This is a genomic window from Arthrobacter sp. CMU6 (assembly GCF_059090205.1).
The window spans coordinates 113924-309720 of sequence record NZ_JBNHFL010000001.1 but is presented as its reverse complement, the minus strand read 5'-3'; the positions used below and the strand labels follow the sequence as shown (position 1 = coordinate 309720).

Genomic DNA, 195797 nt, shown 5'->3' with positions numbered 1-195797 from the left:
CAACCAACACCCCCGGAAATAACAGGAACGAAGGCTGCACAAAATTTGAAACCAGCTAAAAACACCAGGCCGCACCACGGGGGTGGGCAGCCCGGCACAATCAACCAATTTAATAAAAAACCGGTATCAACAAACTTGGCACACTATTGAGTTCTCAAACAACAGACACACCCGGCACCACCCAAACCAACGTTCAGGATCGCTCCGGAGCAACTTTTCAAACTTACCCGGACCGGCGAAGCTTTGCAAATTAGCGTTTCCGCGATTCGAGCTGCAGTCAGGGTCCCCGGCCTGTCTCCGGCGCACTGCTTAGTGCACCGTTTTTCAGGCTGTTTGAAAGGGGGTCGGTCGCTATTTCTCCGCTTCAGCGGCGGCGACTCGAAAGACTCTACACGGCCCCAGAGGCACACGCAAATCGGCCCGGAGACCGGCCCAGTTCACCAATACGTATGCAAGCGATGGCAACTGTCCGGCCACCCTATGGGGCAACAGGCGCAGCGGGCAGAGGCACTGTTCGTATTCATCGATAGATCGGTAGGTGCCACGCCGCGTATGGGTCTGCGCGTTACCGGCTCAACTAGACAGAACAGTCTGTCTCGCATAAGTTTCAGGTAGATCGACGGCCCCCCGGGCGGAGATCCGTTTATCGCTGAAGCAGAAACGGCGGATCAATGTACTTGTCCTTAGAGGAGGCCAAAGTGGACGCTACCACGTTTGAACAATTTATTGCCGAGGCGCTGACCACGGAACGGGAAACCGACACGGTGCTAGGTCCGGACGAGCTCTTCGGCCTGTACACCAGCTGGTGCCTGATTCATAAGCTGCAGCCGGCCGCCCCTGACTCGCTGTTTGCGGCACTCACGCAGCGCGGCATCGATCCGGAGAACTGCGAACGGGCCATGACCGGGCCCGCTGCCGCCGACTACATCCTGTCAAGCGCCCCCAGCCTCATCTAGGCCGAACCACAGAAAGAGCCGATGCAAGTCGGCTCTTTCTGTGTACCCAACACTCGGCATTTCACGCATATTGCTGTCAACGCTTCAAAGCACTTATGACGCCGGCCCCGGGGCCCGGCAGGAAACTCAAGGTATCTAATGGCCGTACAACCCGGCATTGCAGAAGGCACAGTCCTCGGCGGAAGGTACCGGGTGCTGGAACAGATTGGTTCCGGCGCCATGGCCAACGTGTACCGGGCACTGGACGTGTCCCTCGAACGCGAGGTAGCCCTCAAAGTCATCAACAGAAGCAATGCAGCACAGGAAACAGCGCGCGACGACGACGCCGAAGTAAAAATCCTTGCGGCCCTGAACCACCACAGTCTCATCACGCTTCTTGACGCCGGCGTCGACAGGGAAGAGCCCAGCCGCACGCGCATCTACCTGGTCATGGAGTTGGTGGAAGGCCCGGATCTCAAGCGCCGCCTCGCCGATGGCCCGCTCTCCTCGCGGCACACGGCCGAGATCGGCTACGACATTGCGGACGCCCTCGCCTACATCCATGAAAGCGGCGTGGTTCACCGCGACGTCAAGCCGGGCAACATCCTGGTCTTCGACTACCAGCACGACACCGCCCGCACGCACGCGAAACTGACGGATTTCGGCATCGCTCTGATGGCTGATGCGCCGGACCTGCATGACGGCGGCTTCCTTGGCACCGCCGGCTACCTCAGCCCTGAACAGGCGAAGGCCGAGCCCATCGGACCGCCCAGTGATGTGTACTCGCTGGGACTGGTGCTGCTCGAGTGCCTTACCGGTCAGCAGGCCTTCCTGGGTGACCCGCTGCAGAGCGCACTGGCGCGCCTCATGGACGACCCCTATATCCCCGACGACGTCGAACCCGAGTGGCGCCTCCTCCTCGCCGCCATGACGGCGCGGAACCCGGAGGACCGGCCTTCCACCAGCGAGGTAAGCCAGGCCCTGTACGAGCTGTCCCTGAGCACCCGCGGGAAACACCGGGTGGACGCCACGGTCATTCCCCTGGACGAGGAAGCCCGGATGGAAGCGGTGCACAGCTACAGCATCCTCGACACTCCCCCGGACGGCGCCTTCGACAGGATCACGGCGCTGGCCGCCAGGCTCTTCTCAGTGCCGGTGGCCATCGTGTCGATCGTGGATCATGACCGGATCTGGTTCAAGTCCCACCACGGCCTGGAGGTGGAGCAGATCAACAGGGACCCCGGCCTCTGCGCGTCCGCGATCCTGCAGGACGAGCTGTGGGTGGTGGAGAACGCCCCGGAGGATCCGAGGACCTTGCTCAATCCGCTGGTCGCGGGAGATTTCGGGCTGAAGTTCTACGCCGGTGCTCCCCTTAAGAACCGGGACGGCTACAACCTTGGAACCCTGTGCATCCTGGACTTCAAACCGCGCACCATGACCCCGGAGGACACCGCCAATTTGCGTGACCTGGCCGCGGTGGTCATGACCGACATGGAACTGAGGCTGGAGGCAGCCACAGGCCTGACCGGCACTGCCCAGGGTCCCGTCGTCGTCAGTTAGACGCGGCATTGGCCAAGGACGCCGCCGTAAAGCGCCGCGCTAAGCCGCCGCCGTAAAGCACCGCCAAGCAGAACCACTGACGACGCCGGAACGGCGTATGACAGGACATGCCCCTCGCGAGGGAGTACCCCAAGTTTTTCCTAGGTTGTTGCACACACGATGAAGCCTGTCTGTAAGCGCAATTGGGGGCGACATGGACCTGTGTTCAGCAACTTTTTCCCGGTCTCCAATACACACAGGAGGTCGGCAATGGCAGTCTTGGACATCCACATCAATGACGGATTCGTTCCGATGGTGGACGGCTCGCTGGTCTATCACCGGGGCTTCGGGGACCGCCGCACCGCGGTAAACGACCCGAAGCCGGCGCTGGCGATGAGCCCGCGTGTCATCACCGCAAACGGAAGGGTCCTGGCCAGCCGCACCTATCCGCTCGGTGCGCCGGTGCCTCCGTATGGCAGGCCGTCGCCGCTGCGGCCGGACCCTGCACAGACCCGGCAGTTCCTTGCCCGGCGAGGCTACTGGGCCAGCTTCTTTCCACCCCGGACGCTGATCGCCGAGACGGGCAGCACCATCGAAATCATGGTGCACAACAACCTCGCTCAGCCGCACGAGATCCGGTTCCACCGTGCCGGCCCGGGCGGAGCGGACATTGGCTCAGGCCAGGTCGCCCCCGGAAAAACCAAGCTCCTGAGGTTTCCTGCGCCCCTGCCCGGGACCTACGTGTACACGGACCCCGGCAACCAGCCCGTGGAACGGACCCTTGGCCTGTACGGCGGCCTGGTGGTCATCGATCCGCGGAACGCCTGGCGGCTTGCCCCGGGCGCGGCGGAATTCGAGCGCCAGTGGCTGTGGCTGTGCCACGACGTCGATTCCAACTGGGCGCGCATCGCTGCGCGGGGGCAGACGATCGACCCATTGGCCATCCCAGCGGAGCCGGACTACTTCACCATCAACGGCTATTCAGGATTCCAATCGGTGGCGGTCACAGACGATGAGGAGTTCAACCACCGGCGGAAGGAGGACACCCTGCCGTCGGGGCATCCCCGCGAAACCGACGTGCGGAACTTCAGCGCCACCCCCTCAGCCGGGGCCATACGCACAGGACACCTCATGAGAATGCTGAACGCCGGGATCGTTGACCACCAGCTGCACTACCACGGCAACCACGTGTGGACGGTGCGCGCTAACGGCATCGACTTTCCCCGGACCAACGGCAGGGTCTCGCCCCAGGGTGATGTCGTCCTGCAACAGTGGGAGGACACCGTCCAGCTGCAGCCGCTGGAACGCAAGGAAGCCATGCTTCCGATCCGGCGCCCGCCCGAGGCGATCGACCAGGTCTGGAACGCCAGGGACGAGGACTGGACGTACCCCATGCACTGCCATGCTGAGCCCTCCCAGACGGCGCGCGGCGGGCTGTATCCCGGCGGCCTGGTGGCTGACTGGGTCCTGGCCGCAAAGACGATTCCCGAAACCGGGCTGCCTGGAACCGTCGAGGATGACGCGCACCACACGTTCAGGAGCCAGGTGGACTTCGCGTCGGACCAGCCCCATGAGGGCAGCCCGGAGACCGAGTTCCAGCTGAAGCCTGACGTCTACCTTCTGATGGACTTCTTCAACCGGAAATTCGAGTTCCCTGACGGCTCCGAGCACGAAATGTGGAGCTTCGAGGGCAACGACTTCGGCCGCCAGATCCCCGGCACCACCGTGCGGATGCAGGAGGGGCAACTCTTCCAGGCCACCATCAAGCCCAGCAAGAGGGTCCACACCATCCACTGGCACGGCATCGAACCGGACCCGAGGAACGACGGCGTGGGCCACACCTCCTTCGAAGTTACCGGGCACTACACCTACCAGTGGAGGCCGGATGTCGCCGAACGCGGCAACCCCAACCGGGGCTCGGCGGGAACCTACTTCTACCACTGCCACGTCAACACCCCGCTCCACGTGCAGATGGGCATGTTCGGCGCCATCGTCGTCGATCCCCGCCCCAACCCCGCTTTACCGGCGCCCGCAGGGACACGCCGTCACACGTTTGAGGGTCCGCTGTATGACATCGCCACGGAAACCCTGATCGCGCCCTACTCCATCGATCCCCGGTGGCACGAGCTCAACCACGCTGCCGGGCTCAACGGCGAGGATGCGGGACTGAACCGCTTCGAGCCCAGGCACTTTTTCCTCATTGGCGGCACCATCCCCAGCCGGCCAAGGGGTGACGACATAGTCTGGACCATCTCCCAGATGCGGGCCAACGTTGTCCGGCCCGGCAAGTACCCAACCCTGGTACGCATGGTCAACGTGGACTACTTCCCCACTCTGACCACGATCACCGACGCGGCGGGCAAACCGGCAAAAATCGCCGAACTGATCGCCCACGACGGCCGGCCATTCTGGACCACCCCCAGCCCCACAGGACCGGCAGTTCAGCCCTCAATGGCCAGGCAGCCGCTCCTGACCAACATCATCAAGTCTGGCGCCGCGGAGAAATTCGACTTCCTGCTGCGCCCGCCCACACCCGGAAAGTACACCATCACCATCCAGTTCCTGCACTGGATCACGTCAAAGGTCCTCGCCACGAGAACCGTAACCGTCAACGCGGCTTGAGCGGGTCCCCCAGGGACCGCTCGCTAAGGCTCGACGGCGTGAGGGCGACAGCGTCGCCGTCCACCCGTCGTCGGGGTACTTTTGGTGACCCGGCACCGGGTTGCCCGGACCCCGCCGTCGCCAGGTTCACGCACCCCGGAAACTGCCACGGTCCCGGTCGCTGACTCACGCGCAGCCGGCTGCTACTGTGGCGGCATGGAAACTGGCATGGTCCGCCCCAGGAGCGGCAAGATGATCGCGGGTGTCTGCGCTGCGCTGGCTGCGCGGTTCGGTATTTCCAAGGCCCTGGTCCGCATCGGCTTTGTGCTGTTCGGCCTGTTCGGTGTTGGGGAGCTGGTCTATATCGCCCTGTGGATCCTCATCCCCAAGGAGCGTTAGGCCTCCCGGACAAGGAGAGCTACCCGCCGACGTGGTGGATGGTGAAGGCGGAGAGGAAGCCGACCGCAGCCACCAGGCCGGTGAGGTTGTGGTGCTCCTCGAAAGCTTCGGGGATCATCGTGTCCGCGAGCATGGCGAGGATCCCGCCGGCGGCGACGGCGGTGATGAAGGCAACCATGCTGTCCGGTGCGGTTTCGAGCGCAGTGTAGCCAATGAGTGAGGCGAGCCCGCACAGCAGGGCGATGCCGCCCCATACACCGAAGACATACTTGGCGCTGCGGCCGGCTTTCTTCATGCCCGCCGTGCTGGACAGCCCTTCCGGGACGTTCGAGATGAAAACTGCGGCGAGCATGGCCGGGCTCACGGTGCCCGCCGTGATGAGGCCGAGGCCCAGGACCACGGATTCCGGGATGCCGTCCAGGAGTGCCCCGACGGCGATGGCCGTGCCGCTGCCCGGGTCCTCCTTTTCGGAGGGCTGCTGGTCCTTGGACCGCTTCCGGTGCTTGGCTCCGGAGCGGGCCAGCAGTGCGTTGGCGCTGACGTAGACCACCGCGCCGGCGAGGAAGCCGAGGACCGTGGGCCAGAGTCCGCCGCCCTGCACGGCCTCGTCCACGAGTTCAAACGCCAGGGCGGAGATGAGGACGCCGGCGCCGAACGCCATGATCGAGGAGACAAGCTTGGCGGGGATGTTCCATTTCCAGGACAGTCCCGAGCCAAGAACCAGGGCTCCGCCGGCAAGAGTTCCCCAAAAGAGCGACTGGGCCCACATGGGCATGGATGTCCGCCTTTCCCCGGCCGCGAGGCCTCGCTGAGCTTCCTTGAGCTTCCGTGACCTGAGGGGACGGCATTATTCAAATGCGCCCGCCCGCGGTCCACGAGCATTCTCGCAGATGGGACGCACGAACCCGCGGCGGCAGGCCGCAGATGCGGTGGATCAGGTGCCGGGGGTCAATTGGGGTGGGTCTGGTGCCAGCGGGTCAGGTGCCGGGCCGCAGCCGGTGCCAGCCACGAGTAATGGTTGCCCAGATCGCCCACGTGGTGGCGGCGGCTGCGGCCAGTGTCAGTGCAGCCGTGACGGCCTGGCCGGCGGCGAAGAAACGGATGGTGAGTCCGGTGAGGTAGGCGAGCCCGACGGCGGCCGCCAGTCCCAGCGCGAACAGCACCAGTCCCGCTGCGGTACTGAACACGCGCTTCGCGGCCTTCGGTTCGGCGGCGGCGTTCCGTTCACTGCGGTCAAAGTCAGCGGGCTCATCCTTGGTCCGGCTCAACTGCAGCAGGTCGGCGGTATCATTGCCGGCCCTGCCGGGCACGGCGGTGCCGGCCTCCGCGGTGCCGGCGAGGCCTGCCGTGTCGGCCCCCGCAGTGCCGGCGAGGCCCGCAATCAGGTGCAGGCCGGCGTCGGGCACCACCACGGCGAGGTTGGCACCAGGCCGATCCCGGCCCTCGGACTCGCCAAGCCCCTCGGGTGCGGGAAGCCCCTCGGGTGCGGCGTCGGATCCCCCATGTCCGGCGCCGCCGGGTGTTTCAGTGTCCGGGTCGGCGTCGGTGCGGACTCGCCGGCCACGGCGGCGCTTGCCGACCGCCGTCGTGGGCTGTTCCCACACCTCGTCAAGGCTGTTCATCCCGCGCCGGGCGGCGATGGCGAGCACTATCCGGGCGCAGGCCAGCGCGTGCTCCCGCGGCTCGTGCCGCTCCACCGGCGGTATACCCAGGGCGGCGAGGACATCGCTGAGGCGATGCCGCGGCAGCGGCAGGTGGTCCTGTGCGAGGTGCAGCGCGCAGTAAAAGTCCTTGGCTGGCAGGTCCAGGTGCTGGTGCTCTGTGGCTTCGCGCATTACGGAGGCGTCGTAGGCGGCGTCGAACGCCACGAGCGGGTCCTCCCAGACGAACTGCAGGATGCCTTCGAGGGACATCTCCCAGTCGGCGGCGTTCTGGACGTCCTGTTCCGCGATGCCGTGGAGCTCCACGTTGATGGGATCAAAGTCGTCGATGCCGGGCGGCGGCTTGATGAGCCACGACGCCGTGTCCACGATGTGCCCTTCACGGACCTTCACCAGGCCGACGGCGCATGCCGAGCCGCGGTGGCTGTTGGCCGTTTCGAAATCGATGGCCGTAAAAGTGATTCCTGACATCCTTGCCTCCCCAGGGCATAGCACGGGAGGTCGCAAGCGCCATTGCTTGTGACCCCCCGCACATGACCCCGCCATTCTTGCAGAAGAGATGCCGGATTACATGCCCAGCGGAAAATGTGACGTGCATCATTCGATCAATGAAAGGACCATTGACACCCTACCCCGCCCGGAGTAGCACGGCCTTGGGCGGTCCAATTCCGGGCCGCCCGAGGTGATTCTCCAAGCAACTTAGGAGCGCGTCATGCCTGTGGCCGGCATTCACGCGCGAGAAGACTGACCCCATCACCCGCGAGGTGGGCATGACCGAAGATCTGGAAGTGACGTTCTACGAGGTCCACAACTACCTGACCGCAGGACCGGACGCCTGACCGGAAAGCCCGACGGCGGGTGGCCGGCAATGATTGCCGGCCACCCGCCGTCGTGATTCAGCCCGCCACGGTGGCTGAGCCTTCCCGGTCGTTGGGCGTGTCAGAACCTATTCGCAAGCGATTCCGTCACTGTCACGGTCGAGGGCACTCCTGTAGCCGGGCTCTCCCCTGAATATCGGAGCCGCGCCGGCATTCCGCGCCGCAGTACAGTTGGCGTAGTACACCGCTGGGGCCGGAGGCACGTAGGGCGCAGCAATGCGTGCCGTGGCCCCGGAGACCTTGGCCAGTGTGATGTAGCCGACTTTTGACCCGGTGACACGGACAGTGTAGGTGGCTCCGGCGGCGCTGGCCGGGAGCCGATAGGAAGCCGCGGTTGCGCCAACGACGGCAACCCCTGAGCGGTACCACTGGTACCGGAGCGCGACCGGAGCCGGCGACCATGCGCCCGGGATGGCACTCAGCACATAGCCGACCTTGGCGGTACCGGTAATCCTCGGTGCCGGACCGGCCAGGGATCCCCTGGCCACAACGGCGGTCACCCCTGAGGTCTTGACCAATGTCGAATAGCCGGTTTTCGACCCGGTGACTCGGACCGAATACTTCGCCCCGGCGGCGCTGGCCGGAAGCCTATAGGAAGCAGCAGTCGCGCCAACGACGGCAACCCCTGAGCGGTACCACTGGTACCGGAGCGCTACCGGAGCCGGCGACCATACGCCTGGGATGGCGGTCAGCACATAGCCGACCTTGGCGGTGCCAGTAATCCTCGGTGCCGGACCGGCCAGGGATCCCCTGGCCACAACGGCGGTCACCCCTGAGGTCTTGACCAGCGAGTTGTAGCCAGTTTTTGCTCCAGTGATGCGGACCGAGTACGTCACCCCCGCAGCGTTGGCCGGAAGCCGGTAAGAAGCAGCCGTCGCGCCTACAACGGCAACACCGGAGCGGTACCACTGGTACCGGAGCGCGACTGGAGCCGGTGACCAAGTCCCCGGGATCGCGGTCAGTGCATAGCCGACCTTGGCGGTCCCAGTGATCCTCGGAGCGGCCCCGACAAGGGACCCCTTGGCGATGACGGCCGTGGCCGCGGAAGACTTAGCCACCACTGCGTAGCCGGCCTTCGATGCGGTTATGCGAACCGTGTAAGTCGCCCCAGCGGCAGTGGAAGGAAGCCTGTACGTCGTCGCCGTTGCTCCTGCAACAGCGACGCCGGAACGGTACCACTGGTAACTGAGCGTTTCTGGAGTCGGTGACCATGTGCCTGGGACCGCTGTCAGTACATAGCCAACCTTCGGGGTGCCCGTGATCTTCGGGGCAGGACCAATCAGGTCATCCTTGAATGTCAACGTCCACGACGCGGCAGCACCGGACGAAATGACATAGTCGGCTTTTGCCACCGCCGTCACTGTGACCGTGCCGACGCCTGCATACGTTCCGGCGGCCACTATCTTTCCGCCTACGAGGTAATCAACACCCGTCGTGGACGGAACGGTGTAGGTGTCGTCCTTCATGCCCAACTGGTCCCTGAACAAAACTGCCGCCGGAGACACGGGGTACGGAGTTGCCTTGAACGTCGCCGTCCACGACGCAGCAACGTCCGGCGCTACGGCAAATCCTTCTTTTGCTGTCGCTGTCACCGTGACAGTGCCGGTTCCGGGATAAGGACCTGCCGGCACCGCCTCCCCATTGACTCGGTAGTCGACTCCGTCCGACGCCGGCACGGTATAGGTGTCGTTGTTCGTGCCATCCACGTCTGAGAACGTCACTTCCGCTGGGATTGCTATACGGACAACCGTGGCGCTGGGCTCACTCGTGCGAGCTTCCGACGAATATCCGGGCTGCGAGCCCGTGATCTGAATGGTGATCGTCTTGCCGGCATGGATCTCGTTAAGGACCAGAGCGGGCTCTGTGGCCCCATCCAAGGGTGCACCGTCAGCCGACCACTGATAGGAAAATGTGGTGCCCGGGGTCCAGTCGCCGGCCTCGACTGTTAGCGTCCTACCGACAGCGGCATCCCCGAATATTCTCGGTGTGGCAACCGCGAGTGTTCCGTATCCGATGGCGGCTGTTGGCTCGCTCGTGCGCGATTCGGGCGTTGAGCCAAGCTGAGTTCCGGTCACTCGCGCCGTGATCACCTTGCCTGCCTGGCTTGGGCCCAAAACGAGCGCGGACCCTGTAGCGCTTTCCAGCGGCTGGCCGTCCGCCAGCCACTGATACTCAAGGATGGTTTCCGGCGCCCAGTTTCCCGGGTCGACAGTGAGCGTCTGGCCCACCACGGCCTCGCCTGAAACAGTCGGCGCAGTATTTGCTGACGAGTCAATCGGTTCCGTTAGCGTGACCGGAACCGGCTCATTCTGCGGGACGGTAGCGTTTGCTGGCATTACGCCTGCGGCCGTAGCAGCAACGGCGACCGCAAGGGTTGCTGCCAGGCGTCGAGCCCAAATTGAGACAGTGGTGGCGCGACAATGATCGGTCATGGATCCCCCATTACTTGAAGAACTTCAACATTCAACTGAGAGAACTATGCCATGGTTTTTGACCGGCGTTTTCCATGCTGCGAACGGGCGAACGTCGCGTCTGGCTCTTGGAGTGGCCACCGTCTCCGGACAGCCCGGCGGCGGGTGGTCAGCATCGGTTGGCGACCACCCGCCGCCGCAGTCGTTGAGCTTCTTGAAACCTACCGCCCGGGGTTGGGATCAACGCCCTCCGAAGCGGGCAGCGCGCCGTCGGACGGGATATCGGCAAGGTCCTGGCCGTCCTCCGCCGGAGCAGAAGACACTGCGACTGGCTCGCTGGGATGCGGATGGTCTTTGTGCCGGGCTTCCTGAAGATGCTGTTCCAGCTTCTCTTCCGCGTCCCGGCGGCGCTGCCCAACCGTGCGCATCTGCTGGGTGGTGGGTGCTGAGTGGGCGTGCAGGTGCGGCCCACGGTCCGGAAAGTTCTCGCTCATAGTGGAATCGTCCCACCGGACAGCACGGGTGGCTACCTCCCCTGCTCGCGGGCACAGACGACCAGGAGATCCGGCCGTTGCCGGCCGCACAGCAGCCTGCCATTCTGGGCGAATCCTGCTTACAACAGCGAAAAGTACCAGCCGCCCGGCACCGCAGAGCAGCCCGAGGTTACGGTCGACTGCCCCTGCCCCGCAAGCCCAAACGGCGGACTTAGCGCTCCGGGTTCAGGTCCTTACGGAAGATCACCGTGCCGTTGGCGTTGCGGAGCGTGACGGAGAAGACCTCGTTCTCGCCGAGGTCCACGTGGCCGAAGTACTGGCTTTCGCCGCTGCGCGGGGACTCGCCGGCGTAGGCGCCGCCCCGGGAGAAGACCACTTCGGGGCCGAAGGTGCGGTCCATCTGGTTGGGCCCGAAGCTTCCGGCGTTGATCGGCCCGCCGACGAACTCCCAGAAGGGGGTGAAGTCCTGGAAGGCGGCTCGCTCGGGCGAGTCGTGGTGGGCGGCGCAGCAGTGCGCGTCCGCGGTGAGCCAGACGACGTTTTAACCCGGTTGCGCTTGAACGCGGACAGTGGGCGCGCGATCTCGAGCTCCTTGCCCTCTGAAGGCCCGAGCGAGTGGCTGATATGTGCGCACTTCTGGCATAACGCTAAAAGCGAGTAAACGGGTGGCTGGCGATTCCTGCCAGCCACCCGCCGTCGTACGTTTTCTCAGGGAAACAGTTCAGCGCAAAGGCACTTCATCCACGAACGCCACGGGCCCTACAGCTTGCTGGTAGAGCTTGAGGGCGTCGGGCACGGCCAGGTTGCCGAAGTTCAGTGAGAGCTGCAGGCCCTCCAGCTGGGCGTTGGCGGACTCGGCCGCGCTGACTTTTTCGCCAAGGGCCCGGGAGTTCGCGAAGTTCGTAGCCAGCGCGGCGGCGACGGAGAAAATCACGGCTGCCAGACAGAGGAAGCGCCAGACGATGGAGTCGTCGTCCAGTGAGAATATCCCGCGCACTGCCTCCGTGAATCCAGTGCCGCCAACGGCCGGGCCGGCGGTGAGCATGGCGGCCAGGGCACTGCCCACGATGCTGATGTTGGAGAGTCGGTTGCGTCGCGGCCGCTCCCGTCCCAGGTAGGAGCGGATGGCCTGCTGCTTTTGGTCTATGCGTTCGGACAGCCGTTGACGCGTATCCGCGGATTCGTCCATGGTCTGCTACAGCCTTTCTCCCCCATCGACGTTTTGGATCAGGATCCCACCGCCCTCATGTCCGGTCCAGACTCGGATGCTCCGGACCCGCCGCCGGACCCTGAACAGTGGCACGTCGGAACGCCCGCATGAACTGTGACACCGGGAGACAGGGTTGTCTCCCTGTCCGGCGCAGGCAGGCTTGTGTACGTTATTGCCACGGGACTGCAATGGCGCAGCCTGCCGAGCTGGGGCAACGGACGAGAGGCGACAAGGATGGCAAAGACGACCGGAGCGGCACCAAAACTGGCCAAGGCATTGGCCATCGTTCTTGGCACCAGGGACCTGGGCACAGGGGGGCCGGGCACAGATCAGATCCCGGTACGGCTGCGGGCCTGGGATGGTTCGGAAGCGGGGCCGGCTGATGCGCCCCTGATCGAATTCACGTCCCGCCGGGCGCTGCGGCGGATACTCTGGTCGCCCGGGCAGCTGGGCTTGAGCCGGGCGTACGTGGCCGGTGAAATCAAGGCGCACGGCGACATCTTCGCAGCCTTCGCCGCACTCAGCTCCGCCGGCAAGTTCGCCCAGCCCGGTCCGTTCACCAAGCCGACGGCAGGCGAAGCATGGACCCTGGTGAAGACCGGGATCCGGCTCGGCGCGCTCGGCCCCAACCCCGCTCCCCCGCCGGAGGAGGCAAGGGTGGAGAGGCACGGCAGGCGGCACAGCAAGAACCGCGATGCCGCCGCAATCTCGCACCATTACGACGTCGGCAACAACTTTTACCGGCTGGTGCTTGGCCCGTCCCTGGTGTACTCATGCGCGGTCTGGTCCGACGAGGGCACGGGCCTGGACGCTGCCCAGGAAGCCAAACTCGACCTCGTCTGCCGGAAGCTCGGACTGGCGCCGGGCATGCGGGTGCTGGACGTGGGCTGCGGCTGGGGAAGCTTCGCGTTGCATGCGGCCGGGCGGTACGGCGTTAGGGTCGTCGGCATCACGCTGTCCATCGAGCAGGCGGAGCTGGCCCGGAAGCGGGTGGCCGAGGCCGGGCTGACCGAACATGTGGACATCCGCGTCCAGGACTACCGCGACATCGACGACGGCCCCTACGACGCGATCAGCTCCATCGGCATGTCCGAGCACGTCGGCCGCGAGCAGCGGGGCCGCTACGTCTCGCAGCTCCATGGCCTGCTGCGCCCCGGCGGCCGCCTGCTCAACCACGCCATCTCGTGGAATGCCGGGCCCACCGAGGACGATCCGGATTCCTTCATCCCCCGCTACGTCTTCCCCGACGGCGAGATGCTGAGCCTGGGTGAGATGGTGGTGGCGCTGGAGGGCGGCGGCTTCGAAGTGCTCGACGTCGAGGCCCTCCGCCGGCACTACGCCCTGACCCTGCGGGCCTGGGTGAAGAACCTCGAAGAGCAGTGGGACGAGGCAGTCCGGCTGACGTCCGAGGGCCGCGCCCGCATCTGGCGGCTGTACATGGCAGCCAGCGCACTCGGCTTCGAGGCCGGCCTGACGGGCGTGAACCAGGTGTTGCTGCAAAAGGCCGGCGGCGAGGAACCGCCCCTGCGGCTGCGGAACTGGGCCGGCTGAGCCCGTCGGCCTAAACCAAGAAAAACCACATAAGGAGCAAGGACAATGGCTAACATTCTGATGGTCGTCTCGGCGGCCGATTCGCTGACCATGAAGGATGGCAGCCGGCACCCCACGGGATTCTGGGCCGAGGAGCTGGTTGTGGCGCACCGGACCCTGCAACAGGCCGGACACAACGTGGACTTCGCCACGCCCGGCGGCGTCAAACCCACCGTGGACAAGCTCAGCCTGCAGGCGGACACCGTCGGCAGCGAGGAGCGGGCGGAGGATTTCCGCGCCTATCTAGAGATGATCGACGTCGACCTTTTCGCCCCGCTGGTGCTGGCCGACGTCGACATTTCCGGGTACGACGCCGTGGTCCTGCCCGGCGGCCACGCCCCTATGGCGGACCTCTTCCAGGACAAGGACCTCGGCCGCATCCTCGTGGAGGCCGACGGCGTCGGCAAGATCATCGCGCCCTTCTGCCACGGGCCGGCGGGCCTGCTCAGCGCCACGGCCGCCGACGGCGCGTTCGCCTTCACGGGCCGCAAGGTGACCGTGTTCGCCAACTCGGAGGAACTGGGCGGCGGCACCGGCGAGAACACGCCGTGGTTCGTGGAGACGGCGCTGCGGGAGAAGGGCGCCAACGTGGAAACCGGCCCGGACTGGGCCAGCCATGTGGTGCGCGAGGGCAACCTGATCAGCGGCCAGAACCCGCAGTCCAGCGAGGACGTGGCCAAGGAGGTCATCAAGGCCCTCGCGGAAGAGTAAGCGCGGCTGGTTGGGCTTGTCGAAACCGGCCACCTCGATCTCGACAGGCTCGATCAGCGGAGCCGGTCTCGATCTCGACAGGCTCGACCAGCGGGAGACAGGCTCGATCAGCGGAGACGGGAGTCTCCGTCAGTCACCCATGCCGGGCTGGACGCGTACGAAGTCGACCTTGTTGCCGGGGTTGCTCCGGCTTTTCTGGTGACGTGAGAAGCCCTTCGCGTCCAGATGGTTCTGTGCGCGGAACTCGGCCAGGGCCTCGTCGTACGCCTGGTTGAGCCGCTTGCCGGAGACCTCCTCCACCGAGCCGTCGGAAAAGGTGACGGAGACGAGGACGCTCTCCGGGAAATGCCGGTTCATCCGGATGAAGCCTTCGGCATCCTGCTGCAATTTGATCAATGTGGTCCGCCTTCTGGTTGAGGGTTCCAGTCTCCCGCACTTTTGAAAAACCAGCGGACATAAGTCCGACGGCGGGAGGCCGGCAGATCTGCCAGCCTCCCGCCGTCGTACTCCAGAAAGCCGTGGCTAACCCGCGAGCCCGGCCACGAGGAAGATGACCGCGGCGATCGTGAAGCCCATGACACCGATGAGGGTTTCCATCACAGTCCAGGTCTTCAGCGTGGTTTTGACGTCCATGCCGAAGAAGCGGCCCACGAGCCAGAAGCCGGAGTCGTTGACGTGGGAGACCACCACGGAGCCGGCAGCCACGGCGATGACCATGGCAGCGATCTGCATGCCGTTCAGCCCCGCCGCCGCCACACCCGGGGCGACTAGGCCGGCGGTGGTGGTGAGCGCCACGGTCGCGGAGCCCTGGGCGATGCGCAGGATGGCCGAGATCAGGAAGCCGGCCAGAATGAGCGGGATGCCCAGGTTGCCGAGCACGTCCGCAAGGGCGTCGCCGATTCCTGAGGTGCGCAGCACGCCGCCGAACATGCCGCCGGCGCCGGTGATCAGGATGACGGAACAGACGGGGCCCAGCGAGGATTCGAGCAGCTTCTCAAGGGCGCCGTTGTGGACGCCCCGGCGGGCACCGAGGACGAACATGGCCACGAGGACCGAGATCAGCAGCGCCACCGGTGTTTCGCCGAGTGTGCGCAGCACCTGGAACCACTGCTCGTTCTTGACCGCTTCGGGCAACACGCCGGAGGCGGCGAGGGTGTTCAGGCCCGTATTGATGAAGATCAGTCCCAGCGGCAGAAGCAGCAGGCCGATGACGGTGCGGAACCGCGGCGGGTGCGATTCGGCGTCGGCCGTGGCGTGGCCGAGGAGTTCCGGAACCGGGAGGTGCAGCTTCTTGCCGGTCCACAGGCCGTACAGGTAGGCAGTGACGTACCACGTGGGGATTGCCGTCAGCAGGCCGGCAATAGTGACCAGGCCGACGTTCGCCTCAAAGAAGGCCGACGCCGAGACGGGACCCGGGTGCGGCGGCAGGAAGATGTGCATCACGGAGAATGCGCCGGCGGCGGGCAGTCCGTAGCGCAGCACTCCCCCGCCCAAACGGTGGGCCACAGCGAACACGACGGGGAGCATGACCACGAGGCCGGCGTCGAAGAAGATGGGGAAGCCGAAGATCAGGGACGCGAGGCCCAGCGCGAACGGTGCGCGCTTTTCGCCGAAGATGCCAATCAGGTAGTCAGCCAGCACCTTCGCGCCGCCGCTGGTCTCCACGATGCGGCCGAGCATGGCGCCCAGGCCCACAAGCAGCGCAACGGTGCCCAGGGTTGTCCCGAAGCCGTTGACCAGCACCGGCACTACCTGGTTGGCAGGGATGCCGGTGGCGAAGGCCGTGGCAAGGCTGACCACGATCAGTGCCAGCAGCGCGTGCATGCGCAGCCGGATGATCAGGACGAGCAGGACGGCGATGGCCGCTGCCGCGATGAGCAGCAGCGGTCCTGCGCCCAGTGTTTGGGTCCATCCTTCGATGGTCATGGTTCTCCTTTGAAACAGGTTCTTGCGTTCGGGAGGTGAAAGAGGGCGGGCGCTTAGCTAGCGCTCGGGGTCTTGCCAGACGGGAGGTTCAGCGCTGCGAGGATGGCATTGATGAGCTCCTCCGGGGAGCGGGTGATGTCCAGGCGCAGGCTCCCGGCCTCCAGCTCGTCAGCGGTCAGCGGTTCCAGGGCGGCCAGCTGGCTGGGCAGGAGCGTGGGCGGCATGAAGTGGCCTTCGCGCCCCTGCATGCGCTGGCTGATCAGGGCGGCGTCGCCGTGCAGATGGATGAAAAGGACGCGGCCTTCGGCTTCGGACAGCAGCTTGCGGTAGCTCTGCTTCAGGGCGGAGCAGGTGAGGACGGTGCTGTGGCCGGCCCGGGCCTGTTCGGTCATCCAGTTCTGGATCTGCCGCAGCCAGGGCCACCGGTCCTCGTCCTGCAGCGGAATACCCTGGCTCATCTTGCCGATGTTGGCCTGCGGGTGGAACTCGTCCGCCTCCGCGCTGGCCCAGCCGAGGTGCTTGGACAGGGCCGCGGCAATCGTGGACTTGCCCGAACCGGCAACGCCCATCACCACCAGATGCGTGGCTGGATACTGCATGTTTACCTCCGAAGAAGACGTCTTTGGCTTGTGGAAGAAGCTCAATCTGCAGCCCGACTCGAACTGCGCTGGAGATAAGGTATCACCAATTAGCCTGAAAGATACTATCTTTGCGTGTCACAGGTCATACCTTTGCTGTCCTCTTCCGGTACGCTGGAGGAGCGCTTCAGCGCGAAAGGAAGGCAGGATCATGTCGACGGCGACAGAAGACCGCGCGGGTGACGCGCACGACGGCGTGTTGTCCCCCGCCATGCACGAACGCGTCCTCGACGCTGTGGGCGTGGCCATCGCCTCCGGCGCGCTGGCACCTGGAGGCCGCCTGACCCTTGAAGGTCTGCAGCAGGAGTACGGCGTGTCCCGGACAGTGGCGCGGGACACCATGAAGGTGCTCGAGTCGATGAACCTGGTCTACTCACGCAGGCGGGTGGGGATCGTGGTCCAGAGCCCGGACCTCTGGAACGTCTACGATCCCAAGCTGGTCCGGTGGCGTCTGGCGTCCGAGCGCCGCGCCCAGCAGTATGCCAGCCTCACGGAGCTGCGCATCGCCGTCGAACCCATCGCCGCTGCCGGCGCGGCCCGCCGCGCAAGTGCCGCCGAGCGCAGACAGCTGGTGGCTCTGGCCGCGGACCTGCGGCGGCTGGGTGAAGCGGGCGAGCTGGAGGCGTTCCTCGCAGCCGACATCGCCTATCACCGGCTACTGCTAAAGAGCTGCGGCAACGAGATGTTCTCGGCGCTCGAAGGGATGGTGGCCGAGGTGCTCACCAGCCGCACCCATCAGGGACTCATGCCGTTCAAACCGCGGCCCGAAGCCCTGGACGCCCACGAGGAGGCGGCCGCCGCGGTCGCCGCCGGTGACGCCACCGCGGCGGAGACCGCCATGCACCACATCCTGGACGAGGTCCGCGAGGCGATGGGGCTGCACTAGTCCCCCGCCGGTTGAGTCCGCCGGAACCTGGTTCAGGAGCGGTGGTCCCGTTCATAGACGTCGGGGATGCCGTTATGGTCCGAGTCGATTTCCTCTTCCGCTTCTGCCAGCCGGTACTGGCGGTTTCGGGTGCTGAGGACGGCCGCTGCGAGCAGTGCAGCGATGAGTGACGCCGTCAGGATGCCGACCTTGGCGTGGTCGTCCTGGATGGTTCCGTGACCGAAACTGAGTTCAGCCACCAGCAGGGAGACGGTGAAACCTATTCCGGCCAGGAGGGAGACTCCGAAGATGTCGATCCATTTGAAGGAATCATCCAGCCTTGCCCGGGTTGCCTTTGTGAGCACCCAGGTGGTGCCGAGAATCCCGGCAGGCTTACCCAGTACGAGGGCGAGGATGACGCCCAGGGCGACCGGGTCGGTCAGGGCCGAGAGCAGTCCTTCCCATCCTCCGACCGCGACTCCGGCGGAGAAGAACGCGAAGATCGGTACGGCGATGCCTGCGGAAATGGGGCGGAAGCGGTGTTCGAAGGCTTCCGCGAGGCCTGGGCCCGCGTCGGGGCCGCCGCTGGCCTGGGAGCGGATCACGGGGACGGCGAATCCCAGCAGCACACCGGCGACGGTGGCGTGGATGCCCGAGGCGTGCACGAGCGTCCAGGTGGCGATGCCCAAGGGCAGCAGGATGAGCCAGGCTGCTGCCAGCCTGGATCCGAAGAACCGGCGGTATTTCTGGGCGAGGAAAGTGTAGAGGCCCAGGGGAACCAGTGCCAGCAGCAGCGGCCCGGGCTGGATGTCGCTGGAGTAGAAGATGGCGATGATGCTGATCGCGATCAGGTCATCGACCACGGCCAGGGTGAGCAGGAAAATCCGCAGGGCGCTGGGCAGGTGGGAGCCGATGATCGCCAGGACGGCGACGGCGAAGGCGATGTCGGTGGCAGTGGGGATCGCCCACCCCCGCAACATCTCCGGACTCGAAAGGTTGATGAGGGCGTAGATTACTGCGGGGATAGCGACGCCGCCGACGGCGGCCGCGATGGGGACGATGGATTTGCTGATCTTCCGCAGGTCTCCGGCGACGAACTCCCGTTTGAGCTCGAGTCCGACCAGGAAGAAGAAGATTGCCAGCAGGCCGTCGGCGGCCCAGGCTCCGAGGCTGAGGTTAAGGTGCCAGGGCTCGTAGCCGATCCTGAAGTCCCGGAGTGCGAAATAGCTGTCGGCCAAAGGTGAGTTGGCCCAGATGAGCGCTACGACGGCTGCGGCGACCAGCAGGGCGCCACCGACGGTTTCTTTCCGCAGTATCGTCCCGATGCGCAGCGCCTCGGCGTAGCTGCCGCGTCCGAAGACGGTGGATCCGCCGGGCGGCGGAGCTGAGGGGGTGTGCTGGTTCATTAGGTGTCCTGATCGTTGGCTCGACAAATACCGTGCCGACCAGACTTCCCGGCTCACCTGCCCCCAGTCTATGTGCTGGGGGCGCCCAGGCACGAACCGCCCCCGGCTTCCGATGGTTGCGCCCCCTCGAAACCTCGGTCCTTAACCTAGAGCCGCGCCTCCGAGAACGGAACGCTGGGCAACCGGCCTGCGTGCCACGCCTCCGTGGAGCGCACACCCGGAGTGTGGCCCCGGCCGTCGGTCAGGATCGCGCGGATGGTGGCGCCGGCAACCCAGAGTCCCGCAAGAACGATGATGGTGAACAGTTCCATGGTGTTTCCCTCGAATGAGTGGTGGTGCTGATGGGGTGATTTCAGTGTGTTCGGCGGGCGTGTGAGCCGGCGTGTGAAAGTCCGCTGACTCCGCTGATGGCCGGCCGGGGCTAAAATGGCGCGTATGGCCGGAAGCACCATTCGGCTCCTCGGTCCGCCGGCGATCGAGTCCACCGGAAGTCCTCCCCCGCAGCCCCGGGGCCGCAAGGCCTGGGCCGTGTTGGCCTACCTTGCGCTTCAGCCGGACGGCACCGGGCGGTCGCGGCTGGCAGTGCTGCTGTTCCCCGACGCGGCGGATCCGCTCGGCGCCCTACGGTGGAACCTCTCCGAGTTGCGCCGGACCCTCGCCGGGGTGACGTTCGACGGCGATCCGCTGCGGCTGGCGCTGCAGCCGCCGTGGCGGTGCGACGCCGTCGAACTCGTGGGCTCGGGTGCCCTCCCTCGACCGGATCCCCGCAGCCTGAACGGCCAGCTGCTGGAGGGGCTGTCCTTCGCCGATTGCCCGGTGTTTGATTCCTGGGTGGCTGACCAGCGGTACCGCCTGGACAACTGCGTCCAGTCCCTGATGTACGAGGCCGCACTGGCCGCCCTTGCTGCGGATGAGCCCGGCGAGGCAGCGGAACTGGCAACCCTGGCACTGCACCGCGACCCGTTCCACGCGGACTGCAACGCCGTCCTGGTCAAGGCTCTCGTGTCGCTCGGCGAGCACCACCGGGCCAGGGAGCACGTGGCGAAATGCGCGGACCTCTACCGCCAGGAGCTCGGCCTGCCGCTGCCGGCAGAGGTCCGCCGGGCGCTGACGTCTGCGTTTCCGGCCGACCCGGGCATGCCGGCCACTTCAGCAACCGTGCGGTCGTATCTGGACGCAGGCGGGGCGTCCCTCCTGGCCGGCGCTGTCGACCGGGGGCTCGATCAGCTGCGGCTCGCCGTCGTGCTCGCCCAGCGCAGCACTGACCGGCACCTGATCGCCGAATCCCTCGTGACGCTGTCCGGGGCGCTGATCCACCAGGCGGGCGGCCGGGGCGCGGAGGTGGCGGACTTCCTGCACCGGGCGTTGTCGGCGGAAGGGCCCGACGGCGCCTCCCGGACTGCCGCCGCGGCGTACCGCGAGCTGGGCTACCTGTCGGTGCAGCGGGGCGTGCCCGACCGTGCGGCCGGCTGGCTGGGGCGCGCGATGCTCGCTGCTGAGGGGTTCCCCGACGAACAGGCACGGATTCTCGGCATTCAAGGCATGCTGGCCTCGGACACCGCGCACTATGAGGACGCCGTGGCCGCCCTGAAGGAATCCGGCAGGCTGGCGAAGGCCAACAAAAACCGCCGGCAGCAGGCGTTCAGCCGGGCACTGCTCGGCCGAGTGCAGCTGCTGCAGGGTGACGTGGACGCAGCGGCGGCGTCCCTGGACCGCGCGCTGGAGTGGGTGGCTGCCGAACACTGGACGGCGTTCGAGCCGTTTGTCAGCGGGCTGCGCGGGGAAACGTATCTTGCCGCCGGCAGGCTCGAAGAAGCCGCGGAACTCATTGACCGGTCGTGGGTCTTGGCTGATCTTGCCGGCGACCACTGCTACATGGCGCTGGCGGCCGGGGCGGAGGCCCGGCTCTTCCTGGCCCACGGCGATCTGGCCGCCGCGCAGCACTGGGTTGAACGCGGGCTGGAACCGAAGCCGTGGTACCTCTGGTATTCGGCCCGGTTGCTGGATGTGGCCGTGGAGGTGGCCATCGCGGCGGGTTCGCCCCGCGCTTCGGAGTTCGTCGGCAGGCTGGACAAGCTGGCCAGCCGCAGCGGGATGCGCGAGTTTGTGGTGCGGGCGCGGTCGCACCGGGCGCTCCTCGGCGACGAGGCGGCCGCGCAGACGGTGCCGTGGCTGGCCAACGAGATCGACAGCCCGGCGCTGAAGGCGTTCCTTGCACAGCGCGGAACGCCCGCGGGTTGAGCCCGTGCCGGCTCCATCACCGGCGACACGTCCGCTTACCCGCTGGTTCCAGCACACGCGGGTTAAGAAAAAGCAGGGCCCGTCCGAAGACGGGCCCTGCTCAGAAACCTTGCGGCCCCAGAAACTCTATGGAATTAGAGAGCCTGGATGTTGACGGCCTGGGGACCCTTGGGGCCCTGCTCGGTTTCGAAGGAAACCTTCTGGTTCTCTTCGAGGGAGCGGAAGCCGCCGGAGTTGATCGCGGAGTAGTGTGCGAACACATCCTGGGAAGAGTCATCGGGGGAAATGAAGCCGAAGCCCTTTTCAGCGTTAAACCATTTGACGGTGCCAGTAGCCATTATTTTTGTCCTTCGTGAAGGTGGAGGAAAAGTCCCGACTTTCGGGTCCTCCGGCGTGGGGTGTTCAAAACCGCTACTTCAGAAGAACGCGGACTTTCGACCGCGCGTACTGCCTGAACTACCAAATACAAACACAACAACGGTCTCTACTGTACACGAGATCCAGCCGGCACCTCGCCAAACTTGCAGCAACAACCATTTAGGACGAATACGCCCCGCCATTACTGAAGCTGAGGCAGGAGCACGACGCCGGCGCACGCGGCTGCACGGCGGCGGTGGCCGGGGGCGCCGAAAGCGGTGGCCGGGGCCGGAGTGCGGGCGTATGATCCCGGCATGGAACGGCACACGGCCATGCCCATGCCGTGCCGCCCTAACCCTGCTACCCGGAGGTGCACCGATGGAGATGCCTAAAGCGACCGAGGCTGACAAGGAACACTTCCGGGCCATAGTGCCTGACCATCCCGGGGTGGTCATCAAGCCGATGTTCGGGAACCTGGGGGCGTTCGTCAACGGCAACATGTTCGCCGGGCTGTTCGGGCCCACCATCGGCATCAAGCTCTCCGAGGAGGACCGGGCGGTGCTGGAGTCATCGGAGCGCACCGTTCCCTTCGGTCCCGCCGAGCGTCCCATGGGCGGGTACACCGGGCTGCCGGAGATGTGGAACGAGGAGGGCGACGGCGACGACGCGCGTGCCCGGGCATGGACGGAGAAGGCCTTCCAGTACGTCGCCACCCTGCCGCCGAAGGCCGCCAAGGAACCCAAGCCCAAGGCCGCCAGGAAGTAGCCACGTCCCCGTCCTCAGAGGCCGCGCGGGAGGGGGACACCGAGTACTGGTGGGGCACCTCGCGGGCCGGTCGCCGTTGGTTGAGCTTGCCGCAACCAGGCTAGGAGTTTTTGTCCAGCTAATGGCTCCTAAGCCCCCGGAGCGGCCATTCTCTGGACAAGACCTCTGCTGCGGGTTGGGTTGTCGTGAAGCCGCGCACGGCCCGGGCCTTGCCCGCCGTTCGCTCCGCATTCTAAAATTAGATAAGTTACATTTAGAAGGCAGGCGGTTGAGATGGACTGGCAAGGCTGGGCGCTGTTCGGGCTGTTAGCCACGGCGGCCCTGACCGGGGTGATGATTGCCTTCCAGATGGCCGGCTGGACCCGGCTCGACCTGCCGCTTGTCCTGGGCAGCCTTGTCACGCCGGATCCGGACCGGGCGCGGATCGCGGGCTTCTTCATCCACCTCGCGGCAGGGCAGGTCTTCGCCCTCGGCTACGCGGCGGTCTTTGCGGTGCTGGGCAGGGCCACGTGGTGGATCGGCGCGCTGCTGGGGCTCCTCCACGTTGCCGTGGCGCTGACGATCATCCTGCCTCTGCTGCCCGGCATCCATCCCAGGATGGCCAGCACCAGGGCCGGCCCGGCCAGCCGCGCAGCGCTTGAACCGCCGGGCCTGCTGGGCCTGAACTACGGAATCCAAACGCCGGCGGTGGCCGTGGCCGCCCACCTGGTCTACGGCTCCCTGCTCGGGCTGCTCCTCACGGCCAGTTGAACCTTCCCAAAGCGGAAGAAGGTGAACGGGAACATGGACGCCAAGCACTCACCCGCCCTTGCGGACTACGGGCTGCTGGGAGATACCCGCACGGCCGCCCTGGTCTCGGCCGACGGCGGCATCGACTGGCTCTGCGCGCCCACCTTCGACGGCGGTCCCGTCTTCGGCGCGCTGCTCGGCGGCCCGGAGGCTGGCACCTTCCGGATCAGTCCTGCCCTGCCCGCCAAGCGCCTCGTCCGCCGCTACCGGCCGCACACGGCGACGCTCGAGACCGTCTGGGCCACCGACGGCGGCACGCTGACGCTCACCGAAGCGATGGTGGCGGAGGTATCGGGCCGCCTGCTGCCCACGACTCTCCTGGTCCGGCGGCTGGAGGCCAGCGGCGCACCGGCGGCGGCCGCCGTCGTTTTTGATCCGCGTTTCGGCGAGCGCCACCTGCACCCCCGCGTCCGGCAGGGCCAGCACCTGGTCTGCGAATGGGGTGCGCTGGCCATGTCGCTCGGCTGCAGCGGCGGGGTGCGGCTGGAGCCGGGCACGACGGCGGCAATCACCGTTGAGCCCGGGCGTCCCGTTGTGATGGTGCTCGCCCTGGCCTATACGGAACCGCTGATCTGGGTCGATCCCGAGACTGCCTGGGATCTGGTGGAAGCCGACGAGGCCCGCTGGCGGGAGTGGACATCGGGCATCAGCGGGGACGTTCCGTTCAGGGAAGCTGTGGTGCGGAGCCTGCTGACGCTGAAACTGCTGACCTACTCCCCCTCGGGCGCGCCGGTGGCGGCTCCCACCACGTCCCTGCCGGAGGATCCGGGCGGCATCCGGAACTGGGACTACAGGTACGCCTGGCCGCGGGACGCCAGCATCGGCATCGCCGCCTTCCTCGCCCTGGGCAAGGACGGCGAGGCCCTGAACTTCCTGAACTGGCTCCTTCATGCGAGCCGGCTGCAGCGGCCGCGGCTTCCTGCCCTGCTCACCCTGACCGGCGGGCATGTTCCCTCAGAGCGCACCCTACAGAACTGGCCGGGCTACCGGGGCAGCGCTCCGGTAAGGGTGGGGAACGGCGCCGCCCACCAGCACCAGCTGGACGGCTACGGCTGGGTCCTGGACGCCGCGTGGAACCTCGTCCGGCAGGGGCACCGGCTCAATTCGGAGACGTGGCGGGCGATGCGGGGCTTCACCGATCTCGTGGCGCGGCGCTGGCCGGAACCGGACGCCGGCATCTGGGAAATCCGCGCGGACGCCGCGCACCACGTGCATTCCAAGCTCATGGGTTGGCTGGCCCTGGACCGGGCGCTGCGGATCGCCCGGACCCATCCCCTATGCACCCCGCGGCGGCGCCGGTGGGAAGGCGCGCGGGAAGCTGTCGCCGCCGACATCAGGGCCCGGGGATTCGACATTGCCAGGAACACGTACACCCGCTCGTACGGGTCCGGCGACCTCGACTCGGCACTCCTGATCCTGCCCGTGACCGGCTTCGAGGAACCTGGCTCGGCACGGGTGCGGGGAACAGTGGATGCTGTGCGGGCGGAGCTATCGGCGGGTTACCCGTTCCTGTACCGCTACCCGCCGGGCCAGGACGGGCTGCCCGGTGACGAGGGGGCGTTCCTGCCGTGCTCCTTCTGGCTTGTCCAGGCACTCGCCCTTACAGGTCGGGCTACGGTAGCCGCGGCAATGTTCGAGGCGCTTCTTGGGGTGGCCGGCCCCCTGGGTCTGCTCAGCGAAGAGATCGACCCCGCCACCGGGACCCTGCTGGGAAACTACCCCCAGGCCCTGACCCACGCCGCGCTGGTCCAGGCGGCGCTGGCACTCCGCGATGCTTGTTCCGGCGAGCCGCTGGGTGAGCCCGTCAAAACCGAGGCCGTCGAAACCGAGCCTGACCCCGCCGGTTGAGCCCGGTGCATGAGCCCGTCCGGTGAGTCCGCCGGGTGAGCCGTCGAAACCAAGGCTGGTCAGCGCCCCTTTCCCCTATGCGGGAGGTTCCGCCGATACGGGTACTGACAGAGACTCCCTCAGGACTGGATAGCGCGGGCAGTATCTCCGCGTCACCCAGGGCGTCGCCCGGTTCGGCGGCCGCGACGGAAAGATCATCAAGGTCCACCCCGGCCAGACCCTCTACACCCCGCCCGGGGAAGAGCACTGGCATGCCGCCGCTCCCGGCTGCTTCATGGAGCACATCGCCATGATGGAGAACGACGACGACCCCGCCACGACCACCACCTGGGGCGGGCACATCACCGACGACGAGTACAACGGCACCCAGTCCTGATCCCCGCCCCGGCGCTTCCCTCAGGCGGAGGCAGCGGCCCGGCGTGCCGTTCCGCGGTTGAGTGCCAGGTGCCCGCCCAGGAAGCCGGCTCCCGCTACGACTGCGTTTCCTGCCAGGCCGAGCTTCACTGCGAGCGCCTGGCGGCCACGCATCCGCGCGATCAGGGATCCAAGGAGAAGGAAGATGGCGGCGTCGGTACCGAGGGCGTGCACCGCGCCGATCCGACGCTCGCTGTCCGTCATTTCCGCCCAGTCCCCGGTGCCTGAAAGGGCGGTAGGCACAGCGGCCGCCAGCCCGGTTCCGACCAACACCATGGCACTGCGCCGCGACTGGGATCCTCCGGCAACGTCAAGGATGGACGCGCTGAACCAACAGCCGAGCGTCACGTCGGTGAGCAGCGGATGCAGGGAGTGGCCGAGGACGCCGGTGTGAAGCGGGCTGCGCCGCGCCCAGTCAATGATCGGCCCGTAGACGACCTCCTGGGCGACGGCCACGCGTTCCGAGAGGTGGCTGTCGCCCACTGCCCGGGCTATGCGTTGAGGCAGTGGCACTTCACTCATGGTCAGTTAAGGTACGCCCGCGGGGCAGGGCTGTATAGAGATTCCCGCCAAGCCCGGTGTCATGTCTCCGGCACGGCTGGGTTTTCCTCAGCGGCAGCGGCCGCGTCAAGCGGAACATAGTCGCCGTGGCGGTGGACGATCTTCCACTCCCCGCCTTCGCGGCGGTAGACGTGGGTGACGCGGATCTTGGTGGACTGGGGCGGACCGCCGTCGACCGTCAGGTCAGCACGCTCGAACCCGACGGTGTACGCCAGGTCCCCGCTGGCCCCGGCGGCAAGCAGCTCGAAACTGTAGGCGGTGCAGTTCGAGAACCGTGACGCCACCCAGCGGAACGTCTGGCTGACGGCGTCCCACCCCACGTTGGACATGCCCATCGCGCCCAGTAAGGTGACCGGGTCGGAGCGTGACCACAAAGCCATTCTCGGCTCCACGTCGCCGTTGTGGAGGGCCGTTTCCGCTGCTATCTGCCGGTCCAGCATGGCGGTCAGGAAATCATCGAGCTCGCTCATGTCCGTCTCCTTCGCCGACACAGGCGTCGCCCCGCGCCTCGGGGCTTGCCGCCAGAGTGGCAGTTCCCGGGTACGGCGTCAACGGCCGGGCGGCGGCCCCGCAGACAACGTCAGTTCCGCGCTTTACAATGGGCATCCACAGGCAGGCGCACGGGCGCTCCTGCCTCGTTCACCGGCGGTGCAACCCGCCGTGGACGGATCATGAATGGGGATGACTGATCATGAGCGACGGCGCACCCGGCTCCGGACCCGATCCCGCGCCGTGCCGCCGAGAAAGCCGCCGAATGCCCCGCGTTTCGGATCCAAGAAGGAAAGTTCGACGGCGGCCAACGGGCCGCCTGCCCAGCCCACCATACGGGTGGTGAGCTGGGAGGAAAGTCCCGCGCCGCCGTCGTCGTTCGACAATTACGCGGAGTTCATCGCCCGGCTGGACGCAGCGGCCGGCAAACTCACTCCGCGGCGGGATGCCCTGGCCACGGCCCTTGGCGCTGCAGAATTGCTCCTCACCCAGAACCAGGCAGGGCTCGAACTGTGGGGGCAGCGCCTCGCTCTCATCAGTCTGCTCCTGGCCCGGCACAGCGAAACCCATGAGGCGCGCAGATACAGCACTCTCAGGGAACTGCATGAGATAGCAGCCAAGATGGAGCGGATGTTCACCAGCCGAACGCAGCGCGTCCAGGACGTCTGCCATGCGATCCGGGAACGCCGGGACCAGATCACCACGTCGCTGTTTGAACTGGAGAAGAGCAAGGTCAAACTGGCATCGTCCCGGATGCTGACCCTGGAGCGGGAGAATCTCCGGAAAGTGGCCGACGATCTTTCCCTCTCCCCGGAGGGCGTCAGCCTCGGCTTCCCGGATCCCGGCCTTCGGGAAAGCCTTCGGGAAGCGCGGGAAGCAATCATCATGGCCGAGGCCCTGCTGGACGTGAAAGGGAACTGATCATGCCAACTCCACGGACCGAATCCCGGGAAGTCTGCAGCTTCACCTCCAAGCAATGGAGCGGCAGGCCGGCCGACGGCGCGGGCGCCACGTTCGGAGGGTTCTCCGTCATCGGCTTCGTCCTGTGCCTGCTCCTGATGACCTTCACGCCTGCGCTCAGGGACGTCGGCGCCACGATGCTGTTCGTCGCGGTCTTCGCCACAGTGTTTACGTTCCTGGCCATCCTCGGCAAGAATTCGAGCGAGCGGGCGTTCCTGCAGCGGCTGACCGGGACCGTCAATGACGTGATCCTTGAAATGACGGCGGACCGGACCAGCCAACTCTCTCCGGAAGGGCTCCGCTCACTTCTCGTCGAGGGCGGGAGCCACCCGCTGCTGGTGAACGGAGTCTCCGGCCTGCACCTGAAGGCCGTCCCGCAGCCCGTACTGAAGCCGCAGCAGAATGCCACGCCGAAAGCCAATGCAGTCACCACGACGCGGATCGTCATCGCAGCCACTCCACCTGATTACGGCATCCGCAGCTTCGACCGGCTCCTGGAGACCGCGACGACCGACCCCGGCTTCAATTCGGCCGCATGATCATTGACTTCATACTCCTGCTCATCGAGGGAGCGCTGACCTTCCTCGAACACCTTTTCCTCCATGGACGGGCGTCACGGAAAGGCAAGGTCCGCAAGAGCCTGGAACGCCGGAGAGCTCAACGCTCGGAAAACGCTGAGGGTTGATCCCATGCGGGGTCACTTAGAACGTGTGCGAGCCTACGGCTGGACAACACTGACGAGTTCTGACCGGCTGCCCGTCTCGAGGTCTTCGGTGAGGACCAATGACTTGACCTCCGGGCAGTAATATTTGTGCTCCCGTGCGTTCTTCTCAAGGGGCGTCCAGTCATAGACCTTGACGCAGTCGGTGTACTTGGCGGTCTTCGTGGAGACGGTCTGGCCGGTGGCGATGGTATCCCGCATGTCTTCCGCGTTGCCGATGTAGAATTCCTGCCGGTAGGAATCGCCAACGCGCTGCTCGTCCTTCATCCAGATCCCGGCTTTTGCTCCGTCTTTTCCATGGAGGAAGCTGCCCGAGTGGTGCAGCAGCAACCCATTCCAGTAGTTATTCACATCTTCCCCGAAGTACCACACGTCACCGTTCTTGTGTTGGGCGAGGTAGTCCCTGGTTTCCTCTACCAGCTGGCCATTCTTGTATTCCTTGTCCAGATAGACGACAGTTTCGAAGCCCTCGATCTGCTTCTTCTCCGGCAGGATCTCAATCTCGATCCGTTCGGTGACACTTCCTCCGCTGGTGGTCTCATACGTCATTTTCTTGCCGACGGGGAGTGCAAAATACTTATTGGTGATGTTGGTGGTGAAATCTGCAGGAGTGATCTGGGGGTTGTACTCGCCGGCCCGGCTCCTTTTGATGCTGTCGTTATAAAAAAACACTCCGCCGCCGACAACCAGCAACAGGACGAGGACTCCAAGAAAAATTTTGGTCCGTAGAGGCATGACCTTTCCCACTCCTCACTGAGCAGAATTCCTATAAAGGGTCAGGGCAACGTTGCCCATGGCCATAGCAAAAAGGTAGAGCAGTTTGCCCGGAAGCAGAACCCATCGATGTAAACAGGGTGTGGAGGCCAAATGCTCACGAGATAGCGGTATGCCTCCACCGCCCTTGTGGCGGCGCGCTTCCCACGTCTGCCACTGGTATCGGTCGACGCGGAGGCGTAGCGTCGGTTTGAGCAGGCGATCGCGGAGGATTCGCTCGGCGCTGGCACGGCCCTGAGCCGCTGAAGTCGGTCCTTTGAAGGAGCAGGGATGGCTGGATGGAATGCTGACACTGCTGCAGGTTCGCCGGGGCCAGGCGCAGTCACCCTGGTGGAGGGGTCATCCTTCTGCATCTCGTCGGCGAATGGCGACATTCATCCGGAGTTCCCGCATGGGGTTTTCTTTGAGGACACCCGTATCCTGTCCGGCTGGCATCTGACCGTTAACGGAGCCCCACTGGAGCCGCTCGCCGCCAAGACCAAGGAACCGTACAGGGGCCTGTTTGCCGGCCGCGTCCCCCGCGCGGACGGGCACGCGGACAGTCCGCTGATTGTCGAACGCCTCCGCGAGGTCGGCACCGGAATCCTGGAGCAGATCACCGTCAGGAACTACGCGCCGATCCCGGCGGAATGCGTGGTCTCCCTCCAGGTCGACGCGGACTTCGCTGACCTCTTCGAGGTGAAGGAGGCGCGCATCCAGGGGCGCTGGAACGAATCCCGCCAAGCGGACGGCGACGCGCTGACCATCCGGGCCGTTTGGCAGGACATTCGGAAAGGCGTCGTCGTGTCAGCCAGCGGCGCAGACGCCACACCCGAAGCCCTGACATACCGCACCGTTGTCCCAGCGCACGGACAATGGAGCGCCACTATAAGCGCGGTGCCCACCGCAGACATGTCCCGTCCGGCGGCGCAACCGTTTATTCGTTCGGACGAGGGCGGACTATCGCCGCGCGACCTCCGCCGGCAGGAGTGGGTGTCAAAGATTCCGGTGCTGCGCATGGGCAACCGCTCGATCGAACGGACGCTTCGCCGCAGTTACGACGACCTCGGGGCACTTCGCATCGAGGACCCCGACCACCCGGACCGGATCGTAGTGGCCGCCGGCGCGCCCTGGTTCATGGCACTGTTCGGCCGGGACTCCCTGTGGGCATCCCTCATGGCGCTGCCGGTGGATCCATCCCTGGCCTTCGGCACCATCCAAACGCTGGCCGACCGCCAGGGCAGGGTGGTGGATGTGATGAGCGAGGAGGAGCCGGGGAAGATCTTGCACGAGGTCAGGCTCGATGTCTCCAGCGGACTCGCCCTGGGCGGCAAGTCTGCCTACTACGGCAGCGTCGACGCCACGCCGCTGTTCGTGGCTTTGTTCGGCGAAGTCAGCCGCTGGGGATTCACCCCGGAAACCATCTCGGCCCTGCTGCCGAACGTGGATCGGGCGCTGGACTGGATCCGGAACTATGGGGACAAGGACGGGGACGGATTCGTAGAGTACGAGCGCCTCAATGACCAGGGGCTGATTAACCAGGGCTGGAAGGACTCCTGGGACGGCATCAACTTTGCCGACGGCACCCTGGCCGAGCCACCAATCGCGCTCTGCGAGGTGCAGGCGTACGTCTACAGCGCCTACATGGCCCGGTCCTGGCTGGCTTACGACGCCGGAGACCTCGCCCTCGCAGCTGAGTACCGGGAGCGCGGGGCACGGCTGAAGAGGCAATTCAACGAACAGTTTTGGCTGCCCGACCGCGGCTATTACGCGGTCGCCCTGGACGGAAAGAAGCGTCCTGTCGACGCGTGCGCTTCCAACATGGGGCAATGCCTGCTGTTCGGCATTGTCGATGCCGATAAAGCCCCGCTGGTGGCGGAACGGCTCATGTCTCCGGAAATGTTCAGCGGTTGGGGCGTACGAACCCTGGCCACCAATATGGGCGCGTACAACCCCGCAAGCTACCACAACGGATCGGTGTGGCCCCACGACAACGCGATCATCGCCGCGGGACTCCTGCGCTACGGCTTCGCCGAAGAGGCGCAACGGATCTCCACAGCATTGTTTGAGGCGGCCGAGTACTCGGAAGGACGGCTGCCGGAATTGTTCTGCGGCTTCAGCCGGGAGCACTTCGACGAACCCGTCCCCTATCCCACGGCATGCTCACCGCAGGCCTGGGCCGCCACGACGCCCATCCAACTCGTGAAGAGCCTGATGGGCTACTACGCCGACGTTGCCCGCGGCGGCCTCTGGCTGGACCCCGTGCTCCCGGACTCCTACGGCGACCTGCACATCACCAACGCCCCCATGGCCGACAGCCGGATCAGCATCGACATTTCCGGATCCACCGCGACGGTTCAGGGATTGCCCGAAGGCATGGTATTCCACCATGGAATCCGCCCCTGGGCGTCTGACCTTGCGGAAAAAGCCAACCATGCAGGTGACGGGCATCCTGATTAACTATGTGATTGCCTTTGGAAAAGCGCAGCGGTTCCCGCCCCGAGGATCAGGACGACCGACAAACACAGTCCGCCTGCTATGCCCCATGAACCATCGGATATGGCTCCCGAGATCACGGGGCCGATGCCCTGGCCCACGCTGAACGCGACGGTCTGGGCAGCAATTCCGGATGTCCGTGCTTCTGGAGGCAAACTCCTTTTGGCGAGAACGGCAGCAGCGGTCGGGCCAGCCATAAACGCACCTCCGAAGATCACCGCTGAGACCAGCGCCGCCGTCGGTCCCGACCCGACGAGGACTGGCAGCACCCCGAGAACAACAACGAGCGAGACCAGCGCCAGCGCGCGCGCAGACGAAAGGCGGTCGATGATTTTAGCCCACAGGAACAAAGTGGACGCGGCGGAGGCGAGGCCAAGGGTGATGAAAAATAGGGTTGCCGGCCACCCTGAGAGGCCCTGGGCATTAAGGAGGGCGATGATGAAGGTCATGTACGAGACGTAGCCTGCACCGTAGAGCAGATTCCACGTGAAGGCCGGCACTAGAAAGGCGAGAGACACCGTCCGCCCCGTTCGCTGTCCCGTCGGCTGAATTCGGCCCGACGCCATGCCGGCCGGAACCAGAGCCAAGGCGGCTGCCGCGCCCATGACGAGCCAGCCTACCCGCCAACCCGGGTTCCCCAGCCAGGCCAGCACAACCGGAACCAGGACTCCGGAAAGTACTATGCCGATCCCCACCCCGGACATGAAGATTCCTACCATCTTTACGGACTGTCCCGGCGAAGACGTAGGAATTCGCGATGCCAGGCCCGCACCAACGACGAAGAGGACAGCGGTAGCGACGCCTCCCACAAATCTGACGATGGCAAGATAGGTGAATTCCCCACTGATCGCCGATGCGGCAAGAGTCAGGGCACTGATGGCAATCCCCCACAAATAGGCCCGCCGGCTGCCGAACTTACGTGCCCACCAGGCACCGCTTGCCGACCCGAGAATGTATCCCACCGCGTTGGCGGTGTTAATTCCTCCTGCAGTCGCATACGACCAGTCCAGATCAGACTTCATGGCGGGGAGTAACAGCGCATAGGCGAACCGCATGAACCCGAGTGCGATGACGGGCCCTACAGCGAGTCCGAGCGCCAGCAGCGGGGCATTGTGGGGACTGCCTGAGGGCCTGCCCGAAGACGTCCGGACTGGTGAATCGACTTGGTTTTCCACGAGTTCCTTCCAGAACAGTTGACTTTCTACGCTTATGGCGGGAGAGACCGGCAATCCTCGGTCTCTCCCACCGTCATCATCGAGTTACAGCGGGGTCATGCCGCCGCCCCTACGTCCGGTGACCGGACGGACGTTGTATCCGTCGTCTCTGAGGATCAGCCGTCTGGTCCAGTCACTAATCAGCCAGATGGCCGCTCCGTCCTCCATGACGCCGTCGGTCCTCCCCACTTTGGGAGGTAGGAACGGGCTGATCAGGACGACTGCCACGTTGACTGCGATTTCGGCCCAGTCCTCGATGACCTCTCCAAGGAGGAGCGTGCCCAAGCTTTCGTCGACCAGAAAGTGCCTGAAGTTTCCCTCAAAGTACCCTTGCCTGAGTTGTCCCATCAGCTGTCCTCGGGAATGCGTTCGGTGAAGGTGTGAAATGCCCGGCCGGTCAGACGGAGCTGTCGGGTTCTCCAACGGATTGCTCCGGGGAGTCCTGCATCCAGCCGGCCCAAGCCGCGTGAGCAATGCGGGTTTGGCCGCCAGCACAGATCTCGTGATCCGGCCATTGCGAAGATGACGCTGCGCCTGAGCTGAGACCGCCCGTTGGCGTTGCGCCTCCGGCCCTATCTTCGTAAAAGGTCGCAAAGTCCGTCACGCGCTGCCGCGGGGTGGTGAAACTGTGCAACCGGTGTGATGTGTCCGCATATCCCAGTGACAGTCCGCAGATGATCCTGTGATCGTCTGGGATTTCCAGGTGGCTTCTAATGACCGGGTAGTAATCCAGGAACGAGGCTTGGGGGCAGGTGTCCAGTCCTGACGCGCGAGCAGCAAGCATCGTAGCCTGCAGGAACAGACCGGCGTCGATGAGCGCACTGTCCAACTGGTGACGGCTGACCGTGAGGAAGATGCCGACGGGAGCTCCAAAGAACTCATAGTTGCGCCGGTGATGGGCGTCCCTGCCGGCAAGGTCCGTGAGGTCTATTCCCAGCGTTTCGCCGTAGAGGCCCTGGCCGAAATCGCTCCGCCGGGACTGGTAGGGTTCCACCCATTCGTCCGGGCGTGGCTGATAGTCGAACTCGCACCTCTGGACGCGTTCTCCGGCGTCATGGGCCTGCAGGAGAGCTGCTGTTAGGCGATCCTTCGCGGTACCGGAAAGAACGTGGACCTGCCAAGGTTGCCCATTCGAATTGCTGGCCGAGCGAGAGGCAAGCTCCAAGATCCCCTCAACGGTGTTTCTGGAAACCGGCCTCGGCAAGAAGGCACGAACGCTGCGCCTGCTAAGCAGGGCTTCCTCGACACTCATCCCCTGTAGGGCGGGGCGGGCCACCGCGCTGCACACGCCCCCGCACTTGCATTGGCACATTGTTCCCCCTGCCTAGTAGCTGGGCGTGATGTCGTAGGAGATGCGGCCGGCGGGCAGGAAGAAGAGTGCGATCAGCGCTCCGCCCTTAACTTCCGGATAGTGGTGGCTGCCGGGCCCTGGAGCTGTCCATCCCGGTCCCGACCAGCCGTTGGGTCCGGCGAGCTTGGCCTCGGGATCGAGGGGGACCACGAGGTTCAGCTCCCCGTATGGGTGCTGATGGTAATCGCCGCGGTAGGGCTCGACGCTGTTCATGTACACCGCCGTGATGCTGAAGTAGTTGAGCACATCGCTGGGATCAGCGAGGCGGCTCCGCCTATAGTTCGGACCATCAACTTCGATGTTGGCCGCCCAGCCGTCGCGGACGCCCTCAGTGATCATCCGGGAGAGATCTTCAAACAAGGGGGTGCCGGGACCGTAGTTTTCGTTCAGCCAGGTTTCCAGTTCGCCGCCCGCGGTGCGGTTCTTGACTTGATCAAGGAAAGGGATGCTCCGGTCGATGAGCTCCTGAAGTGCGTTCATGATTGGTCTCCTGTTCGGTAATCGCCAGCTTCTGCCGCGATGCAATAACGCTAACCCTAGGTTAAGTTACAGTCAATAGCTGTAACCTAACCTTCTTGCTTCTGCCTGATCTCCCAGTCGTTACTGTCGGACAACGGCGTCTTCTGTTACGTTGAGAGTTCGTAACGTAACCCAATTTTGGAGGTTGTAAGTGGCCACGAAGCCGGCGGGCCGGACCTCGGACGTAAGTGCCGAGACTGAGGTTTCCAAAGGCGGGAGGCCCAGGGATCCTGCAGTTGACGAGGTCATCATCAAGGCAGCCCGCCGTCGGCTTGTTCTGGACGGGTACTCCAAGATGACCCTTGGCGACGTTGCGGCAGACGCCGGCGTCACCCGGCCCACCCTGTACAGGCGGTGGCCCGGGAAGTTCGAGCTGGTAGTCGACGCCCTGGACTACGGCTTCCGCGAACAACGGAACACTTACCCCAACCTGAATCTGGATGAACTTCCGCCCCTGGAAGCCTTGACCGAGGCTGTCCGCCGGCTGGATCCCGCTTATTTCAATCCCGATGCGATGATCCTCATGGGAAACTTCATGGGCGAAACCAACCGCACCCCCGGCCTGATGGAAATTCTCACCGAGCACGCCGTTGAACCGCGCGTGAACCTCCTGGAGCGCACGCTGGCCAGCCTTCAGGACCGGGGAGCGGTCAAGCAGGGAATTGATAAAAGCACCATTGCCTCAATGTGCTTCGGCAGCTATTTTGCCGCGTTCCTGCGTGCAGACGCGGATCGAGCCGGCCTGGCCGAGAAGGTCGTGCAGGTCATTTGGCCCGCCATCGCGGCCAACCCCGACTAGGGGCTCTGGAGCGCGGATGCAGAACCGACTGCCGGCGCCACAAGCACTCCAGGCTGCCCCTTTCTCGTCACCGGCATGAGTTGGGGCCGGTTCCCTCCCTACCAGAACCGGCCCCGCCCATGCGGGCTCTTAGCGGTGCATGCGCCCCAGAACCAGGACACTGACTCCTGCGACCACCAGGGCCCCCGCCATTACCAGGAAGACCTGCTGAGGGGCGATTCCGCCACCGAGGGCAATCCCCACCAGCAGGGGGCCGGCAATTCCGCCGAGTCGTCCCATGCCCAGGGCCCATCCCACTCCCGCCGATCGCATGTGGGGCGGGTAGAGAACAGTAGCGAGCGCTATCACGCTCATTTGCCCACCCGTGACGCAGGCTCCTGTGAAGAACGCCGTCACGAGCAGCATTTCGGTTCCCGCGCCCAGAACGGCACCTAGCGCCACAACAAACACGGCACCGAGAAGGTACACCGTGCCGAGTGTGCCGAAGGGGCTGATGCGGTCCATTGCGGGGCCGATGGCCGCGGCTGCGACGATCCCACCTATCGTTGTCAGCACTGTCGCGGCGATGACGATTTCCGGAGCCCTGCCTAGGGAGCCGACGATGGTTGGCAGCCAGCTTTGAATTGAATAGAACGCGGCGAGATTTGCCACGAAGGCCAGCCACAGCAGGATTGTGCTGATTAGCCATTTGCGGCGAAAGAGCTCGGCAACCTGCGTCTTGGCCCTTTTGGATGCATGGTTTTCCCCCTCGTTGACGATGTTCGCTGCCGCCGGAAGGTCCGGCTGAAGCCGCTGCAGGATCGCGCGAACCTTCGTTTGCCCGTCCGCTTCCCTCAAGAGGAAGCGCGGTGACTCCGGAAGGTACCGGATGAGGAACCCAAGCAGGACAAGCGGCACCAGGCCCCCGATAACGAACATCATGCGCCACCCCAGCAACTGAATGATGAAGCCTGACGAGATGCCGGCAGCCACAAATCCCAAAGCAAGCCAGCAGTAGATGAACATCACGAAGCTCGACCGCCGCCGCTTAGGGGCGAACTCGCTGGTCAGGGACACCACGCTCGGGATTACGGCCCCGAGGCCGGCACCGGTCAGGAATCTTAAGGCAATGAGATGGTTCGGCTCCATTGCCAGGGCCGACGCTAACGTCAGCGAGCCGAACATGGCAGTGCACACGATGACAACCCGTCGGTTGCCAACCCTGTTTGCCAACGGCGAGAGCACCAGATACCCAATCATGAGGCCGACGATCGCGGCAGAAAGAATGGGCCCCAGTGCGGCGACAGGCAGGCCCCACTCTTTGGCGATTACCGGAGCGGCAAAACTAATCGACTGGGTATCAAAACCGTCCAGGAACATGACGGCACCGGACAGGAAGAGAATCAGGTAGTGGAAGCGGCCGAGGGGCCTGTTGTCGATTACGTCCGTCAGGCGAACTTCTTCGTTCTGGAGCTGAGGATGCAGGGGCGGGACATTCACGGATATCGCACGCCTTTCTTTGGTTTCTAGTCGGAGGTCCGCCCCGTAGGATCCGCACGGCAGATCCAGCGGGTACAGCGATGCGCCTACAACGGGCCGATGTGATACGGACAACACCAAATTAGGCCAGAGTTAAGTTACAGTCAATACTCGTAACTTAACTGACCCAGTTGCATCTCCATCCACTACAACCCATTGATCGAGGAACGCATGACCAGTTTCGACGTAGCTCTCCTGGTGCTCAGGCTCGGCATCGGCATCACCATGGCGGTTCACGGATACGCCAAACTCTTCCTGGGCGGGAGAATATCCGGCACAAGCAAATGGTTCACAAGCCTTGGCATGCGCCCGGCTGCCTTCCATGCCTGGTTGGCCGCGGGCACTGAAATTACCGCAGGTCTTGCCCTTGCCGCCGGCTTCCTGACCTCTCTCTCCTCGGCTGCATTTGTGGCACTAATGCTGGTGGCCGCGTGGACCGTCCATCGTAAAAAGGGCTTCCTCATAACCTCCGGAGGGTGGGAGTACACCTTTGTCCTTGCCGTCGCGGCGATTTCCGTAGCAATCATGGGGCCGGGACATCTGAGTCTGGACTGGCTGGTCTTCGGTTCGCCCCTGCTCGAAGGACTGCCTGGGCTTTTCATCTCCGTAGGAGTTGGCGGTGTTGCCGGCGTGGGACTCCTTGCAGCCTGCTACCGCCCGCCGAAGAACATCCCCGCCTGACGCTCGCAGGATCGGCGCTTCTTCGAGATCAGGAGCACCACGGAAATGACATTGAGTATCCCCCGTTCCGCTGGTTCTTGAGCACCGGCCCAAGAACCAGCGGAATACAAAATCTTCATTTACAGGAAAGGACCGGACGCCATGACCAGCACAACAACGGCGGCGCGCACAAATATCGGCAGCAGGCACCAGGAGCTGTACGGGACACTCATCAGGCTGGCTGGGATGTCTGACCGGGCGGCACTCGCCGAGAACATCCCCCCTCTCCTCATCGAACTGGTCAAAATACGGGTCTCCCAGATCAACGGGTGTGCCTACTGCCTGCGGATGCACACAGCTGACGCCATTGCCAAGGGTGAGAGCCCCGAACGGCTCAGTGTGTTACCCGCCTGGAGGGAGACGAGATACTTCAACGAGCAGGAGCGCTCGGCCCTGGCCTTGGCCGAATACGTCACCATGATCAATGACTCGCCCTCAAACGTGGAGCAGTACGAGTTCGCCACGGAGCACCTGACTCCGGGACAGCTGTCCGCCCTCACCTGGGTGACCATGTCGATCAACACCTTCAACCGCGTCGCCATCAGCAGCTCCTACAAGGTGGCCCCAGCCAACCACCCTGAGCAGTCGCGGAGTTCTGCCCTTAGCTGATCTGCGCCGATGGGAGGCCATGGCGAAGATGAATCCCGTCTCCTGCGCAGCAGGAGAGACTGGAACGACGGCGGCTCGCTTACGTTTTTGTCGGAGGACGCAGTCCGCGTCGGCATGCGCCGCGAGCCGCCTTGAGCGCTCAGGCTCCCTTAGCCCTGGCCTGAACGAGGTTGGCGAAAGGCAGCTTTCCGTACGTGCTGATGAACTCCGCGTGATAGGCGGCTTCAGCAGGATTCACTTCGGCGGCTGCCAGCTCCTTCCACGCAATGATCAGTGATTGGGAGTCGCTGAGCTGCCAAATGAGCCGCCCCTCCCAATGTCCAACGGGCTTCCCCCGGCCGAAGTCAGCGAACTCCTGAATGCGCTTCCGGAGTCCGCGATTGCCTGTGCTTCCGGGACCTGCTTTCCCGATGTAGAGGACGTCCGCGTTATCGACCCACTCCGCCTCCAACGCGGCTTGGAGCAAAGACGGATTCCGCTTCTTGAACCGGCCCCCTACGCTCTTCGCAAGGAACACCCGTTCGAAGCCCTCGGGTTTGAGCACCGCATAGATTCCCGGGGCCTGCGGAACGCGGTTGATGTCCAGTTCCTTGAACGCTCGGAATCCGGCGAACCCGTCTTCTCTCAGCGTCTGTTTGTTGATCTGCAATGGGATTTCCTTAGTTCGACGCTCATGAACGACGCCGTATCGGGCCTCAGGAGCCTCGGTCCGGCTCCGACGAAGCCAGCCCAAGTCCAGATCCGCTCCAGAACATTCTGTCGCTACCATTGCCCATATCGGTAGCCAGGCCTGCCGGCGCGGGGCTTTCCTGCTTTGTCGCGGCCTATCAGCTTGTCCAACAAGCCCGTACCACTTGCTAGGCTGGAATCCCCAATAAACGCAAGCGAGGCATAACGTGCACGAGGACGCCGTCCGGTTCCTGTCCCAGCCGGTGGAGGCCCAGCCCGGCTCACCGCTCCGGGTTGCCGTGTACTCCCGGATCGCCGAAGCCATCCGCAACAACCTGCTGCACCCCGGCTCCATGCTCCCCACCGAGACCGAACTCGGCACCGACATGAAGGTCAGCCGCACCGTCGTCCGCGAGGCCCTGATGCTGCTGGAGGAGGACGGCCTCATCCGCGCCCGCCGCGGCGTCGGCCGGTTCGTCTCCGACACCCTCCCCCGCATCGGCATCGAACGCATCCGCCCCTTCGAGGAAGTCCTCGGCGGCCCCGGACACCAGGTCGAGATCAAGCGCATCCAGGTCGAGAAGCAGCCGGCCTCCGAATTCGTCGCCCCCGGCGTCGGCGTCGATCCCGGCAGTGACGTCTGGCTCTGGGAATCTGTCCTGATCCGCGACGGCGAGCCCATCGCCCACCTGCAGGAGAACATCTCCGCCCTCCCCGTCAGCTTCGCCGGCCGCGCCGCCGCGCCCTTGGAGATCAACGACGACGGCGGCACCACCTTGCTCACGGCGCTCAACAAGGCGGCGGGCCGGGGTCTAGGTCCGGGCGAGTGCCAGATCGGCTTGAGCCAGGTCGGCCCGAGCCGCGCCAAGCTGCTGGACCTGCGCGCGTCCGACCCCGTCCTCGTGCTGACGCAGTATGTCCGGCACGCGAACCGGCCCTTCTACCTGGCCAAGTGCCTCATCGCGGACCGCGCCGGGCACCTCTCGGTGATGCAGTCGCTCCAGTCCTAGGCCTCCGCCAGCGCCATAGTCAGTCGCAGTCGCCAGCCACAGCCTCGCATGCGTTCACGCGGCCATGGGCCCAGTAGCTGCCGGTGCCGGGAATCTCGTCGGCGGTTGACTCCACAATTGCGCGGATCAACGTGTTTGTTGCTCCCGGGTGGGAGCTCAAGGCCAGTGCCGCCGTTGCAGCCACAATGGGTGAGGACATCGAGGTCCCGTTGCCGACGTCGTACCCGAAGGAGCGGTTGTTCTGCGTCCCGATGACGAACTTGTGGTTCGGGAACGTTGAGTAGACGTTGGCTCCGGGTGCTGCAATGTCCACCCAGCTCGCGCCATAGGTGGAGAAGGATGCTTTGGCATCTTTGTTGTCCGTGGCGGCGACGGCAATGACGTTGGGATAGGCGCCCGGGTAGATCTTGGCCTGGTTGCCTCCGTTGCCTGCTGCGGCAACCAGCACCACACCCTTGCTCCAGGCGTTGTTGACGGCAGCTTCGAGCGTGCGTGAGGGCTGCACCCCGATGCTCATGTTAATGACCTTCGCGCCGTTGTTGACGGCCCAGTTGATGCCGTTCGCCAGGCCGGAGCTGGATCCGACCCCGCTGTCGTTAAGCACCTTGCCGGCCAGGATCGTGCAGCCCGGGCACACGCCGGCGACACCCACCGTGTTGTTGGAAGTGGCGGCCACAATGCCGGCCACATGGGTGCCGTGGCCGTAGTTGTCTTCATTGGTTGCCGCACTGCTGAAATTGGCACGGGCAGCAACCTTCGGGTTGATGTCGGGGTTGTCGCTGGCGACCCCCGAATCGAGAACGGCAACCTTGACGCCGCTACCTGTCGTCACGCTCCAGGCCTCGACGGCGTCCACGTCGGCGTCCGGTGTGCCCGCGGCAACAGACAAAGTGCCGGCCGTGTTGGTGAATGACTGACCGTTGTTTTGCAGAGCGTACTGGCGAGGAAAATACTGGTCGGCTGTGGCGGCAGTGACCACCTGGTCCGGCTCGGCGTACTCGACCGCCGGGTTGCGGCTCAAGGCCGCAATGAATGCGGATTCCTGACCGGCCGGTACCTTGATGGCGCGGGCGCCCGTGCTGCCGATGCCGGCGCCGTCGCCGAGACCCTGCTGCCGCAGTACGCCCGCGGCCGCCCCGTTGTCCCGGAACTTGACGATGATCTGGCCAGTGACGTGCGAAGAATTGGTCGCCGCATTGCTCATGGCTGCCGAGTTGATCGTGCCAAGCGCCATGACTGCCGCTGCGCAGCTGGCCATAACAAGTTTTTTCATGTGGTTATCATGCTCCATCCTGTACTGGCCGGATAGGGTCGATCCGTCGTAGCTGATCGCAGACACCAGCCACAGCCTCGCATGCGTTGACGCGGCCATGTGCCCAGTCGGTGCCGGTGCCGGCGATCGCTTCGGCGGTTGATTCCACTTTCGTGCGGACTGCGGTGTTCGCGGTGCCGGCAGGAGTGCTCCAGACAAGCGCCGCGACGCCGGCGACGACAGGTGAGGCCATCGACGTACCGCTGGCGACGTCGTAACCCATGGATCGGCCGCTCTGACGGCCGATGGCGAACGGGTGCTTCGGGAAGGTCGAGTAGACATTGACCCCCGGCGCCGCCACATCCACCCAGTTGCCGTAGGTTGAGAAGGAGGCTTTGGCATCGTTGTTGTCGGTCGCCGCGACCGCAATGACGTTGGGGTAGGCGCCCGGGTAGAACTGTTCCGCGGTACCGGCATTGCCGGCCGCGGCCACGATCACCACACCTTGGTTCCACGCATCATTGACGGCAGTCTCGAGGGCCTGTGATGAAACGCGCTGTCCGAGGCTCATGTTGATGACCTTGGCGCCGTTTTCAACAGCCCAGTTGATCCCTTTCACAATGGTTGATGTGGAGCCCGATCCGCGGTCATTCATGACTTTGCCGTCCAGGATGGAGCAATCTGGGCACACACCTGAGATACCCTCCGTATCTCTGGTGGCGGCAATAATGCCGGCCACGTGGGTGCCGTGGCCGTAGTTGTCTTCGCCCGTTGCTGCAGTGCTGAAGTTGGCGCGTGCAACAACCTTCGGCGAGATATCGGCGTTGTCGCTCGCGACGCCGGTATCGAGCACGGCAACTTTAATGCCCTCCCCGGTGGTGACGCCCCATGCTTCGACGGCGTCCACATCGGCGTCGGCCTTGCCCCCGGCCACAGTCAGCGTGTCGTTGGTGTCGGTGAATGACTGGCCCTCGTTGTGCAAAGCGTACTGGCGGGGGAAATAGTCGGGGTCGGGTTCACCGGCGGTGACGGTGACCAGCTCGTCCGGCTCGGCGTACTCAACGGCCGGGTTCCGCCTCAGGGACTCGATGACCTGAGTTTCCTTGCCAACCGGCACCTTAACAAGCTGCACGCCAGTGCTGCCGACTCCAGCGCCTTCGCTGAGGCCCTGCTGGTGCAGCAGGCCAAGTGCCGCGCCATTGTCGCGGAATTTGACGATGATTTGGCCCGTGACGTGTGACGACGGGGGCACTGCGTTACTCGGGCTTACCGCGTTACTCGGGGTTGCCACGGAGATCGCGCCAAACCCCATGACCACCGCTGCGCAGCTCGCTAGTACAAGTTTTTTCATCTGGTCATCTTGCTTCAACCTGCACCAAGTAGATAGAGCCCGCCGGCACATTACGTCTCAGTTGTCCCCTATGAAGCGCTGTCCAACCGCGCACTCAGCGCCCCCGTCGCCGGTCTGGCTCAGGCCGGTGACGTAGCAGCGAAGGCGAGCGCCGCCGTCGAACCTTCCGGAGAGAACGCCAGCAGCGTCTCCACCAGGTGCGGCGCGAAGTCGTCCTCCAGCGAGAGCACCACGCGGCAGCGGGCGCCGGGCTGCTCCGGGTAGTCCATGTACAGCCCGCGGAGGTCGCAGACAGTCTGGCCCCGGCCCGGGCCGGAGGTGGTGTCGACGTCGACGTGCACCACCGGCGCAACCGCGGCGGTCACAGCCCCCACGGCGAGTGCGGCGGCGAGGGGGTCGTGCATGGCGGAACAGGCGCGGCCGAAGATACCCTCGTAGAACCGGAAGTAGTAGCCCAGCATCTCCCCCAGCGCCCGCGGCACAGCACCCGAAGAAGCCAGCAGCTCCTGCCGGTGGTTCTCCTCCAGCACGTTGGTCATGGTCACGTCCAGCGGCACCAGGGTCACGTTCCAGCCGGCGGACAGCACCAGGGCGGCGGCCTCGGGGTCGTTGGCGATGTTCGCCTCCGCCACGGGCGTGAGGTTCCCCGGCGCGAGGGCTGCTCCGCCCATGATGGTGATCTCCGCAACGAGCTCCGGCAGCTCGGGCTCCAGCCGCAGGGCCTCGGCGATGTTGGTGAGCGGGCCGATGGCCAGGACCCGCAGCGTGCCGGGGTGCTCGTGCGCGAGCCGCACCAGCATCTCCGCCGCGGTCTCGGACACGAGGTCAACAGAGGAAGTCGACAGCTCAACCTCGCCGATGCCGTTGGCGCCGTGCACCCACGGCGCTCCCCCGCCGAAGGAACCGGCGAGGGGGTCGTGCGCGCCGAGGGCGACGGGGATGTGCGCGTGCCCGGCGAGCTCCAGCAGGTCCAGGGTGTTGCGGGCGCCGACGGCGGCACTGACGTTGCCGCTGACGGCGCCGATCCCCCGCACGTCCGCCTGGGGCGAGGCGAGCAGGTAGGCCAGGGCGAGGGCGTCGTCGATGCCGGTGTCGCAGTCGAGGTAGAACGGGTGGCTGGTCATGGGAGTGGTCCTTCTTTCGGTCAGGGGGAAAGATCTAGAGGGTTTCGCCCTTGGGGGCGGCAACGAAGAGGCTGACGATGAACGCGGCCGCCGTGATGGCCACGGAGATCCAGAGCGCGGTGGCGTAGCCGGCGGAGGTCGCCTGGGCGGCGAACGGCGCAACGATCACGACGCCGAGGCTCGCGCCGATGCCAAAGGAGGCACCGTTGATGCCGGGCAGGGCGGCGGGGGCTTCCTTGGGCGAGAGCAGGACGGAGAGGCCGTTGATGGCGGTGAGGAAGAAGCCGTTGTAGAAGATGCCGAGGGCCGCGACGGCGACCATCACCGCGATCTGGTTGCCGGAGAACGCGGCGGCCACCACGGCGCAGGCCAGGCTCAGCGCGCTGCCGGCGCGGAGGGTCTTGATCCAGCCGCGACGCCCGGCCAGCCAGCCGGCGAGCGGGGCGGCGAAGACGCCAATGAGCGCGGCCGGGGTCAGGAATAGCAGGGCTGAGAGGGACGCGCTGAGCCCGAAGCCGGAGCGGTCGTCCTGGCTGAGCAGCACCACGGTGAAGTTCATGACGGCGAAGATGCCGGCCAGGGTCAGGACGGTGGTGGCGATGACCGGCCACACCTGGCGGGAGCGCAGGTGGTGCACGGCGATGAGCGGGTGGCTGCGCTTCTTCTCGATCATCCAGAAGGCGGCGAAAGAGGCCACGGTGCCGGCCAGCAGGGCCAGGGTGCCCGGGGCGGTCCAGCCGGCGGCCGAGCCGCCGGAGACGAAGTAGGTGATGAACACCAGGAACACCGAGAGCGAGCCCGCTCCCCACCAGTCCATGGCGCCGCGGACGCCGTGCGGCCGTCCCTTCGGGACGGCCTTGAGGATGCAGGTTGCGGCGACGGCGGTGAGCACCAGAACGACGACGAAGATGGACCGGAAGCCGAGGGTCTCGGACATCAGGCCGCCGACGTAGCCGTCCACTCCCCCGATGCCGCCGTTGATGGCGGCGATGATGCCCACGGAGGTGCCGAATACGCGCGGCTGCAGGTTTTCGCTGAGCACGATGTAGGAGAGCGCGAAGACGGCGCTGGAGACGCCCTGCAGGAACCGGCCGGTGATGAGCAGCGGCAGCGTTGGTGCGGCAATGCACAGGATGGTGCCGGCGCCCATGATGGCCAGCACCAGCAGCAGGGCGGCGCGGCGGCCGATGAAGTCGCTCCACCGCCCGATCACCGGTCCGGCGATGGCGCCCGCGAGGAAGAACATGGACTGCACGGGGGCTGCGGCGTCGGCGGCCTGGCCAAAGCTGGCGGCGATCTGCGGCAATGCCGGGGTGACCATGCTGGCGTTGAGCTGGAAGGACAGCACGCCGAGCAGCAGCGTGGAGATCAGCAGGGCGGCGGGACGGCCGCTGAGCTTGTTCACATCAGTGTCGCTTTCGACGGCGGGTGGCGGCGAAGTGGTGGCGTTGGCCGGGGTGTTCACATCAAACTCCATTGTTCTCTGCAGGGAGGTCCTGCTGCTGCGGAAATCAGTTGTTATACAACCATGTATGACCAACAAGTACAACCATGCCGTACACTATTTCCTAATTCAGCCGCCCCAGGCCCGACCTGATAGGACTTCCCCATGAGCACTCGACTTCCTGCCGTCACCGTCGTCGGCAGCATCAACCTGGACATCATCGCCACCACGGACAGGCTGCCCACCGCCGGGGAGACCATCGGCGGCGGCGTCCTGCAGCAGCAACCCGGCGGCAAGGGCGCCAACCAGGCCGTGGCCGCGGCGCGCCTGGGCGGGAGCGCCCGGATGATCGGGGCGGTGGGCAACGACGCCCCCGGCCGGCTCATGCTGGAGGCACTTTCCGCTGCCGGCGTGGACACGCGTGACGTGGCCGTGCTCGACGGCGACGCGACCGGCACCGCGCTCATCGTGGTGGACCGCGAGGGCGAGAACCAGATTGTGGTGTGCCCTGGGGCGAACTCTGCGTTTTCGCTGGAGGGCGTGGAGTTTGGGCCCGAGGAGACGGTGCTGTGCCAGCTCGAGGTCGGCCTGCCCGTGGTGATGGAGGCGGCCCGGAAGGCCTCCGGCTACTTCGTGCTGAACGCAGCTCCGGCCATGGACCTGCCGGCGGAGCTGCTGGAGCGGTGCGACCTGGTGATCGTCAACGAGACTGAGTACGAGCTGATTCCGGCGTTGGCCGACGCCAAGCTTGTGGCGGTGACGTACGGGAAAGACGGCTCGGCGATCTTCGAGCACGGGCGAAAGGTGGCCGAGGCGCCATCAGCTGCGGTCCAGGTTGCCAACACGGTGGGCGCGGGCGACGCGTTCTGCGCCGCGCTCGTCCTGGGGCTGCGAAGCGGGCTGGACTACACCCGCGCTCTTGCCGTGGCTAATGCTGTGGGTGCTGACGCCGTGGGCGACTCGTCCTCGCAGCCCGATCTAGCACGGCTGGGCCACTACGCGGAGCGGGCCGCCGCTGCTTCGGGCGCTTCCTCATGACAGTCGCGTTCCGGCGGGCGATGCCGTCGGACTTTCCGGAGGTCCGGCGCATCACCCGCGACGCCCACCTCCGGGCAGGGCACTTCGCCGCGGACCATCTATATGAGCGTGCTGGAGAACGTGGAGCACCGCGGTAAGCATGCGCAGGTGAGGGTGGCGGAAGCCGCCGGGAAGATTGCGACGGCGGTGACACTGACGTTCGCCGGGCACCGAAGGCCGGAACTAGCATGGTGATCATTGCGACGTGAACCTTGCCGTCGCCACCAGCCCTTCCACGCCTGAGCCCGCTCGCCCTTTCCTGCACTCTGCTGACGGACACAGGTGGCCACCTATCCCAGATGCGGAAGTACTGGGATCCATAGGCTGAGATTGAGGTGACTGTTGTTCCCCGGGGATGAGAACCTCAGGAGGGTAGTCGAAACCGTTGGAGCGAAGCGTCTTAGAGAAGAAGTATGGAACCTCATTCTAATCGGGAGATCGACGACCACCCTGAGCTCACCGCCGATCTCGTCGCAGAGGGCCTGTGGCGTCGTAATTACTTTCCCAGCCATGCGGCTGACGAGTCCGAGATGCCACCGTCTGTAAATACAGAGCAGTTCCAGGTGGATCTGCTGGATGAAGTCGCGGAAGCTGACAGCGAAGGTAAGAAATTCTATGAGTGCATGGCATACGGGCTTACTCGTTTTGATTTGAGTATCCGCACTGCTGGCATACCTCATCCGACGGCGTACGCTCGACTCGTTCGGGCACTTCGAGAGAATTGGCCCCTTATCCATCACATCGGGGCCAACCCGCACAGTGCACTACGGCCGATGCTACGGAGAGATGGCAGACAACAGGTGCACCAATTAGGGGCGGCACGGAGTTAGAACCGGGGAAGATCGCATACCAGACGTTGAATTTTGCGTTGCGGTCACTTTCCGATAGCGACTTGTCTTGAGCATGCTCAAACAGCCGTGGGACATGCCTGCTGATAGGTCGGCTAACTGTCGCTCAAATTAGTGAAAGCTGAGCTGAGTCTTTGGTGCCGCTTCGAACGATATTGCGTCCAGCATGCAGGATTTTTCGAGATCTCCTTCGAGTCGATACAGGCCCGTCCCTTTGGGCGATCCGAATCCGTACAGCCTGTAGAGATGGTAATGCTCCGGAGAAGCACTGGAGACGCGGATCTCGCCTCGCGTAACGAAGAATGGAACATCAATCGCGTACTTTGTGGTCTTGACCTCGATCCACTTTTCCCTGCCCTCAGGATCAAAGGAAAGCACGTCATATCCGAGGCCATCCCCACGTGTCTGAGCCACGTGCTCAACGCGGTCGGCCAACTTCCTTCGACCGATCCGGTGGAGAAAGGCCTGCTCGTGCCTGACCACCGCCAGCTCGCCGGCAAGCCCCAGCGCTCGATTGGCGGCTTCCAATGCCAGGTAGTCGCGCTTGAAGGGACGTGACATCCCCTTACCGTGCAAAAGGTCAGTGATCATCTCGGCGGGCACATCGGCCTCGCGCACGATGTCAACCGGCCCCACGGGAGCGTTGTCCAAGAGCCCAGTTTCAATAGTCGCGTCAAGTGATTGGCGGCTGGCCAATTCGTCAAGGACGGATTCCACCAAGCTTCGCTGGTAGTTTACCAGTGGCGACAATCCACGCAGATGCGGATAGCCCAGCCCAACCAGCACCGCGCTGATATTGCTCATTTTCCGTTCTATTGAGTTGACGTTTCTCGCCGCAAAACGGGCTGACAGTTTTCTATAAATAGCGGCTTTAACGAAATGCTGCCCCCGAACGTCCATAACCAGCATGTCAAAATACGTGGTGACAGTTGCCCTTACTTCATCCTCAGTCCACGGTTTTCCCGTCTCCCCCATGACCATGGCGTCAGAATATAGCACGTCCTTCGCCTGGTGGAGATCTCTGCTACCCAATCCAAGGCTGCAACGGCGTCGTGGATTCCTTTGGTCGGCATTATTCCGCGTGAGGTAAGTCCGAGCTCCGCCTACTCACTCGCAGTCATTGAGGTTCGCTTCACTGTGCCACGGCAGCGGCTGTGGCATACACATCCGCCGGCATCGGCCGATGCAGCCTCCACGTGATCGCGATCGGTTTCTCACCCACGTGCTGCACGTAGTCCACTTGTCCAAGGCACGTATAGGGAACGGTCAGGCCCCGTCTCGTCGTCCGCCGTATCCCTAGTGAAGATCAAGATCTTCGAATCGTGCGATGCTCGGTCCAGGTAGCGCCGTCCCGTCGGGCTCGCTGGTGACGTCGCGTTCTGCGATTCCCAGTGGAACAGCTCCGGGCTGATGGCGTAGTCCTTATACATCGTCGTCGCTGAGTGCTTCTTGTCATCCTTGTTCAGGGTGACAAAGAAAGCATCGGTAGATGTCGCCGGGCACCAGGCTACGCCCTCACGGTGCTGCACGTTCTTACCGAGCTCCAGCGAGCCGTATTGCAGCGCCGCCAAGACGTCTTCACGCCGGTATGTGGCGTGCGAAAGCAGTGGAACCTGCTGCAACCCCGCCCCTAGCCCCTTCGCGGCGTGCTTGGACGCGGCCATGCCCAGCTTCACGATCTGGCGGATCTCGCTGCACACAAACTGGTAGCCGCGCAGGTAGTCCAGCCCGGCGTCGTACGTCTGAAAACCGCCGCCGTCGTCCCACAGCGTGTAGAACAGCATCCGGGCGAATGTGCGCTCACGCATTCCAAGCTCCGCGTAGCGGGGCGCTTCGGGGCTGACCAGCATCGAGTACGCCGCGGCACGTTCCGGATCGTCCACGTGGATGAGCGCAGCCATACGGCCGAGGAGCCTCTTCTCGTCGGCATCCGACAAGTCCTGAATCCTCCCGCTGAGGACCACCTCCAACGGCGAGAATCCCTCGATCAACCCCGCCTGGCGGAGGTAACCGGTCCACGAATCCCTGGTCGAACGGTAAATCGACTTCACGTCGTTTCCGGACTGCTCGAGATAGGCCTCCAGCTCTGTTTCCGCATGCGAGGCAATGTCCAGGACCAGCTGCGCCCTGTTGAACCGCAGCTGAGCCTTGATGTTGTCCAGCACCACCTTCTGCGCCACCCGGTCCAGCACGATCTGGGAGCCCGACGGCAGGTACGGGAACTCGTCCTCGACGGCTTTCTCCAGCTCCTTGCGCCCATAGCCGGTCAGCGCGCGGTAGCGCAGATCGAAGCGGAACTCTCGGCGTTGCTGGCCGATGAAGTCCATGACGGTCAGCACCGCCTTCCCCTCGGCACGGCGGAGCCCCCGGCCCAGCTGCTGGAGGAAGATGGTCGCGCTTTGCGTTGGCCGGAGCATCAGGATCGTATCGACCTGCGGCAGGTCCAGCCCTTCGTTGAAAAGGTCAACGGCGAAGATGCAGTTGAGCTCCCGCCGGCGGAGGCGCTCAAGCGCCGCTGCGCGGTCGGCGTCGTCGGTGCTGCCGTCGACAGCAGCGGACGCGATGCCCGCCCGGTTGAACACCTCGTCCATGTAGTGGGCGTGCTGGACCGAGACGCAGAAACCGATGGCGCGCATCTGGTCGGTGCTGGTGACTTTGTCGCGGAGTTCGCGGATCACTTTGGCGGCGCGGGCGTCATCACCGGTGTAGAGGTTGTTCAGCTGCGTGGTGTCATAGTTGCCGCGCTTCCAATCCAGCTGGCTCAGGTCGACATCGTCCGAGACCCCGAAGTAATGGAACGGCACCAGCAGATCGGCGTCCAGGGCGTCCCACAACCTCAGTTCGCTGGCGGTGCGGCCGTCGAAGAACTGCTTGGCGACGTCGACGCCGTCGCCGCGTTCCGGCGTCGCGGTCAGCCCGAGGAGCTGCTGCGGCTGCAGGTGGTCCAGCAGCCGACGGTAGGTGGGCGCCATGGCGTGGTGGAACTCGTCAATGACGACGACGTCGAAGAAGTCCGGTTCCAGCTGTTCGATGCCGAGTGATGACAGGGACTGGACGGAGGCGAAGATGTGCTTCCACTGCCGGGGTTTGTGCTCCCCGACGTAGAGTTCGCCGAAGGCGCCGTCCTGCATGACATCCCGGTAGGTGCGCATGGCCTGTTTCAGGATTTCCTGCCGGTGGGCGACGAAGAGCAGCTTCAGATCGCGGCCGGCAGCCTCGCACAGGCGTTTGTAGTCCAGGGCCGCAATGACGGTCTTCCCGGTGCCGGTGGCAGCGACCACAAGGTTGTGGTTGAAGCCTTTGAGCCGCTCGGCTTCCAAGTCTTCGAGCATCTCTTCCTGGTGGAGGAACGGCTGGACCTCCAGCCCTGTGGCGGCACCGGGGACTGCCGTGCGCCGGCCGCCGTTGCGTTCGAGGGCGGCGTCCAGCTTTTCCCCGTCGCGTTCCGGATCGTAGCTCTGGAAGGCGCGCTGCTCCCAGTAGCTATCGAAGGTGACCTCGAACTTCTGCAGCAGGGTAGGTGTACCGACCGAGCTGAGCCGTACGTTCCATTCGAGGCCGTCAAGGAGCGCCGCCTGGCTGAGGTTGGAGCTGCCGACGTAAGCGGTGTCGAAGCCGGAGTTCCTGCGAAACAGCCAGGCCTTGGCGTGGAGACGGGTGGCCAGGGTTTCGTAATTGATCTTGACTTCGGCGCCGTATCGGGTAACGAGCTCGTCGATGGCGCGGCGTTCCGTAGCGCCCATGTACGTGGTGGTGATGACACGGAGTTTGGCACCACGCTCGTTGAGTTCTTCCAGGGCCGGCTGGAGCAGGCGGAGGCCGGTCCAGCGAACGAAGGCGCAGAGCAGGTCGACGGTGTTTGCGGACTCCATCTCGGCCCGGAGCTCCGCTGCAAGGTTTGGGTCGTCCTTGCTGTTGGTGAGCAAGGCCGAGTCGCTCAACCTGGTCGTGGGGCGGCGGAGTTGGCGGCGCTTGAGACTGTCCGGGCGGTGGAGCGACTGGAGTTGGGTGGGGCCGTGGGCGATGCGGTCCGTTGGGGTGTGCAGTTCCTGCAGGAGACGGTTAGCCATCCCTACCCGATGTGCTGGCTCGGCCGCGGCGAGGGCCCGGCGGACGGCGTCTGCAACATGGCGGGAGAGGATGTCCGGGACGTCTTCGTCTTCTATCTCCTCGAAGACCGGCTGCAGTTATGCTGATTGATTCAGGCGTGTGCTGAGTAAATCTGTGCTCAGAAGTTCGTACAGGCCCTCGGGCAGCTGTTCCTCCGCCGACCCCCCAGTGTAATTAGTCACAGTGCCAGGGTATTGGGTCTAGCAACCAGGCGCATTCAACACACTCAACTTGGCCGACAGAGGCTAAACTAGTCGGTTTTCGTACACGCGCGCTCTAGCGACTCTGGATGCCTTTAGCAGAATCTCAGATTACTGGAAGTTCGTTGACAAGCTAAATATGAATCGCACTTATGAACTGCATGTTCTCAGAAGAAATCACCAGGCGGTCAAGTTCTGTAATTCCGCGTCCATCTTCGATGGTTACGTATATAGGATGCCTCAGTACAATATCGCGGTTGCCATCACTCGCTTCGGCGATATCGAAACTATGGAGAACACCCTCAACAAGTGGGCCTTCTATGAGTTGAATACCTAACCAGATACTTTTGCCCTGAGGCAGGCCACTAAAAGCCTGTTCCCAAGACGAGCCTGGCTTGTAAGCGTCATGCAGGGAACGATATGTGTACCCGGCCAGCAGAAGTGCCAACAAACATGCGGCGCCCAGAACCAGAGCCAGGGTGGAGATGATATGGCGGGGATGAGCGGCCAGATATGTTCCCCCTGAATTTGCGAGCTCGTTCAGGCTGACAAACCCAAAGGGAGCAATTGCCTCCGAAATAATCGACCAAATCAGGAGCGCAGCGCCCGTCAAGCCCACACCTACGACGGCCACTTGGAGAAGTTCGCCAAAGCCACTCCGAGTTGCTCCGCGTAGATGCTTTTCGCGTTTCACGAGGAAAATCCAACCAGGCAGCAGTCCCAGCACGGCAAGCACGGCCCAAAGGCTCCCAGGCACCAAGTGGATTAGTTGCTGGCGGAAGAAGGGCGTTGCGTCGACACTTGTTCCGCCGGTTTCAGCGCCGCGGATGGTGGGACGAAGTTCGCGGGGAGTGAACTCGTCGGCATGACATGGGACCCCCTGCTGGCCGATCCATGAAGGGCTTCATTAGTGGTAGTGGGTTCTACACCCCGGAGGATGTTTTTGTCTTCGGTCATCGTTCGATTATGGCGGAGACCTTCAAAGAACAGGCTCAGGACCCACCGGCACGATCGAAATTGTGCGCCTCCAAGTGTCTCGCGGCTGGCTCCTCGCAGACGGGACCGTCGCGGGCTCGGCCGCCTCCGGAAACGATCCCTCAACTTACTTCGTTCTGTCGAGCACAGCCAGGTCGACCTGGGTCTCGCCGTCTGACTCCAGCTGCCCGGTTGCGACCTTCATGGTCCTCCTTCTCGACTACCAGCCGTGCTAACTCAAGCGTCGGTCCAAACTCGGGGCGTCCAGCTGGGGCAGCCGTCTCAACTGTCGCTAAATTTCCTGAGGTGCCAGCGTGAAAGCGCGGGCTCAGGGCCTGATCCACACGATGCCTGGCACCGCCAGGACAGTCCCAATCAGCGGAAATGGTAGAGGCGGGAAGTGAAATTCAAGAACGGTTGACGCTGGCCCACCGCCGGCACCCCTGCGCGGAAACTGCGATTACCGATGGACGGATTACTTAGTCTGACTCGTAAAGATATAGGTCTGAACCGTCCGAGACAGAGGCAAGGCCATGAGTGTTGACCGCCAGGCGGATGACGCCCGCGATTCTCCTCAGGCTCGGAAGTCGAAGATCAATCTCTTCCCCAGTGGTTCCTGACAAAACTTTTAGTTGAATAAGTTGCGGCCTACTCAGCCCCCAGGTTCGCGGTACTCGCGTTACACGCGTTGAAAGTAGCCGCTGGCGCTTCTTCAGGGCAAGCCACGTCTGAGTTGCTATCCACACGTCAAGTTCGACGAGGTCCTCGTCGTGATCGACAAGCGGGAAGAACGACATCACGCCCTGAAACGACATTGCAGGAACGGCTCCATGCTGAAAGCGACGGACGTCGTTCTCGCTCAAGGGTCCATATAGGTAGCGACGAAGTTGCCAGACGTAGGTCACGTAATCGCGATCATTTGACGTAATCGCATTCATATTTTGGTTGTTGCGCAAGGGTTCCATCAGCAAGTTCGTATAAATCAGGGTCTGAACCCGCTTTTTTATTCGATCAACTGCTGTTTCGCGCATACGGACACTACTCAGCCCAAGGGTGTGCCCCAAGTAGTTGACCGACTTGGTTTCTTCGATCTCGGACGATCGCGCTTCAGGCTTGGACAGGATTCTAATGCCAGGGCTTTTTTCGAAATTTATCGGTGATCCGATTTCATGTGCCGCCTCCTGCAAGATGCGTGAAGCAGTGCAAATCTTTTCATAACTGTCACTCCAAATAAGCGTATCATCGGCATATCGTGCAAACCCAACTCCCAGCCTTTCGAGGGAGCGATCAATAGGAGTAGCAGCCACGTTTGCCAAGAAAAGGCTGATCGACGTGCCTTGCGGGAGGCCTACTTCTCTCTTCTTTCCGTTCCCCAGTTCGTTGACGGAATTGGGGGGATGAGCCAGGAAGGTCCTAATTAACGACTTCTCCAGGGGAGATGAGATAATCCCGAGGGTGGAAAAAGTCTCCCAGACATATTCGTGCGATATAAGATCGAAAAATTTACTGAAGTCAAACTCCGCAACAAACAGACGATGCTCGTTCTTTATGTCATTGTGAATATAAGAAATAGCATCGTGCGGCGTGCGATCATTTCTGTAGGCAAACGAATGCCCACTTAGCTTCGCAGAATTCTTTCCCATGAGGGACTGGTACAGGCGCCTAGATATTACCTCATCAGCGATACTGTAGGTATTAACCCGTCGTTCACCACCCGAGGGTTTCGGGACACCAAAAGAAGCCGGTCTTTGAGGAAGGTATGTCCCGCTCTTCAGCTTCTCAGTTATGGCGTGTGCGATACTAGCGCGCGGCTTGCGAACGAGGTACGGATTGAAAGCAGGGCTCTCGTCCCATCGGGAGGGACGGACTACCTCCAGTAGGGGCGGCGGATTGAGGCTTCTGCGCTTCCTGCGAGCATTCTCATCCTGCACGTCTTTGCGATATTTTTCAAAGTCGCGAATTTGCCTCGTCGCGCTAACAAAGATCGCCTTGTCAAGCTCTCGCCACACCCTGCCCCCTAAAATGGTGATGGAGCCCGCTTTCGCGGGCCCCATCGGCGGCCAACCCACCACGAATAAAATGAGCTTCACGCAGGAGCGCTGGTTGGACAACACGCCTCAGGTAATCGGTGATGATCAGTCATAATCCGCTTACAAATGGCAGGTAGCCTAGTTCCTCTTGGAACCCACAGAAATAATAAGCAGGGGCAGTGCCCCGAGTGTGTATGCCGCCCAGCTGCGGCGTGTCCTGGGCATGGCTTCTCCCTCAGCGCGCAACTTCGCTACTCAAAGGGGAGTCGGGAACGAGAAGCGGCCTATAGCCGCCGCTGCCGGAACACCGGGAACGACTCCCACCCGGTCCATCGTCTCCAACGAGATCTCCGTCGTCCACACCAGGCTCCAACCCAAGGTCGGCTTCAACAATCGCCATCGGATCCGCCAGCAATCCAGCCCAAGGAAACTGGACGCGCCGGGCACACCCCCGCCACGTAGCCAAGTCAGGGCGTGAGCCAAGTCAGGTCTGGCGCGATACCTGCCGAGAATTGAATATCAAGACCAGAAGACCCGCCCTTACCGACCACAGACCACCGGCAAGATCGAGCGCTTCCATCGAACACTGGCCGACGGCTGGGCCTTCAGACGCTACTACGCCATTGAATCAGCCCGCAGACGCTCCCTGCCTGGTTCCACCACTACAATTGCCACAGACCCCACACAGCAATTGGCGGTCTCGTACACGTGAGCAGATTAACTTATCTGCATGGGCAGTACAGCTAGTACCTCTGCATTGTCGTACTCCTCCGCGACCGCTTTCGGCACTACCCCTGTTCGGCCATTGGCCGAAGTCCAGGATCCGCAACGAATCCAGAAACCGAAGGCACCACTACCAAGAGCTAGCCCAGGGCCCGGTGATTGAGAACGAACGGTTTTATGGTGTAGTGCACCAGCCCTCTTATCTTCCTCTGTCGCGCGGACGAGATGTCATCCTTGTTGCGCTTGTTGAACATGTCTAGAAGAAAAAGGTAATCATTTTTGCCGTCGTTGCCGTTGTGTTCACTGTCCGGGAAGGCACCTTCCTCATACAGCCACTTCAGCATCTCGCGGGAAAAGCACTCTGTCGTCAGGGAAATGTGGTCCCCTGCGAGGATCTTCTTCCGAAGATCGAATAGGCCTCTGAATACGGTTACCTGAAGGTTCAGATCACTATTTTGGAAATGCTGCACACATTTACTGCCGATGAACTCCAGCGGCTGCCCGGAGTGCTGGTTCTGGCTGGTGTACATGTAGAGCAGGTGCTGCTGTCCACAGACGCATTCGCCCTCATTGGAGGGATGTTCTTCCACTGCCACGACGGTCCATTCATGCACGGCATGGTAGAAATCGTTGGCCACTGAATTGGCCTCGATTACCTTCTTCAGCGTTTCAAAGCTGCACTGCCATAGGGTCCCCCTCTTTGGTCAAGACTTCGCAGCGCCACGCAGGCCCTAAGTGGCCTGCTTAGGCGGAATAAATGAGTCTTTTAGGTTCAATAGAAATATAAGATTAAGTTAACATGGGCCGCTTTTTAACTCTCGAGCAGGCCGGGGAGGTCCGATCTCATTTCGAGAGGGCAATCTGGCGGTTGCTGCAGTCAGTCCTGTTGTCTGTCCAACCGACATGGCTAGTTGGTTGACGTCGACGTGGCCACGTCCAGGAAGATCGCGATCAGGCCCACGATGCCCGTGATCACCAGGTTCGCCACCGGGGTTGGAACTTCTCGCTCAGCCGGCCGAAGACCGCCTTGGGGAGGACGGAGTCCCGGCCCATCGCGGAGAGCAGGGGGAGGCGCGGGCCTGGGCCGCGAGGCCGGAGGCGATGAGCCACCACCAGGCCGCACAGGAACACAGCGCCGAACAGCTGCCCGCCGATCTGCAGGGCGATGGAGCCGGCCGCGAAGGCCGGGTCCTCGACGCCGCCGCCGATCAGGGCCACCAGCATAATGGCGCGAGGCACGGTCCGGCGCGGGTTGATGGTGCCCTAGGTGAGGGTGGTGACGGCGTCGAACCTCAAGAACGAATACGCGGCGCCGGCGGAGATGGTGGCGAGTGAACCACGGTTTGGTGGGTGCTGAACACGTAAGCTGCGAAGCCTGAGCTCGTCACTTTGGCGACGGGGATACTGCTCGTTTGTGGCGTTGGCGTTGTTGACGGCGCGGTAATCGCGACAACGACAAGCGTTTTCGGCGAATACGCGAGAGGGGTGTTCCCGGTCAATTTCTCGAATCGCCTTCAAGGAGTTACCTCGACAGCTCCAGCCGATGCACGCTGGTAAGCCTTGCGGGCAATACTTCCGTCGCGCAAGGTCGTACCACCGGGAAAACCCGACCCGACGCGCGGGGTGGAATTCCGCCACACGTTGATGAACAACGGAAACTTCTGCGGCAGGTTCTAGGATGAGGAAGCTTGGTCGAATAGCCGCTGAGAGAAAGCAACCGCATGAAAGCTGTCGAGTCCAACCTGCTGAAGTTCCTCCAGGCATCGCCGCAGTTTGTGATTCCGATCTACCAGCGAACGTACAGCTGGACGTTGAAGGAATGCCAGCAGCTGTGGGACGACGTCATGCATGCCGGCAAGGACGCTGCAGTCAACGCCCACTTCATCGGATCGGTTGTTTACATTCAGGAAGACTTATACCAACTCTCCCGGCAGTCGCCTCTGCTGGTGATCGACGGGCAACAGAGGCTGACTACTGTCTCGCTCATCCTTGAGGCCCTTGCACGACATGTAGAGGGCGAGCCTGTTGACGGGTTCAGTGCCCTGAAAATTCGCAGCTATTACTTGCAGAACCCCCTTGAGGCAGGAGATCGAGGGCACAAGCTACTCTTGACCCAAAATGACAGGACGAGTCTGCTCGCATTGGTACGCCAGCTGCCACTGCCTGACGAGAGCTCGATCCGTATCAGGGATAACTTTGAATTCTTTGAACAGATGGTCGGGAAGCTCGGCTCAAACCTCGATACGCTGTGCAGAGGCCTTCTCAAGCTCATGATCGTCGATGTGTCACTTAGCCGTGGGCAGGACAACCCGCAGCTGATCTTCGAGAGCATGAACTCGACCGGCAGGGAGCTGAGCCAAGCCGACTTGATCCGAAACTATGTCCTCATGGGACTCGATCCGGACCATCAAACGCGTCTATACGAAGCGCACTGGCGTCCCATGGAGACGCGCTTCGGCCAGGAATCTTATGGGACTCATTTCGATCGATTCATGCGCGACTACCTAACAATCAAGTCCTCTGAAATCCCTAACGTTAAGGCCGTGTACGAAGCGTTCAAGGGATACGCCACTCTCAAGGACGTTGCCGAAGCCGGCGTTGACGCGCTCGTAGAGGACATCGAACGGTACGCGAACTACTACTGTGCCATGGCCCTTGGCCGGGAAACGGACAAGCGCCTGGCCGAGGCTTTTCAAGACCTTCGCGAGCTCAGAGTAGACGTCGCGTACCCGTTTCTTCTCCAGGTGTACGCCCGGTACGACGAGGGCCGCATAAGCAGAGGCGATTTTCTTTCGACCGTTCGCCTTGTGGAGGCCTACGTATTCAGGCGATCCATCTGTGCCATTCCGACTAACTCACTCAACAAAACCTTTGCTACCCTCACTCGCGGCCTCCAGGAGGACTCGTACCTCGAAAGCGTCCAAGCCGCGTTCCAACTCTTGCCCTCCTACCGGCGCTTTCCAAACGATGATGAATTCCGGCGAGAATTCGAATCGCGTGATATCTACAACTTTCGAAACCGCAGCTACTGGCTTCGGCGCATTGAGAATGACGGCCGCAAGGAGCGCGTGCCGGTCGACGAATACACAATTGAGCACATCATGCCCCAGAACAACGATCTACCAGCAGCGTGGCGAAGCGAACTGGGCTCCGAGTGGGAACGTGTCCACAAAACCAAACTCCACACCCTCGGCAACCTCACTCTCACCGGATACAACAGTGAATACAGTGATAGGGCTTTCGCAGAGAAACGGGATATGCCTGGTGGCTTCCGAGAAAGTCCGCTGCGGCTCAATGCTGGCCTTGGCACGAATGCCAAGTGGGACGAGGATGCGATTGATAGGCGGGCAACAGAGCTATCCGAGACAGCAACGCGTGTTTGGCGCGCCCCGGATCTCCGCTCCGATGTGCTCGACAGCTACCGGCCGAGCAACAAACCTGTGGCCGCTGCCTCCTACAGCATTGAGGACCATCGAAACTTGGCGATCGGAACGGTAGCCCGAGATCTCTTTGAGCAGTTACGTAAAGAGGTCCTCTCCCTCGACCCAGCTGTGACCGAGGAATTTCTGAAGCTATACATCGCTTACAAGGCGGAAACCAATTTCGTTGATGTCATCCCCCAGACGTCTCGCCTACTTTTGTCGATAAATATCCCGTTCCAAGAGCTGAATGACCCCCGTGAAATGGCCCGCGACGTTACCAACCTTGGCCGTTGGGGGAACGGCGACAGCGAAGTAATCTTCGACTCAAGCGATGAACTCCCATACGTCCTCAACTTGGTCGGGCAAGCCTTCGAGCGACAAATGGGCAGTAGTTCCGCATAGCTCTCGCCAACCCGCCACGTCCAGGTTGGCGGGAGGACGATGAGCCTGCCGGCCTCAAGGTAGGAGATCAGCACCGCCGTCCCGCAGCCTGGATGCCCGTCACGGAGCCGATGAACAGGCCGCGCCGATGGCACTGCCCAAGCCCATCATGGCGAGCTGGTCCACCGCGACTTCCTCTGCAGTGAGGCCCGGGCGAGCCGTTCGCGGAGGTCGACGCCGGGCCTGTCCGGGTATAGATTCTTGCTGATAGGCACACAAGTCTTACTCAGGGGCTGCCAAGCCGTTCTAGCGCCCACTCCCAGTCGATGCGCTCCTGCTCGAGCCGTACCGCGGAACCGTACCTATCCGTGACTAGATCCTCGTAGAGCGCCCGTTCGGTCGGATTGAGGTTCGACAGCGCGGAGTTTGCAGGCACTGGTTCGCTCCCCCACCGGTCTTCGTGCGCCAGTAGCGTATCCCTGTCCATCAGGACCGACCGTGTGTGGGGTAGGCGGGCTCGGACGCGATTAAGGATGCCGAAACCATGAGTGTCGATGTCCCCCCAGTAGCGCACATCGGTATCAGTCAGCCACGCCAAGGACGCGGGCTCATCGGCGTCGTATCCCTTCCCCCACAGCACGACGCTGCCGGAGGGAATGGGCACACTCAAGTAGGTGACCTCGTTCTCGACGATTAGCGCGGTGCGGGGCCGAACGCGCAGGGAGCCGACCTCCTCCGACCGGAACGTCGCCTCCGTGATACCCGGTGGCATCTCCAGCAAGTTGGGATCGAACCGGATGCGCACTACCGACGGCTTGGCGGCGAATCCCAGCGCGCTGGCGAAGGCAGCACCTGACGGCACACCGAGCATGCGTGCGAGCACGCCCCGGTGCCGCTCGAAGAACTTCGTGTCCACGCCTGGTGCACTCACCTGCCGCAGGTATAGGCCCGAGCCGCGGTGCTCAGCGAGCCACTCATACGCGATGAGGAGCGCCGGCCAGTCCTCGGCGAGAGCGACAGCACGCAGTGGGTGGGCTAGCGCCCACTCCCGCGCGGCGGGCACTTCCGCGGCGAGAGCGACAGCATGCAGGAAGGCATCGGCCTGGACTGCAGTTCCGAGCAGCTGCCAGGCCTGAGGATATGACTCGACCACGGCGCGCACAGGCAGCCCTGTCGCACCAGCCAGGCGCCCTCCGATCCGTCCGCGCACCGTGGCATACGCCTGGCCGTCGCGGGATCCGCGGACGATGGCCTCTGCCCACGCGCGAGACTCGTCGAAGTGCTCGCCCAGGTCGGCAGCCGAAGGCCCTCGCAGTGGGACGGTCAGCGCCGGGAACGGGTCTTTCAGCGCATACGCACGCAGGATCGTACCGTCGTCCCACCGCCGCTTGACCGCCGCGACGATCCCTGCGACCGTCATCCAGCGAGTGGGATCGCTCATGCCCTCAGCCCGCGGTGCCGCTGGCGGAACTCCTCGATCGTCAGCGTATGGACGCGGGAGGCAGACCCGGTCGGGTTGTCGACGAAGCCGATGGCGCTGACATACGGCTCGATCACATGCACCTTCTGCAGCGGGGTGACGATCAGCAGCTGCAGCCCAAGCTTGGCGAACAGCTCAAGGGCATACCGTGTCGACGCGTCCGAGCCGCGTCCGAAGGCCTCATCGATCACGGCGAACCGGAAGTCACGTGACTTGTCGACGCCCCACTCCAGTCCAAACTGATAGGCCAGGGACGCCGCAAGGATCGTGTAGGCGAGCTTCTCCTTCTGGCCGCCGGATTTGCCGTCCGAATCGGTGTAGTGCTCGAACTCCTCCCCCGTCCGGCGATCCTGCTCACTCGCGGCGAATGTGAACCAGTTGCGCACGTCAGTGACGCGGCGTGTCCATGCCCGATCACTCTCGGCATGCCCGACCCTGCCCTTGAACCGCTCGATTAGCTGGCGGATCTGCTCGAACCGGCGCTCCATGTCCACATCATCAGGCGCGAGCACGTCCGCGGTCGCGTCACGCAGGTCAGCGCGGAACAACTTGACGTCCTGATTGACGGTTTGCTCTGCGACCAACACGATGATCCGGCCTGGGTTGTAGTCGATCGCGGCGAGCGCCTCGTTGATCACCTCGACGCGCCCTCGGATCTCATCTGCCTGACGGCGCAGCCACGCATTGAACTGTGCGAGCTCGCGCACCGCGTTAGTGTTCAGTTGGCGCCGGAACTCCTCCTCGAACTGCGGCAGGTCATCGCGCAGCACGCGCTCGTGGAGCGCGCGGAACCCCGCGATCGCCTGCACGTTCGCATCAAGTTCTGTGCGCAGTTCTGGCCAGCGCCGCAGGAACTCGCCCATCTGTTGCTGGATGCCGGTGGTATATCCGTTCATCTCGCGCTGGGTCGCCTCAATCGCCGATGTCAGCTCCCCGGTCAAGGTTTCGCGCAGCCGATCGCAGTCCTCCACTGTGCGTGTGTCCGCGCGTGTAACGCGCTCGCTCAGTGCCGGGTAGAACGTGCGGGCGCTCTTCAACACCTCGGGGCCCATCAGAGCCAGCGCCTCTTCCTCGCGGCGCTGTCGCGCCTCCAGCGTGGCCAGCGTGGTGCGGGCTCCGCCGAGCTGCCCGATCACGTCTTCGGCCTCCGCTCTGAGCCTGCCGTCTTCGGAATCGAGCGCGTCCAGTTGCTCGTCGATGGCAGCCAGCTGCGATGAGCCGGCCACCAGCGCCACGCGCTCTGCTTCGAGCTGGGTCAGCGCGGCTGATGCACTCTCCGCATCGAGTTCGGACCATGAGGGGTACTGCGCCAAGGCCGACAGCGATTCGCCGTGACCTGCCACCGTGTCGCTGTCCTGGTCGAGCGCGGTGAGTTCATCCTCAATGGCGTCAAGCGCTTTGTCGTGCTCGTCTCGCTCAGCCTGCAGCGCTGCGATCTTTTGCTCGCTGCCGCGCCCGAGCACCCAGGACCGTGGGTCGGAGGCGCTGCGCCGGTCGTCCTTCTCGTGCCTGTCCCTGTCGCGCACGAGACCCTCGCGGGTGACGGCGCGTTCCTCACGCTGCAACTGCGCGACGGATGCGGCCAGCACGTGGTCGGCGCGCCTCAGGAGCTCCGCGGTCAGGAACTCGGCGAACGGACCCGCCTCAATCGCGATCGCGTCGGCAAGCCAAAGCCCGGTGTGGGCGGCATGCACCGTCCTTACCCTTCGTTCCGCTACACGCAGGTAAACCAAGCGTGCATTCAGCCGATTCTCATTGACCCACTCCGATACCTGAGCGTACAGGCGCTGGGGGACAAGCATCGTTAGCGCGAAGCCCCGCAGAACCCGTTCTGCAGCGCCACGCCAGTCGGAGAATTCCTCACGAACGTCGAGAAGCTCGCCGACGAACGGCACCTCGCCCTCGGCGATCGATAGCTCCAAACACAGCCGTCGGCGTAGCCGATCGAGGTCGGCCGGAAGGCTGTTGCGCCGGGTCTGCAGGCTCTCGATTTCGTCGTTGGCCGCCTTGCGGACCCGGCGCAGGCCAGCTCGCTGCTCAAACAACGGTTCACGGCGCTCCGAAATGTCCCGTCGCTGCTGATCGAGCTTGGCGCGCCGAAGCGTCACCTCCTCGACGCACGCCAGGAAGTCCCCTTCGCTCCCTATCGGCTCCAGGCCGATAGCTTCTAGGTGCGTACTGAATAGTCGGCGCCGCTCGGCGCGTCCGTCACGAAGCTCGCCTGCCCGTGGGATTTCCATGTCGAGCTCGCGGAGTCGGTCGCCGCCGACCCCTGCGCGCTCGAGCTTGAGCCGGTCACGCTCGGGGACGAGCGCATCGCGCGCGCGGCCAAGTCCATCTCTCCTGGCCTCAAGGCCCGTGATCTGCGTGCTTCGCGTCTCGACCTCGCCTACAAGCAGGTCGCGCAAGCGTTCGGCAACGTAGGGAGAGACAGCACTGCGCTGGTCCGAGAGGGCGGTATGCCGCGAAACCGCCTCGTCGTAGCGGGCGGCCGCCGCGATGAGCGGCGTCAGCAGCGCGAGCTGATCCGTCGCGGTACGGACAGCCTCATGGGCCTTAACGAGGTTCTCAAAGTGGTCGACGATCGCTCGCACCCGATCCTGGGCATCGACCGGTTCGAGCATGTGGTCACGCACGAAGTCGTTGAGGTTGCCGACCGACTTCATCGACACGGTCTGATGGAACAGCTCCATCGCCTGTTCCGAGCGGATTCCTAGCAGCCGCCGCACCCTGCGGTGGTAGTCGGGGAAGGAGTTGTCGATGTCCGCTCCTGCGGCACGCAGTTTTGCTCTGAGCGCTTTAAGATCCGACCCGAAGCCTGTGAAGTCGGGATCGATAGACAGCGCGCCGGATGCGGTCACGAAGAAGCGGTCGGGCTGCCCCACGCGATCCTTCTGGTGGAACACCTGGGCGATCGTTACAGCCTCGTCGTATCCCTCGTTGGCGAACATGCCAAGGATCACTGAGTAGGACTTTTGATCCCGCAGCCCCACCGGGCGCGACGCGCCGGTGGCCTCGTTGCGCTCGGACTTGTAGTGGCCTTCCACGTAGCTGCGCAGCGACCGCTCTCTGACATCGGCTCCAGCGGCCTTATTATAGGCGATCCGGTGCGCCGGAAGCAAGAGAGTCGTGATCGCGTCGACGAGCGTGGACTTTCCGCTGCCGATGTCTCCCGTTAGCAGGGTGGTCTGGCCGTTAGGGTGGATCGGCCAGACGTGATTGTCAAACGTGCCCCAGTTGTACACCTCGACGTGGTGCAGCCGGTAGCCGGTGCGCTGGTGGTCCGGCGACGGGGCCTCGAGGGCAGAGAAGAGCGCGTCGGTCACTGTTCGCCTCCGGCTTCCGCCCCTGCGTATGCGGACAGGCGTGAGGCGAAGTCCGACAGCGTCTGCGCATCGACGTACGCCTTGAGAATTCGGCGTACCTCCCAGGCAACCGGCGGCCCGGGCAGCTCGCGGAGGAAGCCGAGGTCGGCGACCTGCATGATCGTCCTGTCCGCCTGATCGACGATGCGCGCCTCGTTGTTCGAGCTGGCCTGAAACACCCGCAACATCTCGATCAGCTGGTCGCGTGTCAGCACGAGCTTGCCGTCGCCACCGGTCGCCTCAAACTCGATCATGCGCTTGCGAAGCAGCACGAGCAGCAGGCTTACGTTGTAGGTGAGGGCACGCCGGCGCACGAGCCGCGGCAGCGGCTCCTCGCCGTCCTCCGGTTCGCGGGTGCGCAGGTACGCGTAGCCCTCCGCCTCGTCGATCACGACGTCGACGCCGACCGTCGCGAAATGGTCGGCGACGACGGCGCGTTGCCGTTGCAAGGTCTCCCACACCGCATCGTGTGACGGCAGTTCGCGGTACACGACCTCGCGCATAAGGAGGACGATCGCCGTCGCTATTGCCTGTTCGTCGGGGCTTCTCATCGTCGCGTCACCGTCACTTTGGGCATCTTTACCCGTCGCAGCTCGCCGTCAACGTCGCTGTAGTCGATCGTAATTTGCTCGTCGTCGCCACCAACGTCCACAGCAATGTCATCGTCGCCGAGAGAGAGATAGCCGAGGATCTCGGCGACCCCTTCCTGCACGGGGTACAGCGCTACGATGTCCTCGAGCGTTGCCGTGCTACGCGGCGGCAGGACTGTGCGGATGTTGCTGGCCAACCGCGCGGTGTCAACGAAGCGCTGGGTGAACAGTCCGTCCAGCTCGGCCTGTTCCAAGGATTCGGGAGACAGCATGCTGTCCACGACGACATCGGGGTGGAGTTGGAACAGCGGCCGCTCGAACGGCAGCGAAATGGGCACACCGGGCTCGTCGACGACAAGGCCTGCCTCATCGCCCCCAGGCGGTCCGTCCCTCAGAGCCAACGCGAAGGTCTCGACGCTGCGAACTAGGTCCATGACGCGGCGGTTCTCGACCCAGATCTGGTCCTCCAGGAAGCGGCGCAGCTGCTCGGAGAGGTTGCGAACGGTCTGCTGGGTGCGCTCGGCAGCGGCGGCCCAGTCATGGTGCACGCTGCGAAGGCGCCGATCCGCGCGGACCTGGGGCATCCCCTGCACCGCCGCGAGCAACTCGGCCAGCTCATCCTGCCTGGCCTCCGAGAGAAGGAAGTCGTAGAACGCCTGAAAGCTACGGCCCTGATCCGATCCGGCGATGTCGGTTCGACTGCTGACGAGTTCGGCGAGCAAATCGCCCTTGCCTCCCTCCCATCCCGCGATCTTCTCGCGCGCCGACCGGTCCAGCTTCCGAAAGTTCTCCTCCACCTCACGGAAGTCGGACAGCAACTCGCGGGCCGACGCTGAAAACTGCTGGTAGCGTTCGCGCAGCGCCGTCTCGTCGAGCACCGAAAAACGGCCCACATGTGCCTCGACGAGCTCAGCATCGATGGCCGCGCGGCGGCGTTCCAGCTCGGCGATGCGAGTAGCGGGATCCGTCTGCGAGCCGTGCACGATCTGCTGTAGTAAGTTGACGAGCGTGTGGAGCCGAGACTCGGTGCCGATGAACGACCGTACCCGCAAGCTTTCGACCCAGCGGAACGCCTTCTCCAGAGCCGGCGTTGCCTCGTAATGAACTTCCTCCGAATCGGCCGGGTAGAACCGTCGCAGCAAGCCCGCCCCAGACGTCGACCAATCGTCCAGGTACGCTGCCGGTTCCGAAGCGTAGCGTTCGGGATCATCGCGGTGGATTCCATACAGGTGATCGTCGAGCGCCGCGACGAGCTGCCCTGCGGCAACGGCGCCGCGGTTGTCCTCGATGAAGTACTGACCGAGGAAAGAAAGCACTAGTGGCGCGTTGCGGGCACGCAGTAGCCGCCATGCAGGATGACGCTCCCACAACCGGTCGATCTCTTCGATATCCATAGTTCGATTAGCGTACGGTCCACCGCTGACAAAATAACAAGAGACCGCGTGATGCGACGGGATCCGGACCAACCCGCTACGTTCGGAAGGCCCCTCCGCGGGCACATAACGTCGGTGACCGCGTGGCCGAGCTGTCCCTGGCCAAGATCAATACCCTCAATAAAGCCACGCTCGATCCCTGACTTAAGACGATCGACCAACAGGTTACGCATGGCGAAGGGCGGGCCCGGCCAAGGCCGGACCCGCCCTCCGCGTGTGGCGAACCCACGAAGTGGTTCCGCGCCTGCTTCAGTCGATGAGCACCGACTGCTTGGCACGTTCCGAAGATTCCACACGGCCCGGAATCTTCCTGGAACGGTGGTGGAGCCAGTTCGCCACCGCCAGGAGCGCTACGAGGGCGAAGGTGCTCAGGAGCTGGGGGCGGGAATCCTCGCCGATGAAGCCCATCGTGAAGATCGCTGCGAGGATCAGGAGGCCGATGCCCGTGAGCCACGGGAAGCCGGCCATCCGCAGGGGAAGCTCCGTCCCGTCGCGGTCAGCGCGGAGGCGCAGCGCGAGCTGGGCCAGGAGCGCCGACGTCCATACCAGCAGGCAGGTCGAGCCCACAATATTGAGCAGGACGGGAAGGACCATCTCGGGGAAAGCCAACTCCAGCACAACCGTGACAACGCCGTAGGCGACGCTGGCCAGGACTGCGACCACCGGAACCCGGGCCTTGGACACGGAGGCAAGCAGACGCGGCGCTTCACTGCGCTCAGCCAGGGAGTACGCCATCCGGGAGGCGCCGTAGAGGTTGGCGTTGAGGGCGGAGAGCAGTGCTGCGACGGCCACCAGGGTGATGGCGGTGGCCGCACCGGGCATGCCGGCGGCCTCCAGCACGGCGGCAAACGGGCTCTTCAGCCCTGCCGAACCCACCGGAACCACCGCCGCGATAACGAAGATCGCACCGATGTAGAACACCAGAATGCGCCACAGAACCGTCCGGACTGCCTTCTTCACACTGCGGGCAGGCTCCGCCGTCTCAGCTGCCGCCACGGACACGATCTCGGTGCCGCCGAACGCGAAAGCCACCACGAAGAGTGCCGTGGCAATCCCGGCGAAACCGTCGGGCGCGAACCCGTCTCCGGTGAAGTTGGCCACGCCCGGCGACTGGACACCCGGCAGCCAGCCGAAGAGCAGGGCCGCGCCCACCAGGAGGAACCCGACGATTGCTGCCACCTTGAGCAGGGCGAACCAGAACTCGAATTCGCCGAAGTTCTTCACGCTGGTCAGGTTCACGGCGGTGAGCACCACGATGAACACGAAGGCCATCAGCCACACCGGCAGGGCCGGGAAGATGGTGGCCAGCAGGCCTGCCGCACCGAGCGCTTCGGCCGCGATGACCACCACAAGCTGCAGCCACCACAGCCAGCCCACCGTGGCGCCGGCCACCGGCCCGTAGGCCTTGGCGGTATAGACGGAGAAGGCGGACTGCCGCATCACGTCTAGCGTCCGGGCCCCGTGGCTGAGCGGTTGGATGGCGGCCAAGCAGGAGGCGAAGGCGGCCGTGGCGGGCTAGCTGTCGCGAGCGCGTGCGTCCGGTGGGCCCTGCATGCCGGATCTATACCAAGCGGCGCGCAGGCGATTCCCCCCCCACCCCCCCGGATGGCACGAAAAAGGAGGCCGATAACGACACCCGGTGTCGCCGTCGGCCTCCTTTTATTGCCCGGCGGTGGTGCTATCCCCCGCAAGGCGCTGGAGCCTAGGCCGCCGTTGGCAGCGTCACGTAGCTGCCCTCGATAACCTTGGCGGCAACGACGGGCGTGCCGCCTACTCTGACATAGCTGCCACGGGTGACGGGGGTCAGGTTTCGGGCGCCAGCGACGGTGACATAGCTGCCCTCAACTCCGACGGGGACGCTGCCGGCCGGGAGAGTCACGTAGCTGCCGCCGCGCACTGCGGTGTCAGCGACAGTGGTAGCGGCCGTAAGGGTGGGGTCGGCGGTGGATGAGGAGGTCTCGGGGCGTTTGGTCAGCAAAGTCATGGGTTCTCCGTTGGGTTTCGGGATGAGGGCTATACAGGTTCTTGTGCCGCTCAAGCAGGAGGGCGGTTGCGCGTTGTGTCGCTTGCCCCGCTGGCCCGGGTGTCTTCACCGGTGCGGTACTCAAGGGCTACGGCGGCCTGTACTTAACCTTACAGGCTTATCGTGATCTACTCAGAATAAGGTGGGAAGACTCACGTTTACGCAAGGCGTGTGACCAAAACGGGGTATTGCTAGGTACGAGGGGTCAAAAGGGAGGAGCGATGACGGAAACAACAGTGGAACAGCCGACCGTCGAAAATGCGGTTCCGTGGAGCTGGACCGCGTCCCCGTCTGGGAAGCCAGGTACAGGCTGGGCGACGACCCCGAGGAGCTTGCCCACCGGATCGGCTGAGGTGGACCGGACGATTGACGAGCGCGTCTACGGCCTCGCGTCAATCACATCACAGTCGGCCTGTCAGCCGGTCCCCGTGCGTCGCCCTCGCCTCCTCATAACTGCTGTCGAAGGGCAGGGTGCGGGGAACGGTGCCGATCGAGATCAGCAGGAACGCGGGCAGCGCCAGCACCACCGTGCTGATGGCTCCGACCAGAGCACCGGGCGGCGGCCGATCCTGTCCGAGTGACGTCCCGTCAGCGGGATGCACAGGGACGAGGCTCCTGGGCGACGCGACGGTCATTGTCCGAGACCTTCACGCAGGGATAGACCGACGGCCATTCTCCGAGCGTCCGGGCCCCGTGCTGAGCGAGTGGCTGCAGGCCTCGCAGGCCGCAAAGGCGGCGGTAACGGGCTAGCTGATGCCCGCCGTCGATATACTCCAAACATGCCAATCACACGCCTCGACATAGGCAGCCACACACAGCCGTCCACCCTTGAGCAGCACGGGGGCGATCTGTGAGCGGCGGTCTCGTCGCCCTGCTGGATGACGTAGCAGCCCTTGCCCGTATAGCGGCCGCCTCGGTGGACGACGTCGCTGCCGGAGCGGCCAAGGCGGGGGCGAAGGCAGCCGGCGTCGTAATCGATGACGCCGCCGTTACCCCGCAGTACGTGTCCGGGGCGGACCCCTCCCGCGAACTGCCGATGATCAAGCGGATCTTCTGGGGCTCTCTCCGGAACAAACTGCTGATCATCCTGCCGGCCCTGCTGCTCGTCAGCGCCTTCGTCCCATGGGCCATCCCGTTCATCCTCATGCTGGGCGGCACCTACCTTTGCTACGAGGGTGCCGAGAAGGTCTGGCACAAGCTCCGGGGCCACCACACCGCAGAGGAAGATGCGCCGGCGGTTGAACGCGGCCCGGAGGCCGAGGCCAAGGTCGTCAAGGGCGCCATCACCACCGACTTCATCCTGTCCTGCGAGATCATGGTCATCTCGATGAACGAGGTGGCCCAGGATTCCTTGCTGTCACGGGCGATCATCCTGGTGGTCGTGGCCCTCGTGATTACGGTGGCCGTGTATGGTGCCGTCGCCCTCATCGTCAAGATGGACGACATCGGGATGCACCTGGCCGCTAAAGATTCCTCGGGCTCCAAGCGCTTCGGGGAGCTGCTCGTCAAGGGGATGCCCGCCGTGCTGGCCGGGATAACCTTCATCGGAACGATCGCCATGCTGTGGGTTGGCGGCCACATCATGCTGCAGGGGGCCTATGACCTCGGCTGGCACGGCCCGTATGACCTGGTCCATGTCCTCGAGCACCCCTTCGAGGGGACCGCGGTGGTGGGCGGCTTCCTGGCCTGGCTCGTGAACACGTTGTGCTCGGCAGTCATCGGACTCGCCTGGGGCATCGTGGTCATGGCTATCGTGCATCCGCTGCTCAAAGTGCTGCCGTTCGGCAAGAAGAAGGGCGGGCACGAGGAGGGCGACATCCGCGCCGAACTTGCCGGCTACCGGCCGGCGAAACGTGACGCCGATCGCGACGCTTAGCCAGCCGCCCGGCAGAAACATCGCTCCGCGGTTACAGGTGCCGCCGCAGCACTCCTGCTTTGCGCAACGGTGAGGCTGTTCCGTAATTCCGTAATTCCGTAATTCCGTAATTCCGTAAGGCGTGACAGAACAAGGACGCAGTACCGAACTTGAGGACGCGGGACTGCCGCTGACGGCACTGGCCCGGGGCGGTGGGCTATGAGTATTCACAGGTCCACCACCTAACATGTCCCACATGAAGGCTGCCAGGGACGCCCGCTCTGCCGCCGTGGTGATCAACGCCGGATCACGCCGAGGGGCGGCGTACGAACTTGCGGTGGACACGATGCGCCAGGCAGGCGTGCCGATCTCCTCCGTGCACCACGTGCTGTCCGGGGGCGATCTGGCCCGGACGCTTGATCGAGTGATTGCGGACGGGCACGACCTGGTGGTTGTCGGCGGCGGCGACGGGACCGTGTCCTACGCCGCGGGGCGAGTTGGCGGCACCAACGTTGTGCTCGGCGTTCTTCCGCTGGGCACCGCCAACGACTTCGCCCGCACGCTGGAGATACCCAACAATCTGTCCGAGGCGTGCGCTGCCGTCGCGGACGGGAAGGTGGTGGACATCGACCTGGGCCGGGCGAACGGTGAGCCCTTCCTCAACGTCGCGTCCGTGGGCCTGTCGGTGGCAGTTACCGAAGCTCTCAGCCCACGTCTGAAGCGGTACATAGGGCCGCTGGCCTACGGCATTGCCACCCTGCGGGCTTATGCCGGGCACAAGGCGTTCCGGGCCCGTCTCGAGTTTCCCGAGGGGGACCACGAGCCGATGGAGCTCGAAAACCTGCTTCAGGTGGCCGTCGGCAATGGCCGGCATTACGGCGGCGGCAACACGGTCTCCCCCACGGCAGGGATCGACGATCACACTCTTGACATCTACGCCATCCTGGCGGCGCCGCTCCGGGAGCACGTGAAGATCGCACGGTTGCTCAGGGACGGAAGCTTCATCGAACACGACCGGGTGCACCACCTGACCAGCCGACATGTCCGGCTGGTCACCGAGCAGCCGCTGCCCGTGAACCTCGACGGCGAGATCGCGACCAGCACGCCGACCGATTTCACTGTCCAGCGCAACGCCGTCCACGTGGTGGTCCCCCGGAGCAGCACCAGCGCGTTGTTCGACGGACCTGGCGCCGCGAACTGGCCGTCCAGTTGAAAGCCAGCACGATGCTGCGCCAGTGGTCCCTGAAATTCCCCGCCGGACCGGCAGAGCGGAACACGTGGCCGGTCTCGTGAGCCGCAGGAGCTCTGACTCTGGAACGAGATATCCAGCCTAGATGTTCAACAGAAACAGAATTGCTAATGCCGATTTGGGACGAATGAGTTGTCCTGCTCACATCACCGTCGGCCTGTCAGGCCGGTCCCCATGCGACGCCCTCGCCTCCTCGTAACTGCTGTCGAACGGCAGCGTGTCCATCTCCAGCAGGGGGTTGTGGTCCTGCGTCGCCACGAGCTCGCGTGCGGCTTCGTCCGAGTCCACGCTGGGCATGGACCCGGGCAGATGCCGCTTGGCGGACTCCGGCAGGAAGTAGATGGCCACCGCCGCGATGGCCGATGTCACCATGAGGTAGTACGCCGGCATCAGGTCGTTGCCCGTCGCCTGGATGAGGGCGGCGATGATGAACGGGGCAGTCCCGCCGAAGATCGCCACGGCGAAGTTGTAGGCGATGCCCATCGCGGAGTAGCGGTGCGCCGTGGGGAACAGTGCCGGCAGCGCCGACGCGAGAATGGCCACGAAGAACGCCACCGGAAACGCGACCATCGACAGGCCGGCAAGCGTGGCGGGAACCGTGCCGATCGAGATCAGCAGGAACGCGGGGAGCGCCAGCACCACCGTGCTGACGGCGCCGATCCAGAGCACGGGGCGGCGGCCGATCCTGTCCGAGAGGCGTCCCGTCAGCGGGATGCACAGGGACATGACCACCAGCACCGGAACGGTCAGCAGCGTCCCGTGGATTTCGTCGTAGCCCTTGTTGGTGGTGAGATACGTGGGCATGTAGGACGTGAGCGCGTAGCCCACGGTATTGCCGGCGGCCACGAGAATCATGGCCAGCAGGATGCGGCGCCAGTGGTCCTTGAAGATTCCGACCGGGCCCACGGGACGCAGATCGTCGCCGGTCTCGTGGTGCTTGGCGGCCACGGCTTCCGCCTCCTGCGTTGCCATGAAGGCAGGCGACTCCTCGATCTTCATGCGGAAGTAGATGGCCACGATGCCCAGCGGGCCAGCGATCAGGAACGGGATGCGCCAGCCCCAGGCCTCCATCTGCCCCTGCCCCAGGATCAGCTGGAGCGCGGACACGAGCGCGGCGCCCAGCGCGAAGCCAAGGTAGCTGCCCATGTCCAGGAAGCTGACGAAGAAGCCGCGGCGGTGGTCCGGCGAATGCTCGCAGACGAAGGTGGTGGCACCGGAGTACTCGCCGCCGGTGGAAAAGCCCTGGACCAGCTTGGTGACCACCAGCAGCACGGCAGCCCAGATGCCCAGCACCGCGTATCCGGGAAGCAGGCCGACGGCGAACGTCGCCGCTGCCATCATCATCAGGGTCATGGCGAGAACCTTCTGCCGGCCGATCTTGTCGCCCAGCCAGCCGAAGAAGATGCCGCCCAGGGGCCGGGCGATGAACGTCGCACCGAAGGTTCCGAGCAGGAAGAGGTTCTGCACTGCCCTGTCCGCCTCGGGCAGGAACACCGGCCCCATGGTGGTGATCAGGTAGCCGAACACGCCGACGTCGTACCATTCCATGGTGTTGCCCACGATGGTGCCGCCGAGTGCCTTCCGCAGGGTGCGGTGGTTGACGACGTTAATGTCGGACACACGCAGCCGCCGCTGCTGCAGGGGTCGCTCGGTCATGGCTCGGTCACCGTCCCTGTCATCAGGTTGGGCACGCGCCGCCAGTTGCCGGCATCCTCATTTGGTGGAGGCCCAACTCTCCGACCATCTTCCCACTGCCCGACTGGTACAAACAACGAAAACCGCAGCCGACGCACACTGCCCGGGCTGCGCCGTCGTCCGTTCCTCCGGGTTGCTATCTCCGGCTCAAGCGCTCAAGCGACTACAAGACCACATGGCCGCTCACCCACGGGACCTACCCGTCACTGACGCATGCCCGGGTTGACTGGGATAGGCTCGCTTGCGACCAAAACGAGCATCGACTCCAACTGTAAGGGCTGGGAATTCCTTGGATCTACTGGGCAGCATGAGCCGCGACCAACTCAGCATTTCTTCTTGGGTTGCGGCCGCCGTCTTCGCGCTTGCGGTCGGTGTTTGGCGTCCCCGAAGCCTTCACTGGACCGTGCTTGGTGCAATCCTGCTCTTCGCGGCACTCAACGCCGGTGCCGGGATCTACGTCCTGAGCCATGTCGGTGACCCGCGCTGGTCTGCGGGGGAACAGCCGCTGAGTGCTCCGTCGTTTTCCGGGACGCCCATGGTGGGGCAGTTTCTCGGCCCCCTGGACGACTCTCTAAACGCAGTGGTCGGCGGGGTGAACGACTTCCTGGCGTTCAAGCAGGCGCTGCCCATAGCTCTGGGCTTCTTTGGCACGTCCGGCTGGGCGCTTCTGGTGTCGTTTCCGCTTGGCATTCTCGCCACAGTCGTCAGTTACGTCGTGGAGAGGCGCCGAAAGGCGGACTTCGATAAATACCGTGCCGCGGTTGATCAGCTCAAGGTTGAGCTTGAGCAGGTCAAGCGGCAGATCTCCTCAGGGAATTCCGCCAGCACGGCACTCCCTGCAGGGAATGTGGCCACCGGTGTGCCGCCCCGGGCTGACCCGCAGGGGATGATACAGAGAGGCGAAGGACCTCAATAGGGGCCTGCACAGGGAACCGGCGCCCCGGTGCGCGGGATAATGGAGGCATGACCGACCGGGATCACGACGAGGATCTGTGGCAGGAGTTCGATCGCCTCCCTCCTGCAGGTCCTGACCGCGTCCAGGGATTACCCGGCGGACTGCCGCAGGGCTTTGGCTTCCGCACGGGCGTGCGCAGTGCAAGGGTTGCCCTTGGGTTCGCCGTTTACGCCCTGGCCCTTGGCACCATGCTGGTCCTCACCGGCGCGATCGTGTTCATCAGCCAGGAGCAGTGGCTGCCGCTCGGACTGATGGTGCTGATCGAGGCCGTCTTCGTCTTGGCCTTCAGCCGGCTGGCGCGGCTGGCCCGCAACCGGCGCTCCGCCGAGTAATCGCTCAGGCCCAGCCCCTCCGATTTGCCCTCGGCTCTACTTCCCGGGCGTTGTAAACACGGTTCCACCGAGCTTCTGCTGCAGGTCAGCCGCGCTGTTGGTGTTGACCGTCCAGTTTTTCCCGACAAGTACCTTCATTTCGACGTACTCGCCGAAGGACTTCCAGAGATTCAATTGCTCGTCCTTGGACGTGTCCGATGCGTAGGTGGCCATGACCAGATCATCACCACAGCTTCCCGAGGAGGCGGCGAGCTTTGTCGAATTGTGCTCGTCCCACGCCGAACATTCGAGCCCAGCCCCCACCACCGCATCTTTCAGCGCCGAGACCGTGCCGTAACTTCCTCCATCGGCGGGCGGCTGATCTGGGGAAGGGGTCGCGGTAGGAGCCGCTGCCGGAGCACACCCTCCCAAGGCCGCTGCCAGTGTTGCTGCCGCCCCGGCAGTCATAAATGCTCTAGCCCATGCGGACTTCCCCATGAATTTCTTGCTCTCCCTCGGAATCTTCAATCCAGCGATGGCACGTACCAGCAGGCCAAGTGTCAGCAGCGCTAACGGCAGTCTCCAGCTATTTGGGCTTCGGCGGGAACTCCCGCCGAACTGGTGGCTCACTCGGCCGCGAGTCGGCACGCTGCCACGGGTGCGCCGACCTTGGGTGTCAGCTTGCCCAAGTCACTGTTGAAGGTCTCGATCTTCCGAGTAGCTGCCTGCAGCCCCGCGGTGTCGAAGGTGCCAGCCGCTTGCACGGCGTCGTTCGCCATTGCCGGGTACGTGGAGAACAGTTCAATTGCCTCTTGCGTCACATCCAGTGCCTCGATGCACGACGGCGGCGTGACCTCCTTGACTACCTCGACTTCGACTTCCTTCTCGACAATCTTCTCCTGCACCACAATCTCAGGCTCGGGCTTGGCGCCCACGCCAGCCCCAAATCCCAGGACTAGGCCAGCGACAGCCAGGCCGGCCGGCAGCAGCCGTTTCCGCTTACGCTTCTCTGGCTCCTGTGCCGCCTGCGGTGCGGCCGGCAGAGCCACCTGACCGTGGGCAGGCTGTGTGGACGACTGGTAGGGGGTTGGTCCGTCGTATTGATCACTCATTGCGTTCCTTCTTTTGGGAATCTAGAAGGTGTACTCGTAGCCGGTGCCGAAGTCGCTCTTGACCAGGAGCGTTCCACCGGGCTGCGGCACGTCGATGACGATGATCCCCGAGGCTTTTTGATCGGGGCCGACGCCAGCACTGGGGAAGGTCTCGGCGTCGGGCAGACATCCGTATGTCCCCACGGTTGACAGCGACCCGTTGAATGTAGTGCCGTTCTTGGCAATGAACTTGAAGTCATGAGCGCTAATGCTGAACGTCGGAAAGCTCGACTCGGCCAGCGCGGGCAGGGTCTGTACGGTGACCTTCACGAACACGATGTTGCCGTTTGTGGGCGGTTGGACGTACTCCCCGGTGCATACGCCCTTCTTGATCGAGTCCACTGTGAACTTAGCGGTCTCCTTGTCGGTGAGCTGGTCAGTCTGCGTGGCAAATGCCTTGCTGCCAGCAGTCATGACGTAGTTGCCGCGGGATGATTTGGCCGGACCCGTGGGCTTGGGAGTCTCGACCTGCTTCTCCACAGCTTCAGCTGTCGGTGCCGTACCGGACGCTGCCCCATTGCTGCCGCCACATGCGGCCAGGGACATGGCGGACCCGATTAGGGCAAGGGTGACCAGGGACTTGGAGTACTTCATTGTGTGTTGCCTCTTTCACCATAAATAAAGGCCCGGCAAGTAGCCGGGCCCTTTTTCTAAAGCCGAATTTGTCTCTCGTGAGGAGCTTATTTCTCCGGCAACCAGGGAAAACTAAAACTGCGCGATCTTGGGGAAACGCTGATTCATTCTTGAGCCAATCTTGAGGATGCTCGTCACATTTGGATTTCCGTGCTCAACGATCGGAACACCAAGGACGGATATCCCGGCCGCACGAAGCACCGCCAGGACGCACGCGTCAGAGCAGCCAACACCGTGTGTAACTGTATGTCTGGGGCGCCATGCAGGAACCGCGGTCGGGCCAAATAGCGGCACACGCGCCTTAGCCCAGCTCCGCACTCACGGCGTTTGCCGCCGTCGTCCTCCTTAGGCCGCCTTCCGCTCACGCCACAGCAGAGACACCACGAACGTCACCGCGCAGAGGCCGAGCATCACCAGCACCATGCGGCCCCAGTTCTCCTGGGTGACGCCGGTGCCGTAGAAGATGCCGATCATCACGGTGGCGCTGATGGCGCCGACGTACCGGCAGGTCTGGAAGATCCCGGCGGCCACTCCCCTGTCCTCCGGCGCGGCGGACAGGTACAGCCCCTGGTTGGAGGCGATGCTGACCGACCCGTACGGCACGCCCATCAGGGCCGTCAGCACCAGCACGAGCAGGACGGCGAACGACGCCGTCAGCAGCCAGAGTGCCGCTGCCGCCAGTGTCAGAAGCACGACGCCGGCAATCAGCACCCGCCGCACACCGAACCTGTCGATCGCACGCACGGCGAGCGGCGTGACGACCACGGACATCGCCGCCAGCGGCAACATCAGCACGCCCACCAGACCGGGGTTGTAGCCGGCCGCTTCCTGCAGCAGCTGGGGAAGGCCGAAGAACGCGAAGTAGTAAACAGCGCTGAACACCGTGAAGCCCAGGTACACAAGCAGCAGCGGGCGGTTCCTGCCGAGCAGCCGCAAGTCCAGGAACGGCCGGTCGAACCGCAGCTCCCGCCAGGCGAACAGCACGGCCAGGACCATGGCGCCGCCCAGCAGCCACCAGCGGTAGCCGGGCAGCGCGTTCAGCAGGCCCATAAGCAGCAGCACCATGCCGCCCGTGAATGCGAGGATGCCGGGGATGTCGGAGTCGCGGAGCAGGGTGGCGATGCTGCCGTGCTCCCTGCGCTCGTCCGGCGGGGCGGCCTTCCGGACAATAAGCAGGGCGGCCAGCGCCAGCGGCACATTGATGAGAAACAGCGCCTGCCAGCCGACCAGGCTCACCAGCAGCCCGCCCACCACCGGGCCCACGGCTGCCCCGGAGGTGTTGGCCATCTGGATGCGGCCCAGCGGCCTTGTGGATGTCGTGTCAGCCAACCGCGCCAGGGTGCCGACCATGACGACGGCACTCGGGTACGCCGTCGCCGTCCCCAGCGCCATGAGCGCGCGGGCGATGCAGACGAACACAAAGTTGGGCGAGAACGGGGCCAGCGCACAAGACACTGCCACCAGCCCCATGCCGAGCATGAAGAGCTTCCGCGGCCCGAACCTGTCAGCAAGCCTGCCCATCAGCGGCTGGCCTGCGGCTGACGTGATGTAGAAGGCGGTAATCACCCAGGTGACCGTGGCGACATCCAAGCGGAAGTCCTCGCGCAGCACCACCAGGGCGACGGCGATCATCGACGAGTTCAGGGGGTTCAGGGAAGTGCCCAGGCTGAGGCCTGCCACGGCGAGGCCGGTGCGGGGAGAGTTGCTCACGGCAACAGTCTTCCGCACAGTGCCAATTCTTCACGAACCTCGTGACTTTCAGTCGCATTGCTGGCCAGCCCGCGACAAGAAGGCAATGGCGGAGTTTGGCGCGCCGCGCCTCTCTGCTCCACCGTAGGCGGTCTGTCAGACTAGCGCCATCTCCGCAAAAACTGCCGTCGACGAGAATGCCGAATTATCAATGTCCGTCACCTGGAGTCGGAGATCCTTCGCCCCTGGGATTTTGAGGTTGATCTGGGCTGGACTCTCACCCACTTTTATCTGCTTTTCGAAGGCGACCCTGCCATCAACCAAGACCTGAAAGTTCGCTTCCTCTGTACTGTGTCCCCCATCGGCGATCCCAACCTTGCCGGTCAACAGGGTGTACTGGCCATCAAGGGCATAATCCCTTCGCGAGGTGCCGGCATCGTCACCCCACTGGGTTGCCACAACCAGGGAGTGGGTATAGGTCGCACCGCGCATCGTTCCTTGGCCGCTCTTCCAGAGACCTACCTCTGTGAGGGCCGACACTTCGGCAAGCCACTGCGGATTAGCCTTCGCCGCAGCCGGCGCTGACGACGCAGGCCCCGAGGGCGGAGCAGGTGAGGCCGTAACCGTTACTGTAGCTGTTGGGTTCGCGGGAGGTAAGAACGTGTCCGGAAGTGCGCCGATCCACGCTGCTCCCAAGGTTGCTCCCGCCCCGATTAGAGCACCGATAATGCCGAAAACGCCCTGTAGGACCACATGCCTCGTACTGCTTTGCTCGGTGGCCACGAAGCACTCCTTTTGTCAGTGGACGTACTGCAGAATAACGCGGCTCTAGGGACAATCCGCTGTATGGCGCGCTGTGACTTCGGCTTCAGACAATCAGCGCGACAATACGCCCGCCGTGCTGCCCTTCGAGTCGGTGCGGTGAGGTGGCGCACTTGCTGCTCTAGGCTCCACTTGCCACGGTGAAACTGCTGGCAATTTAGCCTTACCCCAGCCGCCGCTGCCGGAACATAGGAAACTGCTCCCGCACCCGTGCCACCGTCCGCAGCGAAACCTCCACCGTCCGCACCCCCGGCTCCAGCCCCAGGTCAGCCTCGATGTACCCCATCGGATCCACCAAGACACTCCGGCCCACGGAGACCGGCGGCGCCTGGCAGACCCCTGCCACATACACACTGTTCTCGATGGCCCTCGCCGCATTCAAAGAAAGCCACTGCTCCGTCTTGTGCGTGCCCGGCACCCAGGACGAGCAGACCAGCAAAACCTGCGCGCCGGCGTCGGCCAGTGACCTGGCCAGCTCCGGGAACCGCAGGTCATAGCAGGTCATCAGGCCGAACAGCGCTGCCCCGGACTCGAACACCACCGGCTCGGTGGACGGGCCCGGCTTGATGAACGTCGACTCCCCGAAGCCCTGCGCGTCGAACAGGTGGATCTTCCGGTACACGGCGAGCCGCTCACCGGAAGGCCCGAAGGCCACCAAAGTGTTGTACGCCTTGCCAGGTTCCGCAGAGGTTTCCACCACGCCCGCCACCAGCGTGATGCCGTGGCGGGCCGCGGTGGCTGCAAGTTCCTTGCAGATGGGGCCGTTTAGCGGCTCGGCCACGGCCGGGAACGTGGCGTCCACGATCTTCTTCTCGAACGTGGCGTACTCGGGGAAGGCCACCAGCGTGGCGCCATCGGCGGCGGCGGCCGCGGCGAACCGGTCGATCATGGCCAGGTTCGCCGCGATGTCCGTGCCGGACTCCAGCTGCCCGAGCGCTATCCTCACGCCGGTTCCTCCAGTCTCGTCAGCATCCAGTACAGAAAACCTAGGCGGCGGCCTCCACGGTGGCCTTCTCCGTCGTCGTCATTTCTGGCGGCGCGGCACGGAACCCGCGCGTGATCAGCGCCAGGACCACCACGCCGAGCGCCAGCCAGGACAATCCCAGCGTAATGGCGTTGCTGTCCAACTGGGAGAGCAAGTAGGCACAGACGATGGCGCCCACGGCCGGGACCGCCACGTAGGAGACGGCGTTCAGCTGCTCCCCCGCCCGGCGCCGGCGCACGTAGTGGAACACCACGGACGCATTGACCAGGGTGAAGGCGGTGAAGGCGCCGAAGTTGATGAACGACGTCGAGGTGGCCACGTCCAGGAAGATCGCGATCAGGCCCACGATGCCGGTGACCACCAGGTTCACCACCGGAGTGTGGAACTTCGCGCTGAGCCGGCCGAAGACCGCCTTGGGCAGGACCGAGTCGCGGCCCATGGCGTAGATCAGGCGCGAGGCGCTGGCCTGCGCGGCGAGGCCGGAGGCGAACTGCGCCACCACCAGCCCTGCGAGGAACACCGCCCCGAAGAGCTGCCCGCCGATCTGCAGCGCGATGGCGCTGGCCGCGGAGGCGGAGTCCTCGAACACGCCGCCCGGGTGGACCAGCTGCGTGACGTAGGAGACGGCCACGAAGATGCCGCCGCCGATCAGCGCGATGAGCATGATGGCGCGGGGCACGTTCCGGCGCGGATCCACGGTTTCCTCTGTGAGGGTGGTGACGGCGTCGAACCCCAGGAACGAGTACGCCGCGATGGCCGCGCCGGCGGAGATGGTGGCGAAGCTGGACGTGCTGTTGAAGAACGGCTCCGTGCTGGCCAGCCCGCCCGCGCCGGAGGTGGACACCACGTTGCCGATGGCCAGCACCACGAAGAACACGATCACCAGCAACTGGAACGCCATCAGCACGTAGTTCGCCTTGTCCGCCACCTTGATGCCCAGGATGTTCAGCACCGTGGTGATGAGGATGAAGCCCACGATCCACAGCCACATCGGCACGCCCGGGAACTGCGCGCTCAGGTAGGAGGAACCGATCAGCCAGATCACCATGGGCAGGAAGAGGTAGTCCAGCAGGATCGCCCAGCCCACAAGGAAGCCCACCCGGGGATCGATGGACCGGCGCACGTACGTGTAGGCGGAGCCGGCCACCGGGTACGCCACCGCCATCCGGCCGTAGCTGTGCGCCGTGAACAGCATGGCCACCATGGCCACGAGGTAGGCCGACGGCGCCGCCCCGCCCGTGGTCTCGGCGATGAGGCCGAAGATGGCCAGGACAATCAGCGGGGTCAGGTACGCCAGGCCGAACAGCACCAGCGAGGGCAGCTTCAGCGTGCGGGTCAGGGTTGGTGTGGTCACGTGGGTTTCCTTAGGCATTGAAAGTAGCGGGCGTCCAGGTCAGCGGATTGATCCGGCCCTGGTAGACGGGCAGTTCGACGGCGGCCTCGCCGTCCCGGAACTGGGACCAGGGACGGTTGAGGTTCTCCGTCCCGTGGGTGCGGACGTGCTCGACGGCGGCCAGGTCCAGGTCCGCTGTCAGCAGCACCGGGCTATCGCCGTCGGCTTCCGTGATGGTGTTGCCCTCGGGGTCGACGATGATGCTGTGGCCCTTGCCGGTGGGGCCGGCGCAGTTGACGCTGACCACGAACACCTGGTTCACGATGGCGTTCGCCTTGGCCAGCACCAGCTCCTGCCGGCGGTCCGGGGTGGTGGTCTTGACGACGTTGAGGATCACCTCGGCGCCCATCCACGCGAGCTGGCGGGACACCTCCGGGTACCAGGCGTCGTAGCAGATGTTCAGGCCCACCCGGCCCGTGCCGGCCAGGTCCACTGTGGTGAACCGGTCGCCGGGGTCATACGGCTCGAACGGGCGCCACGGGAAGATCTTCCGGTAGTAGCCGGCCAGCTCCCCCTCCGGTGACAGCACCAGCTGGGTGTTGAACAGCTGGCCTTCCAGGCCCCGCTCGCAGACGCTGCCCGGGACCAGCCAGATGCCCAGGTCCGCGGCGAGCTCTTTTAGTTCCTTGACGCGCGGGCCGTCCAGCGGCTCGGCCGAGTCCTGCAGGGCCTCGGTGCGCTGCCGGTCCGGGGTGCCGTCGCCGAACAGGTGAAGCTCCGGAAAGACCACCAGTTTGCTGTCCGGCTTGGTGTTGAGGGCTGCCTTGACCTCGTCCGCGAAGGCCGAAACGGGTTCGCCGATGAGCCGGGGCGCGGCCTGGGCAGCTATGAGGGGAAGGATGCGTTGCATGGGTTTGTCTCCGCGTTGGGGTGTGATCTGAGTTATATTAGATCAGAATGATCCAATAATGGGAAGGGGCTGCGGATGGGCCGTAAAGTAGCGGATATGACCCGTCAGTTGGAGGACACCCCCGGCGCCTCCCCTACCGGCGCCTCTAGTGCGGCCGCGCCGGGTGGGGCCGGGAGCATCGGGGCAGGGGCGCTCGCCGGCATCGACCGCCGGAGCGCCATCGACGCCGTGCGCCTGCGCATCGGCATGGCCATTTCGCTGGGACTGCTGAAGCCCGGCGAACGCCTGCCTGATCAGGAGGACGTGGCGCTGGGCCTGTCGGTCAGCCCGATCACGGCCCGCCGCGCACTGGCGAGCCTCGCGGACCAGGGCGTTGTTGTCCGCCGTCGCGGCCGGGCCGGCGGGACGTTCGTGGCGGAAGAGCCGCCGCGTCAGGTTCTGGCAGAGTTGACCGCGTCGCCGGCAGAGTCACAGGCCGTGAACCGGCTGGTGGACCGGCGGCTGCTCTTCGAATGCGCGGTGACCCACTACGCCGCCGTCAACGCCACCGCGGAACAGCTGGACGAACTCGAGCGGCTGACCCGGGACATGGCCGCGTCCACGGACTGGTCGGGCTACCACCAGGCGGACGAGCAGTTCCACCAGCTGGTGGGCACGGCGTCAGGGCTGGGGACCGCCGTCGAGGTTTACCACGAGACGCTCGCCGAGCTCTACGCCTACTTCATCCCCTACCCCATCGAGCTGCTGCACAAATCCAACTGCGACCACGTGGCCCTGGTGGCGGCCCTGCGGGCGGGCGACATTCAAAGCGCCGTGGAGGTCTCCCGCAAGCACGTGGACATCCTGCACCGGACCATGTTTATGGGTTTGGCAGCGCGAACGGACAGTTGAGGCCCTCACTGACCGTGCGTCCGTTGCCGCCGCGCGGCGGCCTTGGCATACTGCGTGCATGCGTTCGCTTCCAGCCTCATCCGCCGAGGACGTCCTCAACCAGCCGGTGCGGATCCAGTTCGACGCCTTCCTCGATGAGCACCGCAACAGGCTCAATGCCTGCCTTGACGGGCTGACGGAGGAGCAGGCCCGCCGCCCTTTGGTGCCCTCCCGGACCACGCTGCTGGGACTGGTCAAGCACGCCACCTTCGTCGAAAAGGTCTGGTTCGATGAAGCCATCACGTGCCGCCCGCGCGCAGAGATCGGCATCCCCGCCACCCCGGACGAGTCCTTCATTCTGGCGGAGCAGGACACCGTCGCCACCATCCAGGCCGCCCACCGCGACGCCTGTGAGGCATCGCGCCGGGCGGTATCCGCGCTGCACCTCGACGACCTGGTCCACGGCAACAGGCGGGGCCCGCTCCCTCTCCGCTGGGTGTACCTGCACATGCTGCGCGAACTCGCCCAGCACTGCGGGCACGCCGACATCCTTCGCGAGCAGATCCTCAGCCGCTGACAGCATTCCCGCGGGACACAACAACAAGACAGCCCGGCCAGTAGCCGTCAGGCCCCTCCGGACCGTCCCTCCCCCGCTGGCGCCCAGGCATAAGCATGCCACCCACTCCTAGCCAGATTGCGTAAAAGCAAGATAATGTATTCTTTGTCAAAGGATGCATATCTTCGTGCCTGCCAAGCGGCCGGCAGGACAAATTGCATCAACATCCCGGGCGCGCTGCCGCCGCGAAAGGAACCACCATCATGAACTACGCAAGCTTCGTATCCGCAGACGGCTCCCCCACCTGGGGCATCATCGCCGACGGAAGGACCTACGATCTGGGACCCAGCGGAGCCAACCTTGCCCGCACCCTCCGCGCCGCCGTCGAACAGGGCATCTTCGGCACCGTCGGTGAAGAGTTCCGCAGCGCCCCTTCCCGCGAAGAGGCGGACATCGAGTTCCTGCCCGCTGTTACTGATCCGGGCAAGATCATCTGCATCGGCGTGAACTACCGCAGCCACCAGGAAGAATCCGGCAAGACGGAGCAGAAGGCCCCCACCGTCTTCACCCGCTTCGCGGACTCCCAGATGGGCCACCTGCAGCCGGCCCAGATGCCGGCCACCACCACCAAGTTCGACTACGAAGGTGAAATGGCCCTGGTCATCGGCAAGGAAGCGTTCCATGTCGCAGAAGAGGATGCCTTTGACTACGTTGCCGGCTACGCCGCCTACAACGATCTCAGCGTCCGCGACTGGCAGCTTGCTGCCACCCAGTGGATCCCCGGCAAGAACTTCCCCGGCACCGGCGGTTTCGGCCCTTACCTCGTGCCGGCCGCCGACCTGGGCGACGTCAACAGGCTCACCCTGGAAACCCGCGTCAACGGCGACATCCGGCAGAAGGCCTCCGTGGCCGACCTGTACTTCACCATTCCGCAGCTGATCGCCTACGTCTCCGGCTTCACCAGGCTCTCCCCGGGCGACGTGATCGTCACCGGCACCCCCGGCGGCGTGGGCCTGTTCATGGAGCCGTCCGGCCTGCTCTCCGAAGGGGACGTCGTCGAGGTGGAAATCACCGGCCTGGGCACCCTGAAAAACACGGTGGAGCTGGTGTCCTGACGGGGACCCTGTTCCCGCCGCCCCGACTGCACTCATCCTAGGAACGGAACTTTGATCGGCATGGACAAAATCATTGAAACCGACGTACTGGTCATCGGGGCTGGCCCCATTGGCCTGGCTGCGGCGAACCTGCTGGCGGACCAGGGCGTGCACGTGATGCTCGTTGAACGCCATGCCGGTACCAGCGATGAACCGCGGGCCATCAGCGTCACCGATGAATCGCTGCGCGTCATGCAGCAGATCGGCATTCTGGACCGGCTCACGCCGGAGATGCTCATGGACACCGGCGCGCGCTACTTCGGCCGGAAAGAACAACTGCTGGCGGAGGTCCACCCGGCCAGTCCCCGGCTGGGCCAGCCCGGGAAGTCGCAGTTCGACCAGCCCGTCATGGAATCACTGCTGCTTGAGGCCGCCCGGAGCCGTCCGCTGATCGACGTCCGCTTCAACACCGAAGCGTTCCGCATCACGGACGGCCCGGGGCATGCGCACACAGTACTGGTCGACCAGGACGGCAAGCACACCGTCCGCTCCCAATGGGTGGTGGCGTGCGACGGCGGCCGCAGCCCGGTCCGCTCCCAGCTCGGCATCCCGATGGAAGGTTCCACGCAGGTCCAGAAGTGGATCGTGGTGGACATCATCAACACGCCGGGTGAACCGGAACGGTTCTCCGAGTTCCACTGCAACGGGACACGTCCCGTCGTCGTGGTTCCCGGAGTCCACGGCCGCCGCCGCTACGAGTTCATGCTCCTCCCCGGCGAGGAGGCCGCAGCGGTGACGTCTTCGGAGGCCATCATCAAGCTCATCGCGCCCTTCCAGACGATTGCGGCTGAGGACATCCGCCGCGCGGCCGTCTACGTGGCCCACCAGCGCGTGGCATTGAACTACCGCGTGGGGCACGTCCTCCTCGCCGGGGACGCCGCCCACATGATGCCTCCGTTCGCCGGGCAGGCCCTCAACGCGGGCATCCGCGACGTCGCCAACCTTGCCTGGAAGGTCGCTGCAAACGTCCAGGGCACCGGCACGGAGGCCCTAGTGGACACCTACCAGTCGGAGCGGCGTCCGCACGCGGTGGACATGGTGCGCCTCTCGCACCGGATCGGCAAAGTGGTGATGAACATCAACCCGGCGCTGACCGCCATCCGTGACGCCGTCATCATCGCATCCGGCATCGTTCCCGCTGCCAAGGGCTGGCTCGCCGGCATGAAGTTCCTCAAGCAGCCGCACTTCACCGACGGCTGCGTGGCGGACCTCGGCAGCGCAGGTTCCAGGTGGGCAGCCGCGCTGGTGGGCCGCTCCCTTTCCCAGCCGCAGGTCACGCTGTCCACCGGCGACGCCGTCCCCCTGGACACGGTCCTCGGTACCGGCTGGGCACTTCTGCACTTCCCCTACGATCGCCGCGCACCCCTTGAGGTCCGGCGGCTGGGCACCGTGGAGAACGACGACGGCACGCACCTCGCGCTGACAGGCGTCACGGCCGTCACGGACAGCAGCGGCGCGTTCGCGGCTGTCGCCGGCAGCGGTACGACCCTCGTGGTACGGCCGGACCGCTATGTCGCAGCAGCCACCACTCCCGACACCGAGCAGGCGGCGTTCGAGGCGCTGGCCGCGTACGTGCCGCAGCTGGCCCGCCTGCGCCACACGGCAGCTGGAGTGCCGGTTGTGCGCTGACAGACCACGCAAAGGGAGGGGGGAGGCCTCGCGGCCTCCCCCCCTCTTTTTGCTGTCTGCATCCCCACTAAGTGGCAGCTCAGGGCGTTCCCCGCGCTGGGAACGCCCTGAACTGCTACCGAGTTGGGAAAGGCGCGAACGACGACGGCGGGGCCGCACCCACCGGGATCGGAATCCCTGGGTGCGGCCCCGCCGTCGCGGTTTGAAGCCGTTGCTTAGACCTCGCCGCCGTGCCGCTCGATGACGTCGCTGGCCAGCTGCTTGCCGAAGGAGGTGTGCAGGCGGAGGGCCTCGGCCGCCCGCTCGTGGTTACGGTCCTTCAGTGCCGCCGTGAGCTCGACGATGTGGCTGTGGTCCATCTTCCGGGCCCATTCTTCGCTGTTAAGGGCCTCGCGCCAGACCGTGCCGATGCCCAGGCGGCGGAACGCATCAGTGAGCTGGGCGGAGCCTGCCACGCTGACGAGCCGGTTGTGGTACTTCGCGTTCGTCTTGAGGAAGGTGTCCAGCGCTTCCTTGCCACCCTGGCGCAGCACGGCAAGCTCCTCCGTGAGGCGGCTCAGTTCCGCCAGGTCCTCGTCGGAGAACTTGTCGAAGTGGCTGGCGAGGACCCCGAGTTCGATCGTGAGGCGGCCATCATAGACGCTGTCCGTCAGCTGGCGGGTGATGGGAGCGGGCAGGAATTCCCCCCTGTCCCCCCGGGTGACCAGGGATTCGGCCGTTAGCTTCACCAGGGCATTGTGAACGTTGTGCGGATCGGACTTGGACTGGGCTGCGATCTCCACCGGATCCAGCGCGGAATGCAGCGGGGTGCGGCGTCCCAGCACCCAGTCCCGCACTGCATCGTAGGCCGCGAGTTCCTTGACCCTTTCCAGCCGTCCGAATGCACCGCGGAAGTAGGCCAGCGGCTCACCCGCGCTGGCCTTGGCGTCCGTGACCTCGCCGAGGAATACGGTGTGCGTCCCGCCGGTGGGAGTTTCCGCGATGCGGCAGACGATGGTGGCAAGGGCGCCGTCCAGCATGGGAACGCCCTCCGACGACAGGGTGACAGAGACTCCGTCGAACTTGTCTCCGCCTTTGCGCCCGAACTTCATGGCGAGGTCGCTCTGGTCCTCGGCCAAGATGTTGATACCGAAGATTCCGGCCTTCAGCACGGCGTCGTGCGTGGAGCTGGAGCGGTTAAGGCAGGCGAGCATCATGGGAGGCTCCATGGACAGCGACGACACTGCGGACGCCGTCGTGCCGTAAAACGCGCCGTCCACGACGGTGGTGATCACCGTGACGCCGCTCGCGAAGTGGCCCACAACGTGACGGAAAACAGCGGGATCAACGGCGATCTCCGCGGCGGGTACAACCTGATGTGCATTCACTTGATCCTCCTGGGATGTATTGCTGAAAAATGGGGTGTGAAGAGTCTGATGAGAGGTGCCAGGCTGTCCAGTTCCTCAAGGTGCTGGACGAGTTTTACCGCTTCCTCGGCATTCCTGCGCGGGGTCCTGCCGCCAAACTCGGCGTTGGCGTAGTACTTCTCCAGGATCTCCGCCTCGGTCATCGGACTGGCGTAAATGTCCCCCTTGGGCACGTCCGTCCTGGCCCGGAGCACCGAACCATCCCGGAGCCGCAGCTCCACCTCGGCGGTCAGCGATTCCGCGGGCGGCAGTGAATCAACCAGCCGGATCTTGTCCAGCAGCCGCTGCAGGCGCGGGTCCTGCATGTGCTCAAGTGTGAGGTGTTCCGGCCGGACCGTCCTGTACATCAGGGCCGTGGCGGCCGTGAAGCGGATACTGAAGGCACCGGACACCTCCGGGCACTCGCCGATCGCGAAGGGCTGGCCCACGAAACCGTTCAGAGTCCGCGGCGTCACGTGGATAAGAACCTCCTCGATCTCGTCCTCGTTCAGCCTGTTTTCCGTGGCCAGCCGCACGCAGGCGTCCAGTGAGGGGTGGCTCGCGCGGCACGAGGACCAGGGCTTTATCACGCAGTCCGCATAGAAGGCTTCGCCGAGGCGCCGGGTCACCTTCTCCGGGGCCGGCGATGAACAGTACATGTCCAGGAAACCGTGCGGACCGGCGATGGCGTCCGCCGGCCCTGTGAAGCCCGACTGGGCAAGCTCCGCGGATACGATCGCGTTGCGGGCGGCGAAGGCCATGGGCAGTTTGAAGGCCAGGGTCTGGTCAAAGATGTTGGCCACGGTTCCGGACAGCTGGTTCACCGCGATGCCCAGCGCGTTGCGGACCTGGTGTGCGTCGAGCCCCATCAGTTTGGCGGCGACGGCGGTGCCGCCAAGGCCATTGACGGTGCCGGTGTTGTCCTGCCCGCTGTAGACGTCAAAGCCCGACGCCGCGGCCAGCCGCGCGGTGAGGTCGTCCCCGAGGATCAATGCGGTGAGCAGGTCCCTCCCTGAGGAGCGCTGCTGCTCGGCCACGGCCAGCGCCACGGGAACGGTGGTCCCGCTGATGTGGGCCGCGGTCTGCGTCTGGTCCTCGTATTCCGCGCCGATCGGCTCGAAGTCGTAGGACCGCATCATGACCGCGTTGACCATCGCCGCGTTGTGCGCAGGCAGCCTGGTGCCGTGGACCAGGACCCGGGATTCCGGAGCCCCGCCCCAGCGGCGGGCCAGGCGCAGCAGGGCATCGTTGCCCTGGGCGCGGTGGCCTGCGGCGATGTTGCCCAGCGCGTCGATGATCCGGACCTTGGCCCGCGCGACGCTGCCGGCGTCCAAGTTTTCGAAGCCAGTGCCGGCGACATGCCGGGCCACAGTGCCCGTCATGTTGTCCAGGCTATTGTCAAGGCCCGCTGCCTCGGCGGTCTCCGCGGTCATTGCCGGACCTAGCTTCCGGCCCCGACGGCGATCCGGTCACCGGCAGTGACACCGTCCGACGCTGCAGGGATGCCGTCAATTTCCTCGAACATGGCCTGGTAAGCACCGGTTTCCCCGGCTGCCTGGGCCTTGCGGTGGTCGAGGGCGCGGGCACGGCCGATGCTGCCCAGGTAGAAACGCTCGTAGAGCTCGATCCGGCTGCCCAGTGCCGAGCCGGCGAAGTCCCAGGCGGTGCGCATGATGCGGGCGCGTTCCTGGGCGCTGATGCCGTTGGCGCCCGGCAGGTACTTCGTCAACAGCGGGCCTAGGCGCGGATCGTTGAAGGCACCGCCCGTGGGAGTTGCCAGCAGGTTGTGTGAGCCCATGGACTTGATGATCTCGTTGATCCGGATCATCCAGCCGGGCATGATGGCCCGCAGGGAGCTGATGTCGTCGTGGCAGAAGAACGCTCCGCCGCCCCAGTCCGAGGCCCGCAATTCCGCTGAGTGGATTGCCGCCCGGGTGAGGCGCAGGTAGGTGTAGATCTCGCCGAGCATCGCACCCACGTCGGGCTTGTTCTCGGTGCCGGTCACCTTGGCGATCTGCGTGCACAGGTCATAGGCGAACTCCAGCTTCACGGCCGCGCGGATGGCCGTCTGCTGCTGGGTGTTGCCGGAAGCCGTGCCGGCGTTGATGGAGTTGTAGACGTCCAGGTTGCCGTCGATGAACACGCGGTCCCAGGGCACCAGCACGTCGTCGAAAATAATGACGGCGTCCTGCTCATCGAAGCGGGCGGAGAACGGCTTGTCCGCAACGTCGGCGTCCACGCCGTAGTGGTCGCGGCAGATGGCGACAACGCCCGGGGTGGCCACCGGTATAGCGAAGGAAATTGCGTATTCCTCGTAGCCCTTCTGGATTGGCACCGCGGGGTAGACGTACAGCTCATCGGCAATCGGCCCGAGGGTGGCGAGCATCTTCGCGCCCCTGACGATCAGGCCCTGCTCGGTCCGCTCCACGACGCGCAGCGTGAGTTCCTCGTTCATGCCCTGCAGCTCGCCCACGCTCTTGTCGATCGCGGCGTGCACGATGGTATGGGTCAGCGCGAGGTCCTTTTCGATCACTTCGCGGTGGTACGCCGCCAGGCGCTGGTGGTACGCCGGGTCCCCGGAGCGGTCGAAGATGTCCTGGCGGGACACGTGCCCGGCCAGGACCACATTGACGTAGTCCGGCGTGCGGCCCAGCATGCCGTTGGAGTAGCGGGCCAGGCGGTCGAAGGCGCGGTGGCGGCGGGCGATGTCCTCCGCATTCCTGGGCAGCGAGTGGCTCACATTCATGGCTTCGCCGGTCTCCGGGTGCGTGGTCAGGCAGTCCGCCGCGTACTTGTGCTGGTAGTCGAAGTAGCCGGCCATGCCTTCGACAGAGCCCTTGAAGGCCGGGTGCTCAAGGACGGAGATGCGCTCCGATCCCAGCCACACCTCGCGGCCGTCGTCCAGGCCCCGCTTGTACTCTGCTCCGGTGCGTGCAGTCACTGTGATCTCCTTCTCAGCCTGATCCAGCGCTTGGCCGGTCCGCTACATTTTGTACAGAAAATATATTCTTGTTCGATTTTATATAACCACTGCAGCTTTGGCAATGGTTCGCGGCCGTTGACGGTTCGGGCCTGGCGTGGGACTGGCTGCGGCTAGCGCCGTGCGCGAAGTTCCGGTTCGGGGGTGCCCGGCACTACCCCGCCAGCGGTCACGGCGTGCAGCCGCGGGCGTTCCGCGGTGAACCTGTCCAGCGGTTCGCCGCTGGACGTACGTGGCCGGCCGTCAGCCACGAAGCTGAGCAGCAACGGCCGCAGCTGCGCGGAGACCGCTTCAAAGGCGTCCTCCGGAAAGCCCTGGAGCATCGGGGCGTCCTGCCAGTAGCCCCTGTTTCCGAAGAGGAACGGCAGTTCGAAGCAGTGCGGGCTGCCGGACCCATCCAGCGTGCTGGGTACCGAGAACCGGAACAGGGTGGATACCACCCCGGCAGCGTCGGCCAGCCCGGCCAGTTCAGTCGCGGCAAGGCGGAACTGGTGCAGGCTCATGGCCTCCACGAGCTTTGTGTGCGGCGTCGCACCGGGCAGCCGTGCGTCCAGGAAGTCCAGGACTTCGCCAGCTTCCTCGAAGTGCGCAGCCACGAAACCCGCGAGCTGCTCCGGAACCACGGCCGCCACCGGCACAGCGTGGAGGAAGGCCGCGGCCTCATTGTCCGTACTGCTCAGCAGCAAAGACTCCACATGCAGGGAGGAGGCAGCACGCCGGAAGTCCATGGCCCAGTCCGGCACCAGCCCGCCATCGGCCGCCGGCACCAGCCCAAGTCCGCGCCCCGCATAGGCCTTGCCGACTGCTGCCTGGGCTTCCAGGATGGCCGGGACGGGCGCGCTGGCCAGCACCCCGCCGTCGTCAGTGCCGGATCCTCCCCCGGATCCGCCGCCGACGAGCGCATCATCCGCGAGCGCCTCCTGAAGGAAGCCGTTGAACAGTTCCCGGCGTTCCTCATAGGCAGCGGGACCGAGCGGCGGCTGCCAGGGAAGGCTGAACAGCGCTGTCCGGCTAAAAAGTCCCTTCGCGGCGGGGGCAAGGCTCAGGATGTAGGCGTACCAGGCCCCGGCCGAATGGCCGGCGAGGGTGATGGTCGCAGGGTCTCCCCCGAACGCGGCGATGTTCGCCGAAACCCACCTGAGCGCCTGCAGAATGTCCTGCGCACCGAGGTTGAGGGGCACGCCGGATGCGCCGAGCAGCGCCAGCGCGCCCAGCCGGTAACTGACGGTGACCACCACGGTGTTGCCCTCGGCGGCGAGCCGGGCGCCGTCGTACCAGCCCACGTTTCCTGCGCCGCTGATGAAGGCTCCGCCGGGGAGGAAAACGAGGACGGGCAGGTCCTGGGCGCCCTCGGGTGCCCAGATGTCCAGCAGGAAGGAGTCCTCGTTCTGCGGCAGGCGGGAAAGTGCCGGGCCGATCAGCCAGTCCAGGGACCCGGGCGACTGCGGAAACACAGTGGGGCCGGCCTGCGCACGTCCGGGCGAGGGACTGCCCAGCGGCGAGAACCGGTCGGCGGCATCCAGCCGCTCACCGTAGCGGACCCCGGGAACGTGGATGACGCCGTCGGCCGTCTTTCCCAAGTACACCGAACCGCCGGTGGAGAAGGCCGGCGGGCCGGCGATGACGTTGGCGCTCATGTCAGCTGGTGGTAGTCGTCGAGGTTCACGGTGCGGGTGATGTTCCAGAAGTCCACAACCTTGTAGGGCCAGATCTGCGAGACTCGGCCGAACCTGTTCTTGTACCAGGTCTGCACCGAGGGATGGCCCCAGGCCTTGGTGGCACTGGCAGCATCCAGCTTTTCGATGAAGCTGTCCAGCACCTCCTGCTTGAGGTCCAGGCTCTTCAGGTCGTTTTCGACGATGATCCGGATGGCCTCGAGGATGTATTCGACGCCGTATTCGATCATGGAGTACAGGCTGCCGTTCACCACATGGCCAGTGTTGGGACCGGTGACCATGAACAGGTTGGGGAAGTTGGGAACCGTGATCCCGGCGAAGGCCTTGGCATCGCCGCCCCAGTATTGGTGCAGGTCCATGCCCTTGCGGCCGGTAATCTGTAGCGGCTCGAGGAAGTCAGAGGCCTGGAAACCGGTCGCGTAGACGATGATGTCGACTTCGTGGAGCATGCCGTCCTTGGTGACGATACCCTCGGGGACCATGCGCTCGAGCCCCTCGGTGACCAGCGTGGTCTGCGGCTTCTTGAGCGATTCGGCCCACACGCCGTTGTCCCGGAGCATCCGCTTGCCGCCCACGATGTAGTTGGGCGTGACCTTGGCCAGCAGGTCGGGGCGGTCCTGGTACTGCCTTGCCAGCAGCTCCGTCAGTTCGCGGCGCACTTTCTCGTTCACGGCAGAGACGCTGCCCGGTTTGTTCCAGCCCGGCTCGGCGACGGCGGTGTGCTGGCGGCCCTCCACGCCCAGCCAGTGCTGCCAGAACCGCAGCCACTGCCCGTAGTGCGGGAGCTTCCGGACCAGCCACTGGACCGAATCCGGCATGTCGTCGTAGTAGCCCTTCGTCGGAAGCATCCACGGCGAGCTGCGCTGGAAGACCGTCAACGCGGAGACCTGGTCCACGATGGCCGGAACAATCTGGTAGGCGCTGGCGCCGGTTCCGATCACGGCCACCCGTTTGCCGGTCACGTCCACGCTGTTGTCCCACTCGGCCGAATGCATCTGAATACCGGCAAAGGATTCACGGCCTGCGACGTCCGGATACTTGGGTCGGTCAAGCTGCCCGACGGCGGTAATCACGGCATTGAACCGGCGAGTCACGGGGCGGCCGCCGGCGTCGATGGTGTCAACGTTCCAGAGGCCCGCAGTTTCGTCGTAGTCCGCGGACGTGACCTCTGTGTTGAATTCGATGTTGTCCAGAATGCCGCCACGTTCGGCCACCTGGCGCGTGTACTCGAAGATTTCAGGACCCTGGGAAAACTGCTGCGGCCAGTCATCACGTTGGGCGAAGGAGAAGCTGTAGGCGTAGTTGGGCGTATCCAGCCGCACGCCGGGGTAGGTGTTCTTCCACCAGGTGCCGCCCACACTGTGGCCCTTCTCGAACACCGTGTAGGGCACTCCGGCCTGTTTCAGGCGGTAAGCGGCCGCCATGCCGGAAACGCCTGAGCCGATGACAGCGACGCTGAAGTCCCGGCCAACAGCGATGTCGCGGAAGTTCCACTTCGGCTTGCCGCCCTGGCCCTCCACCAGGGCCATGTCATGCATGAGCATCTGGTGGTACTCCGGGTTGGCTGCATTTGTAATCCACGTGAGGATGTCCTGCGCTTGCGCCTCGGTGAGTGTCCCGACGCCGGTCAGCTTCTCATCCCGAACCCGCTTTAGTGCCGCGAATGCCAACTCCCGCGCCTGCACCTGTTGTTCGCCGCTCATGCCACCATGGGGCATGCCCGTGATGTCGACTGAGGGCTGCGGCGGACGGAGGTCATCGCGCAGCAGTGAGAAGTCCCGGGTGACGGCGGCCAGGGCGACCATGAGGGCCGGCAGGTCCGAGCCCTCCACAATTTTGCGGAGGAAGGCATCGTCTTCTGTGATGGCCTCGTACTGGTCGCGCCAGTAGAGGTCATCCACCACCGCCTCCCCTGTGGCCTTGGCTGCTTCGGTGCTGGAGTTGGTCACGGCGGTTCTCCTTGTGATTGGGGGATCTGCAGAGGACCAACGTCAGCCGGGTCTCTCCTGCGAGCTAGCTCTAGTCTATTAGCTGTTTTGCATAAGTCAATCAAGAAAATATTCTTTGGCGAAGGCTACAATAATGCATATGGCGAAAAGTACCGATTCTGAGACGCTGAGCAAGCACATCCGCGATTCCCTGCGCGATGACATCCTGTCTGGCCGGTGGGCCCCGGGAGAGAAGCTGCAGCTCTCGGTGCTTTCAAAGCACTACCAGACCAGCAGCACCGTGATCCGGGAGGCTCTCACCAGGCTGGTGGGTGATCGCCTAGTGCTTCTCAAACCGAACCGGGGCTTCTTCGTGCCCACACTCTCCCTCTCCGAACTCAAGGACATCAACGAACTCCGGTGCCGGTCAGAGGAATTCGGAATTGGGCTGGCCATCGAGCGCGGAGACCTCGCGTGGGAGTCTGAGCTCATCGCCGCTCACCACACCCTGGAGCGGACCCCTTACCGGGAATCCACCAGCGACGCCCAGCTGACGGAAGCCTGGAACCGTGCCCACCAGGCGTTCCATGCAAAGCTGCTGGAGGCCTGCGGCGTGCCCGTCCTGATCGATCTTTGCTCCACCCTGTCCGATCTCTCCCAGCTGTACGGCCGCTGGGCCGGCACGGCTACCCGGTTCACCAAGCGGGATATTGCCCAGGAGCACCGGGACATCCTCGCCGCCGCCTTGGAGCGCGATGCTAAGCGCGCCTCCCGCCTCATCCGGGAACACTACGAAATAACGCTCAATGCCATCCTGAAGTCCGGCATTGATGACGGCGCGGGACAGCACGGCAAGGCTCCTGCAAAGGTCTGATCTGCTTAACACAAGCCCGCCGGGAACCTCAGCGAGGTTCCCGGCGGGCTTGTTTGTGCAACCGCAGCGCCGGCAGCAGGATGGCCCGCGGAACAGTTCGCTGGCCTGCCTGGCTGGCTGGTCAGTGGTTGCGGAGACGGTGCAGGATGCGCGCCCGTGCCTCTGCGAAGCGCGGATCCGCTTTGGTTTCCACCTGATCGCGGTGGTCACCAAAACCTGTCTCGATCACGTCCACCACGGTCGCCGGCTTTTCCGCGAGCACGATGACCTTGTCAGCGAGGTACAGGGCCTCGTCGATATCATGGGTCACCAGGATGATGGTCACGCCCAGATTGGACTGAAGGTCGATCACGAGGTCCTCAAGATCAAACCGGGTCTGCGCGTCCACGGAGGCAAAAGGCTCGTCCATGAGCAGGACCTTGGCGTTGTAGGCCAGCGCCCTGGCGATCGCGACGCGCTGCTGCATGCCGCCGGACATCTCCCAGGGATATTTGTGTCCCTGCCCGGCCAGCCCCACCGCGGCCAGGTTCGTCGCGGCCGTTTCGTTCCGCTCCTTCTTGCCGACTCCGCGGCCCTGGAGCGGGAACGCGACGTTTTCCAGCGTGGTCATCCACGGCATCAGGGACCGGCTGTAGTCCTGGAACACCACTGCAAGGTCCCGGTGCGGGCCACTGATGGCCTCCCCGCCCACACTCACCGTGCCGCCTTTGGGCCTGATGAGACCGGACAGGACCCGGAGCAGGGTCGTTTTGCCGACGCCGGATGGCCCCACGATCGAAACGAACTCGCCGTCGTTGACCTCCAGGTTCAGGTCGTCGAGAATCTTGTTCTCAGCGTCACCAAAGCCGTAACTCATGGTCAGTCCTTGGACTTCGAGCAGCGGCGCCGTCGCTGCCTGCTCCTGCTCGGGTACTGCCTGAACGGCCATGGTGGCTCCTTCTTTCAGATGTTGGATCGTGGGTGTCATTTCGCGCCCGATTTGAAGTACCAGCTCAGGATCCTGCGTTCGAAGACGATGAACAGCAGCGAGAGGATGTAGCCGATGACGCCAACCAGCAGTGCGCCGGCCCAGGTTTCGGGTACCTGGAACGTGGCGGATGAATTGAGGATGTAGAAGCCGAGGCCCTTGTTGGCGGCGAACAGCTCGCTGACTACCATGACGGTGATGCCAATGGGCAGGGCTACGCGGATGCCGGCAACGATCTGTGGAAGGGCTGCCGGCAGTACCACCCGGCGGAAATGCAGGCCCGCCGGGATGCGGTAGACCCTGGAAAACTTGCGGATGGTCGGCTCTACGCTGAGAACGCCGTCGATCGTATTCAGCAGCACAGGCCACATGCAGGCGAAGGCGATGGTGTAGATCTTGGGCCCTTGCCCGATGCCGAACGCGCCGATGATGAGGGGCACCAGCGCGGCCTGCGGCACCGAACGGAAAAAGTGGATGACCGGGTCAACAATTTCCCGGAGCCTCCGCGTCTCACCAAGAACCAGCCCACCAGCGATGCCCACCACAACTGCCAGCAGGAGTCCCGCGCCAAGGTTGGTCAGGCTGTAGCTTGCCCCGGATCCGATGACTCCGTTGGCGAGGTCCCGGCGCAGGCTGAGCAGGATGTCCTCAAGGGACGGAATGAAGATGTTGGTGCTGTTGGCGGAAGCGGTCCACCAGATGGCGAAGACCACGGCGATCAGCCAGGTTCTCTGCAGGACGTTCAGGAGCGCCTTGACGACGCGGCTACGTTCGCGGAGCCCGCCGGGCTGCCGTGCACCACGTGTCTTCGGCGTATCCGCGCCCGCCGTGGTCCTTGGGGGTGTGCGCAGTGCTGTGTCAGTCATTGGTTTGCCTGTTCCACTTGAGGATCTTGCCTTCGGCCAGACTCAGGAGGCCGGCGATGCCCCAGCCCACCACGCCGGCGAAGAAGAGGTAGGCGAACGCCTGATCCCATTGCTGTGCCTGCTGGGCCAGGGTAATTTGCCGTCCAAGACCCGGCGCCTGGCTGAGCACTTCTACACCCACCGACACCAGGATGGCGATCGAGGCGGAGATCCGGACACCGGTAGAGATGAACGGGGTGGCGCTGGGAAGGAGGATCCGGCGGAACCAGAGCAGCCTGGGAATCTGGAACGTCCGCGCGGTGTCCACCACCGCCGCGTCCATGCGCCGTGCTCCGTAAATCGTCTGCACCAGCACGGGCCAGAGGCAGGAAAGCGAGACGACAAAGATTTCCATCTGTGCGGTGGCTCCAAGGAGCATGATGACAACCGGCATCAGTGCCAGGACCGGGAAGGACCGGCCGAAGTCTATGAGGATGGATGTGGAACGGTCCAGCATGGGGACTGAGCCGATCACCAGGCCCAGCACCGTGCCCACACTAACGGCGATCAGCCACCCGCTGACGGCAGCGGTCATGGTCTGCGCCAGCGACGTCCAGAAAAGGGCCGATGTGAATGCGTTCGCAATGGCCGTTGCTATTGCGGGCACCCCTGGAGTCATGGAGGGCAGCGATCCGCTCCAGATCACGAATTGCCACACCATGAGGAGTACGGCGACTGCCAGCAGCCGCTGGCTTGTCAGGCCCACATCCAGTGCTCGTATTTGTGTCTTCATCTTCGTCTCTCAGTCAAGTCTCTTGGGGCCGGCCCGGCTGCTATTTCGAAAAGCGCGGGGCGCCGGTCCAGAGCATGCCCTCCGCAGTCAGTGGGTTCTCTACGAATCCAAGCTCCACCATCGCGTCAATGCCTGCCTGTCCGGACTTGAGGTTGATGGCGGTGTTGACCGGAACGTAGGCTTTAGGGTTGATCTTGGCGGCGTCAACCTGCTTGACCCGGGCTGAGATTTTCACGATGGCGGCAGAGTTGGCCGGATCCGAGTAGAACTTGGCCGCCTTTTCCATGGCTTCGTTGAATTTCCTGGCCGTGCCCGGATTGCTCTTGAGCCAGGGTTCGGTTGCGGCCCAGACAGTCACCGGCATGTTGCCCTGGAATTCGCGGACCGGGCTGGCGATGCTCTTGAACCCGGCATCGACAAGCTGGTGGTAGTAGCTGTCCGCGACGAATGCTGCGTCCACAGTGCCTTGCTCGAGGGCGGCCTGCATCCCGGGGTAGGGTACGGCGATTTCCGTCAGGGATTTCGGGTCGATCCCTGCCGCCCTTGCTGCTTGGAGCATCGGGATATCTCCGCCGGTGTTTACACCGTTGACGGCGACGTTTTTGCCCTTCAGGTCGGCCACCGTCTTGATAGGGCTGTTCTTAGGGATGACGATGCCGGAGTTATCCGCTTTCGGGTCGACCACGCCGTTTCCGGAGATGATTCTGACAGGCATTCCCTTGGCGGTGGCGGTGGTCATGACACCCCACGACGCCGTGGTGATGTCCGCCTGGCCACTGACGGTCTGCGCCAGGTTGGCAGAAGGATCAGCGCCGGGAATGATCTCGACGTCCAGGCCGGCTTCTTTGAAGTAGCCCTGCTCCTCAGCGACGTAGGCCGTTTCGAAGTGGATGGGTGCCACCACAACCTTGATGGGGGATTTGCCACCCGACTCGCTGCCCGCGGCCGCCTCGCTGGGAGATCCGCAGGCCGCTAGCGAGAGCAGGGCAAATCCGGCAACAGCCGGCACCAGAGCCTGCTTGAACCGGGAGTAAAACGTGGGCTTTTCCATCGGGAATCTCCTCATTGAGAATGCATAATGTTGTAAAAATATATCTTCATAACCAGATTGTGGCAAGGTTCACAGAAAACATAACGATTGGCGAGCTGCTTCCGTGTGGGCGCTACCGCGGCACAGCCGACGCTGCGACGCCGTCCGGCGCGTTCGCCCCCACCGCCCGGTACCGCCGCGGCCAGACCCCCTGCTTTCCGGGCGAGAGGATGCCGTTGGGGTCCAGTGCGTCCTTCAGCGTCTCCTGGAGCCGGCGGACGGCGTTGTTGTTGTGGTCGAAACCGTCGGCGATTACGTCCATGTAGTCGACATGGCTTCGGTAGGGCGCGTAACCACGGGTGCGGGCAGCCGCCAGCAATGCTGAGTAGAGGGCCCGCGCACGCGCCAGCTGTTCCGCATTGTCGTTTTCGAAGAAGATCATGGTCACGTGCACCATGTGGCGCGGGTAAAGGTGGTAGCCGATGTACAGGTCGAAGCCGAACCGACGGTACAGCTCCTTGGCTTCGCGGTAGAACGCCCACACTTCCTCCCCGCGGGCGGGAATGATGGGAGCTGCGTCGATATGCCCGCCGTTTTCCGCCGCCCACGCCACCGTGGACAGCGGCTTGAGCGTGGGCACGCCGGCCATCTGGGTGCGGTCCACATCGGCAATGTCGGCATAGGCCACCTGCGCGCCTTCAGCACCTTCGTACAGCCGGGCCTTGACGGTGAACCCTTCAAGGCCGGCGAAACGCTCCCGAATGATTTCAAGTCGGCGCTGGGCGAGCCCTTTGTCGCCATAGATTGCGAACTTGGCGTTCCACTGGCCGATGCCCATCTCCTGCCGCATTTCTTCCAGACGCTCGTCCGGAATGGACCCCTCCCCCTCATACCAGCGTGACCGCGGCCCGTTCATCGTGGCCGCCCGCACCACGTTGCCGCAGAGGGCATTGTTCTGGATCACGTCCTCGCGCCGGAGTTGGGTCAGGATATCCACCAGCTTGGGCATGTCCTCTTCGCGTTCCACCACAACATCGCCATTGACGTACACGTCCGGCCAGGGCATCAGCCAGAACCCGATCTTGGTGACTATGCCGAGATTGGACTGGGTGAAGATACCGTCCAGGGTGGGGCCGAAGCCGCCTTTGAAGATGGGCCCGAGTTCCGTTCCCTCCATGCCCCACATTCCTGTGCGGACCAGCTCACCGTCCGGCAGAACCACCTCCATGCCGCAAATGGACTGCACGTGGTCCCCCATCGGCGTCATGCCATAACCGCGGTCCAGTGCATTTCCCAGGACGGATCCCCACCCGAGGGCAGGAACGGACATCCACAGCTTCAGTCCTTTTTCCTGAATGTGCTCGAAGAGGTCAAAGAAGCTGACCCCGGGCTCGATGACGGCGTAGTTCAGGTGGTCATTCACCTCGATGATCCTGTTGAGACGGCTCAGGTCGAGCGCCACCATGCCCCGTGTGCGCGGTTCCGGTCCCCCGTAGCCCAAGTTCTTGCCCTTGGAGAAGGACCACAGCGGGACGCCGGTCTCGTTGGCAAGCCGGACGACGGCCTGGACCTCCTCCACATTCGCGGGACGCACTCCCGGCCACTTCGCGCGTCCGGAATGCAGCGGATACGGATCGATGTAGCCGTCCTTGGGCGTGGCCCGGACAACATTCCCGGCACCGACAATGGCTTCTGCGTGGTCAAGGAATCTGGCTTGCGAGTCCATCTGGGATCACGTCACTTTCGGAAGGATGCCGCTGCTGCGGCGGTAACTGTGGCGCCATCACGGCAGCCGTTTCTTTCATGATGGCAAGCGGAGATGCTCAGGTAAATCGTCAATTTCTGCACTTAGTTGTCAGTAGAATTGAAAAGATGAATATCACCCTGAACCCTTCGATCACGCTGCGCCAGGTTCTGCATTTTGTGGTGGCGGCCGAAACCGGAACCATGAGCGAGGCGGCCCGCCGGCTGCACATGGCGCCGTCGGCCATTTCCATGTCCATCGCGGAACTCGAGCGGATTGTCGGGGCGCAGCTGTGCATCAAGCGCAAGTCGAAGGGGCTCACGCTGACGTCGACGGGCATCGTTGTGTTCCGTCAGGCGCGCCAGTTGCTTGATCTCGCGGACGAGATCGCGTCGCTTTCCAAGGGGGACAGGACGGACATCCGCGGGCCGCTGACCGTCGGTTGCTTCATGCCACTGGCGCCCACCATCATTCCCCCGATGCTCGCCGACTTTGCGGGCCAGTGCCCGCACGTGGAGGTGGACTTCATCGAGGGGTACCACGAGGATCTTCAGGAGCGCCTGCTCAATGGTTCCATCGACGCCGCCTTCGTCTACGACATGGATGTTTCTCCTGCCCTCAAGACGGCGCCGCTGCTGTCGGTGGAGCCTTACATCCTGCTTCCGAAGGACCATGCCCTGCGCGAAGCGGAGGTGGTTTCGCTTCGGGACGTGGCTGCCAGTCCGCTGATTTTCTTCGACGCTCCGCCCATTTCCACCCGCATCTTGGAAATGTACCGCGACGCCGGGTTGACGCCGGACATCCGGCACCGCTCACGCAGTTACGCAACGGTCCGGTCCCTGGTGGCGGGCGGCCGTGGCGTCGCTGTGCTCTTCCAGCAGCCCATGCTGGACGCGCCGTATGAAGAGCTGAAGGTTGTCCTCAAGCGGGTTGCGGAGCCGCGTGTCCACACCCGCGCCCAGGCCACCGTTTCGCTGGCCTGGACGCGGAGCATGCGGCTTAACACCCGCGCCCAGGCGTGGGTGGACGTCGCCGTTGAACGGTTTGGCCCTGCCGGGTCCTAAGCCGAGCCGTTCTGAGCTGGGCCGCTCACGCTGACGGGCGTGAGAGCCCTAGGTTGTCACGCAAGGTGGTGCCCTCATACTCGGAGCGGAAGTATCCGCGGTCCTGGAGCTCCGGGACCAGCTTGTCGCAGATGAGCTTGAAACCACCCGGGTTGAAGGGGGCATTGAGGTTGAAGCCGTCGCAGGCCTGCGACTCGAACCAGTCAACCATGCGGTCAGCCACCTGCGAGGGCGTCCCTGCCATCCACTGGTGTCCAGTGGAACGCGCCAGGTCCACGATCAGCTCGCGCAGCGTCATGCCCATTTCCACGCTCTTCTTGCGGTAGATCTGGTAACGGCTGCCCAGCCTGGGATCGTCGGAAAACCACTCGGCCGGGATCGACTCGTCGAACTCCAGCTCGGAAAGGTCCATCTTGAGGTCAGCACCGACCTGCTTGCGGCCGTTGCCCAGGTGCACGTAGACGGCCAGCTCGTTGGCCAGGTCCAGCGCTTCCTTCTCGGTGTCGCCCAGAATCGGCAGGATGCCCGGAATGATTTTGACGTCGTCGGGGTTTCGCCCCTTCTCTGCCACCATGTTCTTGAACTTTGTATAGAACTCAATGGACGGTTCCTTGAACGGCTGGGCCGTGTAGATTCCGTCGGCCACGGAGGAACCCAGGTCCATGCCTGGGCCCGAGGATCCTGCCTGGACAAGCACGGGCCGTCCTTGGGGCGAGCGCGGCATGTTGATGGGGCCTTCAACCTCAAAGAACTCGCCTTTGTGCCGGATGGCCTTCAGCTTGCTCCGGTCCACGTACTCACCGGACGCCCTGTCAACGATGATGGCGTCGTCGGACCAGCTGTCCCAGAGCCGCTGCACAACGTCCACGAACTCGGTGGCCCGCCGGTAACGCACTGCCGGGTCGGGAACGTCCTCCACGCCGTAATTGCCAAAACCGTCCGACGACGTCACGACGTTCCAGCCGGCCCTGCCGTTGGACATGTGGTCCAGTCCGCATAGCTGGCGGGCCAGGTTGTAGGGCTCCGAGAATGAGGTGGACATGGTCCCGATCAGGCCGATGTTCTTCGTCCTGGCGGCCAGTGCTGCCAGCACGGTCATCGGCTCGTAGAACCCGTTCATCTTGATGTCACCGCGCATGACCGTATTGGCGTGCACGATGTCGCCGAAGAAAACCGCGTCAAGTTTCGCGGCCTCGGCCATGGCGGTCAGGTCTGCCACGAAGTCCAGGTTGCCCAGCTCCTCGGCCCGGCTTCCCTCCATCCGCCAGCTGTCCTTGTGGTACCCCGCCGGCAGCATGAAGGTGGTGAGGACCATGTGATTCTTAGGCTTCATCGCCTGGTTCCTTTCGTGATGTGCGCCATCCGAGCGCTCGCTGCCTCCAGCATGGCAGGCATGCCTTGCAGCGTAAATGGAGAAGTTTCAGCGCAACAGATTCAATAAAACTGACAATGGTACGCAAAGGGCGATCCCGCTGAGGTGCAGGACAGCCAAGGATTACTAGCGCAGTGCGCCTAGACGGCGTCGAGCCTGAGCCGTGAGCCCTCACGGGTCAGGCGCACTGCGGCAAGACCGGCCACCAGGATGACAATCCAGAACACCGCCACCATCCATACGCCGCCGCCGGCTGCGAGAACCAGGCCCGTAGCGATCATGGGGGTAAAGCCGGCTCCGATCATCGAGGCCCCCTGGTAGGACAGGGACGCCCCCGTGTAACGGACACCGGTGGGGAATTGTTCGGAGATGTAGGCGCCGATGGGTCCGGCGAGCGCGCCCTGAACCAGTCCATTACCTACAACCACTGCCACAGCAAAGCCCCACAGGGTTCCGTTGGTGAGCAGCATGATCAGGGGGAAGGCAAGGAGAATGGCTGCCACGCCCGCGCCGGTGAGTACAGCGCGCCGGCCAATCCGGTCACTGAGTCGTGCTGAATAGAAGCAGACCGCCACCGTCACCACGGCGGCGACTCCCTTCCAGTTCAGGACACCGGAACGGTCCACGCCGCTTTCCACGGCCATCGAAACGCCCCACACAGTTAGCAGTCCCTGGCACGCATAGAATCCCAGCGTTGCCACGAGCGTAATCAGAACGACGCGCGGATGCTGGCGGAGCACCTCCATCAAAGGCAGGTGCTTGATTTTGGCGGCCTCGGCGTCGAGCTTCTGGAATACAGGCGTCTCCGCCACCCGAAGGCGGATGATCAGGCCGATCATGATCAGAAGGGCACTGAGCAGGAACGGAATACGCCAGCCCCAGACCAGGAATTGGTCTCCGGTCAGGGCGGAAACGGCGGAAACTGCAAGAGTGGCCAGCAGCCCGCCGGCCGGTCCGCCGGCGTTGGCGAACGCTGCGGCGAGGCCGCGCTTTTTCGCCGGGGCGTGTTCCAGTGCCATTAAGGTGGCGCCGCCCCACTCCCCGCCAACGGAAATGCCCTGGATGATGCGCAGGAGGACCAGCACGATCGGGGCCGCAGCACCTATCTGTGCCGTGGCGGGCAGGAGCCCGATCAGGACAGTCGCGCCGCCCATCATGAGCATTGACAGCACCAGCATTTTCTTCCGGCCCAACCGGTCACCATAGTGGCCGAAAATGATGCCGCCCAGCGGCCGGGCGACGTATCCCGCAGCTAGCGTTGCGAAGGAGGCAAACAGGGAGAGGCCGGGGCCGAGATTGGCAAAGAAAACGCGATCAAACACCAGGGACGCAGCCGTGGCGTAAAGGATGAAGTCGTAGTACTCGATGATGCTGCCGATGAGGCTGGAGCCTAGGATCCGGCGCATGTCCTTGGTGTTCAGGGAGTCAGCAGCTGGTGACTTCGTGCCCGACGGCAGGTCCACCGGCTTATGACTTCTTCCCTGGGCGGTTTTCGGGTTCAACATGATCTCTTTTCGAAAGCTGTGAGAGTTGGGCGACCGACAGCATTGGTGGTCACGTCCCGAAGCGACCCTTCATTCACTCTTGTAAGCATGACGCAGATCACAGGAGAAGAACAATCGATTACGCATAACCGTGGTGAAAAAGTTTAATCAGCGCCGACGACGGGTCCGGGACATGGAAGTTTGCGACGTGCCTCAGCGGTGGAGGCTGCTGAGGGACCGGCGGTCAACGGGAGCGAGCCCGAACCTGCGGAAGTCCACGGGGCGGTATTCGCCCCACATGTTGTACCAGTTCTCGTCCTCGCCCCAAACGACTGGAGGACGGGCGTCGTCGTAGATCTGTTCCAGATCCGTGTAAAGCTCGACCACAGCCCCGGAGGTTTCCACGTAGTATGCGGCGATGTTGTGCCCGGCCCCGTGACGGACCGGGCCCCAGATCAGCTCCCGGCCCAATTTGTTCAGCCGGTCACCGAGCTTGCCGAGGTCCGCAATGCTTTGTGTCTGCCAGGCATGGTGGTGCAGGGTTCCTTCGCCGCGGACCAGGGCGATGCCGTGGTGATCAGGGTTGCAGCGCATGAAGTAGGCAAAGTCGTCGCCGATTACGTCGGAGAGGCGGAAGTCCAGTACGCGATGCAGGAACCGCATCATGCCGCCGACGTCCCGGGGGTGGAAGTTGACATGCCCATAACGGTCGGGGCCGAAGGACTGCTGCAAAGCGGTGTCCTCCTGCATGCCGACATAGATTTCGAACACGAATCCTTCGGGCCCAATGAAGGAGAAGCCGTCCTCAATACCGACACATCGAGGTTTGTTGCTGACGATACTGAAGTTTTCATCCTCCACACGGCGCCGGATCTCACGCAGCGCGTCGCCATTGGAGGCCACCAGGCCAAAGCCATCCACGCCGTTGACGTCGGATTCAACGTAGACGAGTTCGTGGTGGACATTGCCTGCAGCAAGGTACACGGCATCGGAGGTCCGCTCCGTTTCGCGCAGTCCAAGGATCTGAGTCGCATCAAAAACCGACTTCCCGAGGTCCGTCGTCTGAATACTTACGTGGCCCATGGCGCTGATCAATCCCCAAGACATCCTTGTCTCCTACTCGTTGCACGGCTCCTTCAGACCCGTCGTGGCGGGTCTGCGACTAAGAAAACACTATCGTATTAAGAATCGATTATCTACAGAAAAAACAAAATCAGTCGTTCGGCTATGGCCGGTTGCCACGCGGCAGCAGCAGCCTGATGCAAGGACGTGCTTCGGACTCATGACCACCCTTTCCTTGTTCGCGGCCCAGTCACGGCAGTACGATCCCCTCACCTGACGGTTCCGTGGAAGTGGGCAACGATGCTCGAGGCTGCGCGCAACACCGGCACGGACGCACGCCGCGACCTGGTCACCGAACTCCTGGGCCTGTGGCTGTTACTGGCTGTCTTCCTCGACGGCTGGGCGCACATCAACCTGCCCAGCCTGGAGACCTTCTTCACCCCGTGGCACGCCGCCCTCTACTCCGGCATGCTGGCGACGGCGGCGTGGATCGCCCTAGTTATCTGGCGCAACCGGAGGCACGGCCAGCCACTGCTGGAGGCCATTCCGCCCGGCTACCGCGGGACCGCGGCCGGCGTGGTCCTGTTCGCCACAGCCGGCGGCCTGGACCTGCTCTGGCACGAACTCCTGGGCATTGAAGTCTCGCTGGACGCCCTGGTCAGCCCCACGCACCTGCTGCTCGGCTTCAGCCTCTTCCTCATCCTGGGCACCGCCGTCCGCAGTGCCCGCGCAGCCAGCCAGCGCGCAGCCAAAAGGGCGTGCCCGGCCACGCCGGGAACCGCACCCTGACCCCGGCGGCGATTTTCGCCGTCGTCCTCATGACCGGGCTGGGTGCGTTCTTCCTTGTCTACGTCTCCGCCTTCGTCCGGCCGGGGCCGACCGCCGTCTTCGTGCCGGCGCCGGTGGGCACGCCCGGCCGCATCCAGGCGGAGCTGCCGGTGGTCATCACCCTGGCGAGCTATCTCCTGACCACCGCGCTGATCATCGCGCCCTTCCTCTTCACGCTCTCCGCCGCCCGGCGCCCAGCCCGCGGGATTGTCACCCTCCTGGTGGCGGCGGCGGCCTGGCTGCCGGTGGCGATGATCGGACTGCGCCCGTATTCGATTGCCGGTGCAGCGGGCGCCACCATTGCCGCCGTCGCCGCCGACCTGCTGCTGGCCCGGGTCCCCGAAACCTGGCTGGGCCGGCGGCTGCCGGCAGTGACGGCCGGAATCGCGGCGCTGCTGTGGACGGGCCAGCTGGCGGCGTTCGCGGTGACGGACGCGATCCGCTGGCCGGTCTCGCTGTGGCTGGGTGCAGTGGTGCTGAGCGCGGCGGTGGCCGCGGGCCTCGCCCTGCTCAGCTCGTGGGGACCGGCGCGTTCGGTGGCGGACGCCGGCGGCAGCCCCGGTGCCGTGCGCGGGTGAGGGTCCCGCCGTCGAACGAACCGCCGTCGAAACTCCCTGATGGCGGGCGCCGCCCCTACCCCGTCAGCCTTGGCGGCAGCTCCGCTTCCGGGCCCGCTTCCCCGCCCATGGCGGCGACCAGCCGTTCCCGGGCCCGTCCCAGGTGTTCGTCCAGGAGCTGTGCGGCGTCGTCGCCTTTGCCCTCCGCAATCAGTTCGAGCAGCTTCTGGTGCTCCGACTGGATGAGCGTTGTATCCAGCAGGTGCAGTGACTGCACCCGGGACATGCAGAGCCGAACCTCCCCCACCAGCGACAGGTACATCTTGCTGATGCGCTGGTTGCCCAGGGCGTCCACCAGGCTGGTGTGAAACCGCATGTCCGGCTCCACCACGTCAAGGGGCGCGCCCGTCTTCAGGGCAGCGATGTCATTGTTGGCCCGCACGGCTTCGTCGGGCACGGTCCGGCTGGATGCCAGCCGGCGGAGCACTTCGCTCTCCAGGTAGGCCCGGGCAAGGTAGATGTCGCGCACGGACTCCGGGCCGAGGTCGGCCACGCGGGCGGTTTTGTGCACTCCCCTGACCAGCAGCCCCTCCGCCACCAGCTTCTCAATCGCGGCCTTGGCCGTGGGCCGGGCAACGTCGTAGGAGGAAGCGACTTCGGTCTCCGTCAGCGCATGCAGCGCCGGGAGTTCGCCCGAAAAGACCCGGGTTCGAATGTCCGAGGCGATCGCCTCGACGATCGATACAGCTGAAACACGGCTCACGGCTCTCCGCTTCTCCACGTCGCTTGAGGGGCTGGGTTCCCTCAATTTTGCCAGACAAGCCAACAAAGTGCTCTTGACTGGCTTGTGTACTTGTTAGACAATCGAGGGGTGCCACGGAGCTGTGACGCCTCACACATTCTGGAGATCCCATGTTTCAGCAGATCCTTGACCCCATCGGCGGGTCGCTTTTGCTCTCGGCCCTCTGCGCCGCACTTCCGCTTGTCCTGCTCTTTGTTCTTCTGGGCGTCTTCCGGGTCAAGGCACCCACGGCTGCCATCGCCAGCCTCGCGGTGTCACTGATCCTGGCAGTTGTGGGCTGGCAAATGCCCGTCAACCAGGCCCTTAGCGCCACGGCGGCCGGTATCTTCTACGGCCTCTTCCCTATTCTCTGGATCCTGGCCAACGCGCTGTGGATCTACAAGCTCACCGTCGCCACACCGTGGTTCGATGCCCTGGGCCGCACCATCCGCTCCATCTCGGACGATCTGCGCATCCTCTCGATCCTGATCGCCTTCTGCTTTGGCGCCCTGCTGGAATCCCTCGCCGGCTTCGGCGCGCCGGTTGCCATTTCCGCGGCCATGCTCATGGCCGCCGGGATGAAGCCCCTGAAGTCCGCGATCGTCTCCCTGCTGGCCAACACCGCGCCTGTCGCCTTCGGCGCCATGGCCGCGCCGATCATTGCGCTTAACGGCGTGACCGGCCTGCCGCTCCATGACCTTTCCTCGATGGCCGGCCGGCAGACCCCGTTCATCGCGCTGATCGTGCCGCTCCTGCTGGTATTCATCGTGGACGGACGCAGGGGCGTGAAGCAGGCCTGGCCCGTGGCTTTGGTGGCCGGCATTGCCTTCGCCGTTTCCCAGTTCATCACCTCCAACTACCTCGCCGTGGAACTCACGGACGTGGTGGCCGCCGTGGTCACGGTCGCCGCGGTCCTGGTCATGCTGCGGTTCTGGACACCGAGCGAAACCATCGGTATGGCCGGCGGCGTGACGTCCGGCGCGGTGCAGTCGGCTACGGCCGAGGCCGCACCCGCCCAGGCGGCCGTGTCCCGGCGCGCTGCTGGTTCCCAGGTTGGGACGACGGCGGCCTCCCGCAAAGCCGCCGGCGCCGCCGACGCCGGCCCGCCGGCAGCGGGAATCACGGTGGCAGCGGAAAACGCCGTACCCGCGGACAGCACCCGCCCGGAACCGCGCCACATCTGGATGGCCATCGCCCCCTACCTGATCATCATCACGGTGTTTTCCCTCGCACAGATCCCCGCCATCAAGTCCTGGCTGAACCAGGTGGGCACCGTGACGTTCCACTGGCCGGGCCTCGAAATCAATGATTCAGCCGGCAAACCGGTGGCCGCCACCAAGTTCAAGCTGGATCACCTTAAGGCCACCGGCACGCTCCTGCTGTTCTCCGGCCTGATCACCATGGCCCTCTACAAGATCACGGCCGGCCAGGCCTGGCGGATCTACCGGGAGACGCTCGTTCAGCTGCGCTGGACCATCGTCACCGTGACCTCCGTCCTTGCCCTGTCTTTCGTGATGAACCTGTCCGGCCAGACCACTACCCTCGGCTTTGCCCTGGCTTCCGCCGGTGGATTCTTCGCCGTGCTCTCCCCGCTGATCGGTTGGATCGGCGTCGCCCTGACCGGTTCCGATACCTCCTCCAACTCGCTGTTCGGGCAGATGCAGGCCACCGCTGCCCAGCAGACAGGGCTGTCCCCGGTTCTGATGGCGGCGTCAAACTCCTCCGCCGGCGTCATGGGCAAGATGCTCTCACTGCAGAACCTCGCGGTGGCTTCTGCCGCCGTCGGACTGGACGGCTCCGAAGGGACGCTGTTCCGTAAACTGATCGGATGGAGCGTCGGGCTGCTGGCCCTCATCACCGTCCTGATCCTCCTGCAGTCCACCCCCGTACTTGGCTGGATGGTTCCCTGATGTCAACATTGCAACTTGCCGGGCTCCGTGAGGCAGTGGCCGATCCCGCCCAGGTGAAAACCCGGCCCATCGACCTCCACGCCAACGCCCATGATGCCTCCCATTTCCTGCTCATCCCGCAGGCAGTGGTGATGGCCGGAAACGCGGACGAGGTGGGCCGCCTGCTCCGCGCCAGCGCCGCCCAAGGCGTTCCGCTGACCTTCCGCTCGGGCGGTACCAGCCTCAGCGGGCAGGCCGTGAGCGACGGCGTCCTGGTGGACGTGCGCCGCAACTTCAGGAACGTTGAGGTGCTCGACGGCGGTGCCCGGGTCCGCGTCCAGCCCGGCGTGACGGTGCGCGCACTGAATGCCCGGCTGGCACCCTACGGGCGCAAGTTCGGCCCGGATCCTGCCAGCGAATCGGCCTGCACCGTGGGCGGGGTGGTGGCCAACAATTCCTCGGGCGTGAACTGCGGCACGGTGGACAATGCGTACCGCACGCTCGAATCCGTCACCGTGGTGCTGCCCTCCGGCACGGTGATCGACACAGGCGCGCCCGACGCAGACCACAAACTGCGCACCCTGGAACCGGCACTGCACGCGGGCCTGGCGGCGCTGGCCCGGCGGGTGCGCGGCAACGGCGATTCGGTGAGCAGGATCCGGCAGCAGTTCTCCATGAAGAACACCATGGGCTACGGCCTGAACTCCCTGCTCGATTACGACAGCCCGGTGGACATGATGGCCCACCTGATTGTGGGCAGTGAGGGCACGCTCGGCTTCGTGGCGGAAGCGGTCTTCCGGACCATTCCGCGGCTGCCCCACGCGGCCACCGGACTGCTGGTGTTCCCCGACCTGCAGACAGCCAACGAAGCCCTTCCCGCCCTGGTGGAAACCGGGGCGGCGACGGTGGAGCTGATGGATGCCCTGTCGCTCAAGGTGGGCCAGACGCTCAAGGGGACTCCCGCCGTCGTACAGGACCTTGCCGTCCGGGACCATGCCGCGCTGCTGGTGGAGTACTCGGCCGAACAGCCCGACCAGCTGGCAGAGCTGCGCCAGCGGGGCGAGGGCATGCTCAAGGGTCTAGGTCTTTCCGCCCCGGCGCAGTTCACCGGCGACGCCTCGGCCCGGGCCCAGCTGTGGCACCTGCGCAAAGGCCTGTACGCCTCGGTGGCCGGAGCCCGCCCGCCCGGAACCACTGCCCTGCTGGAGGACATCGTGGTTCCGGTTCCCGTGCTGGGCCGCACCTGCCGGGAACTGATCGGGCTGTTCGACAAATACAGCTACAGCAACAGCGTCATCTTCGGCCACGCAAAGGACGGCAACGTCCACTTCATGCTCACCGACGGGTTCACCACCCCACAGGAGCTGGACCGCTACAGCTCATTCACGGAGGACATGGTGGACCTGGTCCTGGGTGAAGGCGGCTCGCTCAAGGCCGAACACGGCACGGGCCGGGTCATGGCGCCCTATGTGCGGCGGCAGTACGGCGACGAGCTGTACGCGGTGATGCGCCGGATCAAGCAGCTGTTCGACCCGTCGGGGATGCTCAACCCCGGCGTCCTGATGGACGATGACCCGCAGGCGCACCTGCGGCACATCAAGACGGCGCCGCCGGTGGCCGAGGAGGTGGACCGCTGCGTCTCCTGCGGCTACTGCGAGCCGGTGTGCCCCAGCAAGGACCTGACCCTGACACCGCGCCAGCGCATTGTCACGCTGCGCGCCATCGAGTCGGCACGGCTGGCGGGCGACTCCTCCCTGGTAAGGCAGCTCGAAAAAGACTACGACTACGAATCGGTGCAGACCTGCGCGGTGGACGGCATGTGCCAGACGGCCTGTCCCGTGGAGATCAACACCGGCCTGCTGGTGAAGCGGATCCGGCGGGCCGAGGCCGGTCCGGTGGAAAACGGCGTGTGGAATGCCGCGGCGAAGCACTGGGACGGAGTCACGCGCGGGGCATCCCTGGCGCTGACGGTGGTGAACAAGCTTCCCGCCGCGGCGGTGGTTCCACCTAACAAGGCAGCCCGTGCCGTCCTCGGGACGGACACCGTTCCGCTGTACTCGGCGGAACTGCCCGGCGGCGGTTCGGCGCGAAAACGGCCGACGCCGGATGGGGCACCGGACGCTGTGTACTTCCCGGCGTGTGTGCAGACGATGTTCGGCCCGGCCGGTTCGAGCGACACCCCGGCTGGCCGGGGCAGCGGCGACGGTTCCCGTGACGCCGGCGCAGGCCGGGGCGTCCAGTACAGCTTTGAGCAGCTCTGCGAGCGGGCCGGGGTGAAGTTACTGGTGCCGGACGGCATCGATGGGCTGTGCTGCGGAACGCCGTGGTCCTCCAAGGGCATGGCCGCAGGGCAGGCCACCATGCTGGAGAAAACCCTGGCGGCGCTGCGGCAGGCCACCCGCGACGGGGAACTCCCGATCATCTGCGACGCATCCTCGTGCACCGAAGGGCTGCGGCAGGCGGTGGAATCCTATGCTCCGCTGCCCGGGCAGCGTGAGCTGAGGATCGTCGATGCCGTGGACTTCGCCGCCGAGCGCATCCTTCCCAAGCTGCCGGGGCACGAGAAGCTCGATTCCCTGGCGCTGCACCCCACCTGCTCCTCCACCCGCATGGGCATCAACGGTTCACTGACTGCCGTTGCCCACGCTGTGGCCGAGCGGGTGGAAGTTCCGGACAGCTGGGGCTGCTGCGCCTTCGCCGGGGACCGCGGCATGCTGCACCCCGAACTCACGGCCTCCGCCACCCGGAAGCAGGGCAGGGAAGTCGCCGAGATGGAGGCGTCAGCGCATGCGTCCTGCAACCGAACCTGCGAACTGGGCATGACACGGGCCACCGGCAAGGACTACCGGCACGTGCTGGAACTGCTGGAGGAGATGACGCGGGGCTAAGGCGAGCGCCCCGGGAGCCACGAGCGGGCCCGGGGCGGGACCCTAAGATGAGGCATGGAATTCTGGGACGTCTTATGGACTGCGGCGGGAGCCGGGCTGATCCTGCTGATGCTCGTCGACGTCTTCCACACCCTGCTTTACCCGCACGGCTCCGGCCCCGTGTGCCGGGCCATAATGCACGGTTGTTGGCGTCTGTCCAAACTGTCCAGGCGGGGTGCCTCGACGATCGCCGCTCCCGTGGCCATGGCGGCCGTCATCGGCGCCTGGGCGGCCATGGCCATCCTGGGCTGGGCGCTGCTCTACCTGCCGCACCTGCCCACGGGGTTCATCTACGGTGACAATATCCCCCGGGAGGCCGATTTCCTGGAAGCGGTCTACATCTCCATGGTTACGCTCTCCACCGTGGGATTCGGGGAAGTAGTGGCAGGCCACCCTCTGCTCAGGCTCGTCTCGGCCGCCCAGGCAGTCACAGGCTTCGGCCTGCTGACGGCCACGGTCTCGTGGATCCTTCAGATGTATCCCGCCCTGAACCGGCGCCGTGCCCTAGCCCATCAACTGAACCTGTTAAAGGAAGCGGCCACTCCTGGCGACCCGTTCACGATGACTCCCGGCCATGCCGCGGCGCTGCTCGAATCGCTGGCCGGCAGCGTCGCTTCCGTCAGCATCGATCTGCTCGCCTTCCACGAAACCTACTATTTCCAGGAGGTCGAACAGCGTGGCTCGCTGCCGGCCACGGTCACCTACGCCCAGGAACTCGCGTCCGCTGCCAAGGCCAGCGGCAACAGCGATCTGCAGTTCGCCGGGCGGATGCTTGAGGCGGCGCTGGACGATCTCGCCAAGGTTCTCCGCGGCCGGTTCGGTCACGCCGGAACAACGTCAACAGAGGTGTTCGAACACTACTCCATCCACCACAGGCATCGCCGTTCTGAATGAGCCGGCTGGTCCCCCAACTCGTCGCTTCCACCCTGCGCAACACCGTCCGGATGCTCCTCGCCTGAAAGCCCGACGCGAACGCAGCCTCCCTCCCCCGCGTATATTAACTGGGGGCTAAAACTAAGACTGGGGGACGGATGCGGCTTCGCTCATGGGCGCGCGCAAAACAACGGGTACTGGCGTCCGCGACGACGTTCTCGGCAGTCGGACTGCTCCTCGTAGCGGCTGTCGTCCATCCGGGGTTCAAGACAACGCATGTCGACCTCAACGACGGCGGCGTGTGGGTGACCAATTCCGGGATGAATCTTGTGGGCCACCTGAACTTCCAGTCAAAGACGCTCGACGGCGGCCTCATGGCCGCCAGTTCTGACTTCGATATCCTCCAGCACAGCAGCAGTGTGCTCGTCTCGGACCGCGGCAATGCTTCCCTGGGTCGGGTGGACGTCTCCGCCGTCACCCTTGAACCGCCCCAGCAGCTGCCGGGAACCGCGGTCCCCGCCTTCGGGGAAAAAGCGGTGGCCCTGGCTGATCCGAACTCCGGACGCCTCTGGGTGACGCAGAGCAGCATGCTGGGCTCCATCGACTTCGCTGCACAGGAACCCGTGGTGGGCGATGCCAAAGGCATCGTCGCGACGGTAGGAGTCGACGACGTCGTCCACGCCGCGGATCCCGCGCGCGGCGAGGTGACCTCCCTTCGCGTGAATGCCACCGGCGGAGTGGATTCCCGCAACACCGTGCAGTACGGGCAGATCCGCAACAAAGAGAACCTCCAGGTCGCCGCCGTCGGCGACAAACCGGTGCTGTTCGACGCCGACGGCGGAACGCTGCACCTTCCCGGCGGCCGGGTGGCGCAGGTCCCGGAGGCGGCGGACGGCAAACTGCAGCAAAGCGGCCCCGCCGCCGACTTCGTCGCCGTCGCCACCAAGAAGGCCCTGATCAAGCAGCCCCTGGACGGTTCCTCCGCGACGGTTGTGGACCTCGGATCGTCCGAAACCCCCGCCACTCCGGTCCACCTCAACGGCTGCGTGTATGCCGCCTGGTCCGGGGCAGGAAAATACCTCCGCGAATGCACCAACCGTGCCGACAGCAGCCGCGCCGACATCCCCGGTGCCAGCGCCCGGTCCAACCTCGTCTTCCGGGTGAACCGGGACATCGTGGTCCTTAATGACATCACGTCCGGCAACGTCTGGCTGGTGACCGAGAACATGAGGCTGGTGGCCAACTGGGACGAGATCGTTCCGCCGCCCAACACCACCGAGGACCAGGACGACCCCGCCGCGGATGACAACACGGTGGACACCCTCCCGGACCGCACCAAAGAGAACCGCCCGCCCTCCGCCGTCGACGACAGCTTCGGAGTGCGCCCCGGCCGGACCACCATCCTGCCGGTCCTGGATAACGACTCGGATCCGGACGGGGACGTCCTCACCGTCCAGCCCGTGGGCGACAACCCCGCCGCGGGCCGCGTGCAGTCCGTCTACAACGGAACCGGCCTGCAGGTGACTGTCCCGGCGGATGCCACCGGAACCTCGCAGTTCCAGTACCAGGTCAGCGACGGCCGCGGCGGCACCGCCGGGGCCAGCGTCACCCTGGCCGTGAAGGACCCCGCCAGCAACGAACCACCGAAACAAAAACGCGTGCCCCGGATCATCCTGGAACAGGGCAAAAGCATTTCCCAGAACATCCTCACCGACTGGACAGACCCCGACGGCGACAACCTGCTGCTCCTGGGCGCCCGCCCCACCCGCGACGGCGACCAGGTGCGGACCCGGGCGGACGGCCTTCTGACGTTCCAGGACGTGGGATCCGCGCTGGGCAAGAAGGAAGTCGCGGTCACCGTCTCCGACGGACGGGACCAGGTGGAGGGCACGGTGGTGGTGGATGTCCGCGCCAAGGGCGACCTTCCGCCGAAAGCCAACGCAGACCACGTCTCCGGAATCGCCGGCCAGGACATCCTGGTTTCACCGCTGAAGAACGACAGCGACCCCACCGGCGACGGACTGCGGCTGACCCGCGTGGCGGGGCCTCCCAAGCAGGAAGTCACGCCCGACTACCAGGCGGGGACCTTCACCTTCCGCGCGCTCAACGCCGGCACGTATTACGCCACGTACCTGGTGACCAACGGGCCGGAAAGCTCCGAGGGGCTCGTACGGATCGACGTCAAAGCCGCCGGCGCCGAACGGGGTGAGCCGGTGGCCGTCGCTGACTTGGCATTGCTGCCGGTGGGCGGCGAAGTGCTGGTCGATGCGCTCGCCAACGACTCCGATCCGGCCGGCGGCGTCCTCGTCATCCAGTCCGTTGGCCTTCCCCGGAACTCGGCGGTCGCCGTCGCCGTCGTGAACCACCAGATCCTGCGCATCACCGACGTCCGCGGCCTCACCGCACCCACCAGCCTGACCTACACAGTGTCCAACGGCGTGGCCAGCGCAACCGGCGAGGTGACCATCCTGCCCATTCCGGCACCCGCCAAACTGCTCCCGCCCGTCGCGGCCCCGGATGAAATCACCGTCCGGGCCAACGACGTCGCCACCATCGCCGTCCTGGCCAACGACTCCCATCCCAACGGCGCCAAGCTGAAGCTCAAGCCGGTCCTGGTGCAGGGCATCGACTCCGCCCAGGGCCTCCTGGCCATCTCCGGGGACGTGCTGCGCTTCAAGGCCGGCGCCGCCGGTGGAACGGTGCACGCGATCTACGCTGTGTCCGGCCCGGACGGGCAGGAAGACTCCGCGCAGGTGACCATCCACATCCGCGCGGCCGGAACGAACTCCAGGCCGCTCCCCCAGAACGTCACCGGCCGGGTGGTTGCCGGCAACACGACGAGGATCGCCATTCCGCTGGACGGCATAGATCCCGACGGCGATTCCGTCACCCTGGTGGGGCTGGAACAGGCACCGCGCAAAGGCACAGCCGTGGTGGGCGCCAACTATGTGGAGTACACCGCGCCGGCGAACGCCTCCGGACAGGACACGTTCACCTACGTGGTGGAGGACAGGTTCGGGGCGCGATCCACCGCGCGGGCCTCCGTGGGCATCGCACCCGCCGCCGGATCCAACCAGAGCCCCACGGCAGCTGAGGACAGCATCACCGTCCTCCCGGGCCGCCACGTGGCCGTGGACGTGCTGGCCAATGACTCCGATCCCGACGGCGACAACATCACCCTCACAGCCAACAGGCTGGAAGCCGCCCCGGAACTGAAGGCCCAGGTCATCGACGGCCGGGTGCAGCTCACCGCCCCGGCCGCGGCAACCGCCACGGCCGTTGTCCGGTACGAGGTCAGCGACGGCCGCGGCGGCACCGCCGTCGGAACCCTCAAAGTCCAGGTGCGCAGCAACGCCGCCACCCTGGCCCCCATCGCACGGGACGACCGTGTGACGTTTGCCGAGACACTGGGCAAGACCGTCGTCGAGGTTCCGGTTTTGAAGAACGACGACGACCCGGACGGCGTGGCCGCCGAACTGAAGATCACCTTCCCCGAGGCCGCACCGACCGCCACCGTCTCCGCTCCCGGGAAGGTCGCCGTGCGGCTGGAAAGCCAGCCGCAGATTGTCGCGTACACCGTCACGGACATCGATAACCTCAGCTCGACGGCGTTCATCGTGGTGCCGGGCCTCGAAGGGCAGGCGCCCGCACTGCGGAGCACGGCACCCCTGGAAGTGGTCAGCGGCCAGCAGCTGACCATGGACCTGAAGGACCTGGTGGTGGTCCGTCCCGGCAAGAGTCCCCGCATCACGCAGGACTCCAAGGTCCAGGCGGTGGCATCCAACGGAGCGCCGCTGGTGAAGGACGCCACCACCCTCGTGTTCACCTCCGCCGACGACTACACGGGCCCGGCAGCGGTTTCCCTTGAGGTCACCGACGGCGTTACCGTCGACGATCCCGACGGGCGCAAGGCGGTGCTGACCATCGGCATCAACGTCCTGCCCGACCCCGCCCGCAACCATCCGCCGACCTTCCCGTCGAGCACCCTCGATGCCGCGCCGGGCGAGGAAGCCACGCTGGACCTGCGCCAGGCGGCGTCCGACGTCGACAAGGCGGACCAGGACAAGCTCACCTTCGCGCTGAAAGGGGCACCGCCCGCCGGGGTCAGGGCCAGCCTTGACGGCGGCCTCTTCAAGGCCACCGTCGACGGCGCAGCCAAGGGCAGCAGGCTCACCGTGCCCGTCACCGTCTCGGACGGGCGCAGCGCACCTGTTGCCAGTGCCGTCGAGATCCGGGTGGTCGGGTCGAAGCGACCCCTTGCCGTAGCGAACGACGACGTCATCGCCAGCGCCCGGGCCGGGCAGTCCCAGCAGGTGCAGGCGCTGGAGAACGACGTCAACCCGTTCCCGGAGACACCGCTGAAAATCCTGAGCGCCGCCGTCGAAACCGGAACCGGCACGGCAACAGTGGCAGGCGACGCCGTCGTGGTGACGCCCGCCGAAAAGTTCGTGGGCACCATGGTGATCCGCTACCGGGTCCAGGACAAAACCCGGGACGCGGAACGCGAAATCGACGGCCGCATCCGGCTCACCGTCAAGGACAAGCCGGATGCACCGCCGGCGCCGACAGTGGGCGAAGTGCGCGACCGCACCGTTGTCCTCAACTGGGCACCGCCCGCCAACAACGGGGCAGCCATCACCGGTTACAAGATCAGCGGCAGCGGAGGATTCTCGCAGCAATGCCCCGCCACCACGTGCACCCTGACGGGCCTGACCAACGACGTGGAATACACCTTCACCGTGGTGGCCACGAACGAGGTGGGCGACTCGCCGCCATCCCCTGCTTCGGCGCCGGCCCGCCCGGACGCGAAGCCGGAGACCCCGGCCGCGCCCACGCTGGTGTTTGGCGACAAGCAGCTCACCGTGAACTGGGTACCGCCAAGGAGCCCGGGCTCACCGGTGCAGAGCTACAACCTGGAGATCTCACCGGCACCTCCGGGCGGAAACGTCCGGGCCAGCAATGTCACCGGAACGTCCTACCGGTGGACCGGCCTGCAGAACGGCACGCCCTATCAGGTGAGGATCCAGGCCTCCAACAAGGCTCCCGACCCCTCGGACTGGAGTCCCTACTCAGCGAGCGGCATCCCGGCAGGCATACCGGGCGCCCCCGGCAAACCGACCACCACCCGTTCCACCTCGGGCGGGACGGAATCGATCATGATGGTGGCCTGGGCTCCGGCAGCGGACAACGGCGCCTCCATTGACACCTACACCGTCAATGCCGTCCGGGGCGGAGCCGTCGTGGGCAGCAGCACGGTGTCCGGCAGCCAGCTGAGCGTGCCGGTCACGGTCGGCAACTCCGCCACCGACTACACCTTCACCGTCACCGCCAAGAACAAGGCCGGCACGTCGGCGGCCAGCCCGCCGTCGGACCCCCGCCGGGCCTTCGGCACGCCGGGGGCCGTCCCAAGCGTCCGCGCCGATCCGCTCGACAACGCGGTCCAGCTCACCTTCGGCGAGGCAGCGGGCAACGGCGCCACCCCGAGCTACCAGTACCAGGTCAACGGAAGCGGCTTCACGGCCGTGCCGGCGGACAGGGTCATCCGGGCCGGGGTGCCCAATAACGGCAACTACACCATCGGGGTGCGCGCCGTGAACAGCATGGATGGTGCCACCTATGAAGGGCCGGTCACCAATTCCAACCCCGTGGCGCCGTACGGCAAACCGCACGCCGCGAGCATTAACCCCGTTACCGTCACCACGACCGTGAGGTTCGACGTCGGCGCCGTGGTCAACAACGGACGCCGGGTTGTGGCGCTCGAGTACCGGTCCTCTGACGGGAAGTCGGGCACACTGGGTGCCGGCGGCGGGTCCGTCACCACCGGCAATGGCTACGACCAGTCCGTCTCCATCACCGTCACCACCGTGGACGAGCTCGGCCAGCGCACCGCCGTCTCGGCAACCGGCCAGACGGCTCCGGCGAAGTACCTCGTGGTGGACAACGGCTCGGCGAGTCCCGGTACCTGCGAATGGCCCACCAACGGCACCTCCGCCCCGGACACCGCGGCGAACTGTGCCGCCGGCGGCGGAACGTTCGTGGCCCAGGGCACCCGGGTCCAGGTCCAGTGTGTGACCACCGGGGCCTCGTACACCATCTACGACGGAGCGACCGGCAAGCCCACCGGGACCTCCGGCAACGTCTGGTACAAGGTGATCAACAACCTCTGGATCCGCCCCAGCGACGGACCCGTGGATGCGGGGGTTCCGGCCTGCTGAGGCTACCAGCAGGATCCTTGCAGGGGCTGCCGTCCGCAGCCTTGGCCGCGGCGGGATGGAACTGCCGTCAGGGATTTGCCGTGCGCATAGCCACGGCGGCAATGTCCTCGGGGGTCGTCCGGCAGCACCCGCCGATGAGCCGGGCACCAAGGTCACGCCAGACGGCGGCTCCTTCGGACAGGCTTGCGGGCTGTTTGCTGTCGGGTCCCCTGGATGTGTCCCCGGACGCAGCCGGGCGCCAGGTTTTACTGACGGCGTCATAGCTTTCGCCGGAATTTGGATACGCGATCAGGGGCGTATCCGTGGCTTTGCCTAATGAACCCAAAGAGGGGGCAACCAGCTCCAGCGGCACACAGTTCACGCCAATGGCCACAACGGACGGCTGCGCCCTGCTGAGCTTTGCCACCTGAGCCAGCGGCGTGCCGTCGCTGATGTGCGCACCGTCCCGCAGCGTGAAGGAGAGCCAGCCCTCGACGTCGAACTCTTGCATGAGCGCCACCAGGGCCTCCGCCTCCGGCAGGGACGGCAGCGTCTCACAGGCAAGGAAGTCCGCTCCGGCGTCCACCAGCGCGGCAATTCGTGGCCGGTGGAACTCCAGGAACTCGTTTCGGCTGAGGAAGTAGTCTCCCCGGTATTCCGACCCGTCCGCCAGGTAAGCGCCGTAGGGACCGACCGATCCTGCAATCAGCAGAGTGCCTGCACCCGGGTTTTCGGCCAGGTGCTCGCTGCGGGCCTCGTCGGCCAGGCGCACACTCAATGCCACGAGTTCCAGGGCCTCTTCTTGGCCAATGCCGCGCCGGGCAAATCCCTGGGGTGTTGCCTGATAGCTGGCCGTGATCGCGACCGCCGCTCCGGCACGGAAGTAATCGCGGTGCACACGCTTGACGAGCTGCGGCTGCTCCAGGAGGACTTTAGCCGACCACAAGGGGTCATCCAGATTGCAGCCGTGCGCTTCCAGCTCGGTGGCAAGTGCGCCGTCCACGGTCAGGTTGGCTCCGGCATCAAGCATGCGGGAGAGCTTCGTGTTCGTAGGCATTGTTTGGGCTCCAAGCGGTTCGTTCGTCCATGCCTGTCAGGCATGAGGGCGGGGTACACGCGTTGCGCACCGCATATATGTTCATAATAAGCATCTTTCAATGCTTGTAATGATCATCACACCATGCCACGATGGCAGCAACACCCTTACGAACGGCCCAGGAGGCCCTCCTTTGAAAATTGAAATGAAACCAGTACGCAAACTGCGTGTGCATTGGCCCGTAGCTTCGGAAACCTTCTCGCGGCTCGCCAGCGGCGACGCAGACGCATTCAAAGACGAAGCGGGCATTGCGGCCCTGCTCAAAGCCGTCGCGGAATCCCCCGACCTCGGGGACTTCGGCAACTACCGGCATGTCTTCGAATCAGGTTTGGGTTTCGAGGGGTTCACCTGCACTGAAGGCGCCAACCCCACATTGGGGCAGGTTGGCCAGCAGACAATTTCACCGACCCTGGTTCTGACGACGTATTTCGATGCTGCGCTCGACGACGCTGCCGTGCAACGCTTCCTGCAGCACATAGTGGATATCCACCCCTGGGAGGTGCCCGTCATTGAGCTGACAGGGCCAATCGGTGTTTCCAACACTGCCCTTCCAGCACTCGTTGAAAGCCAGGCCACGCCATGACCGAAGTCACCACAACCGCCCTGTGGGACGGCCTGCAGACGCTGTTCGCCGGCAGATCATTCACTGACCTGACGCACGCCTTCCACCCCGGCCAGCCACACTTTCCCGCATTCCCCGATGAAATCAGGGAGCCCGTCTTCGATCTGGAGAAAGGTGACGGGTTCACCGCCCACCGCTACTCGATCATCGGACAATGGGGAACACATGTTGACCCTCCCTCGCACTTCGTCCAAGGGGGAAGGACCCTGGACCAGATTCCCGTGGAGGAGATGGTCCTTCCGCTGGTCGTCCTCGACATCACTGAACGCGTCACCGCTAATGCGGACGCCACTCCCCGGATGGAGGACGTCCAGGCGTGGGAACACCGCAATGGTGCCATCCCGCCCGGCGCCTTTGTGGCATTGCGGACAGGCTGGAGTGACCGTTGGCCTGACGCTGCCGCCATGGCAAACAGGGACGATCACGGTGTCAGCCACACACCTGGCTGGTCCCAGGAAGTCCTCTCCTTCCTGGTTGAGGAGCGGTCGGTTACCGCGGTCGGTCATGAGCAGACGGACACAGACCCGGGACTGGCCACGTCCCGCCAGGACTTTGCACTGGAGACCTACGTCCTGGCGCAGAACCGGTGGCAGATCGAGCTGATGGCGAACCTTGACGGACTTCCTGAGGCGGGAGCGGCCCTCATTGCCACCTGGCCCAAGCCACTGAGGGGAAGCGGTTTTCCTGCCCGGGTCTTCGCCATCCACTAGGAGGCGTCCCTCCAGTGACTAGAATCGGACCCATGTCGAAGACATCCAGCATGGGCCGGGGAATGATGGCTGTCCTAGCGGTGGGCTCCCGCAACGCAGAAGGCCTGCGTGGCGGAACGGTTGCTGATATAGCAACCGATCTGGGCAAGGACCGCAGCCAGGTTGCGCGCAGCCTGCGGACGGCCCAGCAGGAGGGGTTCCTGGTCCGCAAGGACCACCGGACCTACGCCGTCGATTGGTCGCTCCTGACGGACGCACAACTGTTGTCCGAACAGCGGTTGCAGACTGACGGCGCCACCGCACTGGCAGGTTTGGCCCGCGAAACCAATGAAGGATGCTTCCTTGGAATTCTGAGCGGAGACAGCACCGTCACCATCGGTGAGCATGTTCCGGCAAGTAGCAACATGATCGGTTCATGGCTGGGTCGGCCGTATCCGGCCTACTGCAGTGATGCCGGCCAGGCACTGCTGTGGGAAGCGTCCGACGACGAGGTCCGGACCCTTTTCTCCGGTGTCGCTTTCGCGCGTCATGGCCCCAATACACCCGTTGACGCGGAGGACTTCCTGTCACGACTGCGCGCGGCCCGGGCGCGGGGATACTCCATCGTGGACGAGGAGGCCGAGCCCGGGTTGTATTCCCTGGCCGTTCCGATTCGGGACTTCAAGGGCGACGTGGTGGCAGCGCTGCAGGTCGTAGGCGCCAAGACCCGCCTGCAGCCTAGATTGGAGGCCTGCGCCACGGCCCTCGTGTCCTGGGGAAGGTGGCTCGAGTCCATGCTGGGTCAGGCCCCGCCGAAGAACGTGCCTTAGCTGGCAAGACCCTTCCGGCCAGCGCTGTTCCGCGGGCCGCCCTGGCAGGACGCCAGCCGTTGGGCTGCTTCCCACAGGGCCTTTGCAAGCTCATCCGCGCCGGACATGATCTCGGCCCGGCCGCCCAGGACACTGAGCGCTGCAAGAACGGAACCGTCGGAGGTGCGGACCGGAACCGCCAGTTCGTAGACTCCATGCTCGAACTCTTCCTCCGCGACAATGAAGCCCCGCGCACGGTCCCGGTCCATCAAGTCGACGACTTCTTGCGGCGAATGGGCCGCCCCCGGACCGCCTATGCCAATGAAATTGACGTCCGCAAGGAGGGCCTCGACGGCTGGCTGCTCCTCGTCCCACAGCAGGGCCCGGCCGGACCCGGTGCACCACACGGGTGTCACCATGCCGGGTTTCACGAAGCCGCCGGGAACCGCGTCATTGCTGGATGTCCGCAGGAGAATGACGCGGAAGCCATCCCGGACGGACAGCCTGGATCTAAGGCCGAACGAGGCCACCAAAGCCTCAAGTTCGGTTCTTGATTCGCGGACCCAGCCGGTATTCAAAGCGGCAGCCAGGCTAAAAAAACGTGGACCGGTCCGGAATGGCCCGCGTTCGACGCGTTCCAGCAATCCCAGCTCACACAATTCCTGGGTCAACCTGGAGACACGGCTTTGGTCCATCTCCAGCTCGGATGCGATCTGGGAAACGCCGAGTAGCCGCCTTCCCCACTTCTCCCGGTCTGCGACCAGCCGCACTATCCGAAGGCCCTGGGCCATGGATGACGCTTCCGAGGAAGACTCCATGCTCCGTGCTCCTTCCGCCTGTAACTACGCCTATTCTCACACGTCCGCAGGACGCCGAGCTTGGTGGCGGGGGACGAAGGCCCCCCGCCACCAAGCTACGCGGACGATAGTTGATGCCGGCGTCAGGAGGGCTGGTTTGCGCGCGCCTTGCGTCCGTACTTGAAGTAAAAGAAGGCATAGCAGGCGCCAACGAAAGTGAATCCGAAATAGAGCGCTGCTACCTGGTTCGGATCATAGGCGATGCCGATGAGCGAGATGACACAGAGCGAAAAGGCCAGGATCGGCACCAGCGGGAACAGCGGGGCCTTGTAGGGAAGCGCAGCGACATCACCGCCGTTTTTGACGAAGGATCTCCTGTGGAAGAAGTGCGAGGCGGTGATGGACATCCAGACCCCGACCACGGCGAAACCTGCCACCGATACGAGAGCCAGATATACCGTTTCAGGTGCCACGACGCTGCTGATGAGGGATGCCAGGCCACCGAGCATGCTGACGGAGAGTGCAGTCATGGGAATACCGCGCCGGGTCAGCTTCTTCAGCGCCCGGGGCGCGTGCCCCTCGTCGGCAAGGGAGTACAGCATCCGCGCGCAGGAGAAGAGGCCGCTGTTACCGGCTGAAAGGAGCGCGGTGATGATGACGAAGTTCATAATGTCGGGAGCATAAGGAATGCCGATGGATGAGAAGACCGTCACGAACGGGCTTTCATCCAGCCCGACCTGCTCGAAGGGGATGGTGGCGGCGATGACAGCGATTGCCCCGACGAAGAAGATCAGCAGACGGATGACGGTGCTGCGCATCGCTTTGGGGATGCTGGTGGCCGGGTCAGCGGTTTCGCCAGCCGCCACACCGATGAGCTCTGAACCGGAGAAGGCGTAGAACACGGCAAGCGCAGTGACCAGGACACCGGTGAAGCCGTTAGGGAAGAGGCCGCCGGAAGTGTTGAAGTTTTCAAACATGCTGGGATGGCTGCCCGCCCCGCTGAGCGGGTGGAAGCCGAACAGCGCCGCGCCGCCGAAAACGATGAGAACCACGATGGCGCCGACCTTGACGATGGCAAACCAGAACTCTGATTCGCCGAAGAATTTCGAAGAAACCGCATTGAAGCCGAAGAGGACCGAGGCGAAGATAATGCACCAGACCCAGACGTCAACACCCGGGAACCAGCGCTGCATCAGGAGACCGGAAGCCGTGAACTCCGATCCGATGGCCACCGCCCAGCAGAGCCAGTAGAGCCAGGCGGTGGTGAACCCGGTGGCCGGCCCGATCGACCTCGCCGCGTAGATATGGAAGGCCCCTGAGACGGGATAGGCGATGGCAAGTTCCCCGAGGCAGGCCATCACCAGGTACACAACAAAGGCGCCAATGAGATACGCGATGACCGCCCCGAGCGGCCCGGCCTGGGAAATGGTGTACCCCGAGCTCAGGAAAAGCCCGGAGCCGATCACTCCGCCCATGGCGATCATGACCAGATGCCGCGCCCCCATGGACCGCCGGAGGCCCGAATCGGTCGACGGCGGAATGGTTGGCTGCGGTTCTAGCTGGACAGGTAACGACGGTTCCATGGTTTCTCCCAGGTGAGTGGCAGGTCTGATGCGAAGGATGCGCACGTGGCCCGGCGTGGGGTCAAGCCGGCTCGGGCTGCGCAGTAGCGACAGTGATGAAAGTAACACGAAAAGGCGGATTTGGTCATTAAGAACATCTATACATGTCTATGTTGAACAAAGGTTACGGTCCGGCGTGGTGACGAATCGGCAGGCGGATGGTCAGTTCGCCCTGCTTTTCGGTCACAATCACATGCGCTGACGGACATGGAGTGCGGTCAGCATTGGAGGACCGATGTAACTGACTGAAGGAGCACCATGACCACCTACGACATTGCGCTGATCGGCTTCGGCGGCGTCAACAGGACACTGGCCGAACTGATCGCGACGCGCGGTGAGAGACTTCGTTCCGAACTGGGCTTCGGCCTGCGGGTCGTGGCCATCACCGACCTGCGCCTCGGGTCCCTGGTCCAGCCCGAAGGCGTGGACCTCTCTGTTGCCCTCAGACTGGGCGGGGAAAAGGAAACCTTTGCAGCGTACGGCGGATCCGCCGACACCAACAACGAATCCGTGATCCGCCATTGCCCAGCGGACATTATCTGCGAGGCCACCTTCACTAATCCCGAAGACGGCGAGCCGGCAGTTTCACATGTGCGCTGGGCACTCGAATCCGGCAAGAGCGTCTGCACCACGAACAAGGGCCCGGTTGCCCTCCGCGGCGCCGAGCTGAGCTCGCTCGCCGAACAGAACGGCGTGCGCTTCGAGTTCGAGGGCGCAGTCATGAGCGGCACTCCCGTCATCCGCCTGGCCAAGAAGATGTTCGCGGGACTGAAACTGAACGGCTTTGAAGGCATTCTCAACGGCACTAGCAACTATGTGCTCGGGCGGATGGAAGCCGGCCTGGACTTCGACGCTGCCATCCGGGAGGCGCAGGAACTCGGCTACGCCGAAGCAAACCCCGCAGCTGACATCGAGGGCTACGACGTTCAGCTCAAAGTCCTCATCCTCGCCAACGAACTGCTGGACGCCGGCATGGAGCTCAAGGACGTCCATCGGCAAGGTATTTCTACCGTGACGCCGGAAGATATTCGGAGGGCAGCCCGCGAGGGGCACCGTTGGAAGCTCGTGGGCGCGGCACGGCGGAACCCGGACGGGTCCGTGACTGCAGGCGTATCCCCTGTAGCGCTTCCCCTTGACCATGGGCTGGCCGGGGTTTCCGGCGCAACCAATGCAGTGTCCTTCGAGACCGATCTTCTGGGTGCAGTAACCATCTCCGGACCGGGAGCCGGGCGCGTGGAGACCGCCTACGCGCTGCTCTCTGACATCATCGCCATGCACGCGGCCAGGACGGAGGTATCCGCAAATGCCTGAATCCACACTGTGTTCGACAGCAACCGTGCTGCCACAGTTCCATGACGTGACGAGCCCCTATGACGGCAGGGTGGTCGGTGCGGTTTCGCTGACCGAAGCCACCGCCGGCAAAGTCGTGATCGAAACGGCTCGAGCCGGCGCCCGGACGGCACGGGCCCTGTCCCGCGGCGCACGCGGGAAGATCCTGGACGGTGCCGCCAGGCAGATCGAGCAGCGCAGCGAGGAGTTCGCGCTAACGATAGTGTCCGAGGCCGGGAAAACGATCCGCCAGGCACGCAAGGAAGTACTGCGCGCGGTCAACACGCTCCGCCTGTCCGCTGCCGAAGCGCGCCGGAACGCAGGCGAAGTCATCCCCTTCGACTCCTATGAAGGCTCAGAGGACCGCACCGGGTGGTACTCGCGCGAACCACTGGGCATCATTGCCGCGATCACCCCGTTCAACGATCCCCTCAACCTGGTGGCGCACAAGGTTGGCCCGGCAATCGCCGGAGGAAACGCCGTGATTCTCAAACCCTCTGCGCTGACACCGCTGTCTGCCCAACTGCTCGCGGACGCCCTCGTGAATTCAGGGCTCCCTCCAGAGGTCCTCACGATTGTCCACGGCGGCCGGGACGTGGCCGAAACAATCATCAGGTCCCGGGACGTACGAATGGTGTCCTTCACCGGGGGGTTCTCCACGGGTGAGAGCATGGCCCGCACAGCGGGCCTGAAGAAGCTGTCCATGGATCTCGGCGGAAACGCACCCGTGATCGTCCTGGACGATGCCGACGTCGAAAACGCAGTGGAATCCTGCGTCTCCGGAGCATTTTGGGCCGCCGGCCAGAACTGCGTGGGGGTGCAGCGGATTCTCATAGCCGCACCGGTGTACGGCGCGTTCCGCCGGCGCTTCCTGGCGGCGACGGCCAAGTTGGTTGCCGGAGATCCTTCGGATGAACGGACGGACGTTGGGCCCATGATCAGCCCCGCTGCCCTGCAAGAGCTCCAAACCAAGCTGGACGAGGCCCTCGGAGCCGGCGCCGTCCTTCTTTCAGGCAATGTCACGGACGGCAATGTGCTTCACCCGACCGTCCTCGAAGCGGTACCGACGGACAGCCGGCTGTGGCAGCAGGAGGTTTTCGGGCCTGTGGTCATGTTCCGCCAGTTCAGCACGTTCGAAGAGGCCATTGAAGTCGCCAACGCCATCGAGTTCAGTCTTCATGCGGGCATCTTCACCGACTCCCTGGCCCGGGCCATGGACGCAGCCCGACAGCTCGAAGCAGGCGGCGTCATGATTAACGACTCCTCTGATTACCGCTTCGACGGCATGCCGTTCGGCGGGGCCAAGTACGGAAGCATGGGCAGGGAGGGCGTCCATTTCGCGTATGAGGAGATGACCCAGCCAAAGGTTATCTGCATCAGGAACTGATGGAACCGGAGGGGCCGCGGGCATCTCCGGGGCCCCGCCTGATGTAACTGGACAGCGTCATGGCGGTCACCGTGTCCGTGACGCCGGGAATGGCCGCAATCTGCTCCCAGATCTCCTGAACCCTCTCCAGCGACCGGGCCTCGACCCTCACCAGCAGGTCAAAGTCACCGCTTACGACATCACACAAAACAACTTCCGGGATCGACCGCAGTACGGTGATGACGTCCGACCCCCGTACCCGGTCCTTCCTGTAAACCATCAGGAAGGCGGACACGGGCCCCTGCCCCGGTGGGCCGGTAACGATTGTGTACCCCTGAATGTGCCCTTGCCGTTCCATCCGTTCGATCCGCTGGCGGACGGCGTTCCTCGAGAGCAGGACTTTGGTCGACAGCTCCGCGTGGCTCATCCGAGCGTTCTTCGTTAGCTCCGCAAGAATCCTCTGGTCTATCTGATCAAGACTCACTCGGTCCATGCCTACCCTTCACACCAAATTTTTTCCCCGGCACAGCCGGAACCCAACCAACTCCACGACCGAAAGCACTCGAAAAATGACACTTCTGCAGCAAGCCCGGCCATCTCTCACCGGCATTAGCTGCGTCCTGTTCGACATGGACGGAACGCTGCTGGATTCAGCACCCGGCGTTACGGCAAGTGCTGCCCTGGCCCTTGCCGCCGTAGGCGCGCAGGTCCCGGCGATGGACAAACTGCGGCAGTTCGTCGGCCCGCCGATGATCGAGTCCTTCAAAACAGTCTCACAGTTGGACGACATAACCGCCCAAAGGGCCCTCCAACACTACCGCAAGGCATACGCCGACCACGGCGCTGAACAGTCCAGCCCATATGACGGGGTCACCGAGCTGCTTGACCACCTGCACTCGGCCGGCATGCCGATGGCTGTCGCCACCTCCAAGGTGGAAGATCAAGCGGTAAGACTCGCACGAAGGTTTGGCATCGAAGGCAATTTCATCAACATCTGCGGGGCGTCCGACCGCGACGGAAGAGCGAGCAAGCCAGAGGTCATCGCCGAATTGCTGTGCCGCCTTCAGGCCGAGGGCGTGGACATCTCCGGTCCCGTAATGATCGGAGACCGGAGCTACGACGTCGCCGGAGCCGCCCAACACGGAATCCCGACAATATTTGCGCTCTGGGGCTACGGGGACGCCGGGGAAGCGTCGCAGGCGGCCGCCGTTGCCTCCTCCCCCGCAGCCCTGCTGCCACTGATCCTGGCCAACCGCCGCCCGTCGGATGACCAGCAGAGGTCCGGCCCTGCCGTGTGAGCACATGGATACACAAACGAAACGTGGGGTCGACGCCGTGAAACACGCCGTGGCTACGCTGATTCCTACCTGAGACCGACGGAGGTCCGCAGGTCAATCGAAAGGAATCAGCCATGCTTTGGAATACCTTGAACCTGTTTTTCACTTCCTCGCGCAATGGTGGAAACTCGCAATTCGGCGAGGCCACGTCCAATTCCAGTTTCCCCCAGGGCCAGCTCACGTCCGCGGCCTGGGAAGGCTGGTGGGACAGCGCCGCGCAGGTCTGACCCACATGTGGGCCGGCCGGGAGTAGGCTCACCGCAAGGGAACCAGCGAGCGGGAGGGTAAGGCGTGACGGATCAAGGACGCAGTACCGAACTTGAGGGCGGCGCCAAATTTGATGACCGGGGGCTGCCGCTGACGGCGCTTGCTGTGGCGGCGGGCCGCGCCGTCGAGACGTCGCGGGCCGACCCGCTCGTGGCGGATCCGTTCGCCTCCGCCCTGGTGGTGGCCGCCCGTTCCCACCTGGACCTGCCGACGGTGTGGCCCGCTGAACCGGCCGAAGCCCCTCCCCTGCAGCAGCCGCTCCTTCTGGCCTCCATCTACATCGGTATGCGGACCAGGTTCATCGACGACTTCCTGCAGCAGGACCCTCCCGCCGCGCAGACAGTGATCCTCGGCGCAGGGCTCGACACCCGGGCCTTCCGGCTCCCGTGGCCCGCCGGCGCCAGGGTCATCGAGGTCGAGAGCGCCAACGTCCTTGAATTCAAGGCGCATGTGCTGAGCCGGCTTTCGGCGAAACCCGCGTGCGAGCTGATCCCCCTGCCTGTGGACCTTTCCGAGCCGTGGCGGGAAGGACTTCTGGCCGCCGGTTTCGATCCTGCCCAGCCCACGACGTGGGTCCTCGAGGGCCTGATGCCGTACCTCGATGCTGCTGCCCAGCGCGCGGTCTTGGCGGAAGTTGCGGCGCTGTCCGCGCCGGGATCCCGGGCGGTGATTGAGCGGGCCGTGCCCTTGCCGGCGACTGAGGATATTGAGGCCAAGCTGCGCGAGTTCAGCCAGCAGACCGGCCTGCCCATGAGCGAGCTGCTGGCACGGGCCGATCCGCCCGACCCGGTGGAGCTGCTCGAAGCAGCGGGCTGGCGCTGCACGGGTCACACCGTTGAGGAGCTGTGTTCAATGTACGGCCGCATCCTGTCCCTGGCCCCATCCGATGGGACGGGACCAGACGCAACAGCACCTGAAGATCCAGACGTGGAACAGTCGCGGGGCGGCTTCGTCACCGCCTGGCTGCCGTAGGCCAATGCCCGCTCCCGGCGAAACTAGGCCGGGTCGCTGCCGGGAGATGCGGACGAAGCGGGTTTTGCCAGTTCCGCTGTGATCTGGTCCGTCCAGGCGTCGACAGCTTCCCAGTCCCGCACGTCTCCGAACCTGCCGCCGACGAGCCGGAACAATGCCCGGAGCGGTGCCGACATCTGGTCGTCCCTGAACACACCGGAGAAGACCCTGTGGCCGCGAAGCGGGACTTCCTGGAACTGCGTCTGTTCCAGGCGTTGCTGCTGCAGTGCCGCGCCGCGGCTGCGAAACGGCTTTGGCAGGGCGTCGGCCATCCCCACGCTGAACGCCCAGACGGGCCGCTTGGCCAGTTCGGCCGCCTGCTCTGTGAAGAACTCCGAAGCCGGGGGCAGCCACGCCTGGTTGTGGATGGCGCTGCCCACCACCACAGCCTCGTAGCCGGAGACGGACTCGACCTCCTCCACGGACCGGCATTCCACCCCGCCCAAGGCAGCCGCCATCCGTGAGGCCACATGCTGGGCGATCTCCCGGGTGGAACCCATCGCACTTGCATAGGCAACAAGAACAGTCATGGTGCGCCTCCTGCCTTCCGTTCTCCAGTCTGCCCGTTCCCAGTCTGCGGGAACCCGGGCGGGCTGGAAACAGCTCCATGACATGTCGTTAACCTCGGCTCCACCTCGCCGCAGGCGGCAGGCCATCTGGCCTCCCTAGGGTGAACGGGTCGGCGGCTCAGCGCCGGCCACCGTCTTTCCGGGAGGAACCAAAACCATGCGCAAAGTCCTGACCGCAGCGGCCGCCGTCGCGCTTTTCACCACAGCGATCGCCTCAACGGCGGGCACCGCCGTTGCCGCGCCGACGGCGGACGCCGGCTCGCCGTCGTCGAACGCGGCAGGAACTGCCCAGTCCGCTGTCAAGACGAACGAGGGCAACGGCTCGTTTGACCTGCAGTCGCACCGCGGCGGCCGCGGCGAGTGGACCGAGGAATCGCTGGCCGCGTTTGCGAACTCGCTGAAGCTGGGCGTGAGCACGCTGGAGCTGGACACGCACCTGACCGAGGACGGCAACGTGATCGTATGGCACGACGACACGATCCAGGCCAACAAGTGCGTGGACACCGCCCCGGCCACGGCCGGCGACGCCGAGTTCCCGTACGTCGGCGACCGGGTGGCAGACCTGACGCTGGCCCAGATCAAGACGCTGAACTGCGGCTTCAAGCAGTTGCCCGGCTATCCGGATCAGCAGGTGATCGAGGGCAACCGCATCGCCGAACTCAAAGACGTCTTCGCGCTGGCCGCCGAGTACGGCGCCAAGAAGGTCCGCTTCAACGTGGAGACCAAGGTGGAGGACGGCCAGGCCGGCGGCGAAGGCTCCGTGGCGCTGACCAAGGCCGTGGTCACCGAGATCTACATGGCGGGCATGTCCGGCCGCACCACCGTGCAGTCGTTCGACTGGTCCACGCTGAACTACACCCGGAAGATCGCCCCGCAGCTGCCCGTCGTGGCCCTGTCCAGCGGCGACGCGTGGCTGCAGGTGGGCAAGCCCGGCGCGGCGCCCCAGCTTGGCGGCATCGACATCGACGACTACGACGGCTCCCTGGCCAAGGCCGCCAAGGCACTGGGCTACGACGTCATCTCCCCCGCCTTCGCTTCCGTCACGCCCAAGATGATCGCCGAAGCACACGGGTTCGGCCTGCCCATCATCCCGTGGACCGTGAACACCACCGCGGACATGGCGCGCCTGATGGACCTCGGCGTGGACGGCATCATCACCGACTACCCCACCCGCCTGCGCACCCTCATGGAGGAGCGGGGGCTGAAGCTGCCGAAGGCGTACGGCAAACGCTGATCGAGCCTGAACCGCTGATCGAGCCTGTCGAGATCAATCGAGCCTGTGCCGCTGCCGGCCGATTGAATTCCTACAAGCGAGCGACAGTTCACGACTTGCTAATATGGGGCTCCCCAAAGCAGAGGAGTGCCCCATGGGCAAGGTTGTCATGTACGGCTCGGTGTCGGTGGATGGTTTCATCGCGGACGAGAACGACCAGCCCGGACCGCTCTTCGACTGGTTGACCAGCGGCGACGTCCCTTTGGACGGGAGCGGCGAGTTGAAGGTGTCGCAGACGTCCTACGACTACACCCGCCCGTACTGGGACCAGATCGGGGCGACAATCGCCGGCCGCCACGTCTTCGACATGACGGACGGCTGGGACGGGAAGCCTCCGGGCGGGGTCGACCACGTGGTCGTCGTGACGCACCGGTCGAAGCCCGAGGGCTGGGACCCCGAGGCGCCGTTTCACTTCGTCGACGGCGTCGAGGCAGCCGTGGCCAGGGCGCAGGAGCTCGCGGGTGACCGCATCGTCGAGGTCGCCGCCGGCGACTTCGGTGGCCAGGTGGTTGCCGCGGGCCTGGTCGATGAGGTGCGCATGGACGTGGTACCCGTCGTGTTCGGGTCCGGCAAGCGCTACTTCGGGTCGGTCCACGCGCAGCACTTGTTGGAGGATCCTGACGTGGTGATTCAGGGCAACCGGGTGCTTCACCTGCGCTATCGGGTGCGCCGTTGACCGGGCGGGCCATACCCTGAAAAGACGGTCAGCCTAAGTGCAGGTGCGGGCATGCGAGTTCGTCGGTGGTCATCGCGCTGTTATCTCGTGTGCCTCCTGGCCTTAAGCCTCCTCGGCGGCTTCAACTCACTGGCGCCAGTTCCTCCCGTGCCGCCGGAACCCCCGCCCAGGACCGCCGACCAGTCCTACGACGCGGTGGATGCCTTCCTGCGGGAGCAGATGGACGCCGTCGGGATTCCCGGTGCCGCCGTCGTCGTTGTAAAAGATGGCCGCCAGGTGCATACCGCAGCGCTCGGCCGCGCCGATGACTCTGGGCGGCTGATGAGCGCCCAGACCCCTGTGCTGCTGGCGTCAACCAGCAAGACCCTCACCGCCATTGCCGTGATGCAGCAGGTTGAAGCCGGCAGGCTGCGGTTGGATGAGCCGGTCCGGACCTACCTGCCCTGGTTCACTCTGAAGGACAGCCATGCCGCCGCGATCACTGTCCGGCACCTGCTGCATCAGACCAGCGGCATGGCGTCCAGGGACACGGCCTTCGAAGCTTCCGAGGCACAGGACGCGGGGGCCATCGAGGATGGTGTCCGCGCCCTGTCGGATTCGGCCCTGGCCGGAACACCGGGCGAATCGTTCCGGTACGCGAGTGCGAACTTCAATATTCTGGGCCTCCTGGTGCAGACGGTCTCCGGCCAGCCGTTCGGGGAGTACATGGTGCAGCACGTTTTCGGACCGCTGGAGATGGCGCACAGCCACACGACGCGGGAATCTGCCGATGCGGACAACGTGGCGGCCGGCCATTCGCTGTGGTTTGGTTCATTCTGGCGGCAGACCGACGTGCCCGTGCCCGCGGCCGGCATGCCGTCCAGCACGATGTATGCCTCCGCCGAGGACCTGGGCCGGGAGCTGATCGCGCTGCTGGACGGGGGCCGGTCCGGAGACCGCCGCATCCTCCGGCAGGACAGCGTGGATGCCCTGTTTGAGAGGCGGACGCGGGTTGACGACTCCACGGGGTACGCCATGGGTTGGTATACCCTGGCACTCCCGCAGCCTGCCGGGACAACCAACCGGGGCGCGGCCGTGCCGATGCTGGAACACCAGGGGGAATGGGGTAATTCGCACACCTACGTTGCCGTGGTTCCCTCCACCCGGATGGGCGTGGCGCTGGTCATCAACGGGAATGACACCTCTGCCCCGTCGCGGCTCAGGTCCATCGACACCAACGTCCTCCGGATCCTCCACGGTCTGCCGCCGGAGCCGCCGGCCGTGGAGGAGGACTGGCTACAGCGCTACAGCTGGGCGGTCGCGTTGGGACTGCTGCTGGCGGAGCTGCTGAGCCTGGTTCTTGCGCTCGCCGTCCTGCGCCGCAGCCCCTTTGCACCCCGCAAGCGGTGGCTGCCCCTGGCCGGCGCCGCTGCCGCGCTCGCCCTCGACGGCTTCGTGCTGTGGCTGTGCTTTGTCTACGCTCCCGCCCGGTTCGACACGAAGCTGCCCGTCATTGTCTATCAGTTTCCCGACGTCGGCATCTCCCTGGTGCCGGCGCTTGCGTTGGCCATCGCCTGGCCGGCGGCACGCACCGTATGGCTGCTGTCCGAGTGGCGTGCACGCACTGTCCGGTGACCTTTTCACGCATCAAAGTTGCGACAGTCGACCACCATCGAACAGGGTTAGGGCATCCGCTGGCGCGGCAGGATGCCCTAAGTAAGGCAAGCTGGCATACTGCTTGGTGAGCCTTGGGGGATCACTTGAAAATCGTGCTGTACATCGTCTGGGCGCTGTTCGTTGCCGGCGCCATCTACTCCGTCATCCACGCGGCCAGGAAGAACAGGCGGCATGAACAGCTGACAGCGGGTTGGCCACGCGTGCAGGCCACGGTGACCGGGAGCCGCGCCGGCTGGAGTGGCGGCACCGGCAACGTGACGCGAAACCGGCGCTTCTGGCCCACGTACCAATTCACCGACCCGCACGGAACGCAGTATGTGGGCGAGTCCGAGGTCTCGTCTGCCGAACAGCCCGTGCCCGGATCGCCGATAAACATCGCCTACAACCCGGCCAACCCCAACGAGTCTTTCCACCCCTCCGCCCAGACGAGAACCGCGCTGGGCTGCCTGATACCGTTCTTCGCCGTCTTTGCCGCCGCCCTGTTCTGGTTCATCGGCGTCTTCCCGCTCTGACCTGGCACCAACGCCGGGCAGTGGAAATTTCAGTCAGACAACAACAGGGGGATTGTGTGAATATCGTGGGACTTCGTAAGCCCGGGCGAAATCTGACCGCCCTTCAGCCAGGGAGCGGTACTGTCGCCGCCGCTCTGCTGACGGCAGGCCTACTCCTGACCGGCTGCACCGTGACCAGCGGGCCGAGGACGCCGACAACCACCGCTATCCTCGCCCCCGGAGCCTTCTCCACCCTTGACGAGGCCGGCGTGGAACAGATCAAGGCGAGCCGGACTGCCAGGCTGGACATGCGTTCCGGCACCCTGGAGAAGGCCGCCGTCAACGTTGAGGGCACCGCAAATTTTGGTCCTGAGATCAATACCAGGGGCGAGGGCAAGATCGATCTCACGATCGTTGGCCCTAACGGGGAGGTCACCGGAAAGACGGACAGGATCCGCTTCAATTCAGGCGAGACCCGGACGGACTTCAGCGAAGTCACGTACTTCCTCACCACGGATTCCAGGGAGGAGTTCTACGGGTTCATCCGCGACGGCGTGGAGCGCTACGGCATCGACAAGGAATCCGCCGAAAACTGGATCAGTTCCACGGAGAGCGATCCCGGTGACAGGAGCGACTTCTCCATAACCTCGGGCTACGCCACGGGCCTCGGGGTGAACTACGACCTGCGTTACGACGGCTCTAAAACCATGCAGGTCATCATCGTCCACGTCAGTCCGGCCGCCTGATCCGAGGCGCGGCCTGCGGGGGCGACCGCAGCCTTCACACCCCCTGCGCGGTCTTGCCAAATATGGCCGCCCAACGCATTCCTAAGCGACCATCTTGGTAATTTCACGCCGGCTTGGTTTCGACAGGCTCAACCAGCGGCGGTTTCGACAGGCTCAACCAGCGGCGGTTTCGACAGGCTCAACCAGCGGCGGTTTCGACAGGCTCAACCAACGACGCAAAAGGCCCCGCCGGACGGGGCATGCTGCCGGGTCGCGCGGGGCCTTCGGTTGGGATGGGGGGCTGCTACTTCGCCGTGATGGTCCAGTCGCCGTCGGAGTTGACCTGGACGAAGCCCGGGGTAAGGGTCACGGTGCCGCTGTAGTCGCCGATCTTATTGACGGCGAGTTCGGGAACCTCGCTGCCGAAGCCCTGCACCACGAAGTTGCTTTCGCCCTTGTTGGTGATGGCTGCCTTGTCGGTGGCCACGTCCCAGTAGAGGACCTTGTCGCCGGTGCCGCTGACCTTGTCCGTGGAGGATGGCACACTGTCGATGTCCTCGATTTTCAGCGTCCAGGCGGCATCGGCGCTGATGTTGAACTCGGTGGTGGGCGCACCTGCGCTGGTGTCCACGAGGTGCGAACCGGCGTAGGCTCCGGTGGTGTTGACCAGCAGAATCTCGGCGCCGTTGGTTTCCAGGACAGTGTTGCCGCTGCAGGCTTTGCACGTGAAGGTCACCACGGCCGGGAGTCCCTTGAGGTCAACGGTCTTGACGGCGTCGCCGGTGCCCGTCAGCGTCTGGGCCTCAAGGTGGGGCCGTTCTTCCCCGGCAGCTGCTTCCCCGGAGGCTGTGGGCTCGGCGGAGGAACCGGCGGCGCTCTCCTGCGTGACAGGTGCGGCCGAGATGATCGGCGGAGTGGCGGCCTGCCGGACAACAGCGGCGGCAGCAATCCCGCTCAACACACCAATCACCAGGTTGACCACCAACAGGACAACGGTGACCACAACGGCCACCTTCCTGTGCTGCGCATATCCTGCCAGCGGCCGGCCGTTCTTGTCCGTCTGCCTTCCGGCCAGTGTGACGATCAGGTCCACGAGCGACCAGATGCCCAGCCCGCCCAGGGTCAGCAGCTTGGCGATGCCGGTGCCGATCTTGCCGAGGTAGAAGCGGTCCACGCCCAGGCTGCCCAGGAGCAGCGCGAACAGCCAAGTGACCAGGAACGATTTCTGCGGTTCCGCGCCGTACTGCCCCGGGAAGGCCCCGTACTGCCCCGGATACGCCTGCCCAGCGTTTTGCCCGTCCAACAACTGCCCATTCGCATACTGCGGCGCGCCATAGGTGGTGTAGTCGGAGGGCGGCGGTGGCGGGGTTGGGCCGGGGTGGCTCATTGCGGTCCTTTCAGGGCAGGCGACAGCAGGGGTCGCCGAGGTGGCAGAGGGAGAAAGAGGTGGGCAGTGCGGAGGGGGCGGGTGCGGAAGGGTGGGGCCGGGCGGACAGTCCACCTGCAAAACGAACGCCTGTGAGCGAAAGCTTGTGGTGAGTGACACGGGGCCTGACAGCGGGCACATGGCTTCAGAAAGCCCGTTTGCTTAAGGCTTTATGGCTTGCACATCGCTGCTGTCCCCCAGTTTGACGCTTTGGCGTCACCGCCCCCAGAAGGGATGATACAGGGCTTCCGGAGGGCATGCCGGGACGCCACGGCGCGTCCCGGACGGCGCGCCGTGAAGACGTACGACGGCGGCGGTCCCCCGCCCGCCGCCGTCATACCTTTGCTCCTTGTGGGAGCCGGTTTCCCAGCCCTACTTGGGCACGGCCCCAATCTGCTGCATGAGGCCCAGCGTGTCCGTCGATCCCCAGTGTTCGGCCACCTTGCCGTCCTCGACGCGGATGATGTCGATGCCCGAGAATTCAACGCTCTTGCCGCTGGCCGGCACCCCGGCGAAGTCGCCCTGGTGCGTTCCCGTCAGGATGACGTGTGCGGCCTCGAGGTTCCCCTCGGCGAGCGCCGGCTCGGAGGTCTTCACCGCGAGATCCGGAAACGCGGTCCTGATGGCGTTCACATAGAACCTCACACCCTCCTTCCCCGGGGGCTGGCCGGGTAAGCCCTCCTCGTGGTCGACGACGTCGTCCGTCACCATTTCGTCGATGAGCGTCAGATTGCCGCCCGTCAGTACCTCGTCGTAAAAGCGCTTGATCAATCCCTGTCCGCCAGCCATTTCCGGCTCCTTTGAGGTTTGGCTGTGTATGGCAGTTGCATTGTCCTCCCCCGGTAATCCGGCTTCAATGGCGCGTTGCTTCCCAATCCACGCGGCACGGTCCGCCAGCAACAATCGGGCGGTTCGTTCTCGGTGGGAAAGGTCCAAAATGTACGTAGGGGACATACCAGCAAACGCAGAACCAATGGAGGAAATTGCCATGGCTGGACACTTCGAAATCATCGATGCTTTGGACGGCGGCTTCCGCGTCAGGCTTCTGGACGGCACAGGAACCCTGGTGGCGACCTCGGTGAAGTACCCCACCAAGCAGGCTGCTGTTGCGGGAATCTCGCACACCAGGGAGATCGCCGGCACAGGGCTCATCCGCGACATGAGCCGCGGCGGCCACGGGGAAATCATCATCCCCAAGTCCAGGGCCGCGCATGCGACCGCACGGTTCCACTCCCATACGAGGTTCCCGGCGGCGGAGCGGGGCACCCGCACCCTCTGACCGGTCGGGTGGCATGACGTCGGGGCGGGCCTGGGACTAGGGTGGGTTCACGGCTGAAGACACCCGGCCCCTGGAACGCCCCTACGGAGCTGCCGCCATGACCGAAGCCTTCGCCCCCGCAACTGACGCCCCGTCCGACGCTGAATCTGAAGCCGACACCGATAGAGCCGCCGACGCCGGTCTCCGCCGCATCGCCGCCGAAAACCTCGGCCTCCCCCACCTCCGGGACGGCCAGCTCGCCGGCATGCGCGCCATCGTCCAGGGCCGCGACATCCTCGCCGTGATGCCCACCGGCTACGGGAAGTCGGCGATCTACCAGGTGGCCGCACTGTTCCTGCACGGCGGCCACGGCGGCGTGGATCACCCCGGCGGCACTGCCGGCAACAGCGCGCGGCGCGGTCCCGCCGTCGTGGTCTCCCCCTTGATTGCACTGCAGGAGGACCAGCTGGACGGCCTGCTGGAGGACCTGGGCGGGGAGTCCGCCGTCGCCATCAACTCCGGCCGGAAGGATTCCGAGGTGGAGGACGCGTGGGAGGCCGCCGAGCGCGGTGAGGCCGCGTTCCTCTTCCTCGCCCCCGAGCAGTTGGCCAAGACCGAGACGGTGGCACGGCTGGCGGCGCTGGACGTCCAGCTGTTCGTGGTGGACGAGGCCCACTGCGTCTCGTCCTGGGGGCACGACTTCCGCCCGGACTACCTGCGGCTGGGCGAGGTCCGCGGGCAGCTCGGCAACCCGCCCGTCGCCGCGCTGACCGCCACGGCCTCTCCCCCGGTGCGCGACGAGACCCAGCAGCGCCTGCGCATGAAGGACCCGCTGGTGCTGGTCCGCGGCTTCGACCGGCCCAACATCCGGCTCGAAGTGGTGCGGCACCTGGAGGACAGGGACAAACAGCGCGCCGTCGTGGAGCAGGTGGCAGAACTCCACGCCGGGCTCAAGGGGCCGGGACTGCTGTACGCCGCCACCCGCAAGGACACCGAAACCTACGCCGCCGAACTTGGCGGACAGGGGCTGCGGGCCGCGGCCTACCACGCCGGCCGGAAGCAGGGCGAGCGGGATGAGGTCCACGAGCAGTTCCTCGATGACGGGCTGGACGTCGTGGTGGCCACCACTGCCTTTGGCATGGGCATCGACAAGCCCAACGTCCGCTTTGTGATCCATGCCGACATCCCCGAGTCACTGGACGCCTACTACCAGGAGGTCGGGCGTGCCGGCCGCGACGGGCAGCCCGCCGCGGCCGTGCTGCACTACCGGCCCGAGGACCTCGGCCTGCGCAAGTTCTTTGGCACGCACAAGCCGGACGAGGACGCGCTGCTCTCCGTCCTCACCGCCCTGCGCTCCGCCGACGGCCCAGTCACCCAGAAGGCGCTCGCCGAGCAGACCGGCATCCCCGGCCGCCGGCTGACAGGGCTGCTGAACGAGCTGCAGGAGACCCGTTCCGTGAAGGCCCTCAAGCGCGGCGTCCGGCTGGAACCCGGCGCCAAACTGCCCAATGTGGTGGAACGCGCTGTCGAACTCGCCGAAGCCCGGCAGCGAGTGGACCGGTCCCGGATCGAGATGGCCCGCGGCTACGCGGAGACCGACGCCTGCCGGCGCCAGTTCCTGCTGGGGTACTTCGGTGAGGACCTGCCCGAGCCGTGCGGCAACTGCGACAACTGCACCGACGGTTCCGCCTACGAGGAGGATTACGACGGCGGTGCCGCGGCCGGCGCGGGCGGCGAACCGTTCCCGCTCCAGGCCGCCGTGGTGCACAAGGAGTGGGGCGCCGGCATCGTGATGCGGCACGAGGAGGACGTGATCACCGTGCTGTTCGAGCAGGAGGGCTACAAGACGCTCTCCCGCCAGGCCGTGACGGACGGAAAGCTGCTGACCCTGGCGACGTGAGTAGTCAGGACTTCCGGGGGCCGTGGCTTCAGTCGATGAGCACCGGAGGCTCGGCGCGCTCCATGGACTCCACGCGGCCCGGGATGTTGGCAGGGCGCTTCATGAACCGGTGGTGCAGCCAGTTCGCCACAGCCAGGAGTGCAACGAGGCCGAAGGTGCTCAGGAGCTGGGGACGGGAATCCTCACCGATGAAGCCCACCGTGAAGATGGCCGCGAGGATGAGCAGGCCAAGGCCCGTCAGCCAAGGGAAGCCTGCCATCCGCAGCGGAAGGGCGGTTCCTTCACGGTCTGCACGCAGACGCAGTGCAAGTTGGGCGAGCAGGGCCGAAGTCCACACCAGCAGGGACGTCGAGCCCACGATGTTCAGCAGAAGGGGAAGGATCTTCTCCGGGAAGGCCACCTCGAGCACAGCGGTGACCACTCCGAAGGAGACGCTGGCCAGGACTGCCACAACCGGGACCCGGGCCTTGGACACGAAAGCGAGAGGACGCGGCGCCTCGCCGCGCTCGGCGAGGGAGAACGCCATCCGGGACGCCCCGTAGAGGTTGGCGTTGAGGGCTGAGAGCAGCGCCGCGACGGCAACGAAGGTGATGGCGGTGGCTGCGCCGGGCATGCCTGCGGCCTGCAGCACGGCAGCGAACGGGCTCTTCAGCCCCGCCGAGGCCGCGGGAACCACAGCCGCGATGATGAAGATCGCGCCGATGTAGAAGATGAGGATGCGCCAGAGGACCGTGCGCACAGCTTTCCCTACGCTGCGGGCAGGATCCTGGGTTTCGGCTGCGGCCACCGAGACAATCTCGGTGCCGCCGAAGGCGAATGCCACCACGAAGAGCGCCGTGGCGATTCCAGCGAAACCGTGCGGAGCGAAGTCGCCCCCGGTGAAGTTGGCCAGGCCCGGGGACTGGACGCCCGGCAGCCACCCGAAGAGAAGGGCGGCGCCGATGAGGAGGAACCCGACGATTGCGGCCACCTTGAGCAGCGCGAACCAGAACTCGAATTCGCCGAAGTTCTTCACCCGGGTGAGGTTCACGGCGGTGAGCACCGCAATGAACACGAAGGCCATTAGCCATACCGGCAGGGCGGGGAAGATCGTGGAAAGCAGGCCTGCCGCACCGAGCGCTTCAGCCGCGATGACGACCACCAACTGCAGCCACCAGAGCCAGCCCACCGTGGCACCGGCCACCGGCCCGAAGGCCCGCGCGGTGTAGACGGAGAAGGCGCCGCTGTCCGGGTTGGCGGCAGCCATCTCGCCAAGGGCCCACATCACGAGGATGATGAGGGTGCCGGCGACCAGGTATGAGATCAGCACCGCCGGGCCGGCGGCTTGAATGCCGGCGCCCGAGCCGATGAAGAGACCCGCGCCGATGGCGCTGCCGAGTCCCATCATGGTGAGCTGGCGGGGTTTCAGGGCGGCGCCGAGCGCCGGGGCAGACGTCATTGTCTGTTGTTCCATGGGGGTTCCTCTGGGTTGTTTGTCGAACGGTTGAAGATGGAACGGGTAAAGGTGGAACGGGCGGGGCTTTCAGGCCGTGTGGGCTGCCAGGACGGCTTTCATCACCTGGAGGACGCGATCGTTGGAGGCGGGGTCGGCAACAGTGATCCGGATGCCGTCGCCCTGGTATGCGCGGACCAGGATGTCTGCCTGGTCGAATGCGGCCACGAGCGTCGCCCGGAGGTCATCATCCGCCCGGATCCACAGGAAGTTGCCCTGGCTTGGCTGCAGCTTCCAGCCCTGGGCTTCCAGCTGTGCGGCCAACCGCGAGCGCTCCTCCTTGACGGCGGCGACCCTCGCCTGCATCTCGTCGGCCGCGTCCAGTGAAGCGACGGCAGCCTTCTGGGCCAGGGCGGTCACGGAAAACGGTATGGCGGTCCGGCGCAGCCCCTCCGCGATGCCCGGAGCTGCGACGGCATACCCCACGCGCAGGCCGGCCAGACCGTAGGCCTTGGAGAAGGTCCGCAGGATGCAGACGTTCCGGTACTCGCGGTAGAGCGCCAGGGAGTCGGGGCCGCTGCCTGCTTCGGCGTATTCCACGTAGGCCTCGTCGATCACCACGAGGATGTCGGAGCGGAGGGAGCGGAGGAAAGCCTCGAGGCGTTCGTGGCTGATGGGGACGCCCGTCGGATTGTTGGGCGTGCACAGGAGGATCAGCTTGGTTCGTTCGGTGACGGCGGCGGCCATGGCGTCGAGATCATGGCCCTCGGCATCGTCCAGCGGAACGCGGACCGGCCGGGCGCCGGCCAGCTCCACCAGGATGGGGTAGGCCTCGAAGGACCGCCACGCGAAGATCACTTCATCCCCGGCGTCGCAGAGCCCGGTGATGATCTGCTGGAGGACGCCGACGCTGCCGGGTCCCACCGCGATTTCCTCCGTGCTGACGGCGAGGTGCCGGGCGATCCGTTCACGGAGCTCGACGGCGGCCATGTCCGGATAGCGGTTCATCCCGCCTGCCGCTTCGACCACCGCGGCGGCCGCTGCGGGCAGGGGTTCGTAGTGGCTTTCGTTGCTGGCGAGTGTTGCGATGTCCATGCCGGCGCCGCGCCGGCCGGGGACGTAGGCCGGGAGGCCGGAGACCGCCGCACGCAAGGTGGGGAGCGCGGTTTCGGCAGCCGTCAGGATCTGGTCAGTGGTCATGAGGCTTGATCATGGAAGTGACCCGGAGCACATTGCAAGATACGCTGACTGCCGTGGGATTTCTGCTCAACTTCTAATGTCTGTGGTGAAAATATGACCATCTCCAATCCCCGCACCTTCGATTCCCTGGATGCCAGGATCATTCTGGCCCTCGACAAGGACCCCGAGGCCAGCGCCCTGGCACTTTCCCGGACACTCGGCGTCGCACGGAACACGGTGCATGCGCGCCTGGCGAAGCTTGAGCGCGGGGGCGCCCTCAGGTCCTTCAGCCGCAGGCTGGATCCGGCCGCCTTCGGCTACGGCCTGATGGCCTTCCTTTCCCTGGCCATCAGCCAGACCCGCGCGGGCTCGGTGGAAAACGGACTCGCAGCCATTCCGGAGGTCATCGAGGTGCATGCCACCACCGGGGACGCGGATCTCATGGCCAAAGTGGTCGCCCGGGACACGGCCGATCTGTACCGCATCACCAACCAGATCCTGGGGATCGACGGGATCCAGCGGACCAGCACGGCCATCTCCGTCCTGGAACTCATGCCGCCCCGCTTCGAGGGCCTCCTGAACCGACTGTCGCAGCAGGAATCCCGCTCATCGGATTAGCACCGGTGATGCGCACCACAGCTGTGCATATTCGCATTGTTTCCTCCTGCAACTGACAATTAGCCCAACTGATTCATCCTCTCTTGCCTATTGGTGCTTTGAATCCGAGGATTCCTGCATGACTTCAACTACAGTGTCGGGCCGCGTGGCGCAGGTTCTCAGCAGCTATCTCAGCGATGTGTTCGGCGTGATGGGCAACGGGAACGTCTACTTCCTGGACGCCGCCGAGAAGGTGGGCCTCCGCTTCACGGCCGTACGCCATGAAGGTGCCGCCATCGCGGCGGCGGACGCCTACTACCGGGCATCCGGGCGCCTCGCGGCGGGAACCACCACGTACGGCCCCGGCTACACCAACGCCCTGACGGCCCTCGCCGAGGCGGTCCAGGCGCAGATCCCCGTTGTGCTCGTCACCGGGGACGCTCCGAGCAGCGGCGCCCGGCCCTGGGACGTGGATCAGGCGGCCATCGCCGCCGGGCTGGGGGCGGCGACCTTCACGGTCACCCGGGAAGCCGCGGGCTCCATCGTGCAGGAAGCGGTGCAGTACGCGCTTGCCCGGCGGACCGCCGTCGTGATCGCCATACCGCACGACCTGGCCGCCCTTGAGGCGGCAGCGCAAGAGCTTCCCGCACCGCCGGCGGCTGCGGTTCCGGACGCCGTCGACGGGGGACTCGGACGGGCGGCCGAGTTGCTGGCCGGCGCGAAGCGGCCGCTCATCCTTGCCGGCCGCGGTGCGCACCTCGCCGGCGCCGGGCCCGAGCTCCGGGAACTCGCCGACCGCCTCGGCACGCTCACGGCCGGGACCGCACTGGCCCTGAACCTGCTGCAGGGCGAAGGGTACCTCGGAGTCGCGGGCGGCTTCGGCACCGATACCGCCGCCGGGCTCATGGGCGAGGCGGACGTGGTGCTCGTGGCGGGAGCTAGCCTGAGTTCCTTCACCATGCGCTTCGGCCACCTGATCGGCCCGGATGCCACAGTGATTCAGATCGATACCGCCCTGGAGCCGACGCACCCGCGGGTGGACCTGTTCGTCAGTGCGGACGCGAAAGCCGCCGCAGGCCGAATCCTCCGGCTGCTAAATAACGCCGCCCCATCCGCGGCTTCCCCGTCCGGGGCCGCCGCATCACGGGCCGGTGCACCGGAGGCCTGGCGCGCGGAAGCACACAAGCGGCTGGCCGAGGGACCCTGCCACCACCCCGGCACCACGGAGACCCCGGACGGCCGCCTCGACCCCCGGGCCCTTGCCACGGCACTGGATGCGGTCCTGCCGGAACGCCGCACCGTGGTCCAGGACGGCGGGCACTTCCTGGGCTGGGCACCCATGTACTGGCGCATCCCGCGCCCTCAGGACCTGGTCATGGTGGGAACGGCCTACCAGGCGATCGGGCTCGGCCTGGCCAGCGCCGTGGGGGCCGCCCGGGCGGTGGACGACGACGCCACCTTGGTGCTGGCCGCGGGCGACGGCGGATTCCTGATGGGCCTGTCCGACCTGGAATCGCTCGTGGGTGCGGCAAGAAGCGCCGTCGTCGTGATCTACAACGATGCCGCCTACGGGGCCGAGATCCACCAGTACGGCTCAAAGGGCCTCACCGAAAAGCCCATGCTGATCCCTGAAGTGGACTTCAGCGGCATCGCCCGCGCACTCGGGGCCGAGTCGGCAATCATCCGCTCGCTGGCGGACCTCTCTGCGCTCACGGACTGGATCGACGCCGGCGCCAGGGGAACCTTCGTGGCCGACTGCCGGATCACCTCAAGCGTCCGGGCGCCGTGGCTCAGCGAATGGATGGCGGCATCGCAGGCGGCGAAGGAGACGGTGGCGGGCTAGGGCCCGGCTGAACCGGCAGCCGTTGACATGTGACCAAATAGTCACCTATCCTGACGATGTGGACGCCGTATTCAAGGCCCTCGCCGACCCCATCCGCAGGGACCTGCTGGACGCACTCTTCCGCGAGGACGGCCAGACCCTCAGCGCGCTGGAGGCACGGTTCGAGATCACCCGCTTCGGCGTCATGAAGCACCTGAAGATCCTGGAGGAGGCGGGCCTCGTGGTGACCCGGCGCCGCGGCCGCGAGAAACTGCACTTCCTCAATCCGGTGCCCATCAGGCTCGTCCACGACCGCTGGGTGAGCAAATATGCAGAACCATGGGCCGCTGCGCTAAGCGACCTCAAGACCCGATTGGAAAGTCCCATGGAAAAGATCTTCGAAATCTACATCAAGACGACCCCGGAACGGCTCTGGGAAGCCATTACGGACAGCGACATCCGCAGCAAGTACCAGTTCGGGAACACGCTGAAGTCGGACTGGACGCCGGGCTCCCGCTTCGAGATGGGCAACCCCAAAGCCGGGGAGCTCCTGGGCGAGGGCGAAAACCTGGAGGTGGATCCCCCGCACCGGCTGGTGCAGACCATGCGCGCGCTCTGGGGCGAGGACGTCAAGGCCGAGGGCACTTCCCGGGTGACGTGGGAAATCGAACCGGTGGGCGACGACTCCTGCCACCTCACCGTCACGCACGACCAGCTCCGCGAAGGCGCCAACGAGCAGCTCTACGGCGGCTGGCCGATGATCCTCTCCGGCCTGAAGACCTGGCTGGAGACGGGGCAGCAGCTCACCACGCCGGGCTCGCTGATGTATGGCTGAGCGCCGCGCTTAGGGGGTAACCGTTGCGGGGCGGCGGCGCGTACTGGGTAGGGTGGAGGACAAGCCCGGCGAGTGTTCCACCCAGGAGAGTTGCCAGCCCGCACTCTCCGCCGCGCCCCGCATCGCCCCGCCCTCAGCGCTCAGGAAAGAGGCAGCATGGAAGTTCCCCCTATCGTCTGGATTCTCACGGTCGCCGGAATCGTCGCGCTCCTGGCCTTCGACTTCTTCTTCCACGTCCGCAAGGCCCACACCCCGTCCCTGAAGGAATCCGCCACCTGGTCGGCCATCTACGTGGGCCTTGCCCTCGTGTTCGGCCTCGGCGTGTGGTTCTTCGGCGGTTCCAAGATGGGCACCGAGTACTTCGCCGGCTACGTGACGGAGAAGGCGCTGTCCGTAGACAACCTCTTCGTTTTCCTGATCATCATGACCAGCTTCAAGGTGCCGCGCGCCGACCAGCAGAAGGTGCTCCTGTTCGGCATCGTCTTCTCGCTGCTCGCCCGGACCGGCTTCATCTTCCTCGGCGCCGCGCTCATCAACAGCTTCGCCTGGGTGTTCTACATCTTCGGGCTGATTCTGCTGGTCACCGCCGGCAACCTGCTCAGGCCGGACAACCACGACGACGACAGCGAAACCCTCGTGGTCCGGCTCGCCAAAAAGTTCCTGCCCGCCTCGGAGCATTTCGACGGCGACAAGCTCTTCACCGAGGTGGACGGCAAGCGGGTCCTCACCCCGATGCTCCTGGTGATGGTGGCCATCGGCGGGACGGACATCCTCTTCGCGCTGGACTCCATCCCTGCCATCTTCGGCCTGACGCAGAACGTGTTCATCGTCTTCACGGCCACGGCGTTCTCCCTCATGGGCTTGCGGCAGCTGTTCTTCCTGATCGATGAGCTCCTGGACCGGCTCATCTACCTCGCCTACGGGCTCGCCGCCATTCTCGGCTTCATCGGCGTGAAGCTGATCCTGCACGCCCTGCACGAGAACAACCTGCCGTTCATCAACGACGGCCAACACGTCAACGTCGTCGAAATCAGCACCGGCACGTCGCTCGGCGTGATCCTCGGCGTGCTCGCCGTCACCATCATCGGCTCCGTCCTCAGCCCCAAGGGCAAGGCCAAGACCATGGTCTCGGGCGCCAAACGGCACGCCACCACCTACGTGGACCTCAACTACGAGACGGACATCGCCGAGCGCGAGCGGATCTTCGACAAGCTGATCCGCGAGGAGCAGGAGCTGAAGAAGCTGCCGGAGAAGTACAAGCGGCTCATCCGGAACGAGACCGAGTTCATGAACCTGATCCGCCAAGCCCACGCCGAGCATGACCAGGCCCTGGAGCGGGCCGGCGAAAAGTAGGCCGCCAACGTCAGGTTCCCGCGCCCGCGCCCGCAAGCTCCGCCAGGAGCCGGAAGCCATGCCGGTCCACGGGTGCCGCCGTCGCGGTCAGAAGCACGACGGCGGCCCCCGCCTTCCGGTCCAGGCCCACCCAGGAGCGGAAACCGCCCGTGCCTCCGTTGTGCCAGGTGACCTCGCGGCCTTTCGCGTTCAGGGTCATCCAGCCGACACCGATGCGGGCGGCCGGCCCGGCGAAGTTCGCCACCGGGTCCAGCGCGGCCAGGCCGGGGGCTGATCCATCCAGCAGGGCCTGCGCCAGCCGGGCCATGTCGGTGATGGAGGCACGGATCCCGCCGGCCGGGGCAACCGCCTCACCGGTCCACGGCTGCATTTCTTTGCCCGCGCGGCTCCGGCCGGTGACCGCCGTCGGGCGCACCTCAGCGGCAGTGGCCGGCGCGTAGACGGAACCGAGCCCCAGCGGAACCGCGAGCCGCTCGTGGAGAAGGTCCTGGAAGCTCAACCCTGCACCGGCAGCGACGGCATGGCCCAGGAGCTCGAAGCCGAAGTTGGAGTAGCGCGGCCGCGGGGATCCCAGACTCGCACGGCGGGCCTGCTCGAGCAGTTCCGCCAGAGTTTCACCGTACGGATTGGTGCCGCGCAGCATCAGGGCAAGGGTGCGCCGGAGTGTGCCCGCCTGCCGGGGCAGCCGCGGCAACCCTGAGGAGTGCCGGCTCAGGGACGCCAGCGTCGCCCCTGCCGCAGCGCAGTCGCCGAGCGGCAGCCGCTCGCCCAGCGTGGTGTCCTGGCTGAGCTCGCCGCGGCCCAGGGCGTCGGCATAGAGCAGCCCGGTGATCCCTTTGGAAACCGAGCCGATCTCAAAGTCAGCAGCAAGGGAGGCGCCGTGGCTCGCCACGGCAACCTCCCCTGCGGAGATAGTGGCCGCGGCAAACACCGGGTTGCTGCGGCCCAGGGCCTTTCGTATCCGTTCTGACAGTGGTGCGTCACCGTGGACTGCTTGATCGCCGGCAGATGGTTCGCCGGCCATGCGGTCCCCGGCAGATTCACCCGCGGCTTCCCCGTGCAATTCGCTCACGGTGCCATTCAGTCATGGCGACGCGGGCATGGCAATTCGGCACCTGTTGACTCGGCGCCGAATAACCTGGCGCCTAATTACTCAGTGCCTGTTGAGCATGTGGCGGATCTTGTCGCTGAATCCTCCGGCGGTGCGGCCGCGGCCCATGGAAGAGGTCCGTCCCGTGGTGTAGGGCCTGGTGCCCCGCGTGTATCCCCCGGTCGTTCCGTTCGTGGTCCGTCCGGAAATACGTCCTGCGGCATTCCTGATCATGTTGCCCAAGTTCATGATGAACTCCTTAGATTGTGCGTCTGTTCAGGCTGCGACCGGCTTTAGGTCCGGTCTTTCCCGACTCTACGCGCCTCCGCGAAGCAGATCTACGGTCAAGTAGAACCGGGGCAACTTTCATCAGGCCAGGGCTGCCGCTTCCCGCGCCAGCTCGGTGATCTGCTGCCAGTCCCCGCTTTCGACGGCGGCGCGCGGCGTCAGCCAGCTGCCCCCGACGCAGTTGACGTTGGCCAGCTTGAGGTAGTCCGGCGCCGTGGCCAGGCTGATGCCGCCAGTCGGGCAGAACGTCACCTGCGGGACCGGCGCTCCGATGGCCGCCAGGTACGATGGTCCGCCGGCAGGACCGGCCGGGAAGAACTTCATGGTGTCCAGGCCCCGCTCCAGCACGGCCATCACCTCGCCCACCGTGGCCACGCCTGGAAGCACCGGCACCTCGAGGGAGAGCATGTGGTCCAGCAGCGCGGGGGTGACGCCGGGGCTGACCAGGAACTGCGCGCCCGCTGCCACGGCGGCGTCGGCCTGGCCGGGAGCGAGGATGGTACCGGCGCCCACCAGGATGTCCGGCACCTCGTTGGCGATGGCTTTCAGCGAGGTGAGCGCCGTGTGCGTCCGCAGGGTCAGCTCGATGATGCGGATGCCGCCGTCGGCCAGGGCCCGGGCAACGGGAACCGCATGCTGCGGGTCCTCGATGGTCACCACCGGGATCACCGGGGAAATGTTCAAAACGCTGGTGGCGTCAGCCATGGTTGATCTCTTTTCTCAGGCCGTCCAGCCCGTGCGTGTCGATGGTGCTGTACCAATGGATGAGGAGGTCCGCGAAACCGGCGTGCCCGGCGAGTTCGGGGTCGAAGACGCTGCGGCACGCCAGCAGCGCGGGGACAACGTCGGCCGGGGCCGCCGAGGCCGGCAGCGCCGCATGGAGTTGGGCGGCCAGCGGATCGTTCAGCTGGTCCGCGGGCGTGGTGGCCACGTGCCGCATCCATGCGGCTACGGCGAGCGCCGCCCACCGGGGTTCGCGGCCGGCGTCGAGATTGCCGCGCACGGTGCTGAGCAGGCGCAGGCCGATCTTTTGTGACCCGTCGCTGCCCACCTTGGCCGTGGTGTGGCCGAGGGCGGGGTTGGCGAACCGGGTCAGCACCTGGGCGCAGTACCCGTCCGCGTCCAGCCCCTCCGGGAGCGTGATGGTGGGCAGGACGTCCTCGGCCATCATGCGCCGGGCGGCGGTAAAGAACGCTTCCTCGGCAACGGCGTCGCTGATGGTCTCCTTGCCGGCGGCCAGGCCGAGATAGGCCAGCAGCGAGTGGCTTGCGTTCAGCAGCCGGAGCTTCGCCGCTTCCCAGGCCGCGACGTCGCTGCTGAACAGGGCTCCGGCGTCCTCCCACCGCGGACGTCCCGCGGCGAAGTTGTTCTCGATGACCCACTGCATGAACGGTTCGGCCACCACGGCGGCCTCGTCCCGCAGCCCCAGTTCACGTTCGACGGCGTCCAGGTCAGCCGGCGTGGTGGCCGGCACCATCCGGTCCACCATAGTGCTGGGGAACGCGATGTTCGCGTCAAGCCAGGCGGTGAGCGGTTCGGCCTCCGCTGCCGGCAGTTCCGCAACAAACGCACGGACCAGGTTCCGGGTCAGTTCGCCGTTGCCGGGAAGGTTGTCGCATGAGACCACGGTGAGCGGTCCGGCCCCGTGACGGGCACGCTGCTGCAGGCCACGGGCGATCTGGCCGATGGCCGTGAGCGGCGCCCGTCCCCTGAGGTCAGCCCTGATTTCCTCATCCGCGGTGTTGAGGGAGCCCGTGCGGGGGTCGATCCGGTAGCCCTTCTCGGTGATGGTCAGTGTGACCACCAGCGTGTCCGGCGCGGCGATCCGGTCCACGACGGTGGCCGGGTTGTCCCGTCCGGAGATGGCGTCCACGATGCTTGACACCACCCGGAGCGGTGCCGCGCCTTCGCCACGTTCGGCCACCGTGAACAGGCCGTCCTGCGGCGCGAGCTGCCGGGCCACGGTATCCGAGCGCTGGGTGACGCCGGTGATCCCCCACCCGGTTTCTCCGGTGGCCAGCATGGCGTTCTCGGTGAACACCGCGGTGTGGGCGCGGGCGAAGGCGCCGAGGCCCAGGTGCACGATGCCGGGCTTCAGTCCCTTGGCCCGGAGCGCGTCCCCGGGGAATGCGGTACCCGGGGATTCAGCCGAACCGGCGGGGTTGCCGTCACCCGGAACGCCCAGATTGGCGCCGCCCACGTTGGCGGCGCTGATGTTGGCACTGCTCAGGCGTGCGATGACAGCTCTCCTTCGGGTGTCCCCACGGCCTGCTCCCCCAGGGCGTGATTCCCCAGTGCGTGGGCGCGGGTCTGCGCAAAGCTCGGAATGAATCCGGTGCCGCCCTTGCCACCCACCACGAGCGATGCTGCGGCCGCACCATACCGGGCAGCCTCGGCCAGGCTGTCACCGAGCACCAGCCGCGCGGTCAGCGTGCCCACAAAGGCGTCGCCCGCACCGGTCTGGTCCACCACTGCGGGTGCAGGTATGGCGTCGATCCACGCGCTCTCGGTGCCGCTCTCCAGCTGGATTCCCTCGGCCCCGCAGGTCACGGCGACGTTGGCGGTGCCCAGCGAGCGCAGCCTCTTGGCAGCTTCCTGCGCCGAGGACGCCCCCAGCAGCGCCGACGTCTCCCCCGGGAAGGACGGCGTCACCAGGAAGGCCTGTGGTGCCAGTTCAACCACGGCCGCCGCCGCGTCCTCCAGGGAGGTGAGACGCGGGCGGTAGTTCGGGTCAAAGACGAACCGGCGCGAAACCTCCGCGGCCGTGAAGACGGCGGCACGGGAGGTGGCCGAGATGGCGCAGGCGATGCCGCCGGCAATCACGGCGCCTGCCGCGGCGAACACCTCGGGATCGACGTCGTCCGGCCCCAGAGTGGAGCCGACGCTGCCGCTGCGCGCGTAGGAGAACTCGCGCTGCCCGTCCGGGTCGCAGTGCACCAGGTACACGCCCTGCTGGCCGGGACGGAACTTCAGCAGTTCGGTGGAAATGCCGAGTTCAGCGATGCGGGCGGCGACCGCCTGGCCGAGGTCGTCGTCGGGCAGTACTGCGAGCAGCGCGGTGCGGGCGCCGGCCGCCGCGGCAGCCGCTGCGACGTTCAGCGCGTCGCCGGAGATGCCGAGCTGCGCCGGAACGCCGTGCCCGAACGGGACGTCGGTGGCCACTTCGAGGAGGATCTCCCCCATGGCGACGACGTCGAACGGCTGCGTTTCTGTCGGGTTGCTCACCAGTCATGCACCGACCCGTCGAGGCGCCGGTTGATGGGCAGGTACTTGGGCTCGAACGGGAACGCGGCGGCGGCCTCCTCGTCGAACTGGACGCCGAGGCCCGGGGCGTCGCCTGGATGCATGTAACCGTCGGTGAAGGTGTAGGAGGTCTTGAACACCTCGTTCGCCGGATCCCTGTGGCCCATGTACTCCTGGACGCCGAAGTTGGGGATGCTCATGTCCACGTGGAGCGCCGCGGCGAAGGACACCGGGGAGAGGTCGCCGGCGCCGTGCGAGCCCGAGCGGACGCCATACAGGTCCGCCAGCGAGAAGATGCGGCGCAGGTGCGTGATGCCGCCCGAGTGTGAAACGGACGTGCGGATGTAGTCGATCAGGCGTTCGGTGATCAGCTGCTGGCAGTCCCAGATCGAGTTGAACACCTCACCGACCGCGATCGGCGTGGTGGTGTGCTGGCGGATCAGGCGGAACGCCGACTGGTCCTCTGCCGGCGTCGGATCCTCGATCCAGAACGGGCGGAACGGCTCCAGCGAGGCGCCCAGCCGGCCGGCCTCGATGGGCGTCAGCCGGTGGTGAACGTCGTGCAGGACGTGCACGCCGTAGCCGAACTGTTCCCGCACATGGGCCATCATCTTCGGTGCAAAGTCCAGGTACGCCGTCGTCTCCCACAGGTCCTCCTGCGGGATGTTGCCGCTGGCGGGCTCATAGGTTTTGCCGTCCACAGGCGCGATCCCGTAGGTCTTCTCCAGCCCCGGGACGGCGGCCTGCGCGCGGATGGCCTTGTATCCGAGGTCCAGGTGGTGCTGGAAGTCGGCGCCCAGGTCCTCCAGCGAGGAGCCGCTGGCGTGGCCGTAGACCATGACGCCCTCGCGGGCGGCGCCGCCCAGCAGCTCGTACACCGGCATGCCGGCGGCCTTGCCCTTGATGTCCCAAAGTGCGACGTCGATCGCGGCGATCGCGGTCATGGTCACCGGCCCGCGGCGCCAGTAGGCACCCTTGTAGAAGTACTGCCAGGTGTCCTCGATGCGGCGGGCGTCCCGGCCGATCAGCAGCGGGCAGAGGTGCTCGGACAGGTAGGACGCCACAGCCAGTTCACGTCCGTTGAGGGTGGCGTCGCCGATGCCGGTGATCCCGTCCTCGGTTTCGATAACGAGCGTGACGTAATTCCGTCCTGGCGACGAAACCACTACGCGTGCGTCGGTGATCTTCACTGGTGGGTCCTTTGGTGTGTCGAGTATTGCAAGTAGGTGGCAGCAGGTGGCGTTGTGAGCCCTTGATCTCGATCAGCGGTATCGCTGGTTGAGCCTGTCGAAACCTGGGTCAGGAGAAGCGGAGCATGACCTTGCTGCTGCCGGCTGCCGGGTCCGCAGAGACCCGCATGGCTTCAGCGGCCTGGTCGATGCCGAACTTGTGGGTGATGACGGGCGAGACGTCCAGGCCTTCGGCCATTGCCTTGAGCGCGTCGGTGATCTCGTCCGCGAACCTATAGGAGCCGATCCACGTGATTTCCCGGGTCACGAGGTCCCCGAGCGCGGCCGGAGCGGGCGCGCCGGGCAGGTTGCCCACCTGGACGATGGTGCCGCCCCGGGCGGTGGCCCGGAGGATGCCGCCCAGCACGGCGGGGATCCCGGTCGCCTCGAACACGAGCTCCACGTCCTCCGGCAGCGTTGCTCCGTCCGAGAGGTTGCGGACCTCGTCCGCGCCCATGGCCTTGGCGATCCGGAGCGAGGCGTCGTTGATGTCCGTGGCGATGACGGTCCGCGCGCCGGCGTACTTGGCGGCGGCGATCACCAGGGATCCGATCGGCCCGGCGCCGTTGACCAGCACGTCCCGGCCAGCGAGCGAACCCGGCCGGCCCACGGCGTGAAGGGCGACGGCGAGCGGTTCAGCGAGTGCCCCGCGGAGGGTGTCCACGCCGTCGGGAAGCGGACGGATCTGCGACGCGCGGACCAGCTTACGTTCGCTGAATCCGCCGTCCGTGTGCGGGTCGAAGGCTGCCGATCCGAAGTACCGGATCCGGGGGTACAGGTTGGTCCGGCCGCTGAGCCGCTCCGGCATGATCCCGTCCCCCACGAGTTCCGCGGGATGGACGGTGACCGGCTGGCCGACGTCGAGGTTTTCAACGCCGTCCCCAACCTGCGCAATCCTGCCGGCCACCTCGTGGCCGAGGACGAGCGGGGATTTCAGCTGCGCGGTCCCGGAGGCGCCGTGGCGCCAGTAGGAAAGGTCCGAACCGCAGATCCCGCCCCATTCGACGTCGAGCACAACCTCCCCCGGCCCGGCGACGGGCTCGGGGCGTTCGTCGATGCGGAGGTCGTTGGCGCCGTGGACGACTACTGCTTTCACGCGGCGTCTTCCAGGCGGACCATGTCGCGGCCGCGGACCTCGGGGCCAACCACTGCGGAGACCAGCGTGATCAGCGAGTAGCCGATGAGCATGGCGGCCAGCGGCCACCAGTGCCCGGTGACGGCGGTCAGTGTGGCGGCGAGCAGCGGGCCGATGGCGGTGGCGAGGATCCCGCCGATTTCCTTGGCCAGTGCGAGCTGGGTGAAGCGGGTGCGGGCTCCGAAGAACTCGGCCATGGTGACACTCTCCATCGAGAAGAGGCTCAGCACGCCCAGGTTCAGGCCGGTGACGATGGCGATGGTGACGAGAGTCGGGTTGCCGCTGGTGACCATGAGCATCATGGGAATTGCGAAGACTGCGGTGGTGGCGCTCAGGATCATGTAGAGCGGCCGGCGGCCGAAGCGGTCGCCCAGGATGCCGATCAGCGGGATAGTGGCGAAACCGATGATCGAGCCGATCATGATGGCCGTGGTGCCGACGGACTTGTTCATGAGCAGGACCGTGGCCAGGTAGCCGATGAGGAAGGTTTGGATGAGGCCGGAGTTGCCGGCCTGTCCGAAGCGGAGGCCGAGGGCGATCAGGAAGGACTTGCCCTTGCGCTGGTGCAGCGCGGCTTCGATCGTGCTGGTGGACTGGGCCGCTTTTGCTTCGGCGGCGAGGTCGCGCTTGGCGAGTGCGACGCCGTCGACGACGTCCTCACGCTGTTCGAAGACCGGGCTCTCCTTGAGGGAGCGGCGGATCCAGACGGCGAAGATCATCAGCAGGAAGCTTGCGAGGAACGGCAGGCGCCAGCCCCAGGTCAGCAGCTGCTCCTCGGAGAGTACGGCCACCAGGATGGCCCAGAGTGCGGACGCGGCAAGGGTGCCTGAGTTGGTGCCGAGGCAGACGAGCGAGGAGATCAGGCCGCGGCGGCGGGCCGGGGCGTATTCCGCCAGCATCACGGTGGCACCGGCGATTTCGGCGCCGGCACCAAAGCCCTGGATCAGCCGCAGTGTCACGAGGAGGATGGGGGCCCAGATGCCCACCATGGCGTAGGTGGGCAGGACACCGATGAGCGTGGTGGACGCACCCATCAGGGCGATGGTGATGAAGAGGACCTTCTTGCGGCCGATCCTGTCGCCCATGCGGCCGAAGTAGATGGCGCCGACCAGGCGGGCCACGTAGCCGACGCCGTAGGTTGCCATCGCTGCGATGAGGCCGATGACCGGGCTGACATCAGGGAAAAAGATCTTGTTGAAGACGATGGCCGCGGCCAGCGAGTAGAGCTGGAAATCCATGAATTCCATGGCCGTTCCGAGCCAGCCGGAGACCGCTACCTTCGCGAGGTCCTTGGTGGTCCTCGTTTCGGTCTTGGCGGTGGGCGGTGCGATGCTCTCGGTCATCAGTTGCTCCTTTGCAGGTGATGAAGAAGGGGGGTGGAGAGTTCTGCCTTGAAGGTGGCCGGTTTAGAGGACGGGAGAGCTGTCCTGCGGCCATTTGCTGACTACCATACAAGCACTACCATTCTAGTTTGTCAACGCTGGCTAGACTGGATGCATGGCAACCGGCAAACCCGAAAAAGGGCAGTCTCCGCGGCTTTCCGTGCGGGACCAGACACTGGACACGCTCCGGCGTCGCATCATCTCCCTGCAGCTCCCTCCCGGCGAGCCGCTGTCCGAGAACGAGCTGGCCCAGGAACTCGGCGTCAGCCGGACGCCCGTGCGCGAAAGTCTCATCCTGCTGCGCGAGGAAGGCCTGGTGCAGGTCTTCCCGCAGATCGGCTCGTTCGTCTCGCTCGTGGATCTGGGACGGGTGGCTGAGGCCCAGTTCGTCCGTGAGGCCATCGAATGCGCGTCACTGAAGGATGCGGTGGTTGACGCCTCCGGCCTCGCCGGACTCCGCGAAATCCTGGCTGCACAGCGGGACGCGGAAGCCGACGGCGACGTCGAAGAGTTCTTCCGGCTCGACGAGGACTTCCACCGCGAGCTCCTCCGCCTGGCAGGGCACGAGTCTGCCTGGACCGCGGTCAACTCCGCCAAGGCCCACCTGGACCGCGCGCGGCGGCTCAGCCTGATCGACACCCGCCCCGTGTCCACGCTGATTGACCAGCACACCGCCGTGGTGGACGCGCTCGAAGCCGACAACCGCCCCGAAGCGGACAGCTCCCTGCGGGTGCACCTGCGCGGCGTCTTCGAGGACGTCAAACGCATCCAGGCATCATCACCCGAGCTCTTCTCGGACGGCACTGCGTCACGTCCGGTCCGCCGCAGCATCGCCCGGCTTTCCTAATCCCGCTGGTTGAGCTCGTCGAAACCAGGTGCCCTTGATCTCGACAAGCTCGATCAGGGGTCGACGGCTTACCCCTGCTTGACCAATGCAGCCTCGAGGTTGATCTTCACCTTGTCGCTGACCAGGAGGCCGCCGGCTTCGAGGGCCGCGTTCCATGTCAGGCCGAACTCCTTGCGGCTGATCTCGGCCTCGGCTGAGAAGCCTGCACGGGTGGCGCCGAAGGGGTCGACGGCCACGCCCGTGAATTCGACCTCGAGCTCCACCGGCTTGGTGATGCCCTTGATGGTGAGGTCGCCCGTCAGCGTGTAGTCCTCGCCGTCGCCCTCGATGTGGGTGCCCTTGAAGTGCATGTCGGGGAACTTCTCGACGTCGAAGAAGTCCTCCCCGCGCACGTGGGCGTCACGGTTGGCGTCACCGGAATCGAAGCTGGCGGTACTGACCGTGGCATGCAATGACGAATCGGCCAGAGAGTCCCGCACGTGGGCTTCGCCGGTTGCTTCCCGGAACCGCCCGCGGACCTTGCTGATGCCGGCGTGCCGTACGCTGAAGCCGATCTCACTGTGGGACATGTCGAGTGTCCAAATACCGGGAGTCAGGCCTGCGGGAAGAGTCATGACGCATCTCCTTTGAAGGAAAAAACCTGCTGGTCAGTGCGATTTCAACAGTGGTTTAGCCCGGCGGTGAAGTCAAGGACGAGTAGCTTCACCCAAGGGCGGAGCGGGCATGCGAACCAACCGGGAAAGCAGCACATTCCTAGCCAATTCTCAGGAAACTTCTCTAACCTAGAGGCAGGCCCACCACGTATCCCCCATCCGGGGTGGTCCTGCCGCTAGGAGTAGCCCCGCAGCGCCGTCAGGCAGTGCGGGGCTCTCTGCGTTTTCGGCACGTCATCGGCGTGGCACCGCCAACTCCCTCCAGCCGGCCAGTACGATCGACCGTTGAATCGACAACCAGCGCCCCGGGAGTAACAGCCTTGCACCACGTACGTCCCCGCGGGAGGAACTGGTTTGCAGCCGGCGCCCTTGCCGCCGTCCTCCTGGCCACGACCGCCTGCGGCGGGGTAACCAGCGCAACCCGGGAGCCGTCGTCGGGCGCTGTCCCCGGCGGGTCAGCGGCGAACGTGCCCGGATTCGCCGTTAAAGCAGCCGATCTCCTCGCCACCCTGCCCGTCAAGGGCCGCGCCCCGAAAACGGGCTACAGCCGGGAGGAGTTCGGGCCGGCGTGGTCGGACACAGACCACAACGGCTGCGACACCCGCAACGACATCCTTGCCCGGGACCTCACCAAGACCACCCTCAAGCCGGGAACGAACAACTGCATCGTCCTGACGGGCTCACTGGCGGATCCGTACACTGCCACCACCATCGCCTTCACCCGCGGCAGCAAGACCAGCAGCGCGGTCCAGATCGACCACATTGTTGCCCTCAGCGACGCATGGCAGAAGGGCGCCCAGCGCCTCAGCAAGGCACAGCGGACTGCCCTCGCCAACGATCCGCTGAACCTACTGGCCGTTTCCGGCCCCGCCAACCAGCAGAAGTCCGACGGCGACGCCGCCACCTGGCTGCCCGGCAGCCGGGCCTACCGCTGCCCATATGTCGCGCGCCAGATTTCGGTCAAGGCGAAGTACAAGCTGTGGGTGACGCAGGCTGAACGCACCGCGATGGCCTCCGTCCTGGCGCAGTGTGGCGGCGCTGCAGCCGGAACCAAGTAACCAGGCCCGCCGCGCCCGAAGCCCGGCCGGGCGGGCCGCTCCTCACTCCTCCTCCGGCACCTCGCCCGCGAACGGGTAGTCATCCTCGTCGCTGCCAGGCGTTCCGGCGGCCTGCTCAATGGCGTCAGCTTCGGCCGCTTCCTCGGCGGAGAGGTCCGGCACCGGCGGGCCGTTGGACCGCAGCGGGGTCCGCTGCTCCAGGGCGTCTGCCTCGGGAACGTCCTCGGGCCATGGCTGCTGTTCCTCCTCCCCGGACTCCCCGCCCGCCGACTGGCGCTGCTCAAACGCGTCGACTTCCGGGACTTCGAGCGGGGTTTCGTCAGGCTGGCTGTTCATGGATCTCCTCCTGCGGCTGGGTAGGTCTTTCCACGAGTCTGGCCCTACTCCACGCCTACGGCAATGGGGGCCGCGTGCTGCTCAACCCGTAAGTGGAAACTGCATGCGGCCCCGCATCGCTGCCCTACGTCAGCTGAGGTACCCGTTCGGGTTCAGCACGTACTTCGTGGCGGCACCGGCGTCGAACTCGGCGTAGCCCTTCGGTGCGTCCTCGAGCAGGATCGGCTTCGCGTTGACGTTCTTGGCGATGTGCACGCGGTCGTTGAGGATGGCCATCATCAGCTGCCGGTTGTACTTCATCACCGGACACTGGCCCGTGGTGAAGCTCAGCGATTTCGCCCAGCCCGTGCCGAGGCTCAGGCTCAGCGCACCCTTCTTGGCAGCCTCGTCAATGCCGCCCGGATCACCCGTCACGTACAGCCCCGGAATGCCCAGCGCGCCACCGGCCGCAGTGATGTCCATCAGCGAGTTCAGCACGGTGGCCGGGGCTTCCTTCGCGCCCTGGCCGTGGCCCTTCGCCTCAAAGCCGACGGCGTCCACGGCGCAGTCCACCTCGGGAACCCCCAGGATCTGTTCGATCTGCTCAGCCGGGCCGCCCTTGCTAAGGTCCACTGTCTCGCACCCGAACGTGCGGGCCTGCGCCAGCCGGTCATTGTTCATGTCGCCCACAATTACGACGGCGGCACCGAGCAAATGCGCGCTGGTCGCCGCTGCCAGTCCCACAGGACCGGCACCCGCGACGTATACGGTGGAGCCGACACCGACCCCCGCCGACACGGCGCCGTGGAAGCCCGTGGGGAAGATGTCCGAAAGCATCGCAAGGTCCAGGATCTTCTCCATTGCCTTGTCCTTGTCCGGGAACTTGAGCAGGTTCCAGTCTGCGTACGGCACCAGCACATAGTTGGCCTGGCCGCCCACCCAGCCGCCCATGTCCACGTAGCCGTAGGCGCTGCCCGGGCGGTCCGGGTTCACGTTGAGGCAGATGCCGGTCTTGCGCTCCTTGCAGTTCCGGCACCGGCCACACGAAATATTGAACGGCACCGAGCAGATATCCCCGACCTTGATGAATTCGACGCCGGGGCCCACCTCCACCACTTCACCGGTGATTTCGTGGCCCAGCACCAGGTCCGGTGGCGCCGTGGTCCGTCCGCGGACCATGTGCTGGTCCGAGCCGCAGATGTTGGTGGCCACCGTTTTGATGATTGCGCCGTGGGGAACCTGGCGCCCCACGTTGGCCGGATTTACGCCCGGCCCGTCCTTGAGTTCAAAAGTGGGGTAGTCGATATCGATGACCTCCACTTTGCCGGGTCCCTTGTAGGCAACGGCTTTGTTCCCTTCCATCTCTTTCCTCCTGGCGTCACGGACCCTTCCCCGTGAAGGGTCGGCGGTGAATTCCTGAGTGATGTGATGCGCCCTCCAGGGCATTTCCTTGAAAGGCCGGACGACGCCGTCGGGCCTTAAAAGTGGAGGGTCCTGCCAGTCTAGAACTGTGCCCGCATGCGGTCCATGGGCGTCGAGGCAGGAAATTGAGAGCGGCCCCTCGCAGCGTTTCTTTGTCGCTCCGAGCCCGGATTTGCGGCCCTGCCAGGCCCGGCTTTGGGGCCCTGCCAGGCCGCGCACGGGTCCGGCCCGGCCCCGCCTGGGCGTGCTGCCGCAATTACGTCAATTACGCAACACAATTGGGTCTTTTTGATCGGAGCCATCGGGCCTACGTTGGGAACAGCGAGTCGCCCAGCCGGGGCGTCCGGAACCGTGGAGGAATCCCATGAGCACGCATGTAGCCGATTGCAGCGTCACCAACTGCTCCTTCAACGACCACTCCGAATGTAACGCCGAGGCGATCACGGTCGCCGGCAGCACAGACCACGCCTCGTGCGCCACGTTTATCGATACCGGCATTCACGGCGGCCTTCCGAAGGTCCTCGCCGGCGTCGGCGCCTGCCAGCGGTCGGAATGCGTCCACAACGACCACCTCATGTGCAAGGCTCCCGAAGTCCACGTTGGCCCCGGCCCGGACAACGCCGACTGCCTCACCTACTCCCACAACGGCAAGCAGCCCGTCACGTAACCCGCTCAGGCATGTAGGGTCCCACATTGGCGCAACTCCCGGCCGGTGCGGCTTGGTTGTCATAGCCTCTTGCTAGATTCAAACCAGCGCACCGGGAACCGTCCCGGAGCGAGGCTGCCAATGGGGAGGCCCCATGTTCCTGCTCCACCCAACCACGCCGGGAGCGCCGGCTGACCTGGTGTTCTCAGCCAGCGACCTCGTGGCCGCAAGCGAGTGCGAATACCGCACGCTCCGGATCCTGGATGAGAAACTGGGCCGCTCCCCCAAAGCCGACTTCCCAGCCGACGAGATGCAGGCGCGGGCGGGCAAGCTTGGCGACCTCCACGAGCACAAGGTGCTTGCCGCCCTCATCGACCGCTACGGCCCATGGGATGCCTCGCGCGGGACTGGGGTTTACTGCGTGGAGCGCGGATCGACGGACCGGGCCGACCTGGCGGACAAGGCGCGCGAAACCGCCACTGCCCTCCGCACCGGCGCCGACGTCGTCTTCCAGGCCACCTTCTTCGACGGCGAATTCCTCGGCTACGCAGACTTCCTGGTGCGGGAGGAAGCTGACCTGGCTGGTTCTGGCGTGCCTGGCGCTGTTTTGCCCGACGGGGACCGCGGTGCACAGCGGTACGCGGTCTGGGACACCAAGCTGGCGCGGCATGCCAAGGTGGGTGCGCTGCTGCAGCTTGCAGCCTACGGAGACCAGCTGATCGGGCTCGGGCTGGAACCCGCCCCGAGCGTCACCCTGGTGCTCGGAAACATGGAGCACAGCTCGCACTCGCTGGACGATCTGCTGCCCGTCTACCGCGAGCGCCGGGCGCGCTTCCGCGAACTGACCGCCGCGCACCGTCATGGTGAGGCACCTGTAGCGTGGCAGCAGCCCGGGGTCGGTTACTGCGGCAGGTGCGACTACTGCGCCGAGCAGGTGGCCGGGCACCGAGACCTGCTGATGGTTGCCGGCATGACCTCCGTCCAGCGGAAGAAGCTTGTGGCGGATGGCATCACCACCATCGACGCCCTCGCCGAACTCCCTCTCCACCTGGCTACAGGGTCGCGGCGGCGCCTCCGTGACCAGGCCAGAATGCAGACCAGCCTGGACGCAGCCGACGGCTCACGGACCTTCGTGAAGGAGGGCCAGCCGCACACCGTAGCCTACAAGGTGCTGGCAGAGAACGCGCTGGCCGGCATGCCTGCCCCGAGTGACGGCGACATCTTCTTCGACTTCGAAGGCGACCCGCTCTGGCAGGATCCCGCCGGCCAATGGGGCCTGGAATACCTCTTCGGCGTGATTGAGGCCCCGCGGCCCACAGATCCGCCAGGCCAGGAACCGGTCTTCCGGCCGTTCTGGGCCCACTCCCGGGCGGGCGAACGCCAGGCATTCCTGGATTTCCTGGCCTACGTTGAGGAGCGCCGGGCACAGTATCCGGACATGCACGTCTACCACTACGCGCCCTACGAAAAGACGGCCCTGCGAAACCTCTCCCTGAACCACGTCGCCGGCGAGGACGTGGTGGATTCGTGGCTACGGGACGGGCTCCTCGTGGACCTTTATGCCACAGTCCGGCACTCACTCCGGATTTCCGAGGCCTCGTACTCCATCAAGAAGCTCGAGCCCCTCTACATGGGAGACAACCTGCGGTCCGGGGACGTCAAGGACGCCGGGGCCTCGGTGGTGGCCTACGCCGCCTACTGCGAGGCCCGCGACGCCGGCCCTGAGACGCAGGCGGAGGCGGCCGCCATTCTTGCCTCCATTTCCGACTACAACCAGTACGACTGCCTTTCCACGCTGCGCCTGCGGGACTGGCTGCTGCAGTTGCGTGGCGGTGCGCCTGCCATGACTGGCGAGGCTGGCGCTTTGGTCCGGGCCGGCCTGGACACGGCCGGAGTGGGCACGGCGGGTGCGGGGGCTACTGCTGCCAGTCCGGGGGCTACTGCCGCCAGTCCGGGGGCGGCTGGCTCCCAAACACCCCCGGATGCCGTTACGGACGCGGAGCCTTCACCGGAGGAAGCAGCCCTGCGCGCCTTCCTGGACGCCATCCCGGAGCACCGCGAGCTGACTGCGGACGAGCAGGCCGTGGCCATGGTCGCGGCAGCCACCGGGTACCACCGCCGGGAGCGCAAGCAGTTCTGGTGGGAGCACTTCGACCGCCTCGAATCGGAGGTGGACAGGTGGCGGGACCAGCGCAACGTTTTCATCGTGGAAGCGGCCGAGGTGGCCTCAAACTGGGCGCCACCCACCGCCCGCGCCCGGACGGAGTCCCGCACCCTGCGGCTCACCGGGATCATGAGCGAGGGATCGGAATTCAAGCCGGGCTCCACCTGGTTCCGGATGTTCGAGGACCCCCTGCCCGAGGGCCTGGGAGAGGTCGATGGCGGGCGGACACCGAGGCGCGCGGTGACCGGTCAGTCTGCAGGCGCCGGCCCAGCGGTCGGGAGCACCGGAACGGGCACGGGTGCCGCAGGGCCCACGGAAGGTGCAGCAACAACAGCACTCCACGGGGCCGCGATGCCGCCTTCCCGTGACGGCATCTTCGGCACACACGTAGTTGCCGTGGAGGACCATCCCGATCAGCCCGGCCGGACCGTCATCACCATCACGGAGAAGTCCACGGGCAAGGTGCCACCGTACTTCCAGCTGCCCATGGCGCTGACCGACGACCGCCCCATTCCCACCGTCAGCATCGAGGCGGCCCTGGCGGAACTCGCGCAGGCTGTGGGCTCTTCGCTGCCAGAACTTCCCAAGCATCCCGGCGTGGACATCCTGCGCCGGACAGCACCCCGGCTGGCCGGCATCCCCAGCCTGCCCGCGGTCGGCCACGATGCTGCGGGCAGAGCCGACTACATCTCTGCCATTACCCAGGCGCTGGAACACCTTGACCGCTCCTACCTCGCGGTGCAGGGACCTCCGGGAACCGGCAAGACGTTCGTCGGCTCCCACGTCATTGCCCGGCTCGTGGACGCCGGATGGAAGGTGGGCGTGGTCGCCCAGTCCCACGCCGTCGTCGAGAACATGCTCTGCACGGCGATCGAGAAAGCCGGGGCGGACCCCGGCGTGGTGGCCAAGAGGCTGGCGCAGCCACACGATGTGCCCTGGACGTGCGTCTCCGACGAGGACATTGCTAGGCATTTGGACGCCGACGGCGGTTGCCTGGTTGGCGGAACCGCATGGACCATGACCGGCAAATTCGTGCCAGCAGGGTCACTGGATCTGCTGGTCATTGATGAGGCCGGCCAGTATTCGCTGGCCAACACCCTGGCAGTGGCCCGGTCCGCAAAGCGGCTGTTGCTGCTCGGCGACCCGCAGCAGCTTCCGCAGGTCACCCAGGGCTCCCACCCGGAGCCGGTCGATGAGTCGGCGCTGGGATGGCTGTCAGCCGGACATGCCACGATGCCTGCCGAGCTGGGCTACTTCCTCGCCGACTCCTGGCGGATGCATCCCGAGCTCTGCCGGAAGGTGTCGGTGCTCAGCTACGACGGCAGGCTGGAGTCCGCCCCGGCGGCATCCCTGCGCCATCTCGACGGGGTGCCGCCGGGCGTGGAAACCGTCTTGGTGCCGCATGCCGGCAACACCACGAGCTCAGCGGAAGAGGCTGCGGCGATTGTCGGTCTGGCACGCGAGCATATCGGGCTCAAGTGGACGCCGGGCAAGGACGAGCCGATCCGGCGGCTGGAAGCCAAGGACATCCTGGTGGTGGCCGCGTATAACGCCCAGGTGCAGGTGATTCGGCACGCCCTGGATCAGGAGGGCCTGTCCGGCGTGCGGGTAGGAACGGTGGACAAGTTCCAGGGCCAGGAAGCCCCGGTGGTGCTCGTGTCCATGGCATGTTCGGCCATTGCGGAGGCACCGCGCGGAGCCGAGTTCCTGCTCAACCGCAACCGGATCAATGTGGCTGTGTCGCGGGGCCAGTGGCGGGCCGTGATCGTCCGCTCCCCCGAGCTGACGAACTACATGCCCTCACGGCCCTTCGCGCTCGAGGAACTCGGGGCCTTCCTGGGGCTCAGCCCTGGTAACTCAGCCAAGTAGTGACACAGCCAGGGGGCAACCCAGCTCAGCCAGGGGTGACTCAGCTGACTACCTGAAAGCTCCTGAACCCGCCTTCGGCCGGGGAGACTTTCTCGTCGACGTGCGCCACTCTCCCCGGAGCCTGGGATGACCCGAGCCAGCGCCTGAATTCGACGATGTCCGGCTGGGGTCCCTCCGCAACGACGGCGACCGAACCGTCGTCGTCGTTCCTGACCGAACCGGTCAGGCCCAGCTCGTCGGCCTTGCGCGCGGTCCAGTAGCGGAAGCCGACACCCTGGACCATTCCCGTGACACGCACTGTGAGGCGGACGCTGTCCGGGTCCGCTGCCTTCGAGTCAGTCATGGAACCAATGTAGCGCCGGCGGCCTTGGTCCCGACAGGCTCGACCAGCGGAATCACGTTCGGCCGGCGGCCTTGGTCTCGACAGGTTCGACCAGCGGAACCGGGGCGGCCGGGGGCTTAGCCGGCTGGGCGGAGCGAGGTGATCATGGCGCGGATGTTCTTGTATTCCGGGGTCTCCATGTATGCCTCAGGGGTGTCCACGTTGGGCGGGTTCCCCGGTGTGGTGTCGAACGGGTTGTAGATGCCGCCGAACATCGCCCCGCTTGGCGGCCAGCTGAAGAAATGGGCTATCGGGCAGGCAGTGGGACCGGTGGGTTCCGGCGCCGAGGTGATGCCGTAGGCCAGCATCGTCATCTTCGCGGGGTCGGTAGCGGTGTCATCCTGCCGGGACTCGAAGGTGAACCGCGGCGTGCTGCCGGACTGCTTCAATGCCGGGAGCGGCACGGAGTCGTACATGCCGTACGGCTGCTTCTTCAGGCATTCGGCGCCAACCACCATGTTGGTGCGCAACGTTGCCATCGACTTACCGGCGGCGTTCCGGACTTCCACGAACACTCCGCCGCCCTGCGGAGTCTGTCCGGCAGGATCCTTGACGGTCCACTCGGACGGAAGGTCGAAGGCTAACTTGCCGTCCGACGTCGTAAAGGTCTTCCAGCCCTCAGGCAACGTTGCGGACGCCGTTGCAGTGGCCGTCGCCGGGCTGTCAGTTGCAGTTGCTGTTCCGCTTGCCGTTGCTGTTCCGCTCGGCGCGGAGGCCGCGTCCGAGGCAGAGACAAAGGTTGTAGGCGCCGCAGACCCTCCCCCACCAGAGGAAGGCGCCCCGCAGCCGGCAAGTGCAACGACCGCGGCCAACACGGCGGCTCCGGACAAAGTCTCTGACCAGGACAAAGGCCCTGACCAGCGCAAATTCCCTGTATGGCGCAAAGCTCCTCCTTGAGTTGCGAACGTGCTCCCCATTCTGGGCTTTCATCCATCGGCCGGGAAAGAGACCGGAGAGCATCGCATCCAAAGAGTTGCCATCGATAACGAACCGGGTCCGAACTCATTAGTAACGAGCCGGGCCGGAACGCGCTGACCCTCCCAACGGAAAAGCCCCGCGGCAGCATGGTGCTGCAGCGGGGCTTGGCCGGTGGAATTAGTTGACGGTGATGTCCCGGGTCCGGTGGTCGTAGCGGATGGTGAGCTGGCCGCCGGAGTGGTGCAGTTCGTGGTTGGCGCCATCGAACGCCCCAAAGGCGCCGTAGTTCTCATCCCAGGAACGGTTGAGGGCGATCTTGAAGTTGTAGTAACCGGCCGGGATTTCAGCCGAAAGCTTCCACAGCTTGTCCAGCTCGTCCAGCTTCATCTGTGCTTCGTCGTACTGCGGCGCCCAGTTCTCCGGGGCACCCAGCAGGGTGTTGAAGTCGCCGGCCACTGCCACGGCGGCGGGCTGGTCGAGGGTTTCCGCAGAATTTTCGACCGCGGGAGCCTGCGCTTCGGCGTCGTCCGCTGCCTTCTTCCGGACAGCCTTGGCTACGGGAGCGACTGCATCCTCGATCAGCTTGGCGGCCTTGTCGACGACCTTCGCTGCCTTGGACGGGGCCTTCTCGGCCTTTGCTGCTGCGGCCGTGGCGGGTGCCTTCTTGGCTTCCGGCTTGGCAAGTGGGGCCACCGGAAGAGGCGTGTCGGCAGGGACCGGAGTGCCGGCGTCGAGCGCTGCCGAGAAGCTGGCCGCGTCCGGGAAGGCGACCGTTGCACGCTGGCCGTCCTCGGTGATGGTCCAGCCGGAGCGTCCCTTGACCAGCCAGCCTGCCTTGACCAGCTTGGCGGTAGCGGTGGTCAATGATTTGTGGCCCCGGGGAATGCCGCCGCTGAGGAGTTCAGCTTCGTAGGCGTTCAGCGGTACCCGGACGAGGGCTTCAGCCAGCACGGCGCCGGCGTTCTGCGACTCACCGGACAACACCCCCTCTGCCAGAACGTCCAGCACGGCCTTAAGGCGGATGTTGGTGTTTTCGGCGGCAGTCTTGCGCATGGTTCCCCTTACAGAGCGATTGTTCCCCCAGTAGTTTGCCAAGGACTGGGCGAATCTGACGACTTTGCTCGGTTAACATTGTGTGTCGTGACCGACTATGACGGAGATAACACCTGAAGTGAGCCGGAAATCTCGGTTATACGGGCTCCCGAAGGTGCTTCCCGCCTCCGTTTTTCCACCACCCGGCTTATTACGCGGCGGCAGAAATAGAAAGTAGGCTGACCTTATAGAGCGACTCAACAGCTGGAAGGAATGATTTTGATGAGTGAACACAGCAGCAACGCAGACGGCTTTATCGTTCCGGACCCTTCGAAGATTCGGGATGACGGCCCCGGCGACGCGGGCGACGACGCCAACGCCATCCGATTCAGCGAGGAGCAGGCCCTCATCGAGGAGCAGTCGCACGGCATTCGCCCAGAGCGCTACAACGTCCCATCCGGCGGGCCAACCATGGAGGAAGCCCGCGGAAGCATGGATCTCTCCGACGACACCGGTGACGCGGCTTCCGCAGACAGCAGCGACGACGGAATGCACAGCGGCCAGGAACAATAGCTCCGTCTATTTCACCGGCCTCTTACTGCACGTAGCCTTCCACCTCATTGACGGGGCGGGCGTCTGCTTCGTTGGGATCCTCGCCCGCCTTGGCCTTTGCCCGGCGCTGGCGCAGCAAGTCCCAGCACTGGTCCAGCGCCTCTTCCACCTGCCGCAGCCGGGCGCGGCGTTCACGCTGAACGTCGGCATCGTCGTCGGATCCGTTCACGCCGGAGCCACTAGCCGGGCTCGACGCTGACGGCTCACGGAGCTGGTGTTCTTCGTCAACCAGCGCCTGGATGCGCTGCAGAATGTCCTGGTCGTCCATCGCTTCACTCCTTGGATTACCGCGTTTCGATTGCCCTTGAGGATTGGCGCCGGCGGCCGCTCGCCAAGGCTGGGACTGCCAGCCTAGTGAGGTGATGAAGCCCGCGGAAGAGGCCGCCGCGCACCGCTCGCAGAGAGATGTCCCGCCCCGCCATCCGAATTACCGGACCACTGGCGGCACCGCCGTCGCCTCGTTAGGGTAGACGGTAAGCATGCTTAGCATTAGTGGCGATGCCGGCAGTGCCCGGAACACGATGATCCTGTCCGCGTTCAACACCATCCGGAGGAGAACCATGACCGACCAGTACACGTTCAAGAATCCTGTCACCGCTTACGAGCACATCGAGCCGCCCAAGCAGCACCAGCCCGAGCCCGGCTTGGACGCCAAGCTTGAACCCAAGGCCGACCTGGGCGAGGACACTTACCGCGGCACCGGACGCCTCGAGGGCCGGAGGGCAATCGTCACAGGCGCCGATTCAGGCATCGGTGCAGCGACGGCGATCGCGTTCGCCCGGGAAGGGGCCGACGTCGTGCTTTCCTACCTACCCGAGGAGGAAGAAGACGCCGCAAAGATCGCGAACCTGATCGAGAAGGCCGGCCGCAAGGCCGTGAAAGTGCCCGGCGACCTCAAGGATGCCGCAACGTGCCAGAAGCTGGTGGATACCGCACTGCAGGAACTGGGCGGACTGGACCTCCTCGTGAACAACGCCGGCAAGCAGGTGGCCCAGGAGGACATTGGGGACATCACCGACGAGCAGTTCGACCACACGCAGAAGACCAACGTGTATGCCATGTTCTGGCTCACCCGGGCCGCAGTGCCGCACCTTCCCGCCGGCTCCACAATCATCAATACGACGTCGATCCAGGCCTACAACCCGTCACCAACGCTCCTTGATTACGCCACCACGAAGGCCAGCATCAACAACTTCACCAAGGGACTTGCCCAGCAGTTGGCCCCGAAGGGCATCCGCGTGAACGCCGTGGCTCCCGGGCCGATCTGGACGCCACTGCAGGTCAGCAGCGGCCAGCCCAAGGAAGCCCTCCCCGAGTTCGGCAAGGACACTCCCCTGGGCCGTGCCGGACAGCCTGCCGAACTCGCCCCGGCGTACGTGTTCCTGGCTTCGGCGGAGTCGAGCTTCGTGGTCGGCGAGACCCTGAACGTCAACGGCGGCAGCCCCACGCCATAGCCGCTGGCGCCGGGACGCGCTTCCGGACCCGGATCCGTCCGGACCCGTGGATTCACTTTGCAGCGCATTCCTGCACCATTTCAGGAAGCAGCACCGCCGCCAGCCGCCGGGAAAACCGCGCCAGCATGCGGGAGACCCGGGGCCGGCGGCGTTTCCGCGCCACAAGGGTGGAGCAAAAATGCCCCGAAGCGCCTTATAGTGGCGACAACACCGCACCTCCCTGAGCCACTCCCGCAACCTTCCTGAGGAGAGCCCCATGGAATCCCGCACACTTGGTTCACTGTCCGTCTCCAGCCTCGGCCTCGGCTGCATGGGCATGAGCGAGTTTTACGGAACCGGCGATGACCGCGAGTCCGTCGCCACCATCCACGCCTTCCTCGACGCCGGGGGAACCCTGCTGGACACCGCAGACATGTACGGTCCTTTCGCGAACGAGTTGCTGGTGGGCAGGGCCATCGCCGGCCGGCGTTCCGATGTTGTCCTGGCCACGAAGTTCGGCAACGAGCGGCTGGAGGACGGTTCCTGGGTGGGCATCAATGGCCGTCCCGACTACGTCCGCGCCGCCTGCGACGCGAGCCTGCAGCGGCTCGGCGTGGACCACATCGACCTCTACTACCAGCACCGGGTGGACAAGACCGTCCCAATCGAGGACACCGTCGGAGCCATGGCAGAGCTCGTCGAGGCCGGTAAAGTCCGGCATCTGGGGCTGTCCGAAGCCAGCGCCGACACCATCCGCCGGGCGCACGCCGTCCATCCGATAACCGCGCTGCAGACCGAGTATTCACTCTGGGAGCGGGAGCCGGAGACGAAGGTTCTCCCGGTACTGGCCGAACTGGGGATCGGCTTCGTGCCCTACAGCCCCCTGGGCCGGGGTTTCCTCACGGGCCAGCTGCGCAGCCCCGACGACTTCGACCCGGACGACTTCCGGCGGCACTCTCCCCGCTTCCAGGGCGAAAACTTGAACCGCAACCTGCAGCTTGTGGACCGGGTCAAGGAACTCGCAGATGAGAAGCAGTGCACTCCGGCACAGCTCGCCCTGGCCTGGTTGCTCGCGCAGGGCGAGCACATCGTCCCCATTCCCGGCACCAAGAAGCGCGAACGCCTCGCCGAGAACCTGGGCGCGGCCGCCGTCGAACTTTCTCCCGGTGACCTGGCCCGCCTTGATGAACTGGCCCCGGCAGGCGCAGCCGCGGGCGCGCGCTACCCGCACATGGCCTCGATAGACACGTAGAGTCCAGCCCCGCCCGTCGGAGCATTGGCACCAACGAGCAAGAGACAGGCAAGAAAGGGAATCCAATGACAGGCATTACCGAAGGCGACGGCGGAACCGCCTCCGCCGGCCAGGCCGGGATCGGCGCCACAGACCAGGACCTCGCGCAGTGGAGCCAGCGGCTCACCCAGGCGCTGCAGATCCTGGATCTCAAGGTGGACCAGCAGCTGGTCGCCCGCCTGGCCGACGAGTCTTCCCGCGCGGTGAACGGGCAGGCCGGTCCGCTTACCGCGCTCCTGGTCGGCTATGCAGCGGGGCTCAAGGCACACGGCAGCAGCGCATCGCCGCAGGAGGCGGTGCAATCGGCGGCCGACGTCGCCCTGCGGCTGTGTGAGCACGGCACCGAAGGCGGCCCCGACAGCGAGGGCTGGTCAAGCACCGCCCAGTAGCCGCCGGGCTCTGTGCCGGGCTCTACGCAGGCTCCGGGCTCTGCCCGGTCTCCGCGCTGGGCTCCAACCGCACGATCACGGCCTTGGACGCCGGCGTGTTGCTTCCCTCCGCGACGCTGTCCAGGGGCACCAGCACGTTGGCCTCCGGGTAGTAGGTGGCCGCGCAGCCGCTGGCCGTGGGGTACGAAACGATCCGCAGCTTCCGCATCACCCGCTCCACGTTGTCCTCATACACGCCGTGGATATCCACAAACTGGCCGTCCCTGAGGCCAAGTTCGGCGATGTCCTCGGGGCTGACGAACACCACGTCGCGGCCCTTTTTGATGCCCCGGTAGCGGTCGTTGTGCCCGTAGATGGTGGTGTTGAATTGGTCGTGCGAGCGGACGGACTGCAGGATCAGCGTGCCGGCCGGCCGGTCGATGCTCTCCAAATGGTTGACCGTCAGCACGGCCTTGCCAGTGGGTGTGGGGAAGGTCCGTGAGTCGCGCGGGCCATTGGGCAGGACAAAGCCGCCTTCCTGCCGGATCTTGTCGTTGTAGTTCTCGCAGCCGGCCACCACATGGGAAATGTGCTCGCGGATGAGGTCGTAGTTTTTCTCGAACCCTGCCCAGTCCGCGCTGGACTTCCCTGCCACCGTCTCCCGGGCGATCCGGCAGACGATCGCCACCTCGGACAGCAGGTTCGGTGCCACGGGCTGCACCCGCCCCGCCGAAGGGTGAACGGCGCACACAGTGTCCTCCACGGACACGAACTGCGGACCGGACTCCTGGACGTCGATTTCCGTGCGTCCCATGGTGGGCAGGATGAGGGCTTCCCTGCCAGTCACCGTGTGCGAGCGGTTCAGCTTCGTGGAGATTTGAACCGTGAGGTCTGTATTCTCCATTGCCGCTTCTGCGGCATGCGTGTCCGAAATGGCGGCCACCAGGTTTCCGCCCAATGCCACGAAAGCCTTGATCCCGCCGTCGCGCATTCTTCGAATGGTCTCCACAGCGTCAGCGCCGTGCTCGCGTGGCGGGTCGAAGCTGAACTCCTTGCCGAGCGCATCGAGGAAGGCCGGCGGCATTTGCTCCCAGATACCCATGGTCCGGTCGCCCTGCACGTTGCTGTGCCCACGGATTGGCGAGGCGCCTGCGCCCGGCTTGCCGATGTTTCCACGCAGCAGGAGAAGGTTGATGATCTCCTTGATGGTGGCCACACCCTTCTTGTGCTGGGTGATCCCCATGGCCCACGTGATGATGACCCGGTCGGCTTTCAGATACCGTGCAGCCAGCTCGTCGATTTCGTCGCTGCGGAGCCCGGTGGCGGCCAGGACGGCCTCTTCATCAAGCCCGTCGAGATGCGCCTTGAGTTCTTCGAGACCCTCGCAGTGCTCGGCCAGGAAGTCGTGGTCCAGCACGGTCCCCGGATTCTTTGCCTCGGCGTCGAGGACCCGCTTCGAAATGGCCTGCAGCAGCGCCATGTCGCCGCCCACCCGGATCTGCAAATACTGGTCCGCGAGGTCGGTGCCGTGGCCAATGATGCCCTTGACCTTTTGCGGGTTCTTGTAGCGCATCAGCCCGGCTTCCGGCAGCGGATTGACGGCCACTATCTCCGCGCCCGCCTCCTTGGCCTCCTCGAGCGCCGTGAGCATGCGCGGGTGGTTGGTGCCCGGGTTCTGCCCCATGATGATGATGAGCTGCGCCTTGGCGAAGTCATCATAGGTGATGGTGGCTTTGCCGATGCCGATGGTCTGGCCCATCGCCCAGCCGGACGATTCGTGGCACATGTTCGAGCAGTCCGGCAGGTTGTTGGTGCCGAACGCCCGCACGAACAGCTGGTAGATGAAGGCGGCCTCGTTCGAGGTCCGGCCGCTTGTGTAGAAGGCGGCCTCGTCCGGGCTGGACAGTCCGTTGAGCTTCCGGCCCAGAATCCCGAATGCCTCGTCCCAGCTCACGGGACGGTAATGGTCTTCGCCTGCCGGCTTGTACACCGGCTCCGTGAGGCGGCCCTGCATCCCGAGCCAGTACTCGGTTCTCTGGCGCAGTTCACTGACGGGGTGCTCGGCCCAGAAGTCCGACTCAATCACCACCGGTGTGGCTTCCCAGGTGACGGCCTTGGCCCCGTTTTCGCAGAACTCAAAAGTCTTCCGGTGGTCCGGGTCCGGCCAGGCGCAGCTCATGCAGTCGAAGCCGTGCTTCTGGTTCAGGGCCAGCAGCGTCTTCTCTGTCCTGCCCAGGCCCATATGTTTGATGGCTGGCTGCATCGAGTGCAGCACGCCCGGGATGCCGGCGGCCCATTCCTTCGGCTTGCTTACCTCGAGGTCCTTCTCGTCCGCCTCTTCAACGTCTGGGTTCTTGCGCGGCATGCTGCACACTCCTTGACTCGGCATCGTCCCGGTACTGCTGTCCGCGGCACCCATCGCCGCAGTTTTGCCTCCCTCACAGGACTAGCAGTTATGGAAGGCGCCTGCAAGCATTCGGACCGCTGCTGGCCGGACTGCGCGTTGCCCGGCTGGACGGCACTGCCCGGCTGGGCGGTCCTTCCTGCTGGCGCTCCTGCGGCGCGGGGGCGGACAATTGGAGCACCTGAGACGGGTTGGAGCCGCAATGGGTTGGCTAAAACACCACAGGCTTCTGGCTTTCTTCATTTTGGCCTACGCCATTTCCTGGGCCTCGTGGCCGTTCTTCGCGGCCGGGCTGATGCCGCGCATGGAATTCCTGCCGGTGGGTCCGCTTGCCGCGGCAATCGTGGTCATAGCCCTGACGGAGGGACGCACCGGGTTCGGCGCATGGGGACGGCGGCTGATCCGATGGCGCGTGGGCTGGATCTGGTACGCCGTTGCGCTTCTGCTCCCTGTGGCACTGGTTCTGGTCACCGGGCTCATAACCATGGCACTCGGCGCAGCCGCCCCGGGACTCGAACGGCTGACGTGGGGCGGGCTCATGACCGTGTTCGCCGTGCGGCTGGTGAACCCGCTGGACGGGCCACTGGGTGAAGAACCCGGCTTCCGCGGTTACGCCCTTCCGCTGCTCCAGGCATCCCGTCCGCCACTGCTGTCCGCGGCGGTCCTGGGCGCCCTCGTGACGCTGTGGCACCTGCCGCTGGTCCTCTTCAACGGGCTGGGCGCCATCGGCCTGCCGACGACATTCGCCATCACTTTCCTCTACGTGTGGCTTTTCAACCGCACCGGCGGCAGCGTCCTCCTGACACTTTTGTTCCACAACAGCCAAGGCACGTTCACCGTCGGTTCCTTCGGTTTCGCCACCGCCGACGCCAGCCGCGCGGAGCTGATCTATTTCCTGGCCGTCGTCCTCGCGGTGCTTACCACAGTGGTGCTGGACCGCCAGGCCTGGCGCAAGGCACCCAGCTCGGCCACCGCCGTCGGGCGTTTCCCGCTGGGGATGCGTCCCACGTGAACGACGTCGGGTGATTGGCACCGTGTGATCGGCACCGATCGCACGCCACCAGGCGCACGCAGCCGGCGGTCCCGTTCAGGACCCGGCAATCCCACCCAAGTCAGGAGGAAACAATGTCCTCACCGCTGGCAAGAGCCGCCGGTCCCATCGCCCTGGTTTCGGGCCTCGCCTTCGCCGCCGTCGACGTGGCCCGCCTGCTCGCCGCGAACAGGAGCCTGGACCGGATCGAGATGATGCGACAGGCGCCCTTCCAGGTCGCGAACGCGCTCTACTGGGTGGTCTTTATCGGGCTCACCCTCGCGCTGGTGTCCGTCTATTTCCGGCTCGGAGGCAGGGCAGGCGGATTGGGCGCCGTCGGCTTCTGCATCGCTCTGGTGGGCACCCTGGACATGGCCGGCAACATGTGGTTCGACGGCTTCGCCGGTCCCTGGATCGCCGACGTCGCCCCCGGCGCGATCCTCGCGGGCGGCTCCGGCATGCTGGCTGTCGGCGGGCTCTCCAGCTACGTCCTTTTCGCCGTGGGCTGGATGTTTTTCGGCATCGCAGGCTGGCGCTCACGCATGTTCCCCGCGTGGATCGGTGTGGCCTTCGTGGTCGCCGGCTTCCTCGGCTACAACGCGGGACTGCCTCCCTACGGGATCCCCATCGGTCTGGTCATGGCGGCGCTGGGCTGGTGGATCATCCGGACGGGCGCACCTGCAGCGGCTCACAGTGGTTCCACGGCCGGGGGCCAGACGGGTGGGACCGGGTCCTAACCCGACAGCTCGGCCAGCAGCTCGTGCTTCCGCTCCTCGCTGGCGAAGGACGACCTGATGGAGTTCGCTGCGAGCCTGACCCGGTCGAACTCGGACAGGCCCAGGACCGATTCGAGCTGGGCGAAGTTGGTGTCCACGTAACCGCCGAAGTACGCAGGGTCGTCCGAGTTCACGCTGACGTTGAGCCCGGCGGCCAGCATCGCCGGCAGCGGATGGGCGGCCAGCATGTCCACAGCCCGCAACCGGACATTCGACAGCGGACAGACCGTCAGCGGCACGCGGTCATCGACCAGCCGCTCCACGAGCTCTGGATCCTCCATGCACCGGATCCCGTGGTCGATCCGCTCCACCGCCAGGATATCCAGTGCCTCCACAATGTACGAAGGCGGGCCCTCCTCCCCCGCGTGCGCAATCTTCCGCAGGCCTGCTTCGCCGGCCCGGGCAAACAGCCGGGTGAATTTCGACGGCGGGTTGCCCACCTCTGCTGAGTCCAGGCCGATGCCGGCGATCGGTGCGTTCATCGTCAGCAGCCCCTCCAAGACCTCGAGCGCCGAATCCTCGGATAGATCGCGCAGGAAGGCGGCAATCAGCAGCGTGGAAATGCCGAACTCCTCCTCGGAGGTGGCGAGCACCGACGCCACGCCGTTGACGCATGTCTCCAGGGAGACACCGCGCGAGAGGTGCGCCTGCGGATCCAGCATGATTTCCGCGTGCCGCACCCCGGCGGCCGCGGCCCGTGTCAGGTAGGCGCGGGTCATGTCCGCGAAGTCCTGCTCGGTCCTCAGCACAGCCATGTTGGCGTAGTACAGGTCGAGGAAGGACTGCAGGTCGGTGAACTCGTACCGGCTCCGCAGCTCGTCCAGGTCCGCATACGGCAGCTCGATCCCGTTCCGTTCCGCGAGCGCAAAGATCAGTTCCGGCTCCAGCGTCCCCTCGATGTGAAGGTGGAGCTCCGCCAAAGGCATCGGCGCCTGCTCCGCCACCAACTCCTCATCAGCTGAAAGCGCAGTTTGATCTGAAGGCCCAGTTTGACCTGAAAGCGCAGCGGGATCGATCGGTTCAGCGGCGGCATCGTAAGTGTTCACCCCGACAGAATAGTCCCCGGACCGGCCATGACCGCTAGAGTCGAACAGATGCGGACTGAAGAGTATGCTGCCCCCTTGGCCGATCTGGACTGGAGCCTGGAGACCGGGCCCGGCGCCCACCACTCAGCGGACGGCTTCGTCCGAGTACGCGGTGCCCGCGAGAACAACCTTCGCAACGTGGACGTGGCCGTCCCGCGCGACGCGATTGTCGCCTTTACCGGCGTCTCGGGTTCGGGCAAGTCCTCGCTGGCCTTCGGTACGATCTATGCCGAAGCCCAGCGCCGGTACTTCGAGTCCGTGGCGCCGTACGCCCGGCGCCTGATCCAGCAGGGCCACAATCCCAAGGTGGAAATGATCACCGGGCTGCCTCCCGCCGTCGCGCTTCAACAGCGCCGCGGGACGCCGAGCAGCCGTTCCACGGTGGGGACGGTGACCACCCTGCCCAACTCGCTCCGCATGCTGTTCTCGCGCGCCGGCAGCTATCCGGCCGGGGCCGGCACGCTGGACTCGGACGCGTTCTCGCCCAACACGGCTGCCGGGGCGTGCCCGGAGTGCCACGGCCTCGGCGTGGCACACACTGTTAGCGAGTCCTCCCTGGTCCCGGACCCGTCCCTGAGCATCCGTGATGGTGCCATCGCCGCCTGGCCGACGGCGTGGCAGGGCAAGAACCTGCGCGACATCCTCACCCACCTGGGCTACGACGTCGACACCCCGTGGCAGGAGCTGCCCCGGAAAGACCGCGACTGGATCCTGTTCACCGAGGAGCAGCCGGTGGTGGAAATCACCCCTCAGCGCGATCGGGTGGCCAAGCCGTACAAGGGCAAGTTCTGGAGCGCCAAGAGCCACGTGCTGCACACGCTCGCGGATTCCAAGAGCACCACGATGCGCGAACGGGTGCTCCGCTTCATGGAAACCGGCCCCTGCCGGCGGTGTAGCGGCAGCGGACTCACACCGGAGGCCCTGGCCGTGACCTTCGCCGGAAGGACGATCGCCGAGCTCAACGCCGTGCCGATGGCCGAACTGGCAGACATCATCCGGCCGACGACCGAGCTGAAGGACGTCAACACTGCCTCCCGCAAGCTGTCCTCCGGCGAAAGCAACGAGGTGGCCGTGGCCATCACGCGCGACCTCCTGCAGCGGATCACAATCCTGCTGGATCTGGGGCTCGGCTACCTCGCCCTGGGCCGGTCGACGCCTACCCTCTCCCCGGGCGAGATGCAGCGCCTCCGGATCGCCACGCAGCTCCGTTCGGGCCTGTTCGGCGTGGTCTATGTGCTGGACGAGCCATCGGCCGGGCTGCACCCCGCCGACGCCGAGCCCCTGCTCGCGGTGCTGGAGCAGCTCAAGTCGTCGGGCAACTCCGTGTTCGTGGTGGAACACAACATGGACATCGTGCGCAGGGCCGACTGGATCGTGGACGTGGGACCGCAGGCCGGAGAGGGCGGCGGCGAAGTGCTGTACAGCGGCCCGGTAGCCGGCCTCGCCGATGTCGAGGCCTCTGTCACGCGCCCGTTCCTCGTCCCGGATGGTTCCGGGGGCGCCACGCCTGCCTGTGGCGCAGCATCTGACGACGGCGTGCCTTCCAGCAGCGCGCCAGCCGGCCGGCGTCGGGAACCCCGTGCCTGGCTGGAACTGAACGACATCACCCGCCACAACCTCCGCGGCCTCGATGCCTCCTTCCCGCTGCAGGTCCTGACCGCGGTCACCGGAGTCTCCGGCTCGGGCAAGTCAACGCTGGTCAGCCACGTGCTGGCCGAGGTGGTCGGAGCCGAGCTGCACGATGACGCGGGCGCTGGCTCTGATTCCGTGGGCGGCGGCGCCGGGGAGGACCAGCCCGTGGACGCCGTCGAACCCGGCACCCCGCTGAGCGTCGGCACGGTGACCGGCCTGCACCATGTGGACCGGCTGGTGACGGTGGACCAGAAACCGATCGGCCGCACGCCCCGGTCCAACCTGGCCACGTACACCGGGCTGTTCGACGCCGTGCGCAAGGAGTTCGCCGCCACGGACGAAGCCCGTGCCCGCGGATACGGCGCCGGACGCTTCTCCTTCAACGTGGCTGGCGGGCGCTGCGAGACCTGCCAGGGCGAGGGATTCGTCGCCGTCGAACTACTGTTCCTGCCTGGCAGCTACGGTCCCTGCCCCGAATGCGACGGCTCCCGTTACAACCCGGAAACCCTCGAAGTTACTTACCGCGGCAAGACCGTGGCCGATGTCCTGGCCATGACCGTGGACGCTGCCGCCGAATTCCTGGCCGACGTTGCCTTGGCGGCCCGGAGCCTGCAGACGCTCCGGGAGGTCGGGCTGGGCTACCTGCGGCTGGGACAGCCCGCCACCGAACTCTCCGGCGGCGAGGCACAGCGCATCAAACTCGCCACCGAGCTGCAGCGGGCACGCCGGGGCCACACGATGTACCTGCTCGACGAGCCCACCACCGGCCTCCACCCCGCCGACGTCCGGCTTCTCATGGCCCAGCTGCACCGCCTCGTCGACGCCGGAAACACGGTGGTCGTGGTGGAGCACGAAATGGACGTGGTGGCGGAAGCGGACTGGGTGATCGACCTCGGGCCGGCCGGCGGTGACGCGGGCGGCAAGGTGGTTGCCTCCGGAACGCCCGCCGCTGTCGCCAGTTCACCCGACAGCCGGACGGCGCAGTACCTGGCTTCGGCGCTCGGCCGGACTGCCTCAGAACCACTTGACTGTCAATAAAGATCTCGATTTGATAACGGCGCGCAACACCTCTAGGGTGGGACACATGCCCGCGCCACGCGGGCCCATGAATGCCCGGTGCCGCCACCACCAGTTACTGCCCGGCCGGCGGACACCGAAATGACCTCTAGTTCGTCAGGGGGCGGGCAGTAGCGCGACAACGTCCGGGGACGGACCGAGCGCGGGTGGCCTCAGGAGCATCCCAATGAAGAAGTCTACTTTCAGTACTGCCGCGCGCCGTGGAGTCACCCTGGCCGCTGTTTCCGCCGCAACCTTGGCCCTTTCTGCCACCGCCGCTAACGCTGCAGTGCCTACCGCGAGCGCTTCCACCTGGGATGCCCTCGCCCAGTGCGAGAGCGGCGGCAACTGGTCCACCAACACTGGCAACGGTTTCTCCGGCGGCCTGCAGTTCACCCCGCAGACCTGGGCCGCTTTCGGCGGAACGGGCTCGCCCCAGAACGCTTCCCGCGCCCAGCAGATCGCCGTGGCCGAAAAGGTCCAGGCCAGCCAGGGTTGGGGCGCATGGCCCGCCTGCTCCGCCAAGCTGGGCCTGAACGGCGGCGGTGGCGCTCCTGCACCGCAGATCCTGCCCCAGAGCGCGCCGGTCCAGGCAGCACCCGTGCAGGCCGCACCCGTGCAGGCTCCGGTCCAGACCGCTCCCGTTGCCCAGACCCCGGTGGCCGAAGTAGCCCAGGCTCCCGTCCAGGCCCGTCACGCTGCCGCCATCTCCGTGAGCGGCGCGACCTACACCGTCCAGGATGGTGACACCCTGAGCAAGATCGCCGCCAAGCTTGGCATCCACGGCGGCTGGCAGCACCTTGCCGACGCCAACGCTGACACCATCAGCAACCCGAACCTGGTGTACGTGGGCCAGGTTCTGCAGCTCCCTGCCTAACCCTGCTTGGACAGGCCGCATAGCGGCAATGCCTTAAAGCTCGACGCCGGGCGGTCCCTTTCGAGGGGCCGCCCGGCGTCGTTGTGTCCCCTGTGTCCGGCGTTGATGCTCATGCCCACAGAGCTGGCCTGCCTTCAGATGGCCTGACTGCAGAGCTGGGCCTGCCTTAAGAAACAACGGCGCCGGGCGCCCCCTGAGTGGGGACGCCCGGCGCCGTTATTAATTCTCTTCAGCGTGACGGCTGGAACCGTCGGTGAAACGTCTTAGGCCGTGGCGGAAAGTTCCCGGACGATGCGCACCTTCCAGGCGGCGTCGTCGCTGGTGTCGAGGAGCGCGACAGTGCCGGAGGCCAGGTGCAGGGCAACCCGCTTCGCATGCAGCAGCTCAAGGTAGAGGTGCTCGTTGACGCGGGCAGGGCTGTCAATGACGAACTTCACGGCGTCGCGTACCTTGCGGTAGTTGTCGCTGCGCTCGCGGTGCAGGTGCAGCTCGAGCTCGTGACGCTGCTTGACGCGCGGCTCGTGCTTGTTCAGCCAGTTCACAGCAGCGTGAACGCCAATCACCAGGGCCAGTGACACTGCATAGATCCACCACCCGGTGGACATCAGGAACAGCGGCAGGTTGGCGACGGCCACCACTGCGATGAAAACACGCAAGGCGACGAGCCGGCGCAGGGTCAGCGCAACGGAAGCAAGCGCGGTGCGGAAACGGTGCTGGTCCTTGCGCGCAGCCGCCGGGTCCAGAGTAAACTCGTCGAGAACGAGGATCCCGTTCGCGTCGGGGGCCAGCATTTGGCCGTACTTCGGGACGAACAGCTGAGGCTCCTGTGACGCGTGTGAATTCGTCTCCGCGGGGGCGGAGGACAGGGGCGCGGGAGAGGTAAAAGTCATGTGTAGGCTTCCAGACGCTGTTGAGGTTTCGGATATCTTAGTGGATTAATCAACCTTCCGTATGCATGGGTCCACTATGTGAACACCCGGCCGTCCATTTTGGCCGCCGACTGTGCCGTCCGGCACTTCAATTGGCACACGGCGCCGGGGACGGCAGACTGAAGGGATGCAAACCTTCCTTCCCTATCCCGATTTCCGGCAAAGCGCGGCCGCGCTGGACACACCCCGGCTCGGCAAGCAGCGCGTAGAAGCGCTGCAGACACTCCGTGCGCTGGTCATCCCGGAATACGGGTGGCAGTCACACCCCGCCATCCGCATGTGGATGGGGCACGTTCCGGCGCTCACCATGTACGGCCTGGCCATGGTGGACGAATGGACCAAGCGCGGCTTCGACGACAACACCCGGGACAACATCCGTGAGTTCGCACCCCAAGCCGCGCACCCGGATTATGCCGCCAAGATTCTGCTCCCGCCGTGGCTCGGCGACCCCGACTTCCACCTGAGCCACCGCTCCAACCTGATCCGCAAGGACCCCCGTTTCTACGAACAGGTGTTCCCTGGCACCGAGCACGGGCTGGAGTACGTCTGGCCGGAGCCCAAGCACGAGTTCCTGCCGGAGGATCCCGAGGGTGACGTTCTCTGGATCCTTCGCGAGCACGTCGGCCACGGCGACCCAGAGAAACTGGACAAGGTTGGGCTTCCGGCCGTGGGGCGGGCTGCCCAGGGCTCCGCTGCTGCTTCGGGTGGCGGGGCTGGTTCGGCCGAGGCTGCTGGTTCCGACGCGGTTGGTGCCAACGGGGCCGGCACTGCCGAGGCCGGGGATTCCGCGGACGACTATCAGTTCGTCTACGCTCAGGAAACTTCCCGCCGCCCCTCCAAGGTTGCACGGAAGGCCCCGGCTAAGCCGCTGGTCAAGAAGCCGTCCCGGAAGCGGCAGCGCCAGGAGGCAGCCTTCTCAACGCTTCCAGGCAAGTCGCCGGTGGCTGTGCCTTTCGACGGCGGCAAGAGGTTCGCCGTCGGAATGGTTGTGGGCCGTCCCATCACGCTCGACGACGGGCGCTTCGGCCGCAACTTCCAGGTCACCGACATCATCGACCGGTCGGCGTTCGACTACCCGGCGCTGCTGCAGGATCCCCGCGTCTTCTTCCCCGTTCCGGCGCTCTGAGTCGGATGACTATCCTTCTCGCCGGCTGCGGCGACCTCGGCACCGAAGTGGGTCTGCGGTTCGCCGCTGCGGGGCACCGGGTGGTGGGCTGGCGCCGCTCGCCGGACAAGCTGCCGGCTGAAATCGAGGGCGCCGCTGCGAACCTAAGCACCGCCGAACTGCCGCGTGTCCCGGCGGACACTACCGCCGTCGTCATTGCTGTGGCGGCGGATGCGCCTACCGAAGAGGCATACCGAAGCGCGTACCTGGACGGCGCAGGGCATGTGCTCGATGCCCTCGAACGCGACCAAGTGAGGCCTGATCGGGTCCTTTTCGTCTCGTCCACAGCGGTTTACGGCGACGCCGGCGGGGGCTGGATCGACGAAAACACGACGCCGGAACCCGCTGGATTCTCCGGCCGCATCATGCGTGAGGCAGAGGATTTGTTGTTGCAGCGCCTCGACGGAACCGGGACTTCACCGATTGTGCTCAGGCTTGGCGGAATCTACGGTCCAGGCCGCACGCGCCTCATCGACCAGGTTCGAACCGGAACCGCCGTCATTCCAGACCAACCGCGCTACACCAACCGCATCCACCGCGACGACGCCGCCGGTGCCATTGTGCATCTGCTCAGCATTCCTGAGGTGCCATCGCGCGTGTATGTGGGCGTGGACAACGATCCAGCCGAGTTGGGCGACGTCCTGCGTTTCCTGGCGGCAGAGTTGGGGTTTGACGTTCCGCCGACGGGTTCCCTGGGCGACGCGCGGGGCGGCAACAAGCGGTGCAGCAACGCGCTGCTTCGGAAGACAGGATTTTCGTACAAGTACCCAACCTTTCGCGAGGGCTACCGAGACATTCTGGCCGGCGTTGGAGTGCGTCACCCCTGACCCGATGCAAGCCGCTGGAAGTGGTTCGGCGGAATTGGCCGTGTTCTAAAAGTTTTTCAAGAACTTTTCCCCTTTCGCCCGCAGTGACCCTCATCACCACTAAAAATGTCAGACCCCGCTGACAAAGTAGTCCCATGGAAGCCATTGGGGAGCAGCTAGCGGATCCCGCAGCCGGGACGGACGTCTCCGGCCTGAGTGCGGCTGCTTTGCTGCGCAGCCGCGGGCTTCGCAGCGTTCCTGGTGTCGGTTTCCGTTCTGACGCCGTTGTCCAGGACGCGGTTGTTAAGGACGGGTCGGACGGCGGTGCTGCCGCCGGCTTTGATGCCGGCAGTCGCGTCGGCGGCGGACTGGCGTCCGTTAGTAGCGCCGCCGCTTCCGGTTCTGCAGCGCTTGGCCCGGCAATGCCCGGCCCGGTGTCAGCAGGTCTGGCAACCCCTGATTTAGAGACGGTCCTGGCGTTGCTGGACTCCGCAACCACCGCGGCGCAGGAGGAACTGGCCACAGCAAACTTCGGCCAGGCGGCAGACTTTGCTGATCTCGCCGAGAAAGTCTCCCGCCGCATCGAGCACCTCCAGCTGCTGGCCGCCGCGGCCGTGGATCGGACGCGGACCGAGGCGATCAACGCCGCCGAAACGGCCAGCCGCGCGGCCGGCTGGACCACCGGCTGGACCACCGAACCCGAACCCGCCACAGCCACCGCCACCACCACCGGCCCCGGTACCGGCGCCGAGAGTGATTCCGGCCTCAGTGCCGCCGACGACGCCAAACCCTCCACAGCAGGTGTGCCGGGGGGTGCGGTGGCCTGGTCCCCGGCCGATGACGGGTCCCGGAACACCGCCGAGTTCCTCCGCACCCGGCTACGGATCAGCACCTCCGAAGCCCGCCGCCGCCTCGCCCTGGCCAACGCCACCCTGCCGCGCACCGGACTCGCCGGCCGGCCCATGCCACCGGCCCACGAAGAAACCGCCGCCGCCCTCACCGCCGGGATCATCTCCTCCCGCGCCGGAACCATCATCACCACCGCCCTGGACAAAGTCCGCCACATCCCCGACCCCGCCGCGATCGCCCAAATGGAACACAACCTCACCCACACCGCGATCGAAAACGACCACGACTTCCTCACCCGCATCGCCCACCGCTGGATCGATGCCCTGGACCAGGACGGCACCGAACCCAGCGAAGAAACCCTCCGCCACCGCCAAGGCGTCTTCCTCCACCACAAACGCGGCGGCCTGCACCACCTCGAAGTCCACGCCACCACCGACCAATTCGAAGTCCTCACCACCATCATGAACACCGCCACCAACCCCCGCGCCACCACACCCAACAGTGGAAATGGCAGCGCGGCCCCGGCCGACCTCGACGCGGCCTTCAACGCCTCCGCCCGGGAACCTGACCTGGACCGCCGCACCCTCCCCCAACAACGCCTCGACGGCCTCGTGGGCGGCTGCAAAGCAGCCCTCGCCGCCGGCACCCTGCCCATCACCGGCGGACTCCGCCCCCAAGTCATGGTCACCATCTCCTACCAGGACCTCCTCAATAGCATCCAAACCACCGCCAACCAAGGCCCCCGCTACAACAAAACCCGCACCACCAACAACCCCGCCACCCGACCAACAAACAACACCCGGCCAACCGGGCAAGACACCCGGCCAACCAGCGAACCCCGGCCCCTGACAGGCACCGGCGACACCTGGCCTCCCTCCGGAGCTGAGACCGTTCCGGGCACCGGCCCCGGCAACGCGTTCCCGGGCACCAACTGGCCCAACACCGCGCTGCCCGGCACACAAACCGGCAGCGGAACCTTCACCTACACCGGCCCCATCACCGCCTCCACCATCCGCAAAATCGCCTGCGACGCCGACATCATCCCCGTCCTCCTCGGCACCGAAGGACGCATCCTCGACATCGGCCGCACCACACGGGTCTTCCCGCCCCACATCCGCAAAGCCCTCTCCGCCCGCGACCAGGGCTGCGCCTTCCCCAACTGCACCATCCCCGCCTCCTGGTGCGAAGCCCACCACATCACCTACTGGTCACAAGGCGGGACAACCAGCACCGACAACGGCGCCCTCCTCTGCACCCACCACCACCACCTGATCCACAAAGAACAGTGGAAAATCCACGTCAAAAACGGCACCCCCTGGTTCATCCCCCCACCCCACATCGACCCCCGCCAACAACCCAGACAAAACCACCACCACAAAACATGAACCAGCAGCAGCGCGGCGCCGCTGGTGCGGTCGCGAAATCGGTCTTGTGTCACCGGCGTGCCGAGATACACGCATAGCCGAGATACACGCATAGCGGAACCGAACACGGGAATATGCACGGGGAGATGCCGCCACTTTCGTGCAGATCCAGAAGTGCGGTGCGGTGCCGGTACGGGGTCAATCACTTCCGACCCAAAACAGAAGCGCCCGGCCCCTCAATCGGGACCAGGCGCTTCCGGTGAAACGATCATTTGCAGCCGCTATGCGTCCTGCCAGCCCCTGCCCTCGGTGAAGGTAGCTACGAGCGTGCCCACGCCTGCCTGCAGCGAATTTGAGGGATCCTCGTACAGGGACGCCTCCGTCGCGCGGCTGTGGGTGATGAGCTGCTCGGCTTCGAGCTTCGCTTCGGGCACGGTGGCACCGATGATGCCGGTACGGGCGGGAAGCTCGGGAGTGTGCACTACGTCAGCATTGGTCTCCGAGAGCGGGATGGTGGTCCCGGCTCGAATCTCGTCGTGCGGAAACTCGAATTCGGCGTCGTCGGGGGCAGCGGGAATCGTGTACTCCAGGAAGTAGTTCATGCCCCCAAGCCTTGCAGATAACCGCCGCACCAGAAACCCCGCACCGCCGCCCGCCGCCACGGTTGTTCACCGCCCAATCAACGCGAACGTGAGAGGAAGACGATTCCGCTCCTACCGTCCCGCCGCGTATCCCTGCGCGCCACGCGGGTTCGCGGCTGCCTGCAGCACGCCGGTCCTCGGATCCCGTACGACAGCGGACAGCCGTCCCAGCGTCCAGCCACCCGCCCGTGTGATCCGGTGTCCCCGCCGTTCCAGTCCGGCGATAACGTCGCCGCCCAATCTATCCTCGACGACGGCGCCGCCAGGCTCCCAGGTGCGCGGCCAGAAAGACCCTGGCACTGACGTTGTATGGAACGCCGGTGCATCGATAGCCTGTTGCGGCGTGTACCCGCCAACGATGGTCCGCAACAGGTACAGCAGCTGCCACTGGTCCTGCTGGTCTCCTCCGGGCGAGCCGAGCGCGGAGACAGCAACGCCATCGCGCAGCACCAACGTCGGCGTCAGCGTGGTCCGGGGCCGCTTGCCCGGCGTCAGCGTGGATGGCGTACCGGGCTCAAGCCACGTCATCTGCAACCGCGTACCAAGGCAAAACCCGAGCTCAGGGATCGCCGGCGACGACTGCAGCCACCCGCCGGACGGCGTGGCCGAAACCATGTTTCCCCACCGGTCCACAACATCGATGTGGCAGGTATCGCCGCGGGTTTCCCCGTTGGACGCCACAGTGGGTTCACTGGGCATAAGTTCACCGAGCGAAAGTTCACCCATGGTCGGTTCGCCAATCGTCGGTTCGCCGACCCCGGCGGCAGCCGCGGAACCCGCGCGGCCGGGAGCGGCACGGTCTCCCGAAAGGGTTGACCCGCCGTCGTCATTCGACAGCGCAGGCGGGACATACTCCGTGCGAAGCGCGGGCATGTACGGTCCACGCCCGGGAACAGAGCCCGGACGGAACTCAAGCGACGCGTTTTCCGTAATCAGCTCCCGGCGCGACGCCGCATATTCGTCTGACAGGAGGTATTCGAACGGGACGTCCGCGTCGCCGTAGTATGCCTCACGGTCCGCAAGTGCGAGCTTCTGGGCCTCCAGGATGGTGTGTGCCCCGAGCTCGGTGGACGGGTCGAGGTGGTCGTCATCGAAGCCGGCCAGGATCGCGAGCGTCTGCAGCAGGGCCGGCCCCTGTCCCCACGGGCCGGTCTTGGCGATGGTGTGCCCGCGGAATTCAAGTGTCGCCGCTTCCTCGTACGACGCGCGGAATCCGGCCAGGTCGGCCATCGTCATGACCCCGCGGTGGTCGGTCCCGGACGAGTGGCGGTGTGGTGTGCGTACGCTTTCGGCCACGGCCCGGGCCACGAAGCCCTCGCTCCATTCCCTGCGGGCAGCGTCGATACGCTCCTCCCGCGTGTGCGCCGGCTCCGCGGCGAACGCCTCGCCGAGGCCGGCACCGGCTTGGACCAGTTTCTGGAAGGTGCGGGCAAGGGCCGGATTCCGGACCAGCTCACCCTCCTCCGGGACTCGCCCCTCCGGCATCCACAATTCCGCAGACGTGGGCCAGTGCTCGCGGAAAAGCCCCGCCACTGCCGAGATCGTGCTGCAGACGCGAGCCAGCACCGGGTGGCCGTCCCGCGCATACCGGATGGCGAAATCCAGGACTTCCGCCAGTTCCCAGGTTCCGTGGTCCCGCAGCAGCAACAGCCAGGCGTCGACGGCGCCAGGTACCGCAGCGGCGAGCGCACCTGATCCGGGCACGAGTTCGAGGCCCTCGGCGCGGAAGTGTTGGACGGTAGCCCCCGCGGGGGCAGGGCCCTGGCCCATCAGGACCACGGGTTTGCCAGGCTCCTCCGCCGTAGTGAAGACGCCCGTCATGTCGCCGCCCGGCCCGTTGAGGTGCGGTTCCACCACATGCAGCACGAACGCGGCGGCGGTGGCTGCGTCGAACGCGTTGCCGCCCCGCTCCAGCACGGCCTGCGCAGTGCCGGTGGCGAGCCAATGGGTCGTGGCGGACATGCCGAACGTGCCCTGCAGGGTAGGACGGGTGGTGAAAGTCTCCGGCCTCGTAAAACTCATAGGGGCTACTGTAGTCACCGGCCTCCGCCCGTTCCGGATGCTGTGCCGCGACACGCTCCCCCGTGCGGGAGCCTATTTGCCGAGGCCGGCCCTTCGCAGTGCTTCGGCCATGGCGGTATCTGCTGGGGCTGGCCGCTGGCCGGACTGCTTCGGCTGCCGCTTCCCGCCGCTGCGGTCCGCCGAGGCCTGGCTCGAATCACTGCCCTGGCGCGCCCCGGGTTTCCCGCCAGATTGGCCAGGAGTAGCCGTCCGGTTCCGGCCGCCTTCCCTATTGCCGCCTGCCGAACGTTCGGCGCGGTCGCCGCCGGAGCGTCCCCCAGCCGAGCGGTCGGCGCCGGAGCGTCCCCCAGCGGAGCGGTCGCCGGAAGAGGTCGGCTCGTCGTCTAGCCTCAGCGTGAGGGAGATACGTTTCCGCTCCGGGTCGGCCTCAAGCACCTTCACCCGAACCACCTGTCCGGACTTCACCACCTCGCGCGGATCGGCGACGAACCGGTTCGCGAGGGCGGACACGTGAACCAGCCCGTCTTGGTGAACCCCCACATCCACAAACGCGCCGAAGGCGGCCACGTTGGTGACCGTTCCTTCGAGGACCATGCCAGGTTTCAGGTCCGAGATCTTCTCGATGCCCTCGGAGAACGCTGCCGCCTTGAACGCCGGACGCGGATCGCGGCCCGGCTTCTCGAGTTCGGCGATGATGTCGCGCACGGTGGGGAGCCCGAAGGTTCCGTCGACAAAATCGGCAGGGTTCAGCCGTCCGGCGTCGGCCAGCGGAGCAAGACCGGCGGTTGCCCCGGAACCACCGCGGGAGGCGCCTGCGGCAGTCAGGATCTTCCGCGCCACAGAGTACGCTTCGGGGTGCACGCTGGAGGCGTCCAGCGGCTCCGCTCCCCCGGTGATCCGTAGGAACCCGGCACACTGTTCGAACGCCTTCGCTCCCAGCCGTGGCACCTTCTTCAGCTCGGTGCGCTTGGCGAACGGCCCGTGCTCGTTGCGGTACGCCACGATGTTCTCGCTCAGCAGCGGCCCGACGCCGGCCACCCGGCTCAGCAGCGCCGGCGACGCCGTGTTCACGTCCACGCCCACGGCGTTCACGCAGTCCTCCACCACGGCATCGAGACTGCGGTCCAGCTTCGCGGCCGTGACATCGTGCTGGTACTGCCCCACGCCGATCGACTTCGGATCGATCTTCACCAGCTCAGCCAGCGGATCCTGCAGCCTGCGCGCAATGGACACCGCGCCGCGCAGGGACACGTCCATGCCCGGCAGCTCGGCAGCGGCAAGGGCGGACGCGGAATACACGGACGCGCCGGCCTCGGACACCACCAGCTTCTGCGGTGCCACGGCACCGGCGCCGGAGCCGGCAGCTGCGGAGAGCTGCTTGATCAGTTCGGCCGCGAGCTTGTCCGTTTCGCGCGACGCCGTTCCGTTGCCAATGGCCACGAGTTCGACGGCGTGCTGCCGGGCCAGACGGGTCAGCGTCGCCAGGGCTTCGTCCCACTTGCGCGCCGGCGCGTGCGGGTAGACGGTGTCCGTGGCCACCACCTTGCCCGTCTTGTCGACCACGGCCACCTTAACGCCCGTCCGCAGGCCGGGGTCCAGGCCCAGGGTTGAGCGGTTTCCTGCCGGCGCGGCCAGCAGCACGTCGCGCAGGTTGGCGGCGAAAACGCGCACGGCCTCGTCTTCCGCGGCGGCGAACATGCGTCCCCGCAGGTCGGCGGTCAGCCGCGCCAGCACCCGGGAACGCCATGCCACCTGGGCGGTTTGGAGCAGCCAGGAATCGGCGGGGCGGCCGCGGTCGGCAACCCCGAGGAACCGGGCAACGGCGGATTCGTAACGGGTGCGCGCGGCGGCGAGGGCGTCGTCGTCGGCCGGGTCCGCTTCGGTGAGGTCCAGCTCGAGCACCCCGTCCTTCTCACCGCGCAGCAGCGCCAGCACGCGGTGCGACGGCATTCCCGACGGTGCCTGCGAAAACTCGAAGTAGTCCGCGAACTTTTGCCCCTCGGATTCCTTGCCCTTCTTCACCCGGGACACCATCCGGCCCTGCGTCCACAGTCGTTCCCGCAGGTTCTCGGCAAGGTCGGCGTCCTGGGCTACGCGCTCGACGAGGATGGCGCGGGCGCCGGCGAGCGCAGCAGCTGCGTCGTCGACGGCGTGCTCAGCGTTCAGGTACTTGGCCGCCTCGCGTACGGGATCAAGTTCGGGCCGCTTGAGCAGGGCATCCGCGAGCGGCTCCAGGCCGGCTTCGCGGGCAATCTGCGCCTTGGTGCGGCGCTTGGACTTGAAGGGCAGGTAGATGTCCTCAAGCCGCGACTTCGTATCGGCGGCCACGACATTGGCCTGCAGTTCCGGGGTCAGCTTCCCCTGTGCGGCAATCGCCTCCAGGACAGTCCGACGGCGGTCCTCCAGTTCGCGGAGGTAACGCAGGCGCTCGTCGAGCTCACGGAGCTGGCCGTCATCGAGCGTTCCGGTGGCTTCCTTGCGGTAGCGGGCGATGAAGGGAACCGTCGACCCGCCGTCGAGCAGTTCCACAGCCGCCTTCACCTGCCATGCCTTCACGCCGAGCTCGGCGGCGATCTGCCCCGCTATGCGGGCTGCCACATCGTCCGCGCCGTGGCCGCCAGCCGGCACGGGTGCGGGGATGTCCTTCGGCTTTGTCCCGGCGGCGGCAGGGCTGGGCGTGGGCGTGGCGGGGTGCTGCGGCTGTTGGGTCACCAGAACATTTTGCCCTACGCGCCCGGATCCGGGGCGATCAGGGGCTGGCGGACGGAGCAAACCGCACTACCCACAACCGCCCTTAAGTGATGTAGTGACTTTATGCAGCGGAGGTCATCGACTTAGGCGGCGCATCATGCAGGAATTGCTCATCATTCTTCAGGACGGCTTCAATGAGGATGAGGTCGCCATCACGGTCAACGGCAAGGAGGCCCGGTACGACCGCGATGTCACCACGCGGGAGCTGCTGGGCATGGCCGAGGAAGTCTCCGTTGAACTGCCGGCAAAAGGCGCAACGGTGGGGGTTGAAGTCACCAGTCGCAATCTCAGCGCGGAAATGAAGCTCCACGGCAGGCCACGGAGCCTCCTTGTGTCCATTGAGGACGGCGAGCTCGTGCTCAGCGAGGGGACGGGCCGGGAAGCGTTCCTTTAACGGGCCTGTTAGCGGCGGCTAGCGCCAGGCAGTGACAGTGCTTCGTCCAGCACTTTTCCGAAGTTCACGGCGTCGTGCGCGAAGCGGCCGAGGAACAGCCCCGACACCCCGTCCAGTGTGGGCAGCAGTCCTGGTTTCGCCGAGCCGCCGTAAATCACGGGCAGTCCCTGCAGGCCGTGAGCACCGAGCTGCTCCCGCAGAATACGGACGACGGCGGACACGTACGCTGCGCTGGCGGGGTCGGCTGCTCCGATGGCCCAGACCGGTTCGTAAGCGATGACCAGCCGCGCGGCGAGCCCCCAGTCGCCGCCAACCGCGGCGCCGATCTGGCCGTAGACGAAGCGGGCAGCGTCTTCCGCGCCCGCAGTGCCGTCGGCGTCGGCTGCTCCGGTGCTTCGGGAGGTCCCCGTGTCCCGGGACTCTTCCCCCACGCACAGCAGCGGGGTGACCCCGGCGTCGTCGGCCGCCTGGACCTTGAGCGCGATCATGGCGTCGTCCTCGCCGAAATGCCGCCGCCGTTCGGCGTGGCCTATCTCCACGAGTCCCACGCCCAGCTCGGCGAGCAGCGACGGCGAGAGCTCACCCGTCCACGGGCCGTCGGCCCAGCCGCAGTTCTGGGCGCCCAGGACCAGCGGCGACCCGGCAATGATCTCCCCCGCGGCCGGAAGCATCGGAAAGGATGGAATCACGAACGGAACCACCCGCCCGGCCGCAAGGGCCGGGCGGGCGTCCACCTGCTGTCGCAGTTCGTTCAGCCAGCGGAGGCTGTCCCCGTAGCCCAGGTACATCTTGGTGCTGACGCCGACCAAAATCGTGCCGGGATCTTTGATGGCCTGGCTGAGCTGGGTCACGGGGTTTCCTGCCTTTGCTGGAGTTACGGAGTGCTGGTGTTGCTGCGCTGCTGCGGTTTGTTGCTGACTACTTTTCCAGCACTACCTGCTCTTGTGCGGTGCCTGCCTTCCCGGGCGTGCCGGTTTCGAGCAGGTCGTCGGCCTTGTTCTTGAACTTCCGCGTACCGATCATCATGACCGCGGCGAGGAACGGCAGAACACCGAGTGCGTAGATGCCCATGGTGCCCGTGTCCGAGGCGGTGACCTGGTTGACGGTGGTCCGCAGGATCGGGGCCACAAAGCCGCCCAGGTTACCCAGCGAGTTGATGAGTCCAATGCCCGCCGCGGCGGCAGTTCCGGTGAGGAACGCCGTCGGATACGACCAGGCGATGGGGCCGATGGAGAGGAAGCTGCACACCGCGAGCGTGATGAACACGATGCCCAGCGCGGGCAGGTGGTTTGCACCGGCCCAGGCGGAGCCGAAGATGCACAGGCCGGTGGAGATGAACAGCCCGGTGCCCCAGACCCGGCGGCGGATCACGGTGTTGGCCGCCTTGCCGATGAAATAGCAGGCGAAGATGCCGAAGAACCACGGGATGGCAGCCATGAGTCCGACGGCGAGACCCACCTTCTGGCCGGTCAGCTGGGCTACCTGCTGGGGAAGGTAGAAGGTCACGCCGTACACGGCGATCTGGAGGCAGAAGTAGATGACCGTGAAGTACCAGACCTTGCCGTTCTTCATGGCCGCGAGCACGCCACGGGGGCCCGTTTCTTCCTTGACGGTGTCCTCGAGGGCCATGACGTCCTGCAGGGCCTTCTTCTCGTCCCTGTTGAGGAACTTGGCGTCCTGCGGGCTGTTGATGAGGAAGAAGTAGGCGGCAATACCGGCGAGCACGGCCAGCATGCCCTCGACGAAGAACATGACCTGCCAGCCCTGGACGCCGGGGACCTGGTCGCCGATGTTGATCAGCCAGCCGGACAGCGGCGCGCCCATCATCTGGGAGAACGGCTGTGCCAGGTAGAAGATGGCGAACATCTTCACGCGGACCTTGTTCGGGAACCAGGCGGCGAGGAACATGATGACGCCCGGGAAGAGCCCGGCCTCGGTCACACCCAGCAGGAACCGCAGGATGATGAATGAGGTTTCGCCCTGGACGAAGGCGAAGCAGGCCGAGACGATGCCCCAGGTGATGGCGATGCGGGCCAGCCATACCTTGGCGCCGAACCTGGTCAGGAGCAGGTTGCTGGGGATTTCGAACAGGGCGTAGCCGATGAAGAAGATGCCGGCGCCGAGAGCGTAGGCGCCGGCGGTGATGCCCTTGTCTACCTCGAGAGCCGCCTCGGCGAAGCCCACGTTGGTGCGGTCCAGGAAGGCCACAACATACAGGATGACGAGCATCGGCATGAGCCGGAAGGACGCCTTGGAAATGGCCGATTTGAGGACCGGCGAATCCAGCAGCTCCTTCGTGGTGGATGGGTTGGTGACAGTCATTCGAACTCCTCTTTGAGCAAAAGTGAGCAAATCAGGGCACAGCAGATGGGTCCGTCCAGGAGGAACGGGTCCGGTGAGTCAGGATGTTGGAACGAAAAAGCTCAGAGCGAAAAGGCAATGAGCAGCACGCCCGCCAGGCTGGCGAGGACGCCGATGGCCAGGTAGATCTTGCGTTCCCTGGTCCACGATCTCTGGACCTGCTGGGCTGTTGCGTGCTGGGCGTTCCGGGTGGTCTGGCGCATGACCGGTCCTTTCTAGTGCATGTAGAGGCCGCCATCCACATTCAGCGTCTGGCCGGAGATGTATCCGGCGTCCTCGCTGATAAGGAAAGCGATGGCTGCTGCGATGTCGCGGGTGGAACCAACCCTGTTGACCACGAGGTCCTTGACCAGTTCGTCCTTGCGTTCCTGGCTCAGGGTGCCGCCCATGATGTCGGTGTCGATGGGGCCGGGCGAGATGGCGTTGACCGTGATGTCGTACTCCCCCAGTTCACGGGCCGTGGCCCGGGTCAGGCCGATCACGCCGGCCTTGGCAACGGAGTAGGGGGTCTTGGAGAACGTCCCGCCGCCCCGCTGCGCGGAGACGGAGGAGATGTTCACGATGCGGCCGATCCCGTGTTTCGCCATGGATTCGGCCACGCGGCGGGTGGCGTAGTGGACGCCGTTAAGGTTGATGTTCAGCACGCGGTCCCACTCGGCGGCGTCGAGTTCCAGGTACGGGACGGGCGAGCTGACGCCGGCAACGTTGGCGAGGGCCACGATCTGGGGCAGCTCCGCCTCGATGGAGTCGATCGCCGCGCGGACCGATGTCTCGTCCGCCACGTTCGCGCCCACGCCGTGGGCCTTCACGCCGTACTGGCTGGCGATCTCCTTGGCCGTGGCCTGGCAGAGGGCGTCGTCGAGGTCGATGATGCCGATGTTCCAGCCCTGCGCCGCCAGGTAGTTCACCGTGGCCCGGCCGATGCCGCGCTCCGAGACTGCGCCGGTGACGATTGCCGTGCGCTCGGACGGAAAAGTGCTCATGGATGTGCTCCTAAGTCGTTTGCTGGAGCGGGTTTTTGCACGGCATTCTTGCCCGGTGTCTCCCCGCCCCAGCGCGGGTGAAATGGGCAGCACAACAGGAGGGCAGCTGCCCGGAGGCGGCGCCCTGCTGCTGTGGTGCTTGGTTGATCAGTGCTTGGTTGATCAGTGCTTGGTTGGTCAGTGCTTGGTGGTCAGTGCATGACCGATCAGTGCCTGGTTAGATGACGCGCCGGGTACTGGGCGCCGTTAATTGGTGCCCTAGTTGATCGGGGCCGGGCCGAGTTCCTCGATGAGCTTCTGCATCGCGACGTAGGCCTTGTTGCGGTAGGCGATCAGCTCGGGGGTGCGCTCGGCCGGGACATTCAGGAAGCCTGCACCGGTCTTGGTGCCGAGCTTGCCCGCCTCCACGAGGTCCGTGAGGATCTTCGGTGTGGCGAAGCGCTCCGGAAAGTCGGTCTGCAGCGACTTGTAGCAGAAGTTGTAGACGTCCAGGCCTGCCATGTCGGCGATCGCGAACGGACCGAAGAACGGCAACCGGAAGCCGAAGGTGGTGCGGACCAGGGTGTCCACGTCCTCCGCCGTCGCGATGCCCTGTTCCACCAGCTGCGCGGCCTCGTGGAAGAGCGCGTACTGCAGGCGATTCAGCACGAAGCCGGTGACGTCCTTGACCACCGCCGTCTGCTTGTTGGCGGAGTGGACCAGGTCGCGGACAGCGGCAACCGTCTCGGTGGACGTGCCCTCGTGCGGGATGATCTCGACGCCGGGGATGAACGGCGACGGGTTGGAGAAGTGCACGCCAAGGAAACGCTCCGGGTTGGCCACCGGCTGGGACAGCTCTGCGATGGAGATGGTGGAGGTGTTGGAGCCGATGATGGCGTCCGGCCGGGCGGCAGCGCTGATGCGGGCCAGCGTCTCGTGCTTGATGCCGATGACCTCGGGCACTGCCTCCTCGATGAAGTCGGCGTCGGCCACGGCTTCCTCGATGTCCTTCGCGGGCCAGAGGTTCTGCTTCAGAGTTTCGGTGGATCCTTCGGGGAACAGTCCGTCCGCCACGAACTGGTCGGATTCGGTGAGCAGGCGCTCGTAGTTCTTCTGCGCCACCTCGGCGGAGACGTCAGCGAGGGCAACGCGCGCACCGCCGAGGGCGAGGACCTGGGCGATGCCGCCGCCCATGTAGCCGGATCCGACGACGGCGAACTTGCGTGAGCTGGTGGGTGTTTCGGTCATGTTCAGTCGGCCTTCGTGTAGTCGGGTTCGTACGAGCAGATGGCATCCACCTTGGCGGCGGAGGACGAGTTTTCATCGAAGCGGTGCTCCAGCCATTCGCCCACGAGCTTCTTGGCCAGTTCCAGCCCGATGACGCGCTGGCCCATGGTGAGGACCTGCGCGTTGTTGCTGAGGACGGAGCGTTCCACGGAGTAGCTGTCGTGCGCCGTGACGGCGCGGATGCCGGGGACCTTGTTGGCGGCGATGGCCACGCCAAGGCCGGTGCCGCAGATCAGGAGTGCGCGGTCCGCTTCGCCTTCGGCCACCTTGCGGGCGGCTGCCACAGCCAGGTGCGGGTACGCGGTGGAGTCGTTCGCCGCGACGCCAATATCCTCGACGGAGGCAACGCGGGGGTCCGCCTCCAGCAGGGCCTTCAGTGCTTCCTTGTATTCAACGCCGGCCTCATCGTTGCCGATGACAATGCGCCAGCCTTCTGTGTTGCTCATTCCGTTGCTCCGTTTCCGGCCGTCGAGGCCATGTGGGACGCGGCCGGTGTGGAATCGGCCGCATCAGATGCGAGGTAGGCGGCCACTCGCTCGGCAATCAGTCCGAAAGAGACTGCACCGGGGTCCGGGTGGCCAAGGCTCTTTTCAGCCAGCGGGCGGGCGCGGCCCTTGAGGGGGCGCAGGTCCGCGGTCCGGCGGGCTGCTTCGTTCGCCGCGGCAGCGGCGGTGGTGAGGGCACCGGCCAGGGAGGCACCGTCGTCGAACGCTTCTCTGAACGCGTCCCGGAACGGCAGGAGGGCGTCAACCATGGTCTTGTCCCCCGGCTCCGCCTTGCCGAGTTCGGTGATGGCGTTGCTGAAGGCGGACACGGCTGCGTCCGCGTCCCCGGCGGCGTACGAATCGCGGTTGCCCAGCGCGAGGCCGGCGGCCATCACGGCCGTGCCCCACAGCGCACCGGATGTCCCCCCGGCGCGTTCGCTCCAGGCCTCGCCTGCGACGGTG

167 protein-coding genes and 4 pseudogenes (1 of these 171 cut by a window edge) are annotated in these 195797 nt (G+C 65.3%); 73 read left to right on the top strand and 98 right to left on the bottom strand.

Features of this window, described 5'->3' with window-relative positions; all coding sequences use genetic code 11:
• Positions 1-698: 698 nt before the first annotated feature.
• The 4 genes from AC5RWD_RS01370 to AC5RWD_RS01355 all read left to right on the top strand — a co-directional run bounded on the left by AC5RWD_RS01370 (position 699) and on the right by AC5RWD_RS01355 (position 5474).
• Positions 699-956 carry a hypothetical protein gene (locus AC5RWD_RS01370; RefSeq protein WP_494018312.1) on the top strand — a complete coding sequence of 86 codons (258 nt, stop codon included), beginning with the start codon at positions 699-701 and terminating at the stop codon, positions 954-956.
• A 138-nt stretch (positions 957-1094) separates the two neighbouring features.
• Positions 1095-2495 carry a GAF domain-containing serine/threonine-protein kinase gene (locus AC5RWD_RS01365; RefSeq protein WP_494018311.1) on the top strand — a complete coding sequence of 467 codons (1401 nt, stop codon included), beginning with the start codon at positions 1095-1097 and terminating at the stop codon, positions 2493-2495.
• 249 nt (positions 2496-2744) lie between these two features.
• Positions 2745-5096 (top strand): multicopper oxidase domain-containing protein, encoded by a 2352-nt coding sequence (locus tag AC5RWD_RS01360; RefSeq protein WP_494018310.1) that lies wholly within the window; start codon positions 2745-2747, stop codon positions 5094-5096.
• A gap of 195 nt (positions 5097-5291) precedes the next feature.
• The gene (locus tag AC5RWD_RS01355) at positions 5292-5474 is read left to right on the top strand and encodes a PspC domain-containing protein (RefSeq protein WP_494018309.1); all 183 of its coding nucleotides are present in this window, start codon (positions 5292-5294) and stop codon (positions 5472-5474) included.
• A 19-nt stretch (positions 5475-5493) separates the two neighbouring features.
• On the opposite strand, the gene AC5RWD_RS01350 is transcribed toward AC5RWD_RS01355, so the two are convergent.
• The 6 genes and pseudogenes from AC5RWD_RS01350 to AC5RWD_RS01325 all read right to left on the bottom strand — a co-directional run bounded on the left by AC5RWD_RS01350 (position 5494) and on the right by AC5RWD_RS01325 (position 12107).
• The gene (locus AC5RWD_RS01350; protein WP_494018308.1) at positions 5494-6249 is read right to left on the bottom strand and encodes a ZIP family metal transporter; all 756 of its coding nucleotides are present in this window, start codon (positions 6247-6249) and stop codon (positions 5494-5496) included.
• Between the two features lie 202 nt (positions 6250-6451).
• Positions 6452-7606 (bottom strand): 3'-5' exonuclease family protein, encoded by a 1155-nt coding sequence (locus AC5RWD_RS01345; RefSeq protein ID WP_494018307.1) that lies wholly within the window; start codon positions 7604-7606, stop codon positions 6452-6454.
• A 475-nt stretch (positions 7607-8081) separates the two neighbouring features.
• Positions 8082-10349 carry an excalibur calcium-binding domain-containing protein gene (locus AC5RWD_RS01340; RefSeq protein WP_494018306.1) on the bottom strand — a complete coding sequence of 756 codons (2268 nt, stop codon included), beginning with the start codon at positions 10347-10349 and terminating at the stop codon, positions 8082-8084.
• Positions 10350-10645: 296 nt separating this feature from the next.
• The gene (locus AC5RWD_RS01335; RefSeq protein WP_494018305.1) at positions 10646-10918 is read right to left on the bottom strand and encodes a hypothetical protein; all 273 of its coding nucleotides are present in this window, start codon (positions 10916-10918) and stop codon (positions 10646-10648) included.
• Between the two features lie 211 nt (positions 10919-11129).
• Positions 11130-11527 (bottom strand): annotated as a pseudogene (locus tag AC5RWD_RS01330) (alkaline phosphatase D family protein); the annotation flags it as partial.
• A gap of 112 nt (positions 11528-11639) precedes the next feature.
• Positions 11640-12107, bottom strand: coding sequence for a hypothetical protein (locus AC5RWD_RS01325; RefSeq protein WP_494018304.1), 468 nt, complete (start codon positions 12105-12107; stop codon positions 11640-11642).
• A 255-nt stretch (positions 12108-12362) separates the two neighbouring features.
• On the opposite strand from AC5RWD_RS01325, the gene AC5RWD_RS01320 reads away from it, so the two are divergent.
• Together AC5RWD_RS01320 and AC5RWD_RS01315 are read left to right on the top strand one after the other, a co-directional pair.
• The gene (locus tag AC5RWD_RS01320) at positions 12363-13679 is read left to right on the top strand and encodes a class I SAM-dependent methyltransferase (RefSeq protein ID WP_494018303.1); all 1317 of its coding nucleotides are present in this window, start codon (positions 12363-12365) and stop codon (positions 13677-13679) included.
• Positions 13680-13724: 45 nt separating this feature from the next.
• Positions 13725-14429: a type 1 glutamine amidotransferase domain-containing protein gene (locus tag AC5RWD_RS01315; RefSeq protein WP_494018302.1), complete on the top strand. Its 705-nt coding sequence runs from the start codon at positions 13725-13727 to the stop codon at positions 14427-14429.
• A gap of 129 nt (positions 14430-14558) precedes the next feature.
• Here the strand turns inward: AC5RWD_RS01315 and AC5RWD_RS01310 are convergent, their stop codons facing one another.
• The 3 genes from AC5RWD_RS01310 to AC5RWD_RS01300 form a co-directional block, all read right to left on the bottom strand.
• Positions 14559-14825, bottom strand: coding sequence for a hypothetical protein (locus tag AC5RWD_RS01310; protein ID WP_494018301.1), 267 nt, complete (start codon positions 14823-14825; stop codon positions 14559-14561).
• 126 nt (positions 14826-14951) lie between these two features.
• Entirely contained in the window at positions 14952-16355 is a 1404-nt protein-coding gene (locus AC5RWD_RS01305; protein ID WP_494018300.1) for a GntP family permease, read from the bottom strand.
• A gap of 53 nt (positions 16356-16408) precedes the next feature.
• Positions 16409-16954 carry a gluconokinase gene (locus AC5RWD_RS01300; protein WP_494018299.1) on the bottom strand — a complete coding sequence of 182 codons (546 nt, stop codon included), beginning with the start codon at positions 16952-16954 and terminating at the stop codon, positions 16409-16411.
• A gap of 190 nt (positions 16955-17144) precedes the next feature.
• Here AC5RWD_RS01300 and AC5RWD_RS01295 point away from each other — a divergent pair, with 190 nt between their 5' ends.
• Positions 17145-17879 (top strand): FadR/GntR family transcriptional regulator, encoded by a 735-nt coding sequence (locus tag AC5RWD_RS01295; protein ID WP_494018298.1) that lies wholly within the window; start codon positions 17145-17147, stop codon positions 17877-17879.
• Between the two features lie 32 nt (positions 17880-17911).
• On the opposite strand, the gene nhaA is transcribed toward AC5RWD_RS01295, so the two are convergent.
• Together nhaA and AC5RWD_RS01285 are read right to left on the bottom strand one after the other, a co-directional pair.
• Positions 17912-19264 (bottom strand): Na+/H+ antiporter NhaA, encoded by a 1353-nt coding sequence (gene nhaA / locus AC5RWD_RS01290; RefSeq protein ID WP_494018297.1) that lies wholly within the window; start codon positions 19262-19264, stop codon positions 17912-17914.
• A gap of 146 nt (positions 19265-19410) precedes the next feature.
• A complete protein-coding gene (locus tag AC5RWD_RS01285) occupies positions 19411-19575 on the bottom strand; it encodes a hypothetical protein (protein WP_494018296.1) in 165 nt (54 codons plus the stop codon).
• Between the two features lie 124 nt (positions 19576-19699).
• On the opposite strand from AC5RWD_RS01285, the gene AC5RWD_RS01280 reads away from it, so the two are divergent.
• Positions 19700-21505, top strand: a complete 1806-nt coding sequence (locus tag AC5RWD_RS01280) for an AfsR/SARP family transcriptional regulator (RefSeq protein ID WP_494018295.1) — start codon at positions 19700-19702, stop codon at positions 21503-21505.
• 134 nt (positions 21506-21639) lie between these two features.
• On the opposite strand, the gene AC5RWD_RS01275 is transcribed toward AC5RWD_RS01280, so the two are convergent.
• Positions 21640-21843 (bottom strand): cold-shock protein, encoded by a 204-nt coding sequence (locus AC5RWD_RS01275; RefSeq protein WP_190606256.1) that lies wholly within the window; start codon positions 21841-21843, stop codon positions 21640-21642.
• A gap of 397 nt (positions 21844-22240) precedes the next feature.
• On the opposite strand from AC5RWD_RS01275, the gene AC5RWD_RS01270 reads away from it, so the two are divergent.
• The 4 genes and pseudogenes from AC5RWD_RS01270 to AC5RWD_RS01255 all read left to right on the top strand — a co-directional run.
• Positions 22241-22627, top strand: coding sequence for a TfoX/Sxy family protein (locus tag AC5RWD_RS01270; protein WP_494018294.1), 387 nt, complete (start codon positions 22241-22243; stop codon positions 22625-22627).
• Positions 22628-22900: 273 nt separating this feature from the next.
• On the top strand, positions 22901-23377 hold the full coding sequence (locus AC5RWD_RS01265) for a hypothetical protein (RefSeq protein ID WP_494018293.1): 477 nt from the start codon (positions 22901-22903) through the stop codon (positions 23375-23377).
• A 33-nt stretch (positions 23378-23410) separates the two neighbouring features.
• The gene (locus tag AC5RWD_RS01260; protein WP_494018292.1) at positions 23411-25264 is read left to right on the top strand and encodes a glycoside hydrolase family 15 protein; all 1854 of its coding nucleotides are present in this window, start codon (positions 23411-23413) and stop codon (positions 25262-25264) included.
• 133 nt (positions 25265-25397) lie between these two features.
• A pseudogene (locus AC5RWD_RS01255) lies at positions 25398-25640 on the top strand (cupin domain-containing protein); the annotation flags it as partial.
• A 20-nt stretch (positions 25641-25660) separates the two neighbouring features.
• On the opposite strand, the gene AC5RWD_RS01250 reads toward AC5RWD_RS01255, so the two are convergent.
• Positions 25661-26200, bottom strand: a complete 540-nt coding sequence (locus AC5RWD_RS01250) for a DUF2231 domain-containing protein (RefSeq protein WP_494018291.1) — start codon at positions 26198-26200, stop codon at positions 25661-25663.
• Positions 26201-26259: 59 nt separating this feature from the next.
• Positions 26260-26709 (bottom strand): YybH family protein, encoded by a 450-nt coding sequence (locus AC5RWD_RS01245; RefSeq protein WP_494018290.1) that lies wholly within the window; start codon positions 26707-26709, stop codon positions 26260-26262.
• Positions 26710-27070: 361 nt separating this feature from the next.
• Here AC5RWD_RS01245 and AC5RWD_RS01240 point away from each other — a divergent pair, with 361 nt between their 5' ends.
• Complete coding sequence (locus AC5RWD_RS01240) at positions 27071-27649, top strand: hypothetical protein (RefSeq protein WP_494018289.1); 579 nt, start codon at positions 27071-27073, stop codon at positions 27647-27649.
• A 2-nt stretch (positions 27650-27651) separates the two neighbouring features.
• The gene (locus tag AC5RWD_RS01235; protein WP_494018288.1) at positions 27652-28227 is read left to right on the top strand and encodes a hypothetical protein; all 576 of its coding nucleotides are present in this window, start codon (positions 27652-27654) and stop codon (positions 28225-28227) included.
• A gap of 179 nt (positions 28228-28406) precedes the next feature.
• Here the strand turns inward: AC5RWD_RS01235 and AC5RWD_RS01230 are convergent, their stop codons facing one another.
• Positions 28407-29144 carry a hypothetical protein gene (locus AC5RWD_RS01230; protein WP_494018287.1) on the bottom strand — a complete coding sequence of 246 codons (738 nt, stop codon included), beginning with the start codon at positions 29142-29144 and terminating at the stop codon, positions 28407-28409.
• A 309-nt stretch (positions 29145-29453) separates the two neighbouring features.
• On the opposite strand from AC5RWD_RS01230, the gene AC5RWD_RS01225 reads away from it, so the two are divergent.
• Positions 29454-31622 (top strand): amylo-alpha-1,6-glucosidase, encoded by a 2169-nt coding sequence (locus AC5RWD_RS01225; protein WP_494018286.1) that lies wholly within the window; start codon positions 29454-29456, stop codon positions 31620-31622.
• Here AC5RWD_RS01225 and AC5RWD_RS01220 read toward each other — a convergent pair.
• The 4 genes from AC5RWD_RS01220 to AC5RWD_RS01205 form a co-directional block, all read right to left on the bottom strand.
• Positions 31619-32833 (bottom strand): YbfB/YjiJ family MFS transporter, encoded by a 1215-nt coding sequence (locus tag AC5RWD_RS01220; RefSeq protein ID WP_494018285.1) that lies wholly within the window; start codon positions 32831-32833, stop codon positions 31619-31621. The two genes, AC5RWD_RS01225 and AC5RWD_RS01220, sit on opposite strands and share 4 nt — an antisense overlap.
• An 84-nt stretch (positions 32834-32917) precedes the next feature.
• Positions 32918-33220 (bottom strand): hypothetical protein, encoded by a 303-nt coding sequence (locus tag AC5RWD_RS01215; protein ID WP_494018284.1) that lies wholly within the window; start codon positions 33218-33220, stop codon positions 32918-32920.
• A gap of 49 nt (positions 33221-33269) precedes the next feature.
• Complete coding sequence (locus AC5RWD_RS01210) at positions 33270-34124, bottom strand: nitroreductase (RefSeq protein WP_494018283.1); 855 nt, start codon at positions 34122-34124, stop codon at positions 33270-33272.
• Positions 34125-34196: 72 nt separating this feature from the next.
• Positions 34197-34703, bottom strand: coding sequence for a DUF4863 family protein (locus tag AC5RWD_RS01205; protein ID WP_494018282.1), 507 nt, complete (start codon positions 34701-34703; stop codon positions 34197-34199).
• A 190-nt stretch (positions 34704-34893) separates the two neighbouring features.
• Between AC5RWD_RS01205 and AC5RWD_RS01200 the strand changes: the two genes are divergently transcribed.
• A complete protein-coding gene (locus AC5RWD_RS01200) occupies positions 34894-35541 on the top strand; it encodes a TetR/AcrR family transcriptional regulator (RefSeq protein WP_494018281.1) in 648 nt (215 codons plus the stop codon).
• A gap of 129 nt (positions 35542-35670) precedes the next feature.
• On the opposite strand, the gene AC5RWD_RS01195 is transcribed toward AC5RWD_RS01200, so the two are convergent.
• Positions 35671-37137 (bottom strand): MFS transporter, encoded by a 1467-nt coding sequence (locus AC5RWD_RS01195; protein WP_494018330.1) that lies wholly within the window; start codon positions 37135-37137, stop codon positions 35671-35673.
• A gap of 93 nt (positions 37138-37230) precedes the next feature.
• Here AC5RWD_RS01195 and AC5RWD_RS01190 point away from each other — a divergent pair, with 93 nt between their 5' ends.
• Together AC5RWD_RS01190 and AC5RWD_RS01185 are read left to right on the top strand one after the other, a co-directional pair.
• Entirely contained in the window at positions 37231-37740 is a 510-nt protein-coding gene (locus tag AC5RWD_RS01190; protein WP_494018280.1) for a DoxX family protein, read from the top strand.
• 141 nt (positions 37741-37881) lie between these two features.
• Positions 37882-38388: a carboxymuconolactone decarboxylase family protein gene (locus AC5RWD_RS01185; protein ID WP_494018279.1), complete on the top strand. Its 507-nt coding sequence runs from the start codon at positions 37882-37884 to the stop codon at positions 38386-38388.
• 139 nt (positions 38389-38527) lie between these two features.
• On the opposite strand, the gene AC5RWD_RS01180 is transcribed toward AC5RWD_RS01185, so the two are convergent.
• On the bottom strand, positions 38528-39037 hold the full coding sequence (locus tag AC5RWD_RS01180) for a hypothetical protein (protein ID WP_494018278.1): 510 nt from the start codon (positions 39035-39037) through the stop codon (positions 38528-38530).
• A gap of 247 nt (positions 39038-39284) precedes the next feature.
• Between AC5RWD_RS01180 and AC5RWD_RS01175 the strand changes: the two genes are divergently transcribed.
• A complete protein-coding gene (locus tag AC5RWD_RS01175; RefSeq protein ID WP_494018277.1) occupies positions 39285-40067 on the top strand; it encodes a GntR family transcriptional regulator in 783 nt (260 codons plus the stop codon).
• A gap of 19 nt (positions 40068-40086) precedes the next feature.
• On the opposite strand, the gene AC5RWD_RS01170 is transcribed toward AC5RWD_RS01175, so the two are convergent.
• The 4 genes from AC5RWD_RS01170 to AC5RWD_RS01155 all read right to left on the bottom strand — a co-directional run bounded on the left by AC5RWD_RS01170 (position 40087) and on the right by AC5RWD_RS01155 (position 45259).
• Positions 40087-41340 carry a S8 family serine peptidase gene (locus AC5RWD_RS01170; RefSeq protein WP_494018276.1) on the bottom strand — a complete coding sequence of 418 codons (1254 nt, stop codon included), beginning with the start codon at positions 41338-41340 and terminating at the stop codon, positions 40087-40089.
• Between the two features lie 7 nt (positions 41341-41347).
• Complete coding sequence (locus AC5RWD_RS01165) at positions 41348-42688, bottom strand: S8 family serine peptidase (RefSeq protein WP_494018275.1); 1341 nt, start codon at positions 42686-42688, stop codon at positions 41348-41350.
• A gap of 101 nt (positions 42689-42789) precedes the next feature.
• A complete protein-coding gene (locus AC5RWD_RS01160; RefSeq protein WP_494018274.1) occupies positions 42790-43794 on the bottom strand; it encodes a nucleoside hydrolase in 1005 nt (334 codons plus the stop codon).
• Between the two features lie 34 nt (positions 43795-43828).
• The gene (locus tag AC5RWD_RS01155; protein ID WP_494018273.1) at positions 43829-45259 is read right to left on the bottom strand and encodes an MFS transporter; all 1431 of its coding nucleotides are present in this window, start codon (positions 45257-45259) and stop codon (positions 43829-43831) included.
• Between the two features lie 144 nt (positions 45260-45403).
• On the opposite strand from AC5RWD_RS01155, the gene AC5RWD_RS01150 reads away from it, so the two are divergent.
• Positions 45404-46276, top strand: coding sequence for a ribokinase (locus AC5RWD_RS01150; protein ID WP_494018272.1), 873 nt, complete (start codon positions 45404-45406; stop codon positions 46274-46276).
• A 998-nt stretch (positions 46277-47274) separates the two neighbouring features.
• Here AC5RWD_RS01150 and AC5RWD_RS01145 read toward each other — a convergent pair.
• The 4 genes and pseudogenes from AC5RWD_RS01145 to AC5RWD_RS01130 form a co-directional block, all read right to left on the bottom strand.
• Entirely contained in the window at positions 47275-48144 is an 870-nt protein-coding gene (locus tag AC5RWD_RS01145; protein ID WP_494018271.1) for a protein NO VEIN domain-containing protein, read from the bottom strand.
• A 151-nt stretch (positions 48145-48295) separates the two neighbouring features.
• Positions 48296-51350, bottom strand: a pseudogene (locus AC5RWD_RS01140) (DEAD/DEAH box helicase).
• Between the two features lie 256 nt (positions 51351-51606).
• Positions 51607-52200 (bottom strand): DUF6338 family protein, encoded by a 594-nt coding sequence (locus AC5RWD_RS01135; protein ID WP_494018329.1) that lies wholly within the window; start codon positions 52198-52200, stop codon positions 51607-51609.
• Between the two features lie 727 nt (positions 52201-52927).
• Positions 52928-54538, bottom strand: a complete 1611-nt coding sequence (locus AC5RWD_RS01130; RefSeq protein ID WP_494018270.1) for a reverse transcriptase domain-containing protein — start codon at positions 54536-54538, stop codon at positions 52928-52930.
• Positions 54539-54960: 422 nt separating this feature from the next.
• On the opposite strand from AC5RWD_RS01130, the pseudogene AC5RWD_RS01125 reads away from it, so the two are divergent.
• A pseudogene (locus AC5RWD_RS01125) lies at positions 54961-55225 on the top strand (integrase core domain-containing protein); the annotation flags it as partial.
• Positions 55226-55341: 116 nt separating this feature from the next.
• On the opposite strand, the gene AC5RWD_RS01120 reads toward AC5RWD_RS01125, so the two are convergent.
• Both AC5RWD_RS01120 and AC5RWD_RS01115 read right to left on the bottom strand, forming a co-directional pair.
• Positions 55342-55839, bottom strand: coding sequence for a hypothetical protein (locus AC5RWD_RS01120; RefSeq protein WP_494018269.1), 498 nt, complete (start codon positions 55837-55839; stop codon positions 55342-55344).
• Positions 55840-56173: 334 nt separating this feature from the next.
• The gene (locus tag AC5RWD_RS01115) at positions 56174-56440 is read right to left on the bottom strand and encodes a hypothetical protein (protein ID WP_494018268.1); all 267 of its coding nucleotides are present in this window, start codon (positions 56438-56440) and stop codon (positions 56174-56176) included.
• A 482-nt stretch (positions 56441-56922) separates the two neighbouring features.
• Between AC5RWD_RS01115 and AC5RWD_RS01110 the strand changes: the two genes are divergently transcribed.
• On the top strand, positions 56923-59025 hold the full coding sequence (locus AC5RWD_RS01110) for a GmrSD restriction endonuclease domain-containing protein (protein WP_494018267.1): 2103 nt from the start codon (positions 56923-56925) through the stop codon (positions 59023-59025).
• Between the two features lie 265 nt (positions 59026-59290).
• On the opposite strand, the gene AC5RWD_RS01105 is transcribed toward AC5RWD_RS01110, so the two are convergent.
• From AC5RWD_RS01105 to AC5RWD_RS01075, 7 genes are all read right to left on the bottom strand, one after another.
• Positions 59291-60445, bottom strand: coding sequence for a Wadjet anti-phage system protein JetD domain-containing protein (locus AC5RWD_RS01105; protein WP_494018266.1), 1155 nt, complete (start codon positions 60443-60445; stop codon positions 59291-59293).
• The gene (locus AC5RWD_RS01100; protein WP_494018265.1) at positions 60442-63810 is read right to left on the bottom strand and encodes an ATP-binding protein; all 3369 of its coding nucleotides are present in this window, start codon (positions 63808-63810) and stop codon (positions 60442-60444) included. The genes AC5RWD_RS01105 and AC5RWD_RS01100 overlap by 4 nt, the downstream gene beginning before the upstream one ends.
• The gene (locus AC5RWD_RS01095; protein WP_494018264.1) at positions 63807-64400 is read right to left on the bottom strand and encodes a DUF4194 domain-containing protein; all 594 of its coding nucleotides are present in this window, start codon (positions 64398-64400) and stop codon (positions 63807-63809) included. Before AC5RWD_RS01095 ends, AC5RWD_RS01100 begins: the two co-directional genes overlap by 4 nt.
• A complete protein-coding gene (locus AC5RWD_RS01090; protein WP_494018263.1) occupies positions 64397-65833 on the bottom strand; it encodes a DUF3375 domain-containing protein in 1437 nt (478 codons plus the stop codon). Before AC5RWD_RS01090 ends, AC5RWD_RS01095 begins: the two co-directional genes overlap by 4 nt.
• Positions 65834-66121: 288 nt before the next feature.
• Positions 66122-67312, bottom strand: coding sequence for an amino acid permease (locus AC5RWD_RS01085; protein WP_494018262.1), 1191 nt, complete (start codon positions 67310-67312; stop codon positions 66122-66124).
• 262 nt (positions 67313-67574) lie between these two features.
• Complete coding sequence (locus AC5RWD_RS01080) at positions 67575-67856, bottom strand: hypothetical protein (RefSeq protein WP_494018261.1); 282 nt, start codon at positions 67854-67856, stop codon at positions 67575-67577.
• 440 nt (positions 67857-68296) lie between these two features.
• On the bottom strand, positions 68297-68530 hold the full coding sequence (locus tag AC5RWD_RS01075) for a hypothetical protein (protein WP_494018332.1): 234 nt from the start codon (positions 68528-68530) through the stop codon (positions 68297-68299).
• Positions 68531-68745: 215 nt separating this feature from the next.
• Between AC5RWD_RS01075 and AC5RWD_RS01070 the strand changes: the two genes are divergently transcribed.
• Positions 68746-69771, top strand: a complete 1026-nt coding sequence (locus tag AC5RWD_RS01070) for a DUF808 domain-containing protein (protein WP_494018260.1) — start codon at positions 68746-68748, stop codon at positions 69769-69771.
• A gap of 235 nt (positions 69772-70006) precedes the next feature.
• Positions 70007-70963: a lipid kinase gene (locus AC5RWD_RS01065; protein ID WP_494018259.1), complete on the top strand. Its 957-nt coding sequence runs from the start codon at positions 70007-70009 to the stop codon at positions 70961-70963.
• Between the two features lie 177 nt (positions 70964-71140).
• Here the strand turns inward: AC5RWD_RS01065 and AC5RWD_RS01060 are convergent, their stop codons facing one another.
• Positions 71141-72655: an MFS transporter gene (locus AC5RWD_RS01060; protein ID WP_494018258.1), complete on the bottom strand. Its 1515-nt coding sequence runs from the start codon at positions 72653-72655 to the stop codon at positions 71141-71143.
• A 346-nt stretch (positions 72656-73001) separates the two neighbouring features.
• Here AC5RWD_RS01060 and AC5RWD_RS01055 point away from each other — a divergent pair, with 346 nt between their 5' ends.
• Both AC5RWD_RS01055 and AC5RWD_RS01050 read left to right on the top strand, forming a co-directional pair.
• Positions 73002-73610, top strand: coding sequence for a hypothetical protein (locus AC5RWD_RS01055; protein ID WP_494018257.1), 609 nt, complete (start codon positions 73002-73004; stop codon positions 73608-73610).
• A gap of 47 nt (positions 73611-73657) precedes the next feature.
• The gene (locus tag AC5RWD_RS01050; protein WP_494018256.1) at positions 73658-73981 is read left to right on the top strand and encodes a hypothetical protein; all 324 of its coding nucleotides are present in this window, start codon (positions 73658-73660) and stop codon (positions 73979-73981) included.
• A 36-nt stretch (positions 73982-74017) separates the two neighbouring features.
• Here AC5RWD_RS01050 and AC5RWD_RS01045 read toward each other — a convergent pair whose 3' ends face one another.
• From AC5RWD_RS01045 to AC5RWD_RS01010, 8 genes are all read right to left on the bottom strand, one after another.
• The gene (locus AC5RWD_RS01045) at positions 74018-74590 is read right to left on the bottom strand and encodes a hypothetical protein (RefSeq protein ID WP_494018255.1); all 573 of its coding nucleotides are present in this window, start codon (positions 74588-74590) and stop codon (positions 74018-74020) included.
• Positions 74587-75072: a hypothetical protein gene (locus tag AC5RWD_RS01040; protein WP_494018254.1), complete on the bottom strand. Its 486-nt coding sequence runs from the start codon at positions 75070-75072 to the stop codon at positions 74587-74589. The genes AC5RWD_RS01045 and AC5RWD_RS01040 overlap by 4 nt, the downstream gene beginning before the upstream one ends.
• A gap of 21 nt (positions 75073-75093) precedes the next feature.
• Positions 75094-75705, bottom strand: coding sequence for a hypothetical protein (locus AC5RWD_RS01035; RefSeq protein WP_494018253.1), 612 nt, complete (start codon positions 75703-75705; stop codon positions 75094-75096).
• Positions 75706-76089: 384 nt separating this feature from the next.
• Positions 76090-77454: an MFS transporter gene (locus AC5RWD_RS01030; RefSeq protein WP_494018252.1), complete on the bottom strand. Its 1365-nt coding sequence runs from the start codon at positions 77452-77454 to the stop codon at positions 76090-76092.
• 135 nt (positions 77455-77589) lie between these two features.
• The gene (locus AC5RWD_RS01025; protein ID WP_494018251.1) at positions 77590-77925 is read right to left on the bottom strand and encodes an NPCBM/NEW2 domain-containing protein; all 336 of its coding nucleotides are present in this window, start codon (positions 77923-77925) and stop codon (positions 77590-77592) included.
• Positions 77926-78418: 493 nt separating this feature from the next.
• The gene (locus AC5RWD_RS01020; protein ID WP_494018250.1) at positions 78419-79201 is read right to left on the bottom strand and encodes a carbon-nitrogen hydrolase family protein; all 783 of its coding nucleotides are present in this window, start codon (positions 79199-79201) and stop codon (positions 78419-78421) included.
• 40 nt (positions 79202-79241) lie between these two features.
• On the bottom strand, positions 79242-80594 hold the full coding sequence (locus AC5RWD_RS01015) for an APC family permease (RefSeq protein ID WP_494018249.1): 1353 nt from the start codon (positions 80592-80594) through the stop codon (positions 79242-79244).
• 10 nt (positions 80595-80604) lie between these two features.
• Positions 80605-81483, bottom strand: a complete 879-nt coding sequence (locus tag AC5RWD_RS01010; protein ID WP_494018248.1) for a carbon-nitrogen hydrolase family protein — start codon at positions 81481-81483, stop codon at positions 80605-80607.
• Between the two features lie 96 nt (positions 81484-81579).
• On the opposite strand from AC5RWD_RS01010, the gene AC5RWD_RS01005 reads away from it, so the two are divergent.
• From AC5RWD_RS01005 to AC5RWD_RS00990, 4 genes are all read left to right on the top strand, one after another.
• Entirely contained in the window at positions 81580-82374 is a 795-nt protein-coding gene (locus AC5RWD_RS01005) for a FadR/GntR family transcriptional regulator (protein WP_494018247.1), read from the top strand.
• A gap of 58 nt (positions 82375-82432) precedes the next feature.
• On the top strand, positions 82433-82930 hold the full coding sequence (locus AC5RWD_RS01000; RefSeq protein WP_494018246.1) for a DinB family protein: 498 nt from the start codon (positions 82433-82435) through the stop codon (positions 82928-82930).
• A gap of 242 nt (positions 82931-83172) precedes the next feature.
• Entirely contained in the window at positions 83173-84024 is an 852-nt protein-coding gene (locus tag AC5RWD_RS00995; protein WP_494018245.1) for a fumarylacetoacetate hydrolase family protein, read from the top strand.
• 60 nt (positions 84025-84084) lie between these two features.
• Positions 84085-85692 carry an FAD-dependent monooxygenase gene (locus AC5RWD_RS00990; RefSeq protein ID WP_494018244.1) on the top strand — a complete coding sequence of 536 codons (1608 nt, stop codon included), beginning with the start codon at positions 84085-84087 and terminating at the stop codon, positions 85690-85692.
• 215 nt (positions 85693-85907) lie between these two features.
• On the opposite strand, the gene AC5RWD_RS00985 is transcribed toward AC5RWD_RS00990, so the two are convergent.
• The 5 genes from AC5RWD_RS00985 to AC5RWD_RS00965 all read right to left on the bottom strand — a co-directional run bounded on the left by AC5RWD_RS00985 (position 85908) and on the right by AC5RWD_RS00965 (position 93682).
• A complete protein-coding gene (locus tag AC5RWD_RS00985) occupies positions 85908-87059 on the bottom strand; it encodes a flavin reductase (protein WP_494018243.1) in 1152 nt (383 codons plus the stop codon).
• A complete protein-coding gene (locus AC5RWD_RS00980) occupies positions 87056-88510 on the bottom strand; it encodes an MmgE/PrpD family protein (RefSeq protein ID WP_494018242.1) in 1455 nt (484 codons plus the stop codon). The genes AC5RWD_RS00985 and AC5RWD_RS00980 overlap by 4 nt, the downstream gene beginning before the upstream one ends.
• Positions 88511-88518: 8 nt before the next feature.
• Complete coding sequence (locus AC5RWD_RS00975; RefSeq protein WP_494018241.1) at positions 88519-90018, bottom strand: 4-hydroxyphenylacetate 3-hydroxylase N-terminal domain-containing protein; 1500 nt, start codon at positions 90016-90018, stop codon at positions 88519-88521.
• A 152-nt stretch (positions 90019-90170) separates the two neighbouring features.
• Positions 90171-91694, bottom strand: coding sequence for a carboxylesterase family protein (locus AC5RWD_RS00970; RefSeq protein WP_494018240.1), 1524 nt, complete (start codon positions 91692-91694; stop codon positions 90171-90173).
• Positions 91691-93682, bottom strand: coding sequence for a flavin-containing monooxygenase (locus AC5RWD_RS00965; RefSeq protein WP_494018239.1), 1992 nt, complete (start codon positions 93680-93682; stop codon positions 91691-91693). Before AC5RWD_RS00965 ends, AC5RWD_RS00970 begins: the two co-directional genes overlap by 4 nt.
• A gap of 139 nt (positions 93683-93821) precedes the next feature.
• Here AC5RWD_RS00965 and AC5RWD_RS00960 point away from each other — a divergent pair, with 139 nt between their 5' ends.
• Positions 93822-94535, top strand: a complete 714-nt coding sequence (locus AC5RWD_RS00960; protein ID WP_494018238.1) for a GntR family transcriptional regulator — start codon at positions 93822-93824, stop codon at positions 94533-94535.
• A gap of 121 nt (positions 94536-94656) precedes the next feature.
• On the opposite strand, the gene AC5RWD_RS00955 is transcribed toward AC5RWD_RS00960, so the two are convergent.
• From AC5RWD_RS00955 to AC5RWD_RS00935, 5 genes are all read right to left on the bottom strand, one after another.
• Positions 94657-95463 carry an ABC transporter ATP-binding protein gene (locus AC5RWD_RS00955; protein ID WP_494018237.1) on the bottom strand — a complete coding sequence of 269 codons (807 nt, stop codon included), beginning with the start codon at positions 95461-95463 and terminating at the stop codon, positions 94657-94659.
• A 35-nt stretch (positions 95464-95498) separates the two neighbouring features.
• A complete protein-coding gene (locus AC5RWD_RS00950) occupies positions 95499-96368 on the bottom strand; it encodes an ABC transporter permease (protein ID WP_494018236.1) in 870 nt (289 codons plus the stop codon).
• On the bottom strand, positions 96361-97140 hold the full coding sequence (locus AC5RWD_RS00945; protein WP_494018235.1) for an ABC transporter permease: 780 nt from the start codon (positions 97138-97140) through the stop codon (positions 96361-96363). The genes AC5RWD_RS00950 and AC5RWD_RS00945 overlap by 8 nt, the downstream gene beginning before the upstream one ends.
• A 40-nt stretch (positions 97141-97180) precedes the next feature.
• Entirely contained in the window at positions 97181-98191 is a 1011-nt protein-coding gene (locus AC5RWD_RS00940; RefSeq protein WP_494018234.1) for an ABC transporter substrate-binding protein, read from the bottom strand.
• Positions 98192-98303: 112 nt separating this feature from the next.
• The gene (locus AC5RWD_RS00935; RefSeq protein ID WP_494018233.1) at positions 98304-99896 is read right to left on the bottom strand and encodes an FAD-binding oxidoreductase; all 1593 of its coding nucleotides are present in this window, start codon (positions 99894-99896) and stop codon (positions 98304-98306) included.
• Between the two features lie 146 nt (positions 99897-100042).
• Here AC5RWD_RS00935 and AC5RWD_RS00930 point away from each other — a divergent pair, with 146 nt between their 5' ends.
• Positions 100043-100978 carry a LysR family transcriptional regulator gene (locus AC5RWD_RS00930; RefSeq protein WP_494018232.1) on the top strand — a complete coding sequence of 312 codons (936 nt, stop codon included), beginning with the start codon at positions 100043-100045 and terminating at the stop codon, positions 100976-100978.
• A 25-nt stretch (positions 100979-101003) separates the two neighbouring features.
• Here AC5RWD_RS00930 and AC5RWD_RS00925 read toward each other — a convergent pair whose 3' ends face one another.
• The 3 genes from AC5RWD_RS00925 to AC5RWD_RS00915 form a co-directional block, all read right to left on the bottom strand.
• On the bottom strand, positions 101004-102311 hold the full coding sequence (locus AC5RWD_RS00925; protein ID WP_494018231.1) for an NtaA/DmoA family FMN-dependent monooxygenase: 1308 nt from the start codon (positions 102309-102311) through the stop codon (positions 101004-101006).
• A 179-nt stretch (positions 102312-102490) separates the two neighbouring features.
• The gene (locus tag AC5RWD_RS00920; RefSeq protein WP_494018230.1) at positions 102491-103855 is read right to left on the bottom strand and encodes an MFS transporter; all 1365 of its coding nucleotides are present in this window, start codon (positions 103853-103855) and stop codon (positions 102491-102493) included.
• A gap of 192 nt (positions 103856-104047) precedes the next feature.
• Entirely contained in the window at positions 104048-104941 is an 894-nt protein-coding gene (locus tag AC5RWD_RS00915; RefSeq protein WP_494018229.1) for a VOC family protein, read from the bottom strand.
• Between the two features lie 255 nt (positions 104942-105196).
• Here AC5RWD_RS00915 and AC5RWD_RS00910 point away from each other — a divergent pair, with 255 nt between their 5' ends.
• The gene (locus AC5RWD_RS00910; RefSeq protein WP_494018228.1) at positions 105197-105685 is read left to right on the top strand and encodes a hypothetical protein; all 489 of its coding nucleotides are present in this window, start codon (positions 105197-105199) and stop codon (positions 105683-105685) included.
• Entirely contained in the window at positions 105655-106302 is a 648-nt protein-coding gene (locus AC5RWD_RS00905) for a hypothetical protein (RefSeq protein ID WP_494018227.1), read from the top strand. The genes AC5RWD_RS00910 and AC5RWD_RS00905 overlap by 31 nt, the downstream gene beginning before the upstream one ends.
• Positions 106303-106357: 55 nt before the next feature.
• On the opposite strand, the gene AC5RWD_RS00900 is transcribed toward AC5RWD_RS00905, so the two are convergent.
• Positions 106358-107044, bottom strand: a complete 687-nt coding sequence (locus AC5RWD_RS00900) for a GntR family transcriptional regulator (RefSeq protein ID WP_494018226.1) — start codon at positions 107042-107044, stop codon at positions 106358-106360.
• A gap of 149 nt (positions 107045-107193) precedes the next feature.
• Here AC5RWD_RS00900 and AC5RWD_RS00895 point away from each other — a divergent pair, with 149 nt between their 5' ends.
• From AC5RWD_RS00895 to AC5RWD_RS00880, 4 genes are all read left to right on the top strand, one after another.
• Positions 107194-108972: an L-lactate permease gene (locus AC5RWD_RS00895; protein WP_494018225.1), complete on the top strand. Its 1779-nt coding sequence runs from the start codon at positions 107194-107196 to the stop codon at positions 108970-108972.
• Positions 108972-111839: an FAD-binding and (Fe-S)-binding domain-containing protein gene (locus AC5RWD_RS00890; protein ID WP_494018224.1), complete on the top strand. Its 2868-nt coding sequence runs from the start codon at positions 108972-108974 to the stop codon at positions 111837-111839. The genes AC5RWD_RS00895 and AC5RWD_RS00890 overlap by 1 nt, the downstream gene beginning before the upstream one ends.
• Before the next feature lie 54 nt (positions 111840-111893).
• On the top strand, positions 111894-112772 hold the full coding sequence (locus AC5RWD_RS00885) for a potassium channel family protein (protein ID WP_494018223.1): 879 nt from the start codon (positions 111894-111896) through the stop codon (positions 112770-112772).
• A 137-nt stretch (positions 112773-112909) separates the two neighbouring features.
• Positions 112910-118966: an Ig-like domain-containing protein gene (locus tag AC5RWD_RS00880; RefSeq protein ID WP_494018222.1), complete on the top strand. Its 6057-nt coding sequence runs from the start codon at positions 112910-112912 to the stop codon at positions 118964-118966.
• Between the two features lie 67 nt (positions 118967-119033).
• Here AC5RWD_RS00880 and mmuM read toward each other — a convergent pair whose 3' ends face one another.
• A complete protein-coding gene (gene mmuM / locus AC5RWD_RS00875) occupies positions 119034-120002 on the bottom strand; it encodes a homocysteine S-methyltransferase (protein WP_494018221.1) in 969 nt (322 codons plus the stop codon).
• Between the two features lie 172 nt (positions 120003-120174).
• On the opposite strand from mmuM, the gene AC5RWD_RS00870 reads away from it, so the two are divergent.
• From AC5RWD_RS00870 to AC5RWD_RS00860, 3 genes are read left to right on the top strand one after another with little or no spacing between them, the layout of a single operon-like run.
• Entirely contained in the window at positions 120175-120624 is a 450-nt protein-coding gene (locus AC5RWD_RS00870; protein WP_494018328.1) for a hypothetical protein, read from the top strand.
• On the top strand, positions 120621-121373 hold the full coding sequence (locus AC5RWD_RS00865) for a cyclase family protein (protein ID WP_494018220.1): 753 nt from the start codon (positions 120621-120623) through the stop codon (positions 121371-121373). Before AC5RWD_RS00870 ends, AC5RWD_RS00865 begins: the two co-directional genes overlap by 4 nt.
• Before the next feature lie 32 nt (positions 121374-121405).
• Entirely contained in the window at positions 121406-122182 is a 777-nt protein-coding gene (locus AC5RWD_RS00860) for an IclR family transcriptional regulator (RefSeq protein WP_494018219.1), read from the top strand.
• Here AC5RWD_RS00860 and AC5RWD_RS00855 read toward each other — a convergent pair.
• Entirely contained in the window at positions 122179-122979 is an 801-nt protein-coding gene (locus tag AC5RWD_RS00855) for an IclR family transcriptional regulator (RefSeq protein ID WP_494018218.1), read from the bottom strand. The two genes, AC5RWD_RS00860 and AC5RWD_RS00855, sit on opposite strands and share 4 nt — an antisense overlap.
• Before the next feature lie 122 nt (positions 122980-123101).
• Positions 123102-124541: an amino acid permease gene (locus AC5RWD_RS00850; RefSeq protein WP_494018217.1), complete on the bottom strand. Its 1440-nt coding sequence runs from the start codon at positions 124539-124541 to the stop codon at positions 123102-123104.
• 297 nt (positions 124542-124838) lie between these two features.
• Between AC5RWD_RS00850 and AC5RWD_RS00845 the strand changes: the two genes are divergently transcribed.
• Positions 124839-125891: a homoserine dehydrogenase gene (locus tag AC5RWD_RS00845; RefSeq protein ID WP_494018216.1), complete on the top strand. Its 1053-nt coding sequence runs from the start codon at positions 124839-124841 to the stop codon at positions 125889-125891.
• Positions 125884-127296: an aldehyde dehydrogenase family protein gene (locus AC5RWD_RS00840; protein WP_494018215.1), complete on the top strand. Its 1413-nt coding sequence runs from the start codon at positions 125884-125886 to the stop codon at positions 127294-127296. The genes AC5RWD_RS00845 and AC5RWD_RS00840 overlap by 8 nt, the downstream gene beginning before the upstream one ends.
• On the opposite strand, the gene AC5RWD_RS00835 is transcribed toward AC5RWD_RS00840, so the two are convergent.
• A complete protein-coding gene (locus AC5RWD_RS00835) occupies positions 127286-127768 on the bottom strand; it encodes an Lrp/AsnC family transcriptional regulator (protein WP_494018214.1) in 483 nt (160 codons plus the stop codon). The genes AC5RWD_RS00840 and AC5RWD_RS00835 overlap by 11 nt on opposite strands.
• A 76-nt stretch (positions 127769-127844) precedes the next feature.
• Between AC5RWD_RS00835 and AC5RWD_RS00830 the strand changes: the two genes are divergently transcribed.
• The 3 genes from AC5RWD_RS00830 to AC5RWD_RS00820 all read left to right on the top strand — a co-directional run bounded on the left by AC5RWD_RS00830 (position 127845) and on the right by AC5RWD_RS00820 (position 129851).
• Positions 127845-128573 carry an HAD hydrolase-like protein gene (locus AC5RWD_RS00830; RefSeq protein WP_494018213.1) on the top strand — a complete coding sequence of 243 codons (729 nt, stop codon included), beginning with the start codon at positions 127845-127847 and terminating at the stop codon, positions 128571-128573.
• A gap of 113 nt (positions 128574-128686) precedes the next feature.
• A complete protein-coding gene (locus AC5RWD_RS00825; RefSeq protein WP_494018212.1) occupies positions 128687-128839 on the top strand; it encodes a hypothetical protein in 153 nt (50 codons plus the stop codon).
• A 64-nt stretch (positions 128840-128903) separates the two neighbouring features.
• Positions 128904-129851 (top strand): SAM-dependent methyltransferase, encoded by a 948-nt coding sequence (locus tag AC5RWD_RS00820; RefSeq protein WP_494018211.1) that lies wholly within the window; start codon positions 128904-128906, stop codon positions 129849-129851.
• A 23-nt stretch (positions 129852-129874) separates the two neighbouring features.
• Here the strand turns inward: AC5RWD_RS00820 and AC5RWD_RS00815 are convergent, their stop codons facing one another.
• Positions 129875-130420: a flavodoxin domain-containing protein gene (locus tag AC5RWD_RS00815; RefSeq protein ID WP_494018210.1), complete on the bottom strand. Its 546-nt coding sequence runs from the start codon at positions 130418-130420 to the stop codon at positions 129875-129877.
• A gap of 196 nt (positions 130421-130616) precedes the next feature.
• Between AC5RWD_RS00815 and AC5RWD_RS00810 the strand changes: the two genes are divergently transcribed.
• From AC5RWD_RS00810 to AC5RWD_RS00790, 5 genes are all read left to right on the top strand, one after another.
• Entirely contained in the window at positions 130617-131693 is a 1077-nt protein-coding gene (locus AC5RWD_RS00810) for a glycerophosphodiester phosphodiesterase family protein (RefSeq protein ID WP_494018209.1), read from the top strand.
• 133 nt (positions 131694-131826) lie between these two features.
• Entirely contained in the window at positions 131827-132408 is a 582-nt protein-coding gene (locus AC5RWD_RS00805; RefSeq protein WP_494018327.1) for a dihydrofolate reductase family protein, read from the top strand.
• Positions 132409-132555: 147 nt separating this feature from the next.
• Positions 132556-134022, top strand: a complete 1467-nt coding sequence (locus AC5RWD_RS00800; protein WP_494018208.1) for a serine hydrolase domain-containing protein — start codon at positions 132556-132558, stop codon at positions 134020-134022.
• A gap of 125 nt (positions 134023-134147) precedes the next feature.
• Positions 134148-134576, top strand: a complete 429-nt coding sequence (locus tag AC5RWD_RS00795) for a DUF3592 domain-containing protein (protein ID WP_494018207.1) — start codon at positions 134148-134150, stop codon at positions 134574-134576.
• Between the two features lie 56 nt (positions 134577-134632).
• Positions 134633-135301, top strand: a complete 669-nt coding sequence (locus tag AC5RWD_RS00790; protein ID WP_494018206.1) for a hypothetical protein — start codon at positions 134633-134635, stop codon at positions 135299-135301.
• A 283-nt stretch (positions 135302-135584) separates the two neighbouring features.
• On the opposite strand, the gene AC5RWD_RS00785 is transcribed toward AC5RWD_RS00790, so the two are convergent.
• Together AC5RWD_RS00785 and AC5RWD_RS00780 are read right to left on the bottom strand one after the other, a co-directional pair.
• Positions 135585-136667 carry a TM2 domain-containing protein gene (locus AC5RWD_RS00785; protein ID WP_494018205.1) on the bottom strand — a complete coding sequence of 361 codons (1083 nt, stop codon included), beginning with the start codon at positions 136665-136667 and terminating at the stop codon, positions 135585-135587.
• 411 nt (positions 136668-137078) lie between these two features.
• Positions 137079-137495, bottom strand: coding sequence for an ester cyclase (locus AC5RWD_RS00780; protein ID WP_494018204.1), 417 nt, complete (start codon positions 137493-137495; stop codon positions 137079-137081).
• Positions 137496-137694: 199 nt separating this feature from the next.
• Between AC5RWD_RS00780 and AC5RWD_RS00775 the strand changes: the two genes are divergently transcribed.
• The gene (locus AC5RWD_RS00775) at positions 137695-137985 is read left to right on the top strand and encodes a YegP family protein (protein WP_494018203.1); all 291 of its coding nucleotides are present in this window, start codon (positions 137695-137697) and stop codon (positions 137983-137985) included.
• A 97-nt stretch (positions 137986-138082) separates the two neighbouring features.
• Entirely contained in the window at positions 138083-139864 is a 1782-nt protein-coding gene (locus tag AC5RWD_RS00770) for a RecQ family ATP-dependent DNA helicase (protein ID WP_494018202.1), read from the top strand.
• Positions 139865-139892: 28 nt separating this feature from the next.
• Here AC5RWD_RS00770 and AC5RWD_RS00765 read toward each other — a convergent pair whose 3' ends face one another.
• Both AC5RWD_RS00765 and hisC read right to left on the bottom strand, forming a co-directional pair.
• Positions 139893-141317 (bottom strand): amino acid permease, encoded by a 1425-nt coding sequence (locus tag AC5RWD_RS00765; RefSeq protein ID WP_494018201.1) that lies wholly within the window; start codon positions 141315-141317, stop codon positions 139893-139895.
• A 69-nt stretch (positions 141318-141386) separates the two neighbouring features.
• Entirely contained in the window at positions 141387-142496 is a 1110-nt protein-coding gene (gene hisC / locus AC5RWD_RS00760; protein WP_494018200.1) for a histidinol-phosphate transaminase, read from the bottom strand.
• Positions 142497-142589: 93 nt separating this feature from the next.
• Here hisC and AC5RWD_RS00755 point away from each other — a divergent pair, with 93 nt between their 5' ends.
• The 4 genes from AC5RWD_RS00755 (at position 142590) to AC5RWD_RS00740 (ending at position 147082) form a co-directional block, all read left to right on the top strand.
• Positions 142590-143093 (top strand): Lrp/AsnC family transcriptional regulator, encoded by a 504-nt coding sequence (locus AC5RWD_RS00755; RefSeq protein ID WP_494018199.1) that lies wholly within the window; start codon positions 142590-142592, stop codon positions 143091-143093.
• A gap of 118 nt (positions 143094-143211) precedes the next feature.
• Positions 143212-144915, top strand: a complete 1704-nt coding sequence (locus AC5RWD_RS00750; RefSeq protein WP_494018198.1) for a thiamine pyrophosphate-binding protein — start codon at positions 143212-143214, stop codon at positions 144913-144915.
• A 58-nt stretch (positions 144916-144973) separates the two neighbouring features.
• On the top strand, positions 144974-145729 hold the full coding sequence (locus tag AC5RWD_RS00745) for an ArsR/SmtB family transcription factor (RefSeq protein WP_494018197.1): 756 nt from the start codon (positions 144974-144976) through the stop codon (positions 145727-145729).
• 156 nt (positions 145730-145885) lie between these two features.
• Positions 145886-147082, top strand: coding sequence for a TerC family protein (locus AC5RWD_RS00740; RefSeq protein WP_494018196.1), 1197 nt, complete (start codon positions 145886-145888; stop codon positions 147080-147082).
• Between the two features lie 10 nt (positions 147083-147092).
• Here the strand turns inward: AC5RWD_RS00740 and AC5RWD_RS00735 are convergent, their stop codons facing one another.
• From AC5RWD_RS00735 to AC5RWD_RS00700, 8 genes are all read right to left on the bottom strand, one after another.
• Positions 147093-148154: a serine hydrolase domain-containing protein gene (locus tag AC5RWD_RS00735; RefSeq protein WP_494018195.1), complete on the bottom strand. Its 1062-nt coding sequence runs from the start codon at positions 148152-148154 to the stop codon at positions 147093-147095.
• A gap of 81 nt (positions 148155-148235) precedes the next feature.
• Positions 148236-148421, bottom strand: coding sequence for a hypothetical protein (locus AC5RWD_RS00730; protein ID WP_494018194.1), 186 nt, complete (start codon positions 148419-148421; stop codon positions 148236-148238).
• Positions 148422-148541: 120 nt separating this feature from the next.
• Positions 148542-149165, bottom strand: coding sequence for a bifunctional 4-hydroxy-2-oxoglutarate aldolase/2-dehydro-3-deoxy-phosphogluconate aldolase (gene eda / locus AC5RWD_RS00725; RefSeq protein ID WP_494018193.1), 624 nt, complete (start codon positions 149163-149165; stop codon positions 148542-148544).
• Entirely contained in the window at positions 149158-150660 is a 1503-nt protein-coding gene (locus AC5RWD_RS00720; RefSeq protein ID WP_494018192.1) for a mannitol dehydrogenase family protein, read from the bottom strand. Before AC5RWD_RS00720 ends, eda begins: the two co-directional genes overlap by 8 nt.
• Positions 150661-150686: 26 nt before the next feature.
• Positions 150687-151643 (bottom strand): PfkB family carbohydrate kinase, encoded by a 957-nt coding sequence (locus AC5RWD_RS00715; protein ID WP_494018326.1) that lies wholly within the window; start codon positions 151641-151643, stop codon positions 150687-150689.
• A gap of 38 nt (positions 151644-151681) precedes the next feature.
• The gene (manD, locus tag AC5RWD_RS00710) at positions 151682-152893 is read right to left on the bottom strand and encodes a D-mannonate dehydratase ManD (protein ID WP_494018191.1); all 1212 of its coding nucleotides are present in this window, start codon (positions 152891-152893) and stop codon (positions 151682-151684) included.
• A 109-nt stretch (positions 152894-153002) separates the two neighbouring features.
• The gene (locus AC5RWD_RS00705; protein ID WP_494018190.1) at positions 153003-154028 is read right to left on the bottom strand and encodes an L-idonate 5-dehydrogenase; all 1026 of its coding nucleotides are present in this window, start codon (positions 154026-154028) and stop codon (positions 153003-153005) included.
• Positions 154025-155410 carry an MFS transporter gene (locus AC5RWD_RS00700; protein WP_494018189.1) on the bottom strand — a complete coding sequence of 462 codons (1386 nt, stop codon included), beginning with the start codon at positions 155408-155410 and terminating at the stop codon, positions 154025-154027. The genes AC5RWD_RS00705 and AC5RWD_RS00700 overlap by 4 nt, the downstream gene beginning before the upstream one ends.
• A 154-nt stretch (positions 155411-155564) precedes the next feature.
• On the opposite strand from AC5RWD_RS00700, the gene AC5RWD_RS00695 reads away from it, so the two are divergent.
• A complete protein-coding gene (locus AC5RWD_RS00695; protein ID WP_494018188.1) occupies positions 155565-156296 on the top strand; it encodes a GntR family transcriptional regulator in 732 nt (243 codons plus the stop codon).
• 68 nt (positions 156297-156364) lie between these two features.
• Here AC5RWD_RS00695 and AC5RWD_RS00690 read toward each other — a convergent pair whose 3' ends face one another.
• Complete coding sequence (locus AC5RWD_RS00690; RefSeq protein ID WP_494018187.1) at positions 156365-156910, bottom strand: YceI family protein; 546 nt, start codon at positions 156908-156910, stop codon at positions 156365-156367.
• Between the two features lie 359 nt (positions 156911-157269).
• On the opposite strand from AC5RWD_RS00690, the gene AC5RWD_RS00685 reads away from it, so the two are divergent.
• Complete coding sequence (locus AC5RWD_RS00685; RefSeq protein WP_494018186.1) at positions 157270-158007, top strand: HNH endonuclease family protein; 738 nt, start codon at positions 157270-157272, stop codon at positions 158005-158007.
• 42 nt (positions 158008-158049) lie between these two features.
• On the opposite strand, the gene AC5RWD_RS00680 is transcribed toward AC5RWD_RS00685, so the two are convergent.
• Entirely contained in the window at positions 158050-158343 is a 294-nt protein-coding gene (locus AC5RWD_RS00680) for an Rv3202a family protein (RefSeq protein WP_494018185.1), read from the bottom strand.
• A 129-nt stretch (positions 158344-158472) separates the two neighbouring features.
• On the bottom strand, positions 158473-159684 hold the full coding sequence (gene fdhA, locus AC5RWD_RS00675) for a formaldehyde dehydrogenase, glutathione-independent (RefSeq protein WP_494018184.1): 1212 nt from the start codon (positions 159682-159684) through the stop codon (positions 158473-158475).
• Between the two features lie 424 nt (positions 159685-160108).
• Here fdhA and AC5RWD_RS00670 point away from each other — a divergent pair, with 424 nt between their 5' ends.
• Both AC5RWD_RS00670 and AC5RWD_RS00665 read left to right on the top strand, forming a co-directional pair.
• On the top strand, positions 160109-160411 hold the full coding sequence (locus AC5RWD_RS00670) for a DUF1540 domain-containing protein (RefSeq protein ID WP_494018183.1): 303 nt from the start codon (positions 160109-160111) through the stop codon (positions 160409-160411).
• Positions 160412-160544: 133 nt separating this feature from the next.
• Positions 160545-164423 (top strand): TM0106 family RecB-like putative nuclease, encoded by a 3879-nt coding sequence (locus AC5RWD_RS00665; protein ID WP_494018182.1) that lies wholly within the window; start codon positions 160545-160547, stop codon positions 164421-164423.
• Between the two features lie 40 nt (positions 164424-164463).
• Here AC5RWD_RS00665 and AC5RWD_RS00660 read toward each other — a convergent pair whose 3' ends face one another.
• The 3 genes from AC5RWD_RS00660 to AC5RWD_RS00650 form a co-directional block, all read right to left on the bottom strand.
• On the bottom strand, positions 164464-164766 hold the full coding sequence (locus AC5RWD_RS00660; RefSeq protein WP_494018181.1) for an acylphosphatase: 303 nt from the start codon (positions 164764-164766) through the stop codon (positions 164464-164466).
• A 116-nt stretch (positions 164767-164882) separates the two neighbouring features.
• A complete protein-coding gene (locus AC5RWD_RS00655) occupies positions 164883-165431 on the bottom strand; it encodes a hypothetical protein (protein ID WP_494018180.1) in 549 nt (182 codons plus the stop codon).
• A 469-nt stretch (positions 165432-165900) separates the two neighbouring features.
• Positions 165901-166776 carry a pullulanase X25 domain-containing protein gene (locus AC5RWD_RS00650; protein ID WP_494018179.1) on the bottom strand — a complete coding sequence of 292 codons (876 nt, stop codon included), beginning with the start codon at positions 166774-166776 and terminating at the stop codon, positions 165901-165903.
• A gap of 261 nt (positions 166777-167037) precedes the next feature.
• On the opposite strand from AC5RWD_RS00650, the gene AC5RWD_RS00645 reads away from it, so the two are divergent.
• Positions 167038-167328 carry a hypothetical protein gene (locus AC5RWD_RS00645; RefSeq protein ID WP_306921234.1) on the top strand — a complete coding sequence of 97 codons (291 nt, stop codon included), beginning with the start codon at positions 167038-167040 and terminating at the stop codon, positions 167326-167328.
• Positions 167329-167350: 22 nt separating this feature from the next.
• On the opposite strand, the gene AC5RWD_RS00640 is transcribed toward AC5RWD_RS00645, so the two are convergent.
• A complete protein-coding gene (locus tag AC5RWD_RS00640) occupies positions 167351-167635 on the bottom strand; it encodes a DUF2630 family protein (protein WP_494018178.1) in 285 nt (94 codons plus the stop codon).
• A gap of 292 nt (positions 167636-167927) precedes the next feature.
• On the opposite strand from AC5RWD_RS00640, the gene AC5RWD_RS00635 reads away from it, so the two are divergent.
• The 3 genes from AC5RWD_RS00635 (at position 167928) to AC5RWD_RS00625 (ending at position 170480) form a co-directional block, all read left to right on the top strand.
• Positions 167928-168821: a glucose 1-dehydrogenase gene (locus AC5RWD_RS00635; RefSeq protein WP_494018325.1), complete on the top strand. Its 894-nt coding sequence runs from the start codon at positions 167928-167930 to the stop codon at positions 168819-168821.
• Positions 168822-169077: 256 nt separating this feature from the next.
• Entirely contained in the window at positions 169078-170052 is a 975-nt protein-coding gene (locus AC5RWD_RS00630; protein WP_494018177.1) for an aldo/keto reductase, read from the top strand.
• Between the two features lie 65 nt (positions 170053-170117).
• Positions 170118-170480 carry a DUF6457 domain-containing protein gene (locus tag AC5RWD_RS00625; RefSeq protein ID WP_494018176.1) on the top strand — a complete coding sequence of 121 codons (363 nt, stop codon included), beginning with the start codon at positions 170118-170120 and terminating at the stop codon, positions 170478-170480.
• 22 nt (positions 170481-170502) lie between these two features.
• Here AC5RWD_RS00625 and AC5RWD_RS00620 read toward each other — a convergent pair whose 3' ends face one another.
• Positions 170503-172824 carry an FdhF/YdeP family oxidoreductase gene (locus AC5RWD_RS00620; RefSeq protein WP_494018175.1) on the bottom strand — a complete coding sequence of 774 codons (2322 nt, stop codon included), beginning with the start codon at positions 172822-172824 and terminating at the stop codon, positions 170503-170505.
• A gap of 241 nt (positions 172825-173065) precedes the next feature.
• Between AC5RWD_RS00620 and AC5RWD_RS00615 the strand changes: the two genes are divergently transcribed.
• Positions 173066-173875: a CPBP family intramembrane glutamic endopeptidase gene (locus tag AC5RWD_RS00615; RefSeq protein ID WP_494018174.1), complete on the top strand. Its 810-nt coding sequence runs from the start codon at positions 173066-173068 to the stop codon at positions 173873-173875.
• A gap of 113 nt (positions 173876-173988) precedes the next feature.
• Positions 173989-174630, top strand: a complete 642-nt coding sequence (locus AC5RWD_RS00610; protein ID WP_494018173.1) for a hypothetical protein — start codon at positions 173989-173991, stop codon at positions 174628-174630.
• Here AC5RWD_RS00610 and AC5RWD_RS00605 read toward each other — a convergent pair.
• The gene (locus AC5RWD_RS00605; protein ID WP_494018172.1) at positions 174627-175595 is read right to left on the bottom strand and encodes an adenosine deaminase; all 969 of its coding nucleotides are present in this window, start codon (positions 175593-175595) and stop codon (positions 174627-174629) included. The two genes, AC5RWD_RS00610 and AC5RWD_RS00605, sit on opposite strands and share 4 nt — an antisense overlap.
• 168 nt (positions 175596-175763) lie before the next feature.
• Between AC5RWD_RS00605 and AC5RWD_RS00600 the strand changes: the two genes are divergently transcribed.
• Both AC5RWD_RS00600 and AC5RWD_RS00595 read left to right on the top strand, forming a co-directional pair.
• Positions 175764-178424, top strand: a complete 2661-nt coding sequence (locus AC5RWD_RS00600) for an excinuclease ABC subunit UvrA (RefSeq protein ID WP_494018171.1) — start codon at positions 175764-175766, stop codon at positions 178422-178424.
• A gap of 205 nt (positions 178425-178629) precedes the next feature.
• Complete coding sequence (locus tag AC5RWD_RS00595; protein WP_494018170.1) at positions 178630-179319, top strand: transglycosylase family protein; 690 nt, start codon at positions 178630-178632, stop codon at positions 179317-179319.
• 263 nt (positions 179320-179582) lie between these two features.
• On the opposite strand, the gene AC5RWD_RS00590 is transcribed toward AC5RWD_RS00595, so the two are convergent.
• Positions 179583-180209, bottom strand: coding sequence for a hypothetical protein (locus AC5RWD_RS00590; RefSeq protein ID WP_494018169.1), 627 nt, complete (start codon positions 180207-180209; stop codon positions 179583-179585).
• A 166-nt stretch (positions 180210-180375) separates the two neighbouring features.
• Here AC5RWD_RS00590 and AC5RWD_RS00585 point away from each other — a divergent pair, with 166 nt between their 5' ends.
• The 3 genes from AC5RWD_RS00585 to AC5RWD_RS00575 all read left to right on the top strand — a co-directional run bounded on the left by AC5RWD_RS00585 (position 180376) and on the right by AC5RWD_RS00575 (position 184453).
• Positions 180376-181374 carry an MSMEG_6728 family protein gene (locus AC5RWD_RS00585; RefSeq protein ID WP_494018168.1) on the top strand — a complete coding sequence of 333 codons (999 nt, stop codon included), beginning with the start codon at positions 180376-180378 and terminating at the stop codon, positions 181372-181374.
• Between the two features lie 5 nt (positions 181375-181379).
• Entirely contained in the window at positions 181380-182240 is an 861-nt protein-coding gene (locus tag AC5RWD_RS00580) for an NAD-dependent epimerase/dehydratase family protein (protein WP_494018167.1), read from the top strand.
• Between the two features lie 134 nt (positions 182241-182374).
• Complete coding sequence (locus tag AC5RWD_RS00575; RefSeq protein ID WP_494018166.1) at positions 182375-184453, top strand: HNH endonuclease signature motif containing protein; 2079 nt, start codon at positions 182375-182377, stop codon at positions 184451-184453.
• A 260-nt stretch (positions 184454-184713) separates the two neighbouring features.
• Here the strand turns inward: AC5RWD_RS00575 and AC5RWD_RS00570 are convergent, their stop codons facing one another.
• The 3 genes from AC5RWD_RS00570 to AC5RWD_RS00560 all read right to left on the bottom strand — a co-directional run bounded on the left by AC5RWD_RS00570 (position 184714) and on the right by AC5RWD_RS00560 (position 189723).
• A complete protein-coding gene (locus AC5RWD_RS00570; RefSeq protein ID WP_494018165.1) occupies positions 184714-185034 on the bottom strand; it encodes a hypothetical protein in 321 nt (106 codons plus the stop codon).
• A gap of 111 nt (positions 185035-185145) precedes the next feature.
• A complete protein-coding gene (locus tag AC5RWD_RS00565; RefSeq protein ID WP_494018164.1) occupies positions 185146-187095 on the bottom strand; it encodes a gamma-glutamyltransferase family protein in 1950 nt (649 codons plus the stop codon).
• 72 nt (positions 187096-187167) lie between these two features.
• Entirely contained in the window at positions 187168-189723 is a 2556-nt protein-coding gene (locus AC5RWD_RS00560) for a Tex family protein (RefSeq protein ID WP_494018324.1), read from the bottom strand.
• Positions 189724-189943: 220 nt separating this feature from the next.
• On the opposite strand from AC5RWD_RS00560, the gene AC5RWD_RS00555 reads away from it, so the two are divergent.
• Positions 189944-190240, top strand: a complete 297-nt coding sequence (locus tag AC5RWD_RS00555) for a hypothetical protein (protein WP_102973246.1) — start codon at positions 189944-189946, stop codon at positions 190238-190240.
• Between the two features lie 8 nt (positions 190241-190248).
• On the opposite strand, the gene AC5RWD_RS00550 is transcribed toward AC5RWD_RS00555, so the two are convergent.
• The 7 genes from AC5RWD_RS00550 to dhaL all read right to left on the bottom strand — a co-directional run.
• Complete coding sequence (locus tag AC5RWD_RS00550) at positions 190249-191028, bottom strand: triose-phosphate isomerase family protein (protein WP_494018323.1); 780 nt, start codon at positions 191026-191028, stop codon at positions 190249-190251.
• 130 nt (positions 191029-191158) lie between these two features.
• Entirely contained in the window at positions 191159-192562 is a 1404-nt protein-coding gene (locus AC5RWD_RS00545) for an MFS transporter (RefSeq protein WP_494018163.1), read from the bottom strand.
• Between the two features lie 101 nt (positions 192563-192663).
• Complete coding sequence (locus tag AC5RWD_RS00540) at positions 192664-192804, bottom strand: hypothetical protein (protein WP_494018162.1); 141 nt, start codon at positions 192802-192804, stop codon at positions 192664-192666.
• A 12-nt stretch (positions 192805-192816) separates the two neighbouring features.
• Positions 192817-193584, bottom strand: a complete 768-nt coding sequence (locus AC5RWD_RS00535) for an SDR family NAD(P)-dependent oxidoreductase (RefSeq protein WP_494018161.1) — start codon at positions 193582-193584, stop codon at positions 192817-192819.
• Positions 193585-193842: 258 nt separating this feature from the next.
• On the bottom strand, positions 193843-194811 hold the full coding sequence (locus tag AC5RWD_RS00530; protein ID WP_494018160.1) for a 3-hydroxyacyl-CoA dehydrogenase family protein: 969 nt from the start codon (positions 194809-194811) through the stop codon (positions 193843-193845).
• A 2-nt stretch (positions 194812-194813) separates the two neighbouring features.
• Positions 194814-195296, bottom strand: a complete 483-nt coding sequence (locus AC5RWD_RS00525; protein ID WP_003804524.1) for a ribose-5-phosphate isomerase — start codon at positions 195294-195296, stop codon at positions 194814-194816.
• Positions 195293-195797, bottom strand: the 3' end of a protein-coding gene (gene dhaL, locus AC5RWD_RS00520; protein ID WP_494018159.1) for a dihydroxyacetone kinase subunit DhaL. It continues 1271 nt past the right edge of the window; the window shows 505 of its 1776 coding nt (coding positions 1272-1776); its start codon lies off the right edge, out of view; its stop codon occupies positions 195293-195295. Before dhaL ends, AC5RWD_RS00525 begins: the two co-directional genes overlap by 4 nt.

Excerpts from the sequence above, each read along its gene's own strand:
- AC5RWD_RS01365 (WP_494018311.1), top strand. The coding sequence starts at position 1,095 with ATGGCCGTACAACCCGGCATTGCAGAAGGCACAGTCCTCGGCGGAAGG.
- AC5RWD_RS01360 (WP_494018310.1), top strand. The coding sequence starts at position 2,745 with ATGGCAGTCTTGGACATCCACATCAATGACGGATTCGTTCCGATGGTG.
- AC5RWD_RS01355 (WP_494018309.1), top strand. The coding sequence starts at position 5,292 with ATGGAAACTGGCATGGTCCGCCCCAGGAGCGGCAAGATGATCGCGGGT.
- AC5RWD_RS01350 (WP_494018308.1), bottom strand. The coding sequence starts at position 6,249 with ATGCCCATGTGGGCCCAGTCGCTCTTTTGGGGAACTCTTGCCGGCGGA.
- AC5RWD_RS01345 (WP_494018307.1), bottom strand. The coding sequence starts at position 7,606 with ATGTCAGGAATCACTTTTACGGCCATCGATTTCGAAACGGCCAACAGC.
- AC5RWD_RS01340 (WP_494018306.1), bottom strand. The coding sequence starts at position 10,349 with ATGCCAGCAAACGCTACCGTCCCGCAGAATGAGCCGGTTCCGGTCACG.
- AC5RWD_RS01335 (WP_494018305.1), bottom strand. The coding sequence starts at position 10,918 with ATGAGCGAGAACTTTCCGGACCGTGGGCCGCACCTGCACGCCCACTCA.
- AC5RWD_RS01325 (WP_494018304.1), bottom strand. The coding sequence starts at position 12,107 with ATGGACGAATCCGCGGATACGCGTCAACGGCTGTCCGAACGCATAGAC.
- AC5RWD_RS01320 (WP_494018303.1), top strand. The coding sequence starts at position 12,363 with ATGGCAAAGACGACCGGAGCGGCACCAAAACTGGCCAAGGCATTGGCC.
- AC5RWD_RS01315 (WP_494018302.1), top strand. The coding sequence starts at position 13,725 with ATGGCTAACATTCTGATGGTCGTCTCGGCGGCCGATTCGCTGACCATG.
- AC5RWD_RS01305 (WP_494018300.1), bottom strand. The coding sequence starts at position 16,355 with ATGACCATCGAAGGATGGACCCAAACACTGGGCGCAGGACCGCTGCTG.
- AC5RWD_RS01300 (WP_494018299.1), bottom strand. The coding sequence starts at position 16,954 with ATGCAGTATCCAGCCACGCATCTGGTGGTGATGGGCGTTGCCGGTTCG.
- AC5RWD_RS01295 (WP_494018298.1), top strand. The coding sequence starts at position 17,145 with ATGTCGACGGCGACAGAAGACCGCGCGGGTGACGCGCACGACGGCGTG.
- nhaA (WP_494018297.1), bottom strand. The coding sequence starts at position 19,264 with ATGAACCAGCACACCCCCTCAGCTCCGCCGCCCGGCGGATCCACCGTC.
- AC5RWD_RS01285 (WP_494018296.1), bottom strand. The coding sequence starts at position 19,575 with ATGGAACTGTTCACCATCATCGTTCTTGCGGGACTCTGGGTTGCCGGC.
- AC5RWD_RS01280 (WP_494018295.1), top strand. The coding sequence starts at position 19,700 with ATGGCCGGAAGCACCATTCGGCTCCTCGGTCCGCCGGCGATCGAGTCC.
- AC5RWD_RS01275 (WP_190606256.1), bottom strand. The coding sequence starts at position 21,843 with ATGGCTACTGGCACCGTCAAATGGTTTAACGCTGAAAAGGGCTTCGGC.
- AC5RWD_RS01270 (WP_494018294.1), top strand. The coding sequence starts at position 22,241 with ATGGAGATGCCTAAAGCGACCGAGGCTGACAAGGAACACTTCCGGGCC.
- AC5RWD_RS01265 (WP_494018293.1), top strand. The coding sequence starts at position 22,901 with ATGGACTGGCAAGGCTGGGCGCTGTTCGGGCTGTTAGCCACGGCGGCC.
- AC5RWD_RS01260 (WP_494018292.1), top strand. The coding sequence starts at position 23,411 with ATGGACGCCAAGCACTCACCCGCCCTTGCGGACTACGGGCTGCTGGGA.
- AC5RWD_RS01250 (WP_494018291.1), bottom strand. The coding sequence starts at position 26,200 with ATGAGTGAAGTGCCACTGCCTCAACGCATAGCCCGGGCAGTGGGCGAC.
- AC5RWD_RS01245 (WP_494018290.1), bottom strand. The coding sequence starts at position 26,709 with ATGAGCGAGCTCGATGATTTCCTGACCGCCATGCTGGACCGGCAGATA.
- AC5RWD_RS01235 (WP_494018288.1), top strand. The coding sequence starts at position 27,652 with ATGCCAACTCCACGGACCGAATCCCGGGAAGTCTGCAGCTTCACCTCC.
- AC5RWD_RS01230 (WP_494018287.1), bottom strand. The coding sequence starts at position 29,144 with ATGCCTCTACGGACCAAAATTTTTCTTGGAGTCCTCGTCCTGTTGCTG.
- AC5RWD_RS01225 (WP_494018286.1), top strand. The coding sequence starts at position 29,454 with ATGGCTGGATGGAATGCTGACACTGCTGCAGGTTCGCCGGGGCCAGGC.
- AC5RWD_RS01215 (WP_494018284.1), bottom strand. The coding sequence starts at position 33,220 with ATGGGACAACTCAGGCAAGGGTACTTTGAGGGAAACTTCAGGCACTTT.
- AC5RWD_RS01210 (WP_494018283.1), bottom strand. The coding sequence starts at position 34,124 with ATGAGTGTCGAGGAAGCCCTGCTTAGCAGGCGCAGCGTTCGTGCCTTC.
- AC5RWD_RS01205 (WP_494018282.1), bottom strand. The coding sequence starts at position 34,703 with ATGAACGCACTTCAGGAGCTCATCGACCGGAGCATCCCTTTCCTTGAT.
- AC5RWD_RS01190 (WP_494018280.1), top strand. The coding sequence starts at position 37,231 with ATGACCAGTTTCGACGTAGCTCTCCTGGTGCTCAGGCTCGGCATCGGC.
- AC5RWD_RS01185 (WP_494018279.1), top strand. The coding sequence starts at position 37,882 with ATGACCAGCACAACAACGGCGGCGCGCACAAATATCGGCAGCAGGCAC.
- AC5RWD_RS01170 (WP_494018276.1), bottom strand. The coding sequence starts at position 41,340 with ATGAAAAAACTTGTTATGGCCAGCTGCGCAGCGGCAGTCATGGCGCTT.
- AC5RWD_RS01160 (WP_494018274.1), bottom strand. The coding sequence starts at position 43,794 with ATGACCAGCCACCCGTTCTACCTCGACTGCGACACCGGCATCGACGAC.
- AC5RWD_RS01150 (WP_494018272.1), top strand. The coding sequence starts at position 45,404 with ATGAGCACTCGACTTCCTGCCGTCACCGTCGTCGGCAGCATCAACCTG.
- AC5RWD_RS01145 (WP_494018271.1), bottom strand. The coding sequence starts at position 48,144 with ATGGTCATGGGGGAGACGGGAAAACCGTGGACTGAGGATGAAGTAAGG.
- AC5RWD_RS01110 (WP_494018267.1), top strand. The coding sequence starts at position 56,923 with ATGAAAGCTGTCGAGTCCAACCTGCTGAAGTTCCTCCAGGCATCGCCG.
- AC5RWD_RS01105 (WP_494018266.1), bottom strand. The coding sequence starts at position 60,445 with ATGAGCGATCCCACTCGCTGGATGACGGTCGCAGGGATCGTCGCGGCG.
- AC5RWD_RS01095 (WP_494018264.1), bottom strand. The coding sequence starts at position 64,400 with ATGAGAAGCCCCGACGAACAGGCAATAGCGACGGCGATCGTCCTCCTT.
- AC5RWD_RS01090 (WP_494018263.1), bottom strand. The coding sequence starts at position 65,833 with ATGGATATCGAAGAGATCGACCGGTTGTGGGAGCGTCATCCTGCATGG.
- AC5RWD_RS01085 (WP_494018262.1), bottom strand. The coding sequence starts at position 67,312 with ATGCGGCAGTCCGCCTTCTCCGTCTATACCGCCAAGGCCTACGGGCCG.
- AC5RWD_RS01080 (WP_494018261.1), bottom strand. The coding sequence starts at position 67,856 with ATGACTTTGCTGACCAAACGCCCCGAGACCTCCTCATCCACCGCCGAC.
- AC5RWD_RS01075 (WP_494018332.1), bottom strand. The coding sequence starts at position 68,530 with ATGACCGTCGCGTCGCCCAGGAGCCTCGTCCCTGTGCATCCCGCTGAC.
- AC5RWD_RS01065 (WP_494018259.1), top strand. The coding sequence starts at position 70,007 with ATGAAGGCTGCCAGGGACGCCCGCTCTGCCGCCGTGGTGATCAACGCC.
- AC5RWD_RS01060 (WP_494018258.1), bottom strand. The coding sequence starts at position 72,655 with ATGACCGAGCGACCCCTGCAGCAGCGGCGGCTGCGTGTGTCCGACATT.
- AC5RWD_RS01055 (WP_494018257.1), top strand. The coding sequence starts at position 73,002 with ATGAGCCGCGACCAACTCAGCATTTCTTCTTGGGTTGCGGCCGCCGTC.
- AC5RWD_RS01050 (WP_494018256.1), top strand. The coding sequence starts at position 73,658 with ATGACCGACCGGGATCACGACGAGGATCTGTGGCAGGAGTTCGATCGC.
- AC5RWD_RS01040 (WP_494018254.1), bottom strand. The coding sequence starts at position 75,072 with ATGAGTGATCAATACGACGGACCAACCCCCTACCAGTCGTCCACACAG.
- AC5RWD_RS01035 (WP_494018253.1), bottom strand. The coding sequence starts at position 75,705 with ATGAAGTACTCCAAGTCCCTGGTCACCCTTGCCCTAATCGGGTCCGCC.
- AC5RWD_RS01025 (WP_494018251.1), bottom strand. The coding sequence starts at position 77,925 with ATGCGCGGTGCGACCTATACCCACTCCCTGGTTGTGGCAACCCAGTGG.
- AC5RWD_RS01010 (WP_494018248.1), bottom strand. The coding sequence starts at position 81,483 with ATGCAACGCATCCTTCCCCTCATAGCTGCCCAGGCCGCGCCCCGGCTC.
- AC5RWD_RS01005 (WP_494018247.1), top strand. The coding sequence starts at position 81,580 with ATGACCCGTCAGTTGGAGGACACCCCCGGCGCCTCCCCTACCGGCGCC.
- AC5RWD_RS01000 (WP_494018246.1), top strand. The coding sequence starts at position 82,433 with ATGCGTTCGCTTCCAGCCTCATCCGCCGAGGACGTCCTCAACCAGCCG.
- AC5RWD_RS00995 (WP_494018245.1), top strand. The coding sequence starts at position 83,173 with ATGAACTACGCAAGCTTCGTATCCGCAGACGGCTCCCCCACCTGGGGC.
- AC5RWD_RS00990 (WP_494018244.1), top strand. The coding sequence starts at position 84,085 with ATGGACAAAATCATTGAAACCGACGTACTGGTCATCGGGGCTGGCCCC.
- AC5RWD_RS00980 (WP_494018242.1), bottom strand. The coding sequence starts at position 88,510 with ATGACCGCGGAGACCGCCGAGGCAGCGGGCCTTGACAATAGCCTGGAC.
- AC5RWD_RS00970 (WP_494018240.1), bottom strand. The coding sequence starts at position 91,694 with ATGAGCGCCAACGTCATCGCCGGCCCGCCGGCCTTCTCCACCGGCGGT.
- AC5RWD_RS00960 (WP_494018238.1), top strand. The coding sequence starts at position 93,822 with ATGGCGAAAAGTACCGATTCTGAGACGCTGAGCAAGCACATCCGCGAT.
- AC5RWD_RS00955 (WP_494018237.1), bottom strand. The coding sequence starts at position 95,463 with ATGGCCGTTCAGGCAGTACCCGAGCAGGAGCAGGCAGCGACGGCGCCG.
- AC5RWD_RS00950 (WP_494018236.1), bottom strand. The coding sequence starts at position 96,368 with ATGACTGACACAGCACTGCGCACACCCCCAAGGACCACGGCGGGCGCG.
- AC5RWD_RS00945 (WP_494018235.1), bottom strand. The coding sequence starts at position 97,140 with ATGAAGACACAAATACGAGCACTGGATGTGGGCCTGACAAGCCAGCGG.
- AC5RWD_RS00940 (WP_494018234.1), bottom strand. The coding sequence starts at position 98,191 with ATGGAAAAGCCCACGTTTTACTCCCGGTTCAAGCAGGCTCTGGTGCCG.
- AC5RWD_RS00935 (WP_494018233.1), bottom strand. The coding sequence starts at position 99,896 with ATGGACTCGCAAGCCAGATTCCTTGACCACGCAGAAGCCATTGTCGGT.
- AC5RWD_RS00930 (WP_494018232.1), top strand. The coding sequence starts at position 100,043 with ATGAATATCACCCTGAACCCTTCGATCACGCTGCGCCAGGTTCTGCAT.
- AC5RWD_RS00925 (WP_494018231.1), bottom strand. The coding sequence starts at position 102,311 with ATGAAGCCTAAGAATCACATGGTCCTCACCACCTTCATGCTGCCGGCG.
- AC5RWD_RS00920 (WP_494018230.1), bottom strand. The coding sequence starts at position 103,855 with ATGTTGAACCCGAAAACCGCCCAGGGAAGAAGTCATAAGCCGGTGGAC.
- AC5RWD_RS00915 (WP_494018229.1), bottom strand. The coding sequence starts at position 104,941 with ATGTCTTGGGGATTGATCAGCGCCATGGGCCACGTAAGTATTCAGACG.
- AC5RWD_RS00910 (WP_494018228.1), top strand. The coding sequence starts at position 105,197 with ATGCTCGAGGCTGCGCGCAACACCGGCACGGACGCACGCCGCGACCTG.
- AC5RWD_RS00895 (WP_494018225.1), top strand. The coding sequence starts at position 107,194 with ATGTTTCAGCAGATCCTTGACCCCATCGGCGGGTCGCTTTTGCTCTCG.
- AC5RWD_RS00890 (WP_494018224.1), top strand. The coding sequence starts at position 108,972 with ATGTCAACATTGCAACTTGCCGGGCTCCGTGAGGCAGTGGCCGATCCC.
- AC5RWD_RS00885 (WP_494018223.1), top strand. The coding sequence starts at position 111,894 with ATGGAATTCTGGGACGTCTTATGGACTGCGGCGGGAGCCGGGCTGATC.
- AC5RWD_RS00880 (WP_494018222.1), top strand. The coding sequence starts at position 112,910 with ATGCGGCTTCGCTCATGGGCGCGCGCAAAACAACGGGTACTGGCGTCC.
- mmuM (WP_494018221.1), bottom strand. The coding sequence starts at position 120,002 with ATGCCTACGAACACGAAGCTCTCCCGCATGCTTGATGCCGGAGCCAAC.
- AC5RWD_RS00865 (WP_494018220.1), top strand. The coding sequence starts at position 120,621 with ATGACCGAAGTCACCACAACCGCCCTGTGGGACGGCCTGCAGACGCTG.
- AC5RWD_RS00860 (WP_494018219.1), top strand. The coding sequence starts at position 121,406 with ATGTCGAAGACATCCAGCATGGGCCGGGGAATGATGGCTGTCCTAGCG.
- AC5RWD_RS00855 (WP_494018218.1), bottom strand. The coding sequence starts at position 122,979 with ATGGAGTCTTCCTCGGAAGCGTCATCCATGGCCCAGGGCCTTCGGATA.
- AC5RWD_RS00850 (WP_494018217.1), bottom strand. The coding sequence starts at position 124,541 with ATGGAACCGTCGTTACCTGTCCAGCTAGAACCGCAGCCAACCATTCCG.
- AC5RWD_RS00845 (WP_494018216.1), top strand. The coding sequence starts at position 124,839 with ATGACCACCTACGACATTGCGCTGATCGGCTTCGGCGGCGTCAACAGG.
- AC5RWD_RS00840 (WP_494018215.1), top strand. The coding sequence starts at position 125,884 with ATGCCTGAATCCACACTGTGTTCGACAGCAACCGTGCTGCCACAGTTC.
- AC5RWD_RS00835 (WP_494018214.1), bottom strand. The coding sequence starts at position 127,768 with ATGGACCGAGTGAGTCTTGATCAGATAGACCAGAGGATTCTTGCGGAG.
- AC5RWD_RS00830 (WP_494018213.1), top strand. The coding sequence starts at position 127,845 with ATGACACTTCTGCAGCAAGCCCGGCCATCTCTCACCGGCATTAGCTGC.
- AC5RWD_RS00825 (WP_494018212.1), top strand. The coding sequence starts at position 128,687 with ATGCTTTGGAATACCTTGAACCTGTTTTTCACTTCCTCGCGCAATGGT.
- AC5RWD_RS00815 (WP_494018210.1), bottom strand. The coding sequence starts at position 130,420 with ATGACTGTTCTTGTTGCCTATGCAAGTGCGATGGGTTCCACCCGGGAG.
- AC5RWD_RS00810 (WP_494018209.1), top strand. The coding sequence starts at position 130,617 with ATGCGCAAAGTCCTGACCGCAGCGGCCGCCGTCGCGCTTTTCACCACA.
- AC5RWD_RS00805 (WP_494018327.1), top strand. The coding sequence starts at position 131,827 with ATGGGCAAGGTTGTCATGTACGGCTCGGTGTCGGTGGATGGTTTCATC.
- AC5RWD_RS00785 (WP_494018205.1), bottom strand. The coding sequence starts at position 136,667 with ATGAGCCACCCCGGCCCAACCCCGCCACCGCCGCCCTCCGACTACACC.
- AC5RWD_RS00780 (WP_494018204.1), bottom strand. The coding sequence starts at position 137,495 with ATGGCTGGCGGACAGGGATTGATCAAGCGCTTTTACGACGAGGTACTG.
- AC5RWD_RS00775 (WP_494018203.1), top strand. The coding sequence starts at position 137,695 with ATGGCTGGACACTTCGAAATCATCGATGCTTTGGACGGCGGCTTCCGC.
- AC5RWD_RS00770 (WP_494018202.1), top strand. The coding sequence starts at position 138,083 with ATGACCGAAGCCTTCGCCCCCGCAACTGACGCCCCGTCCGACGCTGAA.
- AC5RWD_RS00765 (WP_494018201.1), bottom strand. The coding sequence starts at position 141,317 with ATGGAACAACAGACAATGACGTCTGCCCCGGCGCTCGGCGCCGCCCTG.
- hisC (WP_494018200.1), bottom strand. The coding sequence starts at position 142,496 with ATGACCACTGACCAGATCCTGACGGCTGCCGAAACCGCGCTCCCCACC.
- AC5RWD_RS00755 (WP_494018199.1), top strand. The coding sequence starts at position 142,590 with ATGACCATCTCCAATCCCCGCACCTTCGATTCCCTGGATGCCAGGATC.
- AC5RWD_RS00750 (WP_494018198.1), top strand. The coding sequence starts at position 143,212 with ATGACTTCAACTACAGTGTCGGGCCGCGTGGCGCAGGTTCTCAGCAGC.
- AC5RWD_RS00740 (WP_494018196.1), top strand. The coding sequence starts at position 145,886 with ATGGAAGTTCCCCCTATCGTCTGGATTCTCACGGTCGCCGGAATCGTC.
- AC5RWD_RS00730 (WP_494018194.1), bottom strand. The coding sequence starts at position 148,421 with ATGAACTTGGGCAACATGATCAGGAATGCCGCAGGACGTATTTCCGGA.
- eda (WP_494018193.1), bottom strand. The coding sequence starts at position 149,165 with ATGGCTGACGCCACCAGCGTTTTGAACATTTCCCCGGTGATCCCGGTG.
- AC5RWD_RS00715 (WP_494018326.1), bottom strand. The coding sequence starts at position 151,643 with ATGGGGGAGATCCTCCTCGAAGTGGCCACCGACGTCCCGTTCGGGCAC.
- AC5RWD_RS00700 (WP_494018189.1), bottom strand. The coding sequence starts at position 155,410 with ATGACCGAGAGCATCGCACCGCCCACCGCCAAGACCGAAACGAGGACC.
- AC5RWD_RS00695 (WP_494018188.1), top strand. The coding sequence starts at position 155,565 with ATGGCAACCGGCAAACCCGAAAAAGGGCAGTCTCCGCGGCTTTCCGTG.
- AC5RWD_RS00690 (WP_494018187.1), bottom strand. The coding sequence starts at position 156,910 with ATGACTCTTCCCGCAGGCCTGACTCCCGGTATTTGGACACTCGACATG.
- AC5RWD_RS00680 (WP_494018185.1), bottom strand. The coding sequence starts at position 158,343 with ATGAACAGCCAGCCTGACGAAACCCCGCTCGAAGTCCCGGAAGTCGAC.
- fdhA (WP_494018184.1), bottom strand. The coding sequence starts at position 159,684 with ATGGAAGGGAACAAAGCCGTTGCCTACAAGGGACCCGGCAAAGTGGAG.
- AC5RWD_RS00670 (WP_494018183.1), top strand. The coding sequence starts at position 160,109 with ATGAGCACGCATGTAGCCGATTGCAGCGTCACCAACTGCTCCTTCAAC.
- AC5RWD_RS00665 (WP_494018182.1), top strand. The coding sequence starts at position 160,545 with ATGTTCCTGCTCCACCCAACCACGCCGGGAGCGCCGGCTGACCTGGTG.
- AC5RWD_RS00660 (WP_494018181.1), bottom strand. The coding sequence starts at position 164,766 with ATGACTGACTCGAAGGCAGCGGACCCGGACAGCGTCCGCCTCACAGTG.
- AC5RWD_RS00650 (WP_494018179.1), bottom strand. The coding sequence starts at position 166,776 with ATGCGCAAGACTGCCGCCGAAAACACCAACATCCGCCTTAAGGCCGTG.
- AC5RWD_RS00645 (WP_306921234.1), top strand. The coding sequence starts at position 167,038 with ATGAGTGAACACAGCAGCAACGCAGACGGCTTTATCGTTCCGGACCCT.
- AC5RWD_RS00640 (WP_494018178.1), bottom strand. The coding sequence starts at position 167,635 with ATGGACGACCAGGACATTCTGCAGCGCATCCAGGCGCTGGTTGACGAA.
- AC5RWD_RS00635 (WP_494018325.1), top strand. The coding sequence starts at position 167,928 with ATGACCGACCAGTACACGTTCAAGAATCCTGTCACCGCTTACGAGCAC.
- AC5RWD_RS00630 (WP_494018177.1), top strand. The coding sequence starts at position 169,078 with ATGGAATCCCGCACACTTGGTTCACTGTCCGTCTCCAGCCTCGGCCTC.
- AC5RWD_RS00625 (WP_494018176.1), top strand. The coding sequence starts at position 170,118 with ATGACAGGCATTACCGAAGGCGACGGCGGAACCGCCTCCGCCGGCCAG.
- AC5RWD_RS00620 (WP_494018175.1), bottom strand. The coding sequence starts at position 172,824 with ATGCCGCGCAAGAACCCAGACGTTGAAGAGGCGGACGAGAAGGACCTC.
- AC5RWD_RS00615 (WP_494018174.1), top strand. The coding sequence starts at position 173,066 with ATGGGTTGGCTAAAACACCACAGGCTTCTGGCTTTCTTCATTTTGGCC.
- AC5RWD_RS00610 (WP_494018173.1), top strand. The coding sequence starts at position 173,989 with ATGTCCTCACCGCTGGCAAGAGCCGCCGGTCCCATCGCCCTGGTTTCG.
- AC5RWD_RS00605 (WP_494018172.1), bottom strand. The coding sequence starts at position 175,595 with ATGCCTTTGGCGGAGCTCCACCTTCACATCGAGGGGACGCTGGAGCCG.
- AC5RWD_RS00600 (WP_494018171.1), top strand. The coding sequence starts at position 175,764 with ATGCGGACTGAAGAGTATGCTGCCCCCTTGGCCGATCTGGACTGGAGC.
- AC5RWD_RS00595 (WP_494018170.1), top strand. The coding sequence starts at position 178,630 with ATGAAGAAGTCTACTTTCAGTACTGCCGCGCGCCGTGGAGTCACCCTG.
- AC5RWD_RS00590 (WP_494018169.1), bottom strand. The coding sequence starts at position 180,209 with ATGACTTTTACCTCTCCCGCGCCCCTGTCCTCCGCCCCCGCGGAGACG.
- AC5RWD_RS00585 (WP_494018168.1), top strand. The coding sequence starts at position 180,376 with ATGCAAACCTTCCTTCCCTATCCCGATTTCCGGCAAAGCGCGGCCGCG.
- AC5RWD_RS00580 (WP_494018167.1), top strand. The coding sequence starts at position 181,380 with ATGACTATCCTTCTCGCCGGCTGCGGCGACCTCGGCACCGAAGTGGGT.
- AC5RWD_RS00575 (WP_494018166.1), top strand. The coding sequence starts at position 182,375 with ATGGAAGCCATTGGGGAGCAGCTAGCGGATCCCGCAGCCGGGACGGAC.
- AC5RWD_RS00570 (WP_494018165.1), bottom strand. The coding sequence starts at position 185,034 with ATGAACTACTTCCTGGAGTACACGATTCCCGCTGCCCCCGACGACGCC.
- AC5RWD_RS00565 (WP_494018164.1), bottom strand. The coding sequence starts at position 187,095 with ATGAGTTTTACGAGGCCGGAGACTTTCACCACCCGTCCTACCCTGCAG.
- AC5RWD_RS00555 (WP_102973246.1), top strand. The coding sequence starts at position 189,944 with ATGCAGGAATTGCTCATCATTCTTCAGGACGGCTTCAATGAGGATGAG.
- AC5RWD_RS00550 (WP_494018323.1), bottom strand. The coding sequence starts at position 191,028 with ATGTACCTGGGCTACGGGGACAGCCTCCGCTGGCTGAACGAACTGCGA.
- AC5RWD_RS00545 (WP_494018163.1), bottom strand. The coding sequence starts at position 192,562 with ATGACTGTCACCAACCCATCCACCACGAAGGAGCTGCTGGATTCGCCG.
- AC5RWD_RS00540 (WP_494018162.1), bottom strand. The coding sequence starts at position 192,804 with ATGCGCCAGACCACCCGGAACGCCCAGCACGCAACAGCCCAGCAGGTC.
- AC5RWD_RS00535 (WP_494018161.1), bottom strand. The coding sequence starts at position 193,584 with ATGAGCACTTTTCCGTCCGAGCGCACGGCAATCGTCACCGGCGCAGTC.
- AC5RWD_RS00530 (WP_494018160.1), bottom strand. The coding sequence starts at position 194,811 with ATGACCGAAACACCCACCAGCTCACGCAAGTTCGCCGTCGTCGGATCC.
- AC5RWD_RS00525 (WP_003804524.1), bottom strand. The coding sequence starts at position 195,296 with ATGAGCAACACAGAAGGCTGGCGCATTGTCATCGGCAACGATGAGGCC.